168 protein-coding genes and 4 pseudogenes (1 of these 172 running past the window's edge) are annotated in these 230,686 nt (G+C 69.1%); 70 read left to right on the top strand and 102 right to left on the bottom strand.

The genetic code is table 11. From position 1 onward, the window contains the following. From AMYAL_RS0125425 to AMYAL_RS0125375, 10 genes are all read right to left on the bottom strand, one after another. Positions 1 to 1,387 carry the 5' portion of a non-ribosomal peptide synthetase gene (locus AMYAL_RS0125425; protein WP_026467434.1) on the bottom strand. Its footprint begins 4,184 nt before the window's first position, so 1,387 of the gene's 5,571 nt are visible here — the first part of the coding sequence; its start codon is at positions 1,385 to 1,387; its stop codon lies off the left edge, out of view. 19 nt (positions 1,388 to 1,406) lie between these two features. Next, positions 1,407 to 13,553, bottom strand: a complete 12,147-nt coding sequence (locus AMYAL_RS0125420) for a non-ribosomal peptide synthetase (RefSeq protein ID WP_020634081.1) — start codon at positions 13,551 to 13,553, stop codon at positions 1,407 to 1,409. A 447-nt stretch (positions 13,554 to 14,000) separates the two neighbouring features. After that, complete coding sequence (locus AMYAL_RS0125415; RefSeq protein WP_020634080.1) at positions 14,001 to 23,390, bottom strand: non-ribosomal peptide synthetase; 9,390 nt, start codon at positions 23,388 to 23,390, stop codon at positions 14,001 to 14,003. Positions 23,391 to 23,392: 2 nt separating this feature from the next. Beyond that, positions 23,393 to 25,351, bottom strand: a complete 1,959-nt coding sequence (locus AMYAL_RS0125410) for an ABC transporter ATP-binding protein (RefSeq protein ID WP_020634079.1) — start codon at positions 25,349 to 25,351, stop codon at positions 23,393 to 23,395. Positions 25,352 to 25,467: 116 nt separating this feature from the next. Then, entirely contained in the window at positions 25,468 to 26,298 is an 831-nt protein-coding gene (locus AMYAL_RS0125405; RefSeq protein WP_020634078.1) for a prephenate dehydrogenase, read from the bottom strand. Between the two features lie 146 nt (positions 26,299 to 26,444). After that, positions 26,445 to 27,410, bottom strand: a complete 966-nt coding sequence (locus AMYAL_RS0125400) for a ParB/RepB/Spo0J family partition protein (RefSeq protein ID WP_026467433.1) — start codon at positions 27,408 to 27,410, stop codon at positions 26,445 to 26,447. 1,171 nt (positions 27,411 to 28,581) lie between these two features. After that, on the bottom strand, positions 28,582 to 29,190 hold the full coding sequence (gene vanX, locus AMYAL_RS0125390) for a D-Ala-D-Ala dipeptidase VanX (RefSeq protein ID WP_020634075.1): 609 nt from the start codon (positions 29,188 to 29,190) through the stop codon (positions 28,582 to 28,584). Continuing rightward, a complete protein-coding gene (gene vanA-Ao2, locus AMYAL_RS0125385) occupies positions 29,187 to 30,230 on the bottom strand; it encodes a D-alanine--(R)-lactate ligase VanA-Ao2 (protein ID WP_020634074.1) in 1,044 nt (347 codons plus the stop codon). Before vanA-Ao2 ends, vanX begins: the two co-directional genes overlap by 4 nt. Position 30,231: 1 nt before the next feature. Further along, positions 30,232 to 31,263, bottom strand: a complete 1,032-nt coding sequence (gene vanH / locus AMYAL_RS0125380; protein WP_084702148.1) for a VanH-AOV family D-lactate dehydrogenase — start codon at positions 31,261 to 31,263, stop codon at positions 30,232 to 30,234. Positions 31,264 to 31,635: 372 nt separating this feature from the next. After that, on the bottom strand, positions 31,636 to 32,988 hold the full coding sequence (locus AMYAL_RS0125375; protein ID WP_020634072.1) for a hypothetical protein: 1,353 nt from the start codon (positions 32,986 to 32,988) through the stop codon (positions 31,636 to 31,638). Between the two features lie 346 nt (positions 32,989 to 33,334). On the opposite strand from AMYAL_RS0125375, the gene AMYAL_RS0125370 reads away from it, so the two are divergent. Beyond that, positions 33,335 to 34,540 carry an AI-2E family transporter gene (locus tag AMYAL_RS0125370; RefSeq protein ID WP_020634071.1) on the top strand — a complete coding sequence of 402 codons (1,206 nt, stop codon included), beginning with the start codon at positions 33,335 to 33,337 and terminating at the stop codon, positions 34,538 to 34,540. Here the strand turns inward: AMYAL_RS0125370 and AMYAL_RS0125365 are convergent. Beyond that, the gene (locus AMYAL_RS0125365; protein WP_026467432.1) at positions 34,537 to 37,092 is read right to left on the bottom strand and encodes a winged helix-turn-helix domain-containing protein; all 2,556 of its coding nucleotides are present in this window, start codon (positions 37,090 to 37,092) and stop codon (positions 34,537 to 34,539) included. The genes AMYAL_RS0125370 and AMYAL_RS0125365 overlap by 4 nt on opposite strands. A gap of 82 nt (positions 37,093 to 37,174) precedes the next feature. Beyond that, the gene (locus tag AMYAL_RS0125360) at positions 37,175 to 37,639 is read right to left on the bottom strand and encodes a DUF7144 family membrane protein (protein ID WP_020634069.1); all 465 of its coding nucleotides are present in this window, start codon (positions 37,637 to 37,639) and stop codon (positions 37,175 to 37,177) included. Positions 37,640 to 37,839: 200 nt separating this feature from the next. Between AMYAL_RS0125360 and AMYAL_RS0125355 the strand changes: the two genes are divergently transcribed. Then, positions 37,840 to 38,346, top strand: a complete 507-nt coding sequence (locus AMYAL_RS0125355; RefSeq protein WP_020634068.1) for a DUF1269 domain-containing protein — start codon at positions 37,840 to 37,842, stop codon at positions 38,344 to 38,346. Positions 38,347 to 38,394: 48 nt separating this feature from the next. On the opposite strand, the gene AMYAL_RS46100 is transcribed toward AMYAL_RS0125355, so the two are convergent. Then, positions 38,395 to 38,685, bottom strand: coding sequence for a hypothetical protein (locus AMYAL_RS46100; RefSeq protein WP_020634067.1), 291 nt, complete (start codon positions 38,683 to 38,685; stop codon positions 38,395 to 38,397). Next, positions 38,682 to 39,038 carry a hypothetical protein gene (locus tag AMYAL_RS0125345; RefSeq protein WP_020634066.1) on the bottom strand — a complete coding sequence of 119 codons (357 nt, stop codon included), beginning with the start codon at positions 39,036 to 39,038 and terminating at the stop codon, positions 38,682 to 38,684. Before AMYAL_RS0125345 ends, AMYAL_RS46100 begins: the two co-directional genes overlap by 4 nt. A 121-nt stretch (positions 39,039 to 39,159) precedes the next feature. Between AMYAL_RS0125345 and AMYAL_RS0125340 the strand changes: the two genes are divergently transcribed. The 3 genes and pseudogenes from AMYAL_RS0125340 to AMYAL_RS50390 form a co-directional block, all read left to right on the top strand. Beyond that, positions 39,160 to 41,820 carry a winged helix-turn-helix domain-containing protein gene (locus AMYAL_RS0125340; protein WP_093976541.1) on the top strand — a complete coding sequence of 887 codons (2,661 nt, stop codon included), beginning with the start codon at positions 39,160 to 39,162 and terminating at the stop codon, positions 41,818 to 41,820. Positions 41,821 to 41,913: 93 nt separating this feature from the next. Continuing rightward, entirely contained in the window at positions 41,914 to 42,261 is a 348-nt protein-coding gene (locus AMYAL_RS0125335) for an SHOCT domain-containing protein (protein WP_020634064.1), read from the top strand. Between the two features lie 167 nt (positions 42,262 to 42,428). Next, positions 42,429 to 42,668: pseudogene (locus AMYAL_RS50390) on the top strand (potassium channel family protein); the annotation flags it as partial. Between the two features lie 90 nt (positions 42,669 to 42,758). Here the strand turns inward: AMYAL_RS50390 and AMYAL_RS0125325 are convergent. Continuing rightward, positions 42,759 to 44,075, bottom strand: a complete 1,317-nt coding sequence (locus AMYAL_RS0125325; RefSeq protein ID WP_020634062.1) for an MFS transporter — start codon at positions 44,073 to 44,075, stop codon at positions 42,759 to 42,761. Positions 44,076 to 44,216: 141 nt separating this feature from the next. On the opposite strand from AMYAL_RS0125325, the gene AMYAL_RS0125320 reads away from it, so the two are divergent. The 4 genes from AMYAL_RS0125320 to AMYAL_RS0125305 all read left to right on the top strand — a co-directional run bounded on the left by AMYAL_RS0125320 (position 44,217) and on the right by AMYAL_RS0125305 (position 50,097). Further along, a complete protein-coding gene (locus AMYAL_RS0125320; RefSeq protein ID WP_020634061.1) occupies positions 44,217 to 46,031 on the top strand; it encodes a glycoside hydrolase family 15 protein in 1,815 nt (604 codons plus the stop codon). Between the two features lie 18 nt (positions 46,032 to 46,049). Next, on the top strand, positions 46,050 to 46,928 hold the full coding sequence (locus tag AMYAL_RS0125315) for a helix-turn-helix domain-containing protein (protein WP_020634060.1): 879 nt from the start codon (positions 46,050 to 46,052) through the stop codon (positions 46,926 to 46,928). A 158-nt stretch (positions 46,929 to 47,086) separates the two neighbouring features. Further along, complete coding sequence (locus tag AMYAL_RS0125310) at positions 47,087 to 49,267, top strand: RICIN domain-containing protein (RefSeq protein ID WP_020634059.1); 2,181 nt, start codon at positions 47,087 to 47,089, stop codon at positions 49,265 to 49,267. A gap of 164 nt (positions 49,268 to 49,431) precedes the next feature. Next, positions 49,432 to 50,097 (top strand): FG-GAP repeat domain-containing protein, encoded by a 666-nt coding sequence (locus AMYAL_RS0125305; RefSeq protein WP_020634058.1) that lies wholly within the window; start codon positions 49,432 to 49,434, stop codon positions 50,095 to 50,097. 198 nt (positions 50,098 to 50,295) lie between these two features. On the opposite strand, the gene AMYAL_RS0125300 is transcribed toward AMYAL_RS0125305, so the two are convergent. The 4 genes from AMYAL_RS0125300 to AMYAL_RS0125285 form a co-directional block, all read right to left on the bottom strand. Beyond that, entirely contained in the window at positions 50,296 to 50,592 is a 297-nt protein-coding gene (locus AMYAL_RS0125300; protein ID WP_020634057.1) for a DUF1540 domain-containing protein, read from the bottom strand. Positions 50,593 to 50,679: 87 nt separating this feature from the next. After that, positions 50,680 to 51,636, bottom strand: coding sequence for an alpha/beta hydrolase (locus tag AMYAL_RS0125295; protein ID WP_020634056.1), 957 nt, complete (start codon positions 51,634 to 51,636; stop codon positions 50,680 to 50,682). A 46-nt stretch (positions 51,637 to 51,682) separates the two neighbouring features. Further along, positions 51,683 to 52,579, bottom strand: a complete 897-nt coding sequence (locus AMYAL_RS0125290) for a PDR/VanB family oxidoreductase (RefSeq protein WP_020634055.1) — start codon at positions 52,577 to 52,579, stop codon at positions 51,683 to 51,685. A 13-nt stretch (positions 52,580 to 52,592) separates the two neighbouring features. Then, positions 52,593 to 53,234, bottom strand: a complete 642-nt coding sequence (locus AMYAL_RS0125285) for an MSMEG_1061 family FMN-dependent PPOX-type flavoprotein (protein WP_020634054.1) — start codon at positions 53,232 to 53,234, stop codon at positions 52,593 to 52,595. 68 nt (positions 53,235 to 53,302) lie between these two features. On the opposite strand from AMYAL_RS0125285, the gene AMYAL_RS0125280 reads away from it, so the two are divergent. Next, entirely contained in the window at positions 53,303 to 53,920 is a 618-nt protein-coding gene (locus AMYAL_RS0125280; RefSeq protein ID WP_020634053.1) for a TetR/AcrR family transcriptional regulator, read from the top strand. Positions 53,921 to 53,961: 41 nt separating this feature from the next. Further along, the gene (locus tag AMYAL_RS0125275; RefSeq protein WP_245193037.1) at positions 53,962 to 54,183 is read left to right on the top strand and encodes a hypothetical protein; all 222 of its coding nucleotides are present in this window, start codon (positions 53,962 to 53,964) and stop codon (positions 54,181 to 54,183) included. Here the strand turns inward: AMYAL_RS0125275 and AMYAL_RS0125270 are convergent. Further along, positions 54,180 to 54,995 carry an oxidoreductase gene (locus AMYAL_RS0125270; protein WP_020634051.1) on the bottom strand — a complete coding sequence of 272 codons (816 nt, stop codon included), beginning with the start codon at positions 54,993 to 54,995 and terminating at the stop codon, positions 54,180 to 54,182. The genes AMYAL_RS0125275 and AMYAL_RS0125270 overlap by 4 nt on opposite strands. A gap of 144 nt (positions 54,996 to 55,139) precedes the next feature. Here AMYAL_RS0125270 and AMYAL_RS0125265 point away from each other — a divergent pair, with 144 nt between their 5' ends. Together AMYAL_RS0125265 and AMYAL_RS0125260 are read left to right on the top strand one after the other, a co-directional pair. Continuing rightward, entirely contained in the window at positions 55,140 to 55,823 is a 684-nt protein-coding gene (locus tag AMYAL_RS0125265; protein ID WP_020634050.1) for a helix-turn-helix domain-containing protein, read from the top strand. A 78-nt stretch (positions 55,824 to 55,901) separates the two neighbouring features. Then, positions 55,902 to 57,461, top strand: a complete 1,560-nt coding sequence (locus tag AMYAL_RS0125260) for an outer membrane protein assembly factor BamB family protein (RefSeq protein ID WP_020634049.1) — start codon at positions 55,902 to 55,904, stop codon at positions 57,459 to 57,461. A 39-nt stretch (positions 57,462 to 57,500) separates the two neighbouring features. Here AMYAL_RS0125260 and AMYAL_RS47815 read toward each other — a convergent pair whose 3' ends face one another. Further along, entirely contained in the window at positions 57,501 to 57,899 is a 399-nt protein-coding gene (locus tag AMYAL_RS47815; protein WP_020634048.1) for a hypothetical protein, read from the bottom strand. A gap of 171 nt (positions 57,900 to 58,070) precedes the next feature. Here AMYAL_RS47815 and AMYAL_RS0125250 point away from each other — a divergent pair, with 171 nt between their 5' ends. After that, positions 58,071 to 58,622, top strand: coding sequence for a YbhB/YbcL family Raf kinase inhibitor-like protein (locus AMYAL_RS0125250; protein WP_020634047.1), 552 nt, complete (start codon positions 58,071 to 58,073; stop codon positions 58,620 to 58,622). A gap of 83 nt (positions 58,623 to 58,705) precedes the next feature. Then, complete coding sequence (locus AMYAL_RS0125245; RefSeq protein ID WP_020634046.1) at positions 58,706 to 61,849, top strand: AfsR/SARP family transcriptional regulator; 3,144 nt, start codon at positions 58,706 to 58,708, stop codon at positions 61,847 to 61,849. Here AMYAL_RS0125245 and AMYAL_RS0125240 read toward each other — a convergent pair. Together AMYAL_RS0125240 and AMYAL_RS0125235 are read right to left on the bottom strand one after the other, a co-directional pair. Continuing rightward, entirely contained in the window at positions 61,833 to 62,597 is a 765-nt protein-coding gene (locus AMYAL_RS0125240; RefSeq protein WP_020634045.1) for an ABC transporter permease, read from the bottom strand. The two genes, AMYAL_RS0125245 and AMYAL_RS0125240, sit on opposite strands and share 17 nt — an antisense overlap. After that, entirely contained in the window at positions 62,597 to 63,532 is a 936-nt protein-coding gene (locus tag AMYAL_RS0125235; RefSeq protein WP_026467428.1) for a daunorubicin resistance protein DrrA family ABC transporter ATP-binding protein, read from the bottom strand. Before AMYAL_RS0125235 ends, AMYAL_RS0125240 begins: the two co-directional genes overlap by 1 nt. Positions 63,533 to 63,665: 133 nt before the next feature. Between AMYAL_RS0125235 and AMYAL_RS0125230 the strand changes: the two genes are divergently transcribed. Beyond that, the gene (locus tag AMYAL_RS0125230; RefSeq protein ID WP_026467427.1) at positions 63,666 to 64,880 is read left to right on the top strand and encodes a cytochrome P450; all 1,215 of its coding nucleotides are present in this window, start codon (positions 63,666 to 63,668) and stop codon (positions 64,878 to 64,880) included. 203 nt (positions 64,881 to 65,083) lie between these two features. Next, the gene (locus tag AMYAL_RS0125225; protein ID WP_026467426.1) at positions 65,084 to 71,410 is read left to right on the top strand and encodes a type I polyketide synthase; all 6,327 of its coding nucleotides are present in this window, start codon (positions 65,084 to 65,086) and stop codon (positions 71,408 to 71,410) included. On the opposite strand, the gene AMYAL_RS0125220 is transcribed toward AMYAL_RS0125225, so the two are convergent. After that, positions 71,373 to 72,281, bottom strand: a complete 909-nt coding sequence (locus tag AMYAL_RS0125220; protein ID WP_020634042.1) for an EamA family transporter — start codon at positions 72,279 to 72,281, stop codon at positions 71,373 to 71,375. The genes AMYAL_RS0125225 and AMYAL_RS0125220 overlap by 38 nt on opposite strands. Positions 72,282 to 72,375: 94 nt before the next feature. Between AMYAL_RS0125220 and AMYAL_RS0125215 the strand changes: the two genes are divergently transcribed. Continuing rightward, positions 72,376 to 72,882 (top strand): MarR family winged helix-turn-helix transcriptional regulator, encoded by a 507-nt coding sequence (locus AMYAL_RS0125215; RefSeq protein WP_020634041.1) that lies wholly within the window; start codon positions 72,376 to 72,378, stop codon positions 72,880 to 72,882. On the opposite strand, the gene AMYAL_RS0125210 is transcribed toward AMYAL_RS0125215, so the two are convergent. The 7 genes and pseudogenes from AMYAL_RS0125210 to AMYAL_RS0125190 form a co-directional block, all read right to left on the bottom strand. Then, the gene (locus tag AMYAL_RS0125210) at positions 72,871 to 73,245 is read right to left on the bottom strand and encodes a GntR family transcriptional regulator (protein WP_020634040.1); all 375 of its coding nucleotides are present in this window, start codon (positions 73,243 to 73,245) and stop codon (positions 72,871 to 72,873) included. The two genes, AMYAL_RS0125215 and AMYAL_RS0125210, sit on opposite strands and share 12 nt — an antisense overlap. After that, complete coding sequence (locus AMYAL_RS46090; RefSeq protein WP_020634039.1) at positions 73,245 to 73,973, bottom strand: hypothetical protein; 729 nt, start codon at positions 73,971 to 73,973, stop codon at positions 73,245 to 73,247. Before AMYAL_RS46090 ends, AMYAL_RS0125210 begins: the two co-directional genes overlap by 1 nt. 88 nt (positions 73,974 to 74,061) lie before the next feature. Next, positions 74,062 to 74,763, bottom strand: coding sequence for a DUF4232 domain-containing protein (locus tag AMYAL_RS0125200; protein ID WP_020634038.1), 702 nt, complete (start codon positions 74,761 to 74,763; stop codon positions 74,062 to 74,064). A gap of 148 nt (positions 74,764 to 74,911) precedes the next feature. Further along, positions 74,912 to 76,711 carry an alkaline phosphatase family protein gene (locus tag AMYAL_RS46085; protein WP_020634037.1) on the bottom strand — a complete coding sequence of 600 codons (1,800 nt, stop codon included), beginning with the start codon at positions 76,709 to 76,711 and terminating at the stop codon, positions 74,912 to 74,914. Positions 76,712 to 76,786: 75 nt separating this feature from the next. Then, positions 76,787 to 76,891: pseudogene (locus AMYAL_RS50835) on the bottom strand (hypothetical protein); the annotation flags it as partial. A gap of 115 nt (positions 76,892 to 77,006) precedes the next feature. Continuing rightward, positions 77,007 to 77,309, bottom strand: a pseudogene (locus AMYAL_RS50830) (alkaline phosphatase family protein); the annotation flags it as partial. Positions 77,310 to 78,038: 729 nt separating this feature from the next. Further along, positions 78,039 to 78,449 carry a hypothetical protein gene (locus tag AMYAL_RS0125190; protein ID WP_020634035.1) on the bottom strand — a complete coding sequence of 137 codons (411 nt, stop codon included), beginning with the start codon at positions 78,447 to 78,449 and terminating at the stop codon, positions 78,039 to 78,041. Positions 78,450 to 78,635: 186 nt separating this feature from the next. Between AMYAL_RS0125190 and AMYAL_RS0125185 the strand changes: the two genes are divergently transcribed. The 3 genes from AMYAL_RS0125185 to AMYAL_RS0125175 are packed head-to-tail and all read left to right on the top strand — an operon-like array spanning position 78,636 to position 81,426. Beyond that, positions 78,636 to 79,349, top strand: coding sequence for a Crp/Fnr family transcriptional regulator (locus AMYAL_RS0125185; RefSeq protein ID WP_020634034.1), 714 nt, complete (start codon positions 78,636 to 78,638; stop codon positions 79,347 to 79,349). A gap of 59 nt (positions 79,350 to 79,408) precedes the next feature. Continuing rightward, the gene (locus tag AMYAL_RS0125180) at positions 79,409 to 79,624 is read left to right on the top strand and encodes a hypothetical protein (protein ID WP_020634033.1); all 216 of its coding nucleotides are present in this window, start codon (positions 79,409 to 79,411) and stop codon (positions 79,622 to 79,624) included. Further along, a complete protein-coding gene (locus AMYAL_RS0125175; protein ID WP_026467423.1) occupies positions 79,624 to 81,426 on the top strand; it encodes an HEXXH motif domain-containing protein in 1,803 nt (600 codons plus the stop codon). Before AMYAL_RS0125180 ends, AMYAL_RS0125175 begins: the two co-directional genes overlap by 1 nt. Before the next feature lies 1 nt (position 81,427). Here AMYAL_RS0125175 and fxsT read toward each other — a convergent pair whose 3' ends face one another. From fxsT to AMYAL_RS0125125, 8 genes and pseudogenes are all read right to left on the bottom strand, one after another. Continuing rightward, positions 81,428 to 85,843 carry an FxSxx-COOH system tetratricopeptide repeat protein gene (fxsT, locus tag AMYAL_RS0125170; protein WP_020634031.1) on the bottom strand — a complete coding sequence of 1,472 codons (4,416 nt, stop codon included), beginning with the start codon at positions 85,841 to 85,843 and terminating at the stop codon, positions 81,428 to 81,430. Position 85,844: 1 nt separating this feature from the next. Then, positions 85,845 to 86,928 (bottom strand): annotated as a pseudogene (locus tag AMYAL_RS46080) (AAA family ATPase). Between the two features lie 13 nt (positions 86,929 to 86,941). After that, the gene (locus AMYAL_RS0125150) at positions 86,942 to 88,753 is read right to left on the bottom strand and encodes a VMAP-C domain-containing protein (protein WP_026467422.1); all 1,812 of its coding nucleotides are present in this window, start codon (positions 88,751 to 88,753) and stop codon (positions 86,942 to 86,944) included. A 182-nt stretch (positions 88,754 to 88,935) separates the two neighbouring features. Continuing rightward, on the bottom strand, positions 88,936 to 89,652 hold the full coding sequence (locus AMYAL_RS0125145; protein ID WP_020634027.1) for a S1 family peptidase: 717 nt from the start codon (positions 89,650 to 89,652) through the stop codon (positions 88,936 to 88,938). A gap of 414 nt (positions 89,653 to 90,066) precedes the next feature. Then, positions 90,067 to 91,032, bottom strand: a complete 966-nt coding sequence (locus AMYAL_RS0125140) for a sporulation protein (protein WP_020634026.1) — start codon at positions 91,030 to 91,032, stop codon at positions 90,067 to 90,069. Positions 91,033 to 91,146: 114 nt separating this feature from the next. Continuing rightward, positions 91,147 to 92,481 (bottom strand): erythromycin esterase family protein, encoded by a 1,335-nt coding sequence (locus AMYAL_RS0125135; protein ID WP_026467421.1) that lies wholly within the window; start codon positions 92,479 to 92,481, stop codon positions 91,147 to 91,149. A gap of 194 nt (positions 92,482 to 92,675) precedes the next feature. Continuing rightward, entirely contained in the window at positions 92,676 to 93,527 is an 852-nt protein-coding gene (locus AMYAL_RS0125130; RefSeq protein ID WP_020634024.1) for a dioxygenase family protein, read from the bottom strand. Positions 93,528 to 93,605: 78 nt separating this feature from the next. Continuing rightward, positions 93,606 to 94,511, bottom strand: coding sequence for an AraC family transcriptional regulator (locus tag AMYAL_RS0125125; RefSeq protein WP_026467420.1), 906 nt, complete (start codon positions 94,509 to 94,511; stop codon positions 93,606 to 93,608). Positions 94,512 to 94,646: 135 nt separating this feature from the next. On the opposite strand from AMYAL_RS0125125, the gene AMYAL_RS0125120 reads away from it, so the two are divergent. From AMYAL_RS0125120 to AMYAL_RS0125100, 7 genes are all read left to right on the top strand, one after another. After that, entirely contained in the window at positions 94,647 to 95,834 is a 1,188-nt protein-coding gene (locus AMYAL_RS0125120; protein WP_245193031.1) for a glycosyltransferase 87 family protein, read from the top strand. Beyond that, positions 95,822 to 96,571, top strand: a complete 750-nt coding sequence (locus AMYAL_RS0125115) for an SDR family NAD(P)-dependent oxidoreductase (protein ID WP_020634021.1) — start codon at positions 95,822 to 95,824, stop codon at positions 96,569 to 96,571. Before AMYAL_RS0125120 ends, AMYAL_RS0125115 begins: the two co-directional genes overlap by 13 nt. A 351-nt stretch (positions 96,572 to 96,922) precedes the next feature. After that, entirely contained in the window at positions 96,923 to 98,719 is a 1,797-nt protein-coding gene (locus AMYAL_RS0125110; protein WP_020634020.1) for a ThiF family adenylyltransferase, read from the top strand. Continuing rightward, positions 98,716 to 99,705, top strand: a complete 990-nt coding sequence (locus AMYAL_RS0125105) for a 3-oxoacyl-ACP synthase III family protein (protein WP_020634019.1) — start codon at positions 98,716 to 98,718, stop codon at positions 99,703 to 99,705. The genes AMYAL_RS0125110 and AMYAL_RS0125105 overlap by 4 nt, the downstream gene beginning before the upstream one ends. A gap of 301 nt (positions 99,706 to 100,006) precedes the next feature. Next, positions 100,007 to 100,090 carry a helix-turn-helix domain-containing protein gene (locus tag AMYAL_RS51070; protein WP_245193395.1) on the top strand — a complete coding sequence of 28 codons (84 nt, stop codon included), beginning with the start codon at positions 100,007 to 100,009 and terminating at the stop codon, positions 100,088 to 100,090. 15 nt (positions 100,091 to 100,105) lie between these two features. Beyond that, on the top strand, positions 100,106 to 100,987 hold the full coding sequence (locus AMYAL_RS48545; RefSeq protein WP_245193394.1) for an IS30 family transposase: 882 nt from the start codon (positions 100,106 to 100,108) through the stop codon (positions 100,985 to 100,987). A 61-nt stretch (positions 100,988 to 101,048) separates the two neighbouring features. Next, positions 101,049 to 102,305, top strand: coding sequence for an HNH endonuclease signature motif containing protein (locus tag AMYAL_RS0125100; protein WP_020634018.1), 1,257 nt, complete (start codon positions 101,049 to 101,051; stop codon positions 102,303 to 102,305). Between the two features lie 113 nt (positions 102,306 to 102,418). Here AMYAL_RS0125100 and AMYAL_RS0125095 read toward each other — a convergent pair whose 3' ends face one another. Both AMYAL_RS0125095 and AMYAL_RS0125090 read right to left on the bottom strand, forming a co-directional pair. Further along, positions 102,419 to 103,615 carry an FAD-dependent monooxygenase gene (locus AMYAL_RS0125095; protein WP_020634017.1) on the bottom strand — a complete coding sequence of 399 codons (1,197 nt, stop codon included), beginning with the start codon at positions 103,613 to 103,615 and terminating at the stop codon, positions 102,419 to 102,421. Positions 103,616 to 103,635: 20 nt separating this feature from the next. After that, complete coding sequence (locus AMYAL_RS0125090) at positions 103,636 to 104,199, bottom strand: TetR/AcrR family transcriptional regulator (RefSeq protein ID WP_026467419.1); 564 nt, start codon at positions 104,197 to 104,199, stop codon at positions 103,636 to 103,638. Between the two features lie 256 nt (positions 104,200 to 104,455). On the opposite strand from AMYAL_RS0125090, the gene AMYAL_RS0125085 reads away from it, so the two are divergent. After that, positions 104,456 to 104,644 carry a hypothetical protein gene (locus AMYAL_RS0125085; RefSeq protein WP_020634015.1) on the top strand — a complete coding sequence of 63 codons (189 nt, stop codon included), beginning with the start codon at positions 104,456 to 104,458 and terminating at the stop codon, positions 104,642 to 104,644. A gap of 37 nt (positions 104,645 to 104,681) precedes the next feature. Beyond that, entirely contained in the window at positions 104,682 to 105,176 is a 495-nt protein-coding gene (locus AMYAL_RS0125080) for a hypothetical protein (RefSeq protein ID WP_020634014.1), read from the top strand. 13 nt (positions 105,177 to 105,189) lie between these two features. Here AMYAL_RS0125080 and AMYAL_RS0125075 read toward each other — a convergent pair whose 3' ends face one another. Beyond that, positions 105,190 to 106,146, bottom strand: coding sequence for a GlxA family transcriptional regulator (locus AMYAL_RS0125075; protein WP_026467418.1), 957 nt, complete (start codon positions 106,144 to 106,146; stop codon positions 105,190 to 105,192). A gap of 86 nt (positions 106,147 to 106,232) precedes the next feature. Here AMYAL_RS0125075 and AMYAL_RS49925 point away from each other — a divergent pair, with 86 nt between their 5' ends. Both AMYAL_RS49925 and AMYAL_RS0125065 read left to right on the top strand, forming a co-directional pair. Continuing rightward, positions 106,233 to 106,376: a hypothetical protein gene (locus AMYAL_RS49925; RefSeq protein WP_020634012.1), complete on the top strand. Its 144-nt coding sequence runs from the start codon at positions 106,233 to 106,235 to the stop codon at positions 106,374 to 106,376. 202 nt (positions 106,377 to 106,578) lie between these two features. After that, positions 106,579 to 108,324, top strand: a complete 1,746-nt coding sequence (locus tag AMYAL_RS0125065; RefSeq protein WP_020634011.1) for a BCCT family transporter — start codon at positions 106,579 to 106,581, stop codon at positions 108,322 to 108,324. A 67-nt stretch (positions 108,325 to 108,391) separates the two neighbouring features. Here the strand turns inward: AMYAL_RS0125065 and AMYAL_RS0125060 are convergent, their stop codons facing one another. The 21 genes from AMYAL_RS0125060 to AMYAL_RS0124960 all read right to left on the bottom strand — a co-directional run bounded on the left by AMYAL_RS0125060 (position 108,392) and on the right by AMYAL_RS0124960 (position 138,288). Then, positions 108,392 to 108,868, bottom strand: coding sequence for a carboxymuconolactone decarboxylase family protein (locus AMYAL_RS0125060; protein ID WP_020634010.1), 477 nt, complete (start codon positions 108,866 to 108,868; stop codon positions 108,392 to 108,394). Between the two features lie 29 nt (positions 108,869 to 108,897). Then, on the bottom strand, positions 108,898 to 109,761 hold the full coding sequence (locus tag AMYAL_RS0125055; RefSeq protein WP_020634009.1) for a sigma-70 family RNA polymerase sigma factor: 864 nt from the start codon (positions 109,759 to 109,761) through the stop codon (positions 108,898 to 108,900). A gap of 353 nt (positions 109,762 to 110,114) precedes the next feature. Beyond that, the gene (locus AMYAL_RS0125050; RefSeq protein ID WP_026467417.1) at positions 110,115 to 111,998 is read right to left on the bottom strand and encodes an OmpL47-type beta-barrel domain-containing protein; all 1,884 of its coding nucleotides are present in this window, start codon (positions 111,996 to 111,998) and stop codon (positions 110,115 to 110,117) included. Between the two features lie 69 nt (positions 111,999 to 112,067). Further along, on the bottom strand, positions 112,068 to 116,033 hold the full coding sequence (locus tag AMYAL_RS0125045) for a ThuA domain-containing protein (RefSeq protein WP_020634007.1): 3,966 nt from the start codon (positions 116,031 to 116,033) through the stop codon (positions 112,068 to 112,070). 20 nt (positions 116,034 to 116,053) lie between these two features. Then, entirely contained in the window at positions 116,054 to 117,076 is a 1,023-nt protein-coding gene (locus tag AMYAL_RS0125040; protein WP_020634006.1) for a multicopper oxidase domain-containing protein, read from the bottom strand. 14 nt (positions 117,077 to 117,090) lie between these two features. Further along, positions 117,091 to 117,975 (bottom strand): sugar phosphate isomerase/epimerase family protein, encoded by an 885-nt coding sequence (locus tag AMYAL_RS0125035; protein WP_026467416.1) that lies wholly within the window; start codon positions 117,973 to 117,975, stop codon positions 117,091 to 117,093. Positions 117,976 to 117,985: 10 nt separating this feature from the next. Continuing rightward, positions 117,986 to 118,990, bottom strand: a complete 1,005-nt coding sequence (locus AMYAL_RS0125030; protein ID WP_020634004.1) for a sugar phosphate isomerase/epimerase family protein — start codon at positions 118,988 to 118,990, stop codon at positions 117,986 to 117,988. Beyond that, the gene (locus AMYAL_RS0125025) at positions 118,990 to 122,082 is read right to left on the bottom strand and encodes a ThuA domain-containing protein (protein WP_020634003.1); all 3,093 of its coding nucleotides are present in this window, start codon (positions 122,080 to 122,082) and stop codon (positions 118,990 to 118,992) included. Before AMYAL_RS0125025 ends, AMYAL_RS0125030 begins: the two co-directional genes overlap by 1 nt. Positions 122,083 to 122,464: 382 nt before the next feature. Next, positions 122,465 to 123,838 carry an alkaline phosphatase family protein gene (locus AMYAL_RS0125020; protein ID WP_020634002.1) on the bottom strand — a complete coding sequence of 458 codons (1,374 nt, stop codon included), beginning with the start codon at positions 123,836 to 123,838 and terminating at the stop codon, positions 122,465 to 122,467. Further along, entirely contained in the window at positions 123,835 to 124,914 is a 1,080-nt protein-coding gene (gene eboE, locus AMYAL_RS0125015; protein ID WP_020634001.1) for a metabolite traffic protein EboE, read from the bottom strand. Before eboE ends, AMYAL_RS0125020 begins: the two co-directional genes overlap by 4 nt. Then, a complete protein-coding gene (locus AMYAL_RS0125010) occupies positions 124,911 to 125,774 on the bottom strand; it encodes a TatD family hydrolase (RefSeq protein ID WP_020634000.1) in 864 nt (287 codons plus the stop codon). Before AMYAL_RS0125010 ends, eboE begins: the two co-directional genes overlap by 4 nt. A 4-nt stretch (positions 125,775 to 125,778) precedes the next feature. Further along, positions 125,779 to 127,191: an EboA domain-containing protein gene (locus AMYAL_RS0125005; protein WP_020633999.1), complete on the bottom strand. Its 1,413-nt coding sequence runs from the start codon at positions 127,189 to 127,191 to the stop codon at positions 125,779 to 125,781. Continuing rightward, the gene (locus tag AMYAL_RS0125000; protein WP_020633998.1) at positions 127,188 to 128,036 is read right to left on the bottom strand and encodes an SCO3242 family prenyltransferase; all 849 of its coding nucleotides are present in this window, start codon (positions 128,034 to 128,036) and stop codon (positions 127,188 to 127,190) included. The genes AMYAL_RS0125005 and AMYAL_RS0125000 overlap by 4 nt, the downstream gene beginning before the upstream one ends. After that, positions 128,033 to 129,190, bottom strand: coding sequence for an inositol-3-phosphate synthase (locus AMYAL_RS0124995; RefSeq protein WP_026467415.1), 1,158 nt, complete (start codon positions 129,188 to 129,190; stop codon positions 128,033 to 128,035). Before AMYAL_RS0124995 ends, AMYAL_RS0125000 begins: the two co-directional genes overlap by 4 nt. Positions 129,191 to 129,297: 107 nt before the next feature. Beyond that, positions 129,298 to 130,467 carry a Gfo/Idh/MocA family protein gene (locus AMYAL_RS0124990; RefSeq protein ID WP_020633996.1) on the bottom strand — a complete coding sequence of 390 codons (1,170 nt, stop codon included), beginning with the start codon at positions 130,465 to 130,467 and terminating at the stop codon, positions 129,298 to 129,300. A gap of 41 nt (positions 130,468 to 130,508) precedes the next feature. Then, the gene (locus AMYAL_RS0124985) at positions 130,509 to 131,561 is read right to left on the bottom strand and encodes a substrate-binding domain-containing protein (protein WP_020633995.1); all 1,053 of its coding nucleotides are present in this window, start codon (positions 131,559 to 131,561) and stop codon (positions 130,509 to 130,511) included. Positions 131,562 to 131,583: 22 nt separating this feature from the next. Beyond that, positions 131,584 to 132,600, bottom strand: coding sequence for an ABC transporter permease (locus tag AMYAL_RS0124980; RefSeq protein WP_020633994.1), 1,017 nt, complete (start codon positions 132,598 to 132,600; stop codon positions 131,584 to 131,586). Beyond that, a complete protein-coding gene (locus AMYAL_RS0124975; protein ID WP_020633993.1) occupies positions 132,597 to 134,099 on the bottom strand; it encodes a sugar ABC transporter ATP-binding protein in 1,503 nt (500 codons plus the stop codon). The genes AMYAL_RS0124980 and AMYAL_RS0124975 overlap by 4 nt, the downstream gene beginning before the upstream one ends. Further along, entirely contained in the window at positions 134,096 to 135,352 is a 1,257-nt protein-coding gene (locus AMYAL_RS0124970) for an ROK family transcriptional regulator (protein ID WP_245193028.1), read from the bottom strand. Before AMYAL_RS0124970 ends, AMYAL_RS0124975 begins: the two co-directional genes overlap by 4 nt. A 250-nt stretch (positions 135,353 to 135,602) precedes the next feature. Then, positions 135,603 to 136,805 (bottom strand): ROK family transcriptional regulator, encoded by a 1,203-nt coding sequence (locus tag AMYAL_RS0124965; protein ID WP_020633991.1) that lies wholly within the window; start codon positions 136,803 to 136,805, stop codon positions 135,603 to 135,605. 115 nt (positions 136,806 to 136,920) lie between these two features. Continuing rightward, complete coding sequence (locus AMYAL_RS0124960) at positions 136,921 to 138,288, bottom strand: DHA2 family efflux MFS transporter permease subunit (protein ID WP_026467414.1); 1,368 nt, start codon at positions 138,286 to 138,288, stop codon at positions 136,921 to 136,923. A gap of 92 nt (positions 138,289 to 138,380) precedes the next feature. Between AMYAL_RS0124960 and AMYAL_RS0124955 the strand changes: the two genes are divergently transcribed. Beyond that, positions 138,381 to 138,947, top strand: a complete 567-nt coding sequence (locus tag AMYAL_RS0124955) for a TetR/AcrR family transcriptional regulator C-terminal domain-containing protein (protein WP_020633989.1) — start codon at positions 138,381 to 138,383, stop codon at positions 138,945 to 138,947. A 17-nt stretch (positions 138,948 to 138,964) separates the two neighbouring features. Beyond that, complete coding sequence (locus AMYAL_RS0124950; RefSeq protein WP_020633988.1) at positions 138,965 to 139,750, top strand: isocitrate lyase/PEP mutase family protein; 786 nt, start codon at positions 138,965 to 138,967, stop codon at positions 139,748 to 139,750. A 223-nt stretch (positions 139,751 to 139,973) separates the two neighbouring features. Here the strand turns inward: AMYAL_RS0124950 and AMYAL_RS0124945 are convergent, their stop codons facing one another. Beyond that, the gene (locus AMYAL_RS0124945) at positions 139,974 to 140,636 is read right to left on the bottom strand and encodes a response regulator (protein ID WP_020633987.1); all 663 of its coding nucleotides are present in this window, start codon (positions 140,634 to 140,636) and stop codon (positions 139,974 to 139,976) included. After that, positions 140,633 to 142,165, bottom strand: coding sequence for a sensor histidine kinase (locus tag AMYAL_RS0124940; RefSeq protein WP_026467413.1), 1,533 nt, complete (start codon positions 142,163 to 142,165; stop codon positions 140,633 to 140,635). Before AMYAL_RS0124940 ends, AMYAL_RS0124945 begins: the two co-directional genes overlap by 4 nt. Before the next feature lie 132 nt (positions 142,166 to 142,297). On the opposite strand from AMYAL_RS0124940, the gene AMYAL_RS0124935 reads away from it, so the two are divergent. The 5 genes from AMYAL_RS0124935 (at position 142,298) to AMYAL_RS0124915 (ending at position 147,329) form a co-directional block, all read left to right on the top strand. Further along, positions 142,298 to 143,266 carry a Bug family tripartite tricarboxylate transporter substrate binding protein gene (locus AMYAL_RS0124935; protein WP_020633985.1) on the top strand — a complete coding sequence of 323 codons (969 nt, stop codon included), beginning with the start codon at positions 142,298 to 142,300 and terminating at the stop codon, positions 143,264 to 143,266. Further along, the gene (locus AMYAL_RS0124930; protein WP_020633984.1) at positions 143,263 to 143,760 is read left to right on the top strand and encodes a tripartite tricarboxylate transporter TctB family protein; all 498 of its coding nucleotides are present in this window, start codon (positions 143,263 to 143,265) and stop codon (positions 143,758 to 143,760) included. The genes AMYAL_RS0124935 and AMYAL_RS0124930 overlap by 4 nt, the downstream gene beginning before the upstream one ends. Beyond that, positions 143,760 to 145,277, top strand: a complete 1,518-nt coding sequence (locus AMYAL_RS0124925) for a tripartite tricarboxylate transporter permease (protein ID WP_020633983.1) — start codon at positions 143,760 to 143,762, stop codon at positions 145,275 to 145,277. The genes AMYAL_RS0124930 and AMYAL_RS0124925 overlap by 1 nt, the downstream gene beginning before the upstream one ends. Before the next feature lie 122 nt (positions 145,278 to 145,399). Next, positions 145,400 to 145,720: a hypothetical protein gene (locus AMYAL_RS46075; protein ID WP_020633982.1), complete on the top strand. Its 321-nt coding sequence runs from the start codon at positions 145,400 to 145,402 to the stop codon at positions 145,718 to 145,720. A gap of 178 nt (positions 145,721 to 145,898) precedes the next feature. Beyond that, complete coding sequence (locus tag AMYAL_RS0124915; protein ID WP_020633981.1) at positions 145,899 to 147,329, top strand: DUF1996 domain-containing protein; 1,431 nt, start codon at positions 145,899 to 145,901, stop codon at positions 147,327 to 147,329. A gap of 151 nt (positions 147,330 to 147,480) precedes the next feature. Here the strand turns inward: AMYAL_RS0124915 and AMYAL_RS0124910 are convergent, their stop codons facing one another. The 6 genes from AMYAL_RS0124910 to AMYAL_RS0124885 form a co-directional block, all read right to left on the bottom strand. Next, entirely contained in the window at positions 147,481 to 148,170 is a 690-nt protein-coding gene (locus AMYAL_RS0124910; protein ID WP_020633980.1) for a hypothetical protein, read from the bottom strand. Positions 148,171 to 148,291: 121 nt separating this feature from the next. Beyond that, positions 148,292 to 148,993, bottom strand: a complete 702-nt coding sequence (locus tag AMYAL_RS0124905) for a Crp/Fnr family transcriptional regulator (RefSeq protein WP_020633979.1) — start codon at positions 148,991 to 148,993, stop codon at positions 148,292 to 148,294. 29 nt (positions 148,994 to 149,022) lie between these two features. After that, the gene (locus AMYAL_RS0124900; protein WP_007034234.1) at positions 149,023 to 149,388 is read right to left on the bottom strand and encodes a hypothetical protein; all 366 of its coding nucleotides are present in this window, start codon (positions 149,386 to 149,388) and stop codon (positions 149,023 to 149,025) included. 50 nt (positions 149,389 to 149,438) lie between these two features. After that, the gene (locus AMYAL_RS0124895; RefSeq protein ID WP_020633978.1) at positions 149,439 to 149,936 is read right to left on the bottom strand and encodes a hypothetical protein; all 498 of its coding nucleotides are present in this window, start codon (positions 149,934 to 149,936) and stop codon (positions 149,439 to 149,441) included. Between the two features lies 1 nt (position 149,937). Continuing rightward, positions 149,938 to 151,692, bottom strand: a complete 1,755-nt coding sequence (locus AMYAL_RS0124890; RefSeq protein WP_020633977.1) for a substrate-binding and vWA domain-containing protein — start codon at positions 151,690 to 151,692, stop codon at positions 149,938 to 149,940. A gap of 35 nt (positions 151,693 to 151,727) precedes the next feature. Beyond that, positions 151,728 to 154,358: a P-loop NTPase fold protein gene (locus AMYAL_RS0124885; protein WP_020633976.1), complete on the bottom strand. Its 2,631-nt coding sequence runs from the start codon at positions 154,356 to 154,358 to the stop codon at positions 151,728 to 151,730. A 193-nt stretch (positions 154,359 to 154,551) separates the two neighbouring features. Between AMYAL_RS0124885 and AMYAL_RS0124880 the strand changes: the two genes are divergently transcribed. Then, complete coding sequence (locus AMYAL_RS0124880) at positions 154,552 to 155,103, top strand: snapalysin family zinc-dependent metalloprotease (protein ID WP_020633975.1); 552 nt, start codon at positions 154,552 to 154,554, stop codon at positions 155,101 to 155,103. Positions 155,104 to 155,153: 50 nt separating this feature from the next. Here AMYAL_RS0124880 and AMYAL_RS0124875 read toward each other — a convergent pair whose 3' ends face one another. Continuing rightward, positions 155,154 to 155,348: a ferredoxin gene (locus tag AMYAL_RS0124875; RefSeq protein WP_020633974.1), complete on the bottom strand. Its 195-nt coding sequence runs from the start codon at positions 155,346 to 155,348 to the stop codon at positions 155,154 to 155,156. Further along, the gene (locus AMYAL_RS0124870) at positions 155,339 to 156,541 is read right to left on the bottom strand and encodes a cytochrome P450 (protein WP_020633973.1); all 1,203 of its coding nucleotides are present in this window, start codon (positions 156,539 to 156,541) and stop codon (positions 155,339 to 155,341) included. The genes AMYAL_RS0124875 and AMYAL_RS0124870 overlap by 10 nt, the downstream gene beginning before the upstream one ends. 184 nt (positions 156,542 to 156,725) lie before the next feature. Between AMYAL_RS0124870 and AMYAL_RS0124865 the strand changes: the two genes are divergently transcribed. After that, entirely contained in the window at positions 156,726 to 157,676 is a 951-nt protein-coding gene (locus AMYAL_RS0124865) for a helix-turn-helix domain-containing protein (RefSeq protein ID WP_020633972.1), read from the top strand. Here the strand turns inward: AMYAL_RS0124865 and AMYAL_RS0124860 are convergent. The 3 genes from AMYAL_RS0124860 to AMYAL_RS0124850 all read right to left on the bottom strand — a co-directional run bounded on the left by AMYAL_RS0124860 (position 157,669) and on the right by AMYAL_RS0124850 (position 165,160). Then, complete coding sequence (locus AMYAL_RS0124860) at positions 157,669 to 162,552, bottom strand: DNA repair ATPase (RefSeq protein WP_020633971.1); 4,884 nt, start codon at positions 162,550 to 162,552, stop codon at positions 157,669 to 157,671. The genes AMYAL_RS0124865 and AMYAL_RS0124860 overlap by 8 nt on opposite strands. After that, complete coding sequence (locus AMYAL_RS0124855; RefSeq protein ID WP_245193024.1) at positions 162,549 to 164,495, bottom strand: flotillin family protein; 1,947 nt, start codon at positions 164,493 to 164,495, stop codon at positions 162,549 to 162,551. The genes AMYAL_RS0124860 and AMYAL_RS0124855 overlap by 4 nt, the downstream gene beginning before the upstream one ends. A gap of 80 nt (positions 164,496 to 164,575) precedes the next feature. Beyond that, positions 164,576 to 165,160 (bottom strand): hypothetical protein, encoded by a 585-nt coding sequence (locus AMYAL_RS0124850; RefSeq protein ID WP_020633969.1) that lies wholly within the window; start codon positions 165,158 to 165,160, stop codon positions 164,576 to 164,578. Positions 165,161 to 165,508: 348 nt separating this feature from the next. Between AMYAL_RS0124850 and AMYAL_RS48540 the strand changes: the two genes are divergently transcribed. The 8 genes from AMYAL_RS48540 (at position 165,509) to AMYAL_RS0124810 (ending at position 174,732) form a co-directional block, all read left to right on the top strand. Beyond that, positions 165,509 to 165,946: a hypothetical protein gene (locus tag AMYAL_RS48540; protein WP_084702147.1), complete on the top strand. Its 438-nt coding sequence runs from the start codon at positions 165,509 to 165,511 to the stop codon at positions 165,944 to 165,946. A 23-nt stretch (positions 165,947 to 165,969) separates the two neighbouring features. Then, the gene (locus AMYAL_RS0124840) at positions 165,970 to 168,069 is read left to right on the top strand and encodes a (Fe-S)-binding protein (protein WP_020633967.1); all 2,100 of its coding nucleotides are present in this window, start codon (positions 165,970 to 165,972) and stop codon (positions 168,067 to 168,069) included. A 223-nt stretch (positions 168,070 to 168,292) separates the two neighbouring features. Beyond that, positions 168,293 to 169,207, top strand: a complete 915-nt coding sequence (locus AMYAL_RS0124835) for a metal ABC transporter substrate-binding protein (protein WP_020633966.1) — start codon at positions 168,293 to 168,295, stop codon at positions 169,205 to 169,207. Continuing rightward, positions 169,204 to 169,947 carry a metal ABC transporter ATP-binding protein gene (locus AMYAL_RS0124830; RefSeq protein WP_020633965.1) on the top strand — a complete coding sequence of 248 codons (744 nt, stop codon included), beginning with the start codon at positions 169,204 to 169,206 and terminating at the stop codon, positions 169,945 to 169,947. The genes AMYAL_RS0124835 and AMYAL_RS0124830 overlap by 4 nt, the downstream gene beginning before the upstream one ends. After that, a complete protein-coding gene (locus AMYAL_RS0124825; RefSeq protein ID WP_020633964.1) occupies positions 169,944 to 170,813 on the top strand; it encodes a metal ABC transporter permease in 870 nt (289 codons plus the stop codon). The genes AMYAL_RS0124830 and AMYAL_RS0124825 overlap by 4 nt, the downstream gene beginning before the upstream one ends. Positions 170,814 to 170,885: 72 nt before the next feature. After that, positions 170,886 to 171,701, top strand: a complete 816-nt coding sequence (locus AMYAL_RS0124820; RefSeq protein WP_020633963.1) for an ABC transporter ATP-binding protein — start codon at positions 170,886 to 170,888, stop codon at positions 171,699 to 171,701. Positions 171,702 to 171,718: 17 nt separating this feature from the next. Next, on the top strand, positions 171,719 to 172,693 hold the full coding sequence (locus AMYAL_RS0124815; RefSeq protein WP_020633962.1) for an ABC transporter substrate-binding protein: 975 nt from the start codon (positions 171,719 to 171,721) through the stop codon (positions 172,691 to 172,693). After that, complete coding sequence (locus AMYAL_RS0124810; protein ID WP_020633961.1) at positions 172,693 to 174,732, top strand: iron ABC transporter permease; 2,040 nt, start codon at positions 172,693 to 172,695, stop codon at positions 174,730 to 174,732. Before AMYAL_RS0124815 ends, AMYAL_RS0124810 begins: the two co-directional genes overlap by 1 nt. 7 nt (positions 174,733 to 174,739) lie before the next feature. Here the strand turns inward: AMYAL_RS0124810 and AMYAL_RS0124805 are convergent, their stop codons facing one another. From AMYAL_RS0124805 to AMYAL_RS0124790, 4 genes are all read right to left on the bottom strand, one after another. Further along, positions 174,740 to 176,224, bottom strand: a complete 1,485-nt coding sequence (locus tag AMYAL_RS0124805; protein ID WP_020633960.1) for a M1 family metallopeptidase — start codon at positions 176,222 to 176,224, stop codon at positions 174,740 to 174,742. Between the two features lie 481 nt (positions 176,225 to 176,705). After that, the gene (gene htpG, locus AMYAL_RS0124800; protein ID WP_020633959.1) at positions 176,706 to 178,568 is read right to left on the bottom strand and encodes a molecular chaperone HtpG; all 1,863 of its coding nucleotides are present in this window, start codon (positions 178,566 to 178,568) and stop codon (positions 176,706 to 176,708) included. 29 nt (positions 178,569 to 178,597) lie between these two features. Next, positions 178,598 to 180,184, bottom strand: coding sequence for an alkaline phosphatase D family protein (locus tag AMYAL_RS0124795; protein WP_020633958.1), 1,587 nt, complete (start codon positions 180,182 to 180,184; stop codon positions 178,598 to 178,600). A gap of 49 nt (positions 180,185 to 180,233) precedes the next feature. Next, positions 180,234 to 180,749: a hypothetical protein gene (locus AMYAL_RS0124790; RefSeq protein WP_020633957.1), complete on the bottom strand. Its 516-nt coding sequence runs from the start codon at positions 180,747 to 180,749 to the stop codon at positions 180,234 to 180,236. An 80-nt stretch (positions 180,750 to 180,829) separates the two neighbouring features. On the opposite strand from AMYAL_RS0124790, the gene AMYAL_RS0124785 reads away from it, so the two are divergent. Next, positions 180,830 to 182,488: an LTA synthase family protein gene (locus tag AMYAL_RS0124785; RefSeq protein WP_051137695.1), complete on the top strand. Its 1,659-nt coding sequence runs from the start codon at positions 180,830 to 180,832 to the stop codon at positions 182,486 to 182,488. Here the strand turns inward: AMYAL_RS0124785 and AMYAL_RS46070 are convergent. Further along, positions 182,485 to 183,891: a DHA2 family efflux MFS transporter permease subunit gene (locus AMYAL_RS46070; protein WP_063712247.1), complete on the bottom strand. Its 1,407-nt coding sequence runs from the start codon at positions 183,889 to 183,891 to the stop codon at positions 182,485 to 182,487. The genes AMYAL_RS0124785 and AMYAL_RS46070 overlap by 4 nt on opposite strands. 84 nt (positions 183,892 to 183,975) lie before the next feature. Here AMYAL_RS46070 and AMYAL_RS0124775 point away from each other — a divergent pair, with 84 nt between their 5' ends. Then, a complete protein-coding gene (locus tag AMYAL_RS0124775; protein ID WP_020633954.1) occupies positions 183,976 to 184,380 on the top strand; it encodes a MerR family transcriptional regulator in 405 nt (134 codons plus the stop codon). Here AMYAL_RS0124775 and AMYAL_RS0124770 read toward each other — a convergent pair. Then, positions 184,377 to 185,333 (bottom strand): helix-turn-helix transcriptional regulator, encoded by a 957-nt coding sequence (locus AMYAL_RS0124770; RefSeq protein WP_020633953.1) that lies wholly within the window; start codon positions 185,331 to 185,333, stop codon positions 184,377 to 184,379. The two genes, AMYAL_RS0124775 and AMYAL_RS0124770, sit on opposite strands and share 4 nt — an antisense overlap. A 62-nt stretch (positions 185,334 to 185,395) precedes the next feature. On the opposite strand from AMYAL_RS0124770, the gene AMYAL_RS0124765 reads away from it, so the two are divergent. Further along, a complete protein-coding gene (locus AMYAL_RS0124765) occupies positions 185,396 to 186,553 on the top strand; it encodes an epoxide hydrolase family protein (protein ID WP_020633952.1) in 1,158 nt (385 codons plus the stop codon). A 463-nt stretch (positions 186,554 to 187,016) separates the two neighbouring features. On the opposite strand, the gene AMYAL_RS0124760 is transcribed toward AMYAL_RS0124765, so the two are convergent. Further along, positions 187,017 to 188,015, bottom strand: a complete 999-nt coding sequence (locus tag AMYAL_RS0124760; protein WP_026467409.1) for an aldo/keto reductase — start codon at positions 188,013 to 188,015, stop codon at positions 187,017 to 187,019. A gap of 47 nt (positions 188,016 to 188,062) precedes the next feature. On the opposite strand from AMYAL_RS0124760, the gene pdxR reads away from it, so the two are divergent. Beyond that, entirely contained in the window at positions 188,063 to 189,430 is a 1,368-nt protein-coding gene (gene pdxR, locus AMYAL_RS0124755) for a MocR-like pyridoxine biosynthesis transcription factor PdxR (protein WP_020633950.1), read from the top strand. A gap of 80 nt (positions 189,431 to 189,510) precedes the next feature. After that, positions 189,511 to 192,558 carry an AfsR/SARP family transcriptional regulator gene (locus AMYAL_RS0124750; protein WP_020633949.1) on the top strand — a complete coding sequence of 1,016 codons (3,048 nt, stop codon included), beginning with the start codon at positions 189,511 to 189,513 and terminating at the stop codon, positions 192,556 to 192,558. A gap of 91 nt (positions 192,559 to 192,649) precedes the next feature. Here the strand turns inward: AMYAL_RS0124750 and AMYAL_RS0124740 are convergent, their stop codons facing one another. Genes AMYAL_RS0124740 through AMYAL_RS0124730 form a run of 3 tightly spaced genes read right to left on the bottom strand, consistent with a single transcriptional unit; the run spans position 192,650 to position 194,966 of the window. Beyond that, positions 192,650 to 193,009, bottom strand: a complete 360-nt coding sequence (locus AMYAL_RS0124740) for an arsenate reductase family protein (RefSeq protein WP_020633947.1) — start codon at positions 193,007 to 193,009, stop codon at positions 192,650 to 192,652. A gap of 54 nt (positions 193,010 to 193,063) precedes the next feature. After that, on the bottom strand, positions 193,064 to 194,269 hold the full coding sequence (locus tag AMYAL_RS0124735) for a PP2C family protein-serine/threonine phosphatase (RefSeq protein ID WP_020633946.1): 1,206 nt from the start codon (positions 194,267 to 194,269) through the stop codon (positions 193,064 to 193,066). A gap of 10 nt (positions 194,270 to 194,279) precedes the next feature. Beyond that, on the bottom strand, positions 194,280 to 194,966 hold the full coding sequence (locus AMYAL_RS0124730) for a TetR/AcrR family transcriptional regulator (RefSeq protein WP_020633945.1): 687 nt from the start codon (positions 194,964 to 194,966) through the stop codon (positions 194,280 to 194,282). Positions 194,967 to 195,024: 58 nt separating this feature from the next. Here AMYAL_RS0124730 and AMYAL_RS0124725 point away from each other — a divergent pair, with 58 nt between their 5' ends. From AMYAL_RS0124725 to AMYAL_RS0124675, 11 genes are all read left to right on the top strand, one after another. After that, positions 195,025 to 195,822 (top strand): thioesterase family protein, encoded by a 798-nt coding sequence (locus AMYAL_RS0124725; protein ID WP_020633944.1) that lies wholly within the window; start codon positions 195,025 to 195,027, stop codon positions 195,820 to 195,822. Between the two features lie 78 nt (positions 195,823 to 195,900). Then, positions 195,901 to 197,955, top strand: coding sequence for a hypothetical protein (locus AMYAL_RS0124720; RefSeq protein WP_020633943.1), 2,055 nt, complete (start codon positions 195,901 to 195,903; stop codon positions 197,953 to 197,955). 117 nt (positions 197,956 to 198,072) lie between these two features. Beyond that, positions 198,073 to 199,269 carry an RICIN domain-containing protein gene (locus tag AMYAL_RS0124715; protein ID WP_020633942.1) on the top strand — a complete coding sequence of 399 codons (1,197 nt, stop codon included), beginning with the start codon at positions 198,073 to 198,075 and terminating at the stop codon, positions 199,267 to 199,269. Positions 199,270 to 199,394: 125 nt separating this feature from the next. Further along, complete coding sequence (locus AMYAL_RS0124710) at positions 199,395 to 199,817, top strand: DoxX family protein (RefSeq protein ID WP_020633941.1); 423 nt, start codon at positions 199,395 to 199,397, stop codon at positions 199,815 to 199,817. A 298-nt stretch (positions 199,818 to 200,115) separates the two neighbouring features. Next, a complete protein-coding gene (locus tag AMYAL_RS0124705; protein WP_020633940.1) occupies positions 200,116 to 201,408 on the top strand; it encodes an extracellular solute-binding protein in 1,293 nt (430 codons plus the stop codon). Further along, complete coding sequence (locus AMYAL_RS0124700; protein WP_020633939.1) at positions 201,405 to 202,391, top strand: carbohydrate ABC transporter permease; 987 nt, start codon at positions 201,405 to 201,407, stop codon at positions 202,389 to 202,391. Before AMYAL_RS0124705 ends, AMYAL_RS0124700 begins: the two co-directional genes overlap by 4 nt. Next, entirely contained in the window at positions 202,388 to 203,218 is an 831-nt protein-coding gene (locus AMYAL_RS0124695) for a carbohydrate ABC transporter permease (RefSeq protein ID WP_020633938.1), read from the top strand. Before AMYAL_RS0124700 ends, AMYAL_RS0124695 begins: the two co-directional genes overlap by 4 nt. Before the next feature lie 3 nt (positions 203,219 to 203,221). Beyond that, the gene (locus tag AMYAL_RS0124690; protein ID WP_020633937.1) at positions 203,222 to 204,664 is read left to right on the top strand and encodes a glycoside hydrolase family 3 protein; all 1,443 of its coding nucleotides are present in this window, start codon (positions 203,222 to 203,224) and stop codon (positions 204,662 to 204,664) included. Between the two features lie 177 nt (positions 204,665 to 204,841). Then, positions 204,842 to 206,764, top strand: a complete 1,923-nt coding sequence (locus AMYAL_RS0124685; protein WP_020633936.1) for an elongation factor G — start codon at positions 204,842 to 204,844, stop codon at positions 206,762 to 206,764. Positions 206,765 to 206,779: 15 nt separating this feature from the next. Then, positions 206,780 to 207,730, top strand: a complete 951-nt coding sequence (locus tag AMYAL_RS0124680; protein WP_020633935.1) for an LLM class flavin-dependent oxidoreductase — start codon at positions 206,780 to 206,782, stop codon at positions 207,728 to 207,730. A 98-nt stretch (positions 207,731 to 207,828) separates the two neighbouring features. Next, positions 207,829 to 209,499, top strand: coding sequence for a M14 family zinc carboxypeptidase (locus AMYAL_RS0124675; protein ID WP_020633934.1), 1,671 nt, complete (start codon positions 207,829 to 207,831; stop codon positions 209,497 to 209,499). Positions 209,500 to 209,593: 94 nt separating this feature from the next. On the opposite strand, the gene AMYAL_RS0124670 is transcribed toward AMYAL_RS0124675, so the two are convergent. The 3 genes from AMYAL_RS0124670 to AMYAL_RS0124660 all read right to left on the bottom strand — a co-directional run bounded on the left by AMYAL_RS0124670 (position 209,594) and on the right by AMYAL_RS0124660 (position 212,350). Continuing rightward, entirely contained in the window at positions 209,594 to 210,331 is a 738-nt protein-coding gene (locus tag AMYAL_RS0124670) for an N-acetyltransferase (protein ID WP_020633933.1), read from the bottom strand. A gap of 55 nt (positions 210,332 to 210,386) precedes the next feature. Further along, on the bottom strand, positions 210,387 to 211,481 hold the full coding sequence (locus AMYAL_RS0124665; protein WP_020633932.1) for a glycosyltransferase family 4 protein: 1,095 nt from the start codon (positions 211,479 to 211,481) through the stop codon (positions 210,387 to 210,389). An 80-nt stretch (positions 211,482 to 211,561) separates the two neighbouring features. Continuing rightward, complete coding sequence (locus AMYAL_RS0124660) at positions 211,562 to 212,350, bottom strand: inositol monophosphatase family protein (RefSeq protein ID WP_020633931.1); 789 nt, start codon at positions 212,348 to 212,350, stop codon at positions 211,562 to 211,564. Positions 212,351 to 212,367: 17 nt separating this feature from the next. Between AMYAL_RS0124660 and AMYAL_RS0124655 the strand changes: the two genes are divergently transcribed. Then, complete coding sequence (locus AMYAL_RS0124655; RefSeq protein ID WP_020633930.1) at positions 212,368 to 213,063, top strand: creatininase family protein; 696 nt, start codon at positions 212,368 to 212,370, stop codon at positions 213,061 to 213,063. Between the two features lie 70 nt (positions 213,064 to 213,133). Here the strand turns inward: AMYAL_RS0124655 and ribA are convergent, their stop codons facing one another. The 6 genes from ribA to AMYAL_RS0124625 are packed head-to-tail and all read right to left on the bottom strand — an operon-like array spanning position 213,134 to position 218,000. Then, positions 213,134 to 213,742: a GTP cyclohydrolase II gene (ribA, locus tag AMYAL_RS0124650; protein ID WP_020633929.1), complete on the bottom strand. Its 609-nt coding sequence runs from the start codon at positions 213,740 to 213,742 to the stop codon at positions 213,134 to 213,136. Further along, positions 213,739 to 214,725 (bottom strand): lysylphosphatidylglycerol synthase transmembrane domain-containing protein, encoded by a 987-nt coding sequence (locus AMYAL_RS0124645; protein WP_020633928.1) that lies wholly within the window; start codon positions 214,723 to 214,725, stop codon positions 213,739 to 213,741. The genes ribA and AMYAL_RS0124645 overlap by 4 nt, the downstream gene beginning before the upstream one ends. Continuing rightward, positions 214,722 to 215,540 (bottom strand): class I SAM-dependent methyltransferase, encoded by an 819-nt coding sequence (locus AMYAL_RS0124640; protein WP_020633927.1) that lies wholly within the window; start codon positions 215,538 to 215,540, stop codon positions 214,722 to 214,724. The genes AMYAL_RS0124645 and AMYAL_RS0124640 overlap by 4 nt, the downstream gene beginning before the upstream one ends. After that, positions 215,537 to 216,604 (bottom strand): glycosyltransferase family 4 protein, encoded by a 1,068-nt coding sequence (locus tag AMYAL_RS0124635; RefSeq protein WP_020633926.1) that lies wholly within the window; start codon positions 216,602 to 216,604, stop codon positions 215,537 to 215,539. Before AMYAL_RS0124635 ends, AMYAL_RS0124640 begins: the two co-directional genes overlap by 4 nt. Further along, complete coding sequence (locus AMYAL_RS0124630; RefSeq protein WP_020633925.1) at positions 216,601 to 216,999, bottom strand: 6-pyruvoyl trahydropterin synthase family protein; 399 nt, start codon at positions 216,997 to 216,999, stop codon at positions 216,601 to 216,603. The genes AMYAL_RS0124635 and AMYAL_RS0124630 overlap by 4 nt, the downstream gene beginning before the upstream one ends. A gap of 20 nt (positions 217,000 to 217,019) precedes the next feature. Beyond that, entirely contained in the window at positions 217,020 to 218,000 is a 981-nt protein-coding gene (locus AMYAL_RS0124625; protein ID WP_020633924.1) for a zinc-dependent alcohol dehydrogenase, read from the bottom strand. 59 nt (positions 218,001 to 218,059) lie between these two features. Between AMYAL_RS0124625 and AMYAL_RS0124620 the strand changes: the two genes are divergently transcribed. After that, entirely contained in the window at positions 218,060 to 218,755 is a 696-nt protein-coding gene (locus AMYAL_RS0124620) for a CDP-alcohol phosphatidyltransferase family protein (protein WP_020633923.1), read from the top strand. On the opposite strand, the gene AMYAL_RS0124615 is transcribed toward AMYAL_RS0124620, so the two are convergent. The 4 genes from AMYAL_RS0124615 to AMYAL_RS0124600 all read right to left on the bottom strand — a co-directional run bounded on the left by AMYAL_RS0124615 (position 218,756) and on the right by AMYAL_RS0124600 (position 223,658). Then, a complete protein-coding gene (locus tag AMYAL_RS0124615) occupies positions 218,756 to 219,118 on the bottom strand; it encodes a tautomerase family protein (RefSeq protein WP_020633922.1) in 363 nt (120 codons plus the stop codon). Between the two features lies 1 nt (position 219,119). Then, positions 219,120 to 219,683, bottom strand: coding sequence for a TetR/AcrR family transcriptional regulator (locus AMYAL_RS0124610; RefSeq protein ID WP_209447247.1), 564 nt, complete (start codon positions 219,681 to 219,683; stop codon positions 219,120 to 219,122). Positions 219,684 to 220,372: 689 nt separating this feature from the next. Beyond that, positions 220,373 to 220,954: an Rv1733c family protein gene (locus AMYAL_RS0124605; protein ID WP_020633920.1), complete on the bottom strand. Its 582-nt coding sequence runs from the start codon at positions 220,952 to 220,954 to the stop codon at positions 220,373 to 220,375. Between the two features lie 127 nt (positions 220,955 to 221,081). Continuing rightward, positions 221,082 to 223,658, bottom strand: a complete 2,577-nt coding sequence (locus AMYAL_RS0124600) for a sensor domain-containing protein (protein ID WP_020633919.1) — start codon at positions 223,656 to 223,658, stop codon at positions 221,082 to 221,084. A gap of 134 nt (positions 223,659 to 223,792) precedes the next feature. Between AMYAL_RS0124600 and AMYAL_RS0124595 the strand changes: the two genes are divergently transcribed. From AMYAL_RS0124595 to AMYAL_RS0124585, 3 genes are all read left to right on the top strand, one after another. Continuing rightward, on the top strand, positions 223,793 to 224,944 hold the full coding sequence (locus tag AMYAL_RS0124595; protein ID WP_020633918.1) for a beta-ketoacyl synthase N-terminal-like domain-containing protein: 1,152 nt from the start codon (positions 223,793 to 223,795) through the stop codon (positions 224,942 to 224,944). Positions 224,945 to 225,053: 109 nt separating this feature from the next. Beyond that, entirely contained in the window at positions 225,054 to 225,719 is a 666-nt protein-coding gene (locus AMYAL_RS0124590; protein ID WP_020633917.1) for a DUF998 domain-containing protein, read from the top strand. 66 nt (positions 225,720 to 225,785) lie between these two features. Further along, entirely contained in the window at positions 225,786 to 226,379 is a 594-nt protein-coding gene (locus AMYAL_RS0124585; RefSeq protein WP_020633916.1) for an AAA family ATPase, read from the top strand. On the opposite strand, the gene AMYAL_RS0124580 is transcribed toward AMYAL_RS0124585, so the two are convergent. From AMYAL_RS0124580 to AMYAL_RS0124570, 3 genes are all read right to left on the bottom strand, one after another. Then, positions 226,376 to 227,317, bottom strand: coding sequence for a DNA polymerase domain-containing protein (locus AMYAL_RS0124580; RefSeq protein WP_020633915.1), 942 nt, complete (start codon positions 227,315 to 227,317; stop codon positions 226,376 to 226,378). The genes AMYAL_RS0124585 and AMYAL_RS0124580 overlap by 4 nt on opposite strands. A gap of 76 nt (positions 227,318 to 227,393) precedes the next feature. Next, positions 227,394 to 227,909 (bottom strand): lytic polysaccharide monooxygenase auxiliary activity family 9 protein, encoded by a 516-nt coding sequence (locus AMYAL_RS0124575; RefSeq protein WP_026467408.1) that lies wholly within the window; start codon positions 227,907 to 227,909, stop codon positions 227,394 to 227,396. Between the two features lie 212 nt (positions 227,910 to 228,121). Further along, a complete protein-coding gene (locus AMYAL_RS0124570) occupies positions 228,122 to 230,611 on the bottom strand; it encodes a CHAT domain-containing protein (protein ID WP_020633913.1) in 2,490 nt (829 codons plus the stop codon). Positions 230,612 to 230,686 lie beyond the last annotated feature (75 nt).

Raw genomic sequence — 230,686 nt, 5'->3', positions numbered from 1 at the left:
CCCCCGGCACCGGGCCGGTGGTCGCGTTGAACTCGTCCAGCACCAGTGCACGCTCGGCCTCGCTGACCAGCGTCAGACGGCCGACGAGGACGTCGGGCTCAGCCACCAGCCGCTCCAGCACCCGCGCCATCGCGCCGACGACCGATGCGGCGGCCTCGCGGTCGAACAGGCCATGGTCGTAGTCGAGGATGAGCGGCATCCGTTCACCCGGACCGGTGACCAGGGTGAACGGGTAGTGCGAGGAATTGCTCCCCCGCTTCACCGGGCGCAGGTTCAGGCCGCCCCCCGACGGCTGACCGAGTCCCTGGCGGGGGAAGTTCTCGTAGATGACGAGCGTGTCGAAGACCGCTCCGGGCCCGGCGACGGTCCGCACGTCCTGGAGGCCGAGATACTGGTGCGCCATGAGCGCCGCCTGGTCGCGCTGCAGTCCGGCGAACACGTCGACGGCCCGCCGCGCGCCGTCGAGCCGGACCCGCACCGGCAGGGTGTTGAGCAGCTGGCCGACCATCGCCTCGACGCCGGGCAGATCGGCGGGCCGCCCCGAGGCGGTCGCGCCGAACACCACGTCGGTGCGGCCGGTGAGCTGCGACAGCACGGCGGCCCACGCGCCCTGCACGACGGTGTTCAGGGTGAGACCGTTGCTTCGCGCCAGCCGGGCGAGGCCGTCCGTCAGCTCGGCGGACAGTTCGACGACCTCGGTGTGGATGTCCGGTACCCGTGCCGGGTCGGCCGGGACGACCGTGGTGGGAGTGTCCAGCCCGGCGAGTTCGTTCCGCCAGGCCGCGCGGGCCGCTTCCTTGTCCTGGCGGCCCAGCCAGGCGAGGTAGTCCCGATAGGACACCGTGGGCGGGAGCCCGGACGCGTCGCCGCCCGCGGCGTAGATCTCGGCGAGCTCGCGGTGGATGATCGGCATCGACCAGCCGTCGGTCAGCACGTGGTGCAGGGTGTGCACGAGCCGGTGGCTCTCCGGGCCGAGCCGGATCAGATGCAGTTTCATCAGCGGCGCCGACTCGATGCTCAGCCGCTCGGCCACCTCTTCCGCGGCCAGCCGGTCCACTTCGCCTTCGACATCGGACAGCCCGGAGAGATCCGTTTCGCGCCAAGGGATCTCGGCGTCCCGCGCGATGACCTGCACCATCTGCGCGCCGCTGACGTAGCGGAAACAGGCCCGCAGCGCGGCATGCCGGTCCACGAGCGCCTGCCACGACGCCTTCAGCAGCCCCGCGTCCAGCGGGCCGTCGATGCCGTAGACGGTCTGCACCGTGTAGGTGTCCGGCCCCTCCTTGTCGAGGATGGTGTGGAAAAGCATCCCCTCTTGCAGCGGCGAAAGAGGCCAGACGTCCTCCACGCTGGAGCGAGGCTTTGCGCGGGTGTCGTCAACGGTCACGATCTGCTCCTTATGTAGATCAGTCACCGGCAAGTCCGGCCAAGAGTTGGTCCATCTGGTCAGAGGAAAGCTCCACGAGCGGGCTCGCGGTGGACTCCGGCGCCGCGGTCTCCGCGCCTTCGGCCGGAAGTTCCTTCACGAGCACCGCCAGCCGTTCCGGCGTCTTCTCCTCGAACACCTGCCACGGCGTCAGTTCCAGTCCCTTGCGGCGGGCCCTGGCCGACAACTGCATCGAGGTGATCGAGTCGCCGCCGAGTTCGAAGAAGCTGTCGTCGGGAGCCACCTGCTCGAGCCCGAGCACCTCCGCGAACAGCTCGCACAGCCACGCTTCCATCGCCGTGCGCGGGTCCCGTTTCGAGGACATCCCGGCGAAGTCGGGGGCCTGCAGCGCCCGATGGTCGAGCTTGCCGTGCGGGGTGAGCGGCATCTGCTCCAGCGACACGAACGCCGCCGGCATCATGTACTCCGGCAGCCGTTCGGCCGCCAGCTCGCGCAACGCGGACGTCAGGTCTGCGCCCTCGTCGGAAGCGTCGGCCGACGGCACGACGTAGGCCACCAGTTGCTTGTCGCCCGGCCCGTCCCGGCGGACGGAGACCACCACCTGGTCCGCCCACGGATGCTCCGCGAGCACGGCCTCGATCTCGGCGGGCTCGACCCGGTACCCGCGCACCTTGACCTGCGCGTCGATCCGGCCCGCGAAGAGCAGCTGGCCTTCCTTGGTCCAGCGGAACAGGTCCCCGGACCGGTACATGCGCTCGCCGGGGGCGAACGGGCTGGCGACGAACCGCTCCGCCGACAGGCCGGGACGGCCCAGATAGCCGCGGGCCAGTCCGACGCCGGTGATGTAGAGCTCGCCGACCACGCCGGGCGGCACCGGCCGCAGGAAGGCGTCGAGCACGTAGTGCCCCACGTTGTGGATCGGGCCGCCGAGCGGGACCTGGTCGTATCCCGTGTCCAGCGGGGCGCTCATCGTCGAGCAGATCGTCGTCTCGGTCGGCCCGTAGGCCTGGATCACCCGGCGGCCCGGCGACCAGCGGTCCACCAGCGCGGGCGGCAGCGCTTCGCCGCCGGTCAGGATCGTCCGCAACGTGTCGGGCAGGTCGTCCTCGCTCGCCAGCACACTCGGCGACACGGTCAGGTGGGTGATCTCCGCCTGGCGGATCGCGTCGCCCAGCGTCATCCGGGGCGGCATGCTCGCCGCGTCCGGCAGGACCAGGGTCGCACCGGCCAGCAGGGACATGTAGAGCTCGGAAACCATGGCGTCGAAACCGATCGCGGACAACTGCAGGATCCGCGAGGACGACGTCACGGCCATCCGCTCGATATGCGCGTAGCCGAGGTTGACGAGCCCGGAATGGGTGACCAGGACGCCCTTCGGCACCCCTGTCGACCCGGACGTGTAGATCACGTACGCCGCGTCTTCCGGTGCCACCGGCGGCAATTCGGCGCCGGGACCGGCGGCGGGCAGGTCCTCCAGCGCCAGCACCGTGCCCGCGAAGTCCGCGGGCACGAACGACCGGGTCGTCTTCGTGCACACCAGCACTTCGGGGGCCGAGTCGGCCAGCATGAACTCGACGCGTTCACGGGGGTAGTCCGGATCGACCGGCACGAACACGCCGCCGGCGAAGGTCACCGCCAGCAGGGTCACCACCAGCTCGGCCGAGCGTTCGACCACCACGCCCACCCGCTGCTCGCGCCGCACCCCCGACCGCACGAGCAGCCGCGCCAGCGCCTCCACCTCGCCGAGCAGCCCGCGGTAGGTCAGGCTCCGCGCCGCGTCCTGTACCGCCACCGCGTCCGGCGTCCGTTCGGCCTGCTCTCGGAGCAGCACCGGCAGGGTCTTCGCCGTGAGCGGCGCGCCGGTCCGGTTCCACTCGTCGACCACGAGACGACGCTGGTCCGGGCCGATCAGGCCGATCCGGCCCACCGGCGTCCGCGGTTCGGCCAGCACCTGGTCGAGCCCGCGGAGGATCGACGCGAGCATCTCCTCGGCCCTGGTCCGGTCGACCACGTCCGGCCGGTAGATGAACTCGCCGCGGACGGGGCCCGCCGCCACGGACGCGCGCAGGGACAGCGGATAGTGCCCGGTGTCGTTCGGGATCCCCGTGGAGCGCATGGCGAGCGCGTCGGGGCCGTCGGCCTTGGGCGGCGAGGTCGGATAGTTCTCGAACACCACGATCGTGTCGAACGCCGCGCCCGGACCGGCGAGCTGTTTGATCTCGGGCAGCCCGATGTGCTGGTGCGACATCATCGCGACCTGCCGGTCCTGCAGGTCCTTCAGCATGTCGATGACCGGTTCGGCGCCGGTGAGGCGGGCCCGGACCGGCAGCATGTTCATGAACAGGCCGACCGCGGATTCGACGCCGGGGATCTCCGGCGGCCGTCCCGCGACAGCGGCGCCGAAGACCACGTCGTTCCGCCCGGCCAGCCAGGCCAGGTGCAGTGCCCAGACCCCCTGGAAGAGCGTGTTCGCCGTGACACCGTGCCGCCGGGTGAACTCCACCACGCTCCGGCTCGTCTCGTCGTCGAGTTCGAATCCGACGCGTTCGGGCTCGATCGGCGTGAGGATCGAATCCGGCGGGACGACGTGGGTCGCCTCGTCGAGCCCCGCGAGTTCGGTCCGCCAGGCCTCCCGCGCGGCCGTCTTGTCCTGGCGGGCGATCCAGGCGAGGTAGTCCCGATAGGACGTCACGGCGGGCAGCGCCCGGCCGTCGCCGCCCGCTTCGTAGGCCTTCAGCACCCCGTCGGCGATCAGCGGCAGGGACCAGCCGTCGGCCACGATGTGCTGCGACGTGAAGACCAGCCGGTGCCTGCGCTCGCCGAGCCGCACCAGATGCAGGCGCAGCAGCGGTCCGCGGGCCAGGTCGAACCGCTCGGCTTGCTGTGCCTCCGCGATCCGGTCGAATTCCGCCAGTGCCTCGTCCTCGGGCAGCCCGGACAGGTCGGTCTCCTGCCAGGGCAGCGTCACCTCGCGGGCGATCGCCTGCACGGCTGTTCCGGACTCGAGCTGCCGGAAACTGGCCCGCAGGGCGGGATGCCGGTCGAGCAGGACCTGCCAGGACGCCCGGAAGCGGGCGACGTCCAGCGGTCCGTCGAGGGCGAGCTTCCGCATGCTCGCGTAGACGTCGGGGCCGCGCTCGTCGGTGGCGTGGAACAGCAAGCCTTCCTGGAGCGGGGAAAGCGGCCAGATGTCGAGTAGGTCCGGCACGGCGGCCTCGACCTCGGCCACCTCCGGCTGCGTCAGCGCGGTGAGCGGGAAGTCCGACGGCGTGTGCCCTCCTGCGCCACCGCCGTCGACGTGGGCGGCGAGGCCGGTCAGCGTGTCCAGCCACGCGGCGGCGAAGGCTTCCGCCCCGGCGTCGTCGAGGATCCGCCGGGCCCAGGTCACGGTCAGGGTGAACTCGGGTCCGCCCGCGCCGTCCACCACGACGGCGTCGATCTCCAGGACATGCCGCAACGGCGTGTCCTGCGCCGCCGCACTGCCGGCGATTCCCGTGATCTGCCAAAGCTTCGCGTCGCCGTCGGACCGTGAGGAGAACCGGCCGAGGTAGTTGAACCCGATCTCCGCCTTCGGCAGCGCCGCGAGGACGGGCGCCGTTTCGGCGTTGAGATGGCGCAGCATGCCGTAGCCGAGCCCGCCGTCGGGCACGGTCCGCACGTTTTCCTTGACCTGCTTCAGCAACCGCCCGGCGGCCGGGCCGCCCGCGAGCACGTCGGCCGGGTCGGCCCCGGACACGTCCAGCCGGAGCGGATGGACGTCGGTGAACCAGCCGAGCGTCCGCGAAAGGTCCAGTTCGCCGAGGGGCTGACGGCCGTGACCTTCGACGTCCACCACGACGGCGGTGCCGCCGCGCCAGCCTGCCACTGCGCCGGCCAGGGTGGCCAGCAAGACCTCGTGGACACCGCAGTGGAAGGCCGAGGGGGCCTGCTCCACGAGCGTGCCCGCGGGCACTGTCCAGGACCTGCGCCCCGCGGTCGACACGGTGTCACGCCGGGGATCGAGCTCGCCCAGCCGCGACTGGGCCCCGTCGAGGATCTCCGTCCACGTCGGAAGCTCCGAAGCCCGGATCGCCGCCTCGTCGGCCAGCGTCCGCGACCAGCGCCGGAACGAGACGTCCGGCGGATCGAGCGACGGCCGCAGTCCCGCGACTGCGGCTTCGCAGGCGGACTGCAGGTCCGGCACCAGGGTCCGCCACGACACCACGTCGACCACGAGGTGATGCGCGGCCACCACGAGCCGTCCGGCGTCCACCAGGACCGCCCGCACCATCACGCCCTCGGCGGGGTCCAGCCGTGCCGCCGCGCCCTTCGCGATCTCGTCGACGTCACCAGAGGCGGCGTCGACCAGTGCCGCCGCGTCGACCGTTCCCCGGTCGGCCACGACCAGCCTCGGCTCCGCGCCCTCGGTCTCGACGAGCCGGCTCCGCAGCAGGTCGTGCGTGTCGAGCACCGCGCCCAGTCCGGCGGTCAGCGCGGGCACGGAGAGGTCGCCGGGCACGTCCACGATCACCCACTGCGCCATGCCTTCCCGTGTCAGGCCAAGTGGATCGCGTTCGAGCAGCGCCCGCACCACCGGCGTCAACGGGACCTCGCCGACCCCCTCGGCGTCCTCGGCCCGCAGCTGCCCGCCCTGCTCGGCGACCGCCGCGATACCCGCAGGCGTCTTCTGCTCGAAGACCTGCTTCGCCCCGAAGACGAGATTCTCGCGACGAGCGCGAGCGGCCAGCCGCATCGAGAGGATCGAATCGCCGCCCAGCTCGAAGAAGCCGTCGTCGGCGCCGACCCGGTCCAGTCCGAGGAGTTCGGCGAACAGGCCGCACAGCACCCGCTCGGTCTCCGTGCTCGGCTCGCGACCGGCCGCCCGCGGGGTGAACTCGGGGGCGGGCAGGGCCGCGCGGTCGATCTTCCCGTTGATGGTCAACGGGAATCCGTCCAGCACCAGCACCACCGCGGGCACCATGAACTCCGGCAGCCGCGCCGCGAGCTGCGCGCGGACCGCGTCGGAGTCCAGTCCCTGTCCCGATTCCGCGGTCACGTAGGCGATCAGCCGCTTCTCGCCGGGACGTTCTTCCCTGGCCACCACGACCGCCTGCGCGACGTCGGGGACCTCGGTCAGCGCCGCCTCGATCTCGCCGGGTTCGACCCGGTAGCCCCGGATCTTCACCTGGGAGTCGGCGCGCCCGCCGAACAGCAGTTCGCCCTGCTCCGTCCAGCGCGCCAGGTCTCCGGTCCGGTACATCCTGCCCGTACCGAACGGGTTGGCGACGAACCGTTCCGACGTCGACGCGGTGTTGCCGAGGTAGCCGTGGGCCAGACCGGCTCCGGCGAGGTAGAGCTCGCCGGTCACGTTCGGCGCCACCGGCTGCAGGAACGCGTCGAGCACGTAGGCCTGCCGTCCGGCCAGCGGACCGCCGATCGGCAGGACGTCGCCCGTTTCGTCGCCCGGTTCGAGGACGAGCCACGTGGCGCAGAGGGTGATCTCGGTCGGGCCGTAGAGCTGCCGGAACCGCACGTCCGGGCAAGCCAGGCGCATCCGTTCGACGGAGGCGAGCGGAACCGCGTCACCGCCGGTCAGGATCTCCCGCAGCCCACGGAAGGACTCCGGCGCTTCCTCGGCCACCGCACGGAAAGCGCCCGCCGTCAGGTGGACGGTGGTCACGCCCTGGGAAATCGCCTCGCGGAGCCGTTCCGCGTCGACCGTGCCCGGTTCCGCGACCACCACGCGGGCTCCGCTGACCAGCGGCACCCAGATCTCGACCAGCGACGCGTCGAAAGCGTGCGACGCGTGCAGCAGCACCCGGTCGTCCGGGCCCTGCGACCAGCCGGGGTCGCTCGCCAGTGCCGCCACACTCCCGTGCGGCACCGCGACGCCCTTCGGCACGCCTGTCGATCCCGAGGTGTACATGACGTAGGCGACGTCGTGCGCGCCGACGGTGACCGACGGCGCCTCGTGCCGCGCCCCGCCGATCGCCGGGACGTCCGCGACCACCGGCTCGACCCCGTCCGGCACCGCCTTGCGGTTCGCTTCGAGGCAGACCGCGACCGAGACACCGGCGTCGGCCAGCATCCGCTCGATCCGTTCCGCCGGATAGTCCACGTTGACCGGTACCTGCGCGGCACCCGCCTTCCAGACCGCGAGCAGGGCAGCGAGCAGATCCGCGCCGCGAGCCATCACCACGCCGACGCGGTCACCGCGCCGCACGCCGACGGCGGCCAGCTGCCCGGCCAGCCGGTCGGATTCCCGGTCGAGTCCGGCGTAGGACAGGGTGCGCGCCCCGTCCACGACCGCCACCGCGTCCGGCGAGGCGACGGCCTGCCGCCGGAACAACTCCAGCACCGACGTCGTGTCGGCGGCCTCGCCCGTCGAATTCCAGCGTTCCACCACCGACTCGCGCGCCGGTCCGCTCGTCACGCCGAGGCGGCCCACCGGCAGCGAAGGCTCCGCCACCACCTGTTCCAGGACCCGCACGACCTGCCTGGCGACCTCGGCGGCGGTTTCGCCGTCGATCCGGTCGGGCCGGTAGGACACGGTGATCCGCAGGCGGTCGCCGAGGCTGACGTTCATGGTCAGCGGATAGCCGGTGCCGGTCCGGGTGACGACCGAGCTGATCACGACCCCGCCGTCTTCGCCGAGGCCTTCGGCGGTGTGCGGGTAGTTCTCGATCATCACGATGCTGTCGAACACCGCGCCCGTGCCCGCCGTCTTCTGGATCTCCGGCAGCCCCAGGTACTGGTGTTCGGTCAGCGCCGCCTGGCGCCCCTGCAGGCCCTGGAACAGCTCCAGCACCGGCATGCCACCGTCGAGCCGCACGCGGACCGGGACGGTGTTGATGAACATTCCCACCATCCGCTCGACGTCCGGCACCTCCGCCGGACGCCCCGACACCACCGACCCGAACACCACATCCGTCCGGCCCGCCAGCCGCGCCAGCACCAGCGCCCAGGCGGCCTGCAGGATCGTGCTCGTCGTCAACCCGTTCCCGCGGGCGAGCTCGGTGAGCGCGCGCGTCGTCTCCTCGGACAGCAGTTCGGCGCGGTCACCCGGCATGACCATCGCCTTGCCCGCGTCGGCGTCCACAAGGGACGGTTCGTCCGAACCGGCGAGTTCGGCGACCCACGCCGCTCGCGTCCGCTCGACGTCCTGACGGCCCAGCCACGCGAGGTAGTCCTTAAAGGACGGTGCCGCCGAAGGAAGCGGCCCGCCCGCGTAGGCGGCCGAAACCTCACCCACGACGAGCGGCGTCGACCAGCCGTCCAGTACGACGTGGTGCGAGGTCAGCACGAGCCGGTGCCGTCCGGCGCCGAGCCGGATCAGCAGCAGCCGCAGCAGGGGCGGCCGGGTCACATCGAACCGCTGCGCCTGGTCCTCGGCGAGGAGCCGTTCGACCTCCGCGTCCGGCTCGTCGAGGTGCGAAAGATCCACCACCCGCCAAGGGAGTTCGGCCGCACCCGAGACGACCTGCACCGTTTCACCGGACCCCAGCTGATGGAAACCGGTCCGGAGCGATCCGTGCCGGGCGAGCACCTGCTCCCAGGCCGCGCGCAGCCGTTCCGCGTCGAGCGGCCCGTCGAGGTCCAGGATCCGCTGGCTCTGATAGACGTCGACACCGTCGGCGTCGAAGGCCCGCTCGAAGAGAATTCCCTCCTGCAGTGGCGAAAGCGGCCAGATGTCGGTCAGCCCCGGCGCCGCGGCCTCCAGCTCCGTCACGTCCCGCTGGGTCAGGGCGACGAGTTCGAAGTCGGACGGCGTGTGCCCGCCCGCGGCGGGATCTTCGGCGAGGGCCGCGAGCGCGGTCAGCGTCTCCAGCCAGGCTTCACCGAGCCGCTCGACCATGGCGGGGTCGGAATCGCGGGCGTCGATGGCCAGCCCCAGCCGGAGTCCGGACGGCGTGTCCTGGACGTCCGCGCTGACCTCGACGGCGTGGGCGAGGACCAGATCCGGCCCGCCGCCGAGCGACCCTTCGCCGCCCGGCTGCCACGCGGTGTCCTGCGGGGCGAGCACGGTCCGGCCGAGATAGTTGAACCCGATCCGGGAGGACGGCAACGCGGCCAGCCGTGCCGCGGTGCCGGGGTTGAGATGACGCAGCAGCCCGTAGCCCGATCCGTCGCCGGGCACGGCACGGATCTGCTCCTTCACGGTCTTCAGCAACCGCCCGGCGGCCGCGAGGTCCACATCGGACAGATCGAAGCGGACCGGGTGCACACTGGTGAACCAGCCGACGGTGCGCAGCAGGTCTTCGCCGTCGGCGGCCTCGCGGCCATGGGATTCGACGTCCACCAGCAGCCCGGTGCCGGTACCGCGCACGCGCGCCACCGCCCCCGCGAGCCCCGCCAGCAGGACGTCCTGGATCCCGCAGTGGAACGCCCCCGGCAGCAGTGCCACCAGGTCGCGCGCCTCGGTACCGGACAGTCGCGTGGACCACGAATGCGACTGCCCCTGCCCGCTGTCCTGCACTGGTGCCTGGTCGCCCTCCAGGAGGGCGACCCAGTCTTCGAGTTCGGCCACGGTGCGCTCGCTGCGCGCCTGCTCGGTCTGCCGCAGCGCCCACTGCCGATACGACGTCGCCGGGGCTTCGAGGACAGGGGTCCGCCCGGCGATCACGTCGTCATAGGCCGCCTGCAGATCCGGCAGCAGGATTCCCCACGAGACCGCGTCGACGGCCAGGTGATGCGCCACGAACGCCAGGCGGCCCGGCCCGGTGTCCCCGGCGTCGATCCACACGATCCGCGCCATGATCCCCGCCGACGGGTCCAGCGTGCCCGTCGCGGCCCGGACCTCGCGTTCGGCGATCTCGTCGAGTTCTCCCGCACCGGCGGGCACACGGATGAGAAGGGCGGCCGCGTCCACCGCGCCGCGCTCGCGGACGATCAGCCGTCCGTCCGGCTCCACCCTCGACCGCAGCAGATCATGCGTGTCCAGCACCGCCCGCAGCGCGCTCACCAGCGCGGCCGGCTCCAGGCCCGCCGGAGTGACGACGACCCTCATCTGCGCGAAACCGGGGCGCAGCGCCTCGTCCCCGAGGGCGAGCATCACCGGCGTCCGCGGGATCTCCCCCACCCCCGTGACGACCTCGGCGCGGGGTTTCGCGGCGGCTTCCTGTGCCAGAGCCGCGAGACGTTCGGGCGTCCGGTGCTCGAAAACCTGCCTCGGGGTCAGCGAAACACCTTCGCGACGCGCACGTGCGGCGACCTGCATCGACGAGATCGAGTCGCCGCCCAGTTCGAAGAAGCTGTCCTCGATCCCGACCCGGTCGAGGCCGAGCACTTCGGCGAACACTCCACAAAGGACTCGTTCGGCTTCGGTGACCGGTTCCCGGCCCGCCGACTTCGACGCGAAGTCCGGTTCGGGCAGTGCCCGCCGGTCCACCTTTCCGTTGACCGTCAACGGCAGCTCGTCCAGCACCAGCACCACGGCCGGGACCATGAACTCGGGCAGGGTCTCGGCGAGCTGTTCGCGTAGCCGCGCGGGGTCGGCGTCCTGTCCCGCTTCGGCGACCACGTAGCCGATCAGATGGTCGTGCCTGGCCAGCACCACGGCCTGGGCGACACCGGGGAGACCGCCGAGGACCACTTCGATCTCACCGGGTTCCACGCGATAGCCGCGGATCTTCACCTGGTCGTCGGCGCGCCCGGCGAACGCCAGCGTCCCCTGATCCGTCCAGGACGCCAGGTCGCCGGTCCGGTACATCCGCCCGCCGGGCACGAACGGGTCGGCGACGAACCGCTCGGCCGTCAGCCCCGGACGGTCCAGATAGCCTTGCGCCACACCGGCTCCGGCGACATACAGCTCGCCTGCCACCCCCGAGGGCAGTGGCCGCAGGAACGCGTCGAGGACGTAAGCCCGCCGTCCCGCGAGCGGCCGTCCGATCGGCAGCACCGATCCCGTCTCGTCACCGGGTTCCAGCAGCCACCACGTCGCGCAGAGCGTGGCCTCCGTCGGGCCGTAGAGATGCCGCACCCGCACGTCCGGGCACACCCGCCGCACGCGCTCCACCGCCGCCAGCGGGACCGCGTCGCCGCCGGTCAGCACCTCGCGCAGACCGGCGACGGACTCCGGCGATTCCTCGGCCAGCACCCGGAACGCGCCCGCGGTCAGGTGGGCGGCCGTGACACCACCGGCCACGTGGGCCGCCAGCGCCTCGCCGTCCACCGTGCCCGATCCGGCCAGCACCACGCGGGCGCCCGACACCAGCGGCACCCACAGTTCGAACAGCGAGATGTCGAAAGCGTGCGAGGCGTGCAGCAGCACGGCGTCGCCGGGGCCCACCCGCCAGCCCGGTTCCCCGACCAGCGCCGCGACGTTGCCGTGCGACACCGCGACACCCTTCGGCGTCCCCGTCGAACCCGACGTGTACATCACGTAGGCGAGGTCGTCGGCGGTCGTGCCCGCCGACAGGCGAGCGGACTCCGCCACCGCCCGCCGCGTCTCGGGATCGTCCAGGACGATCGGCTCGAAGCCGACGTCCAGCACGGCGTCCCGGTAGGTCTTGGCGCACACCACGGCCGCGGGCCCGGAATCCGCCAGCATGAACTGCACGCGATCCACCGGGTAGGCGGGATCCACCGGCACGTACGCCGCGCCCGCCTTCCACACCGCGAGCAACGTCGCGATCAGCTCGGGCGACCGGTCCAGCACCACGGCCACCCGGTCCCCGCGCCGCACTCCCTTGGCGCGCAAGTGACCGGCGAGCCGCTCCGCCTGTCCGGAGAGTTCCCCGTACGACAACGTCCGGTCGCCGTCGACGACCGCCGCCTCGTCACGGCGGCGCTCCACCTGGTCGCCGAAAAGCTCCGGTGCCGTCCGGCCCGGCGCCGCCTGCGATGCCGTCCCCCACGCGTCGACCACCAGGGCACGCTCGGCCGGGTTCGTCACCTCGACGTCGGCCACCGTGAGAGCGCCCGCCCCGGTCAGCTGCCGCAGCACTCCGGTGAACCGCTCGAGGATGGCGAGCGCGGTGTCCCGGTCGAAGAGATCCGTCAGATAGTCCAGCTTGAAGTACATCGACTCGCCGGGGACGGCGACCAGCGTCAGCGGATAGTGGGCGGCCACCCGGCCCTGATGCACCTGGATGCCGAAAGCCCCGGCAGCACCGAGTTCGCCGGAATCGTGGTGGAACTTCTCGAAGACGATCAGCGTGTCGAAGACGGCTCCGGGGCCGGCCGCCTGCTGGATGTCCGCCAGCCCCACGTACTGGTCGGGGATGAGCGCCACCTGCCGTTTCTGCAGGTCTGTCAGCAGCTCGGCGACCGGCGTCGAACCGCTCAACCGCACTCGCACGGGAACGGTGTTGAGGAACAGCCCCACCATTCCCTCCACGCCGGGCAGATCCGGCGGGCGCGCCGACACCGCCGCCCCGAACACCACGTCCGTCCGGCCCGCCAGTTGCGCCAGCACCAGGGCCCACGCGCCCTGCACCACCGTGTTCAGCGTCAGCCCCCGGCCGCGGGCCAGCTCCGCCAGCGCTCGCGTGAGCTGCTCCGGCAGTTCCGCCTCGACACTCTCCGGCTCGGCGGGCGCGCGCCCCGGATCGGCGGGCACCACCAGCGTCGGCTCGTCGGCCCCCTTGAGCCGTTCCGTCCAGGCCGCGAGCGACCGCGCCTTGTCCTGCCTGTTCAGCCACGCGAGATAGTCCCGGTAGGACGTCACTTCCGGCAGATTCACCGTGCCGCCGTCCGCCGCGTACAGCTTCGCCATCTCGTCCAGCACGATGGGCAGCGACCAGCCGTCCATGATCGTGTGATGGCAGGTCACCACCAGGCGGTGCGTGACGTCGCCGAGCCGGATCAGGCTCAGCCGCACCAAAGGCGCCTGCGTGAGGTCGAACCTCGTCGTCCGGTCCTGCTCGGCCAGCTCTCGCACGGCCTCCGCGGGATCGTCGAGGTGGGAAAGATCCGCTTCACGCCAAGGAAGTTCCACCTGCTTGGCGATGATCTGCACCGTCTCGCCCGATTTGCGCTGCCGGAAGCAGGCGCGCAGCGGGGCGTGCCTGGCCAGCAGCGTCTCCCAGGCCGCGCGCAGCCTGGCCGCGTCCACCGGTCCGGCCAGATCCAGGATCCAATGACCAACGTAGACGTCGGGCCCTTCGCCGTCGTAAACCGCGTGGAAGAGCAATCCGGCCTGCAATGGCGACAGCGGCCAGATTTCCTCGATCCGCGACTGGTTCATCAATATCTCCCTGAATCAGCGAAGGGCATGAAAGTTCATCTAACTAGGGGTAAAGCAAAGGTGTCGTGGTCGCGGGCCCCGGTGTAGCGGGTCCCTGAGGCCGCGGGGTATCCGTGAAGGCCTCCTTTCCTACCTTGAGGGTAGGGAAGGAGGCCTTCACGGACTTGCCAACCGACACGGACACCTTTGCCTTCCCCCTCAATAACTCAGCTTGAATTCCCCGATCCGGTTCTTTGGACCGGATCGGGGAGTGCGACGTCGTATGCGGAAGTTCCCCCGTGGAGGATCATCCCCCTGCCCGGCCTTACCGGACAACATGTCCAGCCGCGTCGGTTCAGGGATCCACAGCTCCTGCAGCGGCGATCCGGGCCGGTGTTGCGAAAGCCACTTTCGCAACCTTCGACGTTGCGAAAGTGGCTTTCGCAACGTCGTCCCGGCCACGCCGCGTCAGCGACCGCTTTCGAACTCGGCTTCGAATTCGTCGATCTCGTCTTGATTCAATTCGAGAAGAGCGACATCGGACGCGGCGTGGTCCACCGCGGCGATTTCCCCCGCTCCCCGTTCCACGACCGCCGCGATCCCCGCGGGTGTCCGTTGTTCGAACACCTCGCGCGCGCCGAAGGCCATTCCCGCGCGGTGGGCCCGTGCCGCCAGTTGCATCGAAAGGATCGAATCCCCGCCCAGTTCGAAGAAACTGTCGTCCGCGCCCGCCCGTTCCAGGCCGAGCACTTCGGCGAAGAGCGCGCACAGCAGCCGCTCGGCCTCGGTGACCGGTTCCCGGCCGGAGACGCGTTCGTTGAAGTCGGGATCCGGGAGCGCGTCCCGGTCGACTTTCCCGTTGGCCGTCAACGGAAGCGCGTCGAGCACCACCACCGCCGCGGGCACCATGTACTGCGGCAGCCGGGCCGCGAGAGCCTCGCGAACGGCGGCCGCGTCCACTCCGGCGTCCCCGGCGGCGGTCACGTAGCCGATCAGCCGTTTGCCGGAAGCACTGTCACGGGCCATCACCACGGCCTGTCCCACCGACTCGTGCGCCACCAGCGCCGCCTCGATCTCGCCGGGTTCGATGCGGAATCCCCGCACCTTCACCTGATCGTCGACGCGACCGGCGAACACCAGCTCGCCGTCCGGGTTCCACCACACCAGGTCCCCGGTCCAGTACATCCGCTCGCCGGAGCCGGACGGATCGGCCACGAACCGCGACGCGGTCAAGCCAGGCCGTCCCAGGTAGCCCCGCGCCACCCCGGCGCCCGCCACGTACAGCTCGCCCACCGCACCCGGCGGCACCGGGCGCAGCCACGAATCCAAGACGTACGCCCGCATGTTCGTCATCGGAGTGCCGATCGGCACCACTTCGGCGGCCGGAGCCGCCTGCCCTGGTTCGAGCCGGTACTCGACACAGCCGACCGTCGTTTCGGTCGGCCCGTACTCGTTGACCACCACGGTGTTCGGGTACGTCCGCCGCCACTGGGCGAGCGTGTCGACGGACAGCTGTTCGCCGCCGAGCAGGAGGTCGCCGGGAACGGCGATCTCGCGGGAACCGGTGTCCAAGGTCTTCAGATGGCTCGGGGTGGCCTTGAGGAACAGCGCCGGGGCGCTCTCCACCGTGCCGATCAGGTCTTCCAGCGCGCCGACCTGGACCGCTCCCCCGACGGTGAACGGCGTGAGCATCGCGGTCACCGTCAGATCGAAGGCGATCGACGAATGCAGCAGCGACCGTCCCCGCAGTCCTGGATACTTCTGTCCACAGTGGAACAGGTAGTTCGCCAGGTTCCGATGGGTGACGACGACGGCCTTCGGCTGACCGGTGGAGCCCGAGGTGTAGATGAGATAGGCGGGCAGGCACGGATCCAGCGGCCGGACGCGGTCGGCGTCGAGACCCCGGTCCGCCCTCTCGTTCACGGTCGCGAGATCGTCGATCACCATCGTCCTCGGCCACGCCGCCAGCACCTCGCCGGCGGGCGACGCCGTCAGCGCCGCGGTCGTGATCGCCAGCGCCGGTGCGGCGTCGCCGAGGATGTAGGCGACGCGGTCGGCCGGATAGACCGGGTCGATCGGCAGCCAGGCGCCGCCTGTCTTGGTGATCGCCAGCACCGTGACGACCAGTTCCAGCGATCGGGGCAGCATCACCGCGACCAGCTCTTCCGGCCCGGCGCCCTGCTCGATGAGCCAACGCGCCAGCTGAGTGGCGCGGGCATCGAGCTCGGCGTAGGACAGCGACCGGTCCTCGAAGATCACTGCGGTCGCGTCCGGGGTGGCGGCGACCTGCGCGGCGAACAGTTCCGGCAGTGTCCGGTCCGGCACCGGCACCGCGGTGTCGTTGCGCGCCAGCAGCTCTCGCTGTTCGGCGTCGGACAGCATCGGCACCGCCGCGAGCGGCGTCCGCGGCTCGGCGACCACGGCTTCGAGCACCCGCGTGAACCGGGCCAGCACGGCTTCGGCCTGCTCGGTGGTGAACAGCGCGGGCTGGTGCTCCAGCCGCAGCCGCAGGACCTCGCCGGGGACGACGGCCAGCGCCAGGGGGTAGTGAGTGGCGTCGGCGGCGGTCATTCCCTTCAGCCGCAACCGATCCGGTTCCGCGTCGGCGGTCTCGTCCGGCCGGGGGTAGTTCTCGTAGACGACGAGGGTGTCGAACAACCGGCCGAGTCCGGCGGCCTGCTGGATGTCGGTGAGCCCGACGTGGTGGTGCGACAGCAACGAGATCTGCTCGTCCTGGACCTGCCGCACCAGCGCGGCGAAGGTGTACTGCGGCCGCATCCGGATCCGGACCGGGACGGTGTTGATGAACAGCCCGATCATGGTCTCGACCCCTGGCAGCTCGGCCGGGCGCCCGGACACCACCGCGCCGAACACCACGTCGTCGCGGCCCGTGATCGCCGTCAGCACCAGGCCCCACACCGCCTGCAGCATCGTGCTGACGGTGACCCCGCACTCGCGGGCCCGCGTCGCCAAAGCCTCGGCGAACGTCTCGTCCAGTTCGGCCCACAGCTGCCCCGGCACCTCGACCGGCACCGGCCGGTCGTGGCCGACCAAGGTCGGTTCCGGCAGGCCCGCCAAGGCATCGCGCCACGCGGCGATCGACGCGTCCCGATCGGTTTCGCCGACCCAGGCCAGGTAATCCCGGTACGGGGTGACCGGCGCCGGCGCTCCGTCGCGGTAAAGCGTGAGCAGTTCGTCCAGCAGCAGCGGCGTCGACCAGCCGTCGAGCAGGATGTGGTGGTTGGTCAGCACCAGCCGGTGACTGTCCTGGCCGATGGCCACCACCGTGAGCCGCAGCAGCGGGGGCTTGGCGAGATCGAACGGCCGTGCCCGTTCGGCCGCGGCCACCGCCGCCGCCTCGGCTTCCGGATCAGCCGACCCCGTCGCGTCCACAAAGGACACTGGCACTGCGAGGTCGCCGGGGATCACCTGGTAGGCGGGCCCGGCGGCGGAGTGCCGGAATCCGGCGCGCAGATTCGCGTGCCGGTCCACGAGCCCGCGTACCGACTTCCGCAGCAGATGCATGTCCAGCGGGCCGCCCAGGTCCAGCACCGCCTGTGCGGTGTAGACGTCAACACCGTCACCCCCGTAGCCGGCGTGGAAGGCCAGCCCGTGCTGCAGCGGCGAAAGCGGCAGCACGTCGGCCACCCCACCGGCGTTCGCGTACTCGGCTTCGAGCGCCTCGATCTCGGCCTGGTCCAGGTCGACGAGGGCGAAGTCGGACGCGGTGTGCCCGCCCGCGGCGGGATCGGACGCCTGACGCGCCAGCCCGGACAACATGGCCAGCCAGTCCTCGGCGAGTCGTTCGACCTCGGCCTCGTCGAGCACGCCGTCCTGCCATTCCAGCATGAGCGTCAGCTCGGGGCCGTCCGGCAGATCCTGGACGATCGCGTTGACCTCGAGCGCGTGCGGCAGGCCCATTCCCGGCTCCACCGCACTGCCGATCTCCCCGACCGGCTGCCACGCCCGCGCACCGCCCTGCTCCCCGGCGGCGAACCGGCCCAGGTAGTTGAACCCGATCCGCGGCGACGGCAGTTCCGCCAGCACCGGACCGGTCACGTCGTTGAGGTACCGCAGCAAGCCGTAGCCGAGTCCGTCGCCGGGCACGGCCCGCGCCTGCTCCTTGACCGTCTTCAGCAACCGTCCAGCCGCCGGTCCACCGGCGAGCGCCTCCGCCCACTCGATCCCCGCCACGGCCAGCCGGACCGGATGCGCGCTGGTGAACCAGCCCACCGTCCGGGACAGATCCGTCCCGGCGACCGGATGACGGCCGTGGCCTTCCACGTCCACCAGCACCGCGTCGCCACCGTGCCGTCGCGTCACCGCGCCCGCCAGCCCGGCGAGCAGGACCTCGTTCACGCCGCAGTGGAACAGCGCCGGAGCGTGCCCCACCAACGCCGAGGTGTCCACCTTCGGCACCACCCACGACCGCGAGCGCACCGCGCCGTCCGTCGGCCGCCCGTCGATCGGCTGCTCCTCTTGGCCGAGAATCGCCTTCCACGCCGCCAGTTCGGCGACCCGTTCCGCGGAGACCGCCCACTCCTTCAGCTGGTCCGCCCACCGCTTGAACGACACGCCCACCGGCTCCAGCACCGGTTTCCGGCCCGCGGCCGCCGCCTCGCAGGCCGCCTGCAGATCCGACAGCAGCACCCGCCAGGACACGCCGTCGACCGAGAGGTGATGCGCCACCACCAGCAGCCGCCCGAGCCGGTCCGGTCCGGCGTCGAGCCACACCGCCTGCGCCATCACGCCCGCCGACGGGTCCAGCCTGCCGACGGCGTCACGCGCCGCGTCCTCCGGCGAACGGTCGTCGAGCTTGACGCGGGTGACCAGCCCGGCCACGTTCACCGACCCGCGCTCACCGGCCACCAAGCGACCGCCGACGACCCGCGCCCGCAGCATGTCGTGCGTGTCCACCACGGCAGTGAACCCCGCGAGCAGCACCTTCTCCGTCAGCTCCGAAGGCGCCGCCACCACCATCCACTGCGCGAATCCCGGTCCGGTGACACCGTCTCCCAGCAGCCGCGTCACCGGCGTCCACGGGACCTCGCCCACGCCGTCGGTCTTCACGGCGGGAGCGGGCGGCGCCGACTCCTCCGCCAGCCGCGCGATCCGTTCCGGGGTCTTCCCGTCGAAGACGTCCGCCGCGCTGAACGTCAGGCCCGAGCGCCGGGCCCGCGCCGCCAGCTGCATCGAGAGGATGGAATCCCCGCCGAGGTCGAAGAAACTGTCGTCCACGCTGACCTGGTCGAGGCCGAGCACGCCGGCGAACAGCTCGCACAGCACCCGCTCGGTCTCGGTGGCGGGCTCCCTCGTGGGCGCCCCGGTGGAGAAATCGGGATCGGGCAGCGCGCGCCGGTCGATCTTCCCGTGCGCCGTCAGCGGCAGGACGTCCAGCGCCACCACCGCCGCGGGCACCATGTACTGCGGCATGCGGGACGCGAGATGCGCCCGCACCGCCTGCGTGTCGACGTCGCCCGGTGTCACGTAGGCGAGGAGCCGCTCTTCGCGGACGGTCACCGCGGCCTGGGTGACACGGGGATAGGCGGACAGGGCGAACTCGATCTCGCGCGGTTCGACCCGGAAGCCGCGGATCTTGACCTGGTCGTCGGCGCGGCCTGCGGACACCAGCTCGCCCTGGTCGGTCCAGTACGCCAGGTCCCCGGTCCGGTACATGCGCTCGCCGGGGTGGAACGGATCGGCGATGAACCGCTCGGCCGTCAGCGCCGGACGGCCGAGGTAGCCGCGGGCCACGCCGACGCCCGCCAGGTACAGCTCACCGGTGACGCCGGGCGGCAACGGGCGCAGGAACGAGTCCAGCAGATAGCCGCGCACACCGGGGACCGGTCCGCCGAACGGGATCGGATGCTGGCCCGGCGTGAGCGGAAAGCTCATCGTCGCGCAGATCGTGGTCTCGGTCGGCCCGTAGGCGTTGATCATCCGGTGATGCGCGGACAGCCGGTCCACCAGGCCCGGCGGGCAGAGTTCTCCCGCCGCCACCACGGTGTCCACCCTGTCCGGCAACGCGTCGAGTGTGCCGAGCACCGACGGCGGCGCCTTCACCTGCGTGATGTCCCACCGTGCCAGCGTTTCGGCCATCGACATCCGCGGCGGCAGCTCGTGCTCCGGCGGCACCACCAGGGTCGCGCCCGCGAGCAGCGCCATCATCACCTCGGACACGATGGTGTCGAAGCCGAGCGCGGCGAACTGCAGGACCCGCGAGGACGGGGTCACGGCGAACCGGTCGATATGCGCCAGCGCCAGATTCCCCAGCCCGGTATGGGTGACGACGACGCCCTTCGGGGTTCCCGTCGAGCCCGACGTGTAGATCACGTACGCGGCACTGCGCGGATCCACCGCTGGCAGCTCGGCCGCCGGGGCCGTTTCCAGATCGACCTCGTCGATCACGAGCAACCGGTCCGCGAACCCGGCGGGCACCGTCCCCCGCGTCGATTCCGCGCACACCACCAGCATCGGGTCCGCGCTCCGGAAGATCCATTCCTTGCGCTCGTCCGGATACGCCGGGTCCACCGGCACGAACGTGCCGCCCGCGAGCAGCACGCCGAGCATGCCCACCGTCCACCAGGACGACCGGCCCACCACGAGACCGACCCGCGATTCGGTGCCGACCCCGGTGGCGCGCAACACTGCCGCGAACTTCACCGACCGGTCCCACAGCTCCGCGTACGACAACTCGCCGTCGCTGTCCGCCAGCGCGACGTTGTCCGGCCACCGCGCCGCGATCCGCCCGACCAGCGCGGGCAGCGGCTCCCCCGTCACCGTCGGCGGATCCCACCGGCGCACCTCGGGCTCGCCCACCCCGATCCGCCCCACGAGGCCGGACGGGTCGGCGACCACCGCGTCGATGGCGCCGACGAACCAGTCCAGCAGCGAGTCGGCGATGGCGGCCGGGACCTGTCCCTGCCAGTAGCCGAGCTGGATCTTGAACCGGTCACCCGGCGTGATGCCGAGGGTCAGCGGATAGTGGGTTCCCTCGATCGTGCGCAGATACTTGTACCGGCCGGCGTACTCGCGCGGGTAGTTCTCGACCACCAGCAGCGTGTCGAAGGTCGCGCCGGGTCCGGCCGCCTTCTGGATCTCCGGCAGCCCCAGATGCTGATGCGGCATGAGGGCCCGCTGCCTGCCGTACAGGTCGGTGAGCGTGTCCATGACCGTTCGCCCGCCGTCCAAGGACACCCGGACCGGCATCGCGCTCATCAGCAGGCCCGGCATCGACTCCACGCCCCGAAGTTCCGCGGGGCGGGTCGCGACCATGGTGCCGAACACCACGTCGGTCCGCCGCGTGAGCCGCGCCAGCACCATCGCCCAGGCAGCGTGCACCACCGTGCTCGGCGTCAGCCCGTGTTCGCGGGTGAACTCCAGCAGCCTGGTGTGCAGCGCGGGCGGCAGGTGGGTGACGCGGTAGTCGTAGTCCGTCGCGGGATCCGCCGTCGCGACCAGCGCGGGCTCGTCGAGGTCGGACAGCTCCGCCCGCCATGCCTCGCGGGCCGCGTCCTTGTCCTGCCGGTCCAGCCAGGCCAGATAGTCCCCGTAGGAGGCGCCCTCGCGCGGTTCCGGCAGCGGTCCCTCGGACTCGTAGGCTCCGAACGCCTCGTTGAGGATGACCGCGACCGACCAGCCGTCGACCAGGATGTGGTGGATGACGACGAGCAGCCGGTGCCGGTCCTCGCCGGTCCGGACCAGCACCAGCCGGACCAGCGGCGCCTTGGCGAGGTCGAACCGCTTGTCCTGTTCCCGGAAGGCCAGGGCCTCGAAGGCCGCGTCGACGTCTTCGGCGCCTGTCAGATCCTCCGTCTGCCAGGGCACGGTGACGTCTTCGTGGACGGCTTGCACCGTCTTGCCCGACTCGAGCCGGTGGAAGGTCAGCCGGAGCTCGGGGTGCCGGGCGACGATCGCTTCCCACGCGGCCCGCAGGCGGGCCTCGTCCAGCTCCCCGGTCAGCTCCAGGATCACCTGCACCTGGTAGATGTCGGGGCCCTGGTCGTCGAGGATCGATTCGAAGAGCAACCCCTCCTGCAGCGGGGCCAGCGGCCAGATCTCGGCGGCGCCCGGAGCGGCGATCGCCAGCTCGGCCTCCTCCGCCTCGGTCAAGGCGATCAGGGGGCCGTCGCCGGGCAGGACTGCCGGGAGGTCGCGCGCCACGGCCGCGAGCCGGGCGGGAGTCGTCTCCTCGAAGATCTGGACGGGTGTCACCAGCAGGCCCGCCTTGGCCGCACGGGCCGCCAGGCGCATCGCGAGGATCGAATCCCCGCCCAGTGCGAAGAAACCGTCGTCGACACCGGCGCGGTCGAGCCGGAGCACCTCGGCGAACAGTCCACAAAGGACGTTCTCGGCCTCGGTGCGCGGTTCCCGGCTCGTGGTGCTCGCCGCGAACTCGGGCGCGGGCAGCGCCGCCCGGTCCACCTTGCCGTTGCCGGTCAGCGGCAACGCGTCCAGTACCAGCACGGCGACCGGGACCAGGTACTCCGGCAGCACCGCGCGGAGGCGCTCGCGGACGAGCGCGGTGTCGATGTCCTTGCCTGCCACCACGTAGCCGATGAGCCGTCCGTCGATCGCCGCCACCACGGCGTCCTGGACGTCCGGCTGGGTGATCAGCGCGGCCTCGATCTCGCCGGGCTCGATCCGGAACCCGCGGACCTTCACCTGGTTGTCGGCCCGGCCCGCGAACAGCAGCTCACCTTCGGCGGTCCACCGGGCGAGGTCACCGGTCCAGTACATCCGCTCGCCGGAGCCTGCCGGATCCGCCACGAACCGTTCCGCCGTCAGCCCCGCCCGGCCGAAGTAGCCCTCCGCCAGGCTCCCGGAGAGATACAGGTCGCCGACGACGCCGGGTTTCACCGGCCGCAGCGACTCGTCGAGCACCTGGACCGCGCGGCCCGCCAGCGGACGTCCGATCGGCAGCACCGAGCCCAGGACGTCATCCGGCTCCAGCAGATGCCACGTCCCGCACATCGTCGCTTCCGTCGGGCCGTACATATGCCGGACCCGCGCGCGCGGGCAGGCTTCCCGCACCCGCGCCACCGCGTGCACCGGCACCACGTCACCGCCGGTCAGCACCTCGCGGAAACCCGCGAACGATTCCGGCGTCTCCTCCGCCACCGCGCGGAAACTCCCCGCGGTCAGGTACACCCGCGTCACTCCGGCCGCGGCCGCTTCCCGCAGGCGCCGCGCGTCCACCGCGCCCGGTCCGGCGACGACCACCCGCGCACCCGACGCCAGCGGCGTCCAGACCTCGAACAGGGACGCGTCGAAGGCGTGCGGCGAATGCATGAGGACCGCTTCGCCGGGTTCCATCACCCAGCCGGGGTCCCGCACCAGCTCCGCGACACTGCGCTGCGAGATCGCCACGCCCTTCGGCGTGCCCGTCGAACCGGACGTGTACATCACGAACGCCAGGTCCTCCGGGCGCACCGTGTCTTCGGACGCGACGCCCGCGCCCTCGTCCGTGACGGCGTCCGCTTCGAGGAACTCCGTCCCGGCCGGTACGGCGGCACGCGCCGCGACCGAACACACCGTCAGCGCCGACGCCGAGTCCGACACCATGAATTCCACGCGCGGCGCGGGGTAGGCCGCGTCCACCGGCACGTACGTCGCCCCCGCCTTCCACACGGCGAGCAACGCGACCACCAGGTCCGCGGAGCGGCCCATCATCACCGCGACCCGGTCGCCGCGGCGGATGCCCCGGCCGCCGAGGCGCGCGGCCAGCAGGCCCGCGCGCTCGTCGAGTTCCCGATACGTCAGCACCCGGTCGCCGTCGACAACGGCCACCGCGTCGGGGGCCCGGTCCACATGCGACGCGAACAGATCCAGGACCGTGGTCCGCGCAGCGGAATTCATCGTCATCCTCCGAAGCCCAGGGGTTGGATCGCCGGCTGAGGTTCGAGCTCGTCCAGCTCGGTTTCGTCGATTTCCGGCTTGGCGGCGTCGTTCGCCGGGTTGGCGAACTGCGTGTGGTAGAGCTCGGCGTAAAGACCGCCCGCGGCCAGCAACTCGTCGTGGGTCCCGCGTTCCCGCACCCCGCCGCCGTCGATCACGAGGATCTGGTCGGCCTCACGGATCGTGGACAGCCGGTGGGCGATCACCAGCGAGGTCCGGCTGCGCAGGGCGGTCTTGAGCGCCCGCTGGACGGCGGCCTCCGACTCGGAGTCCAGATGCGCGGTGGCTTCGTCGAGGACGACGATCGTCGGCGCCTTCAGCAGCAGCCTGGCGATGGCCAGCCGCTGCTTCTCGCCACCCGACATGCGATAGCCGCGATCGCCGGAGACGGTGTCCAACCCGAGCGGGAGGGATTCGATCAGCTCCCAGATCTGGGCGCCCTTGCAGGCCGCGATCAGTTCGTCCTCGGTGGCGGTCGGCCGGGCGTAGAGCAGGTTCTCCCGGATCGTGTTGTGGAAGAGGTAGGCGTCCTGGCTGACCACGCCTACCGTTTCGCGGAGCGAATCGAAGCTGAGGTCCCGCAGGTCGTGCCCGCCGACGCGGACGCTTCCGGAGTTCGGGTCGTACAGCCGCGAGACGAGGTGGGTGATGGTGCTCTTCCCCGCGCCGGACGGGCCGACGAGCGCGGTGAGGGTTCCGGCCCCCACGCGGAAACTCACGTCGCTCAGGACGTTCGGCGAAACCTCCCCGCGCTCCCGCTCGGCCCGCAGATGCTCCAGCGACACCAGCGAGACCTCGTCCGCGGTGGGATAGCGGAACGACACGTTCTCGAACTCGATGTCCGGCGCCACGTTCTTTTCGAGGGCGACCGCGCCGGGGCGTTCCTGGATCAACGGCTTCAGATCGAGCAGCTCGAAGACACGGGAGAAGCTCACGATGACGGTCTGCGCGAGCTCCTGCATCCCGGACAGCTGGGTGATCGGCCCGAACATCCGCCCGAGCAGGGTGGCGATGGCGACCAGCGTGCCGAGCTGGAACGCCCCGGCGAGCACGAGCCCGCCGCCGATCCCGTAGACGAGCGCCGTGGCGAGCGAGGCCATCAGCCCCATCATCACGAAGGCCATCCGGCCCCAGACGGAAAGGCTCACGCCGATGTCGCGGATCTTCCCGGCGCGATCCGCGTAGTCGGCCATCTCCTCGTCCGGGCGGCCGAAGAGCTTGGAGAGCATCGCGCCCTGGACGTTGAACCGTTCCTGGAGGATTCCGCCGAGGCCGGTGTTCGCGTCCATCCGCCCGATGCTGCGCCGCTGGATCACCCGCCCGACGCGGATCCACGGCACGAGGAAGATCGGGATCAGCACCAGTGAGATGACGGCGACGAGCCACGAAAGGTAGAACAGCTCGGCCAGCACCACCACGACCATGACCAGACTGGTGGCCGCCATGAGCAGACCGGTGAAATGCTGCTGCGCCATGATCAGTTCGGTGTGCAGCCTGCCGACCAGCACCCCGGTCTGCGTGCGGGTGAAGAACGCGATCGGCAGCCGCCGGACATGGTCGAGCGCCTGGACCCGGAGGTCGTAGGTGATCCCCTCCCCGATCTTCCCGGAGATGTAGCCCGAAACCAGCGCCAGCACCGCGCCCACCACGGCGAGCACGGCGGTGAGGACGGCCATCCAGACCACGACCCCGAGATCGTTCTTGACGATGCCGCCGTCGATGAGTTCCTTCAGCAGCAACGGAGTCGCGACGACGATCAGCGCCTCCAGGACGGCGACGAGGACGAAGAGCGCCACCTTGCCGACGTGCGGGCGGAAGTAGGCGAGCACCCGGCGCACGGTTCCTTTGCGGACCTTCGTCACCCAGGGATCGGGATCGTCGTCACTCTTGTCCACCCCCTCGAAGCGCAACACCACGTCCATTCGGTCACCTCTCTCACGAGCCAAGTCGGCGAGTTCAATCGTGCTGATTCGAGTCGATGTCCACGAGTGAGTCCAAGCGAGCAGTTTCGGCACTTGGACGCGTTTTACCGCCAGGCTCAAGGCCTTGCGGGGATCCGGGCGTGGCCCGCGACGCCACGCAGGAGCAGATCCGTGACCTCGTCGGGGTCGCCGGACCGCAACGCCGAGGCCGCCGCCGCGAGATCACCCGCGATCCTGTCGAGCACGACCGCCACCCTCGTGGCGTTCCCGGAAAGTATTTCTTGCCACAACAAGGGATTCCCGGCGGCGATGCGGGTCACGTCGCGCAGTCCCTGTCCGGCGAGGCTCAACGCGACGTCGTCGCCGCGCTCCAGCGCCGCCGCCACGGCCGACGCCACCACGTGCGGGGCGTGCGACACCAGCGCCACCGCCGAGTCGTGCTCGTCCGCGCCGACGGTGACGGCGCTCGCCCCGCACAGCGACACCAGCTCCCGCACCAGCAGGACGGCGTCCGCGGACGCCCCTGTGCCGGGGCAAAGCGCCCAGGGGCGGCCGAGGAACAGGTCGGCGCGGGCCGCGGCGGGGCCGGAACGTTCGCGGCCGGCGAGCGGATGCCCCGGCACGTAAGAAGCCGGATCGCAGCCGAGCCGCCGCGCGTCGGCGATCGGCCCCGCCTTGACGCTGGCGACATCGGTGTACGCCGACGCGACTTCCCGTTTCTGCAGCTCCGCAAGCTTTTCCGCGACGAGCGGCGGTGGCACGGCGATCACCGCCAGATCGACTTCCCCGCCGCTCCACTCCTCGCCCGCGCCGAGCTCCCGCGCAAGGTGCGCGGCCCGCGCGTCGACGTCCGCGAGGTACACCGCCACGTCCTGCTCACGAAGGGCCAGCGCGACCGAGGTGCCGATCAAGCCGGTGCCGACGACAAGTACCTTCGCGATGCTCACCGCTGCTCCTTTTGCCGTTCATCGGGAGTTCGGTCCATCGTCCCCGCCTGCCGGACTGTCCGATATGGACTCCTGGCGCCAGGTCGCAAGAGAAAGGGGGATGGCGGGAACCCCGTCCATCCCCCTTCGCCGGATCAGCCCGGCGATCAGCCGGCGGCGAGGTTGGTCGCCCGGTTCTCCAGATGATCCGCGAACCCCGCCCAGACCCTGGCGTGATCCCTGGCGAACCCGGCGACCACTCCGTACAGATGCGGCGGGACGCCGTGGAGGATCCTCTCCCATTCCTGCCCGTCCATGGAATGCATGGACAGCATGCGCAGCAGGATCCGGCCGACTTCGCTCAGCCGCAGCGCGGGATCGGCCTTGAGCTGTTCCAGGACGGCGAGCCGCTCCCGGTCCACCGCGCCGCCGATGTCCGGTTCCGTCCGGCCGAGCGGATGCGGTTTGGTCCGCAGCCGCCTGCTCCCGTCCGGGGTCGGGCTTTCGCCCCGCTCCAGCCTGCCCCGCACGTCCCGGACCGTCTCCGGCGAGATGCCGACCTGTTTGGCGACCTGACGGAGCGAAAGCCCCGGATCATTGCGGATGAGATCGGCCGCGTGTCTCCGTCTTTCCGAACTGTCGACGGGGCGGATGCGGCCGTCCCGCCCGATCCTGGCCTCGTTCCCGGTCTCGCCGCCGCACCGGCGCAGGTCGGCCACCGTCCCCGCGGAGATACCGGTCGCCGAGGCCACCCGCCGATCCGACCACTGCGGATGCGTGCCGATGATCTGGAGAGCCGCGCGTTTGCGATCGGCGAGCGAAAGCGGCAGACCGTGCCTGATGTTCGCCTCGACGGCGAGAACGAACGCGTCCGACTCGTCCCCGTCGACCAGCCTCGCCGCGATCGTCGTGTCGCCCCGCACCCGCGCCGCCTTCAACCGGTGCAAGCCGTCGACCACCCGCATCGTCGGCCGGTGCACCAGGATAGGTGGCAATGCCTCCTCTGCCGACAACAAGGTCTCGACATGCTCCGGATCTTCACCCGACGTTCGCGGCGAAGCTACCGAAGACAGCCGGGACAGTTCGATTTCCACGACCGGGAGAGCGAATATGTCAACCCTCATCGGATCCACCTAGCCCCCATTGGATCTTTGATTCGACCATTTCTCGGCACGGCGGAAAACCGCACCGTCCAACTGCACAGCCTCGGTGGTTGGACACCCAAGATCCCGTCCACGCCTGCCTCTGCCGCACGGCGGTGGTCCTCGACGCTGAGGATCCCCATGAACGCCACCCCGGCCTCGCAGGAGACCGGCGGCGGCATGCCCCCGGCGAACCCGCCGGGGCTCACCCAGTCACCCCGGGCGGAATTCGCCTTGGACCCACTTCTCGGCGACTTCGGCCTGACCGAGGGCATGACGGGCCCGGCTCAGCGGTCCAGCCGGTTGAAATCCACGATCGCCCCAAGGCCGCATGCCGCCCTCGCGGCCCCTCAGTCCCCAGTGAGTGCACACAAGGTCAGCATGACATGACCAATCGTTGTCGGCAATTGACGAACAATCTGGATACGTCACAGCGAAGCGCATCGTCCAAGATCTTCGTTCAAGATCGACACCAGAACTACGCTATTCGTACTGATCGGCGCGAAACGCGATTAGGCTGTTTGCAGAAGCGGTTGGTCCGTTCGAGGCCTTGAGTCACTCGTGAGATGATCTTGAAGTCCTCCGGAACCGTTTCCTTCCCTGCCGGGAATCCCCGTTCGAGCGACCTCGCTTCGCATTCGAGGGAATCGACGAACTCGAGTCTTTTTCATCCGTATGGGCGAGGCACGAAAGGGGAAGCCCTGGTAGGGCGACTTCGCCAAGGCGCAATCACCTAACATGAACCACTTTGCTTTCAAGCCCGAACGTGCACCTTGTCGCGCGACAGGCTTCGCGCGATACGCCACCGGAGTCCGTCCATCGACACTTGGACACGCCGCACCCGTCCAACTCTCCGTAGGCCGGAAAAATACGGACCGGCAAGGGCTATGCGAATCTTTTTCATCCTGGTGGCGGTTGCGACGACAGGACACCGGGGACATTGGGAGAAAAGGACCAACCACCGGACATTATTTCCCACTTCCGGAGATGATCATCTACATTTGTAGGCAATAACGCGTCCGCGGACCCGCTGTCCAGATGCCGACAAAGGGGCGTTACTGACGAATTTCGTCAAGAACGCCCCTTTCACGACACTCCCCCGGCGAGACGACGACGCCGCGGGCACCCGGTCAGGGCACCCGCGGCGGCAAGATCGACTCACCTAGGCGATGGGAAAGTCGAAATACGTCTCCGGATGAGGTTCGTCCTTCAGGTTGTAGTGCCACCACTCGCACTCGTAGGAGCTGAAGCCGCTGTCCTCCATGACGGAACACAGATGCTTGCGGTTCGCCTCCTGCTCCGCCGTGATGCCCGCCGCGCCGTGATGCGAGACGACGTCCATCACGTCGTGGTCGCCACCCATGTCGGCGAGCTCGCCGGTGGCGAGGTGGAACATCGTCAGGTCCACCGTGCTGCCCCGGCTGTGGCCCGACTTCTTGGCAACGTAGCCCTTTTCGAACATCTGGGGCCGGTCGATGTTCGGGTAGTGCCTGGCCTTCTTCCGGCCGTCTTCCGGCTCTTCCGCCCAGCTCATGAAGCGGTTCACGGCACGCTGGGGGCGGTAGCCGTCCCACAGGAGCAGGCCGAAGCCGCGGGACTCGGCCGCGTCCCGCGCCTTTTCCAGTGCGGCACACAGCTCACGCGTGCCCACGATCCGGTTCACCAGGTAGCCGTCCACCGGCTTGCCGGTGAAGTTGTCCCAGGTGGCGTACTTGGCGTCCCAGCGGATGCCGGGGACGACCTCGTCCACGAAGACGAAACCATCCTTCATCCGTTACGACCCTCCAGGGTCAGCGCGACCAGCCTGTCGATCACTTCACCGAGCGGGATGCCGGCGGCGGCCATCATCCGCGGGTAGCGGCTGTACGAGGTGAGCCCCGGCAGGGTGTTCACCTCGTTGAGGACGACGCTTCCGTCTTCCTTGAGGAAGAGGTCGACCCGCGCGAGCCCGCTGCAGCCCAGTGCGCGGTAGATGACCTTCGCGGTCTCCTTGACGAGCGTGCTCGACTCCTCCGGGATGTCCGCGGGAACGATGAAGCTCGAGTTCTCGGAACCGGTCTCGGGGCTTTCTTCCTGGTGGATCTTGAAGAAGCCGTGGGTCAGCGCGACCCGGTCCACCTCGCCGGTCAGCAGGTCGTCGCCGCTGCCGAGGACGGAGCAGCCGATCTCGGCGCCGACGACGGCCTCTTCGATCAGGATCTTGCCGTCGTACTGACGTGCCTCGGCCAGGGCGGCGGGCAGCTCCTCCTTCGAGGAGACCTTGCTGACACCGAAGGACGAACCCGAACGAGCAGGCTTCACGAAGACGGGGTACGTGAGCTTGTCGGCGTCGATGTCGTTGTCCGCCGTGACGATGTGGAAGTTCGGCGTCGCGATGCCCGCACTGCGGACGACGGAGTAGGTGAGCGACTTGTCGATGCACATGACCGAGCTCGGGGCGTCGCAGCCGACGTAGGGGATGCCGGAGAACTCCAGCAGGCCCTGCACCGTGCCGTCTTCACCGAACTTGCCGTGCAGCACCGGCAGCACCACGTCGAGCGCGATCGTCTCGTACTTGCCCTCGTCCAGGACGAGCAGCCCGTGCGTGCCGCGGTCCGGCGACAGGATGGCGGGCCGGGGGTTCGCGGTCTGCTCCCAGTCGGCGGCGGGACCGTCGCACAGCAACCAGGAACCACTCTGCGTGATGCCGATGTAGAACGGCTCGTACTTTTCGAGGTCGAGGTTCTTCGCGACCTCGCTCGCAGACTTGATGGAGATAGGATGCTCTTCGGAAAGCCCGCCGAACAGAATTCCGATTTTCAGCCTACCCATGCTACTTCCCGCTTTCGAATTGGAGACAATTGATGATGCTGTTTTCAACAGTGTCACTCAGCGCGTGGTCGGTGTAATAGGCGGTATGCGGACTGACGATCACGTTCGACAGTTTTTCCAGCCGCAGCAACGTCTTGCTCTCTATGGTCTTGTTCCTGCAGTCGGCGTAGAATATCCCTTCCTCACCTTCGAGGACATCCAGCGCCGCTCCGCCCAGCTTTCCGCTTTCCAGGGCCGAAATGAGGGCCTCGGTCTCGATAAGCGGACCACGTCCGGTGTTGATGATGTACGCGCCGTGCTTCATCTGCCCGATGGCCTGCCGATCGAGCAGATGGTACGTATCGGTGTTGAGCGGCACATGGAGCGACACGATGTCGCTCTGCTGGAGCAATTCGTCGAGAGGGACGTAATCGGCCGGGGCGGCGAGGAAGGTGTCGTAGGCCAGCACCCGGCACCCGAAACCACGCAGCCGGTCGAGGACCGCGACACCGATACGCCCTGTTCCGACCACTCCGACGGTCAGGTCGCGCAGCTCTTTCCCGCGCACCTCGTTCAGCCGGTAGTCGTGAACCTCCGTACGACGGAGGATGGATTTGGCGTCGCGCACCGCCATCAGCATCAGCATCAGCGTGAAGTCGGCCACGCTGTCGGGCGAGTAGGCGACGTTCCCGACGGTGATACCGACACTCTCGGCGTAATTCACATCGATGTGATTGAAACCGATGCTCCGGGTGGAGATGTACTCTACACCGGCCTCGGCGAGCGCGAGAAGAATGGAGTTCGTGATCGGGGTCTTGTGCCCGACACTGATACAGCGGTTTCCTGACACCAGTTCGATATTGGCCTCGGATACCGGCTCCTCGGCGAACGTCGGCGTTATGCCGAAACGGGGTGCCATCTCCCGAAACAACGCGGCCTCGTCCTGCCCGCAGCCATAAATCGTGATTCCCCTCGTCAAGACGGCGGAGGGGGACGCGGACGCCGGCGATCCGGTGCGGGGGGCAGCTGATCGCGCTGGTTCGCTGTAGGTCATGCCCGACATTGTAGGCAGCGCGGTTTTGCGGTCTCTTATGGGGTTTTCGACGCCCCGACAATATGTTACCAACTGGTAGCACCGAGTGCACGGCGTGATGATCGCCCAGGAAGAACCCTCTGCTCGGAGGGGCCGGATCGTCCTTGCCCACCTGAGCCGAGACCGCGTTGCCGTAGATCTTGCCCGCCCGGCTACCGCGCCGAAACCGTACCGTGACGGATGCCACAGAGTCGCGCTGACCTGCGTGGGTTTCTCCGGCGATATCCACGCTCCGTACAGATTCGGCTACCAGGCGCTCCGTCCTTTCGGAGAAGGTCCCCTTTCCCGCGCATCCGATGCGGGAAAGGGGACCTTCGATCCCCCGGCGGAAGGTCAGCGGATCCCGTGGGAGATGACCTCGTTCAGGCCTTCGACGTCGTCGAGCGCTGCTCGCAGCTCGGCGGCGTACTCTTCGGCCCCGGCCCGCAGGCCCCGTTCGACGGCCCCCACAGCGTCGAACGCTTCGACGTCCCCGCCGCTCAGCGCGGCGACGGACTCCTTGACGACGGCGCCGAGCAGCAGCTCCACCGGCACCTTCGGCGTCCCTTCCAGCGGCCAGACGAGGTCGTCCAGCACTCCTTGCCCGGCGACCTCGCGGATCAGGCCCGCCGCGGTGCTCCCCGGCACCCGGACACCTTCCGGCAGCACGGCGCGGACGCTCAAGCTGCGCGAAAGCCAGTACAGCAACTGCCCGTTGACCTCGGACTTGACCAGCCGCGGCGTCAACCAGAGCGTGAGGTTCACGAAGTACTCGGTGAGGCGGTCGAGCACCTCGCCGCCCTTCTGGAAACCCCACAGGTTCAGGTCGAAATAGTGGTGCCACGTGGCATCGGCCACGATCCGCCCGACCCCCGCGACCGCACCGTCGTACACGCTGGACACGCCGTAGACCTGACCGTTGCGCTTGTCGGTGCCCTGGGCGACGATCTCGGGCTTCGGCTGGCCCGTACGGCCCGACGGCCACACGTCAGCCGGGTACCGCGCGGGAATGAGCAGCTGCCCCTCGTGCATGTGGTCCGGGAAGACGGTGATCGGACCGCGCCTGCCCTGGAACAGCGGGTGCGGCCTGCCGAACCGCTTCCGCAGGATCAGCTCCTGCGGGTACGGGTCGAAATCGTTCGGGATCGTCTGGTTGAGGTCGCTGCCCCACGGGTCCGGCTGGTGGGTGTTGTGGCTGAACTCGATGCTCGCGTCCGGCCGGTCGTTCCACACCCGCAGCTCACCCGCGCGCGGGACCCGGTGCCCCAGCGCCCGCCCCAGGTTCAGGTACTCGGGCAGCGACGGATCCGCCCCCGGCGGACGCGGGTTGGAGTGGTCGCCGGTGATGAGCACGCCACCGCCGGCGTCCATCCAGGACCGCAGCGCCGCGACCTCCGCGTCCACGAGTTCGTTTTCCGGCTCTCCCGGCATATTGGACTGCAAATAGCCGAAGAACCACACCTGCTCGTATCTGCCGAGCACACCGGGAGTGAGTTTGTTGGCGGCGTGCCCGCCCTTGTGCCGATTGATCAAATCGATCTCGAACTCGGCGAAGAAAGGCTGGTTCGCCAAGATCAGATCACGAAGAATTCCCAGTGAGAAACCATTTTCACCGGTGAAGCCGATGAGATCCGTGTAGAACAGAATTCTGATCTTCGGCTTGGCCAGCGGACTGACGTGATCCGCCACGATACGTTCGTCGAACATCGAAAATCCCCCTTGCCTGACGCGCCATGCCGTCCTCCCCGGCGGCGCTGTCCTCTTCCACGTATACCGAAATCCCGGCGGTTTCGCAGACACCGGACCGCGGCTGAGGAATTCGCCGCGATCAAGCCAGAACACAAACGAAATCCGCGCGATATGGCGCGAGAGGGCAGGTCCGTGAAGGCCTCCTTGAGGGACTCTGAGTCCCTCAAGGAGGCCTTCACGGACTTCGGGGCTGGGGTGCGGAGCCGGGGTGGGGTCGCTTGCGGGATTCGCCCGTGCCGGGTGACCTTCGGACGAGGAAGGCCTGCCACGGTGGACGCACCACCCCGCCTCCGAAGGAGCCACCATGGCGCGAAAAGACGACGTGCCCGCGCACCGGTTCCGCCGCCCACGATGGGCGCGCCGTCGCACCGAAAAGGGACGGCGCGCTCATCCTCTCCGCGGCTTCACGAACCGGATCAACACCGGCGCGCCAACGGTTTCGTGGCCGCCTTCGGATACCCAGAGCACCACCGGCGCGTCGCTGCCCCGCGCGCTGGTGGTGCTGCTGGGGGCCGCCGCCGCGGTCATCGTGCTGGCCGGGCTGAACTCCGTCGCCTGGCTCGTCGGGCCGGTGTTCCTCGCCCTCGTCATCGTGATCACCCTCGACCCGGTGCGCACCTGGCTGCGCGGCAAAGGATTACCTCGCTGGCTCACGGTCGCCGTACTGGTCGTGACCGTCTATGCCGCGTTACTCGTGCTGTTCCTGGTGATCGTGGTGTCCCTCGCCCAGCTGTCGGCCCTGCTCCCCCACTACGCCGGGCAAGCCGACGAACTGCTCCGGAACGGGATGGCCTTCCTCGGCCGGTTCGGGGTCGGCCAACAGCAACTGCGCGAAGTACTGTCCTCTGTGGACGCGGGGAAGCTGATCGGGTTCGCCGGTTCCCTGCTCGCCGGGGTCGGCGGGCTGGTCACGAACCTGGCCTTCCTGCTCGCGCTGATGTTGTTCCTGAGCACCGAATCGGCGTGGGCGGGGCACCGGCTCGGCCGGATCGCGCGCGAACGGCCGTGGATCAGCGACGCGTTGCGGCGCTTCGCCTTCGGCACCCGGCGGTATCTGGTGGTGACGACGGTGTTCGGCGGGGTGGTGGCGGTGCTCGACACCATCGCGCTTGCCCTGCTCGGCATCCCGGCCGCCGTACTGTGGGGCCTGCTGTCCTTCGTCACCAACTACGTGCCCAACGTAGGCTTCGTGATCGGGGTGGCCCCGCCCGCGCTCATCGCGCTCCTCGGCGGCGGCTGGAAGGCCATGCTCGTGACGATCGTCGTGTACGTCCTGCTGAACTTCGTGGTGCAGTCGCTGATCCAGCCCCGGTTCGTCGCGGAGTCGGTCGGTCTGTCCACTTTGGTCACCGTACTCGCGCTCGTGTTCTGGACCTGGCTGCTCGGCCCGCTCGGCGCCGTCCTCGCCGTGCCGGCGACGTTGCTGGCGAAGGCGTTGCTCATCGACGTCGATCCCCGTGCCCGCTGGGCGGAGGCGCTGCTGTGCACGCCGGGCCGGGAGTCGCACTAGGTCAGGCCGTGGTGGCGTGCGACCACCACGGCCGACCGGCGGTTGTTCACGCCGAGTTTGCCGTAGATGGACCGGACGTGGGTTTTCACCGTGTTGACCGAGACCGTGAGGTCCGACGCGATCTCGTCCAGCGAACGCTGCGACGGCAGCCGCCGCAGCACCACCTGTTCGCGATCGGTCAGCTCGCTCTCGCCGGGCGGGGTGTCCGGGACGAGTCTGCCCCGGACCGACTGGGCGAAGCCGTCCAGCGACCCGAAACCGCCAGAGTGGTCGATCAGGAGATTTCTGACCCGCGGCTCGGCGAGCGCGAACGGGCGTACCAGCCGGTGCGGCCGGGCGAGGGTGAGCGCGCGGTCCAGCGCGTGCAACGCCAGCGTCCGCCGGTGGGAACGCAACGCGAGCGCGGTCTCGGCCAGGCAGATGTCCACCGGCGTGGCGGGCAGCAGCGCGGGGGCGGCCGCGGCGGCGCGCAGGACCTTCTCGGCCAGGTCGGTCTCTTCGACGGCGAGGTGGGCCCGGATCTGCAGCAGCGCCAGCTCGGCGGTGCCGGGCAGTCTCTCCTGCGCCCAGGCGAACACCTCGGCCGCGTGCAGTCCTTCGCCGACCACGAGCGCCGCGTGGTGTTCCGCGACCGTGCACATCGCCGTGATCTCGCGGGGCAGTTCGAGGTCCGCGAGCCGGTGCCGTGCCACCCGCATGGCCTGCGAACCCGCCGCCCGGTCACCGGCGTCGAAGCGGACAAGGCCCTCGAAGAACCCTCTGAGCGGCCCGAGAACCGGCGCGGATCCGGGTACTTCCGCTCGCGGGGCCTGCGCCAGCTCGCCTGCCGCCGCGACCGGCTCGAACCGGGTGAGGTCGTCGTAGGCCAGCATCAGATGGCATTCGGCGACGCCGGGCGCCCGGCGCCAGCCGTGCCGCCGGGCGACGGCGAGCGCCCCGATGCACGCCCGCCGCATCGCCGTGTGGTCGCCGAGGAGCGCGGTCGCGACGGCGAGCGCGAGTCTGCTGTGCAGCACGAGATGTTCGAGACGTTCACCGTGTGCCGCGCGCAGCGCCTCTTCCGCGCGGGTGACGGCGTGGCGGCGGGCGCCCCGGTACAGGGCCAGCCAGACCAGATCGAGTTTGTCCCACGCGACGGCCTCCGGCGACCGCGGCACCGGGGGCACCGCGCTTTCGGAAGGCAGGCTCCCCGTCACCAGCGCGAGATGGGGCACGGCCAGCAGGCGCAGGCCGTCGTCCCCGAGATCGACGGCGGCGGCGGTGAACTCCCCGCGCTGGACGTGCTCCAGCGCGGACGCCAGCCGCAGCCGAGGGCTCGCCGTCAACGCTCCTTCCCCCAGGTACGAGAGCGCTCCCCTGACGAGTTCCCCGTCGCCCGCCAGCACTTGACGCACCGCGTGGTCCCGCGCCAGGCGCAGGACACACTGGCGGTCGCGGCCCGCGACGGCGTGCGTCAGCGCCTCCCCGAACCGTCCTTCCCCGGCGTACCAGCAGGCGGCGATCCCCTGCAGCCGCCGCACCCGCGCGGGCGAGCGCCGCGCCAGCTCCGCCTGCAGGAAACCGCGCAGCAGGGCGGGAAGGCGGTAGGTGTCGGCCGGGGTGCGCTGGACGAGACCGGTCTCGCGCTCCAGTTCGTCCAGCGTCACCCCGGCGTCCGGCGAACCCGACAGGCGGGCCGCGAGGGTCGCGCTCACCGTTTCGCAGACACTGACGCACAGCAAGAGCTCCGACGTCGCCGGCGGCAGCCGCGAAAGCACCTCGTCGGCGAAGAACCGGGCCACCGCGAGCTCGTCGCCCCCGACATCGGCGACGAGTTCGTCCGCGTCCCCGGCGTCACGCACCGAAACCGCGGCCCAGCCGAGCGCGGCGGCCCAGCCCGCGGTGCGCTCGGTGAGTTCGCGGACGCGGTCTTCGCTCACCTTCGCCCCGGTGGCGCGAAAGAGGCATGCCGCCTCCTCCGCGCTGAAGCGGAGTTCGGCGGCACCGAGCCGCGAAAGCGTGCCTTCGACCTGCAGGCGCGCCAGCCGGAGTTTCGGCTCGACCCTGGAGGCCAGCACCAGCCGCAGCATCGGCGGCTGGTGCCGGGCCAGCGCGGCGAGCGCTTCAACCGGCTCCGGGCGGGAAGTCTCCTGGACGTCGTCCAGTACCAGCCACATCGGTTCGCGCAGCCCGGCCAGCGCGTCCCCGAGATCGGCGAGGAACTCGGTACGCCGCCCCGGCCCCGGCGGCTCGAGCCGGAACAGCGAATCGTCCTCGGACAGCCACGGACTCCGCCGCAGCGCGAGGAGGATCGCCGCCCACAGACGGCGTTCGTCGTTGTCGTCGTCGTCGAGCGACACCCAGGCGATGTCCCGCCGATCGCGGGCCCACCCGGCCAGTGCCGTGGTCTTCCCGGAGCCCGCCGGGGCCCGGAGCACCGTCACCGGCCGGGTGGTGGCGCGGTCGAACAGGGCCATGAGCCGGGAACGCGGGACGAAGATGCCCGGTACCCGCGGCACCGTCACCTTGGCTCCGGGGATCCGCCAGGACCGCGACGTCGTTCGAGCGGGCAAGTCAACCTCTCGATCGTCCGAAGGATCGCGACCCCGGTTCCGCGCGGCCACGACTGTACTGATCAGCGGTTTGGCCTACAGGTCACCAGATTTCGTACGCGACCTCGTCCCCGTGCACCAGTACCGCCCAGATCACCAGGACGTCGAGGGCGATCACCACGATGCCCCAGATCGGGTACGCGGACAGGAACACCAGTTGCCCCAACGCGTTGAAGCCGGCGAGGACCACGGTGATGATCCGGGCCCACGGGGCGCCGGTGAACAACGCGCTCCCCGCGAGCACGGCGAGGGCCCCGACGATCAGGTGGATCCACCCCCAGGCGCCGAGGTCGAAGACGAGCAACCCCGACGGGCCGAGCAGGTAGAAGTTCCGGTCGAACAGCGCGACCAGTCCTTCCACCGCGGTGAACAGGCCTGCCATGACGGTGATCGACCCGGCGAACCAGATCCAGCCCGACCGGCGGCGGGACCGGGCGACGGCCGGTTCCGGCGGGGACGGCGGCCCGGTCCCGGTCGCGGCGGTCCAGTGATGCGTTCTTTCGCTCATGGTCCCTCTTTTCGGAAGGAGCGGCTGCGGACTCGGGCGATCATGGTGCGTTCACCGTGACGGCGGCCTCGCCCGAGTCAGGTGAGATCAGACCTGACCGGAGCGCTCTCCGGCTCACACGACGCGGGCGATGCGGGCCGGTCCCGCCACGGGCACAGTGCCGCTCGGACACTGCATCGCCGACCAAGGAGGACCGCGCCATGAGCTCGCTGACCGTATGGGCCTTTCCCACCGCCGACGGCGCCGAAAACGCGCTCGCGCTGCTGGAACGCCTGCAGAAGCAACAGCTCGTCTCGATCGCCGACGCCGCCTACGTCACCTGGCCCGAAGACCGGAAGAAGCCGAAGACCAAGGAACTGGGCTCCCTGACCGGCGCCGGTGCGCTGGGCGGCGGGTTCTGGGGACTGCTGTTCGGCCTGATCTTCCTGGTGCCGCTGCTGGGGATGGCCGTCGGCGCGGCGATCGGGGCGCTGACCGGTTCGCTTTCCCACGTCGGCATCGACGAAGACTTCATCGCGACCGTCCGGACGCGCGTCACGCCGGGCACGTCCGCGCTGTTCGTGATGACGGACAGCACCGTCCTGGACCGGGTCGCCGAGCCGTTCAGGGAAACCGGCGCCACGCTGCTGACCACCAACCTCTCCGACGAGGAAGAGGCGCGGCTGCGCGCCGCCTTCAGCGAGTTCCCGGTGCCGGACCGTTCCTGAAGTCCGTGAAGGCCTCCTTCCCTACCCTGAAGGTAGGCAAGGAGGCCTTCACGGACTGGGGGAAGCGGATCGCCGCGCATCCGGGTGGGGAAGTTCCCGGACCCGGTGCACCGAGTCCACCAGCATCCCGAGCGCCTCGAGCGTCCGCAGAATGCGGGAAATACTTCCTTGATCGGTTACGGTGCCGAAAACGATCAGCTCGTTGCCGACCGGAACGATCAGCATTCCCCGGAAATCGTCTACCGAGCCGTTCGACTGTTCGGGGATTCGGCCACTGCCCCGGAAGACGTAATTCACTCCGGCCAACGGTCCACGCTGGACCGGAATCGGCAGACTCATCCGTTCCCCTTTCCCTTGCCCGCCCGGCCCGCCGCGAACCAGGCCGCCGCCAGCACCGCCAGATCGACCGCCGACATGAGCGAGGACCAGGTGTTCGACGGCAGGAACACCAGCCGCGCGAAAAGATCGAGACCGGCCCTGACGGCGAGGCGGACCGAGGTCACAGAGGTCAGGGTGGCGAGCAGGACAGCGAGGGAGAACACCATCGCTTCGGCTCCGACGCGACCGGTCCGCAGGACGTCGAGTGCCACGAACTCGACGGGTCCGATCCAGAAGAACTGTGTCGCGATGAATACCGACGTCGGCCGTTTCCGGCCTTTCTGTTTTCTCCAGTAATCTCCACGGGCCTTCACGGGGCACACGTTTCTGGGTACTCGTGCCCTTTTCCTCGCCCAGCGCGGGTGAGACGGCCGAATTGCCTGGCAGGATCCGCTCCGACGATGTGAAACTGGCCGCAAAGGAGGCTGGCACATGATGAAGGGCCATGAAATTTCGCCGCGAAGACGACTCCCGAGGACAAAGGTGACCGTCCCCGATCCACCGGCGGATCTCGTTTCCCGGCCGCGTTTGCTCACCGCCCTCGACGACGGGGCGGAGCGGGGCATGGTCTTCGTCGGGGCGCCCGCCGGGTACGGCAAGACGGTCCTGCTCGCCGAGTGGGCGAGCAGCCGCCGCGGTGCGGTCGCCTGGGTGTCCGCCGACGCCGAGGACAACGACGACCGTCTCTTCTGGTCCGCCGTCCTGGAAGCGTTCAGCGGTTGTGCCCGTGTCCCGGCGGGAAATCCGGTGCGGACGCTCGCGGTCCCCGCCGCCCCCGGCACGGACCTCGCCTTCCTGGCCACGATCGCCGACGCGCTGGACGCGATGACCGAACCCGTCCTGCTCGTCTTGGACGGCGCGCAGGAGATCACCGATCCGGGCACCTGGCGCGGGCTGCAGGCGCTCCTGCGACATCAGCCCGCGGGACTGCGCCTGGCGATCTCAAGCCGCCGGGAGCCACCGCTGCCACTGGTGCGCGCCCGTGTCGCGGGACGGCTACTCGAAGTGGGCGTGAACCGGTTGCGGTTTTCGCCGGAGGAGGCCGCGACGCTCGTCGGGGCGACCGGGCAGGGTATCCCGTCGCATCAGGTCGGGCTGCTCGTCGCCAGGACGGGCGGCTGGCCTGCCGGGCTGCGGCTCGCCGCCGCTTCCACCGCCCGGCAAGGAAATCTCGCCGATTTCTTCGCCGGACGGGACCGGGCGGTGCTCGACTACCTGACCGACGAGGTACTCGCCCCCCTGCCCGACGCCCATCAGGACCTGCTGCGCGCGATCAGCATCTGCGAGGAGGTCCCGGTGGGACTGGCGGCCGCCTTGTCCGACCGTCCGGACGCGGAGGCGATGCTCCGCGAACTCGGCGAACCGGCCGGGCAGATGGTCCGATCCGGTGGGACCCCGCCAGGCCACCGGCTACCGCCCCTGCCGCGCACCTATCTGCGGGCCGAATTGCTGCGCCGGGCACCGGAGCGGACGCGGAGCCTGCACGCGGCGGCGGCCCGCTGGTTCGCCGAACACGACCAGCAGGCGCCCGCGTTGCTGCACAGCGTCCGTTCGGGGAACACCACCCGCGTCGGCGAACTGCTGCGCCGTCACGCGGTGGCGTTGTTCCTCTCCGGTGAACACAACGTGCTGCGGCTCGCGCTCGCCGTCCTCGGCGATCGGCGGGCCGTGTCCTCTCCCCTGCTCGCGCTGGTCTCGGCCGCGCTGCAACTGGAGCGAGGTGAGCCGTCGTCGGCCGAGGCGCAGCTGAGCTGTGCGGAGGTGGCCTGGCCCGCCGAGCCCGAGGCGGAGCTGACCGTGCTGCGGCAACTGGTGCGCTCCCGGCTCGCCCAGGTCGATCGCGGCCCGGCGCAGGCCGCCCGCGCGGCCGAGCAGATCGACGGGCATCTGGCGGCGGACACCGGGCTCGGCGGGTTGGCGACCCTGCACCGGATCGCCACCCTCACCGCCCGCCGCGATCGGGGCTCGGCACGGGAGGCGCTGTCCCGCGTCGCCGACGCCGCCGAGCACGCGAACCACCATTTCCTGGTCACCCAGTGCCTCGTCACCTTGAGCGGGCTGGCGGGTTCCGACGGCGACTACCGGACGATGGACACGCTGGCCCGCCGGGTTCAGGCCCGCCACGCGGCGCACGATCCCCATCGCTCGCTCGAAGGCGCCCAGGTGTCGGCTCAGCTCGCCTTCGGTTCGCTGCTGCGCGGAGACGCCGCCGAGTGCGTCGAACACGCGAAGCAGATAGGACAGATGCTGGGCGACGCGCCAGCCAGGGCCGCCCGGAATCTGGGCCTGATGGCGGAAACCCTGCGCGGCGCGGCGGAATTCGAGCTGGGCGGCTGGCATTCGGGACTGCGGAGGATGCGCCGGGCACGGACGCGGCTGGGCACCGGACGGAGTTTCTCGACCGAGCACGCGGCGTGGTGCGCGGTACTCGAACACCGTGCGGCGTTGCGGCTCGGCGCGGCGGATCAGACGAGGGAGACCTTCCGCTGGGCCCAGCCGATCATCGCCGGTTCGGGCGAACTGCTGCTGATGCGGGCCAGGACCCAGCTCCGGCTCGGCAGGCGGGACGCGGCGAGTGCCGTGCTGCGCTCACTGTCGGAAGAGGACGCGCCGATGCTGGTGCCGTGGTCGGGAGTCGAAGCGTCACTGATCGGGGTGCGGGCGGCGCTGGCCGCCGAGGCACGGGAGCGGGCGGTGCGGTCACTGGACGAGGCCTTGCGCGCCGCCGAACCCGGCGACGTCCGGTTCCCGTTCGTGTTCGCGCCCTCCGACGTCATCACGTTCCTGACCTCGCGGCTCGGCAAACTGGGCACCGGTGAGCGGTTCGCCTGCCGGGTGCTCGCCCAGCGCCGCGAACTGCGCACCCCGCCGCTGCCCGCCCCGCTGACCGAACGGGAACGCAGCGTGCTGCGCCTGCTCCCCACCCAGCGGTCGATCGACGAGATCGCCCAGGACCTGACGGTTTCGCCGAACACCGTCAAGACCCACGTCCGCGGCATCTACACGAAACTCGACGTCCGCAGCAGGCGCGACGCCGTGGCGACCGCGCTCCGGCGCGGCCTGCTGGACACCGAGGTCACCGATTTCACGGGGTGAACCCTGCTCGCCTCACCCGGCTCGGGTGAGGCGAGCAGGCCCCGGATCGGGTCGAGTGAACCGGACCCGACCGACCCGGTGTGAGGAGAGATCATGGCCATGGCGAGCACGGAGTACCCGTTCTCCGAGCTGATGTGGACGATGCTGGTGTTCTTCTGCTGGATCGCCTGGTTCTGGCTGCTGTTCCTCGTCCTGACCGACCTTTACCGACGGCCCGCCGTGTCCGGCTGGGCCAAGGCTGGCTGGACGGTACTGGTGTTCGTGCTGCCGTTCGTCGGCGTCCTGCTCTATCTCGGCACCCAGGGACGGCATTCGCGCTCTTCCTCCACGGTGGACAGAGACGCGGTCGAACAGATCGCCGAGGCGAAACGACTGTATGACCAAGGAGCCATCGACGAGGAGGAGTTCCTTGCCCTCAAACGGAAGGCGCTCTCGTCTTGACCGCGCGGTTCCTCCACCTCGCGATACTGCGGCCGCTGCTCACGGTCACCGCGCTGCTGTGCCTGTACTACCTGCTCCCGGTCGATCAGGGACTGCACGGCTGGACCGTGGCCGCCTTCGCCGGTGGCCTCGCCGTCGTGGCCCTGCTCGTCGTCGGCGAGGTGCGGATGATCCTCCGCTCACCGTTCCCGGCCCTGCAGGGAATCCAGGCGCTGGCCTTGATCGTGCCGCTGTTCCTGCTCCTGTTCGCCGACGTCTACTACATCCTCGGCCAGGACCGGCCGGGGTCGTTCGGCACCCAGCTGAGCAGGACCGATGCCCTGTACTTCACGGTCACGATGTTCACCACGGTCGGTTTCGGTGACATAGCACCGGTTTCGGCGACGGCGCGGATACTGGCGACGATCCAGATGGTGGCGGACCTGATGGTGCTGAGTGTCGCGCTGAGGCTGATCGTGACCGCAGTCCGGCACCGCCGTTCGTCCGCATCGGACAGTTCACCGCGGGAGCAGCACGGCGGCGATCAGCCCGCCCAGCGCGACCAGCGTCAAGGTGGCGAGTGCCAGTGCGAAACCCTGGCCCGCCGCCCCGGCCAGCACGGAACCGGCCAGCGCCGTCCCCACCGAAGACCCCAGGTTGGACACACTGCGCGAGACCCCCGAGATGTCGCCCTGGGCCGTGTCCGGGCTGCGCGACTGGACCAGGTTCACCGACGCGGTCAGCATGATCCCGACCCCGGCGCCGAGCAGGAACAGCCCCGGCACGGCGCTCGCCACCCCCGAATCCGCCCGCACCAGGAGAAGCACGAGCACCAGTCCCGCGATGGCGACCACGAAACCGCCGCGGATCAGGCGACGCTGTGAATGCCGCCGGGCCATCCGCCCCGCGGCCGCCGACGCGCCGAGGATGCCGACCGTCGCGGGGGTCAGCATCAGCCCGGTTTCGATGGCGTCGTAGCCGCGGACCTGTTGCAGGAAAACGGCGATCACGAAGAACGCGCCCTGCAGGACGAGCCACTGCACGTGCTGGGTCACCAGGCCGAGGCGGGTGACCCGGTCGCGGAAGAGCGCAGGAGACACCAGTGGCTCCCGGCCCGCTCGTTCCCGCGCGCGGATGTGCACGGAGAACGCGAACAGGATCCCGGCACCGATCACGAGCAGCATCCAGAAGAGCCAGGTGCCCATCTGGAGCACCCCGATCACGACGAAGAACAGGCCCGCCGCCGAAAGCACCGCGCCGCCGACGTCGAACCGGGTCCGGGCGGGCACTTCCGGCGGCTCCACGAGCCGCAGCGCCAGCACGACGACCAGGCCGACGATGAGCACCTGCAAGAGAAACGATGCCCGCCACCCCAGCAAGGTCGTGACCAGCCCGCCGATGAGCGGCCCGGCGGCCGCCCCGAGCGCGCCCGCGCCACTGACCACACCGAACCGGCGGGCCCTGGTCGCGACGTCGGAACTGGTGACGGTGACCAGGATGTAGATCGGCGGGATCATCAGTGCCGATCCGATGCCCTGCAACAGGGAGTACCCCAGGATCAGCGTCCCCGTCCCCTGCGCGGCCGACGCGAGCAGCGCCCCTGCGCCGTAGACGACGAGGCCGAGGAGGAAGCATCTTTTGCGGCCGAGGAAGTCGGTCAGTTTGCTGCCGGGCACCATCAGCGACGCCATGGTGAGGGTGAACAGCGTGATCGCCGTCTGGACGCCGAGCACCGTCGTGCCGAGGTCCGCGGCGATCACGCTGACGGCCACGGTCATCGTGGTCGCCGCGTAGCTGGCGACGAATTGGGCGAGGGCCAAGGGCGGCACGATCATCGGCGTGGCCTTCCTGCTCGGGTGCCTCACACGGTGTCGTGCCCGGCACCCCGGCCACCTCACCCCTGACGGATGAGGCAGTGGCGGCCCTCCGGGACGACGGTGATCCCCGAACGCACCCCCAAGCCCCGAGGAGGCGCCATGCCCGAAACCGCGATCGCCGAGCACGGCCTGATCGGCGACCTGCAGACCGCCGCATTGGTCACCAGCGGCGGGTCGATCGACTGGTTCTGCAGCCCGCGCTTCGATTCGCCGTCGGTCTTCGGCGCGCTGCTCGACGACGAACGCGGCGGCCGGTTCGGCATCCATCCCGCCGGGCCGTACACCAGCAGGCAGATGTACTACCCGGACACCGCGGTTCTGATCACCCGGTTCTCCGGTGCGGACGGGATCGGCGAAGTGGTCGATTTCATGCCACCGGCCGACGGCACCGCGACCGCCAAGCACCGGATCGCCCGCCTGGTGCGCTGTGTCCGCGGGAAGATCACCTTCGACATGGTGGTCGCGCCTCGCTTCGACTACGGCCGTCGTCCGCACGAGGCGATCATCTTCGGGCACGGCGCCGTCTTCGTGTCGAGTGAGCTGTCGCTGACGCTGCACCCGGTCCGCGAACCCGACGACGAGTACCTCGCCGAGACGCGGCTCGAAGGGAACGACGTGCACCTGCGGCTGGGCCTGGTGGCGGGGCAGGTCCGGGGTGTCGTGCTCGAGACGGATACCGCGGAGCCGCCGCGCGAGATCCGGCTCGCCGAGTTCACCGACCTGTTCGACGACACGGTGGGCTGGTGGCGTTCGTGGCTGGTCCGCTCCACGTACCGCGGCCGCTGGCGTGAGGCCGTGACCCGGTCGGCGATCACCCTGAAGCTGCTCACCTACCGGCCGACCGGCGGCCTGGTCGCCGCGCCCACCCTCGGCCTGCCGGAGGAACTCGGCGGGGAGCGGAACTGGGACTACCGCTACACCTGGGTCCGGGACGCGTCGTTCTCGGTCTCCGCGCTGCTGGCCTTGGGCTTCGCCGAAGAGGCCGCCCGGTTCGGCGGCTGGCTGGGCGACCGGATCCGCGAAGGCGGCAGCGGCGAGGGCGGGCCGCTGGCCGTGCTCTACCGCGTGGACGGTGCGACGGACCTCCGCGAAGAAGACCTCTCGCACTGGTCCGGGTATCGCGGGTCGACCCCGGTCCGGATCGGCAACGACGCGGCGGGACAGCTGCAGCTGGACATCTACGGCGAGGCGCTGGACAGCGTCTTCGCCGCCGACAGGGCGGGTTTCGAGCTGCCCCATCGCGGCTGGATCGCCGTGCGCGCGGCGCTCGACTGGCTCGGCGAACACTGGGACCAGCCCGAAGAGGGCATCTGGGAGACCAGGGGCGGGCGCCGGTCCTTCACCTACGGCCGCCTGATGAGCTGGGTCGCCTTCGACCGCGGCCTCCGGATGGCGAGCACGCACGGCCGTCCCGCCCCGGTCGAGGACTGGACGTGGCAGCGCGACAGCATCTACGACCAGATCCTGAACCAGGGCTGGCACCGGACGCGGCAGGCGTTCGTCCAGCACTACACCGGGGACGAGCTGGACGCGTCGCTGCTGCGGATGCCCCGCACAGGTTTCCTGCCGTCGCGGGATCCGCTGTGGCTTTCCACTCTCGACGCGATCGGGAAGGATCTGGTCACCGACAGCCTGGTCCACCGGTACGACCCGGCGGCGTCCCCGGACGGCCTTGCGGGTTCGGAAGGCACCTTTTCCTTGTGCAGCTTCGCTTATGTCGACGCGCTGACCCGTGCCGGCAGGGTGGACGAAGCGCGGGCGGCGTTCGAGAAGATGCTGACCTACGCCAACCACGTCGGCCTCTACGCGGAGGAGATCGCGCCGAGCGGCGAGCAGCTCGGCAACTTCCCGCAGGCCTTCACCCACCTCGCGCTCATCGACGCCGCGGTCACCCTCGACGCCGCTCTGGGGTGATTGCGCGAAGATGCGGGGATGGGTTACCGGACCTGGATGCGGTACTTCACACCGTCCGCCGTGCATCGACGGCTGGGTCTGGTGTGCCTCGGGGTCGGTCTGCAGCACGGGGCCCTGCCCGTCGTGGGGCCCCGTGTGCTCGACCATTACGTGGCCGTCGTGGTGTCCAAGGGGCGCGGATGGTTCGCCGTTGCGGGCGGGCAGCGGCAGGAGGTCGTCGCGCCCGCACTGCTGTGGCTCGTCCCTGGGGTCGGGCACCACTACGCGCCCGACCCCGGCCAGGGCTGGGAAGAGTGCTTCGTCGACTTCGACGGCAGCGCCGTGGAGGCCTACGTCGAGCTCGGCTACGTCACGCCCGAGGCCCCGGTGGTGCCGCTGGGCGACGTCGAGGTCGTCCGCGACATCGTGAGCCGGATCGTGCGCTGCGCGCGGGGCGGCAGCCCGCTGGCGCAGGTCGACGCCTCGGCGGCCGTGCACCATCTGCTGGTGGCGCTGCGGAGGGCCGCCGACAGCACCCCCAGCGACGGCTCCCTGTTGGACGCGCTGGCGCAGGACGCGCTGCTGCCGATCAGCGTCGCCGAGATCGCGGCCCGCCGCGGCATGACACTGCCCGAACTGCGCGCGGCCGTGCGGCGGAGTACCGAGTCGGGGCTGAAAGATCACCTGCTGACGCTGCGCCTCAACCGCGCGAAGGAACTCCTCGCCACCACACGGATGCCGGTGCAGGAGGTGGCCCAGGCGATCGGCTACGAGGACGCGGCCTACTTCAGCCGGCTCTTCACCCGCCGGGCCGGGGTCTCCCCCGGCCGCTTCCGCGAGTCACGCGTCCAGGCCGTCCCCGGTGGCTGGAGTTCGCGGATCCCGTCTCCCGACGACCCGCCGCTGGTGCCCGACTGAGCCTTGGACTTCCGTACGGCGCCGCTTGGACTTTCCGCGCACTAAGTGCATGAACAACGCTTGAAGTTGAGCGAATGCGTTGACTTACGCGCAGTAACGTTCATAACATCGGCGACCGCCCCGCCAACTGTGGTGCGGGTCACCCTTGGGAGAGAGCCATGCGGACCCTGCCTCTTCTCGGCGCCGCGGCGTTGGCCGTGGCGGCGAGTGCGGTGGTACCGGCGTCGTCCGACGCCGCGCCGCCGGACGCGACGTACACCATCACGGTCGACGCCAAGAAGTCGTTCAGCCCGACCACCGACACCCCGGCGAGCAGCTATGTCGACAAGGACGGCACCTTCTACTTCCAGCAGGCGGCCGCGCTCTACGGCGCCGACCAGCCGCGCGAGTGGGAGTTCTTCAGCGGACGCGATTTCGACAGTTTCACCAAGAACCCGATCAGCACCGCGGTGAACCCGGCCAACCCCGCCGACCGCAACGACGACACGACCTGGCGCTGCAACAACAGCCCCACCGGCAAGGAAGCCACGAACCCGCCCGCCGGATCCGGCTATTCGCAGCGGAACTTCTGCGACCTCGTCGGCACCTGGGTCGATCCGGACACCGGCGACTGGTACGGCCTGATCCACAACGAGTTCACGCCGGAGCCGTTCGGCGCGTACTCGTTCTCGCACTACGACGCGATCGACATGGCGGTCTCGAAGGACCAGGGCAAGACCTGGTCGATCAAGGACCACGCGATCACTTCGCACTACAGCACGAAACGCGGGGACACGGCGGCCTTCCCGAACCAGACGTTCGACTACGGCGACGGCGACCCGCGCCTGTTCGTCGACACCGCCTCCGGGTACTTCTACGTCTACTACGGCTCGCGCATCGTGCCGAAGGCAGGCGCGGGCGGCCCGATGACCGGCCTGGCGCACGTCGCCCGCGCGCCGATCTCGGCCAAGATGGCGACCGGCTCGTGGCAGAAGTGGTTCGACGGCGGCTGGACCCAGCCCGGCGTCGGCGGCCGCGAGAGCAACATGGTCCCGGTGTCCGCCTCTTCGGACACCGGCTATACCCCCGTCGCGGACGACTACGACCCGGCCAACACCGGCAACGTCAGCCAGCAGATCGCCGCGGGACAGCTGCCGCGCAAGTCTGATCTGTTCATCATGAACATCGCCTACAACGCGCATCTCGGGCTCTACATCGGCGCGCCGGAGGCCGTGGACAGCGTCGTCCCCCAGCGCTATTACGTGACCGACGATCTGGCGACGCAGAAGTGGCGGCTGATCGGCGACACCGGGACCTACACCAACCAGTCCTGGTACCGCTGGTTCGTCGACGCCGCGAACAAGACGAACTCGACCATCATCGGCAAGCAGTTCCGGTCGTACTGCGCGGTGGCGTGTTCCGGTGACGCGGGCGGCGAGTACACCACCCAGACCATCACCTCGTCCGCCCCCACACCGTCCCCTGTGGACACCTCCCGCAAGTACCGCATCGGCCTCGGCGACGGCCGGGTTCTCGCGCAGGGCAACGGAAGCGCGACGACGTCCGTCTCGGGCACGACCGGCTCCGACCGTGAAGCGTGGCAGTTCTCCGCCGACGGCGACGGCTCGTACCGCGTCACCAACGCCGCCACGGGCCAGCTCCTCGGCGTCGACGCCGTGCAGGCGGGCCGGGCATGGGGCGCGAAACCCACGGTCACCACGTCCTCGACGGTCGGGCAGCAATGGTTCATCATCCCGTCCACTGTGGACAAGGGAACGTTCCGGCTGGTGAACCGGTACAGCGGGCTCGTGCTCGGCCTGTCCGGCAAGACGTCGCGCCTGGCGGAGACCACGCCGCTCCGCTCCTGGACCGACACCAGCGGGAACACCGTCGGAGGCGGGCGGACCGCGGCCGAGCAGACGCTGAAGTTCACCGACGCCGGCGCGGGCACTCTCGACGGCGTCCACACCCTGACCGCGTCCGGCAAGAATCTCGACGACCCGGATTCGTCGACGGCCACCGGCACCCCCTTGGTCACCTGGTCGCCGAACCAGGGCGCCAACCAGAAGTGGCTGTTCACCAAGCAGTCCGACGGTTCCTACACCCTGACCAACACGCACTCGAAACTGTGCGCCGACGTCGAGGGCGGAGCCACCACCGCGGGTGCGCGGGTCATCCAGTGGACGTGCACCGGCGGACCCAACCAGCGCTGGACGGCGGCGAAACAGCCCGGCGGGACCTACAAGATCGCCAGTGTCCGGTCCGGGCTGCTCCTGACCACGGCGTCCACTTCGGACGGTGCGGCCGTCACGCAACGGGCCGACACCGGCTCCGCGCTTCAGTTGTGGGCGATCAAGTAGCCCGCTTTCTCCTCGTGCGGCCCGTCCCTCGTTCGAGTGGCGGGCCGCACGGTTGCTTCTGTGTGGCCCATCACACTCCCGGTGCACGTTCATGATCCGCAACCGTCTCCCCTTGTGAGAGCACTTTCGGTGAAAAGCTCACCGAAGCGTGGAGGGAGAGCACCATGAAGCACACCGGCATCATCCGCACCGCCACCATCACCGGCGTCGCCGCCGCGCTGAGCCTCGCGGCCATCGTGCCCGCGCTGGCCGCCCCGTCGACCGACCCGGTCACCACCGTCGCGGACCTCGACGGAGACGGCGAACTCGAAACCGTCACCGCCCAGCTCACCGGCGACAACGACCAGGTCATCTCCGCGACCGTGAACGGCACGTTCACCTCGATCCACCTCGGCGCCGACAGCTACGCCGGCGTCCAGGCCCCGCGCGTCACCGACCTCAACGGTGACGGCCGCGCCGAACTCATCGTCACCCAGTCGGTGGGCGCCAACACCACCTTCTTCACCGCCCTGCACTACGACGGCCGCAACCTCAGCCAGGTCGTCGACAACGACAGCAAGCCGCTGTCGGTCGCCGAAGGCGGTGGCATCGCCGCCCACCTCGGCTACCAGTGCACCCCGCTCGAAGGCGGCGGACGCACCTTCGAAACCGTCGCCGCCGAAGCGGACGACATCAGCGCCGACCCGCTGACCTACAGCGGCACCCGCACCGTCTACACCCTGCGCGACGGCGCGCTGACCACGCAGAGCACCATCGCGATCGACCACCGCCCGGTCACCGACCCGGTACTGAGCGCGGACGCCACCACCTGCGCCCAGCCCGGCGCCTGACCGCGCACGGCCACGCGCAAGTCCGTGAAGGCCTCCTTCCCTACCTTCAGGGTAGGCAAGGAGGCCTTCACGGACTATGTGCCGATGTCACGGCGCTCGCGCTGCGGGGAGCGTTGCGAAAGCCACTTTCGCAACGTTGAAGGTTGCGAAAGTGGCTTTCACAACCCGCCTCTCACTACCTCAAGGGCCGATCGACGTTTACGGGGCGTAGGTCAGGCAATTCGCCGAGTGGTCACCTTCACCCGGTCCGACGCGGACACTCGATGCGGTGCATTCCAGCGCCGAATTGTGGCGGCAATCGGACCGGGAGCAGGCACCCACCTGCGCGGTCACCCGATCGAGTCCGCCTTTGGTGTTGAGCGGGACGAATGTTCCGCAATCGGCCGAGCCATTGCCGCCGCCCACCGTGATGGCGAAAGCGTGACAGCCGTCGTGGTTGTAGGAGCATCCGCTGACCGTGCATTCGTGGACAGCGGGCATTTCCGTGGTGGTCATAACGACTCCTGTACATCGTGGTGGTGGTGGTGTCGTTCGGTATGACCAGGGTTACACCGCTCCTCGCGGGCGGCAATTCGGGGAAATTCATTCACCTCTGACGAGCAGCCGTTCCAGCCACGATTCCCGCGCGGCGAGACACGATCGTGCGACAGCGGATTCCGGCGCGAGATCGTAGAAGCCGTGGAAAGCGCCGCCCCAGACGTGCAATTCCGCTTCTCCCCCGGCGGCCCAAATCGCACTCGCGTAGGCGACGGCCTCGTCACGGAACACCTCGGCAGCGCCCGCGTCGATGAACGTCGGCGGCAGACCGCTGAGGTCCGTCGCGCGCGCCGGGGCCGCGTAAGGCGAGACGTCCGGCGTGCCGCGCCGCTCCCCCAGGACCATCGTCCACGCCGTCATATTGCTGGTCCGGTCCCAGACGCCGACACCGTCGTATTGCCGCGCCGACACGGTCTCGTCGCGGTCGTCGATCATCGGGCATTGGAGCAGCTGCCCGGACAGCACCGGCCCGCCCCGGTCCCGCGCCATCAGCGTGACACCGGCGGCGAGACCACCGCCGCCGCTCCCGCCGAAGATGATCAGCCGATCCGGATCGAACCCCAGCTCGTCCGCGTGCGCGGCCATCCAGTCCAGACCGGCGTAGCAGTCTTCCACCGGCACCGGATGCGGATGTTCCGGCGCACGGCGGAATTCGACCGTGACCGCGACGGCGTCGTACTCCATCGCCCACTCGACGAGCGGATGCACGGACGCGAACCGGTCGCCCATCACCATTCCGCCACCGTGGACGTGATAGATCCCCGGCCCGCCGGGTCGGTGGTCCTCGCGCGCGATGACCGAGACCACGATCTCCGCGCCGCCGTACCCGTGGATCGGGTGATCGGTCCAGGTGACCGGGCGATCGCCGATCTGCTCCTCGATGGTCGGGAACTTCATCGCCCGGTAGCGCTCCAACTGCTCCGCCGTCATGCCGACCGGGACGTGTCCGGCCAGCGCGGGCAGCACGGCGGCGAGTTCGGGATCGTATGCGGGCTCCACCATCGCGTGAGCCTAGCCACCCGGCGCCGACAATCCGTATACGACCGGGTCAGAGATCGACGTCGAGACGCGAAGTCGCTCGGGAGACACAGCAGTACATGCGCCCCGCTGCCGCGCCGATGTCGTCGCGGTGCTCCGGCTCGCCTCCGACGACGGAGATCTCGCAACTGCCGCAAACCCCCTCACGGCAACCGGACTGAATCCGGTATCCCGCGTGGTTCAAAGCGTCCAGCATGGACTCCTCCGCGGCGACCGTGACCGTCCGTCCTGATCGGACACAGTTCACCTCGAACGGCTCATTGGGCCCGAATTCCTTGGCCACCGGCTGGAAACGCTCCAGGTGCAGCCCCCGCGCGGGAAACGCCGCCTCGGCCGCGTCGAGCATGGAAGCGGGGCCGCAGCAGTAGACCAGCGCGTCCGGGCCGAGTTCGGCGGCGAGCGCGGCGAAGTCCGGTCTGCCGTGCTCGCCCGTGGCGTGGACGCGCACGCGGTCACCGTAGGCGGCCTGGAGTTCGGCGGCGAACGGCATGGTGGCCACCGACCTGCCCACGTAAACCAGTCTCGCCGAGGCACCCGCCGCCGCCAGCATCGGCAGGACGGGAGTGATCCCGATCCCGCCCGCGACGAACAGGTATTCCGGCGCCGGCAGCAAAGGGAAGTTGTTGCGCGGCAACGAGACTTCGAGGGTCCGGCCTTCGCGCAGGAACAGGTGGACGTACTCCGAACCGCCCCGGCTGAGCCGGTCGTACCGGACGGCGACCCGGTAGCTGCCGCGATCGGCCGGATCCCCGCACAGCGAATACTGCCGGGTCAGCCAGTTCGGCAGCGACAGATCGATGTGCGCGCCCGGCTCCCAGGGGGCCAGCGGGCCATCGGCGCCGCGCAGGACGAGGGACACCGTGCCTTCGGCGACCGGCTCGACGCGGTCGAGAATGGTCTTCTGCATCACCGTGATCTCCTCAGTACAACTGCCGGTAGCTGGTTTCGAGCATCTCCTCCAGCACCGACGGATCGAGGTCGAGGCCCATCTGCTCGGTGGCGATCTCGCCTGCGGACGGCAGTTCGTCCGCGAGTGCCTGGCTCGCGGGATCCCAGAGCCGGGACCGGACCAGCGCGCGTCCGCAGTGGAAGAAGGTCTCGGCGACCTCCACGATGATCGCCAGTTCCGCCGCCTTGCCTTCGGTGCGCATCCGGGCGAGGACGTCCGGCTCGTCGGTGGGGTACGCGTGCCCGTTGACGCGGAACACTTCCCGCATGCCGGGGACGACGAACATCAGCCCGATCCCGTCGTTCTCGGAGAGGTTGCGGAAGGAGTCGGCGAGTTTGTTGCCCGGCCGGTCGGGGATCGCCAGCGTGCGTTCGTCGAACACCTTGACGAAACCCGGATAGTCGCCGCGCGGTGAGCAGTCGGGCAGGCCCGTCGCGTCGGCCGTCGCCATCGCCACGAACGGGGCATGCGCGATGAACCGGCGGCCGTGCCGGTCGACGCGGTCGTGGACCTTGTCCTTGATCATCGCCTCCGGCTCCCCGAGCCGGGCGCGCACCTCCTCGTACGAGATCCGGCGCGGACGCGTCTCATTGACGAGATAACTGCTGGTCATGGCACAATTATGAGCAATTGTTCAGTCTGTCCGCTACTCGCTTTCACGCCGCTTCACTCAGGAGTGCCATGACGTCGGACCAGCGCCGCATCCAGCCACGTAAACAGCCGCGTCAGGTCCGGGCCGAGCTGACCCGGCAGCGCATCCTCACCGCCGCTGCTCACATTTTCGCCGAGCACGGGTACGCCGCGGGGACGACGAACCGGATCGCCGAGCGGGCCCGCGTCTCGATCGGCTCGCTGTATCAGTACTACCCGAACAAGGACTCGATCCTGGCCGAACTGCTGACCCGTCACCTCGACGGCGACCGGGGCACCGCGACGCTGCGTCGCTACAAGGAATCGGCCGAACCGCTGGAAACCATCATGAGAGCGTTCGTGCGCACGGTGATCGACAACCACCTCGACGATCCCCAGCTGCTGCGGATCATGATCGAGCAGGCACCGCGCTCCGGCGAACTGCTGGAGCGCGTCACCAGGGTGAAGTGGGAGATGATCGACGACCTGCTCGATCTGCTCGACGCTCATCCCGAAGTCCGTGTCCAGGACAAGGACACCGCGGCCCGGCTCGTCACGTCGACCGTGGAGCTGACCGTGCATCAGCTCATCGCCGCGCCGGACTCCATCGACCTCACGCGGCTCGAGAACGAACTCGTGACGATGATCACCGGCTACCTTCGCGGCTGATTTTTCGGGGTTGACCAGGCGCTGAATGGGTACCCACCGGTGTGATCCGAGCAGAGAACAGGATGCGCGGCCTGGCCGCCCGCTGGCGGCGAAGAGGCGGCACGCTCGCGTTGGCGTGGACGTTGATCACGTTAGGCCTGGTCACCATGCTGTGGGTGTCGGATTTCCGTGCGTGGCCGGTGTACCTGACGGCGGCGCCCGGTGCCGTCGTATCCGTTCTGCTGTGGATCGGCGTCGCGCGCGCCCGCCGGAGGCCGAGCTAGTTCGTCGCGCGGGTGGCCAGCTTGTCGAACTCTCGATCCGGCAGTGTCCTGTTGAGTTCGAGGAGTTTCTCGGCGAGATGGCCGACGGCGTACCGCGTTTCCGGGCGGTCCGACTCGATGGCACGGCGGACGGCGTCCACGACCACGCTGGGATCGGAGCCGTCGCCGAGTCCCGTTTCGCCTTGCCGCGCCATGGCTTCCGCCATCTTCCCGTACGCCCCGCCACCGGAGATCTCCCTGAGCTGCGCGGAGGTCTGGTCCTCGAACTCGGTCTTGATGATGCCCGGCTGGATGATCACGACATCGATCCCGAAGGGCTCGACCTCCATGCGAAGCGTGTCGGAAAAGGCTTCGAGCGCGTGCTTCGACGCGTAGTACCAAGCGCCGAGCGGCAAAGCGATCTCACCGCCGATCGACGAGACGTTCACGATCGTGCCGGACCGCCGCGCCCGCATGGCGGGCAGGACGAGCTGGACCAGCCGCGCCGGCGCGAGGAGGTTGACTTCGAGCTGGTCGCGCGCGCTGTCGAGCGGCACGTCCTCGACGGCGCCGTGCAGGACGGTTCCGGCGTTGTTGACCAGGACGTCGATCCGCTGCTGCTCGTCGAGCACGGTGTCGACCACCCGGCGGAGATCGTTTTCGCTCCTGGCGTCCATCTTCAGCGGATGGCCGCCCGCCACGCGCAGGTCGTCCATCTTCTCCACGCGCCTCGCGGCGCCGTAGACCGTGTGCCCGGCGCGCAGCAGCTCCAGTGCGGTGGCGTGGCCGATCCCCGACGAAGCGCCGGTGACCAGGCAGACCTTGGTCGTCATCCCGTGTGCACCTCCCGATCTCCTCACCGTTCACGAAACACCAGATTTCCTTGTCCGGCAACGTCGATTCGCCGTTTGTCCAGGTGAAAGGCTTACAATCGATGCAATGACCATGGAGCTGAATGCACCAGGACCGGAGGACGGATGCCGGGAAACCGCCTGACCCGCGACGAGCGCGGGCAGATCGCCTCGGGCTTGGCCGCCGGGCTCACCTACGCCGACATCGCCCGCGGGCTGGACCGCCCCAAGTCGACGGTCATCCGCGAGGTGGCGCGCAACGGCGGCGCCCACGGCTATCGGGCGGGCCAGGCGCAGCAAGCGACCCAATGGCGGGCACGCCGCCGCAAACCCGGTCCGCCGAGCTTCGCCGAACCCGTCGAGCGCACCCCGGAGGCACTGCGGGACTTCGAGACCGAGTTCGCGGGCATGATGGCCGCGACCGGGGTCCCGTCGATGATGGCCAGGGTCCTGGCCTGCCTGTTCACCGGGGACACCGGCGGCAGTACCGCCGCCGAACTCGCCGCCAGGCTCAAGGTCAGCCCCGCGTCGGTGTCCAAGGCCGTCGGCTGGCTGGAACAACGCGGCTTGATCGGCCGTGAACGCGAGGGCAGGCGGCAGCGGTACGTCATCGACGACCAGTTCGGCTACCGGGCCTGGCAAGCCAGTCTCGAAGCGATGACAGCGTGGGCGGACGTCACCCGGCGGGGCGCCGGGCTGTTCGACGGCCCGGCGGGCGCCCGGCTGGACGCCACCAGCCGGTTCTTCCGGCATCTGCACCGGGACATGAGCGAAGCGGCCGAACACTGGCGGCGGACGAGCCCGCGGTGACGTCATTTCGACGGTCTCCCGCCGGATCCGGCCGTGCCAGGATCCGATGGCACTAGGCGTAAACCGAGGGGCGGAAACATGGGAGCGGTGGTCGCGGCGCTCGCCGCGGGCTGCGCGGTGCTGGCGGTGTTCCTCCCCGGCGGGGCGGCCCGCCCGGACCGGCCGGATCTCGAACTGGCACTGGTCGCCGCGGCGGCGGTGCTCGCGGCCCTGCTGACGTTCGGGAAGTCCACCGGGGCGAAGGTTTCCGCGCTGGTCTGCGCGGCGGGTGCGGCGGGCTGGGCGATCTTCTGCCTGAGCACGGACCTCGGCAGCGGCACGCCGGGGAGTTCGGCGGCGGTGCTCGCCGTCGCCGCCGTCGTCACGCTGGTGGCGGCGGGGCTCCCGCGACCGGTCCGGTGGTGGTTCGCGGTCCCGCTCGTGGCGGTGCTCGCCGCGGGAACGGTGACCGCGGTGACGACCGTGCCGGGGCTGGCCGTGCGGTCCACCACGGCCCCGGCCGTCGCCGCGCCCGCGCTCGCCGACCGGGTGACGGCCACGCCGTGGAGCTGGACCCCGCCCAGCCCGGTGCGCGGCGTGGTCGCGGCGGGCGCCGGGGTCGCGGTCGCCGGAACGGCTGGTGAGGTCACCGCGCTCGACGGGCCGACGGGCGCGGTGCGCTGGACCTACGCCCGCCCCGGCGCCCACGTGCGCGCGCTCGTCCCCACTCCGGACGGGCTTCTGCTGCTGGCCGTGTTCGCTCCCCGCGACGGCGGGAAGGACCGCCAGCACCTCACGGTTCTCGACGCGTTCACCGGCGTTCCCGTCCAGGAGACGCTGATCGACGACGTGCACGGCCCCGATCCGCTGGCGCCGACCTCCACCGTGCTGCCGTCGCTCACCTATCTGGGGAACAACGATTTCCGCGTCGACGCGCTCGACCTGCGAAGCGGAAACCCGCTGTGGTCGTGGAAAGCGCCGGAAGGATGCGTTTCCCCGTTCGCGCTGCCCGCGAGCGGCCGTGACGTGGTGCTCGCGCCGCTGCTGTGCCAGTACCGGCTCAGCGTGCTCGGCCTGGACGAGCGCACCGGCACCCCGCGCTGGGAGCACCGGCTGCCGGTGGCCCGGCCGTCGGACGAGAAGGCCGACTACTACCTGCACTCCGCTCCCGGCGGCGGCAAGGTTTCCCTGTCACTGCGCTACTCCGGGCTCGCCACCGGCAGCAACACCGACGTCGTGCTCGACGCCGCCACCGGCACCCTGCTGTCCACAATGGATCCCAAGGCGCCGACGCGGATCACGCTCGGCCCGGTGGCCGTCTCGGAACGCGACGAGAACGGGAAGACCACCGCGGCCACGCTCGACGGCGGGGTGGCCGTCGACCTCGCCGCCTGCCCGGACCGGCGGGCCCAGGCCACCACGCCGACGGCCTACCTGCGCCTGTGCGGCTCGCCCGGCGGCGGGATGGTGGTGCACCGGCAGGAACTCGACGGCTCGCCGTCGTCCACCCTCCCGGTCTCGTGGCCACCGGCCGCCGAACTGACCGGCGGCCTGCTTTCCGGCTCCGGCCGCCACGCGCTCATCCCGGCGCCCGGCGCACTGGTGGCCGCCCGCGCCGGCGACGCCGCGGTCGTCGGGTTCCCCGCGGCCCGTCCGTGAAGGCCTCCTTCCCTACCCTCAAGGTAGGGAAGGAGGCCTTCACGGACTCGGGGGCCGAGCCTCGCGCAAGGCGGCCTTCCAAGCGTCGAGGTAGGCCGAAGCGGGCACTCGGGACCGCCGTTCGAACACCGGTTCCCCGGGATCGTCGGACTCGGCGATCAGCACGTCCTCGCCCTCGCGCCAGATCAGCAAGAACCAGCATTGGTCGCTTTCCCGGAACGGCTCCTGCGAGGTGCCCAGCGGGACGTCGTCGAGCGTCCAGTCCCGCAAAGTCACTTCCACGTTGTCCCACCAGGAGAATTCGGCGAGCACCGTGTCCTCGCCGTCGATGAACCGCAGCCCGTCTCCCATCCCGCTTCCCCGCGGGAACAAGCGCACGGCGAATCCCTCGACCGGCATGAACGTGCTCGTGTCCAGGTCCGCGATGAGGTCGTCCACGAGGACGACTTTACGGTGAAGGGCGGGCGGCCGAGTCCACCCGCCCTCGCGAAAAACACCTCGTTCGACCGGGAAAGTCCGCTAGCCGCCGGATTCCCGGCTGCCTACGCTGAATTCCGCGCAAGAAAATCACCAAATCCTCGGGAGTCTCCAGTGAGAAAAACGAGAATCGTGTTCTGCGCCTTATTCGCCATCGGGGCCACCTGCCTCTCCCCCGCGGCATCGACGGCCCAAAACGCGTTCGCCTTGTCCAGTACCGCTTTCGCCAACGGCGGCCTCATCCCCAAGGTCCACGAATGCACCAGCGGCGGCGGGAACGATCCGGCCAAGAAGAACGAGTCGCCGCCGCTGGCCTGGTCGGGGGCGCCCGCCGCGGCCAAGAGCTACGCGATCGTCATGCGCGACCTCGACAACAACAACCTCATCCACTGGGTCATCTACGACATCCCGGCGGCCACGGCCTCGCTCCCCCAGAACGTCCAGCACGTCTACCAGCCACCCGTTCCCGCCGGCTCCCGGCAGGTCTACTACCGCGGGAGCGCGAGCCTCTTCGGCTACCAGGGACCGTGCTCGCCCTCGACGGTGAACACCTACGAGTTCGTCGTGCACGCCCTCAACCGGGCGTCGCTCACCAACCTGAACTCCAACTCCTCCACGCAGACCGCGGCCAGGGCGATCACCGCGGCCTCGATCGGCTCGGCGAAGATCAGCGGCGAATCGTAGCTCGGTGACATCGGCGGGACACGCAGAGCCAACCCGTGTCCGCGCCGCGAGGCCCGCTGCTCAGCCGTGGCAAGATCGGCCCAATGCAGATCGGGATGCTGGGCCCCTTCGAGGTTCGCGCGGATGACGGCGTCCTCGCCGACGTGCCGGGCGCCCGGCTGCGGGGATTGCTGATCGCCCTCGCGCTCGAACCGGGCAAAGTGGTCCCGAAAGCGACGCTCGTCGACTGGATCTGGGGCGAACAGCCACCGGCAGACGCGACGAACGCCTTGCAGCGCTTGGTTTCCCGACTGCGGAAGGTGCTGCCGGAAGGGGTCGTCGAAGGGCAGACGGACGGCTACCGGCTGAAGGTGGAGCCCGACGCCGTCGACGCCGTGCGGTTCGAACGCCTTCTCGGCCAGGGTCGCGGCGGCGAAGAGCCGGGGCGGCTGCGCGAGGCTCTCGCCTTGTGGCGCGGTGCGGCCATGCAGGACGTCGGCCTGCAGGACAGCGACGCGTTCGACGCGGCGGTCACCCGGCTCGAAGGGCTTCGCCTGACGGCCTTCGAGGACCGGTTCGACGCGGAGCTCGACCTCGGTCACGGCGCGAAACTGGTCACCGAACTGACCGACCTGGCGGCCGCGCATCCCCTGCGCGAGCGGCTCGTCGCCGCGTTGATGCGGGCCCTCGCGGCGACGGGCCGCGACACCGACGCGCTCCTCGTTTACCAGCGCACGCGGGAAGCCCTCGCCGACGAGCTGGGCGTCGACCCGTCGCCGGAGCTGTCCGCGGTGCACGTCGCGCTGCTGCGGGGCGAGCTGGGACGGCGGGAGGAGAACCGCAAGACCAACGTGCGCGCCGAGCTGACCAGCTTCGTCGGCAAGGACGCCGACGTCGCCAAGGTCCGGGAACTCGTCGCCGAACACCGGCTCACCACCCTGATCGGGCCCGGCGGTTCGGGAAAGACCAGGCTGGCCTCGGAAACCGCGCGCACCCTGCTCTCAGACCTGCCGGACGGGGCCTGGCTGGTGGAACTCGCGGCCATCGGCGCGGACGGCGGCACGGGGGGCGGGAAAAGCATCGCCCAGGCGACCTTGGCCGGGCTCGGCCTGCGGGACGCGCTGCTGGGGGACTCGTCGAACGCCGAACCCGTCGAACGCGTGATCGCCGCGATCCGCGACCGGGAAGTCCTGCTGATCCTCGACAACTGCGAGCACGTGATCGAGCAGGCCGCGGCCTTCGCCCATCGGGTGCTCGGGGAGTGCCGCCGTCTGCGGATCCTGGCGACGAGCCGGGAGCCGCTCGGCATCACCGGTGAGGCGCTGTGGCAGGTCGTACCGCTGGCCTTGCCGGATCCGCGGGCCGCGCCCGGCGAGATCGAATCCTCCCCCGCCGTCCGGCTGCTGCGGGACCGGGCGAGCGCGGTGCGCAAGGATTTCGTGGCCGACGAGGCGACGCTGTCCACGATGGCGCGTGTGTGCCGGGTGCTGGACGGGATGCCGCTGGCGATCGAACTCGCCGCGGCCCGGTTGCGCACGATGTCCATCGACCAGCTCGCCAACCGGCTCGACGACCGGTTCCGCCTGCTGACCGGCGGCAGCCGGACCGCGCTGCCCCGGCACCGGACGCTGCGCGCCATGGTCGACTGGAGCTGGGAGCTGCTGACCGACGCCGAACGGACGGTCCTGTGCCGTCTCTCGGTGTTCTCGGGCGGGGCGAGCCTGGAAGCGGCCGAGCACGTCTGTGTGAGCGAAGCCGTCGAGCAGTACGAGGTGCTCGAACTGCTCACCTCGCTGACCGAGAAATCGCTGCTGGTCGCCGCGGGTGACGCGGCGCCGCGCTACCGGATGCTCGGCACGATCAAGGAGTACGCCGAACTCCGGCTCGCCGAAGCGGGGGAATCGGCGCTGGCGCGCGACGCGCATCTCGCCTACTTCATCGAACTCACCGAGGCCGCGGAACCGATGCTCCGCCAGGCCGAGCAGCTGGAATGGCTCGCGAAGCTCAACGCCGACCACGACAACATCACTTCCGCGATGCGCGGCGCGCTCGCGGCGGCCGAGGCACCGGCGGCGATGCGGCTCGCGGCGGCCTGCGGCTGGTACTGGTGGCTCAGCGGGCACCGCACGGAAGGCATGGAACTGGTCAGCGCGGCCGTCGAAGTGCCCGGTGAGACGCCCGACGAGGTCGCGGCCGTGGTGTACGGGCTCGTCTCGCTGTTCATCAGTTCCGGTTTCGCCGACGAGAACACCGCGGCGAAGTGGATCCACGAGTCGTACCGGCTCAGCCAGAGCGGCACGGAGCACCACCCGCTGTTCGGGCTCGTCGCCGCGCTGCAACGCATGCTGACGGGAGCGGAACCGGTGGCCGCGTGGGAACCGGTGCTGGAGGACGAAAACCCCTGGGTGCGCGCACTGGCCCGGCTGCACCTCGGCAAGCTCCGGATCACGCTGGGTCTCCCCGGACCGGAGGCGGAGACGTACCTCGAGCAGGCGCTCACCGAGTTCCGCGCCCTCGGCGAACGGTTCGGGATCTCGTTCGCCCTGACCGAACTGGCGGACCGGATCGCCACCCGCGGCGAGTTCGCGACCGCGTGCGAGTACTACGAACAGGCTGTCACGGTGGTGACCGAGGTCGGTTCCGTCGAGGACCTGATCCGCCTCCGCTCGCGGCAGGCGCAGCTGTACTGGCTGATGGGCGACGAGGAAGCCAGCGCGGCCGCCGCGGCCGAAGCGCAACGGCGCGCCGAACAGGTCACCTGGCCGGGCGCGCTGGGCATGCTGGGCCTCGCCCGTGCGGAACTCGCGCACTGGCGCGGCGAAACCGAGGAAGCCGCACGCGAGCTCGACTTCGCGACGGCGGTGATGGGCGACGAAGCGGAACTGGGACACGTCCGCGCCATCACTCACGACCTTCTCGGCTACTTCACGGAAGATCTCGGCGAATCACGTGAGCACCGGAAGGCGGCATGGGAAGCGGCGGCCGCGGTGCGGCACGTGCCCCTGATCGCCCACATGATCGTCGGGATCGCGGACTTCGCCCTGCGCAGCGACGACCCTGAGCAGGCCGTGCGGCTGCTCGCGGCGGCCGACGAACTGCGCGGGCTGCCGGACCGGTCGCGCCCGGACGTGGCGCGGATCGAGGAGACAGTGCTGCGCCGCCTCGGCGAAACGAAGTTCGCGGAGGCGGCGCGAGAAGGCAGCACTGCGGATTGGAAACAACTCGTCGAGGTCACGCTCGCTTCTTGAACGTCGAGGACGCCCACAGGTAGCCGACGAGCGCGATCCCGGCGCACCAGCCAAGGGCGGGGAGCACGTCGCTCGCGGCGGGCGCCCCGTCGAGGAGCCCGCGCAGGGTCTCGATGATCGGGGTGAAGGGCTGGTACTCCGCGAATTCCCGGAGTCCGGGGCCCATCTTCTCGGCAGGCACGATCGCGCTGCTGAAGAACGGCAGCATGACCAGCGGCACGGACGCGATGCCCGCGGTTTCCGGGGACTTCGCCGCCAGGCCCAGCGCGATGGTGAGCCAGCCCGCCGCGAAACCGAGCAGCACGACCATTCCGACGACACCGAGCCAGTCGAGGAAACTCGCCGACGGCGAGAAACCCAGCAGGAAGGCCACGCCGGTGAGCGCCGCGATGGCGATCAGGTTGGTCAGCAGGCTGGCGACGACATGTCCGGTCAGCACCGCGCCGCGGGAGACGTCCATGACCTTGAAGCGGTTGATGATGCCCTTCGTCATGTCGGAGTTCACCGCGGTCGCGGTGGCGCCGAGGCCGTAGCAGACGGCGAGGAGCATCAAACCCGGTGTCGCGTAGTCGATGTAGTCGACGCCGACGCTGAACGCGTCCCCGAAGACGTACACGAACATCAGCATCATCACGACCGGCATCAGGATCGCGTTGAAGACCGAGGTCGGGTTGCGGGTGAGGTGCTTGAAGTTACGGCGCAGCATCACCAGCGAGGGGGACTTGGCGCTTACGGTCTGCGTGGTCATCACTTCACTGCTTCCGTGTCGTGGCCCGTCAGGGCGAGGAAAACGTCGTCGAGGTCAGGGGTGTGGACGGAGAACTCTTCGGCGGCGAGCGAGTGCTCGTCGAGCCGGTCGAGCAGCGACCGCAGGGATTTCGTCCCGGCGTCGCTGGGGACCCGCAGGGCCAGCGCCTCGTCGTCACGGGTGGCCGCGGGGAAGATCCGCGCCGCGGCGTCGAGTTCGGCGACGGTGGTGAACCGCAGCCGGACGTGCGTGCCGGGCATCCGGCGTTTGAGTTCGTCAGGGGTGCCGGTGGCGACCAGGCTGCCTTGGTCGAGGACCGCGATCCGGTCGGCGAGCTGGTCGGCTTCTTCGAGGTACTGGGTGGTGAGGAAGATGGTCACGCCGCCGGCCACCAGCTCGCGGATGATCGACCACATCGTGCGGCGGCTGCGCGGGTCCAGTCCCGTGGTCGGCTCGTCGAGGAAGATGATCCGCGGGTCGCCGACGAGCGTCATCGCCAGATCCAGTTTCCGGCGCATGCCGCCGGAGTAGGTCGACGCCGGTTTCTTCGCCGATTCCACCAGGTCGAACCGCTCCAGCAGCTCGCTCACGACCCGCTTGCCCCCGGTGGCGCGCCGGTTCAGGTCCACCATCAGCTGCAGGTTCTCCTGCCCCGTCAGCAGTTCGTCGACCGCCGCGAACTGGCCGGTGACCCCGATCGCCGCGCGCACCGCCTTGGCCTCGGTCGCGAGGTCGTACCCGGCGACCTTGGCCGTCCCGCCGTCGGCCTTCATCAGGGTGGTCAGCAGGTTCACCGTCGTCGTCTTGCCGGCCCCGTTCGGGCCGAGCAGGGAGAAGATGGTGCCCGCGGGGACCTCCAGATCGATCCCGTCGAGCACGACCTTGTCCCCGAAGGTCTTTCGCAGCCCGGAGACCGCAATCGCTGTGTCGTTCATGGACACCACTCTGGGCGGCCCGGCTGACACGCCCCCGCCACGGCGCTGACACGGCCGGTGTCAGCGCCGTGTCAGCCGCGTGTCAGGTCTCGCGGGGAGAGTGGTCCGCACAACCACCACGAAAGGCGATCCGATGACTGAGACGGTTCCCGTCCCGCAGGGCCTCCCCATGCAGCGCGACGCGGGTCCCTTCGCTCCGCCCAGCGAGATCACCCGGCTGCGCGAGGCCCGCCCGGTGAGTCCCATGGTCTTCCCGGACGGGCACGAAGGCTGGCTGGTGACCGGGTACGACGAGGTCCGGCAGATGATGGCCGACACCCGGTTCAGCTCCCGCCAGGACCTCGGCATCCTCCACGTCCCGTACGAGACGGGCATGCCCGCCCCGACCGAACCGTCCCCGCCGATGCCGGGCATGTTCGTCGCGATGGACCCGCCGGACCACGGCCGGCTGCGCAAGCGCCTCACCGGTGCCTTCACGGTGAAGCGGATGAAGCAGCTCGAAGAGCACATCGTCGAGATCACCGAACAGCACCTGGACGCGATGGCGAAGCTGGTCCCGCCGGTCGACCTGGTCAAGGAGTTCGCGCTGCCGGTGCCGTCGCTGGTGATCTGCGAACTGCTCGGCGTCCCCTACGAGGACCGCGAGAACTTCCAGGCCAGCTCCGCCCAGCTCATGGTCAGGGACCAGACGCTGGAGGAGAAGATGGCCGCGTTCGTCGGGATGAACACGTTCCTCACCGAACTGGTCACGCGCAAACGCGAGACACCCGGCGACGACATCCTGTCCGATCTCGGCCGCTACGACGACCTCACCATCGAGGAGCTGGCGGGCGCCGCGTTCCTGCTGCTGCTCGCCGGGCACGAGACCACCGCGAACATGTTGGCGCTGGGCACTTTCGCGTTGCTGGAGCACCCCGAGCAGCTGGCCGAACTGCGCGCCGACGCGGAACTGCTGCCCGGCGCCGTCGAGGAGCTCCTTCGCTACCTGTCCGTCGCCGACATCTTTTTCCGCTATGCCGCGGAGGATCTGGAACTCGGCGGCGAGACGATCCGCGCGGGCTCGACCGTCATCGTGTCGCTGCTGGCCGCCAACCGCGATCCGCGGCGCTTCGAGGACCCCGACGCCCTGGACATCCACCGCAACGCCCGCGGTCTCCTTTCCTTCGGGCACGGCGTCCACCAGTGCCTGGGGCAGCAGCTGTCGCGGATCGAAATGCGCGCGGGTTTCGAGGGCTTGCTGCGCCGTTTCCCGAGTCTCGCGCTCGCCGTTCCCGCCGACGAGGTCAAGCTCAAGACCGACATGAACATCTATGGCGTGCACGAGTTGCCGGTCACCTGGACGGAATAGCCGCCGGGAGCGCGTTGGGCTCGTGAGTGGTGTCCCGAGCGCCACGCCTGGGACGCTCACCGTCTCGAACGTGGCGCTCGGGACACCACGCGAGACCCAACCGGGATGCGCGATCCGTCGGCGGACGGTGCACGATCGGGCAGGAAAAGACTTCGCCGTGTTCGTTGTACCAACGAGGAGCGGCGCGGCTATACCTTCGTGTGATGACCGAGATTCGCGGCGCGCTGCTGCGGCCGTTGGTGACGTTGATCCGGGAGCTGCCGGGCGATCGGCCCGCGTTCACCGACGGACACCGGACCCTCACTTTCGGGGAATTGCTGGACTCGAGCGGCCGCTTGGCGGCAGGGCTCGGAATCGCCCGCGGCGACCGGGTCCTGATCCATCTCGGCGCGCGCGTCGAATTCGCCGAATACTGCCTGGCGATCCTGCGGGCGGGCGGCGTCGGGGTTCCGGTGAGCGCGCGGTCGACGGCGGCCGAGCTGACGCGGATCGCGGACGACTCCGGAGCAGCTCTGCTGATCACCGAGGCCAGGCACGCGCAAGTGGCGCGCGAGGTCCAGGCGCGGCGGCCGCGGCTTCGGGTCGTGTTCGTCGAGGACGAGCCGATGCCGCCCCTGGGTGAACCGCGCGACGATCTCGGTCTCGACGAGCCCGCCTGGCTGCTGTACACCTCCGGCACGACCGGCCGTCCCCAAGGCGTCCTGACGACGCAGCGGGCGGTCCTCTGGTCGTCGGCGGCCTGTTACGGCCCGATGTACGGGATTTCCGGCGCCGACACCGTGCTGTGGCCGCTTCCGCTGCACCACGCGTACGCGTTGTCGCTGGCCTTCGCCGGGACGATCGCGCTGGGCACGCACACGAGGATCGTCGACCGCGACCTGCGGGGAGCGCTCACGGCGTATCCCGGCAGCATCCTCGCCGCTGTCCCGGCGACATTCCTGAATCTGCGGCAGGAAGTCCGCGAAGCGCTCCCGGCGCCGCGCCTGTGCCTGTCCGGGGGCGCGCCCTGCACACCGTCGGCACGCGCGGCGGTGCGGGAGTTGTTCGGCATCCCCGTTCTCGACGGCTACGGCAGTACGGAGACCAGCGGCAAGATCGCCGTCCAGCTCCCCGGCGAGGACCACCTGACCCCGGTGCCGGGTATGGAAATCCGGGTCGCCGACGGGCAGATCGAGGTACGGGGTCCCGGCGTCGCGCCGGGCGTGGAGCTCGTGGACGGCTGGTACCGGACCGGCGACATGGGCCGTCTCGCCGTCGGACGGCTCATCCTCGACGGCCGGGCGGACGACCTCATCGTCTGCGGCGGCCAGAACGTGCACCCGACGGAGATCGAGGCGGTCATCGCCGAACTCCCCTGGGTGCGAGACGTCCTCGTGACGGGAAGACCCGACGAAGTCCTCGGCGCGGTACCGGTGGCGTTCCTCGTCTCCGACGAGCCGGACCTCGACGAGGTGCGGCGCCTGTGCCGTCAGCGGCTGTCCTCCTTCAAGGTCCCGGTGGCCTTCCATCGGGTCGAGCGCCTTCCCCGGACGCCGTCGGGAAAGGCGATGCGGAAGGAGTTGCGGGTCCCCCGGCCCAACGACGTGGAAGCGCTGGTGCGCGAGGCGATCGCCGAACTGTGCGAAGCGGACGTGGGAGAACGCTGGCGTGACCGGCCGTTCGCCGAACTGGGCCTGACGTCGCTGGGCGGCGTGCACCTGCGGCACCGGCTGGCAGAGACGACCGGCATCGACCTCCCCCAGTCACTCGTCTACGACTTCCCGACCCCGGCGGCGGTCATCGGCGAACTGGAGCGGCTGCTGTCCGGGCGGGCCGAGCCCGGCATGACGGAAACCGCGCCCGCCCGCGACGACGACCCGATCGCCATCGTCGCGACGGCGTGCCGGTTCCCCGGCGGCGTGACCTCGCCCGAGGACCTGTGGAACCTGGTGGCGGGCGAGATCGACGCCACCGGCGACTTCCCAGCCGACCGGGGCTGGGAACTGGCCGTGCGCTACGACCCGGACCCCGGCCGGATCGGCGGCTCCACCACCCGCCGCGGCGGTTTCCTTTACGACGCAGCGGATTTCGACCCCGCCGTGTTCGGCATGTCGCCGCGTGAGGCGCTCTCGACCGACCCTCAGCAGCGGCTGCTGCTGGAAACGTCGTGGGAACTGTTCGAACGCGCCGGTCTCGACACCGCCGCGCTGCGGGGCAGCGACACCGGGGTGTTCGTCGGGGTGATGAACGAGGACTACGCCAGTCGCCTGCAAGGACATCAGCTGGAAGGACGGCTGGGCATCGGGTCTTCGCACGCGCTCGCGTCCGGCCGGATCTCCTACACCTTCGGCCTGAACGGCCCGGCGGTCACGGTCGACACCGCGTGCTCCTCTTCGCTGGTGGCCCTCCACTGGGCGGTGCGTGCCTTGCGGGCCGGGGAGTGTTCGCTCGCCGTGGCCGGTGGCGCCACGGTGATGTCGTCGCCGCGCACGTTCCTCGAATTCAGCCGCCAGCGCGGCCTTTCCCCGGACGGGCGGTGCCGCTCCTACGCGGCGGGCGCGGACGGCACGGCGTGGGCCGAGGGCGCGGGGGTCCTCCTGCTGGAGCGGCTGTCGGACGCCCGCCGCAACGGGCATCCGGTGCTGGCGCTGGTGAGCGGTTCGGCCGTCAACTCCGACGGGGCGTCGAACGGGCTGACGGCACCGAGCGGGCAGGCACAGCGCGCGGTCATCCGGTCCGCGCTGGCCGACGCCGGGCTGTCCGCCGCGGACGTCGACGCCGTGGAGGGGCATGGCACCGCCACCCCGATCGGCGATCCGATCGAAGCGGAGGCGCTGATCGCCGCGTACGGCGCCGGACGGGACAGACCGCTGTGGCTCGGGTCCGTGAAGTCCAACATCGGGCACACGCAGGCCGCGGCGGGGGTGGCCGGGGTGATCAAGATGGTGGAAGCGTTGCGGCACGGGCAGTTGCCACCTTCGCTGCACGCCGATGAGCCGAGTCCCCGGATCGACTGGTCGGCGGGTCAGGTGTCCCTGCTCGCCGAGGCCCGCGCCTGGCGTGCCGGGCCGAAACCCCGCCACGCCGGGATTTCCGCGTTCGGGATCGGCGGCACCAACGCGCACGTTCTCGTCTCGGAAGCGCCGCCTCAGGCCGACGCCGGACGTCCGGCGTCGCTCACGGCGCCGTGGCTGCTGAGCGCGGCGAGCGAGAGCGCGCTGCGAGCGGCCGCCTCCCGGCTGCTGGCGACGGCGGGCGGCCGGGACGAAAACGACGTCGCGTTCACGCTCACCACCCGCACTCCGCTGGAGCAGCGCGCGATGGTCTCGTCCGGCGACCTCGCCGCGCTGCGCGCCCTCGCCACCGGGGAACGCCGCAGCCGGATCGTGCGCGGACCGGCGACCGCGGCGTTCCTGTTCAGCGGGCAAGGCGCGCAGCGCGCGGGCATGGGCAAGGAATTGTCGGACGCCTTTCCCGTGTTCCGCACGGCGTTCGACGCGGCTTGCGAGGCCCTCGGCGGTCAGGTCCGTGACGTCGCTTTCGACGGCGGCGAACTGCTGGACCGGACCGATCACGCGCAAGCCGCCTTGTTCGCCTTCGAGGTCGCGTTGTTCCGGCTGTTCGAATCCTGGGGCCTCCGTCCCGGTGCCGTCGCCGGGCATTCGATCGGGGAGATCACCGCCGCGCACGTCGCCGGCGTCCTCTCCCTCGAAGACGCCGGGACCCTGGTGGCCGCGCGTGGCCGCCTGATGGCCGCTTTGCCGCCAGGGGGCGTCATGATCGCGGTCAGGGCGGCCGAAAGCGAGGTCGCGCCGCTGGTCGGGGAATTCGCCGACCAGGTGTCGATCGCCGCGGTCAACGGCCCTCGTTCCCTCGTCCTGTCCGGCTCCGGGAGCGTCACGGAAGCCATCGCCGCGCAGTGGCCGGGTTCCACGCGGCTGCGCGTGAGTCACGCGTTCCATTCGCCGCTGATCGATCCGATGCTCGCCGAGTTCCGCGAGGTCACCGCCGGGCTGATCCACCACAACCCGGAAATCACGCTGGTTTCCGGGCTGGCCGGCCGCGTGATCACCGGCGTCGGCCCGGCGTACTGGGCCCGGCAGGCCAGGGACACGGTCCGGTTCGCCGACGCGCTGGACGCCGTGGCCGCCGAGGGAACCGATATCTGCCTGGAGATCGGCCCGTCGGCCGTGCTGAGCAGGGCAGCGGGAGCGACACTGCCCTCTGTGTCCACTATGGACACCAGTCGCGGGGTGCTGGAAGCGGCGGGCGAGCTGCACACCGCGGGAGTGGCCGTGTCCTGGCCATCGGTGTTCGACGGCAGCGGCGCCCGCCGGATCCCGTTGCCGACCTATCCCTTCCAGCGCGAGCGTTTCTGGCTCGACCCGCGGCCCCGCCGGGCCCCGGAGAGCGGCGGGCACGCGATGCTGGGCCCCGCCTTGGTCGCGCCCGGCTCACCCCGGATCGTGCACGGCGGCTCGGCAGGCGTGCGCACGCACGGGTGGCTCGCCGACCACGTCGTCGGCGGTACGACGCTGTTCCCCGCGACCGCTTTCGTCGAACTCGCCCTGCACGCGGGCAAAACCGGTCTGGCCGAGCTGACGATCGAAGTGCCGCTCCGGCTCGGCCGGGCCGAGGACGTCGCGCTCCAGGTGGTCGTGGACGGCTCCCGGATCGACCTCTACGCCCAGGACTCCGGCACTTGGATCCGTCACGCCACGGGACGCCTGCAGGCGTCCGACGTCTTCGCGCAGCCCTGGAAAGGCGAGTGGCCGCCTCCCGCCACCGAACCGGTGGACCTGGGCCGTGCCTACGCGGCCCTCGACTACGGTCCCGCCTTCCGCGCCGTGACCGGCTTGTGGCAGGACGGCGACGAGCTGTTCGCCGACGTCGAGCTCTCCGGCGAGGTCGACGGCCGGTTCGAGTTGCATCCCGTGCTGCTCGACGCGGCGGTGCACACCTTGGCGCTGGCCGGGCCGCCCGAGGCCGAGGTGCGGGTGCCGTTCCTCTGGACCGGCGTCCACGTGTTCGCCTCCGCCGCGCGCCGGGCCAGAGTCCACTGTGTACGGACAGGTCCCGGTGAGGTCCGCGTCGAGCTCTTCGACTCCGACGGAATGCCCGTCGCGGTCGTGGAATCCCTGTTCACCCGGCCGCTGCCCGCCGGGAGCACGATGCTCTACCGCCCGCGATGGGTCCCCGTCCCGGCCGCGCGCGCCGACGACGTCCGGATCGTCGACGCGCGCGGCGAAGACGCCCGCACCGTGCTCACCGCGTTGCAGGACACGCTCCCGCGCGGAGAACGCACCGTCGTCGTCACCGGTGACGTGACCGATCCGGCGGCGGCCGCCGTCTTCGGGCTCGGCACCGCGGCCTCGGCCGAATACCGCGGCCTGGTCACCGTCGTCGAGGCCGGAGTCCCCGTGGAGAAGGTGCGCGAACTCGTCGGCGGCAACCCCGAACCCCAGCTGTCGATCCGGGACGGCGTGCCGCACGCGCTGCGGATCGCCAGGACCGCGCCCGCGTCCGCCCGGCCGATCGATCCGGCGGGGACCGTGCTGATCACCGGCGGCACCGGCGCGCTCGGCGGGGCGCTGGCCCGCCATCTCGTGGCCGCGCACGGTGTCCGGCACCTGCTGCTCGTCAGCCGCCGCGGCCCGGACGCGCCCGGCGCCGAGGAGCTGCGGCGGCTGACGGCCGACGTGCGGATCGTCGGCGGCGACATCGCCGATCCCGCCTTCGTCCGGCAGCTGGCCGACGCCTGCGACCCGCCGCTGACCGCCGTCGTGCACTCCGCCGCCGTCGTCGCCGACGCCGCGTTCACCGCGCAGACGCCCGCCGGATTCGACACCGTCTTCCGCCCGAAGGCCGACGCCGCCCTGGTCCTGCACGAGGTCACGCGGCATCTTCCGCTGTCGGCGTTCGTGCTCTTTTCCTCACTCGCCGGCACTTTCGGCAATGCCGGACAGGCGAACTACGCGGCCGCCAACCGCTTCCTCGACGCGCTGGCCGTCCGGCGGCGGGCGGAGGGCCTGCCCGCGACGTCGATCGCGTGGGGCCTCTGGGATCTCGAAATCGGTCTCGGCTCACAGATCCCCGAAGCGGCGAGGCATCGCATCCAGACCTCCGGGGTGGCCGCGCTGACCGTGGAGCAGGGAATGGCCCTGTTCGACGCCGCGCTCGGGCATCCGGAACCGGTCCTGATCGCCGCCCGGCTCGACCCTGCCGCCGCCGGCCTGCCCCCGATCGCCGAAGGTCTCGGCCGCCCCGCGCCGAGACCGGCGCCGTCACCGGATCGGCGCTGGCCGGAGCATCCCTCCGAGCAGGAGCTGCGGGACCTGCTGCGCGTCGAACTCGCCGAGGTCCTCGGCCACCTGGATCCTGGAACCGTCCCCGAGGACAAGCCGTTCACCGACCTCGGGCTCGACTCGCTGGCCGTCATCGATCTGCGCACCCGGCTCCGGGAGCTGACCGGGGTGGAACTGCCCGCGCGCGTCCTGTTCGACCATCCGACCGTCATCGAACTCGCCGGGCACCTGCGAGCGTTTGACTGAGCGTCAGTGCGGTCAGCGCGACGGCGAATCCGGTGAGCTGCCAGCCGGTGAGGGTCTGGCCGAGCACCAGGAAGCCCGCGGCCGTGGCGACCAGGGGGTTGGTGAGCGTCAGCAGGGAGACCGACGTCGGGGCGAGGCGATCGATGCCGCGGAACCACAGCGGGTAGGCCAGCGCGGTGGTGACGACGCCGATGTAGCCGTAGCCGATCAGGTTCGCGGTCGTCAGCGAACCGGGGAGGCCTTCGAACAGGAGCGTCGCCGGGGCGAGGACGAGCCCGCCCATGGTCAGCTGCCAGCCGGTCATCGCCAGCGGATGGTCCGGACGGCCCCATTTCTTGGTGAGGACGATGGCGACGGCCACGAGCCCGACGGCGCCGAGCATCGCGATCAGGCCGAGCGGGTCGAGCCGGGCTTCCGACGAAAGGGTCAGCAGCGCGACACCGCCGGCCCCCACGATCGCCGCGAGCACGGTCGGCGCCGGGGTCCGGACGCGGAGGACGGCCAGCGCGAGCACGGCCACCAGCAGGGGCTGCAAGGCACCGAGGGTCGCGGCGACACCGCCGGGGAGGTGGTACGCGGCGTAGAAGATCAACGGCAGGAAGGCGCCGAAGTTGAGCATGCCGAGCACCGTCGTCTTCCACCACCAGGAGCCGTGCGGGAGCCGCCTGGTCAGGGCGAGCAGGAGCAGCCCGGCGGGAAGCGCCCGCAGCACGGCGGCCAAAAGCGGCCGGTCCGGGGGCAGCAAGGTCGCGGTGACGACGTACACGGTGCCCCAGCTGGCGGGTGCCAGCGCGGCGAGCCCGGCGTCACGAAGCGTCGGTTTCGCGGCCGCGGGCTCGGCCGGGACAGGCCGTTCGGCGATGATCGCCATGATGTCTCCTCACTGATAATCTCAACGTTGAGATAACACCAGCGAGATCTGTGAATGTCAAGTCTCTTAATGTTGAGATGATTGGAGGCGCCTCGTGGCCGACGCGGTGGACGCGGTGATCGGGCTTTGGCGGCACGAGCGGCCGGACCTCGAAGACAAGCTCTGGCCCGCCGAGGTCGTCGGGCGCATCCAGCGGCTGTCCCGGATCCTCGACCGGAAGCTCAAGGAGTTCAACGCCGAGCACGGCCTGGAGTCGTGGGAGTTCGACGTGCTCACCACGCTCCGCCGCTCCGGGCAGGCCGACGGCCTCACGCCGGGCGCGCTGCTCAAGGCCGCGATGGTCACCTCGGGCGCGATCACGAATCGCATCGACCGCATGGAGACCAAGGGCCTGGTCGAGCGGGTGCGCGACAGCGACGACCGCCGCTCGGTCAAGATCCGGCTGACCGGCGAAGGCCGCCGGGTCGTGGACGAGGTTTTCGTGCTGCACCTGGAGAACGAAGCCCGGCTCCTGCCCGATCTGAAGCCCGCGCAGTGGGCCGAACTGGTCGGCGGCCTGCGGCTGCTGCTCGAACACTTCGGCGACACGTCACTGGAGTGACTCCAGGGCGGCGGCAGCGGCGGTCAACGCGGCACCGGGGTCGACGCCGAGCTCCCGGACGGCGCGGGCGTACTCGTCCGCCGCGGCCCGAAGCAGGGCGGCCTTTCCCGGACGGTCACCGGCTTCGGCGACGACAGTCCCCCTGGCGCGAGCGGTGTGCACCCAGCCGTGCTCTTCCAGTTCGCGGTAGGCCCGCGCCACGGTGCCCGAAGCCAGCGCCAGATCCCTGGCGAGCTGCCGGATGGACGGCAGCCGGGTGCCCGGCGCCAGCGCGCCGGTGGTGATCAAATGGACGATCCGGTCCCGGACCTGCCGCCACGGCGCGATCCCGAGCTCCGTGTCGACGACGACCTTCAGCGGCATCAGACAGCTTCGGCACGCGACCGACCGGCTTCGGCACGCGATCGGTGGGCGAGGTGATACCAGCCGGCGAACCCGGCGATGACCAGGATCCAGGACACCGGACCCGTCACCTTCGGGACCGCGAGGGTCGCGGTGGCGGCCAGCCCCAGCCCGGCGGCGACCCGAGCACTCCGGACCCGCAACGCGGTGTCGGCCGCACTGTCCCCTGTGGACGGACGGCGGACGGCGAGCAGGATGACCAGCCACGTCACCGCCGAGACACCCGCGGCGATCCCGAGCAGCGCCCACCGGTGGTTGACCACGATCCACGCCGCCGAGGCCGTGGCGATCACCGCGTAGGTGACCAGACCCCAGACGGGAATGAGCCCGCGCACGTCACGCCTCCGCAACGCGGCCTCACGACGGGCGCCTTTCCGGGGCCGCTGCGCCAGCACCTCGGCGATCAGCGCGCCGACGAGCAGCGTGGCCAGGATGGACGACATGTCGTCGCCGCCCACGCCTGCGGAATCGGCCAGCAGCGGCAACCCGAGGTACAGCCACGGATACCAGAACCTGCGGCGACGCAGGTAGAGCACGGCTTCGGCAGTGTCCGACGGCGAAGGATCGCCGACACCCCACCGCCGCAGCACCTTCTTGCCTTGCTTTTCGCCCGGCCACAGCGCGATCAGGATCAGCAGGCCGAACAGGCCCATGAACAGGGCGACGCCCACGATGTTGTCGAACGGCACGATCAGCCTCCCGATACTTGTATCAAGTACACGATACAAGGGTGGTCTTGACGCCGCACGGTGAGCGTTCGGCCGGGGACCCGCGTCCTCAGAGGGGGTCGGCGAGGATCCCGTTGACGTAGGTCCCCGGATGCGTCGCGGCGTCCTGGCGCAGCACGGGAAGGTCCGACGGCCAGTTCGCGGTGAGCGCCTGGGTCTGCCCCGGCGGGATGGTCGTCACCCGCGTCGGCGTCCACGTGGCCTCGCCCGCCGCGGGCTTCAGGACGGTGATGGTCGCGGTCGCGGTGGACCCCGCCGGCACGTCGTTGTACTTCACGCCGTTGTCCACCCTTGTCAGATGGAAGACCGGGCCGTTCGGGTCGGCGGGGCCGTTCAGGTCGGCGCCAGGGACGCCGTACAGCGCGCACGTCCGCGGCGACGTGTTCTTGTAGGTCAGCGGCACGTCCAGCTGTCCCGGCGAGTTCGGGCTCGGCTTGGGAGCACCGAGGGCGAGCGACAGATCCGTTGTGGCACAACGGGGATTGCCGCCCGAACCGGCAGGTTTCCCGGCGGTGGGCGTTTTCGCCTGCCCCGGTTCACGGTTCTGCGGGGTGGGCGTGCCAGAGGCGGCGGAGGTGGCCGTGGGCGCGGCGGACGTCTCGACACCACCGCTGACGGCGGGCGCGGACGCCTGCGGCGCGGCCGACGGGGTACCGGCGTTGCCGCAGGCGACAACGGTGAGCACACCGGCGCAGGCCGCGATCACCTTGGCTGCCCGCGCGATGTTCGGTCGATTCGATCGGTGGCTCATCATCTTCTCCCCGTTTGGTGGATCATTCACCAAGCAGGATGCCCAGGCGGGGCGGAAAGATGCGTCACAATGACGCTGCTCTCACAAAAGCAACCTCGACGGCTGTCACGCATCTTTCCCCTTAGGACAGTGAAATCTGCCCGTTCGGTCACGCCCAGCCGAGCGGGACGACCTCCGCCGCCGACGTCCACGGCCCGCGTCCGCCCGCCTCGGTGAGCGCGCGGAACCGCACGTAGCGGGCACGGGCAGGCCAGAACCGGAGGGTCTTCCGCGCGGCGTCGTCGGGGAAGACGCCCGCGGCGACAGGACTCCCCCAGGCCGAACCGTCGGCGCTCAGGTAGACCTCGTAGCCGCCGACGCGGCCATGGTCCGAACCGTCCTGGCGCGGCAGGTAGTCCAACCCGGTGACGGTCCGGGCCGCTCCCAGGTCGAGCTGAAGCTCGTGGGGCAGTGGGTCCTCCCCGCAGGACCACTTGGTGTGCCAATGGGTGGCGGGATTGCCGTCGACGGCGTTCGCGGCCGCGCCGGATTCGCCCGAGGTCTCCTGGCTGTCGGCCGAGCGGACGGTGGCGGCGAGCGGCCCGGAGCCCATGACCGGGTCGCTGATGGTCTCGGCGCCTGTCTCGACATGGCCCGCGAAACGGCGAAGGAAGCCGTCCGGCCCCTGCGCGGTCAGGTCGTACCAGCCGCTCATACCGCCTTCGGTACTGAACCAGTCCTCGACCGTCGCGCCGGAAGCGACCGAGTACGTCCACGGCCCGCCGCCCCGGTTCCCGGTGCGCACGGTCAGCTCGCAAGCGGCGCCGGTGTTGGTCATCTTCAGGTACACGACACCGGAACCGGGCCGCAGCACGACTTCCGGATTCGGTTTGCCGCCGGTGGTCGCGGTGACCCGGTTTCCCGCGAACCGCCGCAGGAAACCGTTGGGGCCGTGCGCGGTGAGGTCGTACGCCCCGTCCGGGGAACCGACCTGCCAGTAGTCCGAGAGCGTGGCCCCGGTACCGACCGTGTAGCGCCACGGCCCGTCGGTCCGGTGCGCGTTGGCGTAGACGTAGAAATGCGCGCCTGCGGATCCGGTGTTGGCGAAGTCGATCCAGAACCGTTCCGCCGTCACCCGCCCCGACGCCGTCAGCTGATAGGGCAATGGGCGCGCCGTCCGGACCCCGGTCTCCGGCACGGGCGGCTTCTGCACGGAAGGCGGCTGTGGCTGGGTGTTCCACGGCCCGGTCGTCAGCACCGGCTTCGTCAGCGCCGGATAGGTGGCGCTCGGCGCCGTGGTGTCCAGCGCCGACGTCAGGTCTCCGCACACGGTGCGCCGCCACGGCGAGATGTTCGCTTCGGCGACGCCACTCCACCGTTCCAGGAACCGCAGCACGGAGGTGTGGTCGAAGACCTCCGAGCACACCTTCCCGCCGCGGCTCCACGGCGAGATGACGAACATCGGCACCCGCACGCCCAGCCCGATCGGCTCGCCGGAGACGAATTCGTCGGTCGTGGCGACGGAACTCTTGCCTTCGTCGTCGGAAGCGGGCGGCGACGGCGGCGGCACGTGGTCGAAGAAGCCGCCGTCCTCGTCGTAGGTCAGCAGGAACAGCGTCTTGTTCCACACCCCCGGCCGGGAAGCGATCGTGTCGAGGATCGACTTGACCAGGTCGGCGCCGGTGTTGGGACCCCAGGCCGGATGCTCGGTCTGCGATTCCGGCGCGACGATCCAGGACACCGACGGCAGCCTGCCCGCGTCGACGTCGGCCTTGAAAGCGTTCAGCAACTGTTTCGGCGCGACCCTGTCCAGCCCCCGGTCGTACAGGGCACGCTCGGCCGCGGTCAGGGTCGCCACCCCGGCCGCCAGCCCGTCGAGCAGCCGGGTCCGTTCGGCGGCCGAGGCCGAATCCAAGGCGTAGTAGAAGTACTCCAGCTTCGGGAAGGCCTTGCCGGCGGAGTCCTTCACCTTCGACAGCGCCTTGGTGCCGACGGCGAGGAAACTGCTGAAATAGTCCAGCGAATTGTCGCCGTAATTGTCCCATTCCTGATAGACCCGCCAGCTGCGGCCCGCCGCCTGGAGGCGCTCGGCGTAAGTCTTCCAGGTGTACCCGGTGTGCCCTGGGTTCTGCCAGGCGTCGTTGCCGATCGCGCGGGTCTTGCCGTCCGGCTCGTAACCGAGTTTGCCGGTGAACAGGTAAAAGCCGGTTCGGGTTGGTGGGCCCCATTTCCGAGCAGTGGTAGGCGTCGCAGACGGTGAACGCGTCGGCGAGCTCGTGGTAGAACCGCAAGGCCGAGCGCGTGTGATAGGTCAGCGAGCGGACCCCCTTGGCCGCGCGCCACGCGTCGTGCCGTCCCTTGTTCCACGCCCGGTGCCCGCCGGACCAGCTGTGGTCGACGTCGGCCATGAACTGGTCGTCGATCGCGTAGGGAAGAAGGGTGCCCGCGCCGTCGGGCTGCTGGAAGACCGACGCTCCCGAAGGCAGCTTGATCGCCGCAGGGTCGTTGAAGCCCCGTACGCCGCGCAGCGTCCCCAGATAGTGGTCGAACGACCGGTTCTCCTGCATGAAGACCACGACATGCTCGATGACGTCGAGCCCGCCCGTCGGCGCGTCGGCGGCGAGCGCCTGCCGGACACTTTCCGGCAGCAAGGTGAAGGCGGAAGCCGCGCCAGCGGCTTTCAGCAGGGTACGACGGCGCACGGAACCCTCCAGAAATTGCGTTGAACCCGCTCGAATGTGTTCGAAACTGCACCTTTGATGTGACTAGCGAGCAGATCGAAACATAGGAGCCTGCACGGTTCAAGGGTTCCGCCCTCGCGCTGCATGATCGGAGCAACAGAACGCGACTTTCGGATGGCCCGCGCCCGGCGTCCGCCTGCGGCTGCCCCCAGCCCAAGTCCGTGAAGGCCTCCTTGAGGGACTCTGAGTCCCTCAAGGAGCCCCTCACCAACCCCGACGACGGCGCCTTCACGACACTTACCACTCACGACCCCCTGTACCGACGCTGTCCGGCGGCGGTGCGCGGCGTTCCGGCGGCGGTGCGCGGCGTTGCGAAAGCCACTTTCGCAACCTTCAACGTTGCGAAAGCCACTTTCGCAACGTCAGCGGGGGGCGGGAAGCGGGAAACCGGCGGTGCGCGGCCGGTCCAGCCAGCCCAAGTCCGTGAAGGCTTCCTTGAGGGACTCTGAGTCCCTCAAGGAAGCCTTCACGGACTTCAACCAAGCCGTGGTGGGGACCGCCTCCCTCGAGCGGCCCCCACCCGGTTCACCCGGCCCGAAACCGGCCGGACGTCTTTTATTTCCCGTTCTCGGACCTCCCGGACAAAGCGGCCACCGCGAGCACCATCACGACCGGCCAGATCACGACCACCAGCGCGGCTCCCCCGAAGGTGATCGCGGTGACCGACGCCGCCGTCGCGACCAGCCCGCCGACGGGTGACACGTAACAGAACCCCAAGGGCCCCAAGAAGAGAACCCACCGCAACGCGGCCTTCACCGATTTGGCGGGCGGGCGGGGAACCGGATACCGCCCTGGGCCGAGGACCTCGTGCTCGGCACCCTGATACCACCCGCCGGACATCAGCGGCGGGTGCGGCGCGAAGAAGGCCGGTCTTCGCCCCACCGCCTTGGGCGTGCGGGGATTCTCCTCGGCGGGAACGTGGCGGTGATCCTTCGGTCGTCCCAGGACACTTTCGGCACTGCGCATGACACCCTCCCCCGTCGCCGGCCCGAGGCCTGGTGAAGTCACCTCTTGCCTGGCACAATTACCGGTTGCGGTTCGAAACTTTCCGGGTCGTTCTGCCCACTGACCATGGTGACGAGTCGGGGGAGTGGCTGATGCGTCATATGGAACACAGCGGCGAACCGGCTTCCGCGGAGCCGGAGGGCAAGGATGACCGGTCCCGCCACGGGTGAGCACGGGGACTTCGGCACCTGGCGGCGGCTGACCCCCGCGGAGCAGTCCGCTCTCCGGAGCGCAGGACATCTGAAGGTGTGGCGACCCGGCCAGGTCCTCGCCCTCCAGGGCAGTCCGCCCACCAGCATATTCGTCGTCCTGCACGGCTGGGTGAAGATCAGCGCCACCAACTATCGCGGCGAGGACGCCCCGCTCGCCGCCCGCGGCCCGGCGGAAATCGTGGGCGAGCTGGCCCCGCTCAGCGGACTCCCCCGGACAGCCACGATGTCGGCGATCGACGAAGTGCACACCCTCGTCGTGCCGAGGGACAAATTCCTCGGTGTGCTGCGCGACCGGCCACGGATCGCCGAGGAGATCTTCCGTACCGCGGCCATCCGGCTGCACCAGTCCGATCGGCTGCGCCTCGAGTCCGGCGGACCGGATTTCCCGCAACGCCTCGCCGCGGTACTCCTGGAACTGGTACTGCAGCATTCCCCCGACTGGACGGACGGGAAACAGGTCGTTCTCCATTTCAACCAAGGGGAATTGGCGGGGTTCGCGCGTGTCTCGCGCAGCACGCTGATCCGGGGCCTCGAAGAGCTCCGGCGCCTGGGAGTGGTGCGCACGGCACGCCAGCGCGTGACCATCACCCGTCCTCGCGCGCTCCGCGAATTGGCCGCCGGACGGGAGCCACCGGCCGAAGAAGCCTGATCGAACACGGAATCTCGGCTATCCTTGTCGAGGTTCAACTCTCGCAACCGTTTCACGGGGTGGAGGGAATCGGCACGATGAGTTCTTTCTCGGTAAGCACGGAGCCGGACATCGAATCGGCGTTGATCGATCTCGACGACGTCTCTTTCAGCGCGTTACGGGAGCTGGACAGCGCAGCCTTCCGCCATTCGGCGCACCACGTCGTCGAACGCACCACCCATGTCCGCGCCCGCTACAGAAGTGCCGGCACCGCGGGTGGCGAACGGATCGACTGATGCCGCCATCAGCCGGGTCCCGCCCCGCGTTCCATCGCTTGTCGTGGCGGGACTTCGACGCACTCGCCCGCCTCGACGGCGAGGAGGACATGGCCCGCCGTCTGAGACGGGCCGAGCGGAGCAGACGCAAACTGCTGATCCACGCGTTGCTGACAGAGGCTACGAAGACGCCCGGCCACGAGGGGCCCTTGCCGCCGTTGGAATCCGCGTGGGAACTCCTCGCACGTGCAGAAGCAAGGGCACCCCGCGCCGTGAACCGGATGCTCACCAATCCGTACACCGGCAGCTGGGCGGGCTACACAACCCGCCTGATGCGCAACGGAATCGACGGTATCGGTCCTTTGTGGATGCACCTGGGGCACGCGCACGCGATCGCGGCTTCCGCGGCGATCCGGGCGGAACTGGATTTCGAAACCGCCGTCCCTGCCTGGCACGGAAACGCCATCCTTCCTTCGCTGGGGATGGCCAGATTTCCCGGCGCCGATCCGTTTTCCGCGGTCGTCGTGCGAGGCGCGAACGGCCGGTACTCCGTGTCGCACGACGAAACGACGGTCCGCCTGCCGAGCCCGCCCGGCTCCGACGCTCCCGGCTGGTGGGGACTCCGGCGGGTGCGGAGCCAGGTCGGCGCGCACCGGTTCTCGTTGTCACTGGACGACCTCGATCCCTATCGCGGGCTCTACGAGCCTGTCCCGCCGGAAAGGGTGCCGGGCAAGGACCTGGCGGATTGGCAACGGCTGATCGACGAGGCCTGCCGTCTGATCGCCGCGCATCTGCCGGGGCTGGCCAGGATCATGCCGGTGGGCTTGGCCTCGCTCGTCCCGAAACCCCGTGTGCTCTTCCGGAATCCCAGCGCGTCGACCGGGGAGGCGTTCGGCAGCGCCGTGGTCGGGCTGCCCGCCGACGGCGCGTCGCTGGCCGAGACCTTGATCCACGAGTTCCAGCACATCGTGCTCGGCGGTCTGCTGCACCTCGTCGAGTTGTACGAGCCGGATCCGCGGGAACGGATCTACGTCGCCTGGCGGGATGATCCTCGACCCTTGTCTGGCGCACTCCAGGGCGTGTATGCCTTCTTCGGTGTCACCGCGTTCTGGCGTGCGTTGCATCAGGCAGGCCGGTTTCCCCGGCGCTCCGGTTTCGAATTCGCGTACTGGCGCGAACAGACGTGGCACACCCTGCGGGTCCTGCGAACAGACTCGTCCCTGACCGTCGCCGGGCGGCGATTCCTCGACAACATCGTCGAACGCCTGGGCCCCTGGCGAGACGAGCCCATACCGGCCGAGGCGAGCGCGCTGGCCACGGCCGCCCGCCAGGATCACCTCGCGGGCTGGCGCGTCCGCCACCTTCGCCCGGACCCTTCCGTGGTCGCCGAGCTGGCGGCCGCCTGGCTCGGCGGACGGCCGAGGCCACCCGCCACCCTCGACGCCACCGACCTTCCTCCGACGCCGGTACCCGACGGAAGCTGGTCCCAGGCCAGGGCGGACCTGGTCCGGCTGGCGGTCGGGGAAACGCCCATGCCATCGGTGGTACCCGATGCCACCACCGCGGATCGCGCCTACTCCGGCGGTGACTTCCTCGAAGCCGTCAACGGCTACCGGCGAGAACTCGCCGTGGATCCGGACCGGCCCGCCTCGTTGGTCGGGCTGGGCCTCGCGCTCGGCGCGCGAGGCCCCCATCCCGCCGCCCGTGCCCTGCTGCACTGCCCCGAACTCGTCCGGGCGGTGCATCGTCGGCTGAGAGCCGTCCCCCGGCCACCGACCGTGGAACAGCTCGCCTCGTGGATCGGCCAACTCGTGCCGGACTGACCTACATCAGCATCGGGTCGATGTCACAGTCGGCACGGGCGCCGCGCCCCGCCGCCTGCGTTCCGGGGTGGGCCTCGCCGAGAACCTTGCGGTATTTCACCAGGATCGGATCGCGGAACGGCGCGGACTCCTCGTCCCGGCCGAGCGCGGCCAGATCCAGCCCGAGGTTGAAAGCCGCCGCGAGGACCGTGGGGTGGTCTTCCCCGAGCACCTGCTTGCCACGCTCGACCGCGTCCCTGCCCAGTTCGATCGCCCGCTCGAATTCGCCCAGCGCGGCCAGATCACTCGCCAGGTTGATGGTGGCGACGACCGCATAGGGGTGATCCGGGCCGATGGTGGCACGGAAATGCTCGAGAGCCCGCTCGTCGAGGACACGGGAGGCGGCGGGATCGCCCATGAGCCGCAACGTCACCGCGAGGTCGGCCCTGGCCGCGAGGGTGTGCGGATGATGTTCGCCGAGGGCACCGCGGTACCGCTCGAACGTTTCCTCACCGAGTTTGCGGGCCTCCGCCAGATCGCCTGAATGACGGAGGTCGATCGAATGAGCGAGAGCACAGGCCATCGTCGTGGCGTGGTCGTCACCATAAGCGAGCCGGAACCGCTTGAGGGCTTCCGTGGACAGGCTGAGCGCACCAGGGTGGTCGCCGTCCTTTCGCCTGCAGATCGAAAGAATGAATTTGTTGCCCGCCGCGTCCAGCTGGTCCGCACCGAAGCGGGCGCAAAAGTTCTCCGTGAGCCTTTCCTGCTGGACCCTGGCCTGGCCGTACTCCCCCGCTTCGCGGCGGTCCACGTTCAACGCGCTGTTGACGCTGAAGGTGCGGACGTGGTCTCGGCCGAGAACCTCGATCCGCCGACGGAGGGTGTCCTGATCCAGTTCCGCGGCCTCCCGGTAGGCACCGGCCAGCCGGAGGCTGATGGCGTGCTGGTACGCGGCGTTGAGCGTCTCCGGGTCGTCTTCGTCGAACATGCGCCTGGCCTTGTGAAAGATCTCTTCACTCAGTTTGGTCGCGGCCGCGAAGTCGCCCTGGGCCCGGAGATCGATCGTGATGTTCCGCTGGAGAGCGAAGGTCTCTTCGTTCTCTTCACCGGAAATCTGCAGGCGCAACGCGAGGGTGCGCTGATTGAGCTCCGCCGCTTCGGAGTACCGGCCGATCGCCCACAGGTAGAGCCCCAGCCTCGACGACACTTCGACTGTCTGCGGATGGGTGGGGCCGAGCCTCTTGGTGAGCTGCTCCCGTGCCTCGAGGCCGAGCCGTGCCGCCTCTTCGTGGTCGCCGTACTCGAACAGGTAACGCATCAGGTTGATGTAGAGCTGACGCGGCCAGTCGTCGTCGCACTTCAGCACATTCGCCGCGTAGGCGTGCGGCAGCAACTCGCGATAGCGAGACCAGTGCCTGCTGGACTCGGGGTCGTTCGGGTCCAGCGCGGCGAGCAACTGGTGGGCGCCGTGCTGCATGCGCGCGTGCACCTGCCTGGCCATGACCCGGTTGCGCAGGACCAGCTGGACCAGGCGGTGCAGCTGGAGGGTGTTGTTGCCGTGGTCGATCTTCGCCAGGCCGTATCGGTTGATGTCACGGATGGCGCGGGCGAGTTTGATCGGGTCGCGCAGCGCGGCGTCGAGTTCCGGGGAGATCGACACCCGGCTGACCCCGGTCAGCAGATCACGCGAAATCGGCTCCGGGGAGAAGAAAGCGCAGATGTGCAGGATCTGGTGGGCCGCCGGGTTGCGGGTCTTCAGCTCCTCGAACGAAACGTTCCACGCCGCGGCGACGGAAACCTCGTTGTCGGGTGCCGTGGCGGTGTCGAGGATTTCCTCGACCGACTCGTCGAACAGGCGCAGGTACTCCTGCACCGGCATCCCGGTCACCGCGCGCCAGGCCGCGGCCTGCTCGACGGCCAGCGGCAGATCGCCGAGCTTCTCGGCGAGTTCGTCGGCGTCGGCCGGATCGATTTCGGGACCGCGGCGGCCGAGCAGCTCGACGCTTTCCTCGCGTTTGAACACCGCGAGTTCCAGCGGGCGCGCGATACCCGCCCAATCGGAGTTCCGTGAGGTGATCAGGATTTCGCCCGGACCGTTGCGCGGGAAGAACGGCAGCACGGCCTCCGGGCTCTCGGCGGCGTCGAAGACCAGCAGCCAGCGGCGGAACGGGCGCCCGGTCCGGAGCGCCTCGATCACCGCGGGAACCGCGACGCTGGCCTCGGACGCGCCTTGCAGGCCGAGGAGACCGGCGAGTTCGGTGAGGCCCGCGCGGATCTGCGTGGTGTGCGCGGCGTCGATCCACCAGACGAGGTCGTAATCCTGCAGATGCCGGTAGATGTACTCGGTCGCCATCTGGGTCTTGCCGATACCGCCGAGACCGTGCAGCGCCGAGGGGAGCACCGCGGTGGTACCGCTGCTCAACCGCTTGGTGAGCTGCTCCAGCAGCGCGTCGCGACCGGTGAAGTTCGGATTGCGTGGCGGGACGTTCCCGAACACCAAGGGCGGATCATCGGGCTGGCGGGACGGGAAGGTCCGGGAACTGTCCGCGGCCGCAGGGTGGACGATCCTGGTCGTCGGCTCGTTCGCCTCGGACTCACTGAAATAGGTCGAACGTCCCTGGTGCACAGGTGTCGGGGCAGGTGGCCGTTCGGCCGTCTCAGGCATCTTGGGGCTCGCAGTCTTTATGGATGTCTGCATTGATTCAGACACGGGTACGACGGGGTCTGGGTTTTGTACCGCGTTCCGAAGCCGGTCGGCCCTGGACAGGTACGGGCCGGAAAGCGCGCGCATGAGCGCACCCTCCAGTTCCACATCGGCCGAGGACTCGAGGGTGAGCACAGGATCCGGTGTGTTGTTCGGGTCGGCGATGGCGTCTCGGAGGTGACCGAGAAGCGGAATCCGGCCACCGAAATGTGTGGCGGCCACCCGGACGACCTTGGCCGTTTCCGACCGACGCGCGCCACTGAGCAGCAATTCCCGGACTGCCTGAGGAAACGCGAAGACCCCACCTGTGTCCCAAGTGGACTTCCCCTCCCTGGGTCCGGGAGCGTACATGATCCCCGAAAGCAAAAGTTCGAGGAGGTGCTCCAGTCTTGCCTCCGGCACGAACCTCTGCCCCACCAGCTTGGCGACGTCGAGACGCACCGGTACCGCCGCGAGTAACTGCGCCAAGCGTAGCGCCGGCGGCGACGCAACACTTCGGAATCGATGAACTCTTTCGACTGGTGACAAAGTTACCGGCGGGTCATCGGAATCGGACTGGGAAATCCGTTCCGTGGCGAGCACGACCGTTCCTTCGACGGCGGGATCGTTTTCGCCGGTCATCAGCCTGGCCCACCATCCCAGTGCCTGCGGCCGCAGTTCCAGCACCGGCACCGGCACGACGTGATCGGGCACTTTCGAGCCGGGTTCGAGCCAGGCGTCCGCGAGGTCGCAGATCCAGCGACCGTTGGGAGCCAACACCTTCGGGATCCTCAGCCGGGCCGTATGCGGGCTCATGCCGCACCTGCCCCACAGCCATTGCGGAAGCAGGTGCACGATGCTGACCGGCATCTTCCTGCCCCAGCGCGCCAGCATCGGGTACAGCGCGTCTTTCTTTTGCCAGGCGTCCCCGACGCCGTCGGTCAGCAGCAATACCACGCGTCGTCCCGACGAATCCAGGATCTCGTCCGGGTCACGTGCGGGCGCGCCGGACGTACCACCACGGAGAACGAGGTCTTCGTGATCGATGTCCTTCGCGGTTTCCAGCAGGCGGACCTGAATGGTGCGGAAAGCACCCACTTGCCGGAGTAATTCGACAAACTCCGACACTCGTGGCCGCCACAAAGCCATCGACGGACCGTTGTCGAGGACGAGCGTCAGGTCCAGCCAGCGCTCTTTCCTCGATCGGGTGACAGGCCACCACTGTCCGGTCTCCGCGGCCCGGACGGCGGTCGCCACTTCGTCCAGGGCCACATTGTTGAGTCGCCGTGCGGCTCTCTCCCGTTTCAATGTTCTCAGTGCGCGGAAGTACGCCAGCGATTCGAGGACGACGACTCCACCCGGCCCGGTGCCGTCCACCGCGGGTTCGGGCAGCTCACCGGGGACGGCCTCGATCTCGACGACCCCGCCGTCGTCTTCTTCGCCGCCTTCGGCGGGCGTCGAATCGTCCCGCACCGTGGAATGCCGAGGCTCGGGAGCTTCCGGGATCTCCCCGCGGTCCTGGAGCGCGTTGCGCATCCGCGTTTCCTCGGCAGGCGGCTCCGGCTCTTCGACACGAACGGGATCGGTGCTCGCGCGCCGCGGCGCGGTGGCCGCGGCCAGCCAGACGATGTCCGCGACCTCGATCCAGCTCAGGTCCTCGAACTCGAACCGCTTGCTCCCCTGGGGAAGGCCGGTTCTCCGCCGCTCCGCCGCCGGGGCGGAACGCGCGTCGGAGGTACCGCCCGGCCCGGCCATGTCACCGCACCGTCAGTCGTTGCCAGAGAGCGTCCACCAGCCGCGGCCACGCCTCCTGATCCGGCCGGTACGCGCCCGACGTCGCGAGATAGGCGGCGTCGAGCAGCCTGTCGGTGGGGAGACCGCCTTCCGCCTTGCTCCGTTCGGCGAAGTCGCGGATGAGCTCGTCCCGGTGTACGCCGTTCTCGCTGACCAGATGACTGGCCACGATCGCCGCGAGCTGGTCCTCGTCCGGGTTCTCGATCCGCAATTAGCAGACAGCGGCGCAGGAAAGCGGGCGGGAACTCCCGCTCCCCGTTGCTGGTCATGATGACGATCGGGAAGGCGCTGCAGGCGACCCGGCCGTCACGGACGGCGGCCGCGCGCTGCGGATCCGCAGTGTGCACGGTGACTTCGGGATGCCGATTGCGCACCCGCGCCAATTCCTCGATGGTGAATTCGCCGTCTTCGAAGATCGACAGCAGATCGTTGGGCAGATCCGCCTCGGATTTGTCCAGCTCGTCGATCAACAGCACCCGCGGCAGCCTGCTGGGCAGGAAAGCGGTGCCCAGCGGGCCGAGCCGGACGAAATCCCCGATCGGCGGCTCCTCGGCCCCGCCGCCGCGCTGGGCCTGAGTCGTCGCCGCGGCCTGCACCCGGCCGATCGCGTCGTAGCCGTACAACCCGGAACTCAGCGCGGTGTGACTGGTGATCGCCCAGCGCAGCACCCTGCCCAGCCCCAGTTCCCTGGCGATCCGGTACGCGAGACTGGACTTCCCGGTTCCCGGATTCCCCGTGACCAGCAACGGCCGCCGCAGATACAGCGCAGCGTTGATCATGTTGAGTTCGTCGGCGTCGGCGTCGGACTCGGAAAGCGTGAACGCGGTGCCGAGATGACGCTCCGCCTCCCCGTCGTCCGGCGGCGGCACGTCGTTCTCCGGTGGCGGCTCACCACGATAGGAACGCCAAGGCGGCGGCGCGGGCAGGAGCTGCGCGAGGTCGATGTCGTGAATCGGCCTGCCCGTGCCCTGATAAATCCACCAATCGGGTACATCGGCCGGGGGCGTCCGGCCGTCCACGGTCGCGTCCTGATCGTTCCCGCTCATCCGCGGTATCCCCTTACAGTCGAGTCGGGATCAACGGCTGGTCCAGAACGATTACCCGTTTCGGGTCGTCCCACATTACCACCAGATCGTGAGCCAGAGAATTCTTGAACGGTACCGCAGCACCCGAATTCGCCAGTTTGCGGCGATCCGGAAGTTCGATAAAACCGCGCTCCGCGGCCAATACCCAGTCGAGCAACTCGCGCAGGCTCTCCGGCTCGGCGTCCGGATGCCACAACACCACCGGCAGGCCGCTGGACAGCGCACTTGTCAGTTCGTCCGGCTCGGCGCCGGGTTCCACCCAGGCCGACGGCGGTTTCGCCAGGACGAGCCCGACCCAGTGTTCGTCGCTCAGAATCGCGTCGATCGGATGACCTTCGAATTCCGCACAACCGGAGTAGTGCAACCTCTCGGCGGCGGGGTCCTCCATCATCGAGTCCCAGCGAACGTGCCATGCGCGATGCCAATGCCTCGCCCGCATCCTCTCCAAAGACCGTACTCCGAGCCGATATCCGTAACGCAGCGGCTGGGGCTGGCCGGTCCTGTGTTCCTTCGCCCACCGCTGCACGGGCAAAGTGATCAACGCCCTCGGCAGCAGGAATTCCACCGACGCGGACATGCTCTGGCCGGACCAGACGTCCTCAGTCTCCAGGATGACGTCATCGACCCTGAACTCGACCTCGTCGATTCCGATTTCGCGCACTCCACCGAGGGCGGGCGGCCATACGTCCGGGTCGTCCTGACGCCAGAATGCGAGAGTGCATCTCGTCGGATCGGCGGAAACCGGTTCGAGCATGATCATCAAATGCAAATGGGGACGCTGCGGAATGGACGGCCTGCTCTGCCGCTGGTTCCCGAGTGCGGGACCGAGCCGCAGCGCCCTGGCCTGATCGGTGATCCAGCCCGCGATCATGGTGCCCGGTTCACTTTCCGCGTTCTCCGCGAGCAGGCGCAAGAACGTGACCGCCGGCGGGATCCCGTCCGGTCCGGCATTGAAATCGGTGAGCAGCTGGAAAGCATCCCACGCGTCGGTGATTCCCTCCAGTGGCGGCAACGGAACGGCGGGACCGAGCGCCCGGCTCATCATCACCGCCAGTTGAGGGACCGCCATCCGGGTCAGGCGCTGATGCAGGCCCGCCAAATCCTTGCTGGGGATCAAATCCAGAACGGCGCTGTTCAGGCCGGTGATGAACAGGTCGCCGGCGGCCTCCATCGCGAGAGAGGGCGGTTTCGGAACCGGTGCGCCGACTTCTCCGTGTAACCGCAGATAAGCCGTTCCGGTGAACGTCTTCACCGAAACCGGTATCGGCCGGTACGACTCGGGCAACAGGCCCGGATCCTGCGCGATGACATCGGTGAAGAATCGCTGCGAAGAGATGAAGGCGATCATCCGGCCGGATTCCGCGAATGCGTCCTTCGCCAGTTGCGCGTCCAGAATGCGGAAAGCGGTGTCGACGGCCTCGCCGACCCATCCGTTCCCGTCGTTCAGCACTTCGCCGGAGTTGAGGCTCACCCGCAGCCGCATCTGCGCCTGCGGGGTCCGGGTGTGGTTGTACCGGCGGAGGGCGACCGCGACGCGATCCGGCAGCCGATCGGCGACCAGGGCCTTGATCGTTCCCGGCGGGAGCAGGATCAACGCTCCGTCACCGCGATCCTCGTGCGCGCAGGAATCGAAGTCGACGTCGCTCTCGGCGAAGGCGGTCTTCAGCACCTCGTACATGCCCTGGCGCACGGCGAGCCGATCGAGCGGGTTGCGGTCCGGGGCGGTGAAGCCCACGACGTCCACCACGACGATCGTCCGGTCGAGAGCCTGCGTCGGTCGCGCCACTGGCCCCCTCCCAAGGTCCATGGCACCGATGCACCGGCGCCGAAAGCCACATTATCGCGTCATTCGGCCTGGCGTTGAGTGTCAATTGACAAAAGGGTTCTCTCTTTCCGTGCTCGTGATTTGCCCACCACAGCGCGGAGCCCTCCCCGACCGCGCCGGGGAGGGCTCCGTTTTCACCGGCCTCAGACGCCGGCGACCTGCTGGATCCAGCTGCGGTAGCGGGTGATGTTGGTGTAAGCGGTGTTGTTCGACCGGTCGCTGGTCGAGGCGACACCGACCTGGCGGCCACCGGAGAACATCGGGCCGCCCGAGTCACCGCCGGCGGTGATGCCGTCGACGCGGTTCGCGCAGACCGCGACACCACCGTTGTAGTCACTGCAGCTGACCGAGTTGACCCGGACGTTGGCGACCTTCAGGTAGCGGGACTGGCAGTTGATCTCCGAACCGCACTGGCTGGTCGCGCCCCAGCCGTAGACCTGCACGTTCTGGCCGACCGCGACGCTGCTCGTGGTGCCGAGCGGCGAGTAGGTGGCGTTGACCGAACCGGTCAGCTTGACGATGGCGAGGTCCGCGCTCGCGTGCCGGGTGATGGTCGAGCCGGTGGCCATGGTGCCGCCGCTCTGCTGGTCGAGGCTGCCGATCCGGAAGGTGTAGGTGCCGCTGCTCGCGACACAGTGCTTGGCGGTGAGGATGTACTGCGGCGCGATGATCGTCGCGGTGCAGTTCTGCTGGCCGTTCACGAACAGCCGGGCCGCCCAGGGACCACTCTGCGCGTTCTGGCCTCCGATGATCATCGGCTGCGCGCCCGAGGGCTCGGCGGCGGTCGCGGCGGGGGCGGTCGAGCCGAGCAACGCCATGAAGGCGGTGCCTGCCAGCAGGACGAGGGAGCGCAGTCGCATGTTCCGACTCATTTCTGCGGCCGGGTCTTGGCCGCGTCAGTGGGGACCAACGCGCTGATTCTGTGTCGTGCCAAGAGAAGCCGGAAACCGACGAAAGTTCGCGCGGGCTACCTATTTATTTCCATGACGCCCGGCGAATTTTTTGAGTACCCGGCGAAGATCATTAGGTATTCCGCCGACCCGCCGCGCAGCCGCCACGCGGTGAGGCCGACCACCGGACTCAGTCACGCGAAAGTACCGGGGGTCGTGAGTGGCAGGGACGGTTCTGGTGGACCGGTACTTGCCTACCCGCTGGATCCCGTTGGAGGCCGAGTGGTCTCGCGACGGTGAAGGAATCAGGACACTCAACGTCCCGATTCCTTCACCGTCGACTCCGGCAAGCACTACACGTCCCTTGCCACTCACAAGCCCGGTCTACTCCTCGAAGCCCTCGTCCCCGCCGTCGAAGACGTCTTCCATGACCTCGCCGAGGATCATGCCGCCGACCACACCGGCCGCGGCACCGGCGACCACACCGCCCATCCCCGGACCACGCCTGCCGTGGTGACCGTGGTGGTCGTACTCGTGGCCGTAGTGCTCCTGGTGCCCGCCGAACATGGCGTGCCCGCCGCCGGATTCGGCGACGTTGGCCAGCCAGCCGTCGATCGCCGCGGCCCAGTCGGTGCGCAGGGCCTCCTCGTGCGAGACGTGGAAGCGGCCGAAGGAGTCGCCACCGGAGCGGAACATGCCGCCGCGTTTGTCGGCCTCCAGCACCACCACCAGCTCGTGCGGGCTCGCGACGAAGGTCAGCTCCACCTGGTTGACCCGGCCGGCGTAGCGCGACGGCGGGAAGAACTCGATCTCCTGGAAGAACCCAAGCTCCTGCCGGACTCCGTGCAGCTGCCCGGCCTCGACGTCGGCGCTGCGGAAGGAGAAGCCCAGCTCACCGAACGCCTCCAGCACCCTGTCCTGCGACTCCAGCGGCCCGACCAGCAGCGGGTCGAGGTCACCCTTGTCCGGCGCGCCCGCGATGACGAGTTCGGTCCGCACGCCGACGACCATGCCCGGCAGTTCCCGTCCGCCGACAGCGCTGATCGGCGTCTCCCACGGCAGCGCGAGCTGGAACGGCACGGTGGTCAGCTGCCCCGCCGTCACCTTCACCTTGCGGCCCGCGCTGACCCGCAGGAACTCCGCGGTCCCGGCGCGCTCGTGGTCGCCGTGTTCGACCTCGACCCTGGTCACCAGCGAAAGCAGGATTTCCTCGATCTGGGCGTCGCTCGAACCGCCCTGGATGCGGACCTGTCCGGTGACCACCTCGCCCGGCACGGCGTGCGGTGAGTCGAGCACGGTGTCGACGGACGGGCCGCCGACCCCGAAGGCGCTGAGCATCCGTTTGAACATCAGGGATTTCCTCCGCTGGGTACTGGAACTGGGCGAACACTTCGACTACTACCGAGATCCGCCGCGGCACGCCAGGAAAACCGGGTTAAAAACCCCTAAACGGGCGCGGCGTCACTACCTTCTCAGATCGGCCTGGCGCACGTCGTGCAGGTGGATGACGGCGTCGTAGGAACGCCCGAGAGAGATGACCGCGGGGTCGACGGGGAACAGCGTGCCGATGGTGCGGGTGGGCCGGGCGGCGTCCAGCCAGGTGCGGGCGGCGGGCGGCGCGGTGCGGAAGTCGAGGTAGAAGTCCTCGAACCGCACCTTGTCGAGGGTGTACTCGTTCGACCCCTGCGGCGCGGCCGGGACGGAGAACTTCTTCCAGTCGCCTCCGATCGCGGTGTCCTTGGAAAGGAAGGAACCCCGGTCGAAGCTGAAGCCGATCGGCAGGTAGTCGCGGCCCAGCGTCTCGCGCAGGAAGGCGCCCTGCGTCTTCGGGTACATCGCCGGGTTGTCCGGGATGTAGGCGACGTGGGTGTTGTGCGCGGAGAGCAGGACCTTCTGCCCGGTCCGCCGCTGCCACCAGGCGACGTTCTGCGCCATCGCCTGGTCCCGCAGGATCTGGAAGCCGGGCAGCGACTTCGGGTCCGAGAGGTCGACGCTGAGGAACCGGGCGGTCTGCGCGACGAACCGGGCGTGCTGAGCGGTCCAGTCGAGCTCGCCCGCGCCGGTGAGCCCCTTGATCAGCTCGAAGGCCTGCTCCGCCTGGGTGGCGAGCCGCTTCCGTTCGTCGAGCGGTTTGCGGAGGTAGGCGAGATGGTCGTCGATCGGGCGAAGACCGGTGTAGAGCTGGTTCAGCTTGGGCAGCGCCGCCGGATGATGCTGCCGCACGTAGTCGGTGATCCTGGCGAAGAACGCGTCGTTGACCGAAGGCGCGCCGAGATCGTCACCGACGAAGTGCACGGTGCGGGCGGGGTGGGCGCGGTTGTAGTCGCGCATCCACTGAATCAGGCTGACGAACTCCTCACGGTCCCACGGGGAACCGGCCATCGTCCGCTTGAAGATCTCGCGGGCGTCGCCCCGGCCGGTCTGGACGTAGTCGTCGATCTCCATGCCCGCCGACCAGCTCGACTCCAGCGCGAACGCCCGGAACCCCTTCTCCTCGACGAGATAGCGGAACACCCGCTCCTTCATCGCGAAGAACTCGTGCGAGCCGTGCGTGGCCTCGCCGAGGCCGACCACCTTCGCACCGCCGATCATCGCGCCCAAGGCCCGCAGGTCGGCGTTGTTCCGGCCGGGTTCGGTCGACCGCAGCGGATGCGCCGCCAGCTCCAGCGACCGCACCGGGTCCCGCCAGGACGTCGCCGTCTCCGCCGCGTTCGCCGCGGGCGCGAGCATCGCCCCCGTCACCACCACCGCGGCGGCCGCCACTCCTCTTTTCCCCCAACGCTTGCGGTTCTCTGTCATACCCGTTCACCCCTTCGTTCCGATGTCGAAAGCGATCATCGTCCGAAGAGGGCAGGCGGCGCGCTGTAGCAGAGCTCCGACTTCGGATGGGGGAAAACCCCACCCCACGGGAAAGCGGGTGGACCCCGCCGCCGGGACCTGGTGCCCGGCGGCGGAATCCACCCGCGTTCATCTCCCTCCGCAGCGGCTGCTCGTCACTCCGCGCGCCACAACGCGGGCGTGTTCGGCGGCTCCCAGCCGGGCTGGGCCGTGTGCGCCTGCAAGCACACGTAACCGCGGCCGCTGTAGGTGACCCGGACGCCCGCGGAATAGCCGGTTCCCGCCGCCCAGGTCGTCCCGCCGGGCGGGTTGGAGGTCGAAGTGGGCGGGTTGGAGGTCGTCGGGTTCGAGGTGGTCGGCCGCGACGTCGACGTCGGCGTCTGCCGCACGTTGAGCACGAAGTCGAACGCGGCTTCCTTGCCCTGGCCCGCGTCCCGGACGTCCATCAGCAGCCGCGGGTCGAAGATCGTGTCGGTGTTGTTGCGCGGCTCGTTGGGGAAGTAGAGCTGTGTGGTCAGGATCGGCTTGCCGGGCGCCTGCACCTTGACGTGGATGTGCCGCGTACGACCGGGGTACAAGCCCGGCACGATCGTGCTCAGCGAGAACCTGCCCTGGTCGTCGGTGTACTGGTGACCTCGGAAGGTGTACCCCGAGTTGTCGTAGTTTCCGTTGACGTCGGCCTGCCAGAAGTCCAGCAGCGCCCGCGCGATCGGCTGGCACGCGAGACCGAAGACGAAGCCGGAGACGGTGAGCCTCGTGCCCTGCGTGCCAGGGGTGACGAGCGACGTCCGCTCCGGAGAGTTCGGCTTGAAGTAAGGACCCTCGGTCTGCGCGATGGTCGGGGCGTCTCCGTCGTGACATTCCGGGGTCAGCTCGGGCGTCTTGCCGCTCGCGACGGTGGTGCGCGCGAGAGCGGGGCCACCGACCAGCGCGACCGGGGCGACGACACCCGCGGCGAGCGCGGCCTTCAGCACAGTCTTTCGGCTGAGCTTGTTATCTTCGTCCATGACCTGCTCCTCGTGGGGCTTCGGGAATCACCCTCGACGGTATGGAGAAGATCAGCTGCGGACGATGGACTGACTTGGTCAGTCGTGGTGAATCTCCGGGGGCCCGTCTCCGGTCCTGCGATAATCACCGGGACTCAACCCCGTTTCCCGTCGGAAGAACCGGCAGAAATAGGCCGGATCCGCGAATCCGACCCGGCTGGCGACCTGCCGCACGGTGAGATCCGTGCCGAGCAGGAACCGTTTCGCTTCCCTGGTCCTCGCCTCGCGCATCAGTTGTGCCGCTGTCCGGCCGGTCGCCGTTTTCACCGCGTCGGTCAGATATCCCGGTGTGACACCGATACGTTCCGCGAGCGCGCTGACCGACCAGAGCCCGAGATCGGGCCTGCCGAGCAGCCGGGCGAATTCCGTTCCCACCGCCTGTGCCCTGGCGGGCGGGCGTGGATCCGCGAGTCCGGGAAGCCGTCCGGCCCGGACGATCAGCACGTGCATCAGGGCTCGCAGCACCGAATCGGTACCCTGTCCGCCACAACGGAATTCCTCGTCCAGTTCGGCGATCAGCCGTGCCGTCTCCTCGGCCGCGCGGGCGTCGAGCCGCCACGGCTGCTGGCTCAGCCTTCGCAGGGTTTCACGGTCCGACGGATGTTCGAGCAGGAAGTCGTCGGTGAACAACACGACGAATCCGCTGAGATCGCGGGCATCCCAATGATGCACCTGCCCCGGTGTTATGACCGCGAGCTGAGGTGGCCCCAATTCCCAGCGGGTGAAATCGATGACGTGGTCACCGGTGCCGCCGGTGACGTGGACTATTTCGTAGAAAGTGTGCCGATGCGGGAATGCCGCCCGCGACATCGGCCCGATCGTGTCGAAGGTACCGACCGTGAACGGCAGGGCGTCCGGCGCGCGGACCTCCAGCCGATGCAAGGGCAATTCCCCCGCTTTGGGTTTCAGGCAAGGCGTCCTGGGCAACACCGTCGTTCCGCGCATGGACCGGTCCCTTTCACCACACTGGGAATTGAAAAGTCTAGACCAATGCGAGTGCGCTGACTGCCGACGGAAGTCGGATCTCGGCCGCCCGGTACAGTCGTGATCATCGACGCACGTCCGAAGGGTCACCACGCGATGTCTCCAGCCACGTCGCGCGGCCGGACCTGGTGGCCGGTCGGCGCGTTCGCCGCACTGGTGCTGGCCTGTGCCGTGGCCTGGGTGACGACCGGCGATTCCCACAGCGACCTCGAGATCTACCGCTTCGGCGTCGACACCCTGTGGACCGGCGGCGACCTCTACGGCGCCCTGCCGCTTTCCGACGCGGGCATCCCGCTGCTGTTCATCTACCCGCCGTTCGCCGCGCTGGCGCTCACCCCGCTGGCGGTGCTTCCGTGGACCGGCGCCGTGCTCGTGCTGTACGCGCTCAGCCTGGCCGCGCTGGGGATCACCTTCTACGCGATCACCCGCACGCTGTGGCCGTCGGCGGACCGGCGGAAGGCGTTGCTCGTCGCGTCGCTGGCGATCACTCCGGCGCTCTTCCTCGAACCGGTCCGCCAGACCCTCGGGTTCGGGCAGATCAATCTGCTGCTGATGGGCCTGGTCGCGGCGGACTGCCTGCTCGCACGCGGCCGCTACCGGGGCATCGGCGTCGGGCTGGCCGCGGCCGTCAAGCTGACGCCGATGGCGTTCCTGCTGTTCTTCCTGGTGCGCAAGGACTTTCGCGGCGCGCTGACCTCGATGGGCACGTTCGTGGCCGCCTCGGCCGTGGCGTTCGCCGTCGCCCCGGAGGCTTCCGTGCGCTACTGGTTCGGCGGACTCGCCGGCGCGTCGGGGATCAGCGGCACCTCGTTCCACACCAACCAGACCCTGCAGGCCGTGCTCGCGCGCTTCGGCGCCGAGTCCGCCAAACCGCTGTGGCTCGTCCTCACCGTCGTGCTGCTGGCGCTGGTGACGCTGACCATGTCCCGCTCGGCCGCGGTGCCGGCGCTGCTGTTGAACGCGACGTTCGCCCTGCTCATCTCGCCGACGTCGTGGTCGCATCACTGGGTGTGGATCGCCCCGGCGCTGTTCACCACCGCCGCCTGCGCGGTGCTCCATCGGCATGATCACCGCCGGGCGCTGATCTGGCTGGCCGTCACCGGGGTCGGCGCCACGGTCTTCGTCGCGGCACCGTTCCGGTATTTCCCCGCTTTCGACCGGCCGGGGCAGACGTGGACGGCCGCCCAGCAGTGGCTGGGGAACTGCTACGTCCTCGCGGGCCTGATCTTCCTGGTCGTCGCGGGTGTGCTCGCGCTGCGGAAGGAGCATCGATGCTCGACCTGACCGGCACCACCACCCTCGTGACCGGGGCCAGCGGCGGAATCGGCCGCGGCATCGCCCTGCGCTTCGCCGAGGCGGGCAGCGCCGTCGCCGTGCACTACCACCGTGACGGGACCTCGGCGCTCGCCGTCGTCGAGCGGATCCGGGAGGCGGGCGGTACCGCCAAGGCCTTCGCCGCCGACCTCACCGACGACGGCGAAGCCCGGCGGCTCGTGGCCGCGGCGGCGGCCTGGACCGGACGGCTGGACACTCTGGTCAACAACGCCGGCGTGCAGCCGGTCGAGCCGCTGCCGGGGATGTCCGCGCACACCTGGCGCGCCCTTCTCGACGCGAACCTCACCAGCGCGTTCTCCTGCACTCAGGCCGCGGCCGAGGTGATGGACGGCGGCAGCGTCGTCCACATCGCCTCGATCGAAGCGGCGCACCCCGCTCCGGGGCACGCGCACTACAGCAGCGCGAAGGCCGCGCTGGTCATGCACGCCCGCGCCGCCGCGCTCGAATACGGCCCGCGCGGCCTCCGTGTCAACGCCGTCTCGCCCGGCCTCATCGAGCGTCCGGGACTCGGCGACGCCTGGCCGGAGGGCGTCCGCCGCTGGGAACAGGCGGCACCGCTGGGCAGGCTCGGCACCCCCGGCGACGTCGCGAACGCCTGCTTGTTCCTCGCCTCGCCGCTCGCGGCGTGGATCACGGGCCACAACCTGACCGTGGACGGTGGCGTCTCCGCGCATCCCACCTGGTGATCGCCGGGCGGGGAACATCCGAGGTCGGCTACTTCACCGCATGACCCTGTGACCTCCATCACAAGTATTCCCATGGCGCACTTTCGCTGCGAAAGGGCGCGCCACTCCATCAGGTAGGAATCGCCTTCCCGGTTCATCAATCTGATTGCCCGGCCGTGACGGATTGTCGAAGTCGCCGAAGGTAAACGATTGCCGCACCCGCTCGGGCGCATCGCTTGACCGCGCACATCGCCAAGGACGCTCCGTCGCCTCACTGCTACAGTCCGTGTCAGTCCGGTTTTCGTAGAAATACCAGGCTTTCCCCACGATTATCTCGCCGAATTCCGGCACATTCCTCAGAAAAGGCGTCACTTGACGGATCTCAACCACCCGTGGATCGTCAGCGCGTTCCTCGGGGCCGACACCTGCCTGCTCGACTCCGTGCGGGAACTTCGCGCGCGGATCCTGTTCGACCGCGGTCGCCGTCCGGCCTTTCGCCGGGCGGACGGTTCCCACACCGACGACCAGGACCTCGACTTCGGGGCCTGGCATTTCATCGCCCGGCGACAGCCGGACGGCCAGCCGCTCGGCTACATCCGGCTCTCCACCCCCGCCACCGGCGACAGCTTCCAGTCGCGGGCCTACCTCGGCACCGAGCGGTACGAGAATTTGCTTGCCGCGCAAGGCGTCGAGCCGCGTCACGTCTTCGAACACAGCAGGCTCGTCGTCGAGCACCGGGCACGGAAACTCGGGCTCGGGCAGTACCTCAACGCGCTCGCGATCGGCGCCGCGCACCATCTCGGCGCCCACGCCATGATCGGTACTTCGGGGACGAAGGACGGCCAGGACCGTTTCCACGAGCAGTTCGGTTTCGCCGCCATGCCGGGCACTCGCCGCTATGTCGAGCAGTACACCGAAGACGTCGTGATCATGTTCCACCGCGTGGCCGACGGTGCCGGACGGCACCACGATCTCGTCACCCGGCTCCGGGACGAATTCCCCGTGGTCGCCGCCTCCACGCCCACCCCGCTCACCACCGCGGCCCCGTCGGGCAGGCCCGCGCCCGCCGCGCTCATCGCCACCTCCGGACCCGATCGAGACACGTGGCGGCCGACCCTGTTCGCACCCCGCGATCCGGCGGATTTCGCCGCGCTGACGGCGTTGCTGGCCTCCGGCGACGTCCGCGAAGTCCACGACACCCTCGACGAACAGCTCGCCGAACTGGTCCGCAGCCGCGAACCGTCGTGCCGCGACGCGGCCGAAATCGAGGACAGGAAACGGGATCAGCTCGCCGGGCTGGCGCACTGGGAGTACGGCACCTGGGTCTGGTACCCGTGGTCGCGGCGGCTCGTACACCTCCTGCCGCGCGACGAGTTCCGGCTCGTGCGCACGGATCGCAATCGTGGCAAGGTGAACCGGCCGGAGCAGCGCCGCCTGCTCGGCAAGCGCATCGGGATCATCGGTCTCTCGGTCGGCAACAGCGCCGCGCTCACGTTCGCGCTCGAAGGCATCGGCGGCGCCTACGCGCTGGCGGACTTCGACGACTTCAGCCTCTCGAACCTGAACCGGCTCCGCGCGGGCGTGCACGAACTCGGGGTCAACAAAGCGGTCCTGTCCGCGCGCCAGATGTTCGAGATCGACCCGTACCTCGACATCGAGATCCACCGCGGCGGCCTGACCGAGGACAACATCGAGGCGTTCTTCACCGGCGGCATCGACCTCCTGATCGAGGAGTGCGACACCCCGTGGGTCAAGGTCGCGGCCCGCGAATACGCGCGCGACCTGCGAATCCCGGTCGTCATGGACTGCAACGACCGCGGCATGCTCGACGTCGAACGCTTCGACCTCGAGCCGGACCGGCCACTGCTGCACGGCCTGCTCGGCGACATCAAATCCGTGGACGTCGCCGAACTGGGCCACCAGGAGAAGGTCGAAATGATCCTGGCCATGGTCGACGCCGACCGGATCAGCCCGGAGCTGGCCGCGGCCTTCGGCGAACTCGGCCGCACGCTGAGCAGCTGGCCGCAACTGGCTTCCGGGGTCGCGCTGGGCGGCGCGCTCTGCGGCGAAGCCGCGCGGCGTGTCCTGCTCGGCCTGCCGTGCGTGTCCGGCCGGTTCTACACCGACCTCGACCGCCAGCTCAGCCCGGAACGGAGCACGGTCACGTGACCCCGCCGCTGCCCGTCCGGATCGCAGGCACCGGTGTCCACCTGCCCCCTGACGTCGTCACCAACCGGCGGCTCACCGAAACGCTCGACACTTCCGACGAGTGGATCGTCAGCCGTACCGGGATCCGGGAACGCCGTTGGCTCGCCCCGGATCTCGCCACCTCGGACATGTGCGTGGCCGCCGCCCTGCCCGCGCTCGCGGCGGCGGGTTGTGCCACAAGGGACATCGACGCGATCATCGTCGCGACCTACACCTACGACCAGCCGCTGCCGTCGACGGCCCTGATCGTCAAGGACGCGCTCGGCGCTTTCCCGGCGCTCACCTTCGACATCACGCAGGCCGCGTGCGCGAACGGTGTCCAGGCGTTGTTCCTCGGTTCCCTCCTGGTGCGAACCGGTGCGGCGGAACGGGTCCTGGTGATCGCGGCCGACAGCGCGTCCCGCGTGACCGATCCGGAAGACCGCGCCACCCGTGTCTTCTTCGGTGACGCCGCGGGTGCCGCCGTGCTGACCAGGGCGGTGACACCGGGCACCGGACTGCTCGGCTGGGACTTCGGCGCCGAACTGTCCTACGACGTCGAGATCCCGGCAGGCGGCTCGCGGCAGCCCGCCGGGGCGACGACGTTCGCGGGCGGGCGGCACTACCTCAAAATGAACGGCCGGGCCGTCTGGGACACCGCCACCCGATGCCTGCCGGACAGCGTCCTGAACGCCACTCGCCAAGCCGGGCTGACGGTGGACGAAGTGGCCCATTTCTTCCTGCACCAGGCCAACCTGAACATCGTGCAAGCGGCGATGGACAAACTCGGCGTGCCGCGTGACCGCGCGCCGATCACCGTCGACAGTCTCGGCAACACCGGCTCGGCCGGTGTTTTCACCGTGCTGCACAAGGGTTTCTCGGAGGGCTCGGTGCGGGAGGGCGACGCGTTCGTCGTGTCGGCGATCGGGGCGGGGTTCCAGTGGGGCACTCTGTGCTTCAGGGCTTAGATGGCCGTGATCGGTGTTCTGATGTTCGCGATGTCTTTGGTCATGCCGAACTGGCCGCCCTGCAAGACATTTTGACGATCCGAAGAACGGGGAGGCTTCCGGCTTCAGAGGCTGCCGGCACCCTTTCGCCGTGATAGGCACCGAAGACCGGAAGTCACCTTTCATCACGACTCACCGCCACAGTCGAACGGAATTGAATTTTATTTTCCGCGGGTTCAAATGGTCAGCACACCAGCCGGGATGATGATAATTCCGGGTAGCGGAGAGGTGTTCTGCGGCACGTGGTGTTCCGTTGCGGTCGGTGGAGCGCGAGTTGATCGCATTCGGGTTGAAGCAGGGAAGGTCGTTTCGGGAGATTGGGTCCTGGATTGGACGGGATCATTAGGTGGTGTCGCGCGAGATGGGTCGTAACGGCGGAAGGGAGACGTATTCTCCGTTGGTTGCACAGCGCCGGACCGATCGACTGAGGAAGCGTCCAAAGGCACGTAAGGTGCTGAAATCGCCGTTTCTTACTCGTGCGGTGGTCGAAGGATTGCGGAAGAAGTGGTCACCGATGCAGATCGCGCACAGGTTGCGGCTCGAGCATCCGATGGATCATTCTCGCTGGATGTCACATGAAGCGATTTACCAGGCGTTGTTCGTGCAAGCGAAGGGTACCTTGCGGGCGGAGGTGGCCGAGGGGTTACGCCAGGGCAGGATCAAGCGACGGGCCCGGTCACGCGGAGCGGAGCTGCGGGGAAAGATCAAGGATATGGTCCTGATCAGCGACCGGCCGGCCGAGGCCGAGGATCGTGCCGTGCCGGGTTTCCGGGAAGGTGATCTGATCGTAGGCGCGAAAAATCAGTCACAGATCGCGACCCTGGTCGAGCGGAGTACTCGATTTGTCATGCTGGTACGCATTCCTCACGATCGCACGGCCGATAATGTGGCACCGCGGCCGGCGGCCAAGATGAACACCTTGCCCGATGTCTTCAAGAACAGCGTCACATGGGACCAAGGTGGCGAGATGGGTCACCATAAGCAATTCACCATGACCACGGGCATGCCGGTGTATTTTTGCAACCCGCGCTCACCCTGGCAACACGGTAGCAACGAGAACACCATGGGCTGCTGCGCCAATATCTCCCCAAGGGAACCGACTTGTCCATGCACTCGCAGGACGAACTCGATGCCATCGCACACGAACTCAACGACAGGCCACGACAGACGCTGGGATGACTTAAACCCATCAAAGCGTTCAGCAAAGTGTTGCCAGACTAGAGGTGGTGCACTCACCAGTTGAAACCACCCAATAAACTGTTTCATATTCGCACAGATGTTCGAATCGGTGTACTATTGATCTCGTGGCCAGCGACAGCACATCCCCGACGACACCCACCGAGTGGTGGCGTGCCGACACCGCGACGCTGCATGCCCGTAAGCAGGAACTCGAAGTCCTCAAGCGGCAGCTGGACGCGGAGCAGAACGCGATTCTGGCGGAGATCAACATCCGTGGGGTTCGTGGCTGCTCGGGTCATTCGACGCTGGCGTCGATGATCTATGAGGATTTCCGTGTCACCGCGAAGGAAGCCGACGATCGTGCCGACCGGGTCCTGGCCCTGTATCCCGGCCCGTCCATCGGCGGTGACCCTGTGCCGCCTTTGGCGCCGTTGACTGCTGCTGCTTCCGCGGAAGGCGCGATCGGCGGTTCGCAGATCGACGCGATCATCAAAACCCTCGCTCGCATCCCTTCCACTGTCCCGGAAGAGGACGTGCGGGGCGGGGAGAAGATCCTGGTCGACTTGGCCCGCCACGCCGGGCCCCGGACGATCGCGCAAGCCGGGCGGCGGCTGCTGGACGAACTCGACCCCGACGGGAAAGAGCCCCGCAACGAGGACCCGAAGGATGGTCGTCCGGAGCTGCGGTTCGTCAAGCACCGCGACGGCACCCTGGGCCTGAAGGGCACCCTCGAACTCGAAACGTATGCGCGGTTGAAGTCCGACCTTGATCCGATGGCCAAACCGCATAAGGCCATCGACGGGGTCCGGGACTCCCGTACCCAGGATGAACGTTACGGGGATGCCTTCACCGACTATGTGCGGCTAAAGACCACCAGCCGGAACTTGCCCGGTCAAGCCGGGGAAGCCACCCACATTCTGGTCACCATGTCGTATGAGGACCTGATCCGGGATATCGGCGAGGCTCACTTGGATCTGGTCGGGCCGATCAGCGCCACCGACGCCCGCATCCTCGCCTGCGACGCCCGCGTCCGCCCCGGCGTCCTGGGCACCGCGGGTGAACCTTTGGACATCGGCCGGTCGAAACGCACCGTCTCCCTCGCCCAGAAATACGCACTCACCCTTCGTGATGGTGGCTGTGCCTTTCCTGGCTGCGATATGCCGGTGCCACGGTGTACGGCGCACCATATTGTTTTCTGGCGGCACCACGGTGAGACCAAAATCGACAATTTGGTGCTCTTGTGCACGAAGCACCACCGGCTGATCCACCGCAGCGAATGGAAAGTCCAGATCGCCCAAGACGGACTCCCCGAATTCACCGCACCCGCCTACCTCGACCCCACCGGGCAACCAAGGCGCAACACCATGCACCTCAGGACATAGGCCGACCCACCGGTATCGGCCGCGAATCGCCGCCCCAGACTGCCCAGGCGCAGTAGGCGAACACCGGTCCGTCCTCACCGCTCACGAGCATCCGGCGATCATGCCCGTCCGAGTCACCGGCTCCGGATCTCGGTCCCTTGTCTCAGGTTCGTCACCAGCGCCGTCGACTTGCCCGTGACGGCGGTCGCGAGGGTCTTCTCGAGTCCCGGAAGCCTTGCCGCGCGGAGGAGAACGCGGCGTGCTTGGAGCAGGAGACGGTTCGCGGGCAGGAACCAGCGCGCGCCCCGGCGGGCGACCTGCTGCTTTTCGGTCACCACCGGGCGGACCAGCTTTTCGTACTCCGTGAACGCGGCTTCGATCGAGGAGGTCCGGATGAGTTGCTCGGCCAGCACGAAGGCGCCCGCGATCCCCAGTGAAGCGCCCTGACCGGCGAGAAGGGAGACGGCATAGCAGGAATCGCCGACCAGGACGACGCGGCCTCGGCTCCACGACGGCATCTCGATCTGCGCGACCTGGTCGTAGTACACCTCGTCGGACGGCGGGCAGAGATCGAGCGCTTTCGGCACCGCCCAGCCGAGCGAGCCGTAAGTCGCGCGCAGTGCCGCGCGCGTGTCTTGCGGCAGGGCAGGATCTGTCGCGCGGTGCACGGCGAAGGCCGCGAGTTTGCCGTCGCGGAGACCGTAGAAGCCCATCTGCGTCCCGACGGTGTCGGTCAGGCAGAACCGCTCCCCCACCCGCGCGCGGATCTCTTCGTCCTCGAAGACGAACGCCGCCGTGTGGAAGCCGAGGTGGCGCAGGAACCGGCTCTCTTCGCCGAAAACCAGCCGACGCACGGTCGAATGGATCCCGTCGGCTCCGACCAGCAGATCCGCTTCGATCACCTCGTCGTCCGCCAGGGTGATCCGCATCCGGTCGCCGAGATCCTCGACGTCGGCGACTCCGGCACCGAATCGGACGTCCACTGTGGACGGCAGGTTCGTGCGCAGGACGCGTTCCAGATCGGGCCGCATGATGCTGCACAGCCTGCCCCGCACCGACTTGGCGAACTGGACGTAGTCGATCGCCGCCCGGCGGCGACCGCGGTCGTCCAGCAAGCTCGCTTCGTCCACCTGGTACGCCACGTCTTCGACCTGAGCCAGCAGGCCCATCTCCTCGATCGCGTCGAAACCGGGGCCGAAGAAGTCGATCATGTAGCCCTGGTCCCGCGGCCCCGCCGCGCGTTCCAGGACCACGACCTCGACGTCCGACGTCGCGAGCCGGTGCGCCAGCGCCAGACCGGTGATCCCGGCACCGCAGATCGCCACCTTCATCGGGGTTCCTCCCTTTCGGTTCAGCCGACCAGCCGGCGCAGGACCGCCGAGGGCACCTCGCCGCCGGACTCCGGTTCGAGCGCGCGATGCAGCAGTAGCCCGTCCAGCGTGGCGAGCAGCACGGCGGCCGTGCCCTCGGCGTCGGCCACTCCGCGCTCCGCGAGCCAGCGGCCGAATCCGGTGCGCAGATCGGCGAGGAGTTCGCGGATGCCCTGGCGCAGAGTGTCATCGCGGGTCGCGGCCAGGTAGGCCTCGGCGAACAGCAGCGACATCGGGTCGGTGCCGGAGTACTCGCCGACCGACGCCAGCAGTGCGTCCACCGCGGCCGCGGGCGTCTCGGCGGTTTCCAGCGCCGGTTCGAAGGCGCCGGCGACTTCGCGCATCGCCCCCAGCACGGCTTCGCTCATCAGGGCCTGCAGCGAAGGGAAGTGATAGTGCACGACGCTCGGCGTGACACCCGCGCGTTCGGCCAGGATCCGGGTGCTGACCGCGGACCAGCCGAGTTCGGGCACCAGCGCGACCGCGGCTTCGAGCAACCGCCGCCGTGCGACCTGACCGCGTTCCGCAGCCGGAGAGCCTGCCACCGTCGCCTCCTAGGGCGTTCGTCCTGTACGACTGCCCTGATCGTATGCCCGATTGCGTCGAGCGCGCAAACTCGGTGGTCACGACCCGGTCCGCTGATCGAAAGCCGGCACGGCGCGGACCTCGACGTGGACAAAACGGCGGCATGCTGCACGTCGCCCTCCGCGAAGAACCCCGAAAATCCGGACGCGGCAAAAATGACCTCGTCCCGTATCGGCACCGTCGCGAGGCTTGCCCTTCCGAACCGTTGGAGGACACATGGTCTCGAAGCCCCGCGTCGCACTGGGAATGCTCGTTTTGGCCGCGCTGGCGGGCGGGCTCCTCGCGTTGCTCATCTCGCTCGACGTCGGCGCCTTCTGGGCCAAGACGCTGCCGCTCGTCTTCCTGGTCGGCGCGGCCACCTTCGCGCAGTCCCTCGGCTTGTTCAACAAGAAGCCGAAGAGCTAGGGACCGGTCCCCCTCGTTCGCCGCTACCGTCCCGTCCGTGACCGAGCTGGGCGCCTACGTCGAACGTTTCGAGACGAATTCGCGTAGCCGTGCGCTCCGCGGGGTGGCCGCGATCCTGATCGGCGCGCCGATCGCCGTCGTCGGGGTCATTTTCTTCGTACTGGGCCAGAAGGCCGGGGTGTCCGGCGGCGAGCTGTTCATCGGCGCCGTCGTCGGCTGCGGGCTCGGGCTGGCGCTGGTGGGCGCGTGGGGCTGCTGGCACGCCATCGGCAAACGGGACGAGACCTTCACCCTGTACGAACGCGGATTCGTGCACACGTGGGGAAAGTGCACCACCGTCGTACCGTGGACCGCGATCGAGGTGGCCATCGACCACACCAGGAAGAACATCGTCGCCAAGGCGCTCGGCGGCGACGTCGGCTGTCTCGTCAAGCTCACCGACGGCCGGAAGATCCTCATCAACGGGTTCACCCGGAACGCCGCCCTGTTGACCCGCACCATCTTCGAGGCCGTCGGCAGGCGTCCCGCCTGAAGCTCAGCGTGGATCAGACGCGCGGCGGCGCGAAAGTCCGGCGGTAGTCCTGCGGGGAAACACCGATCACCTTGTGGAAATGGTGGCGCAGCAGAGCTCCCGAGCCGAAGCCGCTGCGGCGCGCGACCTCGTCGATGCCCATCGCCGTCGCCTCCAGCAGGGACCGCGCGTGCAGCACCCGCTGCATGGAGAGCCATCGATGCGGCGTGGTGCCCGTTTCGGCGACGAACTTGCGGGCGAACGTGCGCTCGGACATCCGCGCGTGGCGGGCGAGGTCGGCGACGGGATGTTCGTGGTCGATGGTGTCGAGCATCCAGGTGAGCACCGGCTGAAGACTGTCGCCGGTGCACTCCGGGATCGGCACTTCGACGAACTGGCGCTGCCCGCCCTCCCGTTGCGGCGGCACCACCATGCGCCGGGCGATCGAGGTGGCGACGGCGGAGCCGAGTTCGCGCCGGACCAGATGCAGGCAAGCGTCGATACCGGCGGCCGTCCCCGCGCTGGTGATGATGTCGCCGTCGTCGACGAACAGGACGTCCGGGTCCAGCCGGGCCTGCGGGAACCGCTTGCGGAACCGGTCGCTGTGCCGCCAGTGGTTCGTGCACCGGCGCCCGTCGAGCAGTCCCGCGGCGCCCAGTACGAACGCGCCGGTGCAGACCGAAAGCAGGGTGGCGCCGCGCGCCGAAACCGCGCGGAGCGCTTCGAGCACCGCCGCCGGGTACTCGTCGCGCACGTCACAGGCGGGGACGACGACGAGGTCCGCGTCCTCGGTCGCTTCGAGGCCGTATTCCGGAGTCACCTTGACGCCGTGGCCGAGGCTGAGCGGCTCTCCCGCCCGCTCCCCGCACACGCGGAAGTCGAGCAGCGGCACTCCGTCGTCGGTCCGGTCGCAGCCGAAAACCTCGCAGACGACGCCGAACTCGAAGGCGGCGAAGTCGTCCAACAGCACTACAGCGACGCTTTTCAGCATGTCCGAAGCATAGCTGGCAGGATTTTGATGCACAACGACAGAACTGCCACTTCTGGCAGGATGTCGAGCGGCGCAAACTTACTGCCATGACCGCAATCATCGTCACCCTCGCCCTGATCGCCCTCGTCACCTACCTTCTGGAGCGCAACCACGTGCGGCAAGGCCGTCCGACCGCGTCCGGCGGAGACCCGCTCGGCCGTCCGTTCTGGAGGGGTGGCACCACCGTCTGAACCACGGGTGTCACGAGCGACACGTTCGTCGCCGGGACCGGCGTCGAGCTCCACATCCGCCGAGGTCAAACCCGCAATCGCCGGTTTAAACCTTTCCGCCCGTATTTTCTGCCGGTTACCAGTTTTCTGGTTAGGGTGCAGTGGTGCAAACGGGTTAACTCGGGCGGAAGGAGATCGCGCCGTTCATCGGCGCGGCTGAAACATGAGTTCGCAGGATGGCAAGCCAGCGGAAGAAGAGGTGGTCGCGGGGACCGCGACCGACCTCGCCAACGCACCGGACACGACAGGTCCGGGCCATCCGCCCGATGAGCACGTCCCCCTCGACCTCGCCGCCGACCGGCCCGCCGAGACCGACCGGACCGTTTTCGGCGTCGCCGCGGCCCTCGCGCTCGCGATCATCGTCTGGGGCGTGATTTCGCCGGACAGTCTCGCGAATGTCGCGTCGACCCTGCTGAACGACGCCGTGATCCCTTACGGCGGTTGGGCTTTCGTGCTCACCGCGAGCGGTTTCGTGCTGTTCGCGGTCTGCCTGGCGATCAGCCGCTACGGCCGGATCCCGCTGGGCGGGGACAAGGAACTGCCCGAATTCCGGACCTCGTCGTGGATCGCGATGATGTTCAGCGCCGGCATGGGCATCGGCCTGATGTTCTTCGGCGTGTACGAACCGGTCTCCCACCTCGCGAGCCCGCCTCCCGGCACCGCGGCCCCCAATTCCGACGAGGCCGTCCACACCGCGATGGCGACGACGTTGTTCCACTGGACCGTGCACCCGTGGGCGATCTACGCCGTCGTCGGCCTCGCGATCGCCTACAGCACCTTCCGGAAGGGCCGCAGCCAGCTGATCAGTTCGGTGTTCGCGCCGCTGATCGGCAAGCGCCGCACCGAAGGCCCGCTGGGCAAGGCGATCGACATCATGGCGATCTTCGCCACCCTGTTCGGTTCCGCCGCCTCGCTCGGCCTCGGCGCGCTGCAGGTCGGCGGTGGCATGGGTGCCGTCGGCTGGATCGACAACCCCGGCCGCGGCCTGCTGGTCGCGATCATCGCGATCCTCACCGTCGCGTTCATCGCTTCGGCGGTGTCCGGGGTGGCGAAGGGGATCCAGTGGCTGTCCAACATCAACATGGTGCTCGCCGCGGTGCTCGCGGTGTTCGTGCTGGTGGTCGGGCCGACCGTGCTGATCCTCAACATCGTGCCGGGCGCGATCGGCGACTACTTCCGTGAACTCGCGGAGATGTCCGGCCGCACCGGGATGACCGGCGGCGACGAGATGCAGACCTGGCTCGGTGGCTGGACGGTCTTCTACTGGGCGTGGTGGATCTCCTGGACGCCCTTCGTCGGCATGTTCATCGCGCGGATCTCCCGCGGCCGCACCATCCGGCAGTTCATCTTCGGTGTCATCGCGATCCCGAGTGTGGTGAGCCTGATCTGGTTCGCGATCTTCGGCGGCGCGGCGATCAGCAGGCAACGGGCCGGGACGGACATCGCGGGCGCGGGCAGCGCCGAATCGGCGACGTTCAAGCTGCTGGAAACGCTGCCGTGGTTCGTCCCGATCGCGATCCTGGTGATGCTCCTGGTGTCCATCTTCTTCGTCTCCGGCGCGGACGCGGCGTCGGTGGTGATGGGTACCCTCTCGCAGCGCGGGAGTGTGCATCCGAGCAAGAGCGTCGTCATCTTCTGGGGCGTGCTCATGGGCGCCGTCGCGGCGGTGATGCTGCTCGTCGGCGGGGACAAAGCGCTGACCGGCTTGCAGAATCTCACGATCCTGATCGCGGTGCCGTTCGTGTTCGTCATGGTCGGGTTGTGTGTATCGGTCTGGAAGGACCTGCGCAACGACCCGCTGATGAAGCAGGAAGACGCGATGATGCTGTCGCTGAAGGAACTGCACGAGGAACGCACCAACGGCCACCGCCGCCGCACTATCCTCGGCCGCTCGAAGCACCGCACCTGACCCCCAGGTAAGTACATGAAGGCCCCCATCCTTGCGCCTGGGTACAGGATGGGGGCCTTCATGTACTTCAGAGCGCCGCGAACTGGCCTGCCTTGTAGTCGCCGGCGGGCTGCCGGGTGATGACGTTCAGCCGGTTGAAGGCGTTGATGAGCGCGATCTGGGTCACCAGCGCCAAAAGCTGTTCGTCGTCGTAGTGCTTGGCGGCCGCTTCCCACGCCTCGTCGGTGACACCGGCGCTGTCGGCGATGCGGCAGCCCTGCTCGGTGAGTTCCAGCGCGGCGCGCTCGGCCTCGGTGAAAACCGTCGCCTCACGCCATGCCGCGACCAGATGCAGCCGGGTCGAAGTCTCCCCCGCCGCCGCGGCCTCCTTGGTGTGCATGTCCAGGCAGCCCGAGCAACCGTTGATCTGGCTGGCCCGGATGTTCACCAATTCCCTTGTCGTGGCGGGAAGTTCGGTGCTTTCGAGAACCTTTCCCGCCGAGACGAGGTGCTTCACCAGCTTCGGCGCGAGAGCGGTCTTGAAGAGTTCGAGTCGTGCCTGCATGGGATTCTCTCCTTCTCGTCTGTGTTCACTTACTTCGACGAGGGGGCCTCGAGAGAGGTAACACCCATGGCTTCGAGGAGACGCGGGTCACTCACGGATTCGATCGCGACGATGCGGCCGTCGACGACGGTGCACGCCATCACGCCGCCCAGCCTGCCGCGCTTGTCCCAGGTCACCACGCCGGGCTTGCCACCGACCAGCGCGGGGCGCATGGCCGCCACGGCGCGGGCGCCGCGCTGGACCCGCGTGGCCACGTCGGCCGCGCCCGACCTGACGACGACCCCGCGCGCCGTCTCCGAACGCCACGTCACGTCGGGGTCGAGCACCTGGATCAACCCGTCGAAGTCCCCTTCGCGCGCCGCCGCGAGGAAAGCGTCGACCACACCGCGCTGCCGCGACTCGTCGGCCGGACGTCGCCCCTGCACCTTTCGGCGGGCCCGGCTCGCGAGCATCTTGGCGGCGTCCGTCGATTTGCCGAGGATCTCGCCGACCTCGGTGAACGGGACCGCGAACAGGTCGTGCAGCACGAAGGCCAGCCGTTCGGCCGGGCCGAGGGTGTCGAGCACCACGAGCAGCGCCAGCCCGACCGACTCGGCGAGCAGCGCGTCTTCTTCGGGCGAGTCCTCGATGACCAGCATCTCGGGAGGCTCGTCGTAGGAGTCCTCGGGGCGGGTCTTGCGGGAGCGCAGGACGTCGATGCAGACGCGGCCGACGACGGTGGTCAGCCAGCCGGAGAGGTTGTCGATCGTGTCGGCGTCCTGGCGGGCCAGCCGCAGCCAGGCCTCCTGGACGGCGTCTTCGGCGTCCGCGCGCGAACCGAGCATCCGGTGGGCCACCGCCACCAGACGTCCGCGCTGCTCCTCGAACGCGCTGGCCAGAGCCTCACCGGTCATGTCGATACCTTTCTCGCGCCGATCCGTCATGGACATGACGAGAGCGGCGCGAGAAAGGTAACCGACGGCAGGAGGCAGGGACATCGGCGCCGTGCTTGGAGCCGTGACTCACGTGCTTGGAGCCGTGACTCGCGTGTTTGAAGGCGGAACTCGCGTGCTTAGAGACGTAACTCGCGTGTGCGGAGTCTGATCACGCGAGTTACGTCCCCAAGCACGCGAGTCACGTCGTCAAGCACGCGAGTTCCGTCTCCGAGCACGCATGTGCGGTGTCGCGTCACCCCGGCAGAAGCGAAGGGCGGGCACGAGAAGCGGTGCGGCCCGCAACCAGGGGACCAATTGCGGGCCGCGGGTGCTCAGACGTCCCGGATGGGCGTCTTCACGGTCTTCTTCATGCCGGGGTTCTTCGTCTCCGGCTTCTTCTGCGGTTCCGGCTCGACGGCGGGGCCGCCGATGCCGGAGTCGATCGCCGCCGTGACGATCAGGTTCCGCTCGTCGGACGAGATGACCTCGCCGTCGAGGAGTTCCTGCGTCACCGCCCGCACGTAGGTCACGAACTGGTCGTTCGACGAGTAGTCCGACTCGTCGTCGATCACGTCGTTGATCGTGCAGCCGTTGCCGGTGTCGCGGTTCTCGACCTGGCTGTCCGCCGAGCCGAGGATCACGGTGTCCCGGACGTCGGAGTCCGGGCAGGCGTCCGGGCCCGGCGGCGCGGCGACGATGGTGAACGCGCCGCCCTGTTCCGCCGAGACGTTGCCCGCCTTGTCCGAAGCCCGGTACGTCAGCGTGTGCGTGCCGAGCGCGGTCACCTTGACCGGCGCGGTGTACACCGTCCAGGCCCCGCCGTCCAGTTTGTACTCGATCTTGTCCACACCGGACCCGGTGTCCGTCGCGGTCAGGTTGATGGTCGCGTCCTCGATGTAGGACCAGCTTCCGTCCAGATCACCGCTCACCACCACGGAAACGACCGGCGCGGTGCTGTCGTCGCCTTCGACGATGGTGAACGTCGCCGTGCCTTCGGCCGAGACGTTGCCCGCCTTGTCGGTCGCCTTGTACGTCACCGTGTGCGCGCCGACGACGGTCAGCGCGAGCGGCGCCGAGTACGTCAGCCACGGGCCACCGTCCAATTTGTACTCGACCTTGCCGACCCCCGAACCGGCGTCGGTGGCCGTGAGGGTCACGGTCGCCTTGCCGACGTAGTTGCCGTCGGCGTTCTTGTTCCCGGTCACCTCGGACGTCACTGCCGGGGCGGTGGTGTCACTGCTGACGATCGTGAAGTGCGCCATGCCCTCGGGCGAGACGTTGCCCGCCTTGTCGGAAGCACGGTAGGAGACCATGTGCATGCCCGGCGCGGAAACCGCGACCAGAGCGGTGTACGCGGTCCACGCGCCTTCGTCCACTTTGTACTCGACCTTGTCGACGCCGGATCCGGCGTCGGTGGCGGTGAGCTTCACGGTGGCGGTGTCGAGGTAGTTCCCCGAACCGTCCTTGGTCCCCGTCACCTCGGCGGTCACCGTCGGCGGGGTCGTGTCACCGGGCTGGCCGGTGACGACGCTGAACGACGACATCCCTTCCGGCGAAACGTTCCCGGCCTTGTCGGTCGCCTTGTAGTGCACCATGTGCGAGCCCACGGCGTTGACCACCACGGGCGCGGTGTACGCGGCCCAGGCGCCGCCGTCGAGCTGGTACTCGACCTTGTCCACCCCGGACTGGCTGTCGGTGGCCGCCAGGTTCACCGTCGCGGAACCGACGTAGTTCCCGGCGGTGTCCTTGGTGCCGGTCACGTTCGCGGTCACGGTCGGCGGGGTGGTGTCGCCACCGCCGCCACCGGTGACGGTGAACTCGCCGACCATCTTGGTGTGCCCCTGGATCGTGCAGTGGAACCGGTACTTGCCAGGGGTCAGCGTCACGGTCGCTTCGTGCTCGCCGTTCTGCTCGTCGTAGGGGTTGGCGACGATGTTGAGAGTGACATCGTGGTTGTAGCCGGGGGTCTCGGTGTCGAACGTCAGCGTGTGCGACATCGTCGAGCCGAGGGCTTCGGTGTTCTTGAACAGGATCTTGGTCTCGCCCGCCACCGCGGTGGTCGGCGCGCTGAGGTAGTGGTCGGTGCTGTCGCCGGCGGTCCATTCCAGGGTCTGGACGGGGGCGGCGGAGGCGGGTGCGGACGAGCCCGGCAACACCAGGCCCGCCAGTGCGAGCGCCGCGGCCAGCAAGGCCACGACGAGAGTTCTTGGGGACATCGCAGGGAAACCTTCCGTACAGGGAGACCGGCCGGGCGCGAGGGAGGCCGCGCCCGGCCGGTTTTCGCGCTACAGCTGCCGCACCCGGATGTTGCGGAACTCCATCACGTCGTTGTCGCTGTGGTTCTGCAGACCGATGAACCCGCTGACGAACTGCCGGAAGTCGGTCGACGGGTCACCCGCGCGCGTGGACTGGATGCCCGGCGCGTTCTCGAACTCGTTGATCACGACACCGTTGCGGATGATCGTGTACTTCTGCCCGACGACCTTGACCTCGTACTCGTTCCAGGTCCCCTTCGGCTTCACGCCCGCCTGGTCCAGCGGCCGCGGGTCGAAGTTGTAGATCGACCCGGTCTTCTGCGGTTCACCGGTGGCCCCGTCGTACAGCTGGACCTCGTGCCCGCAGTAGATCGCGACCCAGGCCTGCGACGTCTTCGCCGAGCCGACCGTGCCGCAGCTGCCCGGCGGACGCTGCTCCAGCGGGGTGCGCGGATCCGGGAACCGGACGAACACACCGCTGTTGGCACTGCCGGTCGGCGCGATGTCCTTGAACTGCAGCTTCACCGAGAAGTTGCCGAACTGCCGCGCCGAGTACCACAGCATGCCCAGCCCACCCGACGGTCGCAGTGACCCGTCCGGCTGGATGGCGAACTGCCCGGACGGCGCCTGCGACCAGTTGCGGAACGACTCCGCCGTGCCGTCGTAGATCGCGTCGTAACCGGTGACGCCCTTGTTGCCGATGGGCGACGCGGCGGCCGCGGCGTTGATCTTGTCCGACTCGGCCGCGTTCAGTACGCCGAGATCGCCGAGGCGGTCCACGGCCTGGGTGACGTGGTTGACGAACCCGGCGTGGGAGGTCCACGTGCTCTCGTCGTCGATCATGTCGTCGACCGTGCACCCACCACCGGCGTTCCGGTTGGTCACCCCGGTGTCGGTGTCACCGATGGTCACCGTCGGGCTTCCGTCGGCCACGAGACACCCGATGCTGACCGAGTTCCGGGTGGTCACCGTCTCGCCGTCCGCGTAGGTCACGGTCAGCTTGGCGGTGTAGAGCCCGGTGCGCGGGTACGTGTGCTTCGGGTCGGGCTGCGTCGAGATCGTGCCGTCGCCGAACTCCCACTTGTAGGAGACGCCGCCGGACTTCGACCCGGTGAAGGCCGCGGTGAGCGGCTTGTTCTGCACCATGGTCGACGCCGCCGCCGCGGACGGGGTGGCCTCACCGCCGGTGTAGCTGATCTTCAGCAGCTTCTGGTTGTTGTTCACGGTGAAGAAGCCGCCGCCGTAGTCGAGCACGTACAGCGCGCCGTCCGGCCCGAACTTGGCGTCCATCCACTGGTTCAGCTTGGTGTCGCCACCACCGGTCGGGATGATCTGCCGCACGGTCTCGGCGAACACCGGCGGATCCTGCTTCGCGACGCCCGCCGGGTCGACGGTGACCGCGATCCGGTTCTGCCCGTTGCTCTGGTCACCGATGAACCACTTGTCGTTCCAGTACGAAGGCCACGCGACCCCGCTGTTGGCGTTGACCAGTTCGCGGTGGTACGTCGGCCCGGTCATGACCGCCTGGCCGCCGCCCTTGAGGTACGGCTGCGTGTAGGTGGCCTCGGCCGCGTTGTACGACGGGACGGAGCTGTTGGGACGGTTGGGGAACACCGGCCCGCCGCCGTCCGGCGAGTACCAGATCATGTTCTTCTTGATTGGCGGCAGGTTCACCAGGCCGGTGTTGCGCGGCGAGGTGTTGACCGGGTTGTCGCAGTCGTACCAGCCGGTGAGCACTCCGGCGTTGGTGCTGCTGCGGTCGCGATAGGGCTGCTTGTTGCCCATGCAGTACGGCCAGCCCTGGTTGCCCGCCTCGGTGATGATCGTGGCGGTCTCGTACTTGGCCGGGCCGAGTTCCGGGCTCGGCGAGGACGCGTCCGGACCGACCCACGCGGCGGTCAGCCAGTTGGTCTTCTTGTCGACTTGCAGACGCGAGATGTTCCGCACGCCCATCACGTAGATCTCGGGCCTGGTCTTGTCACCGGGGTCGTTCGCCTCGGGGAACAGGTTGCCTGCCGGGTTGGTGTAGGTACCGTCGGCCTCGGGGTGGATCCGCAGGATCTTGCCGTTGAGGTCGTTGGTGTTACCGGCGGTGCGGCGCGCGTCCTGGAACGAGACGCCCTTGTAGTCCTCGGTCCAGTTGTTGCCCGAGTACCCGTTGGAGCCCTGCGACGAGTTGCTGTCACCGGAACCGATGTAGAGGTTCCCGTCCTTGTCGAAGTCCATGCCGCCGCCGGCGTGGCAGCAGCTGTGGACCTGGACGTCCCACGACAGCAGGTCCTTGCGGGTCGCCTGGTCCAGCGTCTGGTTCTTCAGGTCGTAGGTGAACCGCGAGACCGTGCGCTTGCCGATCTGCTTGTCACGGTCGACCGACGCGTGCGGCATCCAGTAGGCGTACATGTAGCCGTTCTCGCTGAACTTCGGGTCCAGCACGAGACCGAGGAGGCCTTCCTCGTTCTTGACCAGTTCGTCGCCACTGCCGCGGTTGCCCATCACCTTGAGCGTGGTGAGCAGCTTCGGCTTCTTGGTGACCGGGTCCCACTGGTGGATCGTGCCGCAGCCGGCGCCGATCTCGGGGTTGGTCCAGTCGTTCGGCGAGGGCACCGTGTTGCCGGCGCAGGCCGCGCGGCCGATGTAGAAGACCCGGCCGTTCGGCGCGATGGTGAGCCCGTGCGGCTCGCCCATCTGGTCCAGCTGGCCCGCCTGGTTGATCCCGGACAGGCGTTCGACCTTGTAGTTGGCCGCGATCCCCGCCTTGCAGTCACCGCGCACCATGCCGGTGGTCCACTTCAGCGCGCCCAGGATGTGGCTGCGGAACTGGGCTTCGCCGTAGCTCGCCTCGGTCCGGCCCATCCCGGTGTAGAAGGAGCGGCCGCCGTCGTAGTCGCGGCACCACGAGACCGGGTGGAAGGCGCCGTTCGCGCCGACGCCCGGCTTGTAGGTCGATTCCTCGACCTGCGCCACGGTGTGGACGGTGCCGACCGGGTTGACCTCCCAGTTGAGCCACCGGTCCGTGCGGACCCATTTCTGCGGCAGCCCCGCCGTGGTGGGGTTCGCCTTGTCGAGGACGTCGACGGTGGCCTCGGCCGGAGCGGTCTCCGGCGGCGGCGGGGTGGTCGACTGGTCCTTGAACAGCTTGAAGTCGGCCAGCTGGGTGGCCGACTCACCGGCGTTGGCGGTGATGTTCAGCCGGTAGTTCGAGTAGGCCGTGGTGTTGGTGAAGGTGAAGGTCCGGCTCACGAACCGGTCGGCGAACGACTCGTTGGTGCGAGTGTCCAGATCGGTCCACGTGGTCCCGTCGTTGGAACCCTGCAGGGTCCAGTTCTTCGGGTCACGGCCGGCGTAGTCGTTCGCCGACACGAGCGCGTAGCTGCTCACCGCGACGGGCGCGGCCAGCTTGTAGGCGACCCAGGCGGCGTTCGTGAAAGCCAGCCACTTGGTGTTCTCGTTGTTGTCGGCCAGCTTCTCCTTGCCCTCGTTGGGCGCGTTCTCCGCGCTCGCGGTGACCGAGGCGACCGCTTCAGGCGTGGGACGCGCCCCCACCGGACGCGCGCCGATCAGGCCGGAGAACCACTGCGAGCCGTCCTGCGCCCGCGCGGCGTCCGACAGCCCGATGAAACCGCCGCCCGCCTTCATGTAGTTCTGCAGCGAGGTTTCCTGGTCGCGGTTGAGCGTGATGCCCTGCGCGGAAAGGAAGACGACGCCGCGGTACTTCGCGAGGTTGGCCCCGGTGAACACCGCGGGGTCCGAAGAGGACGACACGGAGATCCCGTTCGCCTGGCCCAGGCTTGCGATCGCGTCCGTGGCGCGCAAGACGGGGTCCTTCTGGTCCGCGGCGGTGCCGTGGAAGACCAGGACGTTGACCGGGACGTTCGTCGCGGCTTCGGCGGTCACCGGTGCGATGGCCAGCGGAAGCCCGGAGGTGACGACGGCGCCGACCGCCAGCGCGGCCAGTGACCGTCTGCGAAGACGGCGTTGCGAAAAGACTCGTCTCAAGTTCTCGCTCCTTTCGAAGACTAGTGGTGAGAGTGGGCCGAAGCGCCGGTGGCGTCCGGCTTGGCCGCCGTGGTTCCGTGCTGATGTCCCTTGAAGCGGTCGATCGCCTCCTGGGCGCCCGCGGGCATCCCGCCGTCGGCGTTGCGGACCAGGAACACCCCGGACATGCCGTCGTCCGAGTGCTGCTGGACGTGGCAGTGGTACATCCACGCGCCCGGCCCGACGCCGTCACCGGCGATCACCTGGAACCCGAAGGAGTTGCCGGGGTCCAGGGTCTTGTTGTCGAGGATCGGGGCGTTGTCGGTCGCGCTGGTGAGCATGCCGGTGCGGGTGTCCGCCCAGCGGTGCGCGTGCAGGTGGAAGGTGTGCATCAGGTTGCCGTGCCCGATGCAGATGAACTCGACGCGTTCGCCGAGGTTCGCCTCGAAGATCGGGGTGTTCGGGGCGACCTGGTGGTTGATCCACATTTCGGTGAACACCACGGTGAACTGCTTGCTGGGCAGCAGATCCCCGCGTTTGCGCACGATCAGGCCGCCGTAGAGGCCCTTCATCAGGCCCACGGTGCCGTGGTCGCCGCCGAACGCGTGGTCGTGGTAGTGCCAGTACCCCGCGCTGCCGGGCATCCAGAAACCGTTGGCCGCCTGGTAAGCCGTCCGCGTCTTCCAGGTGTAGGTCTTGGTCTCGTACGGCTTGTTGAAGGAATCGTTGAACGGCGAGCCGTCCGATTTGGTGTCGTAGTTGACGCCGTGCGGGTGGATCGAAAGCCGCTGGTCGGTGTTGTTGACCAGTTCGATCACCAGCGTGTCGCCCTCGTAGCACTCCAGGAGTGGGCCGGGGATCGTCGGCTTTCCGGGTTCGAGCCCGTAACCGACACGGGTCGAGCCGGGAACGTAGTCGGCGTACACGGTGATGTTGCGGGTCATCCCCGCCGCCGCGGCCGGTGCCGAACCGGCGCTCGCCGCCACCACGACCGGGGCGATGACCCCGGCCGCGGTGCCCGCGAGCATCGATCTGCGGGACAGCCCGCGTTTGTTCTTGTCCATTGTGGATTCCCCAGCTAGAAGCGGACGTTACGGAGATAGGTGAATCCGGTCTGGGCGGTGCTCAGGGGATCCGTGGGGTTGTCGTGCTCGACGATGTACTCGTGCAGATGCGGCCGGGTGCAGCCGAAGATGCGGGGGAAGTCGATGACGCCCTTGCCGGGGTCGACCATCTTGCCGTCCGCGGTCCGGTCCTTCACGTGGTACTGCACCACGCGCGGGAAGTGCTGGCGGTACAGCGAAACCGGGTCGACGCCGCCTTCCACCGCCCAGAACAGGTCGATCTCCAGGTGCACGTAACGCGGGTTGGTGCCCCTGGTGAGCACGTCGTACGGGCGCACGCCGTCGATGGCCGCGAACTCGTGCGCGTGGTTGTGGTACCCGAGCGGGATCCCCGCCTGGCGGAACTTCCGGGCCGCCGTGTCGAGGCGTCCGGCGAACTGCTTCCAGCCGTCGATGGTGTCGAAGGCCGCGAACGGCACATTGGCACGGGTGTTCCCGAGGACCTTCGCGTCGGCGATGGTCTTGTCGAGGTCCCCGTCGATGCCGACGTGCGTGGACGTCGCCTTGATGTGGTTCTTGTCCAGCAGACCGCGGAACTCCTGCGCCGTCCGGCCGTAGGTGCCGGCCAGTTCGACCTTCCGGTAGCCGATGTCCGCCAGCGCGGACAGGGTTCCCGGCAGATCGGCCTGCAACGCGGTGCGCAGAGAGTAGAGCTGGATGCTGATCTTGTCCACCGGGACCCGGCCGCGACCGTGACTGTGGCCTTGGGCCTCTGCCTGGGGAGCCGCGTTCGCGAGGCCCGGCAGGGCTACCGCCGCGCCGACCGCGACCGCCGCCGTCGCGGCGCCCCGGAGTAGCGACCGTCGAGAGTGGAACCGCTCAGCTTCTTCACCGCACATGAAACCGCCCTCACTTCTGGTTGCTGAAAGCCGCGTCGAAGGCCGCCGACGGCTTGTCGAACAGGAGCCCCCGCAGATAGGTCACGGCTTCCGCCGCGCCCCGGAGCCGGTCCATGCCGGCGTCCTCCCACTCCACCGAGATCGGACCGGCGTAGCCGATCGAATTCAGTGCGCGGAAACAGTCCTCCCAAGGCACGTCGCCGTGCCCTGTCGAAACGAAGTCCCAGCCGCGTCGGGGATCTCCCCAGGGGAGATGCGAGCCGAGCCTTCCGTTCCGTCCGTCGAACCGTTTCCTGGTGTCCTTGCAGTCCACGTGGTAGATCCGGTCGGCGAAATCGAGGATGAAACCGACCGGGTCGAGGTCCTGCCAGATGAAATGCGAAGGATCCCAATTCAGCCCGAATGCCGGACGGTTGCCGACAGCTTCGAGCGCACGTTTCGTGGTCCAGTAGTCGTAAGCGATTTCCGAGGGATGCACCTCGTGCGCGAACCGCACGCCGACCTCGTCGAAGACGTCGAGGATCGGGTTCCAGCGGTCGGCGAAGTCGGTGTAGCCCTCGTCGATGACCGCCTGCGAGACCGGCGGGAACATCGCGACGTACTTCCAGGTCTTCGAACCGGTGAAGCCGATCACCGTGTCCACACCGAGTTTCGCCGCCGCGCGGGCGGTGTCGGCCATTTCCTGCGCGGCCCGCTGCCGGACGCCTTCGGGTTCACCGTCGCCCCACACCCTGGAAGGGATGATGGCCTGGTGGCGTTCGTCGATCGGGTCGTCACAGATGGCCTGCCCGACGAGGTGGTTGGAGATCGCCCACACCTTGAGGCCGTGCTCGGCGAGCAGCTTGAGACGGCCGGGCACATAGTCCTCTTCGGACAGTGCGCGGTCGACCTCGAAATGGTCGCCGGAACACGCGATTTCGAGGCCGTCATAGCCCCATTCGCTGGCCAGCCTGCACACCTCGGTGAACGGGAGATCCGCCCACTGGCCGGTGAACAGGGTGATCGGACGGCTCATCAGTTCTCCTCGAAGGTGATCGCGTCGACGTCGAACAAACCACCGGAACCGCCCTTGAACACGAGGAACAAGGAGCCGGTGCCGCCGGGGTCGGTGATGGCGGAGGCCGGGATGTCGGCGTAGGTGTCCCAGCCGCCGGTGTTGGCGACGGTGACCGTCTGGACCAGCGGCCCGTCCACCGCGCCCGAGCGGACCTCGATCCTTCCGCCCGCGCCGCCGGATGAGACCCGGTAGCCGATGCCACGGACGCCGACGAGGTTCACCGGGTCGAATTTGATCCAGTCACCGGATTCGATGTGGCCGACGCGTTTGCCGCCACTGGCGCCGGCGTGCCCGACGACCTCGATCCCGCTGGACTGGGTGTAGAACTCCGCCTGCTTCAGCTTGGGCTGCAGGATGGACTCCGCGTCGCCGGTGAGCGCCGGTACGCCGTTGCCGCCGTTGTCGGTGTAACTGGCGTTGATGACGCCGAAGACGTTGGCGTCCGCGCCGTGGCCCTCGTCGGCGGGTGTGGCGATGGTGCCCTCACAGCCCGTCGCGCGGCTCAGCGGATGCCCGTGTCCCTCGTGGCCGAGGATGTATTCGACGGTCACCTTCGAGCAGTCGATCGGGTTGTCCTCCGCATCGGTCACCTCGACCTTGAACGGAACCATGTCGCCGAAGCTGAACACGCTGCCGTTGACCGGCGTCTTCAGCGTGACGACCGGCGCGGTGTTGCCGACGGTGACCACCACGCTCGCGGAGCCGGTCAGCCCGGTGGAGTCGGTGACGGACAGCTTCGCCGTGTACTGACCGTTCGCGGCGTAGGTGTGGGAAACCGGGGCGGCTTCGGTCGAGTCGGTCGTGCCGTTCCCGTCGAAGTCCCAGGCGTAGGTGAGCGCGCCGCCGTCGGGGTCGTTCGTCCCGGTGGGGTCGAACTTGACGGTCAGCGGTGCCTGGCCGGACGTCTTGTCCGCGGTCACCTGGGCGACCGGGGTCTTGCGTCCCTTGGTGTAGTCGATGCGGTAGACGGCGGATTCCTTGGAGCCGCCGAAGTAGCCGGTGCCGTAGTCGAGGACGTAGAGCGCGCCGTCCGGGCCGAACTCGATGTTCATCGGGCGGACCAGGTCCATCGAGTCGAAGAACGGCTTGATGGCGCCGCGTTCACCGTTCTTGCCGACGGTGATCTCCTTGATCCAGCCGCGTTCCCATTCGTAGGCGAAGGTCTTGCCGTTGAAGTACTCCGGGAACTTCGTCTGCGACGGGTTCTTCGCGTCGAACTGGTAGACCGGACCACCCATCGGCGACTCGGGACCGGCGCCGAACTCGGGCACCGAACCGCCGTCGTAGGGGATCCAGGCCTTCTCGACCGGCGGCAGCTCGGTCAGCCCGGTGTTGCGCGGGCTGGTGTTCTTCGGCTTGGCGCAGTCGAAGGCCGCGCCGGACTGCTTGGTGGCGAAGTCGTAGTCGATGAACGGCTGGTTGTCGCCGATGCAGTACGGCCAGCCGAAGTTGCCGGGCTTCTTGATCAGGTTGAACTCGACGGTGCCACCGGGACCGCGCTTCGGGTCGGCCGCACCGGCATCGGGACCGTAGTCGGCGAGGTGGATCCAGCCGGTCTTGCGGTCGACGGCGAACCGGAACGGGTTCCGGAAGCCCATCGCGTAGATCTCCGGCTTGGTCTTGGCCTTGCCCTTCGCGAAGAGGTTGCCCTTGGGGACGGTGTACTTGCCGTTCGCTCCGACCTTGATCCGCAGCACCTTGCCGCGCAGGTCGTTGGTGTTGCCGGAGGAGCGCTGCGCGTCGTAGACCGGGTTGCGGTCAGCGCGTTCGTCGATCGGGGTGAAACCGTCGGAGGAGAACGGGTTGGAATCGTCCCCTGTGGACAGATACAGATTGCCCTGTGCGTCGAAGTCGATCTCGCCGCCGGCGTGGCAGCAGATGCCGCGTTCGGCCGGGACCTGGAGGATCTTCTGCTCGCTCGTGAGGTCGAGCTTGTTGTCGGTGCCGAGCTTGAAGCGCGAGAGCTGGTTGTAGCCCTTGAACGGCTCGAAGTCGGCCGGGGTGCCGTTCTCCGGCGCGTCACCGGCGGGAGTGTTCAGCTTGGGCGCGTAGTACAGGTAGACCCAGCGGTTCTTGGCGAAGTCCGGGTCGATGGCGACCCCCTGGAGGCCGTCCTCGTCGTGGTTGTAGACGGGGATCTGCCCTGCCAGCGAGGTCGTCGCCGAAGAGCTGGTGTACCAGACGCGGCCGTCGCGCGAGGTGTGCAGGACGTCGCGGTTGGGCAGCACCGACAGCGCGATCGGCTCGCCGGTCTTCTCTTCGCCCTTGGCCAGGGTGATCTGGTCGAAGTCCGCGTCGACCGGGTCCTCCTGGGTCTGCTTGGCGCAGCCCGCCTCGCTCAGCTTGGTGGCGTACTTGATGCCACCGGCCAGATGCTTGAGGAAGGCCGGTTCGGCGTAGGACTCCTTGGTGTGCCCGCCGCCGGTGTACCAGGAGCGGCCGCCGGAATTCTCGTGGCACCAGGCGATCGGGTGATCGCCCATCGCGCCGTCACCGGGCTGGTAGCTCTTCTCGTCCAGGCTGGCCAGGACGTTGACCTTGCTCCGCGGGTTCGCGCGGTAGTTGTACCACTCGTCGGTGCGCGGCCAGGTCTCCGGAAGATCCACAGTGGACACATGGCTGCGGTCTTCGACCTTGACGTTCGCCTGCTGGATCTGCGGGTGGGACTTGAAGTACGCGCCCACCAGGTCGCCGTACCAGGGCCAGTCGTACTCGGTGTCGGAGGCGGCGTGCACACCCACGTACCCGCCGCCTCCCTTCACGTACCGCTCGAACGCGGCCTGCTGGTCCGCGTTCAGCACGTCACCGGTGGTGGAAAGCCAGACCACCGCGTTGAAACGCTTGAGGTTCGCGTCGGTGAAGGCCGCCGCGTCCTCGGTGGCCTCCACCGCGAAGTGGTTCTGCGCACCCAGTTCCTTGATCGCTTTGATCCCGTCGGGGATCGAATCGTGCCGGAAGCCCGCGGTCTTGGAGAACACGAGCACCGTCGCCGCTTCGTGCGCCGATGCGGATTGCACCGGTAGCGCGACGCCTGTCAGAGCCGTGACCATGGATGTGAGGAGCACACCCAGTCGTCGTTTCAAAGACATAGCAGTAGCGATCCTTTCGATGAGCGGCGGCGATCAAGGAAGGGGATGCGGGTGGAACGCGCCTTTCTGTGAGGTGAGGCGGGGAGGGTGGTCGTGAGTGGCGATTCGGGTTCTAACCCGAATCGCCACTCACGACCCGCTGGACCGAAGCGCTCCCGTCACGGAGCTGACTTGAGGTGTTGCGAAAGCCACTTTCGCGACGTTGAAGGTTGCGAAAGTGGCTTTCGCAACATCGGCACCGGCGGGCGCGGGCGGCTTTGTCCCGAAAGCCACTTTCGGGACATCAGACGTCGCGAAAGTGGCTTTCGCGACACGCACCAGCCTCAGCACCCCGCCACCTCCTCTACTTCAGGCCTTGCAGCGACAACAACAACGGGTGGACGTCGGTCGCGCCGACGCGGCCGGACGGCTGGAAGGCCGGATCGCTGCACAGCAGCACCGGACCGTCCTCCGCGGAATCCGGCAGCCGTCCGTGCGAGCCGCGCACCCAGCGCGGATCGGTCGGGACGACGTCCATCGCGTACCGGAGCCCGGCGAACTTCTTCGCCAGGTTGAGCCCGGCCCGCGCCTTGGCGAACTTGTCCTCCGGGTCGAAGAACAGCTCGGCGGGGTCGTAGCCCGGTTTGCGGTGGATCTCGACGCCGCGCGCGAAGTCGGGCTTCCGCTCGTCGTCGAGCCAGTAGTAGTAGGTGAACCACGAGTCCGGCTCGGCGACCGCGACGAGTTCCCCGGCGCGTTCGTGGTCGATCCCATAACGAGCCTGCGCCTCGCGGTCGAGGACCTCGTCGACGCCGGTCAGTTCGCCGACGATCGAGCGCACCCGCTCGATATCGGCGGAGTCGCGGACGTAGACGTGGGCGACCTGATGGTCGGCGACGGCGAACGCGCGCGACGCCCACGGGTCGAGGTACTCCATGCCCGCCTGGGTGTAGACCTCCAGCAGACCCTCTCGGCGCAGCGCCCGGTTGATGTCGACCGGCCGGTGCACGTTGGTGATCCCGTACTCGCTGAGCGCGACCACGGTCGCCCCGGCGTTGCGCGCGTCGTCGAGCAGCGGCGAGAGCGCGTTGTCCAGCTCCCGTGCGGCTTTCCGGGCCTGCGGCCCGTCGGGACCGAAGCGCTGCAGGTCGTAGTCCAGGTGCGGGACGTAGGTCAGCAGCAGATCGGGCCGCTTCTCCCGCAGGATCTGCTGTGACGCCCCGATGACCCATTTGCTCGACTTGAGTGACGCCGTCGGGCCCCAGTACTGGAAGAGCGGGAACTCCCCCAGCGCACCGGTCAGCTGATCGTGCAGTTCCGGCGGGCGGATGTAGGCGTCCGGCGATTTGCGGCCGTCGGCGTGGTAGATCGGCCGCGGGGTCACCGTGACGTCGGTGCTCATCCCCATCGCGTACCACCAGCACACGTTCGCCGAGGTGTAGCCGGGATGCGCCGCCCGCGCGGTCTCCCACAGCTTCTCCCCGCCGACGAGCCGGTTGTGCTGGCGCCACAGGAAGATCTCGCCGAGCTCGCGGAAGTACCAGCCGTTGCCGACGATCCCGTGCTGCGCGGGCATGAGCCCGGTGAGGAACGTCGACTGCGCGCTGCACGTGACGGCGGGCAGCACCGTGCCCAGTTCGGCCTGCCAGCCGTCTTTCGCGACGGCGGACAGCTTCGGCATGTCCCGCAACGCCTTCGGGGTCAGCCCGACGACGTCGATGACGACCAGCGGCTTCATGCGGAAACCCCTTCCGTGGCCAGGTTCGCCTTGGCCCACTCGAGTTCGGCGGCGATCCCGCCGACGAGGTCACCCGCGTCCGGGAGCACGCTCCAGGTGTAGGTCTCGACCTCGATATGCGGTGCGCCGGGCAGGCGAGCGGCGACGGTGCGCAGGACGTCCGTCGTGGTGGCCAGCGGCGCGGCCGGAGCCTGGTGCAGCGGCATGTGGAAGTGCACGCGCCACGGCCCCTCCCTCGGCAGCTCCGTCCAGGCTTCCGGCAGATCGTCGGCCTCGTGCACGGCACCGCCCGAGAACTCCCGGACCTGGTGCAGGTAGCGGGGTTCGGCGAACGCCGCCAGCGCTTCCCGCGCCTCGGCGGGCTTTTCGACGTGCAGCGCGGCGGAAGCCTGAACCTTGACGATGTCCAAACCGGACTTCGCGATCGCCGCGAGGGTCTCCGCAGGGTCGGCGAACGACACCGCGAGATGGCAGGTGTCCAGGCACAGCCCGACGTACTCCGGGTCGACGCGACCGGACAGCCAGCCCAGCGCGTCGGCCACGGTGTCGAGCACGCAGCCCGGTTCGGGCTCGACGGCCAGCCGGATCGGCCGGTCGCCGGTGGCCCGGATCGCGCGGACGACCTGTTCGAAGGCCTCGGCCGCGCGGTGGTCGTCGTGCTCGGTCCACGGCTCGCGCCAGGCGAGCGGCAGCGTGGAGATGCTGCCGTAGGTGGCGTCCTCGGCGAGCAGGTCGGACAGCACCGTGACACAGTCGATCGTGTACGCGGCCCGCTTGCCGTTCGTCCATTCAGGACGGTAGACGGCGTGCTTGACGACCTCGTCGTGGAAACCGCCGTACGGGAACGCGTTCAGCGTGTAGACACTCAGCCCCCGCGCGTCCAGTTCCGCGCGGAACCGCTTGCGCGCCTCGACGTCGTCGGCGAGGCCCCGTGCGACCGGCGCGGAAAGCCACAGGCCGACACCGAGCTTGTCGGCGCCCAGCCGCTCGCGTACCGGGAGCGCGTACCGCTCCAGTTGCGCGACGATGCCGTCCACGTCTTCGGCGGGATGGACGTTCGTACAGTAAGAGATCATTTGCGGGCACCTCGCAGCACCGAGTTGCCCTCGAACGTCTCCGCCTCGCCGGTGAAACCGGGCAGCGGGTCGAGGGTGAGCCGTCCACTTTGGTCGTAGAAGTCGACCGGGTTCTGCCACAGGACCTTGTCGACGTCGGCGTCGGTGAAACCGCCGTCGAGCATCGCCTTGCCGGTTTTGGCGGTCTTCAAGGGATCCGAACGGCCCCAGTCGGCGGCCGAGTTGACGATCATCTTCTCCAGCCCGTACTGGCGCAGGATCTCGACCATCCGGTGTTCGTCCATTTTGGTGTCCGGATAGATGGAGAACCCCATCCAGGCACCGGAATCCTTGACCAGCTTGACGGTGACCTCGTTGAGATGGTCGACGATGACACGCTCCGGCGCGATTCCCGCCTCCCGGACGACGTCGAGGGTGCGCTTGGTGCCTTCGAGCTTGTCGCGGTGCGGGGTGTGGACCATCACCGGGAGATCGTGGTCGAGGGCCATCGCCAGCTGACGCGCGAAGACCTCGTCCTCTTCCTTGGTCATCGAGTCGTAGCCGACCTCGCCGACCGCGACGACGCCGTCCTTCGCGAGATACCTCGGGAGCACGTCGAGCACCTCGCGGCAGCGAGGGTCGTTGGCTTCCTTGGGGTTCAGCGCGATCGTGCAGTGGTGCCGGATGCCGAACTGGGCGGCGCGGAACCGTTCCCAGCCGATGAGCGCGTCGAAGTAGTCGGTGTACGAGCCGACGCTGGTGCGCGGCTGCCCCAGCCAGAACGCGGGTTCGACGAGCGCGCGGACACCGGCCGCGTACATGGCTTCGTAGTCGTCGGTGGTCCGGGAGGACATGTGGATGTGGGGATCGAAGATACGCATCGGCTCAGTTCTCCTTGAGCAATGAGAGGGCGTCGGCGGGAACCTCACGTCCGGCCGCCCTGCGTTCGTCGGCGAAATCGGCGAGCATCCGCTTCAGCTCGTCGTCCGCGCGGGTTTCGAGATCCGCGACGGCGGCCAGCGGCACACCGACGAAGACGCATTTGAGGACACCGTGGCGCCACGCGTGGTCGTCCAGGAACCGGGCGAAGGGCCCCATGGCGGCGGCGACCAACCTGATGTCGTTGGCGCGCAAGGCGTCCTCGACCAGTTTGATCCCGGCGTCGGTGACCTCGGCGCCCGGCGACTCCAGCGTGGAGAGCGCCCGCAGGACCCCGCGCCGCTCGGCGTCGTCGCCGTAGCGGTAGAGATCGCGCAGTTCGACCGCCAGCTCAGCCGGGGCCAACCGACCTGCCAGCACCCCGATCAGCCGCGAGCGGGCCGCGTCGTCGACGGTGCCGTGGACCAGGCCCTGCGGATCGATGTCCGGCCGCAGTGCCGCACGGCCGACCTCGCGGCCGACGGCCGGGAAGATCGCACCGATCACCGACGGCTTCTCCCGGATCCGGTCTTCCGCCTTGTCCAGCCACGTTCGCGGCAGAGCCGCGTTCAGCGCCGTGAAGGCGCGTCGCGCGGTGTCGGGCGCGGCGTGGCTGTGCCGGGGCAGTTCGACCGCGGCCAGCCCGGTGTAGCCGATCTCCGCCAGCGCGGCGAGCGTGCCGGGCAGGTCCAGGTGACCGTCGCCGAACTCCAGATGCTCGTGGACCCGCGGCAGCATGTCGTCGAGCTGCACGTTCCACAGCAGCGGCCCGGCGAGGCGGACGCATTCCGCCGCGTTGACCGGCTCGACGGCGACGCAGTGCCCGACGTCGAGCGTGACGCCGAACAGCTCCGGCTCACCGAGTTCCTTGCGCAGGTCCAGGACCTGGCCCAGATGCTGCACGAGGTGACCCGGCTCGGGTTCCATCGCCAGCCGCACGTTCAGTCGCGCGGCGTGCTCCAGAACCGCCGCGACCCCGTCACGCAACCGCGACCACGCGACGTCCGTGTCCACAGTAGACACTCCGGACCAGAACGAGACGCAGTCCGCGCCGAGATCCCCGGCGATCCGCAGAGCCCGCGCCAGGAAGTCGATCCGCAGCGCGGGATCGTCCGACAGCAGCGTCGGTGAGTGCTTGCGCCACGGGTCGAGCAGGTAGCGCGCGCCGGTCTCGATGACGACCCGGTTCAGGCCGAGCGCCGAAAGCCGGGACGCCACGTGGTCGACGTGGCGCGCCAGATCGTCGGCGAACGGGTCGAGGTGGTCGTGGTCCAGGGTCAGCGCCACCCCGGTGTACCCGAGGTCGGCGATGATCGCGAGGGCGTCGTCGAGGCGGTGGTTGGAGAACCCGTTGGTGCCGTATCCGAGGTGAAAACTCATGTGGGGCTCACCTTCCGCGACAGCTTGCGGGCGATCGGCAGCGCGGCCGCGACCAGCGCGGCTCCCAGTACCGAGCCCTTGGCCGTGACCGCCGCCTGCAGCGGCACCATGCCGTGGATGCCGCTCTTGGTCGCCGAGCGGACGGACTTCGCCGACGGGTCGCGGACGGCGTCCGCCTGCGCCTTGCCGACCAGGCCCGCGTAGCCCGAACCGGCCGCCATCGAGGCCGCGCGATGCCAGCCGCCACGTGCGGGTCCGGTCAATGCCAACGTTGTCGCCGCGCAGCTGGTGGCCAGTGCGGCGCGGGCCGTCGCCGGGTTCGCGCCGTGGACCTCCCCTGTGGACAGGGCCGTGACGCCGAGCGTGTGGACGCCCACCGCGGCCGCCGCGGTGGCGGCGAGTCGAGGTTCCCCACCGGCACCCAGCAGGACGTCGAGCGTGCGGCAGGCCGCCATCGCCACCGGTCCGGCCGGGGTCGGCTTGAGCACGGTGTCGTAGGCCCACACCGAAGCCGCGAGCGGGACCGCGACCCGCATCGCCTGACGCCCGCCGCCGAGCGCGGCCAGGCCGAGGCCCGCCGCGGTCAGCGCGACGCCGGTGGTGAGCGCCGCGCCGGCACTCACCCGCCCGGACGGGATCGGCCGCTCGGGACGCTCCACGGCGTCGAGCTTCCGGTCCGCCCAGTCGTTGAGGGCCATCCCGGCCCAGTAGAAGGCGACCGAGGACAGCGGCAGCAGCAGCCGTCGCCCGGTCATCTTGAGTCCAGCCGCGGCGGATCCGGCGACCGTGTCACCGAGCACCGTCAGCGCGGCGGGCGCCCGCACGAGCTCTACATAGGCCTTCACAGGGCTCCCGCCCAGGCGATCAGGCGGGCGGTCTGCTCGGCGAAGCGGTGTTCGTCGCTGCCCAGCGGGTCCTTGAAGAAGAAGCCGAGCTCGGTCAGCGCGCCGCTCTGGCCGCCTGCGTGCGCGGCGGTGACGAAGCGGGCGAGGTCGAGGATCAGCGGCGCCGCGAGCGCGGAGTCGTAGCCGGTCCAGGTGAACTGCAGGCTCATGCGCGCGCCGAGGAAACCCTCGAACGACACGTGGTCCCACGCGGTCTTGATCTCGCCGAGGTCGGGCACGTTGTCGATGTGCAGCGGCGCGGTGACGTCGTCGCCGAGCAGCGCGGCGAGCCCGCGTGCCTTGGATTCCAGCTTGCTGTTCGCGGTCACCGGGTCGGCGAGGGTCTCGCCGTCGCCGCCGCCGAGCAGGTTGGTGCCCGCCCAGGAGCGGACCTTCAGCGCCCGCGCGCTGAACATCGGCGCGAGGACGGTGCGGAGCAGGGTCTCACCGGTCTTGCCGTCACAACCCGCGTACGGCAGGCCTTCCCGCTCGGCGAGCTTCCGCAGTGCGGGCAGGGTGATCCCCGCCGACGGCGTGAACTCGACGTACGGGCTTCCCGCCTTCAGCGCGGCGTAGGCCGACAGGGAACTCGACGGGAGCACCGATCGCGTCGGATCGGCCAGCGCCACTTCGAGCGCGTCGAGATCGTCGTGTTCGGGCAGGTGGGGGCACGGGGCCTCGGTGGAGGACACGTTGAGGGCCACGACCCGAGCGAGGTCGTGCCGGTCGGCGAAAGCTCGGATGTCCGCCGTGAGCCGGGCGGCCGCGTCGGCCTGGGCACCCGTATGCGTCGCCGGGTGGTAGCCGTCGCGGATCTCGGCGTCCACTTCGGCCAGCCCGGACCGGACCGCCGAGAACACCGAGTGCCCGAACACACCGGCGTGGGCCAGCTGTTCGGCACGCTTCTCCAGCGGGGTGTGCACGATGTCGTGTCCGCCGAGGACGAGATCATCCCAGCCAGGCAACGGAACCCCGGCGAACGCGGGCAGTTCGGTGACGCAGCCGCCACCGCCCGTCACCCCCGCGCGCAGCGCCAGCAGCCCTACCGCCGCGGTCGTGGCCACAGACCCCCTCGCGCCGATCAACCAGATGCCCGTGCGCTCGTGAGCAGGCATTTCTCCACCTTTCCCAGCCAAAACAGCCAACCTCGGATGGTCGGATGTTTCGGATCGAACCAAGTCGCAGTGATAGCCGTCATGCGACTTTCGGCTGGATCTACCTGTCAGTTACTCCCCTTCGCCGTGACGCCGGGCACAGCGGTCCATCGGGCCTCTTCGGCCGCGCTGCGCTCGACCGCGTCCAAGACCTGCTGAACCCTCAACCCGTCCTCGAAGGACGGTTCGGGATCCGTGCCGTCGCCGATCGCGGTGAGCAGGTCGGCGACCTCGTTGGTGAAGGTGTGCTCGTAGCCGAGCAGGTGCCCCGGCGGCCACCACGCCCCGACGTACGGATGCTCGGGTTCGGTGACCAGGATCCGGCGGAACCCGGCCTCGGTGGCGGGCTGCCCACCGTCGAAGAAGGACAGTTCGTTCATCGACTCGAAGTCGAACGCGAGGCTCGCCTTCGACCCGTTGATCTCCAGCCGCATCGCGTTCTTGCGGCCCAGCGCGAACCGGGTCGCCTCGAAACTCGCCACGGCGCCGCCGCTGAACCGGCCGAGGAACAGCGCGGTGTCGTCGACGGTGACCTGTCCGGTGCCGCCGTCGCCGTCCGGCCGCTCCTTGACGAAGGTGTTGGTGAGCGCGGAAACCCCGGTGATCTTCTCGCCGGTGACGAACTGGGCGGCGTCGACGATGTGCGCGCCGAGATCGCCCAGCGCGCCCGAGCCCGCCTTGTCCTTGTGCAGCCGCCAGGTCATCGGCGCCTGAGCGTCGGACAGCCAGTCCTGCAGGTACACCGACCGCACGTGGCGGATCTCCCCGAGCGCCCCGCTCGCGACCAGTTTCCTGGCGTGCGCGAGCGCGGGCACCCGGCGGTAGTTGAAGGCAACCATGGACCGGACGCCGTTCGCGCGTGCCTTCGCCGCCGCCTCGGCCATCGCTTCGGCCTCGGCGAGGGTGTTGGCCAGCGGTTTCTCGCACAGCACGTGCTTCCCGGCTTCGAGCGCGGCGATCGCGATCTCGGCGTGGCTGTCGCCCGGCGTGCAGATGTCGACCAGGTCGACGTCGTCGCGGGCGATCAGCGCGCGCCAGTCCGTCTCGACGTCTTCCCAGCCGAACCGTTCCGCCGCGGCCTTCGCCCGCACCTCGTCACGGCCGCCGAGCACGGCGAGTCTCGGGATCAGCGGTGGCGTGAAGAACCGGTGCACGCTGCGCCACGCGTGCGAATGCACCGCACCCATGAACGCGTGGCCCACCATGCCGATCCCGATCGTTTCCCTTGCCGTGCTCATGCCCCTCCTAGATACGCGTGCGTGTGTCGGGTACGCAGGTCTTACGAGTCGAAGCCGACGTCCATGTACTTGTCGACGTTCTCCTTGGTGACCACCGCGGAGTACGTGGTGATCTCGGCGGGGATCTCGTGCTCGGCGAAATCACCGGCCCCCTTGCCCTGGCCGAGCAGCCGTGCGAGCGAGATCGCCGAAGACGCCATCGACGGGCTGTAGAGCACCGTCGCCTTCAGCGGCTCCGCGTCGGACTTGATCAGGTTCATCGCGTTCTTCGAACCCGCGCCGCCCACCATCAGGAAGTTCTTGCGGTTCGCGTTGTTGATCGCCGCGATGACGCCGACACCCTGGTCGTCGTCGTGGTTCCACAGCGCGTCCAGCTTGGCCGCGGACTGCAGCAGGTTCGACGTCTGCTTCTCGCCGGACTCCGGGGTGAAGTCCGCCGAGACCCGCGGTCCGACCTGGAAACCCTGACGGGCCAAGGCGTCCTTGAAGCCCTTGCTGCGTTCCTGGGTCAGCGGCAGCGAGTCGATCCCGGCGACCTCACCGATCACCGGGCTCGCGATGTTCTTCGCCTTCATCTGCTGGGCGATGTAGTTCCCGGCGTTGACGCCCATGCGGTAGTTGTCGCCACCGATCCAGGTGCGGTACGCGAGCGGGGTGTCGAAGACGCGGTCCAGGTTGATCACCTGGATCCCGGCGTCCATCGCCTGCTGGCCCACCGCGGTCAGCGCCTTGCCGTCGAACGGCAGGATCACCAGGACGTTGACCTTGGCGTTGATCAGCGTCTCCACCTGGGAGATCTGCTGGTTGACGTCGTTGGTGCCCTCGGTCGCGTTGAGCGTGACCTCACTGAACTTCTGCGCCTGCGCGCGGGCGTTCTTGGTGATGGCCGCCATCCAGCCGTGGTCCGCGGCCGGGGCCGAGAACCCGATGGTGACCGGGGTTCCGGGCTGCGAGTTCGACCCGGCGTTGGCGACGTTCGCGGCGTTGTTCTGCGCCGGTGCCTCGTTCGAGGTGCACGCGGTCAGCAGCGCACCCGCTCCGACGGCCGCGCCTCCCAGCAGGAAACGGCGGCGGTGCAGGGATTGTTCGGTCATGACGACTCTCCATCCACGGTGATCAAGTACTCGTCTTGGTTTTCTTGACGGAGCGGAACTGCAACAGCGCGGCCAGCACGATGATCACGCCTTTGGCGATGTTCTGGATGTCGGTGTCCAGGTTGTTGAGCGTGAAGATGTTGGACAGCACGGTGAAGATGAGCACGCCGATCAGGGTGCCGATGAGCGAGCCGCGGCCACCGGTGAGCAGGGTGCCGCCGATGACGACCGCCGCGATGGCGTCGAGTTCGTAGAGCAGGCCGTTGGTCGAAGCACCCGCGGTGGTGCGGGCGACGACCATCAGCGCGGCGATGCCGCAGCACAGCCCGGCGACGCCGTAGACGAGCGCGGTGTGCCGTTTGACGTTGATGCCCGCCAGCCGCGACGCCTCGGCGTTGCCGCCGACGGCGAAGGTGCGGCGGCCGAACGTGGTGCGGTTCAGCAGCACCCAGCCGACGGCGAACACCAGCGCGAACATCCAGATCAGCACCGGGATGCCGAGCAGGTCACCGCGGAAGAACTCCAGGAAGCCCGCGTCCGACACCACCTGTGTGCGGCGGCCGCTGATGCGTTCCGCGAGCCCGCGGGCGGAGACGTACATCGCCAGCGTGGCGATGAACGGCACTATCTTCCCGTAGGACACCAGGATCCCGTTGACCAGCCCGCAGCCGAGGCCGACCAGGAGTCCACAAAGGATCATCACGAACGGGCCGTAGGACTGGGTGGCCAAGGTGGTCAGCCAGACACTGGAGAGCGCCACGATCGACCCGACCGAGAGGTCGATGCCGCCCGCGATGATCACGAACGTCATGCCGACGCTGACCACCCCGATGGCCGCGGCGAGCCGCAGGATCGTGGAGATGTTGCCTTCGGTGAAGAACTGGTCGGGCCTGGTCACGCTCCCGACGATGCACAGGATCACCAACACCCCGGTCAGCCCGAGCAACCGTGGGTCGGCCGTGAACCGGAAACCGTTCTTCTTGGGTGGCACGGTTTCCACGGCGGCCTCCGTACGCACCGACTCCGCTTGGTCAGTCACGCCGCACTCCCCTCGAGAATCACGTCGAGCACATCCGCCTCTGTCAGCTCCGCAGACGGCTTTTCAGCCAGGACACGTCCTTCACGCAGCACCAGCACCCGGTCGGACAGTCCGAGTACTTCGGGGATCTCGCTGCTGACCAGCACGATCGCGACCCCGGTCGCGGCCAGTTCCTCGATCAGCCGGTACAGCTCCGCCCGCGCGCCGACGTCGACCCCGCGGGTCGGCTCGTCCAGCAGCAGGACCCGGCAGCCGCGGACCAGCCAGCGGGCGAGCACCGCCTTCTGCTGGTTGCCGCCGGACAGCGTGCGGATGATCCGGTGCGGGTCGGCTGGCCGGAGATCGAGGCGCCGCAGGCTTTCCCCGGCGTCGTCGAGTTCCTTGCCCCGTTCGGTGAAGCCGAACTTCGCGTACTTGCCCAGGCTCGCCAGGGTCACGTTGTGCACGACGGGCAGGTCCAGTAGCAGCCCCTGGCTCTTGCGTTCCTCGGGCGCCAGGCCGATCCCGGCCTTGACCGCCGCGGACACGCTGCCCGGCCGGACCGGTTCTCCGTCGACCGACACCGAGCCCGTGTCCTGCTTGCGCGCGCCGAAGATCGTCTCCAGCAGTTCGCTGCGGCCGGAGCCGACGAGTCCCGCGATACCGACGACTTCGCCCGCGTGCACGGTGAAACTCACGTTCTCGAACTCGCCGACGGTGGTCAGGTTCTCCACCTTGAGGACCTCGTTGGCCGGGTCCACGTGCTCCTGGTGACGCGGGCCGAACACGGTCTCCACCTTGCGGCCCGCCATCAGCGCGACGAGGTCGGCGGTCGGCGTCTCCTTGGCGTCGAGGCCGGTGGAGACGGTCTTGCCGTCCTTGAGCACGGTGACGCGATGCCCGATCCGGCGCAGTTCTTCGAGGCGGTGGGAGATGTAGATGATCGCGACGCCCTCGGCGGTCAGTTCGCCGACGATGCGGAACAGGTTGTCGACCTCTTCACCCGCCAGCGCCGCGGTGGGCTCGTCCATCACCAGCAGCTTCGCGTCGTAGGCGAGCGCCCTCGCCATCGAGACCAGCTGCTGTCCGGCGGCGGACAGCTTGCCGACCTCGGTCGACGGCGTGATCTCCGGATGCCCGAGGCGGGCCATCAGCTTCGCGGCCTTGCTCCGGGACTCGCTGATCCGCGTGAACCCGAACTTCGCGCGCTCGCGGCCGAGGAAGATGTTGTCCGCCACGGAAAGCCCCGGTACCAGGTCGAGTTCCTGGTACATGGTCGCGATCCCGATCTTCAGCGCGGCGACCGGCGACGGCAGCGTGACCGGCTCGCCCTGCCAGAAGATCTCGCCGCCGTCGGGACGATGGGCCCCGGCGAGCGTCTTGATCAGTGTGGACTTGCCCGCGCCGTTCTGGCCGAGCAGGCAGTGCACCTCGCCGGGTTCGACGTCGAAATCGACCCCGTCGAGCGCGCGCACCCCCGGAAAGGTCTTCACGATCCCCCGGACGGATAGCAAGGTCATGCCGGAGCCTCCTCGGCCGTGGTGGGAACTAGCGTCGGATCGGCGAAAAGCCGTTCGATGGCGAGATGCGCGGCGCCGCGCAGCGGGGCGGTGGTGCCCAGCGGCGACGGCTCGACGCGGCACGCGGGCTCGTGCCCGAGCGGACGCGCGGACAGTTCGCGGCGCACCGGTTCGACCAGCCATTCGCCCAGTTCGGCGAAGTAGCCGCCGAGCACGACGACGTCCGGGTCGAGGACGTCGACCACAGTGGACACCGCGATGCCGAGCGCGACCCCGAGTTCCGAGACCGCCCCGACGGCGCGCTGGTCACCGCGCTGCACGCGGTGTTTGAGCAGCCCGACCCGGCCGTCGACGCCGAGCGCGGGATCGTGCAGCGGGTCGCCGGGTGAGGCGGCGCCGCGCAGGACGGCGTTGAGCCCGGCCTTGGTCTCCAGGCAGCCGACGCGGCCGCAGTGACACTGCTCGCCCGACGGGTCGACGGCGATATGCCCGACCTCGCCGGCGAAACCCCTGGCACCGCGCAGGATCGCGCCGCCGGACACGAGTCCGCCGCCGACGCCCATCCCGCCGCTGAGGTAGAAGAGCTCGCGCACACCGCGGCCGACGCCGGCGACCGCCTCGCCGATCGCGCCGAGGTTGGCTTCGTTGTCGACCGCGATGGCGTCGACCGGCAGGCCGAGCCGGGCGGCGAGCAGGTCGGCGATCTCGGCGTCGCGCCAGCGCAGGGTCGGCGCGAACCGCAGCACGGCGGCGGCCGAGTCGACCAGGCCGGGGACGGACACCGTGACGCCGACCGGCTGGTCGTCGCGCAGCACCTGTCCGGCGAGGAAGGCGAGTTCGTCCATGCTCCGGTGCAGTCCGAGCGCGGCGACGTCGGCGGTCTCCGTGCGTTCGGCGACGACGGTGCCGTCCAGGTTCGTGACGACGGCGGCGAAGCGGTCGGCCTCGACACTGAGCGCGAGCCCGCAGGCGCTGGCGCCGTTCAGCTCGACCAGCTGGCTGGGCCTGCCGTTGCCGCCACCCTGGAGTCCGGCGGAGCGGACGAGGCCGCGTTCGGTCAGCTCGGTGGTCAACCCGGAGACGGCCGCTTTGGTGAGCCCGCAGCGCGCCGCGAGCTGGGTACGCGAGAGCGGCCCCGCGCGCAACGCCCGCAGGAGCGCTGCGAGGTTCGAGGTACGTTTTCCCGCCGAGAACCCGTCAGCGCCGTTCGCCGTGCGTGGGCTGACCGGGTCGAGCCGCCCGGATTCCGTCACCGCCACACATCCCTCACTTACGAGTCGGCCGTAACAAACTTTGTTACTTAGCCAGCGAAAGTAGGGTGGTGCGTGTCACCCGTCAAGGTGACAACAGGACAGAAATGTCGACTAAAGCCCGCCATCACCCGAATAGCCGTCCAAATCGGCACAGGCTTTCGTACTTTTCGAGCGAAAGTCTGCACGATCTTGACGTTACTAATCGGAATCGCGTGGATGCCCAACGTGCCGTCGGGCGGTCAACGAGCCGTCAGCTGCTCAGCGTGAAGGCCCGGTCCGTGGCCGACCAGGCGGCGCCGATAACCCCGGCGGTGTCGCCGAGTTCGGACAGCACGATCGGCAGGTTCCCGGTCGCGAGCGGCAGCGACCGCCGGTAGACCGAGCTGCGGATCTCGGCGAGCAGCTGATGCCCGAGCTGCGCGACGCCGCCGCCGATCACGACCATGCCGGGGTTCACGAAACTCACCAGCGAGGCGACCACCTGGCCGAGCCGCCGCCCGCCGTCGCGGATCAGGTTGACCGCGCCGAAGTCGCCGGACGCCGCCGCGCGGCCGACGTCCTGGGCGGTGATCGCGCCGCGGGCCGCCACGACGTCGGCGAGATAGGTCGACCGGCCGCTGCGGGCCAGCGTCAGTCCGTCGCGGGCCAGCGCGGCGCCGCCGAAGTACGCCTCGAGGCAGCCCGTCTCCCCGCAGGCACAGGTCGGCCCGTAGTCGTCGAGGCGGATGTGCCCGATGTCGCCCGCGGTGCCCGCGACGCCGCGGTACACCTTGCCGCCCAGCACGATCCCGCAGCCGATACCCGTACCGATCTTGACGAACACCAGATCGTCAATGGAGCGGGCGACCCCGGCGTGCCGCTCCCCGAGCGCCATCGAGTTCACGTCGTTGTCGACGGTGACCGGGCAGCGCAGCAGCCCGCCGAGATGGTCGCGCACGGAGAACCGGTCCCAGCCAGGCATTATCGGCGGTGCGACCGCCATGCCCTCGGCGAAGCTCACCGGCCCCGGCAGGCCGATCCCGGCGGCGATCAGCTTGCCCGGCGCCTCTTCGCGAATCTTCTCCGCCAGGGCTGTCACGCGCTTGAGGACCGCATGCGGCCCCTGGCGGACGTCGCAGTCCTCGACGGTGTGCACCAGCACCTCGCACGAAGCGTCGGTGAGGGCGACCCCGACCGACGTCGCGCCGACGTCGACCGACAGCACGCGCAGGTCACCCGCCAGCCGCACCAGCGTGGACCGCCTGCCGCCCCGGCTCGCCGACGGGCCCGCGGTTTCGACGAGGCCGACTTCGGCGAGGCGCGCGACCTCGGCGCCCACCCTGGCACGCGGCAGCTCCAACCGCTCCCCCAGCTCGACCCGTGACATCGGCCCTTCGTCCCTCAGCAGCGTGAGCAGCTGGGTCTGGTGCCGGGTTTCGACCATCGGATGCTCCGAGGTGGATGCCGTGCTCATTCCCCTGAGCCTACGGCGTTGTCCACCGAGTGTCCCGAATGCCACGGCGGAGACCGGCCCACGGGATTCGAAACCTTCGGCATCGCCTGGACGGGAACAAACCCACCGCGGCCCGCTAGTCCACTTTGGACAGTTCGGCGCGGACGAGTAGCCACGACGGGACCAGCAGGATCGCGGTCATCCCGACGATCCACCGATGCGTGTCCGCGATGGCCGCCGCGGTCCCCGGAGCGGCGGCGAGACGCGCGGAGACGACCGCGGTCAGGATCGACGTCCCGAAGGAGCCGCCGATCCGTTGCAGCATGGCGAACAGCGGCATCGCGTGGGAAATTCGCTCCTTGGCCACCGACCTCAGCCCGGCGGCGAGTGCCGGGGTGGTGGTCAGCCCGATTCCGCAGCCGCGGACGAACTGCACGGCCGACAACCACCAGTAGTCGTCGGATCCGGTGAGCAGGGCGAGCGGCACCGTCCCGATGATCGTGACGATCAGCCCGGCGAAGATCACCCGCGCGCCGCCGACCCGGTCGGTCAGCCTGCCCGCGAGCGGCAGCGCCAGCACCGTGCCGAGTGCCAGCGGTGCGGTCAGGAACCCGGTGGCGAGGAGACTTTCGTGCCGGACGTCGAGGTAGTACAGCGGCAGGACGATCATCGCACCGAACAGCGCGGCGCCCATGCCGAAGATGACGGCGGCGGCCGAGGAGAACGCGCGGTCACGGAACAGCCGCAGATCGAGCAACGGGGCAGGCGATCGCAACGCGCCGACCGCGAAAATGGCGAGCAGGATCGCCCCGGCGACAGCCGCGATCGGGACGGCTTCGGCGAAGCCGTAGACGAGCAACGGCAGGCCGGTCACGGTGAGGGCCACGCCGCGCCGGTCCAGCGGCTGCGGGTCGGCGGGCCTTTCCCGTGGCAGCCATTTCCGGCCCAGCAGCAAGCTGAGCACCGAGATCGGCACGTTCACCAGGAACAGCCACGGCACGCCGAACCGTTCGGTGAGCACGCTGCCCGCCAGGGTGCCGAGCACGGGGGCGAGGTAGATCGGGATGCTCAGCACGGCCATCATCCGGCCGAGCCGCTTCGGTCCCGCCGTCATCGCGAACAGGATCTGGCCCGCCGGGACCAGCAGCCCGCCGGCGGCGCCTTGCAGGACACGGAAAACGATCAGCGTCTCGATCGACGTCGCCGTCGCGCAGAGCGCGGAGAGCGCCGCGAACAGACCGACGCACACCAGCCAGAGCCTGGCCGCCCCGAAGCGGCGGCTCGCCCAGCCGCTCACCGGCACCATCGCGGCGAGCGCCAGCAGATAGCCGGTGGCGATCCACTGAGCGGTACCGAGCGGTGCACGGAATCCGGCCGCGATCGTGCCGAGCGCGACGTTGACGACGGTCGAGGTGAACATCGACAGGAATCCGCCGACGGTCAGGATCGACGCCATCCCCCACAACGCGGGGGTTATGCGCTCGTCATCGGGACTTCCGATCATCCTACCTGCCCTTCTTATCATCGTTAAGGTCTTAACAGTGATAAGATCATTACGGGTTGTCAAGGTCGATACGGACGGGCAAAGGTGTGCCCATGGTCGTGAGACGGGATGGCTACGTTCGAGCCGCGCTCGAACTCCTCGACGAGGTCGGGCTGGACGGGTTGAGCCTGCGCAGACTCGGGGAGAAGCTCGGCGTGCGGGGTCCCGCGCTCTACACGCACTTCAAGAGCAAGCAGGCGTTGCTCGATCAGATGGCCGAAACCATGCTGGATGAGCAGCTCGCCCCGCTGGACGATCCCGCCGCGATGGGCGATTGGGCCGAGTGGCTGGCCCGGCGGGCCCGCACCATCCGGCGCACGCTGCTGTCCTACCGGGACGGCGCCCGGCTGCACGCGGGCACCCGGCCCACGGAGCGAGCAGCGATGACACCGCTGATCAAACCGCTGCTGGCGGCCGGTTTCGACGAAAGTGACGCGGCGCACGCGATCCTCGCCATCAGCCGGTACACCCTCGGCTGCGCGATCGACGAACAGCAGCACGCCGAGAGCGACCACACCGAGGATCCGGCCGCCTCCTTCGAGTACGGCCTCGCCAGGCTGATCGCCGGGCTCCGCATCGACGTCGAGGTCGCGAATCCGCCAGACCAGGATGTCGCATAGCTGCTGGACTGACTCCCATGACGACCGACAACGCCCGGCTGTTCCGCTCCCTGCATGTCCCGGCCCGCCCGCTGGTGCTGGCCAACGCGTGGGATGTCGCGAGCGCCCGGATCATCGAAGACGCGGGTGCCGCGGCGATCGCCACCACCAGCGCCGGGGTGGCGTGGAGCCTCGGCGCCCCCGACGGCGACCTGCTCGGCCGCGACCTCGCGGTGGACCTGATCGCCAGGATCGCCCGCGTGACAACGGTTCCGGTGACCGCGGACATCGAGGGCGGGCACGCGGACACCCCCGCGGGCGTCACCGAAACCGTCGCCGCGGTGGTGGCGGTCGGCGCGGTCGGGATCAACATCGAGGACGGTCCACGTCCGCCCGAAGACGTGGTCCCGCGGATCGCGGCGGCCCGCGCGGCGAGTGACGAGGTGTTCGTCAACGCCCGGATCGACACCTTCCTCAGGGGCCTCGGCGGGGTGCCGGAAACGTTGGAGCGCGCGACCGCGTACCTGGCGGCGGGAGCGGACGGCATCTTCGTCCCCGGCGCCACCGATCCCGCCGTGATCACCGCGCTCGTCGAAGGCATCGACGCGCCGGTGAACGTGATGGCCCACCCTGGCGCGCCGAGCGTCAAGGAACTGGCCGGACTCGGGGTCGCGCGGGTGAGCGTCGGTTCCGGCATCAGCCAGTCCGCGTACGCCGTCGTGCGGGACAGCGCACGTGAGCTCTTCTCGATCGGTACTTACTCGAGTCTGGAGAACTCCGTCGATTACGGCACCCTGAACACCCTCCTCACCCCACGCGATTAGTCGGCTAACCGCAGGGATCGCCGAGGGTGAAGGCGTAACTCGCGTGATCAGACACGTGACACGTGTGATTGGAGCCGGAACTCACGTGATTGGACGCCGCACTCGGAGTTCCGGCTCTGATCACGCGAGTTCCGGCTTCAAGCACGCGTGTTCCGGCTCTGATCACGCGAGTGCGGTGTCCTGCCGCATTCAGAGGGCGAAACGCGGCAGGGGGCCGGGGGTGTCAGGACCAGAGGTAGCGCCGTTCGGGGCGTCCTGTTCCGCCGTACTTCAGGGTCACCTCGGCCTTCCCCGTCGCCACGAAATGCTCCAGGTACCGGCGCGCGCTCACCCGCGCGACGCCGGTCGCCTCGGCGCATTCGCTCGCCGAAATCCCGCCGGACGCGCCGCGCAGCGCGGTCTCCACCAGCCGCGCGGTTTCGGCGGTGAGCCCCTTGGGCAGCACCGGTTTCGCGCTCGGCCGCGAGCCGAAGACCTGGTCGACGTCGGCCTGCCCGGCCTCGGCCAGCCGGTCCAGCCGCCGGTGCAGCGACGCGAAATGGGTGAGCTGATCACGCAGAGACGCGTACTCGAACGGCTTGATCAGATAGTGCAGGACCCCGCCCCGCATCGCCTGCCGCACGGTTTCCACGTCGGTCGCCGCGGTGATCAGGATGACGTCGACGTCCTCGGTCGCGCGCAGTTCCCGCAGCACGGAAAGCCCGTCAAGATCGGGAAGGTAGACGTCCAGCAGCACCAGGTCCGGTTTCAGCTCCCGCGCCAGGCGGAGCGCGTCGGCGCCGGTGTGCGCGACCCCGACCACGGCGAAGCCCTCCGTGCGCGCGACGTATCCACTGTGGACTTTCGCGACCATGAAATCGTCGTCGACGACGAGCACCCGGATCATCGCGGCAACCTCGCCGTGAACACCGCGCCGCCGGAGTTGTGCACCTCGACGGAACCGCCGCGCCGGACGCACGCCTGCCGGATCAGCGCGAGCCCGAGACCGCGCTGTCCGTGCGCCGCGGCCTTCGTGGTGAAGCCGTGCTCGAACACTTCCTCGGCGATCTCCGGCGCGACTCCCGGCCCGGAATCGCGGACCTCGACCCGCACTTCGTCCTCCTCCTGCCACACACCGACCTCGATCCAGCCCTGCTCGCCACCCAAGGCATCCAGGGCGTTGTCGACGAGATTTCCCAGCACCGTCACCAAATCCGTGGAGAGCGCGTCCTCGACGCGGTCCAGTTCGCTGTCCGGGGCCATCCGCAACCCGACCCCGCGTTCCGCCGCCAGCGACGCCTTCGCGATCAGCAGCGCCGCGACCGCCGGATCGCCGACGCGCGAACCGACCTCCGCGCGCCACTCCCCCTGCGCCGAACTGATCCGGCTGACGTAGCCGCGGACTTCGTCGTACTCACCGAGTTCCAGCAGCCCGGAGATGGTGTGCAGCCGGTTGCTGAACTCGTGCGCCTGCGCCCGCAGCGTGTCGGTGGCGTGCCTGCTGGCGTCGAGTTCGTCCCGCAGGGTCATCAGATCGGTGCGGTCCCGCAGGGTGACGACGGCACCCCGCACGTCGATCGGCATCCGGTTCAGCGTCAGCACCTTCCCTTGCCTCAGCACGATCTGGTCGGCGCCGGTCGCGCGGCCGGTGAGCAGGTCGCGGATCCGCTCGTTGAGGTCGAGGTCCTCGACCGACCGGCCGACGGCGTCGTCCGGCAGGGCCAGCAGCGCGCGGGCCTGATCGTTCACCAGGGTGATCCGGTGCTGCGGGTCCAGCCCGACGACGCCCTCCTTGATGCCGTGCAGGAGCGCCTCCCGGTTCTCCACCAGCGCGGTGATCTCGTGCGGTTCCAGGCCGAGCGTCTGGTTCTTCACTCGCCGCGCCAGCAGCAGCGAACCGCTCACGCCGATCACCAGCGCGACCCCCAGCACCCGCAGGGCGTTGTCCGGCGAGTCGAGGAAACCGGCGAAGAAACCGGGCGACTTCGAGCCCGCCGCGACCATGCGGACCACCTTGCCGCCCTTTTCGTCGAGCACCGGGACGTGCGCCACGATCGAACCGTCCAGTTCGCCGACCCACGACCGTCCGGAAAGGACGGTGCTGTCCCCGATGTCGAGCGTGCTCCGGAGCTGATCCGGATACGGCGAAGCGAGCACATAGCGCTGGGAGTCGGCGATGACGACGAAATCGACCCCGGAGAAGCTCCGCGCGGTCTCGGCGGGCGCGGCGAGTTCGAACGGGCCGTTTTCGAGGTCGCCCACGACGCTCTGCGCCGCGACGGTCTCCGCGACCGAGAGCACCCGGCGTCCCTCGGTGGTGCGGAAGTTGTTCCCCGCCTGGGTGACGGCCAGTACGCCCACCGCGCACAGTAGGCAGCTGACGACTACCAGTTGCCACACGAGGAGCTGGCGGGCCAAGGAACCCCGAGCACCCATCGCCACCTCCGCGTGACCACAACGACCACAACAACCCTTAGGCCCGCAAGCGGGACATCTCTGTTTACACGAGTGCAACATGTCCAACCACGCGGCAGAGAGGCGGGGATCACAGTGAAGCCCAGTAGCTGGTTGGCCATCGCGGCGGCGCTCGTCGCCGTCTTGCTGGTGCCACCCTTGCTCACACCGGGCAGCGAGGCCGACGAAGGCTCGCAGATCCGGTCGATGCGGGTGCTCGTGCCCAACGCGCCCGGCGGCGGTTACGACATCACGGCCCGCACGGCGACCAAGGCGATGGAGGACGCCGACCTGCTCGGCAACGCGGAGGTGTTCAACCTCCCCGGTGCCGGCGGCACGGTCGGCCTCGGCCGCACGGTGGCCGAACGTGGCAACGGCAAACTCGTCATGTCGATGGGTCTCGGCGTCGTCGGCAGCGTGTTCACGAACAAGTCGCCGTCTTCGCTGCTCGACACCACACCGGTGGCGAAGCTGATCGAAGAGTCCGACATCGTCGTGGTCGGCAAGGACTCGCCGTACAAGACGATCGGCCAGCTCATCTCGGCCTGGAAGGCCGATCCGGGCGCGGTCCAGGTCGGCGGCGGCTCGTCGCCCGGCGGCCCGGACCACCTGGCGCCGATGCTGATGGCGAAGGCGGTCGGGCTCGCCCCCAAAAAGGTCAACTACGTCCAGTTCGACGGCGGTGGCGAGCTGCTCGCGTCGGTCCTCGGCGGCAAGGTCGCGTTCGGTGTCTCGGGTGTCGGCGAATACCGCGACCAGATCGCGGCGGGCACGCTGCGGGTGCTCGCGGTGACCAGCGAGAAGCGGATCCCCGGCATCGACGCGCCGACGCTTTCGGAGTCCGGGGTGGACGTCAAGTTCACCAACTGGCGCGGCATCGTCGCGCCGCCCGGCATCACCGAATCGGACCGGGCGAAACTGGTCAGCCTGTTCGACCGGCTGCAGAAGACGCCGCAGTGGCAGGAAGCCTTGCAGCGCAACGGATGGACCGGCGCCTTCGCGCCCGGTGAGCAGTTCGGTTCGTTTCTCAAAGAGGAGAACACGCGAGTGGCAACGGTGCTGAAAGAGCTGGGTCTCGCATGACGACCACATGGCTGAAGGAGCGCTCCGAACTCGGGGTGAGCGTGGGACTCCTGGCGCTCGGCGTGCTGGTGCTCACCGACGCGCTGAGCATCCCCACCGACTTCGCCCAGCGCGGGCCGGTGGGGCCGAAGGCGGTGCCGATCCTGGTCGGCTCCCTGCTGCTGATCGTCGCCGTGCTGCTGGCGCGCGACGTGCTGCGCGGCGGCAAGGGCGAGGCCGAGGGCGGCGAGGACATCGACCTCACCGAGCCCGCGGACCTGCGCACGGTCCTGTTGCTGTGCGGCGCCTTCCTCGCCAACGCGGCGCTGATCGGCCTGGTCGGGTTCCCGATCTCGGGCGCGATCCTGTTCTGGGGCGCGGCGTACGCGCTCGGCAGCCGCAACCTGGTGCGTGACCCGCTGATCGCGGCGGGCATGTCCGTCGTGACCTTCCTGGTCTTCAACAACCTGCTCGGTGTCCCGCTCCCCGGTGGCCCGTTGATGGAGGTGTTCTGATGTTCCAGCAACTCATCGACGGCTTCGGCACCGCGCTGACCCCGACCCATATCGCGATGGCGGCGATCGGTGTCCTGCTCGGCACCGCGATCGGTGTGCTGCCGGGTATCGGCCCGGCCATGGCGGTGGCGCTGCTGCTCCCGGTGACCTACGGCCTGGAGCCCACCGGCGCGTTCATCATGTTCGCCGGCATCTACTACGGCGGGATGTTCGGCGGCTCGACGACGTCGATCCTGCTGAACACGCCGGGTGAGAGCGCGGCGGTGGTCGCGGCCATCGACGGCAATCCCATGGCCCGCAAGGGCCGCGGGGCGCAAGCGCTTGCGGCGGCCGCGATCGGGCATTTCGTCGGCGGCATCCTCGGCACGATCGCGCTGGTCGTGCTGGCCCCGGTGATCGCGAAGCACGCCGTCGACATCGGCGCGCCGGACCTGTTCGCGATCATGGTGCTGGCGTTCATCGCGGTCACGTCGGTGCTCGGCAGTTCCCGGATCCGCGGCGTGGCGTCGCTGCTGATCGGGCTCACCATCGGACTGGTCGGCCTCGACGAGATGACCGGCCAGCAGCGGCTGACCTTCGGCTCACTGCACCTGGCCGACGGCATCGACGTCGTCATCGTGGCGGTCGCGCTGTTCGCGGTCGGCGAGTCGCTGTGGGTCGCCGCGCATCTGCGGCGCAACGCGTTCAAACCGATCCCGGTCGGCAGGCCGTGGCTCTCCCGCGCCGACCTGAAGCGGACGTGGAAGCCGTGGCTGCGCGGGCCGCTCATCGGATTCCCGTTCGGCGCGGTGCCCGCGGGTGGCGCGGAGATCCCGACTTTCCTCTCGTACGTCACGGAAAAGCGGCTGTCGAAGCACAAGGACGAGTTCGGCAAGGGTGCCATCGAAGGCGTCGCGGGTCCGGAAGCGACGGCGTCGGCGTCGGCCGCCGGGACGCTGGTCTCGATGCTGACGCTCGGCCTGCCGACCACCGCGGTCGCGGCCGTGATGCTCGCGGCGTTCCAGCAGTACGGCATCCAGCCGGGACCACTGCTGTTCGAGCGGGAGTCTTCGCTGGTGTGGGGCCTGATCGCCTCACTGTTCGTCGGACTGACACTGCTGCTGGTGCTGAACCTGCCGCTGGCGCCGCTGTGGGCGAAACTGCTGCGGATCCCGAGGCCGTACCTCTACGCGGGCATCCTGTTCTTCGCCAGTGTCGGCGCGTACGCGGTCAACGCGGACATCTTCGACCTGCTGGTGATGTTCGTGATCGGCCTGATCGGCTTCGCGATGCGCCGCTACGGGCTGCCGGTGCTGCCGGCGATCATCGGCGTCATCCTCGGCCCGGCCGCCGAACAGCAGATGCGGCGCGCGCTGCAGCTGAGCGACGGCAGCCTGAGCGGATTGTTCAACACCCCGTTCGCGATCGTGGTCTACGTGATCATCCTGGTGATCCTGTTCTTCCCGTTGATCAAGCGCTTCCTGCCTGCCCGTCCCACCGCCACCGAGGCGGAGCCCAAGGACAAGGTGGACGCCTGACCAGCGGGAAAACCGGCCCGGCCTCGACTGCCCCGAGGCCGGGCCCTTTTCCCTCTCCGGAAGGAGAGCACTTGTCCGCGCGAGTGATCTTTCCGGCGCCTCACGGCGACAGGGTCAGTCCCATGAAGATCCTGCACCTGCCCCCGGCCGTCAGCGACACCGAGCGACCGGTTCCCCGGTGGATCCCGTTCCTCGGCGGCAAACCCGTCCGGCTTCTCGTGGCCGCTGTCCCCGCTGTCGCCGGAGGCCTGATCCTCACGGCGTTGTTCAGCGCGATCCCGCTCGGCGACGGCCGCCATCTCACGGTGTTCGGGGTGCGCGAAGGCGTCGCCTACCTCGACGAAGGCTGGGAAATCCTGGCGAGGGTGTGCATCGCCCCGCTCTCGCTCTGGGGGCCGATCACCATCGTCCTGGGCGTCGCGTACCACCTTCGCCGAAGGTAACGAAAAGATAACGGCGAGATCGCTTTTTGAACCGCGTTCGCTTCGGGGCCGTTTCAGCCAACACGGAGTCAGTGACACCGGCGCTGCCGGCGCCGCCTCCCCCGGACTCCGTGCAACGACACCGAACGAGGTGAACAAGTTCATGCCCCGTAACCAAAGAACCGCAGGTCGCCATCGCATGGCGCGTCGCACCAAGGTCGCCACGGGAGCCATCGCGCTTTCCCTCGCGGTCGGCGGGATCGTCGTGATCAACACGACCGGAACCCCCGACGCGGCCAGGGCCGACAACGCGGACAAGTCGTTCTTCATCGACATCAAGCAGGTTCCCCGCGGCACCAACGTCAACCTCGACCTCGCCAGACGAGGCGCCCGAGGGACGTTCACCGTGGACTGCGGCCGCAACGAGAACGGCCACTTCAACGGCGACAACTTCATCGCACAGCCCGGTGTCCGCAACGGCGCCGAGCACCTCCACGACTACGTCGGGAACCTTTCGACCAACGCGGACTCGAACAACAAGAGCCTGCTGCGCGCGGGCACCACCTGCAAGAACGGGGACAAGTCGGCCTACTTCTGGCCGGTCATCCGGATCAACACCGAGGAAGAGGAAGAAAACCAGGCGGCGGACGAGGAGAAACTCGCCGCCGACCGCGTCGACGCGGCCAAGGACGAGGCGGGCGCCCAGGTCGACTGCCCCGACGTCGCCAGCGAACTCGACGACGTTCCCGACCAGGCCATGCCCGCCGTCGACGAGAACCTCGACAAGCTCGACCAGGAGTCCGACAACGCCAACAAGCAACTGGCGCAAGGAAAACAGGCGGGCCAGGTGCTCACTGAGCTGAAGGACAAGCGGAAGCCGTCGATCAAGAAGATCAACGACACCCTGGAACAGGCGGGCAAGCAGGCCGCGAAGGACGAAGAGCTGCTCGCCGGCTGCGCGGTGAAGCAGAACGGCGAAGGCGGCCTCGACAACGGCGGCGAGAACAGCAACGCCGCCGGCGACGCCGAGAAGAAGCAGGCCGACGGCAAGGCCGCCGACCTGCCCGGCGTCAACGACAACAACGAGATCGGCAACAACGAAGGCGAGATCCAGCGCCCCGTGAAGGCGGACCTGACCTTCACCAGCGGCGGTGCCCGCCGCGTCGTCGCGATGCCGAAGTTCCTGCGCGTGCTCTACGGCGACGCCAAGCAGAGCACCAACGGCCCGGCCAACGCCCGGCCCAGCTGGACCTGCAGCGGCTTCGAGGACCGGCTCACCGAGCTGTACCCGATCTGCCCGCAGGGCAGCAAGGTCACCCGGATCCACGCGTTCCCGAACTGCTGGGACGGGAAGAACACCGACAGCGCCAACCACCGCACGCACATCGTGTTCTCCGACCGGAACGGGAACTGCCCGCGTGGCTTCAAGAACGTGCCACAGCTGAAGATCACGCTGGTGTACGACATCCCGCTGAACATCCAGACCGCCGGGCAGTTCGCGGTCGACGCGTTCGCGCAGGAGAAGCACAACCCGCGGTCCGATCACGACGACTTCGCGAACGTCATGTCACAGCGGCTGATGAACCAGCTGGTGAAGTGCGTCAACAGCGGGAAACGCTGCCGTCAGTAGACGGAACGCTGTGGGGGCGCGGTGGGGATGACCCGCGCCCCCACTCCCCGCGCCGGGGGGTCCGGTTTCTGGCCCGGCGTAGGGGTACCGGGCCAGAAACCGGCGAGCGATACGGCTTTCCCTCCCTGGAAACCGGACCGCCCGGTCTGGGTCAGGCCGTCGTCGACAACCGGCTCACCCGGTTGAACACGAGCGGCACCGCGACAGCGGGGTTCAGTTCGGCCAGGACCGCTTCGGCGTCCAGGCCAGGCAAGTGGATCCACGCGCTGTCCGCGAAATCCGGGGTCGTGACGCTGATCCGGGCGCAGCGCGCAGGCGGGACCAGCGCGACCCCGAACGGCTCGACCACGTTGCGCCACACGGATTGCGAGACGATCATCCCGGCGCCGAACTTGTCGCCCGTCGGATCGGACCGGCACCAGTAGCCGACGGCTTCGTTGAAGGTCGAGGCGCACAGCAACCGGGTCAGCGTGATGTACGTGCGGTGGTAGCGGTGGTTGTCCGCCATCGGTCCCATGTGGACCGCCACCCGCGCCCGCATCGGGACGCGGGCGTAGCGGTTGCGGGTCCGGAGCAGATGGTCCAGATGGAACACGACCTCGCAGAGCTGGCCGACGGCGTGGTCCGGATACGCGACCATCAGCCCGTCCCCGGTCTCCCGGAAGTGACGCGCTTCCCCCGGAGCGAGCCCCACCGCGTTGAAAGAGCGGGAAACCAGCGTTTCCATCTCGGTCTTCATCGGGTCCAGCAGGTCATCGCTGGCCTTGGACGAACCGACGATGTCGACGGAAAGTACGGCGTGGGTGTGCGCGTTGTAATGGCCTGAGGTCAGCACCTGCATCTCTGCGACCCCTCCCCTGATCGGTGAAAACTGGCGGCAGGAAGCAGTGTTCCCACTCCTCACCGGAAGTTCTGTTCGGAACCGAACAAAACCTGACCCCGCGCTGGTCAACGCCAGTGAGCTAAGTCACACCTTTTTCCGTGATCACCCGCAATGCCTCGCGATCGACAACGGTGATCGCACGGCGCGAACTGGCCACAACTCCCGCCTTCCGGAGTTTGTCCAGCGCCTGCGCGACCATGGTCCGGCCCATCGGGATGAACTGCGCGAGTTCGTCCTGGCTCAGCGGGATCCCGATCCGCCAGCCGGCGGGCGTCCGGATGCCACAGACGTCGACGAGGTAGTCCAGCCGGGTCGCGACCCTGGCCACCGCCTGCGGTTTCCAGGACTGCGTCCGCTGCCGCTGGGCGAGCACGAACCGGCGGGCGACGCTGACGAGCACCTCCCGCATCGCCGCCGGATGATCCAGCAGGAACCGGTTGAACTCGCTCGCCGCGATCCGCCGGACGTGCACTTCCTCGATGGCGACGACGTCGGCCATCCGGATGCCGCCCGCGATCACCGCGATCTCGCCGTGCAGATCGCCGGGCACGCCGACGTCGAGGATGACCGTCGCCCCCATCCGGTCGGCGCTGGTCACCTTCACGTAGCCGTGCCTCAGCAGCATGACGAAGTCGCCGGGCTCACCCGACCGCATCAGCGCCTGTCTGCTCTCGTAGGTCTGCGGGGTACCCATCTCCAGCAACCGGGCACGGACGGGTTCGTCCAGCCGCTCCAGGAACGGACGTTCTCTCTCTTCGGCGGCCTCCGGGCCCAAACCCACGAAACACCCTCCCAGGCAGTCGTGAACACCTATCGCGGAGAGTAACCGAATCGGCCACCCGATCCGGCGGCGGAACCGTCGTGCGTGGTGAAGATGCCCAGCCGGACCAATTCCGATCTGATCCACTCGGCCAGCCGGTGCAACGGCCCGTCCTCGGCCTCGACGAAATAGCTGTCCACGATCTGGTGTCGCCTGTCGGCGTGTTTCGCCGCGTAGAGCAGCGCTGACCGTACCTCGGAGACCTTCAGCGGAGCGACCTTGATTCCTGGAGCGGGCCGCACGGTGCTTTTGGCGGCCATCACCGCCAGCACGGCTTCCTCCAGGCTGAACCGGTGCTCCACCGGCACGACCACATGTTCCACGCCCTCGACAACCCGGCGCCCGATCAACGGCATACTGTCAGATCAGCATGACGCACGGCCGTAGTCTGTTCGGCACCGAACACTCAGCGTGGTTCGACCACCGCGATGGCCTCTTCGAGCGTTTCCCGGTACAGCCGCATCCGTTCGACGAGCATCACCGGATCCGGGTCCGCGTCCCGTGCGTGTCGCTCCAGCTTCTCGGTGGTCTGCTTCACCGTGACCTGCAGTTCGACGACCTCGGGCGCGTTCCGGCCCCTGCGGTCTTCGAGTCGAGCCACCGCCCGCTTGAACGCTCCGGAAAGCTCGGCTTCGCCCGGCTGCACCGATTCGATGGCCGTCAGCGCCCGCCCGAGCATGCTGTAGTGGTCGTAGCCCGCCGGTTTCCCTTTCGGCGGCTTCGATCGCCTGCCGTTCAGCGCGAGGAACGCGATCTCGGCGGGAACCAGCGCGGCGAAAGCGGCGACGGCGCCGAAGAGCCAGGCCGCGGGATGCGGGTACGTCACCGCGCGGCCGATCAGCCCGGCGATCAGCGCGAGTACGCCGGCGACGACGTGGAACGGGCGGTTGTCGTGCTCGGCCATGTCAGAAGTTACTGAAGACGTTGACGAACATCTTGTCGATGCTCTGCGGGTCGACGGCCTGGTAGCTGCGGGCCTTGGACTTCTGCGCGATCTCGTCGAGAACGCGGCCGTCCGCCTGCGCGCCGTAGGCCATCGTGAAGATCCGGACGGAGTTGTCCAGCCGTTCGGCGTCGACGGCCTTGAGCATGTCGTCCTTGCTCCCGTCGCCGGTGTTCTCGCCATCGGTCAGGAAGACGATGGCGTTGATGACGTTCGGGTCGAACTCCCGCCGCATCTTGTCGTTGGCGGCCGCCACGGTCTTGTACAGCGCCGTGTTTCCTTTCGGGACCAGGTTTTCGACCAGGTCGATCATCGGCCCGCGGACGTTCTTCACCTTGCCGATCGGCATCTCTTCCTCGTACCCGTCCGAGAACGTCCACAGCCCGACCTCGTCCTCGGGATGCAGATATTCGAGCTGTTTCTTGATCGCGGGTTTCAGCAGGTCGATCCGGCGATCGGAGTACGGCTTGTCCTTGCGGTTCTTGTCGAACGGATCCTTCATCGATCCGGACAGGTCCAGCACCAGCAGGATCCGGCCGCGCCGTTGCGTGTACTCCCAGCCGTCCAGCATCTTCTGGATCTGGTCTCCGGTCGGGACCTCGATCTTCGGGGTTTCCCGCGTGTCCTTGGTGCGCACGACCTCGGCCAGCTCCTGGCTCCCGTTGCCGCCGGGGTCGCGGAACCCGAGTTCCCGGAAGCGTTTCTGCTGGTCGGGTTCCAGCAGGAAGGCGTAGAGATCCTTCGCCGCCTCCTGCTGTTCCGGCGACGCTTTCGCGGTGACCAGGAAGGGATGGTCGATCAGCATCGTCCCTTCCTTCGGGTGCACCGCGACCAGCGGGCGCACCGGCGGGACGGGGTTCCCGTTCAGCTGCGCGGGATCACCGGTCGGCACGCCGCGGTTGTAGAGGTAGACCATCTGCTCCTGCATCGCCATCGCGCTGATGTAGGGCGTGGGCTTCTTGCGGTCCTCGTCGTACAGCGTCTTCAGGAAGGCCACCGAATCGTCGCTGTAGTAGGCGACCGACGCCTCGATGCCGCGGACGAACCGGACGGCTTCGGTCGTCCCGATCTTGGTGTAGTCGCCGCCGGTGGCCGCGAAGTAGGTCGCGATGGTCGCGGCGAGCCCGGACGTCGACCGCCGCGGGTTGTCCTTGCCCAGCGTGAAGTTCCCCCACTGGGCGTTCGCCCCGGCTTTCGACGCCCAGCCGCCGTTCTGGTTCACCGCCAGCACGTCACCCCAGCCGATGCTCGTGTCCGGCCAGCCCATCGCCTTGGCCATCGGCTCCGGCATCGCCATCACCATCGGGCTCGTCGCGAGCGAGGTCTTCGTGCCGTCCTGGATCAGGCCCCCTTTGCCGCGCTGGCGCAGCAGATCGAGCCAGAGCGACGAACTCGGCAGCCAGACCTGGGGTTCGGGCTGCCGCTGGTCGACGTCGTTCCAGCCGTCGGCGATGAGGTCGAGCGTGGCACCCGAGGTCTTCTTGAACGACTCGACCTTCGCGCACCGGCCGTCGCCGAACGTCCGGCCGGTGTTGTTGTACCGCCCGGCCAGTTCGGCGATCAGGTCGCCCTTCTCCGTGGAGGAACTGATGACCAGTCCGACGCAGTCGGTCCGTGCCGCGTTCGACGGCGGGGTGACGACGGTCGCGAGGAGAACGATCACCAACGCCCCGACGAGCCCGCCGAAGGCGAGCGCAAGCCAGCCTGATCTCCGCATACGCCGCCCCTCGCCGTTGTAGCGCGCAAGTGTAGCTACAACGTGGTTCCCGCTTCCATTTCCCCGGTCACCAGATCGTAGGTTTCGAAACTGAAGCGGGCGAGAGTGCCCACCCAATTCCGATAGACCTGTAGATCATCGAAGGATTCGACGTCTAGCCGCCATTCAGGTGGAAAGGCCTCCTGCAACGAGTCGCCGCCGGAAAGCGCGATGAAGGTCGAGCGTGCGGCGTCCGGATCGGCGACCAGCAGGGTCAGCAGGACCAGCACCGCCCGGTAGGGGCCGCCGACGAACCGCGCCAGTTCCGCGTCCGGGATGCCGATGCGCACGAGCCGGTACAGGTTGATCAGTTTCCGGATCTCGCGCGGTGTGTTGAGCTTTTTCCGCAACACGTGCACGAAAGCGCGTTCGACCTCGGTGAGCCGCAACCGGTCCGGCCGCATGTTGTAGAACGTCGGCGGGGCCGTTTCCTCGACGAGCACTTCCACCGGTTCGCCGTTTTCGCCGCTTTCGGCGGTGTCCCCGTCCTCCGGCCATTCTTCGCGCCCGTGCGGCGCCGGCTCCCGTCCTTCGATCGGCATCAGGGCGTCGATCAGTTCGTCGGCCGCGGCTCCCATGGGGCGCAAGGCGAACACGATCTGGAAGATCTTGTCGAGGTACTCGGTCCGCCGCGCTTCCCCGGCGCCGAAAAGCTCTTCGTGGTGCTGGTCGAGGCATCGCCGCAACCACCGCGGATCGACGGCCACCACGACGACGAACGCGGGCAGGGCCAGCAGCAGATGGACCGCCGCGAGCACCTCGATCACCTTCGACGGCGGGCAGCGGTCGAGGTCGTCGATGTAGAGCACGATGCGTTCCAGCGGCGGTGCGCCCTTGCCGCCCGCCAGCTGCCATTCGGCTCGCGCGCCGGCCAGATCGGCGCTGAGGTCCGCGAGATCCTCCCGGACACGGGCGAAAACGCCTTGGTAGTCCCCGTATCTGCCGGTTTTCGCTTCTTCGATCAGGTCACCGAGCCGGGTGGCCGCGTCCAGCCGCCGGAGCCGTTCCTCGGTCTCCCGGACCTCGGTCTCGAAGCGTTCCGCCCGCTTCTCGACGTCTCCGCGCAGTTTGTCCAATGTGGACTTGACCGGCGCGAGCGCCGCCCTGGCGGTGGTGAGCGCCGGGGTCAGCACGGCGCCGAGCGCGACGACGGCGCCCGCCGCGGCGAGGATCGCGTTGTGCCACAAGGCCCAGCCGGTGATCGCCGCGACGAGGCCGAGCACACCGGAGACCGCGTAGCCCGCGACGGCGAGACGCCGCCGTCGCCGTTCGGCCCGGTCCACCCCGGACACCAAAAGCCGCCAGCGCCAGGTCAGCGGGGAATCCGCTTTGATGGCACGGAGACCCGCGAGCCGGGTCCGCAACCGCTCACGTTCGGCCCGGACCTCGCCTGCGTCCGCGTGCGTCTCGGGCGCGCCGAGGTTCCGGAACAGATGGTCAACCAGCCCGACCCACAGGTGGTCGTCGTGGTACTGCCAGGCGTTGAACCGGATCTGCCGGATCTCGCCGGCGAACACGCTGGTGGCGGCGTCGCCGCGGGACCTGCGCGCCAGTTCGGCCACCCGGTCGGTCACCTGCCGCACGAAACTGGACTTGCCGGACCCCCAGGGGCCCAGCAGCGCGACGCACAACGGCGGGCTGGTCTCGCGGTCGGCGATGACCGCGGCGAGGGTGCGCACGTCGTCCTGGAAGCCGATCAGGTCGAGCGGGCTTTCGACGTCGGGCGTGATCCGCGGGCGCGCCCGCCCCGGTTTGGGCTCGACGAAACCGGTGCCGTCGATCTGGTTGCCGAAGCGGTCCCACACCCGGATCGTGCCGTCGTCCCCGACCGTGACGATCTTCTCGTTGCGCGCCGTGCAGGCGATCGCGCGGACGTTCCCCCGGTGTCCCTTGAGGAGGGTGTACCCGGCCGGGTCGTCGATCTCGCGGACGCAGACCTCGCCACCGGAACCGCCGGAGAACACCAGTTTGCCGTCCGGGCTGAAGGCCAGCGTCCGCACCACCCCGGCGTGGCCGGGGAAGACGAGGGCCGGATCGCCGTTGCGCCCCCACAACCGGACCGTCTCGCCGTCGCCGGACAGCACCCGCTCGCCGTCGGCCGAAACCGCGACGACGCGGACCGTGCCCGCGCCGTCGAACCGGTAGTGGGAAACGACTTCCTTGTCCCACAGCCGGACTCCACCGGTGTCGTCGCCGGCGACGACCACCCGGCCGTCCGGGGTCACCGCGACCGATTCGACCTCCGGGCCGCCGGTGCGCAGACCCCGCACGGTCACGCCGTCCAGCCGCCGGACCTCGACCACGCTTCCCGAGCCGGACACGGCGAAGTCCTTCGCCACCGCGACCGCGACGGTCCGCTTGGTGGTCTGGACCTCCGGGGGATACGCCTCACGACCGGCGAGCCGCCAGCGCCGGACCGTCGCACCATCGCAACCGACCACGTGGTGACCTGAGATGCCCACCGCGAGCACCGGCCGATCGTGGCCGCTCAACGCGAAACGCTGGACGCCGGTCTCCAGGTCCCAGACCCGGACCGTCCGATCCGCACCGCCGGTGACCAGCCGGTTTCCCGTCACCGCGACCGCGAGGATCGGTTCTTCGTGTCCGGTGAAACGCGCCGTCGTCATAACGGCACAGTCTTCCGGTCACGTCAAGATCGTGGTTAACGACAGGCGACTATCGGCGGGTACCCCGACGACCTCGGCAGGTCCTAACATCACGCGGAGGCAACGGAGGATTACGCACAGGTCCTCTTGCCAGAACAAAAAAGTGTCGACACTGCTCCGAAATTCCAGCACGCCTTAACGCGAGGAGTTCAACGTGCTTCGACGTACCTTCGCCGCGGTGCTCACCGGCGCCGCGCTCTCCATCTCGGTGCTCTCGGCACCCTCCGCCGGTGCCGCCGAGATGTTGGCGACCACCCTGACCTACGACGACAGCCAGGCCGCGGAGTTCAAGGCAGACGTTGCCGCCGGCGTCAACGTCTGGAACACCAACGTCACCAACGTCCGTCTCGTGAAGGCGACGCCGGGGCAGCGGGTCAACATCCGGATCGTCGCCGACAACGGCTGGCCGCGCGCCACCCTCGGGCCGGTCCGCCCGAGCGGCACGGTCACCGTCTGGTACGGCAGGCAGGCCGTCCAGCAGGGCTACAACAAGACCCGGATCGCCTCGCACGAACTGGGCCACAGCCTCGGCCTGCCCGACGTGAAGCCGGGGCCGTGCTCGTCGCTGATGTCGGGTTCGACCGGTGGCGTCAGCTGCGCCAACGTGAACCCGAACGCCCAGGAGAAGGCCCAGGTCCAGCGGAACTACGGCGGCACCGCCGTGCGGAACGCCGACGCGGGCAAGGTCCTCGCGGAGATCGGCTGATCCCCGGTCAGGGGGTGCCCGCCCGGCACCCCCTGACCAGGACCGACGACTCAGTCCGCGGCCGTGATCGCGGCCGCCGGGCACAACTGCACGGCGTCGCCGATCGCGGCCGGTTCCGGGTCCAGCAACCGGACCCGGCCGTCTTCCTCGTCCTGTTCGAACACCTCCGGCGCGGTCAGCACGCACATCCCCGCGCCCACACAGCGTTCCCGGTCGACTTCGAGCCGCATGGCGATCAGTCCCACGCCACCGGGAGCGCGTACACCCCGTAGATGTCGGAATCCGTCCGCAGCGGGACCTCGTCGGCCGGAACGGCCAGGCGCAGCGACGGGAACCTGGCGAGCAGCCCGGCGAAGGCGACCTTCATCTGGACACGCGCGAGCTGCTGGCCGAGGCACTGGTGGACACCGTGCCCGAAGGACAGGTGCCCGGCGGCCTTGCGGCCGAGGTCGAGCCGGTCGGGATCGGGGAACTTCAGCGGGTCGCGGTTGGCGGCCAGCACCGAGATCGCGACCGGTTCCCCCGCCTTGACGAGCTGTCCGCCGATCTCGACGTCTTCCAGCGCGGTGCGCACCCCGGTGTGCGGGATCGCCAGGTAGCGCAGGAGCTCCTCGATCGCGCCGTCGATGCTCTCCGGGTCCTCGCGCAGGGCGGCGAGCTGGTCCGGATTCCGCAGCAGCGCGAACGTGCCCAGCGCCAGCATGTTGGCCGTGGTGTCCAAACCTGCCCCCAGCAAGAGGAACGCGATGCTGGTGAGTTCCACTTCGGTGAGTTCGGTCGCCGCGAGTTCGCCGAGGATGTCGTCGGTCGGCTCGGCCCGTTTGGCCACGATGAGCCGGTAGAGGTACTCCCCCAGCGCGTTGATGGCCGCCCCCTGCTCCTCGAGCGAGGCGTCCGGCCGGTTCAACGGTGCGACGTTGCGCCGGAAGAATTCGTGATCGTCGTAGGGGACGCCGAGCAGCTCGCAGATCATCAGCGCCGGAATGGGCTGTGCGAAAGCCGTCACCAGATCGGCGGTCGTCCCCTGCCGCTCCATCGCGTCGAGGTGCTCGATGGTCACCTGCTCGACCCGTTCGGTGAGCTGCCGCATCCGGCGGACGGTGAACTTGCCGGTGAGCGTCTTGCGGTAACGCGAGTGCTCCTCGCCGTCCATCTTGATGAACATGCCCGGCTCCGCGGGTGGCGGCACCACCATCGCCGAGGGCCCCGGCAGCGGCGAGTGCAGCAGCTCCTGCCGTGAACTGAACCGCGTGTCCGCGGTGATTTCCCGGACGATCGCGTGCCCCGTCGCGAGCCAGCCTTCGTGACCGTCAGGAAAGGTGAGCCGGACGAGCGGATGCTCGTCGCGCAGCGGGCCGAGTTCGGCGGGCGGGTCGAACGGGCAGCCCTTCGGCCGTTCGAGGGGAATCTCCGCGAGATGCGGTACCGAGGTCGTCATAGCTGTTCCTCCCAGATCTTCAGCCATGACCAAAGGCTACGTTGCATTTATTCTTTGCCCAAAGCTCCGCTCTGGCATTTTATGCGTTATAGCTGGTAGATTTCTCGAAATCGTTGCAACGGTCTTGCCGATGAATGCAACACGTCGTTGCACTGACCTGCGAGTGAACGCACAGGAGGTGCCCATGCCGGGCGGCAGGCTGACGCTGGAAGACCGCCGGCTGATCGCGGCCTGGCTCAAGGACGGCCTCGGATACGCCGAGATCGCCCGGCGGCTCGGGCGCCCGACGTCGACGATCAGCCGCGAGGTCGCGCGCAACAGCGGCCAGTCCGGCTACCGCGCCGACGAAGCGAGCCGGGTCACCGGGGAACGGGCCCGGCGCCGCAAACCGCTGTCACGGGCCGCCCCCGTCGTCACGAACGGGTACGGACGGGATCTGGAGGCCGTGCGTACCTTCGAGACCGACTTCGCCGAGATGATGGTGGCGACCGGGCTGCCCCGGATGATGTCGCGGGTGCTCGCTTGCCTGTCCGTCAGCGACGAAGGCGTCCTCACCGCGGCGGAACTCGCCCGGCGGCTCCAGGTCAGCCCGGCGTCGATCTCGCACGCCGTCCGCTACCTCGAAACGCAGGCCCTGCTCCGGCGGGAACGGGACGGCAGGCGGGAGCAGTACGTCATCGACGACGAGATGCCGCAGCGGGTCTGGGCCGAAAGCGTCCGGGCGAACCAGGAATGGATCAAGATCGCCCGCCAGGGCGCCGAAGTCCTCGGCACCTCGACACCCGCGGGCGCCCGCATGGACGACCTCTCCCGCTTCCACGCGCGCATCAACGAAGTCATGCTGGACGACCGCGTCGCCGTCTACGTCGGCGACGCGGTGACGGCACTCGCCGCTCTCCTCCACGCGGGGCGCGCACTTTCCTCCCCGGCACTCGCGGACGCGCTGGGGTGGCCTGTCGAACGGGTCTCGGACGCGCTGCGGGTGGCGCAGGAGTACCCGCACGTCGCCGGCCCGGTGACGGTGGTTTCCGGTGGTGAGGGGTATCGGGCTGTTGCTTTGGTGGAGCGGCTGACGGTGGCTCAGCTGGGCCTTCTCGGCAGCCGGGCTCCGGCTGCCGAGAAAAGCCCTACATGACGTCGCGAACGACCATCCGTTCCGAAGCCCGTTCGATCGCCGCCTCGACCGCGCCGACCCGATCCGCCAGCAGGCCCATCGCGCCGACGGCTCGGCTCATCGGGTCTTCGTCATCGCCGCCGAGCGCCTGCGCCCGCAGGTAAGCCGCCTTCACGTCCGCCCACCGCTGCGCCTCCGAGGCGCTCAGGCGTCCGCGCAATTCGGCCAGTTTGAGCAGGTTGGCCTCGGCGCCCGAAGTGAGCGTCTGCGCTTCACCGGCGTAGTGGTCGTCGATCAGCGCTTCCAGTTCGGCGTCGTTCATCGCGGGCACGATCCGTCCGGCGAGCTTGTTCATGTTCCGGTACGAACCCTGCAGCTGGAACGGCGGTTCGACACGGGACGCGTCCGCCTGCGCCGCCGAGGCGATGTACGCCTGATTGTTCGCCAAAACGATCCGCTGCACCTGGATCAGTTTCCGCAGCACGGCGAGGATCTGCTCCAGTTCGGTCGCCGAGTACGCGTGCTTCAGCTGATCCGCCCGCACCGAGCCGTCGCCGCGGGCCAGCCGCACGAGAACGTCCACATCGGACCTTTCCCGCGAAACCAGTGGCGCGAGCACGGTGTTCGCGGTGAGCGAGTTCTCGATATAGCTCAGTGCGAACAGGTCTTCCTTGCCCGACAGGACATCGCCGAGGTTCCATACGTCCGCGCGGTTGGCGAGCATGTCCGGGATCCGGAACCGCTTGCCCTGTTCGGTGTACGGGTTACCGGCCATGCAGACGGCGAACCGCTTGCCCCGCAGGTCGTAGGTCCGCGTCCGGCCCTCCCACACACCTTCCATCCGCCGCTGCGCGTCGCACAGCGAGATGAACTTCTGCAGCAGCTCCGGCGAGGTGTGCTGGATGTCGTCCAGGTACAAGAGCACGTTGTTGCCCTGCTCCAGCGCGAACGAGATCTTCTCGACCTCTTGCCGCGCGGTCGCGTTGGGCGCGTCCGCCGGATCCACCGACGTGACCTCGTGCCCGAGCGCCGGCCCGTTCACCTTGACGAACACCAGTCCGAGCCTGCTCGCGACGTACTCCATGAGCGTCGTCTTGCCGTACCCCGGCGGCGAGATCAGCAACAACAGCCCGGACTGGTCGGTGCGACGGGCGTCACCGGTCGCACCGAGCTGCTTCGCGAGGTTGTCGCCGATCAACGGCAGGTAGACCTCGTCGAGCAGCCTGTTGCGCACGAAGGCGCTCATCACCTTCGGCTTGTACTCGGCCAGCCGCAGCCTGTCCCGTTCCGCCGCCACCAGTTCGTTGCGCTGCCGCTGGTACGCCCGGAAACCCGGCACCCGGTCACGCCGGAACCGCCCGGTCCTCGCCAGCGTCTCGTCCAGCCGCAGCGTCAGGGACCGGTTGACGATCCGCGGATGCGAGCCGAGCAGACCGTCCACGGTGGCCGAAAGCTCCGCCGACGAGTCGTAGCGCGGCAGCTCGGCGAGTTCCATCGCGACGGCCTCGGCCAGCTCGTCGCCGGGAATCCCGGCTGAGTCCACAAAGGACGAAAGCCAGGCTTCGGCGAGCTGATGACGATCCGCGAGGTCTTCGAGGGCACGCAGGTCTTCGGCGAAGCTCCGGCGGTCGAGCCGGAACTTGTCGAGCAGTGTCCGCGCGCCGCCGCTGGTGACGAACCCCGGCGACGCGTCGGCCAGTTCCTCGAACAGGTACTCACCGGCGAATTCCAGGTCCAGCGCCAGCCCGGACGACGCGGCGAACGCGGCCATCGCCTCGGCGAACTCGCCCGCCAGCGAGTCGATCGCCGTGGTGTGGCTGAACGCCTCCCGCACCCGCGCGAGCGACGCGGCGCGCGTCGTCCACGCGGACTTCGCCGCTTCTTCGGCCCCGAAAGCCCAGAACAGCTGAGCCGCGGCCCGTGCGGCGGGCGGATACCGCAGCAATCCGGCGGCGGACCGCAGGCGCAGCAGCTCCGCCAGGATCGCGGCGGCGTCGTGGTCGTGCACGCCGCGCGCGTAACCCTCGTCGTAGCGGTCACCCGCGACGCGCCGGACGACCTCCAGCAGCTCGGTCTCCGGCAACTCCGGCTTCTCGAGCAGGATCGACGTGGCCAGGTACTCGGCGCGATAGACCTCGGGCGACTCCGAGACCAGCAGCTGATCCCAGTACGGCCGCGTCGCCTCGAACGAGGGGTCCCGCACCGGCGAGCGGTAGTCGGTCCCGGTGATCGCGAACTTCATCCCGCCGTCGTGCGGCACCAGGGTGAGGTCGATGTCCTGGGTGTTGACCGCGAAGGTGTTGCGGCCAAGGCGGATCGTCTCCCCGCCCTCGCCGTAGAGGTCGAGCCTGTCCCGCAGCGCGCGACCGGCCTCCTGGCGAGCGGCCTTGACCCGGCCTTCGAGCTCCTCGGCGCGTACCTGGTCGCCGAGGTCGCGCAGTTCGGCGACGACGCTGCGCAGCTTCGCGACCATCGGGTCGGAGGCGAAGTAGGTGTTGATCTCGTCGACCGAGCCGAGCGTGCCGACCCGCCTGGTCACGCTCGTGAGGATCCGTTCGGCCGAATCGACCAGCCTGTCCGCACGGCGGGCCCGCTCGTCGAGCAGCGCCTGCTTGCGCGAGGAGAACGCCTCGTAGACGTCGGTGCGCTTTTCGCCCAGCGAAACCAGGAAGTCGTCGAACTCGCCGAACCGCGATTCGAGATTTTCCAGCTGCAGCAGCAATCTGCCGAGCTGCTCGTCGCAGCGGTCCGGGGTGTCCGCGACCGCGAGCCCGCCGGTGATGGCCTGCGCGAGCAGCGCGAACTCGGCGGCGAACTCCGCCCGGCCCTCGGTCTCCAGCAGTTCCTTGCGGCGCGCGTCGAGGGTGGCACGGGCCCGGTTGACCCCGCCGATCACCTCGCCGACGCGTTCGAGGATCTTCGTCCGCACCACGGCGTCCGCGATGTCCAGCCCACCGACGACGTCGGTGAGGACTTCGAGCCCGCCGGACTGCTCGTCCAGCTGCTCGGCGACCGGGATCGCCTCGGCGACGGTCGCGATCGCGCCCGCGGCTTCGACCAGCCTGTCGACCTCTGCGTGGTAGCTCGTGAACGCGTCCTCGCCCTGGAGGAACCGGACGGCCCGCTGCGCGGCTTCGCCGAATTCCGTGTCCAGGTCGGCGATCACCTTGTCGACCCGGTCGGTGTCGACGTACCGCAGTTCCCGCACGGTGACGAGATGGCCTCGCGCGCGGTGCATTTCGGCGAGCCTGCGCACCCACGCGTCGGCCGCGTTCAGCGCCTCGCCGCGCACCCTGCGCACGAGCGACGCGGTTTCCGCGGCCGCCTCTTCCACGGCTTCGGCGGCCTGAGCGGTGAGCGAGGTGACCGTCTCGAACTCGTCGAGCACCTGCTCCGCGGTGACCCGGACGTCCGACAGCGGCGACCGCAGATCGCCGAGTTCGGCCTCACCGAGCCAGTGGTAGTGATCGAAAACCCTTGCGCACGCGGCGATCAGGGCCTCGAACACCGCGGCCGACGGCGCCATCTCGCCGACCATCCGGCCGATCGACAGGCAGTCGGAGATCCCGCGGACCAGATCGGCGTTGCCGACCCGCTCCAGCGGCCCTGTCCCGGCCGGCTGCGACGCGGCAAACGTGTCCGATTGGAACGGCGTCCGCCACACCTGCATCGGATGCACGCGGCTCGGCTCGTCGGACAGCGCGCGGAACAGCACCATCGTGCCGTCGTCGAACAGCGAGTACCCGTGGCACGGGATCGGGTTCGAGACCTCTTTGCGGATCACGTTGTACGGCAGGAGAAGCGAGCGCCCCTCGGCCCGCGCGTGGAAGACGTAGAGCACGTCCTCCCCGTTGGGCGAGCGGATCACGCGCTCGAATTCGAGCTCGTCCACCGTGGTGTCGAACGTCTTGCTGATGCCCGTGTCGAGGTAGTACCCGCCGGGGAAGATGATGCCGTGGTCCTCGGGCAGCCGCTGGCACGCCTGCCCGATCCCGTCGAGGCGCACCACGTCGCGGGTGCGGGTGTTGAACACCAGGTACCGGTGTTCGGTCTCCTTGTACGGCAGCATCCGCAGCAGGATCAGCGGGCCGATCCTGGCGTAGGACACCTCGGCGTCGGCGAGACTCTGCAACGGCTCGTCGACCGGCTCGGAGTAGACGCCCTCGCCGGTCTCGGTGTTGTTCTCGACCTTGATCGTCAGGTTTCCGCCGACGGTCTCGACGAACACCTCGTCCTCGATCGAGATGTGCGGATGCCGTCCGAGAACGTGCTGCTCGCGGCTGGTCTCGATCCATTCGAAGTCGTGCGACGGCGGGAAGACGTGGTCGCGTTCACCCCGGCTGTCCACATAGGACACTTTGCCGTCGGCGGCGATGCCCCAGCGCAGCACGCGGATGTCCTCGGTCCGCGGGCCGATCTGGAACACCGCGAGCAGCTTGCCCTCGACCCGGCGCAGCTGCAGCAGCTTCGCCTGCCGGTAGTACCGGTACAGTTCGGCGAAATCGCGGACGAACTGCTCGTCACGCAGCAGTCCGGGCAGCTCTTCGGCGGGCACGTCGTCGAAGCGGAAGGCTTCCTCGTCATGGCTGAAGCCGTGCAGCGAGAAGACATCGTCGACCGTCGTCTCGGGTTTGAGCCCGATGAAGACGTTGTAGCCGAACAACATCCGCCCGCCGACGGACACGACGTCGCGCGGCACGCAGTTGTTCGCGGTGCGGATCCGCTCCGTGCCGATCAGCGCGAGCTGCGCGCTGCCGAAGACCCCGAGCCGCGCGGTGTTGAGCTCGTCCGCGCGTTTCGCCAGTTCGGCGGCCTGTGCGGCGAGCCGGGCGCGGAGCACCTCGTAGGTGCCCGCGTCCAGCTGCTCCGTTCCTGCCGCCGGTTCGGTCGCCGTCACTGCTTCGCGGGGGCGAGGGTGGCGACGGACTTGTCGGCGAGGCCGAGCCGCTGCGCCATGGCCAGCAGCTCCTGCACCTTGCCGCTGTCCGGGCCGCCCGCCTGCAGCTGCTTGGCCAGGAAGGCCGACAGCGTCAGGTTCTTCACGTCCTCGGTGCTCACCGAGCCGAGCAGCTTGCCGATGTCGTCGGTGAAGCTGCCCGAACCGTCGAGCCACGACTTCCCGAGCGTCTGGACGACGTCCGAGTGCTCGACGAACCCGTCGACGCTCTTGCCGAGCCCGATCGAGCCGATGACCTTCTCGAAGAACATGGTCTCGCCGCCGACGATGTCGATGTCGGCCTTCTCCAGCCCGATGCCCAGGACCGTGGCCTGGGCCTCGGCGACCTCGCGCTGGACGTTGAGCGCGGCGAGCCGGATCTCCTTCTCCGCCTCCAGGCGCAGGCGGTACTCCTCGTGCAGGCGGCTGGCGCTGTCGAGCGCGGCCATCGCGGCGGCCTTCTCGGTGAGACCTTCGGCCTCGCCCTTGAGCTTGTCGCGCATCGCGTCGGCGAGCACGATCGCCTTCTCGCGTTCGACGATCGCCTCGGCGCGGCCGACCTTCTCCAGCGCGTCCGCGTCGCGTTCCTTGACCTGCGCCGCGGCCAGGCCGACGGCGGCCTCCTCGGCCTGGATGCCCTCCGCGAGACGGATCTTCGCGCGGGTCTCCAGCTCGGCGGCCTGCTGGCGCGCCTCGGCCAGCGTCAGTTCCTCGCGGGCCTTGTGCTTCGACGCGGCCTCGGCGGCTTCCGCGGCCTTGATGTCCTTGACGAGGTTTTCCTGCGCCTCCGCCTCGGCCCGGATGATGGTGGCCGAGCGCTGACGCTCCGCCTCTTCGACGACGCGGAGCTTCTTGATGTTCTCTTCCTGCTCCGCCACGGTCTTCTCGACCGCGATCCGCTCGCGGATCACCTCGGCGATGGACCGCTTCTCGGTCTCGACTTCCTTGTCCTTGGCGATCCGGGACAGCTCGGTCTCGCGTTCGCGGCCGATGACCTCCAGGAGCCTGTCCTTCTCGATGCGCTCGCTCTCGATGGCGATGACGCGCTCGCGGTTCTTGCCCGCGACCTCGATCTCCCGCTGCTGGTTCTGGTGCTGGACGCCGAGCTGCTCGTCCGTGCGCAGGTCGGCGGCCTGCGACTTGAGCCGCTCCTCCGCCTGGACCTTGGCGATCTCGGCCTCTTCGCGCGCCCGCATGGTCTCGACCTCGCGGCGCTGCTTGATCTCGGCGTCGGCCTGACGGCGCTCCAGTTCGAGGATCGCCTCGCGGGCGTCCACGTTCTGGCGGGTGATCTCTTTTTCCTCGCCGCGGCGGAACTCGTTGGTGCGCACGTGCTCGATCGCGGTCAGCTCGGTGATCTTGCGGATACCCTGCGCGTCGAGGATGTTCGCGGAGTCGAGCTGCGCCATCGGCGTCTGCTCGAGGTAGTCGATGGCCGCGTCCTCGAGGCTGTACCCGTTCAGGTCGGTGCCGATGACGCGGATGATCTGATCGCGGAACTCGTGGCGCTTCGTGTAGAGATCCACGAAGTCCAGCTGCTTCCCGACGGTTTTCAACGCCTCGGAGAACTTCGCGTTGAACAGCTCCTGCAGCGTGGCCTCGTGGCTCGCGCGTTCGGTGCCGATCGCCTGCGCGACCTTGATGACGTCCTCGACGGTCTTGTTGACCCGGACGAAGAACGAGATCCGGATGTCGGCGCGGATGTTGTCCCGGCAGATCAGGCCTTCACGGCCGGTGCGGGTGATCTCCATCGCCTTGACCGAGGTGTCCATGATCTCGGCCTTGTGCAGTACCGGCAGGACGATCGCGCCGGTGAACGTCACGTCGACGCGGCGGACCTTCGAGATGATCAGCGCCTTCCCCTGCGGCACCTTCTTGAACAACCTGGTGATCGTGAAGAGCAAGACCAGGAGGATGACAACTATCACGGCGATCAGAACGCCGGCCCCCACGCTGATGGCACCCATAGTGTTCCTTTTCTGCTTCAGAGATCCAAAGACTCGACCCAGAAGAACTCGCCTTCGGAGTCGTAGTCATAGAGAACAACGCGGCTCCCGGCCGTCAGGTTGCCTTGGCCCGCCTGCCGAACGTCCACAATGGCCGTCGACCCGTCGGCGGCGGCGACCTCGGCCTGCCCGAAGTCATGGCTCACCGACGAAGTGCGGATGACGGCGGCGCGACCGACGAAGTCCCGCCTGCTCGGTTCCTTCGCGGGACCGAATACCCGGCGCAGTGGCACCGCGATCACCCTCGTCCCGAGCGTGCCGAGCACGAGCGCGACGGCGAGCACGCCGACCCCGAACCCGATCCTCGATGGTGTCGAAAGCTCCAGATCATCGAGAAGAACCGTCCCTGCCAGGCTGGCGAACCAGGTGAATGCGATCAGTAAAGAGAGCGAAATGGACAGTGGGACCCCACCGAAGCCCGCCAGGAGCCCGTCTCCGCCATCGAAGCCATCGGTGTCGACTCCGCCGAACAGTGCCAGCAGCCAGTAACCGATCACCACGATCAGCAGGAAGCTGAAGAGCACGGCCGGGAACCCCAGAGCCGCGGTGACGAACCCGCCCATCCTGTCGTTCCCTCCCCCATTACCACGGGTCAGGACTATAACCAGCGAGTGACGTCCGCCGGGCCGTTTTCGGCTACGAGTGGGTCACGGTGTGCGGAAGCGTGCGCGGGCTCGAGCACGCCGCGAGACGGAATCCGTGACTCGCGTGCTTGGAGGCGGAACTCACGAGTGCGGTCCCCAAGCACGCGAGTTCCGGGTCTGATCACGCGAGATCGGTGTACGGGTGCCCAGCGTTACGCCGACCGGCCGCGCGGAAGCCATCCGGTTGGACCTGTCGCGCCGCCGGAGCGAGCCCTACTCTCCAGTATTGAGAGTGACACAGGACACACCACGGTCTTGGAGGCTCCCTTGGGTTGGCACGTTCGCGAAACGATCGACGGGGATCAGCGCGAACGGCGGATCCGCCACGTCACCCGCTGCCTGAGCTGCACCCTCACCTGCGTCCATTGTGGACTGCCCGCCGGATTCTCCCTTCCCGCGGGACATCCCGGACTAGGCGTTGTCGAGCACCTCCCTGGCTCGACAACGCCCGGACTGCCGGATCTCGCCCTCCTGCACCGCTTCTGCCGCGACCACCTCGCCACGGAACCCGGTATCGCGCTCCGGCGCGCGTACCTCGGCCTGGCGACCGAACTCTTCGAAGCGGGGCGGCGGATCCGCTGTCACCGAAGACTCGGCGTGCATCCGCCACGGCCGGGACATCTCGACGCCTACCGAAAACGGTGGCGAGTGGCCAAAATGCGGTACGCCTGCAAGGCGTGCCGGTACTACACCGGCTCTCACTGAGCCGATTCTCCCCCGGAGGACTCGTGCTCGTTCGTCTCATCCTCGGCCTGCTCGTCACCGTCGCCGGTCTCGCTTTCGCCGCCCGCCGCGCCGCCTGGCTCTACAAACTGATCAAGTCCGGCCAGCCGGACGAAAAACGCTCCGACGTCATGGCCGTCCGCGCGAAAACACATCTGGCCGAGGTCTTCGGGCAGCGCAAACTGCTGAAGTGGTCGGTCCCCGGACTCGCGCATCTGTTCACGTTCTGGGGTTTCGTGATCCTCGGCTCGGTCTACCTCGAGGCGTACGGCGCCCTGTTCGACCACGACTTCCACATCCCGCTCATCGGGCACTGGGCGGTTCTGGGCTTCCTGCAGGACTTCATCGCCGTCGCGGTACTCGTCTCGCTCGGGGTCTTCGCGGTCATCCGGATCCGCCAGGCACCCGAACGCCAAGAGCGCGCGTCCCGGTTCTACGGGTCGCACACCGGCGGCGCCTGGTTCATCCTGTTCATGATCTTCAACGTGATCTGGACGATGTTCCTCTTCCGCGGCGCGTCGGCGGCGGTCGGCGTCTTCCCGTACGAGTCGGGCGCGTGGGTTTCCCTCGGCGTCGGCGAACTCCTGGAGCCGCTGGGCCTCCCGGTCACCGAGCCACTGGAGACCGTCGGGCTGCTGCTGCACATCGGCGTGATGCTGGCGTTCCTGTCGATCGTGCTCTACTCCAAGCACCTCCACATCTTCCTGGCGCCGGTCAACGTCACCGCCAAACGGCTCCCGGACGCGCTCGGCCCGCTGCTGCCGATGGAGTCCGGCGGCAAGCCGATCGACTTCGAGGATCCGGGCGAGGACGACACCTTCGGCCGCGGCAAGATCGAGGATTTCACCTGGAAGGGCATGCTCGACTTCGCCACCTGCACCGAATGCGGCCGCTGCCAGTCGCAGTGCCCGGCGTGGAACACGGGGAAACCGTTGTCCCCCAAGCTCATGATCATGGATCTGCGGGACCACCTCTTCGAGAGCGCCCCGTACATCCTGGACGGCAAGGAGGCGCCCGAGGAGCGTCCGCTGGTCGGCACCAAGGAGGACTTCGGCGTCATCGACCCGGACGTCCTCTGGTCCTGCACCACCTGCGGCGCGTGTGTCGAGCAGTGCCCTGTCGACATCGAGCACGTCGACCACGTCGTGGACATGCGCCGGTACCAGGTGATGATCGAGTCGGCCTTCCCGAGCGAACTCGGCGTGCTGTTCAAGAACCTGGAAACCAAGGGAAACCCTTGGGGCCAGAACAACTCCGACCGCCTCGCCTGGACGAAGGACCTCGGCTTCGAGGTGCCGATCTTCGACGGCGAACTCGCCGAAGACGTCGAGTACGTCTACTGGGTCGGCTGTGCGGGCGCTTTCGACGACAACGCCCGCAAGACCGTCCGCGCGACCGCGGAGCTCCTGCATCTCGCCGGGGTCAAGTACACGATCCTCGGCACCGACGAGTCCTGCACCGGCGACCCGGCCCGCCGCTCCGGCAACGAGTTCCTCTTCCAGATGCTCGCGCAGCAGACCGTCGAGACACTGAACGCGGTGTTCGATGGCCGCGAACCGGGCACGCGCAAGATCGTCACCACCTGCCCGCACTGCCTGAACACGCTCGGCCGCGAGTACCCGCAACTGGACGGGCACTACGAGGTCCTGCACCACACGCAGCTGCTGAACCGGCTGGTCCGCGCGGGCAAACTCACCCCGGTCCAACCGGTCGACGCCGGCCCGGTGACCTACCACGACCCGTGTTACCTCGGCCGCCACAACAAGGTCTACGAGCCGCCGCGCGAACTCGTCGGCGCGACCGGCGCCACCCTGAGCGAGATGCCCCGGCACGCCGACCGTTCGCTCTGCTGCGGCGCCGGTGGCGCGCGGATGTGGATGGAAGAGCAGATCGGCAAGCGCATCAACCTCGAACGCGTCGACGAGGCACTCGGCACGGACGCCGAAACCATCGTCACCGGCTGCCCGTTCTGCCGCGTGATGCTGAACGACGGTCTCGTGCAGCGGCAGAGCGAGCAGCGTGGCCAAAACGTCACCGTGCGCGACGTCTCCCAGCTCCTGCTGGAATCCGTGAAGGAGCGAGACCGGACCGCGACCGAGATTTAGGCACCGGTCGGCGGAGCTGAGATGCATGCCGGGAACGGACACAACGCGTGAACCCGCCCGGCCGCAGGCCCCGCTATCGCGGTGGCAGGGCGCCCTTCCTGCTCGGCCTGACCGGTCTGACCATGCCGCGCCCTGCCGACGTCGATCGCGGACGCGGGTTCGCCCAGAGATTTAAGGCACACGGGAGTTGGAAGTTCGGCGCACCGAACTCTAGACTCATGGGATGGCGAATCTGTTCAAGGCCGTCTGCGGGCTGGCCGCGTCGGCGCTCGTCCTGACCGCGTGCGGCGGCCCCGCCGGCGGCGCGGACGACAAGCGGCCCGTGGTGCTGACCACGTTCACGGTCTTGGCGGACGTCGCGGCGAACGTCGCCGGTGACAAGCTCAGGGTCGAGTCGATCACCAAGCCCGGCGCCGAGATCCACGGTTATGAGCCCACGCCGGACGACATCAAGAAGGCCGCGAAGGCCGACCTGATCCTCGACAACGGACTGAACCTGGAGGCGTGGTTCGCCCGGTTCGTCAAGGAGAGCGACGCACCGCACAAGGTGGTCAGCGAAGGCGTCCAGCCCATCGCCATCGGCGAGGACTCCTACCAGGGCAAGCCGAATCCGCACGCCTGGATGTCGCCGAAGAACGTCGGGATCTACGTGGACAACATGGTCAAGGCGTTCAGCGAGGTCTCCTCCGCCGACGCCGCCGTGTTCAGGGCGAACGGCGACGCCTACAAGGCGAAACTGCAAGCCGTCCAGGACGAGATGACCGGCGCGCTGAACGGGCTGCCGAAGAACGAGCGCGCGCTGGTGACCTGCGAAGGCGCCTTCTCCTACCTCGCGCGCGACACCGGCCTCACCGAGCGGTACATCTGGGCGGTCAACGCCGAACAGCAGGCCACGCCGCAGCAGATCACCCGCGCGATCGGGTTCGTCAAGGAGAACAAGGTCCCCGCGGTGTTCTGCGAGTCGACGGTCTCCGACGCCCCGATGCGCCAGGTCGTCTCCGCGACCGGCGCCGCGTTCGGCGGCGTCCTCTACGTCGACTCCCTGTCCGGTCCCGAAGGCCCGGTGCCGACGTATCTCGACCTCATCCGCCACGACGCGAAGACGATCGTGGCCGCGCTGACCGGAGCGAAGCCGTGACCGCCGCGATCCGCGTCGAGGGCGTCACCGTCCACTACGGCGAGGTCCTCGCGCTCGACGGTGTCGACGTCACGCTCGAACACGGCCACGTCTGCGGGCTCGTCGGGATGAACGGCTCCGGCAAGTCGACCCTGTTCAAGACGGTCATGGGTCTGGTCCGGCCGGACAGCGGCACGGTCTCGGTCGACGGCGCCACCCCCGCGCTGGCCCGCAAGACCGGCGCGATCGGTTACGTGCCCCAGAGCGAGGACGTCGACTGGTCGTTCCCGCTGTCGGTCCGGGACGTCGTGATGACCGGCCGCTACGGGCGGCTCGGCTTCACCCGGCGGCCGCGCCGCGCCGACCACGAGGCCGTCGAGCAGGCACTGGAGCGAGTCGAACTGACCGAACTCGCCGGACGGCAGATCGGCCAGTTGTCCGGCGGGCAGCGTAAACGCGCGTTCGTCGCGCGCGGGATCGCCCAGGGCGCCCGTGTCCTGCTGCTGGACGAGCCGTTCGCGGGCGTGGACAAGCGGTCCGAGGCCACGATCACCCGGCTGCTCAAGGAACTCGCGGCCGACGGCGCCGCGGTCCTGATCTCCACGCACGATCTGCACGCGCTGCCCGGCCTGGCCGACGAGGCGATCCTGCTGATGCGCAAGGTGCTCGCGCACGGTTCCCCCGGCGAGGTGCTCCGGCCCGAGAACCTCGCGCTGGCCTTCGGACTCGATGTCCTGCAACGGGAAGAGGAACCCGCGTGAACCTCTACGACCTGTTCCTCGAACCGCTGAGCTACGACTTCATGGTGCGGGCGCTGACGTCCACGGTGATCGCGTCCGCGGTCTGCGCGGTGCTCTCGTGCTGGCTGGTGCTGATCGGCTGGTCGCTGATGGGCGACGCGGTCTCGCACGCGGTGCTGCCCGGCGTCGTGCTCGCGTACGTCCTCGGCGCGCCCTTCGCGCTGGGCGCCGTCGTCTTCGGTTTCCTCGCGGTGGCGCTGATCGGCGTCGTCCGCGACACCAGCCGGGTCAAGGAGGACGCCGCGATCGGCATCGTGTTCACCACGCTGTTCGCGCTCGGGCTCGTGCTGATCTCGGTGACGCCGAGCCAGACCGACCTGAACCACATCATCTTCGGCAACCTGCTCGGCGTGGACACCTCGGATCTGATCCAGATCGGCGTCCTCGGCGCGATCACGCTCACCCTGCTGGTGCTCAAACGCCGCGATTTCACCTTGTACGCCTTCGATCCCACGCACGCGCACGCCATCGGGCTGAACCCGCGCGTGCTCGGCGCCGCGCTGCTCGGGCTGCTCGCGCTGACCGCGGTGGTGGCGCTGCAGGTGGTCGGCGTGATCCTGGTGGTGGCGATGCTGATCATCCCCGGCGCGACCGCGTACCTGCTGACCGACCGGTTCGGCCGCATGCTGGTGATCGCGCCGTCGTTCTCGGTGCTCGCGGCGGTGACCGGGCTGTACCTGAGCTACCACCTCGACACCGCGTCGGGCGGGATGATCGTGCTGGTGCAGGGCGCCGGGTTCACGCTGGTGTACCTGTTCGGGCCGCGGCACGGGATCGTCGGGAAGCGGCTGGCCAAGCGACGGCGGGAAGTCGCGCGAGCCGGGTAACCGGGCAATCACCCCGCGCTCTGTGTCTCTCGCGACATCAGGAAGGGCCGATCCTTAGGTTAGGCTCCCCTCATGTCTACGGAAGACGCGCTGCTCACCGGCCATGACCTGGTGCTCGCGCACCAAGAGCGGGCCGTGGTGGACGGCGTGTCCCTGTCGCTGCGCGCCGGGACGGTGACCGCGCTGGTCGGGCCGAACGGCTCCGGCAAGTCGACGCTCCTGCGTTCGCTGGCGCGGCTGCACAAGCCCCGCGAAGGCAGCGTCCAGCTGGGCGAACGCGCCGTCTGGGGCGGGAACGCGTTGTCCGGCAAGGAGTTCGCCCGTCAGGTCACGCTGCTGACCCAGCACCGGCCCACCCCGAGCGGGGTGTCCGTGCGCGACGTCGTCTCCTACGGCCGGTACCCGTACCGCTCGGGCTGGCGCGGCGTCGACGTCGACGGCGCCGCCGCGGTCCGCCGCGCGATGGAGCTGACCGGCGTGACCCCGATGGCCGAACGCGGCGTCGACGAACTGTCCGGCGGAGAACTCCAGCGCGTCTGGCTCGCGTCCTGTCTCGCCCAGCAGACCTCCGTACTGCTGCTCGACGAGCCCACCAACCATCTCGACCTGCGCTATCAGATCGAGATCCTCGACGTCGTCCGCGATCTCGCCAACGAAGGCGTCGCGGTCGGCGTGGTACTGCACGACCTCGACCACGCGGCGGTCATCGCCGACGAGGTCGTGCTGCTGTGCGAGGGAACCATCGTGGCCACGGGTGACATCGGGCGGGTGCTCACCACCGAGCACCTCTCCCAGGCCTACGGCGTCACCGTCCACGTCGCGAACGACCCGGTGACGGGCGCGATCCACTGCAGGCCACTCGGGCGGCATTCGCCCAGGCCCGCCTGAGAAAACCAGGAAGAACAATGCGTTTGCTGACCCCTGCCGCCCTCGTCGCGGCGACGGCCTTGCTGCTGTCCGCCTGCGGCACCACCGAGAACACCGCCGCCGCGCCGAGTGAAGCCGCCGCGAGCGGACCCGTCACGGTGACCGACGCGCGCGGCAAGGCCGTCACCCTCAAAGCGCCCGCCAAGCGTGTCGTCGCGCTGGAGTGGGGCGAGGCCGAGATGGTCGCTTCGCTCGGTGTCATGCCGGTCGGCGCCGCGGACGTCGCGGGCTACAACGTCTGGGACAAGGCCGTCCCGCTGACCGCGGAGGTCAAGGACGTCGGCAAGCGCAACGAGCCCAGTGTCGACGCGATCGTCGGGCTGAACCCCGACGTCGTCATCATCGCCGACGAGCGCGACTCGACCCTGGTGCCGCAGATCGAGAAGTACGTGCCGGTCGTGGTCACCAAGTCCAGCGACGCGGCCCGGAACTTCGACCGGCTGCGCGAGGACTTCAAGCTGATCGCCAAAACGGTCGGCAAGGAGACCGAGGCGGACAAGCAACTGTCCGAAATGGACGCCAAGCTCGCCGAGGGCAAGAAGGCCGTCGAGGGCAAGGGCGCCGCGGGCACCCCGTTCCTGATGGCCGACGGCTACCTCGAAGGCAGCACCGTCAGCGTCCGCCCGTTCGGCAAGGGTTCGCTGGTCTCCGACACCGCCGAGGCCGTCGGCCTCAAGAACGTCTGGACCGGCAAGGTCGACCCGCAGTGGGGTCTCGGCCAGACCGACGTCGAGGGCCTGACCGCGATCACCGACCCGAAGACCGTGCTGTTCTACAGCGCGTCCGAAGAGGACGTCTTCACCACCGGGCTCGCGCAGAACGCCGTCTACCAGCGGCTGCCGTTCGTGGTGTCGAAGAAGATCCACAAGCTGGAATCCGGCACGTGGACCTTCGGCGGGCCGAAGTCGGTCATCATGACCGCCGACCAGATCGTGAAGGCCGTCACCGCCTGATGCTGAAAGAAGTGCGTGCGCCGCAAGCAGTGCGCACCGCGGCGGTGTCGGCGGGGCTGGTGGTGCTGATCACCGTCCTCGCCGGCATCCACCTGACCCAGGGCACTTCGACGTCCGGCCCGCTGGACGTGGTGAAGGCGATCTTCGGCCACGGCGACGCGCAAACCCTTGCCGTACTGGAGGGTTCGCGCGTCCCCCGGCTGCTCGCCGCGTTGCTGCTCGGGGTCGCGCTCGGGGTCGCGGGCGCGGGAATGCAGTCCGTGGCACGGAACCCGCTCGCCTCGCCGGACACGCTCGCGGTCAACGCGGGCGCGCATTTCGCCGTGGTGGCCATCTCCGCGTTCGGCCTTTCGCTGCCGCTGGTCCCGGTCGGTGGCGCGGCGTTCGTGGGCGGGCTCGTGGCGGCCGTCATCGTGCTGGGCCTGGCGGGTGGTGGCTCCGCGAGCCCGCGGCTGGTGCTCGTCGGCTCGGCGGTGCTGCTGGCCGTCCAGTCGGTGACCATCCTGCTGCTGCTCATGTTCGAGCAGGAGACGTCCGGGCTGTTCGCCTGGGGCAGCGGTTCGCTGACGGTGTCCGATCTGCGCGCGACCGGGCAGATGACACCGATCGTGGTGGTCGCCGTGGTCGCGCTCGTCGCGATGGGCCGCAAACTCGACGTCCTCGCCCTCGGCGACGACAACGCGACCGTGCTCGGCCTGCGGGTCCGCCGGACGCGGGTCAGTGCGATCGTGCTGACCGTCGCGCTGACCGCGGCGGCGGTGACCGTCGCCGGACCGGTCGGGTTCGTCGGGCTGAGCGCGCCGGTGATCACGAAACTGCTGCTGCCGATCGCCAAGCACCGCACGCTGCTGCCGGTGTCCGGGCTGGTCGGCGTGGTGACGGTGCTCGGCGCCGACGTCGTCCTGCGGGCGATCATGGGCTCGGCCGCCGCCGTACGGGTGCCGACCGGCGTGGTGACCACGATCGTCGGCGCCGCCGTGATGGTGTGGCTGGCACGGCGCGGCCGGGCCAGTGGCTCGCGCCGTCCGGCTCCGGCGGGACGCGTCGGGGTGGCCGGTTCGAGGCGGCGGCTCGTGACGATCTCCGTCGTCCTGGTCGCGCTGCTGATCGTCGTCCCGGTCGTCGGGCTGATGCTGGGCGACCGGATGGTGCTGCTCGGCGATCTCGCGAACTGGGTCACCGGCGACACCGGGACCGCGCTCACTTTCGTGCTGGACCAACGACTTCCGCGAGTGCTGGCCGCGCTGCTCGCCGGTGCCGCGCTGGCGGTGTCCGGCTGCGGGATCCAGTCGGTCAGCCGCAACCCGCTCGCCGAACCGGGCCTGCTCGGCATCACCGCGGGCGCCGGGCTCGGCGCGATCACGCTGATCACCATCGTCCCGGCGGTCGGTGCGTGGGCGATCGCCGGTGCCGCCGGTCTCGGCGCGGCCGTCGTGTTCCTGCTGGTCTACGGGCTGGCGTGGCGGTCGGGGCTGGACTCGGACCGGCTGGTGATCATCGGCATCGCGGTCTGGTCGGCCGGGATGGCGCTGATCACCCTGCTGATCGTGGTCTCCGACCCGTGGAACTCGGCCAAGGCGCTGACCTGGCTTTCGGGGTCGACCTACGGCCGCACCCTGGACCAGATCGCGCCGGTGGCGCTGGCGCTCGTCGCGCTGACGCCGTTGTTGTGGGTCAAGCACCGCGAACTGGACCTGCACGCCCTCGACGAGGACACGCCGCGCGTGCTCGGGATGCGGATCGAGCGATCACGGCTGGTGATCCTGGGAGCGTCCGGGATCCTGGCGGCCGCCGCGGTGTCCGCGATCGGCGTGGTCGCTTTCGTCGGACTGGTCGCGCCGCATCTGGCGCGATCGCTGGTCGGCGGACGGCACGGCCGGGTCCTCCCGGTGGCCGCGGCGCTCGGGGCGTTGCTCGTGAGCGTCGCGGACACCTTGGGGCGGACGGTCATCGCACCGGCGCAGATCCCGGCCGGTTTGGTGATCGCCATGGTCGGGACGCCGTACTTCGTGCTGGTGCTCTGGAAGACCCGGCCGTAAGAGCCCGTCAGGATGCCGGGTCCACCTGCCAGTCCGGGTGGCCCGGCATCGGCGGCAAGGTGCCCGAGGCGTAGAGCCAGCTTCGCAGGAACGGGCCGAGGTCCTGGCTCGCCACGCGTGACGCGGTCGCGATGAACTGCCCGGTGCCGGCGACCTTGTCGTGGTTCTCGGCGACCCACGCCCGCTCGATCCGCTGGAACGTCTCGGCGCCGACCTGCTGCCGCAACGCGTACAGCGTCAGCGCTCCGCCTTGGTAGGCACCGGAGCCGAACGGGCGGTTGTCACCGGGACCGAAACTCGCCGGGTCCGGCGCGGCGATCGGCCCGTTCTCCTCGATCCAGGAGCGATGCGAGCGGTACGCGCTCTGCGCGGCCGTGTCCACCGTGTTCCTTTGTTTCGCTTCGTTCCACAGCCATTCGTAGAAGACCGCGTGCCCTTCACTCAGCCACAGGTCTCCCCACTTCGCCAGGGAAACGGAATTGCCGAACCATTCGTGGGCGAGTTCGTGCGCGATGACGCTGTCGGCCCCGGTCTCGTCGAACTTCTCCGGCGTGAGCTGGTCGGAGTTCAGCCAGGTGAGCCCTTGCGTCTCCGTCGCCCCGCCGGACGGCGTCGCGTAGGCGCCCGCGATCCGGCCGGGGAACGGGCCGAGCCGCTGCCCGAGGAAGTCGAGAGCGGTCCGGTACGTCTCGTCCAGCCGGGGCAGGATCTCCGCGGACTTGTCCGACGGCAGCGCGTACCGCAGGTCGACCCCGTCCGGTCCACGCCGAGGGGTGACGGTGATCGGCCCGACGCCGACCTGGAGCAGTTCGGTGGCGATCGGCCGCGGTTCGTCGAAGACGCGGGTGGTGCGGTCGCCGACGGTGGCGGTGGCCACGAGCCGCCCGTTCGCGACCGACGTCGCCTTGCCGGATGTGGTGACGTCGATGGTGGTGGGTGTCTTCGCCGAGGGATGGTCGCTCACCGCCAGCACGCGCCGCGCGCCCGTGGGCTGGGTGTGCAGCTGGACGAAGTCGCCCGCCCGCCAAAGCCCGTTGACGAGGTCCTCGGGTTTCTGGGGCGGGTTCTCCAGCAGGTCAGGGGCGGTGTTGAACACCGTCACGGCGACGGAGAACCGTGCGCCGTCGCGCACCGGCCGGGCCGGGGTGATGACCAGCTCGCCGTCCGGCGTGGTCCGCCAGTCCGCCGGTTTCCCGTCCACCGCCACGGACCGGACCTGGGGTCCGAGCAGGTCGAGGTCGAAGCGCGACAACGACTGGGTCGCGCGCAGGTTCAGCCGCGACGTCGCCGTGTACGAGGTGAGGTCCGGCGCGAAAGCGAAGGACAGCCGCTGCCGTTCGACCCGGTAGCCGCCGTTCCCGGCGGTCGGCCAGAGCGGGTCGCCGATGCCGGGGGCTCCCGGTGCGGGCGCGCCGGCCGCCGCGACGGCCGGTGGTCCGGTGAGCAGCAGTGCCGCCGCGAGGGCGGCGCAGGTCGTTGCCTTTGATCGCATGCCCGCCAGCCTGGCCGGGCTCCTCCCGCCACGGATCAGCCGTTCGGCCGGGACGGCTCCGCCGGTTGGTCGTGAGTGGCAAGTGCCATCAGAACCAGCCTTACCACTCACGACCAGCCCTGCCGACGGTCCAAGCACGCGCCCCGCTGGTCGCGTTGCGAAAGCCACTTTCGCAACCTTCAACGTTGCGAAAGTGGCTTTCGCAACATGCCCTCCCCGCCAGACCGCACCGGACCCCAGGGGATCGCGGGTCTCGTGAGTGGTAAGGCGGGTCAGCGGACCCGTATTTGCCTACCCACGCCTGACCTGCACGAGGGCGGCGGTTCCGCGGCTGTCGGGTTCGACGGTGAAGGATTCAGGACGTTCAACGTCCGGAATCTTTCCCGCTCGACCGCACCAAGACGAAGCAAGTCCCCGAGTGTGGAGGATTCAGGACGTTGAACGTCCCAAATCCTCCACACTCGACCGCCACTCACACCAGCTACAGGGTCTTCTGCAGGTGGGTGGCGAGGAGCTTCGTGAAGCGCGAGGGGTCGCCCAGTTCCCCGCCTTCGGCCAGCAAAGCCATGCCGTAGAGCAGTTCCGCGGTCTCCGCGAGCCCCTCGGACTCGCCGTTGTCCGTGAACGAGGACCGCAGCCCGGACACCAGCGGGTGGCCGGGGTTGAGTTCCAGGATCCGCTTGATCTGCGGCATTTCCTGGCCCATCGCGCGGTACATCTTCTCCAGCGTCGGGGTGACGTCGTTCGTGTCGCCGACGATGCAAGCGGGCGACGTCGTCAGCCGCGACGAGAGCCGGACCTCCTTGACCTGCTCGGACAGCGTCGTCGTCAGCCAGGTCAGCAGCCCGGAGAACTCTTCCTTCTGCTCGTCGGTGGTGTCGTCGAGCTCGACCTCGCCCTTCGCGACCGACTGGAACTGCTTCTCCTCGTAGCCGGAGACGGCGTCGACCCACATCTCGTCGATCGGGTCGGTGAGCACGAGCACCTCGTACCCCTTGGCCTGGAAGGCTTCCAGATGCGGGGAGTTCTCGATGCTCTGCCGCGACTCGCCGGTCAGGTAGTAGATGTGCTCCTGGCCGTCCTTCATCCGCTCGACGTACTCGCGCAGCGAGGTCGGCTTCTCGGGATCGTTCGTCGAAGCGAACGAGCAGATGTCGAGGATCGCGGTGCGGTTCTCGTGGTCGTCCAGCAGGCCTTCCTTGACGGCGCGGCCGAACTCCTTCCAGAACGTCTCGTACTTGTACGGGTTCTCGTCCGCCATCAACGTCTTGACCGTCGAGAGGACCTTCTTCACCAGGCGACGGCGGATCAGCTGGATCTGCCGGTCCTGCTGCAGGATCTCGCGCGAGACGTTGAGCGAGAGGTCCTGCGCGTCGACGACGCCCTTCACGAAGCGCAGGTACTCCGGCATCAGCGCTTCGCAGTCGTCCATGATGAAGACGCGCTTCACATACAGCTGGACTCCGCGCTTGCGCTCCCGCATGAACAGGTCGAGCGGCGCGTGCCCCGGCAGGAACAGCAGCGCCTGGTACTCGAAAGTGCCCTCGGCCTGGAGCCGGATCGTCTCCAGCGGGTCGTTCCAGTCGTGCGCGACGTGCTTGTAGAACTCGTTGTACTCGTCTTCGGTGACGTCGCTGGAGGAGCGGGCCCACAGCGCCTTCATCGAGTTGACCGTGGCGATCTCTTCGCCCTCGGTCATCCGGATCGGCCAGGTGATGAAGTCCGAGTACTTCTTGACGATCTGCTTGATCTTGGTGGCCGAGGTGTAGTCGAAGAGCTGGTCTTCGGTGTCCTCGGGCTTGAGGTGCAGGACGACCGACGTGCCCTGCGGCAGGTCCGGGACCGTCTCGATGGTGTACGTGCCTTCGCCTTCGGACTCCCACCGGACGCCTTCGTCCGATCCCGCATGGCGCGTCAGCAGCGTGACCTTGTCGGCCACCATGAAGCTGGCGTAGAAACCGATGCCGAATTGGCCGATCAGATCCTGCGAAGCCGCGGAATCCTTGGTTTCCTTCAGTTTCTTCAGGAATTCGGCGGTGCCGGATTTCGCGATCGTGCCGATCAACGCGACGACGTCGTCCCGGCTCATGCCGATTCCGTTGTCCCGCACGGTGAGGGTGCGGTTTTCGGGGTCGGTGTCGATCTCGATGTGGAGATCGTCGGTATCCGCCTGGAGTTCCTTGTCGCGGAACGCTTCGAGGCGGAGTTTGTCCAGTGCGTCGGAGGCGTTGGACACCAGTTCGCGGAGGAAGGTGTCCTTGTTCGAGTAGATCGAGTGGATCATCAGCTGAAGCAGCTGACGTGCCTCCGACTGGAACTCGAGTGTTTCGGCAGAGGTGGTCACGCGGCGATATTACCGAGTGCGGAAACGGCTCATACCAGCCTCTGCCTGGCCACTTCGACCAGACCGTCACCGGTGGCCTGTTCGATGGTCGTGACGCACGCCCGGCCGGTGGCCTCGACCGTCGCGACGACGTTGCCGAAATGCGGGCCGGACAGTTTCGACCAGGTCAGCGGATCGGGTCCGACGCCGCCGCGCGTGGCCCACCGGCGCGCGAGGGAAGCCAGCCTGCCCGACCAGGTGGCGACGAAGACCGGCTTGAGCAGCCGCGGCATCGCGTTGTGCACCGGCGAGCAGGTGAGCTGGTAGACCGCCGACGTCACCGGCCTCGGATACCGCGCCTCGGCGATGTAGGCGTGGTGGACGTCGCCGGAGAGCACCGCGATGGTGGCAGGCGGGTTCTCCCGGCGTCCTTCGCGGGCGATCATCGCGGCGAGCCTGTCGAACGAGGCGCGGAACGCCGCCCAGTGTTCGAGGTCGGCGGCCTGCCGGAGCTTCTCCGCGAACCTGCCCCGCCACCCAGGGCGCTCGCAGGACCGTTCGTTGAGCGACTGCAGATGGGACACGACCGGCGGCAGCAGCCACGGCAGCGAAGACCCGATGAGCAGGTGGTCGCACGGGGCAGCGGCGTTCTCCTCGATCCATTCGAACTCGTCCTCGTCGACCATCGACCGGGTGCCGCCCGCGAGGATCCGGCCCGCCCGGCTGTCGATGACCAGCAGCCGCACGCCGCCGAAGTCGCGGCGATAACTCCAGCGCGCGCCCTTGGTGCCGTCGCGTTCGTTGTCGGCCTCGTCGGCGTACTCGGTGAGCAGGTCCGCGTTGTCCCCGCCGGAGGTGATGGCCTTCTGGAAGGTCGGATCCTCGGCGAGTTCGGCGGGCCCGAGGTTCCCGAGGTGCTGGTAGACCCAGTACGTCATGATCGCGCCGCGCAGGCGCTCCTTCCACCACGGCTGGGCACGCATCTGCCGCTGCCAGGTGTACGAGGTGTTCCAGTCGTCGCGGACGTCGTGGTCGTCGAAGATCATCGACGTCGGCACGGTGGACAGCAGCCAGCGGATCGCCGGTTCGCCCCAGGCCTCGTGATAGAGGTGGGTGTACTCCTCGAAGTCCGCGACCTCCGTGCCCGGCGGCTCGGAGGTGTCGCGACGGCGGCTCAGCCAGTCCTGCGTCTCGTCCGTGGTTTCGTCGGCGTAGACCTGGTCGCCGAGCATCAGCAACGCCTGCGGCCATTCGGTTTCGTCGCCGTCGGCCATCCGGCGGGCGTACGCGGCCAGCGCGTCCGGGCCAAGGGCGTCGGCGTTCCGGGGTTTCCGGCAGGAGCCGAACACGAGCCGGACCCGCGACCCCTCCTCGGGCAGCGTCCGGATGCGGCTCGGCGGGAACGCGGAGTCCTCCAGCGGCCACACTTTCTCGCCGTCCACGCGCACTTCGTAGTCGAGGCACGAGCCGGGTTCCAGGCCGGTCAGCACCACCAAGGCGTAGTGATGGCCTCGGATCTCGAACGTTCGGGCGGTCGTGCCGAGGACTTCGACCTCACCCGCGGCTCGCGTCTCGACCCACACCGTCGCCGACGTGTCGTCGACGTGCCGCAGCAAGGGACCCAGGCGCAGGCTCATATCGGAAACGGTGCCACAACCGGGCCAAGATCGTGCGCTGAGCGGGACGTCAGCGGGTGAACTCCTCGCCGAACCGGTACTCGCCGAGGCAGTAGGCGAACCCCGACTCGCTCAGCGGGTCCAGGCCTTCCCGGCGACAGTGGTCGAGGAAGCCTTCGGCCCGCGCCCACCGCTCGCCGTCGAACCAGAACACGCCACCGGCGTAGTGGATCGCCGCTCCCGTCTCCGGGTCGACGAGGTTCAGGGACTCGTAGTTCTCCGGGCGATCGCGCACCAGCCGGACGAGGTCCTCGGGGACGCCGCGGTAGAGCGCCTCCTGCACCGCGTAGTCCTCCTCGGCGTACAGGTTGAGGTCCGACTCGTGGTCGAAGGTCAGCAGCAGGGCGCGCCCGTCCGGGGTGAAATACCAGACGGCCGACTCTCCGCCGCCGTTGTTCCAGGCGAACCGTTCCGCGCCGTCCACCTCGACCGGTGTGATCCCGGTCTGCTCGTCGATCGCCGCGGCGCGTCGTCGCACCTCTTCGAGGGGTGTCGCACCGAGGGCGGCCCAGATCTCGTCACTCACCGGCGCAGACTACCGACTGAACCGCGCGGGCCCGCCGTCCGTGTAATCCGGTGAAGGCCGCCCTCCGGAAGGAAACTGCGTTGTCCGTTTTCCCGCGCCCCGCCCTGGCAGGCCTGCCGGGTGACCGGACGGCCGCCCGCGAAATCGCGTCCAGCGCGGTGACGACCCTGTCCGCCGTGCTCGTGCTGTTCGCCCTGCTCGCGCCGGACGACCTCGACAGGCTCACTCCCGAGGCCTTCGTGCGGCTGCCGGTGGAGGCGCTGCTCGGGGTGGCCGTCGTGCTCATGCTGCGCGACGGCGCCCGGCGGATCGTCGCGGTGTCCGCCGGCGCGGTCCTCGGGCTGCTGACCGTCGTCAAGGCCATCGACATCGGCTTCGGGCTCGCCCTGAACCGGCGGTTCGACCCGGTGTTCGACTGGGGTGTGCTCGGCAACGGCGTCGATCTGCTCGGCACGTCGATCGGCCGGGCCGGGGCGATCGCGTCGTTCGCCGGGCTGACGCTGCTGGCCGTGGTCGTGATCGTGCTGATGGCGCTGGCGACGCTGCGGCTGAGCCGGGTGGTCTCCGGGCGGCCCACCGCGTCGACCAGGGTGATCGCCGTGCTCAGCGTGCTCTGGATCGTGTGCGCGGTGTCCGGCGCGCAACTCGCTCCGGGACAGCCGCTCGCGTCGCGCAGCGCCGCCGCCTTCGCCTACGACGACCTCCGCCAGGTGCGGGCGGGTATCCGGGACCGGGAGGCCTTCGCCGGGGAAGTCGCCACCGACGCCTTCCGGGGCGCTCCGCCGTCCGGCCTGCTGAACGCGTTGCGCGGCAAGGACGTCCTGTTCACCTTCATCGAGAGCTACGGCCGGGTGGCCGTCCAGGACTCCGACATAGCGCCGAAGGTCGACGCGGTCCTCGACGCCGGGACAGCGCGGCTGAAGAAGGCCGGGTACGGCTCGCGCAGCGCGTTCCTGACGTCGCCGACGACGAGCGCGGGAAGCTGGCTGGCGCATTCCACGTTCCAGTCCGGGGTCTGGGTCGACAGTCAGCACCGCTACGACGACTTCGTGAAGACCGACCGGTTCACCCTCGGCGGCGCGTTCGAACGCGCGGGCTGGGAGACCGTCGGCGTCGTGCCCGCGCATACGGAGGACTGGCCCGAGGGCAAGGTCTACGGCTACGACCGCTACTACGACTCGCGCACCATCGGCTACCACGGGCCGCCGTTCTCCTACGCCACGATGCCGGACCAGTTCACGCTTTCGGCTTTCCAGCGCGCCGAACGCTCGCGGGAACATCCGCCGCTGATGGCGGAGATCGACCTCGTCACCAGTCACTGGCCGTGGACGCCGCTGCCCCACCTGGTCGACTGGCCCGCCGTCGGCGACGGTTCGATCTACAATCCCATGCCCTCCCAAGGGAAAACGCCCGACGAGGTGTTCACCGACCCTGCCAAGGTACGCGGCGCGTACGGCGACTCGATCGCCTACTCGCTGAACTCGCTCATCTCGTATGTGGAGACCTTCGGGGACGACGATCTCGTGCTCGTGTTCCTGGGCGACCACCAGCCGAACCCGATCGTCGCGGGCGCAGGCGCGGACCGCGACGTGCCGATCAGCGTCGTCACACGGGACAAGGCCGTGCTCGAGAAGATCGCCGGGTGGAACTGGCAGGACGGCCTGCACCCGGACCGGAACGCGCCGGTGTCGCGAATGGACACGTTCCGGGACCGGTTCCTGACCACTTTCGCGCACTAGCCGGGAGACCTGCGCATCGCGCTGGTCGCCACCAGGGCGAGGGCAAGCATGCCGACGAAGAAGAGGAGACTCTGTCCCATCGCGGCGGCGTGCCCCGCCGGACCGTCGGGCGCGACGGCGAGGCGTGCCTGGATCACGGCACCGACACCGGCCGCACCCAGGGCGGCGCCAAGGGACCGCATCGCGTTGAAGACCCCGGAACCCGCTCCGGCCAGGTCGGGCGGCAGCGCCGCACTGGTGATCGCCGAGACGGACGTCCAGGCGATCCCGTTGCCGAAACCGTTCACGACGACGGCGCCCATCAGCGCCCACAGCGGTGTACCCGGTGAGATCAGGATCGCCAGGGCGAGCAGCGAGAGCGCGACGATCCCGAGACCGGCTCCCGAAATGACGGCCGGATGGAACCGGGTGACGTAGCGACCGGCCGGCGGAGAAACGATTCCGCTGACGACCGCACTCGGCAGCAACAGCAAGGCGGCCGAGAGCACCGTCGTGCCGCGGTCGTCCTGGGCGTACAGCATGAACGGCAGCGCCCAGTTGTTGCACGAGGCGAGCACTGCCACCGCGATGCCGCCGAGGGCGAATTCGCGGCGACGGAACAGGGCGGGCGGGATCAACGGCTCCCGGCCACCCCGGCATTGGAGAAACACGAAGACGGCGAACAAGGCGGCCCCGGCCATGAGCAGTCCGGGGATGGAAACGGGGCCCGCCACGGTGCCCCACCCGTAGACCGGGCCTTCCTGGATACCGAAGCTCACACAGAACATCGCGGCCGCGCTGAGCACCAGTCCCGGCACGTCGAAGCGGTGGGCGTGGGTCGGCAAGTCCGGAACGGCGCGCCAGGCGAAGACGATCGTGGCGATGCCGATCGGCAGGTTGATCAGGAAGATCGAGCGCCACCCGAACGGTTCCAGCAGCAGACCGCCGAGCACCGGACCGCTGACGCCCGCCAGTCCCGCGACGGCACCCCACACCCCCATCGCCGCACCGCGCCGGTCCGCGCCGAAGACGCGCGTGATCACGCTCATGGTCTGCGGGCTCATCAGCGAGGCCCCCAGGCCCTGCACGACCCGCATGGCGATCAGCATTTCGAGCGAGCCCGCCACACCGCACGCCACCGACGCGAGCGTGAAGATCGCCATGCCGGCGAGGTAGACGCGCTTCGGGCCGAACCGGTCCCCCAGCCGTCCGGTGATCAGCAACGGCACGCTGAACGCCAGCAGATAGGCCGAGGTGACCCATACCGCGTCGCCGACCCCGACGCGCAGCTCCCGGATCAGCGTGGGCGTCGCCACCGACACGATCGTGCCGTCGAGCAGGATCATGAAGAATCCCAGGCACAACGCCACCAGCGCGCGCCACGGCGCGGCCTGGCGGTCCACAGGTCTTGCTGACGTACTCACTAGTCGAACCGCCTCTCGTCGCTACCCTTGACGATCGCGACTCAAGTCGACTTGAGCGCAACCCCCGGAGAGGAGGGGCACGAGATGCTGCATTCGATCCGTGACGTGGCGGAAGCCTTCGGGACGACCGTCGCCACTTTGCGGTACTACGACGAACTCGGCCTGGTCCCCGCGACCACCCGCCGGGCCAGGGTCCGCTTCTACGACGACGACGCGTTACGCCGGCTCGCGTTCGTCCAGCTCTGGCACGACGACGCGATGATGAGCCTCGACCACACCGCGGAGATCCTCGCCGGGCCCCGCGCGATCGAGCACTGGCGTGAACTCGTCGCCCATCGCGTCGACGACCTCACGGCGACCATCGAGCGCATGCGCCAAGCCATCGACGCCTTGACCCATCTGAGCCGATGCCCGCGCGACGACCCGCTCTCGTGTCCGGTCACCGCGGAACGCCTTGAGGCCAGGGTGACGAAGGCGATCAAGGGCTAGCCGGTGGCATCGCGGTACCGGTCGGCCAGCTCGCGCAAGTAGCCGACCAGTTGCGGCGGTTCGGTTACCCGGAAAGGGTAATTGAGCAGTCCCAAGTGGACGGCCAGGGTCTCGATGCTGTCGGCGCCGGTGTGCAGCACGCACGTGCTCGCGTCGACGGCCTCGACCGTGCCGACGGCCGGGTTGATCCGCGCGGTCACCTCCTCGGCGGACGCGTGCACGGTGACGTCGGCCCGGTACCGCCAGGCGGCCGCAGAGACCCCGCGCCGCACCCGGTCCGTCACGTCCTCGGGCAGGTCACGCGGGGTGAACCGGGGGCCGACCGGGACACGCGGGGTCAGCCTGTCGACGCGGTAGGTGCGCCAGTCGCCGCGGTCGAGGTCCCACGCGACCAGGTACCAGCGGCGTCCCCAGTTCACCAGGCGATACGGCTCGACCTTGCGCACGCTCTCAGAGCCGTCGTGGCTCCGGTAGCCGAACCGCAGCACCTCGTGATCCCGGCAGCAGGCCGTCAGCACGGTGAGCGTCTTCGCGTCGACGCGCGGGCCGGGTTCGTCCCTGGGCACCGAGATCGTGTACGCCTGCAGCGCGTTGACGCGGCGCCTCAGTCTTGACGGCAGCACCTGCTCCAGTTTCGCGAGCGCGCGCAGCGACGTCTCCTCGACGCCCGCGATGGTGCCGCCGGCGGCGGTGCGGAGTCCGATCGCGACGGCGACGGCCTCCTCGTCGTCAAGCAACAGTGGCGGCAGTTCGGCGCCCGCGCCGAGGCGGTACCCGCCGGCGGAACCGCGGGTCGCGTTCACCGGGTACCCGAGCGCGCGCAGGCGCTCGACATCGTTGCGGACCGTCCGGGAGCTCACATCGAGGCGTTCTGCCAGTTCAGTGCCGGTCCAGTCACGGGGAGTCTGCAAGAGGGAGAGCAGACGGAGCAGCCTTGCCGAAGTTTCCAACATATTTCGAGGTTGCCTTCCCATTAGGAACGGCATGTTCCTAATGGGAGCTTAACCTTTGTCTCATGAACGAGAACACCGAGATCAGACCCTTCACCGTCGACGTCCCGCAGTCCGAATTGGACGATCTGGCCGACCGCCTGGCGCGGGTCCGCTGGGCGAACGAACTGCCCGCCGACCAGGTGACCGACGGAGTGCAGCGTGGACCGGTCACGCCGGGCTGGGAGTACGGCGTGCCCCTCGACTACGTGCAGCGTCTGGTCGCCTACTGGCGCGAAGGCTACGACTGGCGGAAGTGGGAGGCGAAGCTCAACCAGTACCCGCAGTTCACCACCGAGATCGACGGGCAGAACGTCCACTTCCTGCACGTCCGGTCGCCGGAGCCGGACGCGACGCCGCTGATCCTCACGCACGGCTGGCCGAACTCGGTCTTCGAGTACCTGGACCTGATCGACCAGCTGACCGACCCGAAGGCCCACGGCGGGGACGCGGCCGACGCGTTCCACGTGGTGATCCCGTCGCTGCCGGGGTTCGGTTTCTCGGGCGCCACCCATGAGAAGGGCTGGAACCGGTACCGCACGGCCCGCGCGTGGGCCGAACTGATGCGGCGGCTGGGTTACGAGCGGTACGGCACGCACGGGAACGACGCCGGTTCGTTCGTCGCCCCCGAACTGGGGCGCGCCGACGGCGAGCACGTCATCGGGGTGCACGTCACGCAGCTGTTCTCGTTCCCGAGCGGAGACCCGGCGGAGTTCGAGGGCATGACCGAGAAGGAACTGGAGTACATGCAGTTCCTTCAGACCTTCAACGACGACATGTCCGGCTACGCGAAGCTCCAGGAGAGCGCGCCGCAGAACCTCGCGCACGCGCTGGCCGACTCGCCGACCGGGCAGCTGGCGTGGAGCGCGCAGCTGCTGTCGGGGACGAGCGACGACCACGTCCTCACCAACGCCACGCTGTACTGGCTGACGAACACGGCGGCCTCGGCGGCGCGGTTCTACTACGAGGACAAGCACACCGAGCACGTGACCGAGCCGACGACCGCGCCGACCGGGCTGGCGAGTTTCGCCTACGACTTCCGTCCGCTGCGCCGGTTCGCCGAGCGGGACCACGCGAACATCGTCTCGTGGCAGGAGTTCGAGCGCGGCAGTCACTGGGCGACGCAGGACGCGCCGGATCTGCTGGTTGGCGACATCCGGCAGTTCTTCCGCAAGCTCGCGTAACGACTCGTGAGGTTCTGACGGACCTGTATTTGCCTACCCACTGGTGCGACTGTGGAGGATTTGGGACGTTGAACGTCCTGAATCCTCCACCGTCACGCCGCCTGCCCCCGGCACCACCTTGATCAACGGAGGAATGGGGACGGTGAGTGTCCCGGATCCTCCGTTGATCAAGATCCGAGACCGGCGCGAGCCCGCGACGGTGAAGGAAACAGGACGTTCAACGTCCCAAATCCTTCACCGTCGCCCCCGGCACCCGCGGAACCGCCACCTTCGCACAGGTAGGCAAATACCGATCCGCCCCAACCAGCCTCACCACTCACGAGACCCGCGACCCCTGGGGTCCAGTGCGGTCTAGCGGGGAGTGCGCGTTGCGAAAGCCACTTTCGCAACCTTCAACGTTGCGAAAGTGGCTTTCGCACCGCGGCCAGCGGGGCGCGCGCTTGGTGGCACGCACGAGGCACGGTCAGGCGCCGTCCAGCACCGCCAGCTGCGACGCGTCCAGTTCCAGCGTGAAAGCCGGCCGGATCGCCTCGTAGTGCTCCCATGTCCGCGGCCCGATCAGCGGCAGCACCCGCGGCGACGCCTGCCGCAGCAGCCACGCCAGCGCGACCTGGTTCCCGGTCGCCCCCGCTTCCCGCGCCACGGCGTCGATCGCGGCCATCCGCGCCTCGCCGTCCGGTCCGGCGTAGCTCTGCCAGACCGGATGCGCGAGCCGCCGGGCGGAGTCGTCGTAGATCCCCCGCAGGATCGACGAGTACGCGGCGAGCGCGATGTCTTCGTTGTCCCGCAGGAAGTCGAGCATGTCCCCGGTGGCCAGCGACGCCGAATCGGCCACCGGCCGCAGGTACGAATGCTGCAGCTGGACGGCCACCGGCGACGCCCAGCCGTTCCGTTCCGCGAGCGCGCGGATCCGCTCCAGCCGCCACGAACGGACGTTGCTCCAGCCGATGTGCCGGACCTTCCCCGCGCGGACGATCCCGTCGAGCGCGGACAGCGTCTCCTCCAGCGGGGTCGCCCGGTCGTCGACGTGGATGTAGTACAGGTCGATGTGGTCGGTCCCGAGCCGCCGCAGGCTTTCGTCGACGGCGCGCCGGATCACGTCGCCGCCGGCGCCCTCGAAATGCCGTCCGATGTGGTCCCAGTCCGCGCTGCCGTCCTCGTGGTACCCCTTGCGCGCGCTGTCGGCGTCGGCGACCGCGGCCGACCCCTTCGTCGCGAGGAAGACCTTGTCCCGCCTGCCTTTCAAGAGTCTCCCGAGCAGTTCTTCGCTCTCCCCGCCCGCCGCGCCGGGCACCCACCACGAATAGCAGTTCGCGGTGTCGAGGAAGTCGCCGCCGTCGTCGAGGTACGCGTCCAGGATCCGCGCCGAGGTCCGCTCGTCGGTGGCGGTGCCCATCGTCATGCACCCGAGCGAGACCTGGCTGACTTTCCGGCCGGTCCGGCCGAGCTCCACCTTTTCCATGGTCTAGACTTTATGGTGGGATCGGTCCGGTACTACAGTCCATTCACATGACGAATTCCCAGACCAATCTGGCTTGGGACGTGCTCCTCGATCTCTCCGGACCGGGTCCCCGGCACGAGCGGCTCACCAGGGCGCTCCGCACGGTGATCCGCGAAGGCACGCTCGGCTCCGGCGCCGCGCTGCCGCCCAGCCGCACCCTCGCCGCGGATCTGGGCTTCTCCCGCTGGGTTATCACGCAGGCGTACGAACAGCTGATCGCGGAGGGCTATCTCGCCGCGCGCACCGGCTCGGCCACCGTCGTGCGCTGGTCGGCGCCGGGCGGCGAGGCCGCGAAACCCGTCCCGCGCACAGCCGCCCCACCGGAGATCGACCTCATGCCCGGTCTGCCCGACCTGCGGCATTTCCCCCGGCAACGCTGGGCGGAGGCGGTCCGCGAAGTCCTCGCGAACGCGCCGCACGGCGAGTTCGGCTACCCCGTTCCCGGCGGGCACCCGCGGCTGCGCGCCGTGTTGGCCGACTACCTCCGCCGGTGCCGGGGAGCCGTCGTCGACGACGTACGGATCTCGTCCGGCGTCACCGACGGGTTCGGCCGCGTGTGCCGCGCGCTGCTCGCGGCCGGGATCACCCGCGTCGCGGCCGAGGAACCCGGCTGGCAGACGCTGCGGCGCGTCGCGACGCGCGCCGGACTCGACGTGGTCGGTGTCCCGGTCGACGAAGACGGCCTGCGCGTCGACGAGATCCCGTCCGGCGCCCGCGCCGTCCTCGTGACCCCGGCGCACCAGTTCCCCACCGGCACCGTCCTCTCCCCCGCTCGTCGCGCCGGGCTGCTGAGCTGGGCACGCGACGTCGACGGCCTGATCATCGAGGACGACTACGACGCCGAGTTCCGCTACGACCGGCGGCCGGTCGGGACCGTGCAGGGCATGGACCCGGCGAGGGTCGCGCTGCTCGGTTCGGTCAGCAAGACACTCAGTCCCGCGCTCGGCCTCGGCTGGTACGCCTTGCCTCCACAGTGGACGGACCTGGTCGAGCCTTCGCCGACTCCGCCCGCGCTGGAGCAGCTGGCGTTCGCGACCTTCCTCGAACGTGGCTCCTACGACCGGCATCTGCGCGCGGCCAGGCGACGCTACCGGGCCCGGCGCGACGCGCTGGTGGACGCGCTCGGCCCGCTGCCGGTGTCCGGCGTCGCGGCCGGTCTGCACCTCGTGCTGGATCTGCCCGGCGGCTCGGCGGCCGAGGTGGTGAGGCGGGCGGCGATCAAGGGAGTGCGCGTGACCGATCTCGACGACTACCGGGCGACCCCCAGAGCGCCCGGGCTCGTCCTCGGTTACGGCAACCTCGCCGACAACTCCGTCGGCACCGCCGCCCGCCTGCTGATCGAGGCCATCGGGGAGGCCTCGCGGACGAGATCGTGACAGGCTCCGGTTTCAACCGGGCAACAGCAGTAATCTGACACTTCGGGAGGTGAACGCGTATTCCCCGGTTCGGTTTCGGTGTGCTCGGCCCGCTCGAGGTGACGCGTGACGGGGAGCCGGTGGTGATCGCCGGGCCCAAACTGCGGGTCCTGCTCGCGGCGTTGCTGGTGCGGGCCAACTCGACGGTCTCGCTGGACCGGCTCGCGGACCGGCTCTGGGGCGAGGACCAGCCGTCCACGGCGCGCAAGAGCACGCAGGTCTACGCGCTGCGGCTGCGCCGGATGCTGGGCGACGGCCTGATCGAGACCCGCCAGGACGGCTACCGGATCCGGCTGGAGCCCGAGCAACTGGACCTGCTCCGCTACCGGCGGCTGACCGAAGCGGGCCTGGAAGCGGGCAAAGCGGGTGATTCCGCCACGGAGCTCGCGCTGCTAGCCGAAGCGCTGGAGTGCTGGCGCGGCCCGGCGCTCTGCGACGTCCCGTCGGAATCCCTGCAGCGTGACGAAGCCGCGCAGCTCGGCGAAGACCGCCTCCGCACGCTGGAGCGCTGGATCGAGGCCGGGCTCGAAGCGGGCAGGCACCGCGAGCTGGTCGCCGAGCTGGTCACGCTCACCAAGGAACACCCGTGGCAGGAGACGTTCCGGGCGCAGCTCATCACCGCGCTCGACCGGTCCGGCCGTCGCGCCGACGCGCTGGAGACCTACCGCTCGACGCGCCGGATGTTCGCCGACGAACTGGGGATCGAGCCCGGCCCGCGGTTGCGGCGCGTCCACGCCGCGATCCTCGACGAGGGCGCCGATCCCCCGAGGGAGACGATCAGCCAGCTGCCGCCCGACGTCCACCGGTTCGTCGGGCGCGCGGATCCGATGGCCGAGCTCACGGGACTGCGGCTGACCGCGACCGGGCGCAACGTCGTGGTCTCCGGACCGCCGGGGGTCGGGAAGACCGCGTTCGCGGTGCACGTCGCGCACCGGTTCCGGCCCTCCTTCCCGGACGGCCAGCTGTATGTGAACCTCCAGGGCTACGCGGCCGGTCCGCCGCTCGACCCGTCGGCCGCGCTGACCCGGTTCCTCGGCGCGCTCGGCGTGCACCGGGACCGGATCCCGGCCGAACCCGCCGAGCAGGCCGCCCTGTTCCGCAGTGTGCTGGCGGACAAGAAGATGTTGCTGCTGCTGGACAACGCGGTGCACGTCGACCAGGTCCGGCCGCTGCTGCCGGGGCGGCCCGGCTGCGCCGTGCTGATCACCAGCCGCAACGACCTGCGCGGGCTCGCAGTCAACCCCGGCGCCGTGCACCTGCCGCTCGGCGTGCTCACCGAAGACGAATCGAGTGCCGTCCTCGCCGAACTGCTCGGGCCCGCGCGCACGGCCGCCGAACCCGAAGCCGTCGCCGCGCTCGCCGCGGCCTGCGCGCATCTGCCGCTGGCACTGCGGATCGCCGGTGCGAACCTCGCGGCCGACACCGGCCGCAGCGTCGCGGAGTACACCGCCGAGCTCACCCGTTCGGGCAGGCTGGAGGAACTGGCCATCGACGGCGACTCGTCTTCGGCCGTGCGGGTCGCCTTCGACCGGTCCTATCTGCGGTTGTCCGAACCGGACCGGACGCTGTTCCGGATGCTCGGCCGGGCACCGGGTCCGGATTTCGGCGCGCCCGCGGCGGCCGCTGTCGCCGGGGCTTCGCGCGTGGAGACCGGCCGCGCGCTCGACCGGCTGGCCGCGGCGAACCTGCTGCAGCGGACCGCGCCCGGCCGCTACCAGTTCCACGACCTCATCCGGGAGTACGCCGCCGAACGCGGGCACGCCGAAGACCCGCAGGAAGCCGCGCTGACGGCGTTGTCCCGGCTGATCGAGTCGTATGTGGAGACCGCTGCCGCGGCCACTCGCGTGCTCTACGCCGGCGCCGCCTCGCCGGTCTTCGACGAACACACCGCGCTTCGCTGGCTGGACACCGAACGGGACAACCTGGTCGACACGATCGCCTGTGCCACCACGGATCCCGCGTTCCAGCCCGCCGCGTGGCGGCTGATCGACGTCTTGCGCGGCTACCTCCAGGCGAGCGGGCACGCCCGTGAGGCGGTCGCGACCTGCACGGCCGCGCTGCGCTCGGCGACCGAGACGGGCAACGTACGGGCACGGCTGTCGCTGCTCGACGTCCTCGGGCAGATGTCGCACAATCTCAGCGACTACGGCCCGGCGATCGAACACTTCCAGCAGGCGCTCGCGGCCGCGCGTGAGCTGAAGGACCTCGACGCGGAGACCGACGCGCTGCGCAACCTCGGCCGCGCGTCGAGCCAGCAGGGCAAGGCGAGGCAAGCGCTGCACTTCCACGGCCAGGCGCTCGCGGTCAGCCGCCGGGCGGGCAACACCGGGGCGGAAACGCTGGCGCTGAACTGCATCGGCGTCATCCACACCTTCTCCGGCAGGCCGAGGACGGCGGTCGGCTGGCACGACCGGTCCCTGCGGCTGGCCACGGAAACCGGCCAACGGGAAACCGCCTTCCACGCGCTCAACGGCCGCGGGATCGCGCTGTGGGCGCTGGGCAGGTTCGACGAGGCCATCGCGGATCACGAACAGGTGCTCGCCTACACCCGCGAGGCCGGACTCGGCTTCGGGGAAACGGCGACCCTGAACTGCCTCGCCGAAACCCACTGCGACGCGGGCCGCCTCGACGTCGCGATGACACTGGCGACCGAATGCCACGCCCGCTCCGTGCAGATCGGCGACCGGCGCGGCGAGGCGGCGGCCGTGGAGGTCATCGCGACGGTGCGGAACCGGCGCGGCGAGCATGCGGAAGCGATCGAGGGACTGCACGAAGCGCTGCGGATGTTCACCGAAATCGGCCTCGGCTACGGCCAGGGATCCGCCCGGATCGGCCTCGCGTTCGCGCACCGGAGCCTCGGCGACGCCGCGAAAGCGCTGGAGTACGCCGAAAAGGCGTTGGCCACGTTGCGCGAGAACGGTCAGCTTCTGCTGGAGGCGGACGCCCTCACCGAAATCGCGCACGCCCGGCTGGACCTCGGCGAGCCGGAAGCGGCGCGGGCACTGGCCGACCAGGCGGTGCGGCTCGCGTCGAAACGGGGGCGGCGGTTGCCCGAGGAGCGGGCCCGCGCCCTCAGCCACCGAACATGAGCTTTATTCGACCCAGGTAGAGGTCCGTGAAGGCCTCCTTGAGGGACTCTGAGTCCCTCAAGGAGGCCTTCACGGACCGCTCAACCACCGCTCACGAGGGCAGCACGGACTGGACGGCCTCCGGGGTCCGCGCGACAACGGTCGTGCCGTCGTCCGCGGTGATGATCGGCCGCTGGATCAGCTTCGGATGCGTGACCAGGGCGTCGATCCACCGGTCACGGTCGGCGGGCGTGCGCCCCCAGGTCTTCAGCTCGAGTTCCTTCGCGATCGCCTCGGCGGTGCGGGTGATGTCCCAGGGCTCGAGTCCGAGCCGCTTGAGGACGGCCTTCAGCTCCTTCGCGGTCGGCGGGTCCTCGAGGTACTTCCGCACGGTGTACTCGGCCCCCGCCTCGTCGAGCATCGACACCGCGGACCGGCATTTGGCACACGCCGGGTTCACCCAGATCTCCATCCGAGACCGTCCCTTCGAATCACTTGATGGTCACAGACGTTACGGCGGGAAGGCTCAGGCCGGGATGCGCCGGGCCGCGAGGAGGGCGATGTCGTCCTGCGCCGGCGTCGCGCCGACGAGCGCGGCCATCACCCGCGCGCACACCACTCCTGGCTGCTCGGGGGTGACCACGTCGACGAGCCGCTGCAGGCCGAGGTCGATCAGCTGGTCCCGGCGTTCCACGAGACCGTCGGTGTAGAAGACGAGCGAGCCACCGGGCGGCAGGTCGACCACGGTTCTTCGCCGTCGCGGCCCGGTGACCCCGATGGGCGGATCCACCGGGACATCGACGAACGCGGACGGCCGATCGGGCGCCGCGAGGACCGGGGGCAGGTGTCCGGCCAGCGAGATCGCCACCTTGTCCCGCGAAGCCGTCACCAACCCGTACACGACGGTGGCCAGTGTCCCCGGCTCGAAATGCTGGACCTTCCGGTCCAATTTGGACAGTACCTCCGCCGGGTCGTCCGATTCGAGCGCGTAGGCGCGGAGGGCGCTGCGCAGCCGTCCCATGATCACGGCGGCGTTGAGGCCGTGCCCGGCGACGTCGCCCATCACGATGCCGAGCCGGTCGCCCGGCAGCGGGAACAGGTCGTACCAGTCACCGCCGACCCCTGGTTCGGTGCCCGGCACGTACCGCGCGGAGAACTCCATCCCGGCGACGACGGGCAGCCGCCCCGGCAACAGGCTCCGCTGCAGCGCCGCCGCGGCCGCGCGGTCGGTGGCGGAGTTCTCGATCTGCAGCGCCAGCGCGAGCCGCGCGGCCACCAGCCGCAGGAGTTCGACGTCGGCCTCGGAGAATTCGCGCGACGTCACGGATCCGACGTGCAGCACGCCGATCAGTTCGTCCCCGGCGACCATCGGCACGCCGAGCAAGGTGCGGAGGCCTCGCTCCTGCAGCAGCGTGTTGACCACGGTGGTCTCGTCGACGTGGTCGAGGATGACCGGGCGCCGGTCCGCGGCCACCCGGCCCGCGAAACCCGCGCCGACGGCGATCCGGACGTCCTGGAAGACCTCTTCCTCGATGCCGGAAGCGGCGATGGCCTGCAGCTGCCGCGCGTCCGGGTCGTGCCGCAGCACCGTGGCCGTGTCGACCCCGAGGACCTCGCGCACCCTGGCGAGGATTTTCGCCACCACCAGGTCCTGGCCGAGGTGTCCCAGCGCGGTGTCGGTGATGGCTTCGAGCACCTGGAGCCGTTCGTCGGCCGTCGATGTCCCGGACATGCGGGAAAGCCTAGCCAGTCCGGCCGCGTGCCGTCGCCCAGCCCGCCGCCAGTTCGTCCAGTTCGGCCGCCAGTTCGGCACTCGGCGGGAGCGCGTCCCACGGGACCCGGCAGGCGAGCGCCGTACCGAGCCCGGCCATCCGGATGACGCTGTCGATCAACTCCTCCGGCCAGTCGAATCCCGGCTGGGCGATCAGCAGGCTCACGCAGCCGTGCATCGCCGACCAGAGGCCCATCGCGAGCACTTCCGGTTCGCCGCGCAGGATCCCCTCCCGCACACACGCGGCGGTCGCGTCGGCGAGATACCGGAAACAGGCGACCGCGCCGGGAGACGAGCCTCCGGACGGGCGCATCAACAGGACCCGGTACTGCACCGGATGGTCCAGGGCGAACCGGGCATACACCCGCGCGCAGCGGCTGAGCGCGCGCATGGGGTCGCCGACCTCGGCGGTGTGTTCGTGCATCCGGCGCGCGAGGTCGTCCCACACCCGCAGGCAGACCGCCTCCAGCAAGGCGTCACGGCTCGGGAAGTGCGCATAGACCGACGGGGTGGACACGCCGGTCCGCCGTGCGACGGCACGCAGCGTCAGTGCTTCGTCGGTCCCCTCCTCGGCGAGCAGGGCATCGGCGGCGCGCAGGATCTCGCCCCGCAGCTTCTCTCCTTCGCCCGGCCGCGCTTTCGTCCGCTTCGCGCCCATGCCGTGATGCTGCCAGCATTGACTTGACACCGTCAACTTGACGATGTCAGCTTGAGCTATGGCGCACTTCCAGACCGCGACCGCCCTGATCCGCCGGGGCGACAGGCCGGTATTCGACATCGAGCTCGATCCACAGTGGACGATCGGGGCGAAACTGCACGGCGGCTACCTGCTCGCCGTGCTCGCCAGGGCCGCCGCCGGGGTCTCCTCGCATCCGCACCTGACCGCGATCAGCGGCTCGTTCTCGGTGGCGCCGGAGCCCGGTCCCGCGGTCGTCGAGGTCGAGGTGCTGCGCGAAGGCCGCGGCCTCACCCAGCTGCGCGCGCGGCTGAGCCAGCACGGCGCACCCTGCACCGAGGCCCTGATCACCCAGGGCGTCCTGACCGACGGCGACGCGTGGTGGTCCGGAGTGGACCCGGTCGAGATCCCGCCGGAGCAGGACTGCCTGCCCGTGCCCGCCGACGGCGGTGGCGGCTTCCGGATCGGCCTGATGGACGTCGTCGAGCAGCGGCTCGACCCGGCAGCGGCGGGCTTCGCGGTGGGACAGCCGTCCCGGAAAGGCGTCATCTCGTCCTGGCTGCGGCTCGCGGACGGCAGCGACTGGGATCCGGTGAGCCTGCTCGTGGCGCTCGACCCGGTCCCGCCGATCTCCTACGACCTCGGCATCGCGGGCTGGGCGCCGACCGTCCAGTTCACCGCGTACCTGCGCGGGCTCCCGGCACCGGGTCCGGTCCGGGTGCGGATGCGGGCAGGCGAGATCGGCGGCGACCGGATGGACGAGGTCGCGGAGCTTTGGGACGAAAAGAACAGATTGATCGGGCAAGCCACCCAAATAGCCGCGGTGCGCGTCCCCTGAACCACCCGAAAGCGGGTTCATGACGGAACTCCGGGCGTTAAGATCCGGCGTCGACGTCATTGTTCTGGGGGCAGGACCATGGAAGTGGAACCACGCCGCGCGGACGCGGACGGCTCGGACGAGGACGGGGCCGAGATCACCCGGCTGTGCCGGACGCTGGTACCGCTGGCGGCCGCGGGCAAGCACGCCGAGGCCGCGTCGACCTACCGGTGGGTGACCAGGGCGTCGATCGGGGCTCCGCTCCGTTACCGCGACCACGCGTTACGGCTGGAGTTCTGCGCCCTCACCGGCAACGAGCACACCGGTCTCGATCTTCTGTCGCTTTTGGACGGTGTCGGCGACCACGCGGACGCCGTCGGCAGGCTGGACTTCTTCGCCGCGGCCGCACTGCTCACCCGGCGGTTGACAGAAACCGGATACGGCGAGATCCGGTTCGTTCTCAACGGGCCGTACGACGGTCTTTCCCTGAACCGGCTGCACCGGCGGATGCGGGCGGCGGCCTTCGTCGAAGCCGAGGAACTCGACGAGGGCGATCCCACCGGATATTTCGCCGCGCACGCCGAACGGAAGATGACCGCGAAACCGGTCACGGAATTCGTCCCGCTCCTGCCTTCCGCGCTGCCGCGGGTCCCGATCCTGCCTCCGCCGGATCTGTCGGCGGAGGAACTCGTCACCAGGGCCGAAATCCACAATCACCGATGCGAACCGGAAGAGGCGCGGGCCTGTCTCGCCGCGATCGGCACCGTCGCGGACGGGATCGCCCCGCGGCTGGCCGAATTACGCGCGATCTTTTTCCAGGACGGTGACACCGAGGAGCGGTTGCGCCGCGCGGCCACGGGATTCCGGCGCCAGGGCGACGAAATCCGGTTCCTGCTCAACCAATGCTGGCTCGGGCTGTGGCTCGTTTTCGACGATCAGGCCGAGACCGGGGTCGCGCTGACGACGGTGGCCGCGGCGCGGTTGCGCGCCGGGACCGACGAGCGTGCCGCCTGCTGGGGCGAATACTGGCTGGCGCACGTGCTTTCCGGGCAAGGCCGCACTGCCGAGGCGTACGAGGCCTTGCGTCGCGGGGCGGAACGAGCGCACAAAGCAGGCGATCCCTTGCTGCACGGCACTCTTCTGTGCCTGGAGGCGTCGTTGCGGAACGGTGACGGCGAGGATCCGGGGACCACGCTGGAACTCGCGCAGGCGGCGACGGACGCCTTCATCGTCGGGAACGTCGGCGAGAAAGCCGTCGAGGCCGTCGAACAGGTCCGGATCGCTTATGAGCGCACGGGATCGCTCGACGAACTGGACGTCTTCGTGGAGCACTTGCTGTCGACGCTTCCCGCGGGCGGCCCGGAACGGTTGCGTGGTCATCTCCGCCAGCTTCGGGCGCTGTCGCTGATCGGCACCGGGCGGTTCGCCGAGGCCGTCGACGACGCGTACGCGTCCCTCGGTGTCGCCGCGTCGAAAGGCAAGGACAACGCGGAACACTGGTACGTCCTCGTCACCGCGCTGCACGGCGCCGGCCGCTACGACGAGGTGCTCGACGTCGCGCCCCGCGCCATCGAGCTGCTCGCCGGGCTGCCGGACTGGGGCCATCGCTGCCGGTGGATGTACGCCGACGCCTACCGCGCGCTCGGCGAATCCTCGCGCGCCTTCAACGAATACGCCGTCCTCGCCGAAATCCTGGAGGAGTCGGGCGACACCGGGCACTCCTACATCTCGGTGAGCATGGCCGCCGCCGAACAACTGGATCTGCTCGGCTACGGCGCGAACGCCGCCGACTTCTACGCGCAAGCCGCCGACGCGGCTGTGGCGATCGGCGGCGGTTACGTGGCCGCCACCTGCCGTAACGCCGCGACACTGTCCCGGCTGCGGTCCGGCGACCTCGACGCGGCGCTCACCGCGCTCGACGTCGCGGAATCCGCCGTGCACGCCGTGGAAACCGAGACCGTGCCCGCCAGGGAACATCTCGTCGCGCAGCTCGACCACGTCGCCGCCCACGTGCTCAGCGCCGCGGGCCGCGTCCGGGAGGCCGCCCGCCGCGCGCTCCGCGCCGCCGAAACCTTCCACCGGATAGGCGAAGCCGAGTCCGCCCGCGATGTCGACCTCTTGCTCGAACAGATACTCCTCGGTGAACAAAAGTGACGTATGTCCTGTTCTGTCAGTGACATGCTCACCTTCGGCTGCTTATGATTCCTGCCGGTCTAGACCTCTTTCCCACATCCGGATGCCTCATCCCCCGCGATGAAAAGGCGGTTCGGCATGACCAGAAGATTCCTGAGACTCGTGGCCGGCGCAGCGCTGGTGCTCGGCGTCATCTCCCTGCCCGCCCCGGTGGCGACCGCGGCTGAAGCCTCGGCGGTCTGCGACGGCGACGGTGTCAGCGGAAAACGCGTTCAAGCGCTTTATGTCCGCGGAAACACGCAAGCGGACAGGTACGGGCAGCTCGTCGGCCAGTTCCAGACCTTCACGAGCCAGATCGACGACATCTTCGTCGAGGCCGCGTCCCGGCTCGGCGGCGGCGTCCGGCACGTCCGGTACGTGCACGACGCGAGCTGCAAGGCGACGATCGCGAACGTCGTCATCGCGCAGTCCGCGATGGCCGACGTGGACACGATCACCAACGCCATCAAGGCACAGGGCTACAACCGCGGCGACCGCAAGTACCTCGTCTGGTACGACGCGGGCGGCTGCGGGCTCGCGTTCGGCAACGGCGGCAACGACAGCCCCGGCGCGAACAACCCGTACAACGGCGGCCCGCATTACGCGACCGTCGGCACGGGCTGCTGGAGCTGGCAGGCCAGCGGCCACGAACTCCTGCACAACCTCGGCGCCGTCCAGGGCAGCGCGCCGAACGCGACGCCGTACGGTCATTGCTGGGACGACGAAGACATCATGTGTTACGACGACGGCGGCCTCCCGCCCGGCGGCCTGAAGAAGGTGTGCCCCGGCGCGCCGGAAAACCAGATCGACTGTCTCGGCAACGACTACTTCCACACCAATCCCGCGCCCGGAAGCTACCTCGCCACCCACTGGAACGTGGCCGACAGCGAGTACCTGATCCGCGGCGGCACGCCGTATCCGGCCGGGCGGATCACCGGCGCGGGCGGTAACTGCGTCGACGTCGACAACTCGCAGATCGCGAACGGCACGGCGGTGCGGCTGTGGACCTGCAACAACACCGGCGCGCAGACGTGGGCGGTGCAGAACGGGACCCTGCGCGCGCTCGGGAAGTGCCTGGACGTCGACAACAGCGGGACGGCGGACGGGACGAAGGTGCAGCTGTGGGACTGCAACAAGACCGGGGCCCAGACCTGGCAGCGGAGCGGTCAGAGGCTGGTCAACCCGCAGTCCGGTAAGTGCCTCGACGTCGAGGGCGGCGGCACCGGCTCGGGAACCCGGCTGGTGATCTGGACCTGCAACGGTTCGGCAGGCCAGTCCTGGCAGATCCCGGCCTGACACGCCACCTGAAGTCCGTGAAGGCCTCCTTCCCTACCTTGAGAGTAGGGAAGGAGGCCTTCACTACGCGTCTCGGACCATGCGTAGCCTTGCCACCCTTCCCGCACCGGAGAAAAATCTCCGGCATGTCCGGAGGAGCCAGCGGTACCCGAAGCCTGCCCATCGGCTTGATCGCGCTGTGGATCGTGCGTGCCGCGCTCGCCGCCGAGTTCCTCTACAGCGGTTACCTGCTGTTCGCGGGCGGCCACACCGAACAGACCTTCGCCGAGATCGGCCTCGGACAGTGGCTGCGGTACGTCACCGGCGCCGTGGAGGCCGTCGGCGCGATCGGGCTGCTGATCCCCCGCCTCGGCGGGCCGTCGGCGCTGCTACTGGCGGGCGTCATGCTGGGCGCGAGCGTCACCGAACTGTTCATCCTGGCCAACGGCGGCCCGGTCCTCCCGCTGGTCCTGCTGATCATCACCGCGACGCTGGCGTGGTTCCTCCAGGATCAGACTCGGGCACTCCTCGGTATCGAGCCTCCCGAAGACGACGAGGACTACCGCTAGGCGAACGCGAGCTCCCGTTGCGCCGATCGGTGCAACGATGACCGTCCGAATGCACCGATCACCGGCACAGTCAACGAAAAACCGCATGTCAGCGCGCCTGGCAAGCGGCTGACGTGGACCCCGAAATGTCCACATGAGCGTGATCATCCGCTCACTCAAGGTGAAAGATTGCGGCTCGTTTACAACGAACCGGCCACCCGCTTGACAGTCGGAGTGGTACGTACCACGCTGCCGACATTGGTCTACACCATTTTGTGGGAGCCCGGCACAGTGGCCGGGCATCGAAAGGACGGCACGAGTGAAGCGCTGGCTCAAGATGGCTGCGGGCGCCGCCGCCATCACCCTCGCGACGGCGGGCTGCGCCGGTTCCGGTAGTGGCGACAGCACGAATTCGAGCGCTCCGGCGTCGAACGGCTCGCTCACGGTCTGGCTCATGACCGGGACCGCCCCGGAATCGCTGACGAACTCGCTCCACAAGGAATTCGAAGACGCACACCCCGGCGTCAAGGTCAAGTACGAGATCCAGCAGTGGAACGGCATCCAGCAGAAGCTGACCACCGCGCTGGCCAGTGACAACCCGCCGGACGTGATCGAGCTGGGCAACACCCAGACCCCCGCGTTCGCGAACCAGGGCGTGCTCGCCGACCTCACCTCGAGCGTGGGCGACTTCAACGGCGCGCAGTGGCTCCAGGGCCTCAAGGCTTCGGGCGAGTTCGACGGCAAGACCTACGGCGTCCCGTTCTACGCGGCCAACCGTGAGGTCATCTACCGCAAGGACATGTTCGAGCAGGCGGGCATCACCGCGACGCCGAAGACGCGCGCGGAGTGGCTCGACGCGATCACCAAGCTCAAGGCCAAGTTCGGCAGCGACCCCGAGTTCCAGGCCCTCTACCAGCCGGGCCAGAACTGGTACGAGCTGCTGTCCTTCATCTGGGACGAGGGCGGCGACATCGCCCAGGCCAACGGCAAGTCCTTCAAGGCGACTTTGGACTCCGCGCAGGCCAAGGCCGGGCTCGAGTTCTACAAGCAGCTCACCGACGCTTCGGGCACCAAGGCCCCGAAGGACGCTGACGAGGCCACCCCGCAGCAGGCCGGCATCTACGGCGCGGGCAAGGTCGCGATGATGATCGGTGTCCCCGGTGAGGCCGACACCGCGGCGAAGACCGACCCGAAGATCAAGGAGAAGTCGGGCGCCTTCGCGATCCCCGGCAAGACCGCCGACAAGTCGGCCCCGGTCTTCCTCGGTGGTTCGAACCTGGTCATCCCGGCCAACAGCAAGAACGCGGCCGCGGCCAAGGACTACGTCAAGCTCTTCTCCACCCCGAAGTACCAGACCGAGCTGGCCAAGGCCGGTTACGTCCCCGGTACCTCGACCGACGTGTCCGCGCTCGACGCGAACCCGCTCACCAAGGTCATGGCCGAGGCGTCCAAGAACGGCCGTGCCGTCCCGACCAGCCCCAAGTGGGGTGACGTCGAGTCCGGTCAGAACCCGATCAAGGACATGCTGACCGCCTACCTGACCGGAACGAAGACGCTCGACCAGGCGACCGCCGACGCCAACGCAGCGCTCGACAAGCTCATCGGCGGATGACCACGACCAAAGATGTGACGATGCCGGCGGGGGCCACCCCGCCGGCATCGCCGCGCATCAAACGCCAGAAGTCCAATCGGCGTCTCCGTCTCGGCGAACGGACGGCGCCGTATCTGCTGATCCTTCCGGCACTGGTCGCGATCCTGGTCCTGCTGGGCTGGCCGACGATGCAGCTGATCGGGATCAGTCTCCGCAAGCTCGACCTCCGTGAGCTGGTCTCCGGAGACATGGTCTGGGTCGGCTTCGAGAACTTCTCCACGATCCTTTCCGACCCCGAATTCTGGGAGATCACGGTCCGCACCCTGGTGTTCACCGCCTCGGTCGTGATCATCACCCTGCTGCTGGCGCTGTTCATGGCGCTGCTGATGCGGCATCTCAACCCGGTGGTCCGGGTGATCCTGCAGGTCGCGCTGATCCTCGCGTGGGCGACCCCGGTGGTCGCGACCACCACGGTCTTCCAGTGGATCTTCGACCAGCAGTACGGGATCCTGAACAAGACGCTCGCGAAACTCGGTTTCGACGGGTTCATCGGGCATTCCTGGTTCTCCACCGGCCCGAGCACCCTGACCGTGATCGGCCTGCTGGTCGTCTGGCAGGCCGTGCCGTTCGTGGCGTTCACGCTGTACGCCGGGCTCCTCGGCGTCCCGAAGGAGCAGTACGAGGCCGCGGGCATCGACGGCGCCAACGGCTGGCAGGCGTTCTGGGCGGTCAGCTGGCCGGCGATCCGGCCGATCCTGACCATGGTCACGTTCCTGTCGGTCCTGTGGGACTTCAAGTTGTTCGCCCAGGTGTGGGCGATCCGCCAAGGCGGGCCGGACGGCGCCAGCACGACGCTGCCGGTCTACATGTACCTCAAGGGCCTCGCGGGCAACCACTTCGGCCTGGCGGCCACCGCCGCCCTGCTGATGATGCTCGTGCTGATCCTGCTCACCGCCCGGTACGTCCAGCTGCTGGTGCGCACGAAGGAGGCCGACCTGTCATGAGGAAGTCCCTGACCCAGCGGATCGGCCTCGGCGCGCTCGGCGTGGTCGTGGCCCTCCTGTTCGTCTTCCCGACGTACTGGATGATCACCTCCTCGCTGAAGACACCGGGCCAGGTCCTGTCCCCGGACTACGACCTGATCCCGTCCGCGGCGACGCTCGACAACTTCGTCTCGGCGCTGACGAAGCCGGGGTTCACCACGTACCTCGCCAACAGTCTCATCGTCACGCTCGGCGCGGTGCTGTGCTCGCTCGTCGCGGGTGTGCTGGCCGCGGTTCCCTTGTCCCGCATGCGTTTCCGCGGCCGCAAGGGGTTCCTGCTGCTGGTGCTGGTCGCCCAGCTCGCCCCGTTCGAGGCGCTGCTGATCCCGATGTACCTGCTCATGCGCGACGCCGGGCTGCTCAACCAGCTGCCTTCGCTGCTGCTGGTGTACTTCGCGGCGACGCTGCCCTTCACGTGCTGGATGCTCTACGGCTTCGTCAACGGCATCCCGTACGACCTCGAAGAGGCCGCGATGATCGACGGCTGCAGCCGGGCGGGTGCCTTCCGCCGGGTGACGCTGCCGCTGCTCGCGCCGGGCCTGGTGACCACCTCGGTGTTCAGTTTCATCACCGCGTGGAACGAGTTCCTGTTCGCGTTCGTCTTCATGCGCGACCAGAACAAGCAGACCCTGCCGGTGTGGCTTTCCTCGTTCCGCACGGCGTTTTCCGTGGACTGGGGCGGGATCATGGCGGCGTCGGTCATCTACGCCGTGCCCGCGCTCGTGTTCTTCATTCTCGTCCAGCGCAAGCTCGTGTCCAACCTGACCGCAGGCGCAGTGAAGGGGTAATCCTTGTCTTCACCGGAAAAGCTCGCCGCATCCGTTCTCGTATCGGGCTTCGACGGCACCATCGCACCGGATTGGCTGCGCCGCAAGGTGGCCGACGGCCTCGGCGGCGTGATCCTGTTCGGCCGCAACGTGGTCGACGACGAGCAGGTGGCCGCGCTCAGCGCGCAGCTGCGGGCGGAACGGCCCGGCGTGCTCATCGGCATCGACGAAGAGGGCGGTGACGTCACCCGGCTCGACGTCGCCACCGGCTCGTTCATCCCCGGACCACTCGCACTCGGCGCCGCGGACGACGTCGAGCTGACGGCGTCGGTCGCCGCTTCGCTCGGCGAGCGGCTGGCCGCCTGCGGGGTGACGATCAACTTCGCCCCGTGCGCGGATCTGACCCTGGCGGCGGAGGATCCCTCCATCGGGGTCCGCGCGTTCGGTTCGGATCCGGTGAAGGCTTCGCCGCATGTCGCGGCGTACATCACCGGGATGCAGAAGTACGGCGTGGCCGCGTCGGCCAAGCACTTCCCCGGCCACGGGGCGGCGACCGACGATTCGCACCACGCGCTGCCGGTGCTGCCCCGGACCGAGGCGGAACTGCACGAGATCGAGCTCGTCACCTTCAAGGCCGCGATCGCGGCGGGGGTGCGCGCGGTCATGACCGGGCACCTCGTCGTGCCCGCGTGGGGTGAACTGCCCGCCACGCTCAACCCGAAGGCGCTCACCGACGTCCTGCGCGGTGAGCTCGGCTTCACCGGCGCGGTGATCACCGACGCGCTCGACATGGGCGCCATCGCGGGCGAACTCGGCAAGACCGAGGGGGTCGGCCGGGCGTCCGTGCGGGCGCTGATCGCCGGTGCCGACGCGCTCTGCCTGGGTGGTGTGTCGTTCGACGACGACGACCTGAACCGGATCGCGGCGGTCATCGCGGCCGCGGTCGAGTCCGGTGAGCTGCCGCTGGAGCGGCTGGCCGAGGCGTCGGAACGGGTCGCCGCGCTCGGCGCTCCCCCGGTGTCGACGCCGATCTCCCCGGTGGACTACCGGCTCGGCCTGGAGGCGGCGCGCAAGGCGCTGCGGATCCAGGGCTCGCCGAAGCTGGAGGGCCCGCCGCTGGTGATCGACATCGAGACCGAGCCGATCATCGCGGCCGGTCCGATGCCGTGGGGGCTCGGTTCGCAGCTGACCGAGCTCGTGCCCGGCACCCGCGCGGTCAAGGTCGGCGCGGACGGGATCGCGACCGCGATCGAAGCCGTCCACGGCGCGCGCGACCTCGTCGTGGTGACGCGCGAGGCGCACCGGCACCCCGAGGTCCGCGAGTTCCTGGGCTGGCTCCGGGAGTCCTCCGTGGACTACATCCGGGTCGAGACCGGCGCGCCGGGACCGGACACCGAGGGGCCGCGGATCGACACGTTCAGCGGGTCCTACGTCAGCCTCCGCGCCGCCGCCGAGTACCTGGCCTGAAAGTACGTGAAGGCCCCCTTCAGTGCGCTAGACGCACTGAAGGGGGCCTTCACGTATTTCGGTTGCGGGACCGAGGTGAGCGTGCTGTAGTCGACTTGACCTAGGAGATGATCGTCTTGCCGGTGTCTGCGTCCTTCCCACAGGTAATTTCCGCCTACCTCAAGGACAAGACACCTCGTGAAGACCCTCAACCTGGGGATTCTGGCGCATGTTGACGCCGGGAAGACGAGCCTGACCGAGCGGCTGCTGCACACCGCCGGGATCATCGGCGAGCTGGGCAGCGTCGATGACGGCAGCACGCAGACCGACACGCTGGCGCTCGAACGCGCCCGCGGGATCACCATCAAGGCGGCCGTGGTGTCGTTCGCCGTCGGCGACGTCACCGTCAACCTGATCGACACCCCCGGCCATCCCGATTTCATCGCCGAGGTCGAACGCGCGCTCGGCGTGCTCGACGGCGCGGTCCTGGTGCTGTCGGCGGTCGAAGGGGTTCAGGCGCAGACCCGCGTCCTGATGCGGACCTTGCGACGGCTGCGTATCCCGGCACTGCTGTTCGTGAACAAACTGGACCGCCGCGGCGCCGATCCGGACCGGGTGTTCCGGGAAATAGCCGGGAAACTCACGCCCTCGGTCGTCGCGATGGACCCCATGACACCCGATCGGGTGATCGACCTGCTGGCGACCCTCGACGACGACCTCCTGGCCGGGTACCTCGCCGACCCGGACGGGTTCACGCCGTCGCGGCTCCATGCCGAGCTCGCCGCGAAAGTGGCCGAAGGGCTCGCCCATCCGGTCTATTTCGGCTCGGCGATCACCGGCGCCGGTATCGACGCGCTCCGCGACGGCATCGAGAATCTGTTGCCTGCCAAGGAGAGCGACGCCGACGGGCCACTGTCCGGCACGGTGTTCAAGGTCGAACGCGCACCGGGCGGCGAGAAGATCGCCTACGTGCGGCTGTTCTCCGGCAGGGTCGCCGTGCGCGACAAGGTCCCGCTTGGCGACGGCGAAGGCAAGGTCACCGCGATCAGCGTCTTCGACAACGGCTCGGCCGTGCCGTCGGGTTCGGCCGGGGCCGGGCGGATCGCGAAGCTGTCCGGGCTGGACGTCCGGATCGGTGACGTGCTCGGGACACCGCCCGAGCACGCGCCCAGAGCCCTTTTCTCACCACCGACGCTGGAGACCGTCGTCTCCCCGGTGCGCCCGGCCGATCGCGGCCCCTTGCACCAGGCACTCACCCGGCTGGCCGAGCAGGACCCGCTGATCGGCCTTCGGCACGACGAGATCCGTCAGGAGACTTCCGTTTCCCTGTACGGAGAAGTTCAGAAGGAAGTCCTGCAGTCGACGCTCGCGGACGAGTACGGAATCGACGTCACGTTCAGCGAGACGACCACGATCTGCGTCGAACGCGTCTCCGGCACCGGATCTGCCGCCGAACTCATCGGCAAGGACCCCAATCCCTTCCTGGCGACGGTCGGCCTGCGCGTCGAACCCGGTCCACCGGGGAGCGGGATCTCGTTCCGGCTGGAGGTCGAACTCGGCTCGATGCCGTACTCCTTCGTCAAGGCCGTGGAGGACACGGTGAAGGAGACGCTGCGCGAGGGCGTCCACGGCTGGGAGGTGCTCGACTGTGTGGTGACGATGACGCGTTCCGGTTACTACGCCAGGCAAAGCCACGCCCACGGCACCTTCGACAAGAGCATGTCCAGCACCGCGGGCGACTTCCGCGATCTGACGCCGCTGGTGCTGATGGCGGCCCTGCGCGAGGCCGGGACGACCGTACACGAACCGATGCACCGGTTCACCCTGCAGGCCCCGGCCGACACGCTCGGCCCGGTCACCGCGCTGCTGGCGCAGGCTCGCGCCATCCCGCGCGCGACGTTCACCGAAGACGGGACAGCGGAACTCGACGGCGAGATCCCGGCGGCGAAAACCCATGAGGTGCACCAGCTCCTGCCCTCGGCGACACGGGGAGAAGGTGTGCTGGAGACCAGCTTCCACGGCTATCGACCGGTCCGAGGAGCACCGCCGTCACGGTCGAGAACCGATCACAACCCGTTGGAACGCAAGGAATATCTGTTACGCGTGCTGCGGCGCGTTTAAAGAACGGAGAACGTCATGGATTCACGGCTCGGAGTCAGGATCCCGCGCGAACTGCCCGCCGCCCGGCTGGCCGGTCTGGCGCGCCGCGCGGAACAGGAGGGGCTGGACGAGGTCTGGATCGTCGAGGACTGCTTCTACGCGGGCGGGATCGCCACGGCGGCGACGGTGCTGGCGGCGACCGAGAGGATCACCCTCGGCATCGGCATCATGCCCGCCGTGGCCAGGAACCCGGCCATCGCGGCGATGGAGATCGCGGCACTGGCGGAGCTGCACCCCGGACGCCTGATCGCCGGGTTCGGGCACGGCGTGCCGAGCTGGATGCGGCAGATCGACGCGTGGCCGCCCTCGGCGCTGGCCGCGTTCGAGGAGACGCTGACGGTCGTCCGTCGGCTGCTGGCGGGTGAGCGGGTTTCCTTCGAGGGCAAGCACGTCCGGCTCGACGGGGTCGAACTGGAGTTCCCGCCCGCCGTGCCGCCGAGGCTCATCGCCGGTGTCCGCGGCCCGAAATCCCTCGCGGCGGCGGGCCGGGTGGCCGACGGAACGCTCCTGGCGGAACCGGCGACACCGGAGTACGTCCGCGCGACGCGCGAGCTCATCGGCGTCGAGGGTCATTCGATCACCGCCTACAACTGGCTGGCCCTCGACGACGATCCCGACCGGGCCCGTGAGCGGGCGCGGTCCGACGTCGCTTCCGCGATCGGGCCGAACTCGGGTCCGGCGCTGGAGCCGCTGGACTTCGGCGCCGAACTGCTGGCCGAGGCCGCGGGTGACGACCTGGCCGTCCGGTTGCGTCCCGAGTGGATCGACAGGCTGAGCGTCAGCGGTCCGCTCGACCGCTGTGTCGAACAGATCCGGGCGCTGTACGCGGCCGGGACCGAATCCGTCGTCCTGCTCCCCTTGCTCGGCGAACCGGAGGAAGAGTCCTTCGCGGCGGCGGGCCGGATCGCCGCGGAGCTGCGCCGGTAGCCCTTCCGGTCACCCGAAAGCCGGTCCGTTCCGCCCCTGTCGCGGCAGGTGGTGATCCCTAACGTCGTCGGAGAACCGACCACAGAGGGGATCACCACATGCCCGACACCGAGGCCGCCCGGCATTTCGTCACCGTCTCCGTCGCCGACCCGGCGGCGCTGCGCCTGCTCGGCAGGCGCGGGCTCGACCTGTTCGCCTCGACCGCGCGGGAAACCCCCGAGGGCGCGGCGATCGACGGCTACCTCGCCGACGCGGAGATCACCGAACTCACCGGCAGCGGGCACGACGTCCACGTCCATCCCGACGTCGAGGCCGCGCCGCTGGAGATCGCGCCGGAACCCGGCAGCCGGGAGCTCACCGCCGGACCGGAAACCGCCGTGCCGCCCGGATACCGGGATTCCGTGCAGTTCGAACGCCTGATCCGGGACATGGCCTCGGCCCTGCCGGACACCCTGTCCTGGGTCCGGCTCCCCGAACGGTCCGTCCAGGGCAAACCCATGTCCGCGCTGCGGATGCGCGGCGGCGACCGGGCCGACCGGCCGGGCGTGATCCTGATGGCCGGGGCGCACGCACGCGAGCTGATGAACCCCGAAGTGCTGTACAACTGGATCTTCCGGATGGCCTATGCCCTCTCGTCGCAGACGTCGGTGACCTACCCTGGCAGCGACTACGGGTACAGCGTGGTCAAGCTGCTGGTCGACAACCTGGACATCTTCGTCGTCCCGATGGTCAACCCGGACGGCCGCGACATCGTCATGTCCGCGGAACACCTGCGGATGTGGCGCGGGAACAGCCGCGGCGTCGACCTCAACCGCAACTACGACTTCCTGTTCGACAGCGGGATCGGCACCAGTCCCGACCCGGCGAGCGAGGTCTATCGCGGGCCGCAGGCGTTCTCGGAACCGGAGACCCGCGACATCCGCTGGCTCCTGGACACGTTCCCGCACATCACCGCCGTGCTGGACCTGCATTCCTACAGCGAGCTGATCCTCTACCCGTGGGGCGACGACGACAACCAGACCACCGATCCCGCGCAGAACTTCCGCGTGCCGAACCCGGATCGCGGCGTGCCGAACGACGGGCGTTACCGCGAATACATCCCGCAGGGTGATCTGAACTGGTTCCTCCGCGCCGGAGCCCGGATGCGCGACGTCATCCCGAAAGCACACGGCCGGACGTACACCCTTCAGCAGAGCGTCGGGCTCTATCCGACAACGGGAACCATCGACGACTACACGTTCTCCCGGCATTTCGTGAACCCGGCGCTGAAGAACGTCCGGACCTTCTGCATCGAAACCGGCAAGCCCCCGGCCCGCGGCGACGTCCTCGGTGCCTTCCAGCCGCCGTACTCCGAGGTCTACAACGTGATCGAGGAGATCGGTCCGGCGATCATGGAATTCCTGCTGGAGATCTACTGCCCGACCGGTCCCGACAGCCTGCTGCTGGAGGAGACCGAAGAAATCCTCGGCAGGCACATGGGTTCCTCACGGGAACTGTACGACAGCCTGGTCTCGCACGGGCCTGGCATCCTCCGAGCGCTGGGCGACGACCCGCGAGCGCGCGTGAAGGCGACCATCGCCTTGAAGCGGCTCACGGAAGCCGCTCGGCTGGAGCACGATCCGGTGCTGGAAAGCGACGTCGCCGGGAAGCTGGCCGAAGCCGCAACGGCGATCGGGGAGGCGGTGCCGGAGGCGCGGGAGCTGCTGAAGGAGTTCGTCACGCGGACCGAAGGGGCGGCCGGGCAGCGGCTCAGCACGGCGCTCTCGTGAGCGGTTAGAGCCTCGAGCGCCACACCAGAGACGCTCAACGTCTCGAACGTGGCGCTCGGGGCCTCTTCCGCGGCCGCCCGCCGGAGCGAGCCGATCAGAACGGGTGCTCCATCCACACGTTCGCCTCCACGTAGACCCCGCAGTCCCGCTCGACGTTCGCGTGTACCGGCGCGATCCCGCCGGGGATCACGTTGTCGCCGTCCGCGAGTTTGACACCGGTCCAGTCATGCCAGTCCGCGATCGAACCCGAGATGGTCACGGCGAACGGGCAGACCTTGATCACCCGCGCGCCGAGCCGTTCGTGAGTGCGCAGCCAGCGGTCGGCGAGCAGCCCGTCCTCGCGGCGCCGGACGGCGTAGGACTCCATGGGAACGTCCGGCTCGTCCTCCTTGCCGATGGGGCGCACCGAGACGATGAGCCGCTTCAGCCCCGTCTCGGCCGCCCGCGCCTTGAGGGCCTTCAGCATCGGTGTGGACAGGCCGGTCCCCCGCAGATGCGGCGCCACGACGACTTCGAGCGCGCACAGGGTGTCCGGCGCCCGGCCGTCCATGAGGTCTTGCGCGGCCCACTGGATCGCCTCGTCCCAGCCGTGCGACGGCAACTCGTGGCGGTCCTCGGCCGGATAGGTCAGCGGGACCGACAGCGCCCGCGCGATCGGCACGCCGTCGTCGTCCAGCGCGATCAGGAAATACCGGGACCAGTGCCGCAGGAACCGTTCCGGGGTGATCATCTTGCCGCTGAACCCGGCGTAGATGAACTCACCGCCGACGTCGCCGAGATTCAGCGCGGTATCGAGGAGATCAGGACGGGACGCAAGATCGACGATTCGCATGCCGCCAAGTCAACCGAGCCGATGATCGACGGCGATAGCTGCATCCGGGCGATGATCAAGCAGGCTGACGCGGCACGGCCTGCAACCGGGAAAGGACGTCGGTGAGCCTGCCCGCGGCCACGTCCCATTCCTCGAGGGCACTGCTCCGCGCGAGCGCCGCCGTCCGCAGGGAATGACGCAGTTCGGCATCGAGCGACCAGCGCAGCAACGCCGTCGCGAGCGCGGACGGGTTGTTCGGCGGCACCAGCATGCCGGGCACGCCGCCGCCGGGCGCGGTGCCGAGCGCGTCGTGCGCGCCCGCAGTTTCGGTGGCCACCACGGGGATCCCGCGCGCGAGCGCCTCGGCGACGACCAGCCCGGACGTGCCGCCGCGGGCGGGCAGGACGAGCAGATCCGCGCCGTCGTAGACCAGGTCGAGGTCCTCCGGCGGGCGGATGAGGCTGATCCGGGAGCCGAGCCCGAGCCGTTCGACCGTCCAGCGCAGTTCGTCGACGTAGGCGGGATCGTGGTGCGTCGCCCCGGCGAACACGCATTTGAACGCCAGTTCGTCGACCGTCGAAAGCGCCCGGATCAGCACATCCTGGCCGTGGCGCGCGGTCATCGGCGCGAGACAGAGCAGCCGGGAGACGCCGTCGGCGCCCGCCGCGAGCGGAGCCGCGTCCGTGCCGGGTGTCGCGACGTAGACGCGAGTGGGGTCGAGGTCGTGCCGGTCGATCAGCTGCCGGGCGAGCCACGGCCCGGTGGCGACGACCATGCCCGCCAGCCGCAGGGTCTCCCGTTCGCACGCGTCGAGTTCGGCGGCCTGCGCCGGGTCGAGCGCGGGATCGTCGGCGAGCGGCCGGTGGACCAGGACGGCCAGCCGCAGCCGCCGGGTGTGCGGGACCACGATCTCCGGGACCCCGCAGGCGACCGTGCCGTCGATCAGGACGACGGTGTCGTCGGGCAACGCGGTGAGCGAACGGGCCAGTCTCGACCGGGACAACGGTCCCGGCATCGGCCAGGCGCCGGCGATCGGCAATTCCAGCAGCGGGAGCCCGGTGGCCGGGAGGTTCTGGCACATACGGCGGTCGTATTCGCCGCTGAAGTCCTCGGTGTCGCCCGGCAGGACGAAGACGACCGGTTCGGTCACGCGGACATTCGAGGTGAACACGGTTACCTCCTGATGCGGGCGCCTTACCAGGAGGAACGGATACGGCGCCCGCCCGGTTCACCTCGTGAGTGACAAACTTTTCACCGGCCGACGCGGGCGATCGCCGCCACGATCTCGTCCCGCAGCCCGGCGCCGACCGCGATGGTGGCCTCCGATCGCACCGTGTGATCGGCGCCGTCGCTGTCGATGACCACTCCCCCGGCCTCGCGCACGAGGAGGACGCCCGCCATCGTGTCCCACGGTTTGTTGGAGAGGATGACGCTCGCGTCGAGTTTGCCGTGCGCGACCCAGGCCAGGTCGATCGCCGCGGAGCCGAGGAACCGGACCCGCTGCACACGGCCGCCGAGTTCGGCCAGCAACGCCATCCGGACGCGGTTCTTGACCTCCGCCTCCTCGCCGACCGCGAAGTCGCCGATGCTCACGATCGCGTCGGACAGCTCCGTCGCCTTCGACGCCGCGAGTCGTTCTTCGCCCGCGTACGCGCCCTGACCTTCAGCGGCGGTGTAAGTGATGTCGAGGAACGGCAAGGAGATCGCCGCGACCGTGCTCTTCAGGCCGTCGACGAGGCCGAGCGAAACGCCGCACAGCGGGATGCCGCGCGCGAAATTCGCGGTGCCGTCGACCGGGTCGAGCGCCCACCACAGGTCCTTGTTCCCCTCGTGCCCGCGTTCCTCGCCGAGGATGCCGATCTCCGGGGTCTCGCGCGCCAGGAACTCGCGGACGGCGTCCTCGACGGCGAGGTCGACGTCGGTCACCATGTCGCGATCACCTTTGGCGGCAACGGAAAACGACGTCATCGAGCGGACGATCCCGGTCGCCATGGCGACGGCTTCGCGGGCGACGGACAACAATGCGGCGTGGTCGGTCATGTGGGTACCGTAGCCCGATGGACCTGTTCCCGACGGCCACGACGGCCGACGAGCGCGCCCGTGGCGCCGACGTCGCGGTGCTGCCCGTCGGCAGTTTCGAACAGCACGGCGCGCACCTCCCGCTCGCCACCGACGCGGTGATCGCGACGACCATCGCCGACGCCCTCGCCTCGGCGTACCCGGTGCTGCGGCTCCCGCCGATCACGATCGGCTGCTCGCACGAACACGCGGACTGGGCGGGGACGGTCAGCATCTCGGCCGCGACGCTGTACGCCGTGGTGAACGATGTCGCCACCTCACTGCGCCGGTCCGGGGTGCCGAAACTGGTGCTGGTGAACGCTCATGGCGGCAACTACGTCCTGTCCAATGTGGTCCAGGAGTCGACGTCACCGATGGCGCTGTTCCCCGGCGTCGAAGGCTGGCAGGCGGCGCACGACGCGGCCGGGCTGGAAACGTCACTGGACAGCGACATGCACGCCGGGGAGCTGGAGACTTCCCTTTTGCTGCACGCACATCCTTCGCTGGTGCGGCCCGGTTACGCGGAGGCGGACCACCTGGCCGACGACAGGCGGCACCTGCTCACGACCGGGCTGCGGCCGTACTCGGAGTCCGGTGTCGTGGGGCGGCCTTCGCTGGCGACGGCGGAGAAGGGACGGCTGGTGCTGGAGTCACTGGTGGAGGGCTTCGGGGAGACCCTGGCCGCGCTGGGCTGAGTGTCTCGTGCGCCTCGCCCGTGACGCTCAACGTCCCGAGCGTGGCGCTCGGGACATCATCCGTGCGCCCTCAGGACCCCGCCATCGAATCCAGATGCGGCAGGAAGTGGTGCATCCGTTCCTGTTTCGTCCGCAGGTATCGCAGGTTCTCGTCGTTCGGCGTCACCAGCAGCGGCACCCGCTCGCTGATCCGCACCCCGTGCAGCTTCAGCTGGTCGACCTTCGTCGGGTTGTTGGACAGCAGCCGCACCGAACGCACCCCGAGGTCGGTCAGGATCGCCGCCGCCGCACGGTAGTCGCGCGCGTCCACCGGCAGTCCGAGCGCGATGTTCGCCTCGACGGTGTCGAGCCCTTCGTCCTGTAGCCGCATCGCCTTCAGCTTCGCGAGCAGGCCGATGCCGCGCCCTTCATGTCCCTGCGCGTACACGAGGATCCCGGCGCCCTCCTCGACGATCGCCCGCAGCGCGGCGGCCAGCTGGTCGCCGCATTCGCAGTGCATCGAGCTGAAGACGTCGCCGGTCAGGCATTCCGAATGGACCCGCGTCAGCGTGCCGAAGCCCTCGATGTCGCCGTGGACCAGCGCCATCTGCTCGGTGCCGTCGGCGTCCAGATACCCGAACGCGCGAAAGACGCCGTAGTGCGTCGGCAGTCTGGTCTCCACGACCCTCTCGACGGTCATCGTGTGTCTCCTGTCTGTACGGGTGTCCTCGCCGCGAAGCGCGGTGCGGCGGGTGTGGCGGTCTTGAAGGAACCGACGAGCAGTACGCCGGCACCGGGAAGGCTGGAGACGAGCGCGAGCACGCCGTAGACGACGGCCACCGTGACACCCTGTGCCGAACCGAGGCCCGCCGTGCCGAACAGCAGCGCGCAAACGCCCTCACGCGGGCCCCAGCCACCGATGTTCAGCGGCAGCCCCATCGCGAGCAGGGCGAGGATCATCAGCGGCAGCAGTTCCGCGATCGGCGCGGTGACCCCGGCCGCGCGCGCGGCGACGACGAACAGCGCGAGATGCCCGGCGAGGGTGGCCACCGAAAGCAGGCTCACGCCGGGCCAGGTCTCCTTGGTCAGCAGGCCGAGCCGGACGTCGGCGAGCGTGACGGCGAACCCGCGGCGCCACTTCGATCCACTGTGGATCCAGTGCCTCCCCGCCGTCATCCCGGTGACGACGGCCGCGAAAGCGAGCACGACCACCACGATCCCGGCGGCCGTGACGACCCCGTCGATCGGCGGAGGCACCACGGAAGGCGTGCTGAGCACGACGGCGACCGAGGCGCCGATCACCACGATCTGCCCGGCCGTCCGCTCCAGCACCACCGCGCGGACGCCACGCGGGACGTCACCGGCGCCGCGGCCGTGCTGCACGGCGCGGTTGACGTCGCCGAGCACCCCCGCCGGCAGGACACCGTTGAGGAACAACGCACGGTAGTACTCGCCGACGGCGCTGGGCAGCGACAACTTCAGGCTGAGCCGCCGCGCGACCAGGCACCAGCGCCAGGCGCTGAAAACCGTGGTGGCGAAACCGATCCCGAGGGCGGCGGCGACACCGGAGGCGTCGACCTCGCGCAGCCCGTCCAGGAACGCACGCGTGCCCAGTTGCCAGACGAGCACCCCGAGGATGGCGAGCGCGCCGAGGATCCGCAGCCAGGGCCAGAACCGCTTCACGACGGCACCACCAGGAGATCCTCGTGCTGGATCGTCGCGTTCAGCTCGCCGGCCGCGCACTGCGCGAGCCGCCACTGCAGGTACGCGTCGCCGTCCGACGAGAGCTCTGGCCGCTGCTCGCAGGCGGCACCGACCCAGCCGGTGAGCCATTCCGCGGTCAGCGCGGCCTGATCCGCGCCGAGCCGCCACGGGCTCGGGGCGCGCCGCACGGTGGCGCCGAGCCGTTCGAAAACCCCGTACGCGACGTCCACCGCATCCGGGCCGAGCAGCCACCGGCCCTGGGTCACCCGGCGCTGATGCGCGTTGAAGGCGTCGGCGATCTCGATGTCGAACTTTTCCTCGGGCGACAACACGACCCGCCCCGAAACGCTCAACGTGAACAGGACCGCGCACCTCGCCCCGACACAGGCCTCCGCCAACCTGGACATCTCCTCGGCGGTGAGCAGATCGAGCAGCGCCGAAGCCGCCACGAGCGACGTCCCGGCCAGGTCCTCCGCGCGTAGCTCGGTGATGTCACGCTCTTCGGTGACGACGGTGACTTCGCTGCCGTCCAAAGCGTGTTCCGGACGGCTGGTGCGGGCCAGCGCGTGGATGAGCAGGTCGGGATCGCGGTCGTGCAGGATCCAGTGCTGCCTGCCGGGCAGCCGCCGGGCCAGCCAGCGGCCGAGCGAACCGGTGCCGCAGCCGAGATCCCGGACGACGACCTCGTCCTGTTCGCGCAGGAACGCTCGCACCGGCTCGATCAGCTCGGTCGCACGGGCGGCGGCATCGGCGTCTTCCCTCAGCTGAAGCCAGCTCGGGGCGTATTTGGTCATGCCGCCGTCCTTTCGCTCAGCAGCACGGCGGCGACGCCGCGGGCCGTCGCGTCCCAGCCGGTCAGCGTCTCGCGGCGAAGGCGGGCGGAGGCGCGAAGCCGGTCTCGGAGTTCAGGTTCGGTGAGCCAGCGGCGAAGGGCCTTCGCCAGCGCGCTGACGTCCTCGCCGGGAACGAGCATCCCCGGCACGCTGCCGTCGGGCGACCGGCCGAGGGTGTCCGGCAGCGCGTCGACGGCTGTCGCCAGCACGGGAATGCCGTGTGCGAGCGCCTCGGTGACGACCATGCCGTAGGTCTCCGCGCGCGAAGGCAGCACAAGGAGGTCTGCGGACGCGTACGTCGCTTCGAGTGCTTCGCCGGACCGAGGACCGGCGAGGGTGAACCGGTCGCCGAGAGTGTGTCGCCGCAGGCGTTCGACGTAGCGGGTCTCGCGGCGGATGGCGCCGACGCATTCACAGCTCCACGGGAGATCCGTGAGCGACTTCAGCGCGTCCGCGAGCAGCCCCTGGCCCTTGCGCGGAGTCACGTTGGCGACACAGACCAGATGCGTCCCGTTCGGGGTCCCGAAAGCGATTTCGGCGTTGTCGGCCCCCGGCGGGACGGCGTGCACGCGATGCGGGGCGAGGTCGTGGTGCTCGATCAGCCGTCTCGCCGCCCAGTCGCTGGTCGCGACCACGGCCTCGACCGCGCCGAGCGTCTCCCGCTCCAGCCTGTCGAGTTCGGCGGCGAGCGAGGGCGAAAGTCCCGTTTCGTCGGCCAGCGGGAGATGCACCAGCACCGCGATCGACAACCGCTGCGCCGCGGGCACGATCACCTCCGGCACCCCGCAGGCGACCAGCCCGTCGAGCAGGACCACCGCACCGGCAGGCAGCTCGGCGAGCTTGCGCGCCAGCACCTTGCGCGCCTCGGTGTCGGGCCGCGGCCAGTTCCCGCGCACCGCGATCTCGCGGACCGCCACCCCCGCCGCGACGAGGCCGTCGCACAGGCGGCGGTCATAGACGTTGCCGCCGCTCGGCGCGCCAGGGTCGTCGATGTCGCCGGGAAGGACGACATGGAGGCCGTTCACAGCGCACGCTCGTAACTCGCCCACGCGACATGGGATTCGTGCAGCGAGACGACGATCCCTTCGAGCCCCCGCGCGCCCTCGCCGAGCGCTCCCGTGTGGACGCGGTCGGCGAGCCTGTCGGCGATCACCTTGGCGAGGAACTCGGTCGAGGTGTTGATCCCGGCGAATTCGGGCACGTCGTCGAGGTTGCGGTAGTTCAGGTCGGCGAGCACCGCTTTGAGCTCTTCGGTCGCCTTGCCGATGTCGACGACGATGTTGTCGGCGTCCAGTCCGGACCGGCGGAACGTCGCGTCCACCACGAAGGTCGCGCCGTGCAGGTTCTGCGCGGGTCCGAAGACCTCGCCGCGGAAGCTGTGGGCCACCATGACGTGGTCTCGGACGGTGATGCTGAACAACGGACCTCCCAGATCGTGCCCTAACGCGTGTCCTCCCTCTGATAGGTGACACGGAGGCAGAGCGTTCCCGGTTCATTCGCGGCCAGACGCGGCAGGACGTCCGGTAGTTCATGGAACCTGCATTCCCCGCTGACCAGCACACTAAAGACGGGGTCCGACAAAATTTGCAAAGAGAGAAGCAAGCGGTCGCGGTGGCTTCGGTTCGCGCGGCGCGCGGGCGAGACCATCCCGACCTGGCTGCTGCGGATCGCCAGCCGCCGTGAGTGAAAGTTCTCGCCGAGCGGGACGCTGATCCGGCGGCCGCCGTACCAGCTCAGCTCGATGACCTCGCCCTCCGGCGCGAGGAGTTCCAGCGAACGCGCGAGGCCGGCTTCGCTCGCGCTGGCGTGCACGACGAGGTCGCAGTCGCCCAGCGCGTCCTCCGGTGTCGAGAAGTCGACACCGAGCGCTTCGGCGACCTTCGCGCGTTCCGGGTCGACGTCGATCAGCTGCACCCTGGTCGCCGGGAACCCGGACAGGAGCTTCGCGACGCTGCTGCCGACCATCCCGGCGCCGACCACGGCGATCCGGTCGCCGAGTTTCGGCGCCGCGTCCCAGACCGCGTTGACCGCGGTCTCGATCGTCCCCGCGAGGATCGCGCGCTCAGGCGGCACCCCGATCGGCACCGGCGTGACGGCCGACGCCGGGACGACATAGCGCGTCTGATGCGGATAGAGACAGAAGACGACCTGCCCGACCAGCTGCTCCGGGCCTTGTTCGACCACGCCGACGTTGAGGTAGCCGTACTTCACGGGGCCGGGGAAGTCGCCCTCCTGGAACGGCGCGCGCATGGCCGCTCGTTGACTGACTGGGACCTCACCGCGGAAGACGAGCGTCTCGGTGCCCCGGCTCACGCCGCTGCACAGGGTGCGGACCAGCACCTCGCCTTCACCGACCGGAGGGAGCGTGACAGGCCTGATCTCGCCGTCACCGGAACCACTGAACCAGAAGGCGCGTTCCATCGTGTCCTCTCATGTCGGCCCTTCAGACGGGGTCGTCGTCACCATAACGAGGAGGCCTCGTGATCAACCCCGGAGTTTTCCTGGGGGTCCTCGTCCAGCTGGCGCTGCTGGGGACGCTGGACGCCGTCGCCGGGCTGGGCCCGCTGGGCTGGCTCGCCGGAGCCGCCTACGGCATCGCCGTCGGCGGATTCCTGACCTACGGCCTGCACCGGAGCACCGCGCGCTCCCTCGGCCCGGCCGACGCCGTCACGCTCGGCCGCTCCGGACTGGTCGGCTGCGTGACCGCGCTCGTCGTCGACACCGCGGGCCGGGAGATCGTCACGATGGTCGTCATCGCGTCGGTCGCGCTCGCCCTGGACGCCGTCGACGGCCAGGTCGCGCGCCGCACCGGGACCGCGTCACCGCTCGGCGCGCGCTTCGACATGGAGGTCGACGCGTATCTGATCCTGGTCCTGAGCGTGGTCGTCGCGCAGTCGCTGGGCCCGTGGGTGCTCACGATCGGCGCGATGCGCTACGTGTTCGTCGCCGCGAGCCGGCTGTGGCCGTGGCTGAACGCCCCGCTGCCGCCGAGCATGGCGCGCAAGACGGTCGCGGCCGTGCAGGGCATCGTGCTGGTCGCGGTGGCTTCGACGGTGCTGCCGCTGTGGGCCGGTTTCGTGGTCACGCTGGGCGCACTCGGGTTGCTGACCTGGTCCTTCGGCCGCGACACGTGGTGGCTGGTGGAGCGGCACTCCTTCGCCGCCGTTCCCGCCTGATCAGGCGTACTGCGCTTCGCCGTTCCCGATCGACCAGTCGACCGGACCGTTCTCGGTGATCGTGACGAGCACGTTCCGCGGCTCGGTCCCCGCGTACTCCTCGGCCAATTCCGCGATCCGCCGGTACAGCGACTTCTTTTGCACGTCGGTGCGCCCGTGCCGCATGGTGATCGCGACGAACACGATCCCCTCGTCCCGGTGGATCCCCAGGTAGTCGTCGTATTTCAGGGTGGCCTGGCCGTTGAGGACCTGGAAGCGGTCGTCGGCCGGGATACCGAGCGTTTCGACCATCGCGTCGTGGACGGCGTTACCGAGGGCTTCGAGCTTGTCGGTCCCGGCGGCGTCGATGCGGACGAAAGGCATGTCAGTTCTCCTTGGTGGCGAGCAGGCCGAGGGCGCCGTCGACGGCTTTCGCGAAGACGTCCGGGGAACCGGCGGCGCGGGCGAGGACGTAACCGCCTTGCAGCACCGCGACCAGCGCGGTCGCCGTGGCGTGCGGATCGAGCGAGGCGTCGAGTTCGCCTGCCACGCGGCCCTCGTCGAGCAGTTCGGCGAGACGGCCGGTGAGCCAGCCGAAGTACTCCTCGACCGGCTTTCGCAGGTCCGCGTCGGCCATCACGTCGGGATCCTGGGCGAGCTTGCCGACCGGGCAGCCCTTGAGGACGTCGCGCTCACGGCACAGGTAGGCGGTGACCCGCTCGACGACCGTGCCGGGCCCGGCGAACTCGGCCTCCGCCCTGGCGCGCAGGTCTTCGGCGCTGCGGTCGATCGCGGCGAGCGCGAGTTCGGACTTGCCCTGGAAGTGGTGGTACATGCTGCCCTGACCGGCGCCGGAGCGCTCCTGGATCGCCTTCGGGCTGGTGCCGACGTACCCGCGCTCCCACAGGAGCTCGCGAGTGCTCTCGATGAGCTGCTCCCTCTTGTCCACAGCCAGACCGTACATACTAGTAGGTACAGGGACAAGCCGGAGCGGCGGGAGCAAGGGACCTTTGCTATCACTTTCCCTTAAAACCGCAGGTCAGCGCACCGTCGCCGCCGCGACAAGGGCGGTCGTGAGTGGCGATCCGTGTTCCGACGGACCCGTATGTGGAGGATTTGGGACGTTGAACGTCCTGAATCCTCCACACTCGGGGACCTGCTTCGTCTCGGCGCGGGGTGAAGCTTGTGCTGGATGGCGGTGCGGTCGAGCGGGGAAGATTCCGGCCGCTGAACCTTCACCCGTCACGTCGTCTGCCCCAGAACAGGACCGGCGCGAGCCCGCGACGGTGAAGGAATCAGGACGTTCAACGTCCCAATTCCTTCACCGTCGAGCCGACAGGCGCGGAACCGCCACCCTCGTGCAGGTCAGGCGTGGGTAGGCAAATACGGGTCCGCGCTGACCCTGTTTGCCACTCACGACAACGTGTACCGACACCGTCCGGCGACCCGCGGCGTTGCGAAAGCCACTTTCGCAACCTTCAACGTTGCGAAAGTGGCTTTCACAACCTCCTCCCCCCAGCCCGCCCCCGCATCCCTCGGCTAAGCCGCGTGAAGGGGGCCTTCACGCGCGCCTGGCGCGGCAGGTGAGGCGGCTGGGGTTCCTGAGGCGATTCGGTGGTCCACAGAGAACGCGGCAGTTCAAGGCCGCGAGTCTTGGCCGAACCGCTCCCACGCCCGGTCCCAGGCCGCCCGCCGCCTCCGGTTCAGCAGGCGCAGCGCGAGCAGGTATCCCGCCGCCAGCAGCGTCACCCCGGCCAGCCACACCCCCACCCCGACACCGACCCCTGTGCTGGTCGCGTCCAGCGGCATCACCGGCGGATCGACCGCAGCATCGGCCTCGTCGAGCCATACCGTCACCCCGTCACCCGCCGAAGCGCCGAGATCGGCGGTGGCGAGCCCCTGCTGAAACGACCCGTCCGACAACGGCCAGCGAGCCGCCACCCGAGCGGTCCCGGCGGAAGGGGTCCCGTCGAGACCAAGCTGCGCCGGCGGAGCGTCTTCGAGCAGGAGCGCTGTCGTCGGATGACGCGTCGCCGTCTCGAAGGCCGAGCGCGCCATCATGGTCGCGTAGGCCTCCGAACCGGCCGCCGCCGCCAACGGGACACCGAGCAGCGCCGCGACGACGCCGACGACGAGGATCGCCGCCTCGATCCGGTCACTGATCCGGGCGAGCGGATTCCGGCCGGGATGGATCCGGCGCCACAGGAACAGAAGCGACACGACGGGCCTCCTTCACCGGTTCCTCACCGACAAGACTGCGTCGCGAAGAGCCGGAGCAATAGGAGGCTTTGGTCCCGTCAGCGAGGAACGTTCTCACCCGGTACCACGTAAGCGGCGGCCGCCCGGTTCACCGCACGACGTGCGCGTACGCGGGCTTCAGGTCCTCCAGCGGACCCGGCGGCGCCACCAGCGGTCCTTTCGCCCAATCGCAGCCGAGTTCGTGCAGGACCTGCAGTTGCTGCGCGGTCTCGACTCCCTCCGCGACCACCACGAGATCGACGGCGTGCGCCATCGCCATGATCCCGGCGACGATCGGCTCGGCGTCGCTCGACCGCCCGAGGTCGGCCACGAACGACCGGTCGATTTCGATCACGTTCAGATCGAGACGGCACAGCTGGGCAAGGGAGGAGTACCCGGCGCCGAACCGTTCCGCCGTCACCCGGACACCGGTCTTCCGCAGCGCGTCGACGGCGTCGGCCGCGTCCTTCAAGGCCGTCTCGTCGACATCGAGACTCAGATCCTGCGGCACCAGCCCCGCGTCATCAAGAGTTGTCTGAACCACTTGTAGCAACGTGGGATCACCCAGTTGGCGGACCGACAGGCTCACATTCACATTACAGTGCACACCATGATCGGCACGCCATCGCGAGATCTCGCCGGCGGCCTTGGCAAGGACCTCCGCACCGATGACCGTCAAAAGATCGCCGTCGTCGGCGATCTCGGCCAATTCCGTCGGATCGATCGCCCCACGGACGGGGTGATCCCATCGGGACTTCGCCTTCACCGCGACCATTTCACCGGTCCGCAAATCGACGACGGGCTGATAAACGGTCTCGACCAGGCCATCCGCGACGGCGTTCCGCAGATCCTGCTCCAGGGCGAATCGATCCTGCACTCGTTTCCGCATGATCGGCGCATAGAAGGCATAGCGGCCGGGGCCGAATGTTTTTGCCTGGTACATCGCCAAATCGGCGTCTTCCAGCAATTCGTCGGCGCTGCGGGTATCACCGGGTTCGGCGATCACTATTCCGATACTCGTATTTATATGCAGTTCGCGGCCGTGCACCGTGAGCGATCCGGCGAGACATCGCTGAAGGTGATCGGCCAGCGCCCGCACCTCGGCCGCTTCGGTATAACCGGTGGTGATGACCAGGAACTCGTCCCCGCCGAGCCGTCCGACCAGGTCCGACGGACCGGCGGCGGCCCGCAGCCGGTCGCCGATGATGCGCAGCACCTGGTCACCGACGGTATGACCGAGCGAATCGTTGATGATCTTGAACTTGTCGAGGTCGATGAACATCACGGTGGTCGTGCGCGCCGGATCGGCGATCGTGAGGCGCAGCCGGTTCAGCGCGAGGGTGCGGTTCGCGAGCCTGGTCAGCGGGTCGTGGGTGGCCTCGTAGGCCAGCCGCTCGCTGATCGCCCGCCGTTCGGTGATGTCGGCGAAGGACGTCAGCACCGAGGGCACGCTCTGCCCCGGCGCCATCAGCGGGCCGGAGGTCAGCGAAAGCCACCGGTGCTCCCCGTCGCGCCGCCGCACCTGCACGACCCGCCCGGTCTCGACCTTCCCGGACCGCCGCACGCGCGCGGACGGCAGATCCTCGACGGGCACCGGGGCGCCGTGCTCGTCGTGCAGCCGCAGTGTCCGGCTCTCCAGGCCGACCAGGGAACCGGCCGGGACGCCGGAGATCCGGTGCGCCGCGGAGTTCGCCAATTCGATCCGCCCGCTGGGACCGACCACCAGCACTCCTTCGTCGAGCGTTTCGACGACGGTGGCGAATTCGGCCTCGGCCCGGCGCTGCGCCGTCTCGTCGGCGCACAGCAGCACGTAGCCGTCGAACATCTCCGCCGCCGAGACGCGCACCGCCAGCGCCGTGCCGTCGGCGCTGAAATGCGTCGCCTGCACGACACCGCCCGCGGCGACGACCTGCCGCGGGCTCATCGGCGCGCCGACGACCTCGGCCACCGGAACACCGATGACCTGGCCGAGGTCGTGTCCGTAGACGGCCTCGGCCGCCGGATTCCAGCTCGTCACCAGCCCGTCCGGCGAGGTCGCGATGATCGCGTCGCTCGCGTGGCCGACCAGCGCGGCCTGAAACCGCAGACCGGCCTCGGCCGCCTTCTGCATGGTCAGATCGCGCATGATCACCTGGTAGGCCGGTTTGCCCTCCCAGGTGGTGAGTACCGCTTGCGATTCGACGGCGACACCGTAGCCCTGCAGGGTCCGCAGCGTCATTTCCGTCGGGTCGCTGAACGAGCCGGGCGAGTCCAGCGAACCGATCCGCGCCAGCAGCGCGTCTTGCGAGCCGGAATCGACCAGATCCGTGATGTGCATCCCGATGATCTCGGTCGAGACCTTCGCGCCGACGAAGCGCATCGTGGCCGAGTTCACGAACACGACTTTGCCGCGCTGATGGACACAGATCCCGTAAGGGCTCGCTTCGACCATCGTGAGATATTGCGTACCCAATGCGCCGCCGTCGGGATTTTGCTCCAAAAGGCGGTACCCCTTGCCGAGAAAAGCGAGCGCGGGTTCACCGCGGTGATCCCTCTCGGCGGACAACTCGGTCAGCAGGCGGACGAGCGAAGCATGCCGGTCGGGTTCTCCCACCGTGCGGGTCGCGGTGCCGTTCGCTGGCGAGGAATCCTGATCCGAGGGCCGGTGGGTGTCGGGAGTCCCACCGTCGAGATCGTCAGGATCCATCTGATCCAAACCCCCTACTCGACTGATGTAGCTTCCGATTAGATCACTAAATCGACCTAGCCGTCCTCCTCGGACAGCCGATCGGTACGGCAATTCCACCCCGGCGTTGACTGAATGTAGTTGAAGGGAAACACGTGCGGAGCAAAACAGACATCTGCGGCATCGGCGCCGTAACCGCCTACGGCTGGGGGCGCGAATCGCTGTGGGAGGGCCTCGCGGGCGGCGTCCCCTGCGCCCAGTACACCGACGGCTTCGGCGAGACCCCCGAAGAACCGGGCTGGGTCGCGCACATCCCCGAGGGCGGCAGATCGCGGGACGGCAGCCTGCACGCCCGCGCCCTGCTCTCGGCGGCCCGCGAGGCGATCGAGGACGCCGGGCGACGAGGCTGGTCACCCGGACGGCGGGTCGGCGTCATCTCCGGTGGCGTCCGGGAGGATCTGCGGACCTGGGACAGGCTCACCACCCTCGGCGAAGAGCTCATGTACCGGCGCGAGTTCATCGGCATGATGCCCTCGACCCCGATCGCCTCGCTGATGTCGGAGTTCGGCTTCCGCGGCCCGTCGATGGCCACGTCCGCCATGTGCGCGACCGGCAGCGCCGCGATCCTCACCGCGAAGATGTGGCTGGACGCCGGCATGGCCGACGACGTCGTGGTGCTCACCACCGATCTGTCCGCGACCAGGCCGATGGTGCGCAACTTCGTGCACTGCGGGGTGGCGATCACCGACGTGCCGCCGCTCGAGGCGTGCCGTCCTTTCCAAGAAGGCACAAGGGGTTTCACCTTCTCCGAGGCCGCCGTCGCGATGGTGCTGTCGCAGCGGAAGACCGATGCGTACGCGACCGTGCTCGGCGGCGCCATGACCCACGAAGCGCACAACGCGATGGCGCTCGACCCCGATCCGACGACCGCGATCACGGCGGTGACCGAAGGACTGGAGAACGCGAACGCCTCCGCCGCGGACGTCCGCTACGTCAACGCGCACGGAACGGGCACGAAACTCTGCCATCGCACGGAATCCCAGATCCTCGAAGCGGTCTTCCCGAGCAGCACCCGGATCTACTCGATCAAACCGCTGACCGGGCACAGCCAGTCGGGCAGCGCGCTGACCGAGATCGCGGCGACCTGCCTGGCGGCGGAGCGGGACCTGGTCCCGGCGCCGAAGCCTGTGGCCGACGGGCATCCGCAACTGATGGAAGGACCGTCCCGACCGGAAAGCGGGCTCACCGTCAAGACGTCGATCGGGATGGGGGGTTACGTCGCGGCTGTCGTGCTGGACACCGCGTAGCGGACCAATTCGATAACACACGGTCTCAACGTCGTCACGAAGTGTCATTTACCGTGCTCAGATAGTCGATACTCCCGAGTAGCGACAAGCACTGAGCACGGAGGCGACCATGAGCGCGAGAACGGCATCCGACAATCTCGTCCGCAACTACCTGTTCTTGCGGCGCGCCATAGGTTTCCTCGGGATCGGGCTGCCCTTCGTGCTGATCTTCGGGAAGCTGGTCGTCGACGGCGGCGGCCTGCTCAACTCGATCAGCGGGTACTACTACTCCGGAATGCGCGACGTCTGGGTCGGCGTCATGTGCGCCATCGGTGTGTTCCTGTTGTCCTATCGGGGTTACGGCCGGATCGACGACGTCGCCGGGAACATCGCGGCGGTGGCCGCGGTCGGGGTGGCGCTGTTCCCCACCACGCCGTCGAACGGTGACGGCGAGGACGTGTTCATCGGCCGCCTGCACCTCGGTTTCGCCGCGGTCTTCTTCCTCACCTTGGCGTTCTTCTGCATCGTGCTGTTCACCAAGTCCGACAAGGAGATCCCCGGCGCCCGCAAACCCGAGCGGAACCGGCTGTATGTCGCCTCCGGCGTGATCATGCTGGTGTGCCTGGCTTTGATCGTGCTCTGCAGCCTCGTTTTCGACGACCTGACCAAGTCGCTCTACCCGGCGCTCTGGCTGGAATCGGTGGCGATCTTCGCGTTCGGTGTCGCGTGGCTCACCAAGGGCGGGACGCTGCTTCCGGACCGGACGGTGACGTCGGGGACACGCGTGACGGCCTGACCTGTACCGGAGCCGAGCGGATCAAGGTAAAGGAACCTTTATCATTGGCCGGGTCGTTGACGCCCTATGACAGAGCGCATCGCACTCCAGCTCGGCCGGCGCGATCTGCTGGTGGTCGCGGGGATTCCCGGAGCGGGCAAGACCACTTTGCTGGCCGGGGCGGCGACCGGCGCGCTGCCGGTGCTCGACTCCGACCAGGTCCGCGCCCGGCTGCGCGCACGATTGCCCGCCGCGCTGCCGTACCGGTGCTACCGGCCGCTGGTCCACCTGTGGCACCGCGCGCGGGTCATCCGGTTCGCGCTGACCGATGGCGGCCCGCTGATCGTGCACGAGCCGTCGACCCGCGCGACGACCCGCGGGTCGCTGGCCCTGCTCGGTCTGGTGAGCCGCCGCCCGGTCCGGCTGCTGTGGCTCGACGTCACCCCGGAGGACGCGCGCGCGGGCCAGGTCGCGCGCGGACGCGTCATCCGGCGGCATTCGTTCGCCCGCCACGTCAAAAGGGCCGAAAAGGTGCGCCGTGACCTGCGCGCAGGCTGGGTCCCCGCCGGTTGGCGCGGGGCGCGGATGGTGACCCGCGAGGTCACCGGGGCGCTGCGGTTCGTCACCGACGAGGAGCCGGGAAGAGTCCGGCTCCTCCCTGTCGAGCGGCGTGCCGCCTAGCCTTCTTGGGCGCGCAGCTTCGCGCGGCGCTTCCCTTCGTGCATCGCCACCACACGGGCGACGGGGATCGTGTGCCCCTGCTCGACGAGGTCGGCGGGCAGCGTCTGCGGCTCCGGCATCGCCTCGGCCCAAGGGTCCTTGTCCCCCAGCAGATCCGGCGCCGTGTAGACGGTGAAGTCGGCGGGGACCACGTTCCCGAGATCGTCCCAGGACACCGGGAACGACACCGGCAGTCCCGGCCGCAGCCTCGGGCTGTACGCCGCCGCGACCGTGTTGCCGCCCGCCCGCGTCGAATCGAGGTACACCTTTCCTTCGCGGTCTTCCACGATGTACGCGGTCGTGGCGACCGAAGGATCGACCTTCTCCGCACGGGCGGCGAGCGCGCGGGTGGCGGCCGCGACGTCTTCGAAGCCTTGTCCCGGAACGAGCGGGACGAAGATGTGCACTCCCTTGGAACCACTGGTCTTCACCGCTCCGGCGAGGCCGGAGTCCGAAAGTGCCTGCCGCACCAGCGCGGCGGCCTTCACGACGTGCGCGAAGTCGTCACCGGCGGGCGGGTCGAGGTCCAGCACGAGATGGGTCGGGCCCGCGTCGGCCGCCGCGGTCATCAGCGTCGGGTGGTACTCGACGGCACGCTGATTCGCGAACCACAGCAACGTACGACGATCGTCGCAAAGCGCGTACGACACCTGCCGCTTCGACGTCTCCGCCCACATCCCGTACCGCTTCACCCAGTCAGGCGTGTACTTGGGCAGATTCTTCTGCATGAACGGGCCCTGGCCGCGCAGGATCCGGATCACCGAAAGCGGGCGGTTCTCCAGCACCGGGAGGATGCGGCCCGCGACGGCGTCCAGGTAGTCCACGAGGTCGCGTTTGGTCGCGCCCTCGAACAACGGCTGGTCGAGGTTGGTCAGTTTGACCCCGTCGCGCTCACACATGGGGTGAGCCTGACACAAAAGACTCGTGAGTGGTAATGCCTGTCAGAACAGGCATTACCACTCACGAGCGCGGCACCTAGCTGATGTTCGCGTCGATGCAGGCGTAGAACGCGTTCGCCGTGTCGTAGACGTTCCAGCGGGCGAGGATCTTGTGCCGCCCGCTCTGCTGCAGGTTCACGCTGTGCGTGACCGTCGCGCCCGGAGTCGCACCGTTGTCGTTGACGGTCGCGACCTTGGCGCCGTCGACGAAGTACTCCCAGGTGCTGGTGCGGTGGCGAGCCGTCAGCGTCCACCGGAACTGGGTGGTACGGCCGAGGGAGTGCACCTTCCAGCCCTTGCTGTCATTGTTGAGGTCCGCGAAACGGCCGACACCGCCGTTGCAGCTCATCAGCCCCTTGGGGCCCTCGACGCTCTGCGGTTCCCATTTGATGTCACCACAGGAAACGGTGCTCTGAGCGCACTGTGCCTGCCTGCTCGCGGGCGAGGAAACGTAGCCGTGCGCGCTGGCGGTTCCCGCCGGGATCGCGACCAGAACCGCCGGCACCATTGCCGTACCCGCTGCCAGGGTCAAAAGCCGTCGTTTGAAGCTCATGCCTACCCCTTTCCCATCTCAACACCCACCGCTGACTCGAGATTTCCTGGGCCACAGCGAGCGAAAACCAATGAAGGTTGGGACCACATCCGCCGAAGCGCCGAGCTGGCGAATGTGGTCTAGACCATAATTGGTTCAGACGACTCGGTCAAGAGTAACCAACCGGACACTTGGAGTTGTGAAGATCGAACAGGGGCTGTCAAGCCGTACGTTCAGCCCGCACCCAAACAGACGAACGGTCGCCGGAACGGATCAACGGCGATGGTGTCCGCCAGTGCCGTCGCCGGTCCGGCACCTTCGGCGAGTCCTCGGTGGTAGTCGTCCATCGCGGCGGCCGCCGCCTCGTCACCGACTCGGCTCAACGGCGCGATCACCGTCCGCGAACCGCTCGCGAGCAACGCGCTGGCGAAACCGAGGACTTCGTCGCCCGGCCGGATCCGGTTCAGTGCCAGTTCGCACGCCGCGAAGACGACTTGCGACGGCGGCTGCGCGAGCCCGGCCATCTCGTGGGCGAAGAGCGCGCCGTCGGCCAATTCCAGCCGGGAGAACAAGGCGTTCTCGGGCTCGTGCGCGCCGTGCGCGGCGATGTGCGCGAGCTTCGCGCCGTCGAGCGCCCGCAGCACGGAAGTCACTGTCGCGTCGGGGCCGGTCAGCGTATGCGCGGACCGGTAGTGCGTGGCGAGCTTGTCCAGCTCACCCCTGGTCCCCACCAGACCGGGACCGCGGACGAGGACGACCTTCCGCCCGGACGGCACCGCCGAGTTCTCCGCGCCCAGCCACGCCGTCGCCGACGGGGCGACGACGATCGGCCGCGACCGCAGCGCCGGCAGCACACCCCAGGGAACGGCGTACAACGGACCGGTCGGCACCACGACGAGCCCGCGATCCCCGAGCAGCCCTTCCAGCGGACGGATCAGCTGGCTGTCGAGCCGTTCGGCCTGCTTCCGCGCCGAAGCGAGCACCGACCGGACCAGCAGTGGCTGCAGCTGATCCGGCGCGAGGGCGTCGAGGTCGACGTTCAGCATCCGCGCGGACTCCGCCGCCCGCTCCGCCGAGCCGAGCCGCACCAGTTCGCACCGCCCACCGGCGACCACCACCGCCACCAGGTCGTCCCCGGAGGACGCGAAACTCACCAGCGCGCGTTCGCCGAGCTCCTCGGCGACTTCGGCGAGCCGCGCGATCGGCCGCGGTTTGCCCCAGCGCCCGGTGTGCCACCCGAGCCGATGCGCCTCGCGCAACCGCTCGGCGTACTTCGCGCGCAAGGCCGTCGTCGGATGCCCGTCGTGCTGCGCCTGGTGGATCGCCTGGTCGAGACCCCGGACCTCACCGACCCGCTCGGCCAGCTCCGGGTCTGTCGCCGCGAGCGGTTCGTACCGGTAGCTCTGCGCGCGAGTCCGTTCCGTCCAGCCGAACAACCGGGCCGCGTCGGCGCGCTCGAGCACGATCTTGACCGCCAGATCCGCCAGCTCCCGGCCGTGCAGCGCCGTCCCGGACACCAGTTCGAGGCCGCCCATCCGGTCGCGGACCCGGTCGAGTTCGGTGAGCCCGGCCCGGATCTCCGCCAGGGCCTTGGTCTTGTTCCCCTCGGCCACCGCGAGTTCCGCGCGACAGAGCCTTCGCAGCATGCGGTAATCGACGGAAGTCAGCCGCCCCGGCTGCGGAATCCGGTCGAGCAACTCGGCGGCACGCTTGCGTTTTCCCTTCCGCAGCTCGACCCGGACGGCCAGCATGCGCGCCAGCGCGGCCTGATCGGCGAGCCGCGGCATCGGCATCGCGTTCGCCGCGCGCAGCGCACGGGCCGTCAGGGTGACCGGGATTTCGTTGGTGCGCAACGCGTCCCGCACATCGGCGCGAAGACCGACGATGGTCGCGTTGGCGACGCACGTCTGGCATCCCCAGCGGAGCATCCTTCGCCGCGCCGAGGCGGCGTAACCGCGGGCGAGTTCGAGATCGTCGCTCATCAGCGCCGCCGACGCGCGATACAGCTCCACATCGGCGAGATCACGGCTGATACTGCGCTGAGCGAGCATCGCCGGCAGTACCTCGTCGAGGTGCCCTCCTGCTTCCTCCGCGAGCCCGGCCGTCAGCAACGCCTGAGCCTGGGCGAGCCGGAGGAGCGGGGGGACCTTCATGTCGAGCGCGCGGTAAATGCGTTCGCCCTTGTCGAAGATGCGCAGCGCCGTGGGCACGTTCCCGACTCGAAGCTCCAGCGAACCCAGTGGCCTCATCACGTCGGCGGCCTGCGCCTGGAGCTCGTATCGCTCAGCCAGGTCGATGGACCGCGTCAAGTCGTCGCGTGCCTTGCGGATGTCGCCCAATCGAGTATTGGCCAAACCGCGTGTTGCCAGCGTGCCCAGGTAGGGCCCCAAGAGCGAAGCCGGATCCTCGGCCGAAGCCAGGGCCACATTCTTCTGCCCGATGGATGAATCGAAGTAAGTCAGGCTCTCTTGATTCCGGCCCGCGGCCATGAGCAAGAGAGCGTAATTGTGGTCCAGCTGCCCTCCGAGTTCGGCACGCAGAAGCGCGTCCGACACGGAATCAAGCAGGAGCCGGACCTCGTCGAGACCGGCCATTCCTGCCGCGACCTCGCCCGCCGTCTCGGACGAAAGAGCCGCGATGGTGCAGGTCAGTCGGATTCTGGTCGCCAGCCAGTCATCGTGATGTTCCGCCGCGACCGGTTGGATCGAGTCGAGCAGAGCCATACCTCTGCGGAGAAGCCGAATGCCCTCGCGCTGGCGGGCCGAACACGCCGCGTCGACGCCGGCCCGATGCAGCCC

The sequence above is a fragment of the Amycolatopsis alba DSM 44262 genome, assembly GCF_000384215.1.
Lineage (GTDB): Bacteria > Actinomycetota > Actinomycetes > Mycobacteriales > Pseudonocardiaceae > Amycolatopsis > Amycolatopsis alba.
The sequence above is the reverse complement of the archived record's forward strand: the minus strand, read 5'-3'. Positions and strand labels throughout refer to the sequence as shown.

What these genes read in the sequence shown, in the direction of transcription:
- AMYAL_RS0125420 (WP_020634081.1), bottom strand. Translation starts at nt 13,553, where the DNA reads ATGAACCAGTCGCGGATCGAGGAAATCTGGCCGCTGTCGCCATTGCAG.
- AMYAL_RS0125415 (WP_020634080.1), bottom strand. Translation starts at nt 23,390, where the DNA reads ATGAATTCCGCTGCGCGGACCACGGTCCTGGATCTGTTCGCGTCGCAT.
- AMYAL_RS0125410 (WP_020634079.1), bottom strand. Translation starts at nt 25,351, where the DNA reads ATGGACGTGGTGTTGCGCTTCGAGGGGGTGGACAAGAGTGACGACGAT.
- vanX (WP_020634075.1), bottom strand. Translation starts at nt 29,190, where the DNA reads ATGAAGGATGGTTTCGTCTTCGTGGACGAGGTCGTCCCCGGCATCCGC.
- vanA-Ao2 (WP_020634074.1), bottom strand. Translation starts at nt 30,230, where the DNA reads ATGGGTAGGCTGAAAATCGGAATTCTGTTCGGCGGGCTTTCCGAAGAG.
- vanH (WP_084702148.1), bottom strand. Translation starts at nt 31,263, where the DNA reads ATGACCTACAGCGAACCAGCGCGATCAGCTGCCCCCCGCACCGGATCG.
- AMYAL_RS0125375 (WP_020634072.1), bottom strand. Translation starts at nt 32,988, where the DNA reads ATGTTCGACGAACGTATCGTGGCGGATCACGTCAGTCCGCTGGCCAAG.
- AMYAL_RS0125370 (WP_020634071.1), top strand. Translation starts at nt 33,335, where the DNA reads ATGGCGCGAAAAGACGACGTGCCCGCGCACCGGTTCCGCCGCCCACGA.
- AMYAL_RS0125360 (WP_020634069.1), bottom strand. Translation starts at nt 37,639, where the DNA reads ATGAGCGAAAGAACGCATCACTGGACCGCCGCGACCGGGACCGGGCCG.
- AMYAL_RS0125355 (WP_020634068.1), top strand. Translation starts at nt 37,840, where the DNA reads ATGAGCTCGCTGACCGTATGGGCCTTTCCCACCGCCGACGGCGCCGAA.
- AMYAL_RS46100 (WP_020634067.1), bottom strand. Translation starts at nt 38,685, where the DNA reads ATGAGTCTGCCGATTCCGGTCCAGCGTGGACCGTTGGCCGGAGTGAAT.
- AMYAL_RS0125340 (WP_093976541.1), top strand. Translation starts at nt 39,160, where the DNA reads ATGAAGGGCCATGAAATTTCGCCGCGAAGACGACTCCCGAGGACAAAG.
- AMYAL_RS0125335 (WP_020634064.1), top strand. Translation starts at nt 41,914, where the DNA reads ATGGCCATGGCGAGCACGGAGTACCCGTTCTCCGAGCTGATGTGGACG.
- AMYAL_RS0125325 (WP_020634062.1), bottom strand. Translation starts at nt 44,075, where the DNA reads ATGATCGTGCCGCCCTTGGCCCTCGCCCAATTCGTCGCCAGCTACGCG.
- AMYAL_RS0125320 (WP_020634061.1), top strand. Translation starts at nt 44,217, where the DNA reads ATGCCCGAAACCGCGATCGCCGAGCACGGCCTGATCGGCGACCTGCAG.
- AMYAL_RS0125315 (WP_020634060.1), top strand. Translation starts at nt 46,050, where the DNA reads ATGGGTTACCGGACCTGGATGCGGTACTTCACACCGTCCGCCGTGCAT.
- AMYAL_RS0125310 (WP_020634059.1), top strand. Translation starts at nt 47,087, where the DNA reads ATGCGGACCCTGCCTCTTCTCGGCGCCGCGGCGTTGGCCGTGGCGGCG.
- AMYAL_RS0125305 (WP_020634058.1), top strand. Translation starts at nt 49,432, where the DNA reads ATGAAGCACACCGGCATCATCCGCACCGCCACCATCACCGGCGTCGCC.
- AMYAL_RS0125300 (WP_020634057.1), bottom strand. Translation starts at nt 50,592, where the DNA reads ATGACCACCACGGAAATGCCCGCTGTCCACGAATGCACGGTCAGCGGA.
- AMYAL_RS0125295 (WP_020634056.1), bottom strand. Translation starts at nt 51,636, where the DNA reads ATGGTGGAGCCCGCATACGATCCCGAACTCGCCGCCGTGCTGCCCGCG.
- AMYAL_RS0125290 (WP_020634055.1), bottom strand. Translation starts at nt 52,579, where the DNA reads ATGCAGAAGACCATTCTCGACCGCGTCGAGCCGGTCGCCGAAGGCACG.
- AMYAL_RS0125285 (WP_020634054.1), bottom strand. Translation starts at nt 53,234, where the DNA reads ATGACCAGCAGTTATCTCGTCAATGAGACGCGTCCGCGCCGGATCTCG.
- AMYAL_RS0125280 (WP_020634053.1), top strand. Translation starts at nt 53,303, where the DNA reads ATGACGTCGGACCAGCGCCGCATCCAGCCACGTAAACAGCCGCGTCAG.
- AMYAL_RS0125270 (WP_020634051.1), bottom strand. Translation starts at nt 54,995, where the DNA reads ATGACGACCAAGGTCTGCCTGGTCACCGGCGCTTCGTCGGGGATCGGC.
- AMYAL_RS0125265 (WP_020634050.1), top strand. Translation starts at nt 55,140, where the DNA reads ATGCCGGGAAACCGCCTGACCCGCGACGAGCGCGGGCAGATCGCCTCG.
- AMYAL_RS0125260 (WP_020634049.1), top strand. Translation starts at nt 55,902, where the DNA reads ATGGGAGCGGTGGTCGCGGCGCTCGCCGCGGGCTGCGCGGTGCTGGCG.
- AMYAL_RS0125245 (WP_020634046.1), top strand. Translation starts at nt 58,706, where the DNA reads ATGCAGATCGGGATGCTGGGCCCCTTCGAGGTTCGCGCGGATGACGGC.
- AMYAL_RS0125240 (WP_020634045.1), bottom strand. Translation starts at nt 62,597, where the DNA reads ATGACCACGCAGACCGTAAGCGCCAAGTCCCCCTCGCTGGTGATGCTG.
- AMYAL_RS0125235 (WP_026467428.1), bottom strand. Translation starts at nt 63,532, where the DNA reads ATGAACGACACAGCGATTGCGGTCTCCGGGCTGCGAAAGACCTTCGGG.
- AMYAL_RS0125230 (WP_026467427.1), top strand. Translation starts at nt 63,666, where the DNA reads ATGACTGAGACGGTTCCCGTCCCGCAGGGCCTCCCCATGCAGCGCGAC.
- AMYAL_RS0125225 (WP_026467426.1), top strand. Translation starts at nt 65,084, where the DNA reads ATGACCGAGATTCGCGGCGCGCTGCTGCGGCCGTTGGTGACGTTGATC.
- AMYAL_RS0125220 (WP_020634042.1), bottom strand. Translation starts at nt 72,281, where the DNA reads ATGGCGATCATCGCCGAACGGCCTGTCCCGGCCGAGCCCGCGGCCGCG.
- AMYAL_RS0125210 (WP_020634040.1), bottom strand. Translation starts at nt 73,245, where the DNA reads ATGCCGCTGAAGGTCGTCGTCGACACGGAGCTCGGGATCGCGCCGTGG.
- AMYAL_RS0125200 (WP_020634038.1), bottom strand. Translation starts at nt 74,763, where the DNA reads ATGAGCCACCGATCGAATCGACCGAACATCGCGCGGGCAGCCAAGGTG.
- AMYAL_RS0125190 (WP_020634035.1), bottom strand. Translation starts at nt 78,449, where the DNA reads ATGCGCAGTGCCGAAAGTGTCCTGGGACGACCGAAGGATCACCGCCAC.
- AMYAL_RS0125185 (WP_020634034.1), top strand. Translation starts at nt 78,636, where the DNA reads ATGACCGGTCCCGCCACGGGTGAGCACGGGGACTTCGGCACCTGGCGG.
- AMYAL_RS0125175 (WP_026467423.1), top strand. Translation starts at nt 79,624, where the DNA reads ATGCCGCCATCAGCCGGGTCCCGCCCCGCGTTCCATCGCTTGTCGTGG.
- fxsT (WP_020634031.1), bottom strand. Translation starts at nt 85,843, where the DNA reads ATGGCCGGGCCGGGCGGTACCTCCGACGCGCGTTCCGCCCCGGCGGCG.
- AMYAL_RS0125145 (WP_020634027.1), bottom strand. Translation starts at nt 89,652, where the DNA reads ATGCGACTGCGCTCCCTCGTCCTGCTGGCAGGCACCGCCTTCATGGCG.
- AMYAL_RS0125140 (WP_020634026.1), bottom strand. Translation starts at nt 91,032, where the DNA reads ATGTTCAAACGGATGCTCAGCGCCTTCGGGGTCGGCGGCCCGTCCGTC.
- AMYAL_RS0125135 (WP_026467421.1), bottom strand. Translation starts at nt 92,481, where the DNA reads ATGACAGAGAACCGCAAGCGTTGGGGGAAAAGAGGAGTGGCGGCCGCC.
- AMYAL_RS0125130 (WP_020634024.1), bottom strand. Translation starts at nt 93,527, where the DNA reads ATGGACGAAGATAACAAGCTCAGCCGAAAGACTGTGCTGAAGGCCGCG.
- AMYAL_RS0125125 (WP_026467420.1), bottom strand. Translation starts at nt 94,511, where the DNA reads ATGCGCGGAACGACGGTGTTGCCCAGGACGCCTTGCCTGAAACCCAAA.
- AMYAL_RS0125120 (WP_245193031.1), top strand. Translation starts at nt 94,647, where the DNA reads ATGTCTCCAGCCACGTCGCGCGGCCGGACCTGGTGGCCGGTCGGCGCG.
- AMYAL_RS0125115 (WP_020634021.1), top strand. Translation starts at nt 95,822, where the DNA reads ATGCTCGACCTGACCGGCACCACCACCCTCGTGACCGGGGCCAGCGGC.
- AMYAL_RS48545 (WP_245193394.1), top strand. Translation starts at nt 100,106, where the DNA reads ATGGGTCGTAACGGCGGAAGGGAGACGTATTCTCCGTTGGTTGCACAG.
- AMYAL_RS0125095 (WP_020634017.1), bottom strand. Translation starts at nt 103,615, where the DNA reads ATGAAGGTGGCGATCTGCGGTGCCGGGATCACCGGTCTGGCGCTGGCG.
- AMYAL_RS0125085 (WP_020634015.1), top strand. Translation starts at nt 104,456, where the DNA reads ATGGTCTCGAAGCCCCGCGTCGCACTGGGAATGCTCGTTTTGGCCGCG.
- AMYAL_RS0125075 (WP_026467418.1), bottom strand. Translation starts at nt 106,146, where the DNA reads ATGCTGAAAAGCGTCGCTGTAGTGCTGTTGGACGACTTCGCCGCCTTC.
- AMYAL_RS49925 (WP_020634012.1), top strand. Translation starts at nt 106,233, where the DNA reads ATGACCGCAATCATCGTCACCCTCGCCCTGATCGCCCTCGTCACCTAC.
- AMYAL_RS0125065 (WP_020634011.1), top strand. Translation starts at nt 106,579, where the DNA reads ATGAGTTCGCAGGATGGCAAGCCAGCGGAAGAAGAGGTGGTCGCGGGG.
- AMYAL_RS0125060 (WP_020634010.1), bottom strand. Translation starts at nt 108,868, where the DNA reads ATGCAGGCACGACTCGAACTCTTCAAGACCGCTCTCGCGCCGAAGCTG.
- AMYAL_RS0125055 (WP_020634009.1), bottom strand. Translation starts at nt 109,761, where the DNA reads ATGACCGGTGAGGCTCTGGCCAGCGCGTTCGAGGAGCAGCGCGGACGT.
- AMYAL_RS0125050 (WP_026467417.1), bottom strand. Translation starts at nt 111,998, where the DNA reads ATGTCCCCAAGAACTCTCGTCGTGGCCTTGCTGGCCGCGGCGCTCGCA.
- AMYAL_RS0125040 (WP_020634006.1), bottom strand. Translation starts at nt 117,076, where the DNA reads ATGGACAAGAACAAACGCGGGCTGTCCCGCAGATCGATGCTCGCGGGC.
- AMYAL_RS0125035 (WP_026467416.1), bottom strand. Translation starts at nt 117,975, where the DNA reads ATGTGCGGTGAAGAAGCTGAGCGGTTCCACTCTCGACGGTCGCTACTC.
- AMYAL_RS0125030 (WP_020634004.1), bottom strand. Translation starts at nt 118,990, where the DNA reads ATGAGCCGTCCGATCACCCTGTTCACCGGCCAGTGGGCGGATCTCCCG.
- AMYAL_RS0125025 (WP_020634003.1), bottom strand. Translation starts at nt 122,082, where the DNA reads ATGGTCACGGCTCTGACAGGCGTCGCGCTACCGGTGCAATCCGCATCG.
- AMYAL_RS0125020 (WP_020634002.1), bottom strand. Translation starts at nt 123,838, where the DNA reads ATGAAGCCGCTGGTCGTCATCGACGTCGTCGGGCTGACCCCGAAGGCG.
- eboE (WP_020634001.1), bottom strand. Translation starts at nt 124,914, where the DNA reads ATGATCTCTTACTGTACGAACGTCCATCCCGCCGAAGACGTGGACGGC.
- AMYAL_RS0125010 (WP_020634000.1), bottom strand. Translation starts at nt 125,774, where the DNA reads ATGCGTATCTTCGATCCCCACATCCACATGTCCTCCCGGACCACCGAC.
- AMYAL_RS0125005 (WP_020633999.1), bottom strand. Translation starts at nt 127,191, where the DNA reads ATGAGTTTTCACCTCGGATACGGCACCAACGGGTTCTCCAACCACCGC.
- AMYAL_RS0124995 (WP_026467415.1), bottom strand. Translation starts at nt 129,190, where the DNA reads ATGCCTGCTCACGAGCGCACGGGCATCTGGTTGATCGGCGCGAGGGGG.
- AMYAL_RS0124990 (WP_020633996.1), bottom strand. Translation starts at nt 130,467, where the DNA reads ATGAGCACGGCAAGGGAAACGATCGGGATCGGCATGGTGGGCCACGCG.
- AMYAL_RS0124985 (WP_020633995.1), bottom strand. Translation starts at nt 131,561, where the DNA reads ATGACCGAACAATCCCTGCACCGCCGCCGTTTCCTGCTGGGAGGCGCG.
- AMYAL_RS0124975 (WP_020633993.1), bottom strand. Translation starts at nt 134,099, where the DNA reads ATGACCTTGCTATCCGTCCGGGGGATCGTGAAGACCTTTCCGGGGGTG.
- AMYAL_RS0124965 (WP_020633991.1), bottom strand. Translation starts at nt 136,805, where the DNA reads ATGAGCACGGCATCCACCTCGGAGCATCCGATGGTCGAAACCCGGCAC.
- AMYAL_RS0124960 (WP_026467414.1), bottom strand. Translation starts at nt 138,288, where the DNA reads ATGATCGGAAGTCCCGATGACGAGCGCATAACCCCCGCGTTGTGGGGG.
- AMYAL_RS0124955 (WP_020633989.1), top strand. Translation starts at nt 138,381, where the DNA reads ATGGTCGTGAGACGGGATGGCTACGTTCGAGCCGCGCTCGAACTCCTC.
- AMYAL_RS0124950 (WP_020633988.1), top strand. Translation starts at nt 138,965, where the DNA reads ATGACGACCGACAACGCCCGGCTGTTCCGCTCCCTGCATGTCCCGGCC.
- AMYAL_RS0124945 (WP_020633987.1), bottom strand. Translation starts at nt 140,636, where the DNA reads ATGATCCGGGTGCTCGTCGTCGACGACGATTTCATGGTCGCGAAAGTC.
- AMYAL_RS0124940 (WP_026467413.1), bottom strand. Translation starts at nt 142,165, where the DNA reads ATGGGTGCTCGGGGTTCCTTGGCCCGCCAGCTCCTCGTGTGGCAACTG.
- AMYAL_RS0124930 (WP_020633984.1), top strand. Translation starts at nt 143,263, where the DNA reads ATGACGACCACATGGCTGAAGGAGCGCTCCGAACTCGGGGTGAGCGTG.
- AMYAL_RS0124925 (WP_020633983.1), top strand. Translation starts at nt 143,760, where the DNA reads ATGTTCCAGCAACTCATCGACGGCTTCGGCACCGCGCTGACCCCGACC.
- AMYAL_RS46075 (WP_020633982.1), top strand. Translation starts at nt 145,400, where the DNA reads ATGAAGATCCTGCACCTGCCCCCGGCCGTCAGCGACACCGAGCGACCG.
- AMYAL_RS0124915 (WP_020633981.1), top strand. Translation starts at nt 145,899, where the DNA reads ATGGCGCGTCGCACCAAGGTCGCCACGGGAGCCATCGCGCTTTCCCTC.
- AMYAL_RS0124910 (WP_020633980.1), bottom strand. Translation starts at nt 148,170, where the DNA reads ATGCAGGTGCTGACCTCAGGCCATTACAACGCGCACACCCACGCCGTA.
- AMYAL_RS0124900 (WP_007034234.1), bottom strand. Translation starts at nt 149,388, where the DNA reads ATGCCGTTGATCGGGCGCCGGGTTGTCGAGGGCGTGGAACATGTGGTC.
- AMYAL_RS0124895 (WP_020633978.1), bottom strand. Translation starts at nt 149,936, where the DNA reads ATGGCCGAGCACGACAACCGCCCGTTCCACGTCGTCGCCGGCGTACTC.
- AMYAL_RS0124890 (WP_020633977.1), bottom strand. Translation starts at nt 151,692, where the DNA reads ATGCGGAGATCAGGCTGGCTTGCGCTCGCCTTCGGCGGGCTCGTCGGG.
- AMYAL_RS0124885 (WP_020633976.1), bottom strand. Translation starts at nt 154,358, where the DNA reads ATGACGACGGCGCGTTTCACCGGACACGAAGAACCGATCCTCGCGGTC.
- AMYAL_RS0124870 (WP_020633973.1), bottom strand. Translation starts at nt 156,541, where the DNA reads ATGACGACCTCGGTACCGCATCTCGCGGAGATTCCCCTCGAACGGCCG.
- AMYAL_RS0124865 (WP_020633972.1), top strand. Translation starts at nt 156,726, where the DNA reads ATGCCGGGCGGCAGGCTGACGCTGGAAGACCGCCGGCTGATCGCGGCC.
- AMYAL_RS0124850 (WP_020633969.1), bottom strand. Translation starts at nt 165,160, where the DNA reads ATGGGCGGGTTCGTCACCGCGGCTCTGGGGTTCCCGGCCGTGCTCTTC.
- AMYAL_RS0124835 (WP_020633966.1), top strand. Translation starts at nt 168,293, where the DNA reads ATGGCGAATCTGTTCAAGGCCGTCTGCGGGCTGGCCGCGTCGGCGCTC.
- AMYAL_RS0124820 (WP_020633963.1), top strand. Translation starts at nt 170,886, where the DNA reads ATGTCTACGGAAGACGCGCTGCTCACCGGCCATGACCTGGTGCTCGCG.
- AMYAL_RS0124815 (WP_020633962.1), top strand. Translation starts at nt 171,719, where the DNA reads ATGCGTTTGCTGACCCCTGCCGCCCTCGTCGCGGCGACGGCCTTGCTG.
- AMYAL_RS0124810 (WP_020633961.1), top strand. Translation starts at nt 172,693, where the DNA reads ATGCTGAAAGAAGTGCGTGCGCCGCAAGCAGTGCGCACCGCGGCGGTG.
- AMYAL_RS0124805 (WP_020633960.1), bottom strand. Translation starts at nt 176,224, where the DNA reads ATGCGATCAAAGGCAACGACCTGCGCCGCCCTCGCGGCGGCACTGCTG.
- AMYAL_RS0124795 (WP_020633958.1), bottom strand. Translation starts at nt 180,184, where the DNA reads ATGAGCCTGCGCCTGGGTCCCTTGCTGCGGCACGTCGACGACACGTCG.
- AMYAL_RS0124775 (WP_020633954.1), top strand. Translation starts at nt 183,976, where the DNA reads ATGCTGCATTCGATCCGTGACGTGGCGGAAGCCTTCGGGACGACCGTC.
- AMYAL_RS0124770 (WP_020633953.1), bottom strand. Translation starts at nt 185,333, where the DNA reads ATGTTGGAAACTTCGGCAAGGCTGCTCCGTCTGCTCTCCCTCTTGCAG.
- AMYAL_RS0124765 (WP_020633952.1), top strand. Translation starts at nt 185,396, where the DNA reads ATGAACGAGAACACCGAGATCAGACCCTTCACCGTCGACGTCCCGCAG.
- AMYAL_RS0124760 (WP_026467409.1), bottom strand. Translation starts at nt 188,015, where the DNA reads ATGGAAAAGGTGGAGCTCGGCCGGACCGGCCGGAAAGTCAGCCAGGTC.
- pdxR (WP_020633950.1), top strand. Translation starts at nt 188,063, where the DNA reads ATGACGAATTCCCAGACCAATCTGGCTTGGGACGTGCTCCTCGATCTC.
- AMYAL_RS0124740 (WP_020633947.1), bottom strand. Translation starts at nt 193,009, where the DNA reads ATGGAGATCTGGGTGAACCCGGCGTGTGCCAAATGCCGGTCCGCGGTG.
- AMYAL_RS0124735 (WP_020633946.1), bottom strand. Translation starts at nt 194,269, where the DNA reads ATGTCCGGGACATCGACGGCCGACGAACGGCTCCAGGTGCTCGAAGCC.
- AMYAL_RS0124730 (WP_020633945.1), bottom strand. Translation starts at nt 194,966, where the DNA reads ATGGGCGCGAAGCGGACGAAAGCGCGGCCGGGCGAAGGAGAGAAGCTG.
- AMYAL_RS0124725 (WP_020633944.1), top strand. Translation starts at nt 195,025, where the DNA reads ATGGCGCACTTCCAGACCGCGACCGCCCTGATCCGCCGGGGCGACAGG.
- AMYAL_RS0124720 (WP_020633943.1), top strand. Translation starts at nt 195,901, where the DNA reads ATGGAAGTGGAACCACGCCGCGCGGACGCGGACGGCTCGGACGAGGAC.
- AMYAL_RS0124715 (WP_020633942.1), top strand. Translation starts at nt 198,073, where the DNA reads ATGACCAGAAGATTCCTGAGACTCGTGGCCGGCGCAGCGCTGGTGCTC.
- AMYAL_RS0124710 (WP_020633941.1), top strand. Translation starts at nt 199,395, where the DNA reads ATGTCCGGAGGAGCCAGCGGTACCCGAAGCCTGCCCATCGGCTTGATC.
- AMYAL_RS0124700 (WP_020633939.1), top strand. Translation starts at nt 201,405, where the DNA reads ATGACCACGACCAAAGATGTGACGATGCCGGCGGGGGCCACCCCGCCG.
- AMYAL_RS0124695 (WP_020633938.1), top strand. Translation starts at nt 202,388, where the DNA reads ATGAGGAAGTCCCTGACCCAGCGGATCGGCCTCGGCGCGCTCGGCGTG.
- AMYAL_RS0124680 (WP_020633935.1), top strand. Translation starts at nt 206,780, where the DNA reads ATGGATTCACGGCTCGGAGTCAGGATCCCGCGCGAACTGCCCGCCGCC.
- AMYAL_RS0124675 (WP_020633934.1), top strand. Translation starts at nt 207,829, where the DNA reads ATGCCCGACACCGAGGCCGCCCGGCATTTCGTCACCGTCTCCGTCGCC.
- AMYAL_RS0124670 (WP_020633933.1), bottom strand. Translation starts at nt 210,331, where the DNA reads ATGCGAATCGTCGATCTTGCGTCCCGTCCTGATCTCCTCGATACCGCG.
- AMYAL_RS0124660 (WP_020633931.1), bottom strand. Translation starts at nt 212,350, where the DNA reads ATGACCGACCACGCCGCATTGTTGTCCGTCGCCCGCGAAGCCGTCGCC.
- AMYAL_RS0124655 (WP_020633930.1), top strand. Translation starts at nt 212,368, where the DNA reads ATGGACCTGTTCCCGACGGCCACGACGGCCGACGAGCGCGCCCGTGGC.
- ribA (WP_020633929.1), bottom strand. Translation starts at nt 213,742, where the DNA reads ATGACCGTCGAGAGGGTCGTGGAGACCAGACTGCCGACGCACTACGGC.
- AMYAL_RS0124640 (WP_020633927.1), bottom strand. Translation starts at nt 215,540, where the DNA reads ATGACCAAATACGCCCCGAGCTGGCTTCAGCTGAGGGAAGACGCCGAT.
- AMYAL_RS0124625 (WP_020633924.1), bottom strand. Translation starts at nt 218,000, where the DNA reads ATGGAACGCGCCTTCTGGTTCAGTGGTTCCGGTGACGGCGAGATCAGG.
- AMYAL_RS0124615 (WP_020633922.1), bottom strand. Translation starts at nt 219,118, where the DNA reads ATGCCTTTCGTCCGCATCGACGCCGCCGGGACCGACAAGCTCGAAGCC.
- AMYAL_RS0124600 (WP_020633919.1), bottom strand. Translation starts at nt 223,658, where the DNA reads ATGGATCCTGACGATCTCGACGGTGGGACTCCCGACACCCACCGGCCC.
- AMYAL_RS0124590 (WP_020633917.1), top strand. Translation starts at nt 225,054, where the DNA reads ATGAGCGCGAGAACGGCATCCGACAATCTCGTCCGCAACTACCTGTTC.
- AMYAL_RS0124585 (WP_020633916.1), top strand. Translation starts at nt 225,786, where the DNA reads ATGACAGAGCGCATCGCACTCCAGCTCGGCCGGCGCGATCTGCTGGTG.
- AMYAL_RS0124580 (WP_020633915.1), bottom strand. Translation starts at nt 227,317, where the DNA reads ATGTGTGAGCGCGACGGGGTCAAACTGACCAACCTCGACCAGCCGTTG.
- AMYAL_RS0124575 (WP_026467408.1), bottom strand. Translation starts at nt 227,909, where the DNA reads ATGAGCTTCAAACGACGGCTTTTGACCCTGGCAGCGGGTACGGCAATG.
- AMYAL_RS0124570 (WP_020633913.1), bottom strand. Translation starts at nt 230,611, where the DNA reads ATGGCTCTGCTCGACTCGATCCAACCGGTCGCGGCGGAACATCACGAT.